The sequence below is a fragment of the Candidatus Nitrospira salsa genome (assembly GCF_965152625.1).
Genome location: NZ_CBCUCO010000001.1, coordinates 57672 through 288357 on the forward strand (window position 1 = coordinate 57672; position 230686 = coordinate 288357).

The window sequence follows — 230686 nt, forward strand, 5'->3', positions numbered from 1 at the left end:
AGTTAAAAAACGGATCGAGACCGAATTGAGCGTGATCCACTCAAAGGGCTTCGCGGTTTGGTTTTTGATCGTTCAAGACATTGTTCAACAAGCCCCACGCACCTGCGGTCGTGGCTCTGCAGCCGCCTCCATTGTCTCCTATTGCTTAGGCATCACCCATGTAGATCCGATTCGTCATAACTTGTTCTTTGAACGTTTTTTGAACGCCGGCCGACAGGACCCACCGGACATCGACATTGATTTCCCATGGGATGAACGGGATCGGATTTTAGATTACATTTTCGCGAAATATGGCACTCGTCGTACGGCCATGGTCGCGAATCACAACACCCTTGGCTTCCGCGCCGCAATTCGCGAGGTTGCCAAAGTGCACGGCATGTCACCCACTGAACTCGATCGAGTCATACCAGGGCTCATCCGCCAAACAGAATTTCATCCACCTCCCACAACACGCACGTTGACCGCCTGGACCGCGAACATTTGCCAAACCATGGGGATACATGAACCCTGGCTAGAAATTATCTCTGTCGCGCTTCGTCTCAAAGGCTGCCTCCGACATCTCGGCGTGCATTGCGGTGGTGTCGTCATTGCCCCCGATGAGATTCAACGGTATGTCCCGGTTCAAGTCTCAACAAAAGGGGTGCCGATTATTCAATGGGAAAAAGATCAAACCGAAGATGCCGGTCTGGTCAAACTCGATATCTTAGGAAACCGTTCGCTCGCGGTGATTCGAGATACGCTTGATGCCATCGCGGATCAGACAGGGCAACGTCTCAATACAACCCTATGGGAACCAATCTATGACAGACGAACCCAAGAGCTGATTCGCCAAACTCATACGATCGGATGCTTTTACATCGAATCACCGGCAACGCGGCTATTACTCAGGAAACTCTGGTCGGCTCTGCCTAACAAACATCTGTCCGAGCTGGATATTTTTGAATATGTCGTCATGGTTTCTTCTCTCGTTCGGCCTGCAGGCAACCCCTACAATCGTGATTTTGTGCTCCGTGCACATGGCCAACCTCATCAACCGGTTCATCCTATTTTTGAACGTGTTTTAGCTGACACTCACGGCCTTATGGTGTACCAGGAAGATGTGACGAGAGTTGCGATGGCTGTGGCAGACTTTTCTGTAGAAGATGCGGATCAATTGAGAAAAATCTTGAGTAAAAAACACAAGGAGCGACAGCTGCAGGATTATCAAATCCAGTTCTCTCGCGGAGCTGCCGCCAAAGGAGCGTCACAAGATACGATCACCACAATGTGGAATATGATGATGAGTTTTTCGGGATATAGCTTTTGTAAACCACACTCTGCCTCCTATGCTCAAGTCTCATTTCAATCGGCCTATCTTCGAGCTCATTACCCGGCAGAATTCATGGCAGCCGTGGTGAACAATCAAGGCGGATTCTACGCTCCCTTTGTGTATCTCTCAGAAGCCCGCCGTATGGGCTTGACCATTTTACCACCAGACATCAATACCAGTCATTGGCACTATACGGGAACCGGGCAAACTATTCGCATGGGCTTCATGCAAATTAAAGGTCTCAAGACTGATGTCATTGACGATCTTCTTGATGAACGCACGAAACATGGCCCTTTTCGATCATTTCAGAATTTTTTGACCCGCACAAAAAGCGAGCAAGCCCAGACCCGCATACTGGTGAAGGCTGGAGCGTTTGATCGTATTGCCGGCGAGGTCACACGTCCGGGCCTCCTGTGGCGTCTGTATGCCCGTCATGGATGGCAAGGAAACAAACAAAGAACAGGTCACATATTAGGACCATCGACGTCTTCCATATTACGTCTACTTCCTGACGAAGCCACGGCGCTTCCTATTCCACCAGATTACGCTCCAAAGCAAAAAATTCAGCACGAGATTGAACTGCACGGATTTCCGCTCAACACACATCCACTCAAATTATTTGAGAAGGCTTTTCAAGGGATACACGATGTGCCGGCTTGCGACATGCATCGGTATGTTGGTCAAACCATCACCATGATCGGGTGGATGATTACAGAAAAATCTGTTCAAACTCAACACCGTGAACCCATGGAATTTGTGACGTTTGAAGATTTGACCGGATTGTATGAAGCCACGTTTTTCCCCAAAACGTATCGACAATTTGGCCACCTCCTCATAAATCAGGGGCCCTATATTTTGGAAGGGATTGTTGAGGAAGAATTTCAAACCTATTCATTGATCGTGAAAAAAATCTATGCATTGCAACCAAATACCTTTCCTCCCGCCTTCGCATCTGACCACGCCGTTGGTAAAGAGAGAAAAAATACAATTGAAACGCGTTAGCGGTAAATCGATAAGCAAGGCACCTAAGAAGAGTAATGAAGAGGATAACATTGCGTGGAATCGATCGTGGGTAATTTCTGGTGATGGCATGAGATGGATATTCCTATTCTAATCCATCTCATTCTTTCAGATGATAAGAATGTTCTGAGTTTTGCAGATTCTGGGTACGTATCATAAGGTCTTCAGGTTCCGCTGTTGGCTAGTATGAAAGAGAAGATTCAGCTCACGGCTTGTGCTAGTATTCGACAATGCATTTGGAGCGGATGTGAACCGTAACGTGAGTCACAAGAATAATGACCTTTGCTGAACTTGTTCGAACCTTGGAAAAGAATGGGTTTGCGCTACTGAAAGAAAAGAGCTCAATTCGTTATTATCGCAAGGCAGGGCATGACAAACTGATTCGCGTCGATTATCATGGGAAGCAAAGAGGTCCCGACGGGGACGTGTCAGGCAATTCTGAAAGCCGCAGGAATCAAACGTTACGAACATCACCAATGCTGGATTTACCGTATTCTCTTGTCATTGAAGCTACGGACGACCCAACGTTTTTCGGGTTCTATTCTCCGGATCTCGAAGGATTCACGGGAACCGGACATTCAATCGAAGATTGCCTCTATCAGGCTAAATGGGGCATGCAGGAACATCTCTCCCTGATACAAAATGAACATCTTCCTCTTCCCCCTATGAACCCTCACCCAACTGTGCTGATCAAAAACGCATCGCCAGTCGCCAGCCTTTCGTAAACGTGCCCTCCAGACGGTAGTTTGGAATAAAGAACCCCATCGCAAACAATGGGGAATATACCCTTAAGTGATTCACTTTCGACATGGAGCCTTATGCCTTGAACTCCAATGCTTCGAAGAATGCTATCCATGGTATTTTCAACATATCAAGCTAGACATCAGCCTTTGCGTTGGCTAAGATCGGCTCATGCCAATCAATGAACACATTCAAGCCTGGCGACGAATGCGAGGGAATTCGGTCACCGCATTGGCCGGCAAAGTCGGAATGCATTCAACGGAGCTTGAAGCCATCGAAGCTGGGGAATTAGATCCGCCGGCCTCAGCGCTCGAAGCGTTAGCGGGCGGACTCGGAATACCGCCGGGATGGCTGTATAGTAGTCCCACAGCGATCAACCTTCTCTTAGGTGATCCTGATGAGAAAGATAGTGATTGGACAAATGTAGACTCTCCAGATCCCATTCTCGAACTCATCGCCCATTCACCTCAGGAACAACGAGAAATGTATTCGCTTCTGACCGCTCTCCTTCAAAGCGGTGAACCGAAGCTTCTGCGCGCTGCTGAAGTCAATCTCCGCAGCCTCCTCAAACAAGCACAGACCGCCACAGTCCCCTGGCAAAACCGCATACCCGGACATTTTGAGCCGCCCAGCGATTAAGCCAGCTTTCTCGTCTTCTTTCATTCAGAGTCAATATTCGGAAGACTGCCTCTTCATACACGTATCAACCGTTTAGCGTTTAGCAGCAAGAAACGTATCACGTCGAAGTATGATACAAACGATTGAAGAACAAGTGGAATTGTAAGAAGGGAATCACAGTTCAGAGAAATCAAATCCCCCAACCTAATAGACTTTCACCAACTTTTTGGGGAAAACTGACTAACTAATCCAGTCAGTGTCATGTTTTCGGCAATGACATCGTGGGGGATGAGGACATACTTCCATGGTTTCCCCGCATTGGAGAGGGCATATGTCGTTGCACGACTGCACCAAGTCTCCGCTACTTCTTTCTTCGCGAGTACTTCAGGATCATCCATTTCATTCCTGGCCTTTGGCTCCAACATGAAAATGAATTCAGCTGTCTCTGCCACAAAGTCTGGTTGATACTCCGGATGTTCTGCGCCCCAACGGTAATAAATCTGGAATTGGCCCTTGGCTGGCTTGAACCACTTCAACACCTCTCGGTCTAGGATCACAGCGAGTTTACGCTCTGAATCTGATTCGAATTTCTGCAAGGGATATAGGCAGCGAATAAATCCGCCAAACACATATCTCGCCATATTACTTTTATCGCTTGGTGACTCTCGAAAATCACGTGTTGGTTCTTCTGCCGAAGTGGTGTAAGCACTTGGTTTCAATTCCGTGAACCCTCGGCTGATTTTAACGTCATAATCGACAGGGTCTTCCCAAGCGTGCTCTTGCATCTGCGCATGGACGAATTTCGCGATATCTCTTTGATACACGCGCAATACTTTTCTGGCGTCATCTTCGGTCAAATAGGTGAGGAAGTGCTGAACCACTTGTCCGGCCAAGTCGTACAGGAGATCGGCATGATCGTCATAGGCCACATCATCGTAATCCACCAATCCACTGACAATATAATCTTCAAGTCGTTTTTCTTCGATGCTTCCTTTCCCTAATCCGACCACCTCTCGCTGTTGTGTGCGCAGATGTTGAATCCAGAGCTCGTCAGTAGGAGCCTGATAATTCAAGGAACTTAACTCTAGTGAAAAGGGTTTAAATCCAGAGTGGGCCTCCCCTTTGGGAACAACGAGAATCCGTGGAATGGTGATGGTTTGCTGAACAACCAATGCAGTGGTTTTCGCGACCACAGCTGAAATGTCCGGTTGTGTGGCAATGCCCTCTAGTTCCAACTGCGCAGGACGATACTGACTCTCGACTTCTTTGACGACTTGAGCCTGAACATCAGGCTTTTCTAAATAGCCTAGACTTGGCACCACCTGAGGTTGGTTCTCCAGTTTCCGAATGACATTGTACGTAATTTGAGCAATTTTTTGTTCTACTGGTGTCTGGAAGGCGAGGATTTGGCCTTCTCTAGTCGTCATGGTACTGCCACTGGCTTGCGGTGGTTGAAATCCCAACGTGTTCGCCAGTTGAGACTGCGAAATTACCGTGACCTTCTTGCCTTGAAGTTCTTCAGAACTCAAGACGACCTGCTGGAGGCGAATGGTCGAATCTGACTTGTTGGCTTCATCGATAATTTCCTGAAATTTGTCGTGAGCCATAATATTGAGACGATCTACAGCCATGACACCAGTGCGTCTTCCATAAGGTAGCCGTAGCCCACGACCAATCGATTGCTCAATCAGTGTACGAGCGTTGGCAGGCCGAAGGGGTACGATTGTATATAAGTTGGTCACGTCCCATCCTTCTTTCAACATATTCACGTGAATGACAATTTCTGTTGGCTCTTCAGTACTTTCCACAGCAAGAAGTCGCTGAACCATTTCGTCCTCTGCTGCGCCTGTTCGACTCGAATCGACCTGAATGACCTTGCCCGTATAACGTCCCTCAAAGAATTCACTAGATTGAATGACCTGCATTAATTGGCCGGCATGTGTCGTGTCTCTCGCAATTACGAGTAAGAATGGCTTCACAATATTGATGTTGCACTCTCGTGCATAGGTTTCTAATTCCACTTTGACGCTTTCGTGAAGCCGTACGCCATCTTTCAATTTAAGTTGTTCAATTTCTTCAGCCGGCATTCCGGCAGGGTTAAAATCTTTACGAGTCACAACTGCCGGTTCTTTCACAAATCCATCAGCCATGGCTTTACCAAGCGGGTAGTCATAGACTACATTTTTGAATGGCACAGGTCCACGACTGGATTCCACAAAAGGAGTTGCTGTCAATTCGAGGCCTAAGACAGGTTTCAGTTCGTTAATGGCTCGCACTCCTGCAGAGGCTCGATACCGATGCGACTCATCCATGATGAGTACCAAGTCGTCTAACCCAGCTAAATAGTCGAAATAACTTTCCCCGATATATTCTGAAAGGCGTTTGATTCTTGGGGATTTTCCTCCACGTACCTCTGAGTTAATCTTGGAAATATTGAAAATATTGATATGAACGCCCTTATCAAATAGTTGCCCACGACGCACACCTTTTCCTGATTCATAGTTGTCTCCAGTAATGACGAGAGGGGGTTCGGTGGCGAACTCGGCAATCCCTTTAAACACATATTTGGGGGTGTTCGGGGTGAAGTCCGCAATTAACTTATTGTAGATCGTCAAATTCGGGGCCATGACAAAGAAATGGTTCATGCCATGTGCCAGATGGAGGTAGCTAATGAATGCTCCCATCAAGCGAGTCTTTCCAACCCCAGTTGCGAGAGCAAAACAAAGCGAAGGGAATTCCCGTTCAAAAGCTGTCACGGAAGGAAATTCACGACGAATGACTTCCAAAGCCACAACCAGGTCCGTTCCTTTTTTCGGGGAGACGATTTCGGTAATGCGGTCGAGAATCTCTAATGAATCACGTTGCGGAGGACGAAGACTCAGGCGGCCAGAGATGGCATTGACATAGCAATTCACGAATTTGCCTCTCCCTCTGGAAAAAGCATTTCCTGCTGGCCGGGTTTGGCTGGGGCTTGCGGCAGGTTTTCGACTTTCAGACTGTAATCGTCATGCCCCCATTCACAGCGGGAAAGAACTTGCTTGGGAATCTTCTTAACAGTCAGGTTGGGGTAACGATCGGCTTTCCCTCGGAACGCGGTGCACAGCACAAGCAACGTCCGATCGGCACCCACCTCTTCACTTAATTGGTGGAGTTGGTTGGCATTGAGGTTTTGCGTGGTCACATAGATGAAATCCTGCTCGGTCGAGTGCCCGTGTTGCCAATACATCGTCTCACTTGGTGCATAGACAAAGCCTTCAAGTTTGCAAACCGCCTGAGCCAGCATGGCAGGGTTGTAGTCTTTATTTATAACCCAATTACCCCACTTGTCTTTTTCCAGCAGCGACGGCGCAAGAAGGTAATAGCGAAATCCGCCGCCGCCTTTCCACCCGACCGCTTCTGTAATTCCACTTTTATCCTCGCCATCGAAAACTTTTCTGAGGCGAGGGATGATATGTGTATGGCAATGCTCCCCCAATTCCACCATTATCCAACGTCGCCCCATTTTATGGGCAACAGCGCCGGTGGTACCGGAACCGGCGAATGAGTCGAGAATTAGATCTCCTCTCTTATCTGAGATCATTTGAATCACTCTTCTAATCAAAGCCTCGGGCTTTTTCCCAGCTGGAAAATCAACACTTCCTTCATCTTTAAGATTATTGGTTGGAATATCTGTCCAAATATTAGAAATTGGTTGAGTAACGACTTTTTCTCCATCAATTTCTTTTACTCCCTTACCAAGAAAATATATTTGACGACCTCGATACAGGTAGATGCTTTCAAGCGTTTCTCTCTTAAGTTCAATAACCTCATCCACTTCGAGAGAGCGCTGCATATGGCTATGCAACCATTTTGAAGGTTTTTGGAGTGTTTTAGTTTCGAAGACACGTTGACAGTTTTCTAAGGCAAATTTAATAGCTCTCTGTTTCACTTCTTCTTGAGCCTGGGTTACGCCAAGCGTCTTTTTTGCCGCGGCCCATTTTGCATTTGGAGTATTTCCTCTAAAACCCATTTGCGCCAAAATAAAGTCATTTATACTTTTAAAAGACCACTTTTGCGGTGGATCATCGGGATTTTCTACAAATCTTGAGAAATGTTGGAGATCAATCTCATAAATTGGTATGAACTGCTGTTGGTAAGTAAAGCAATTCTTATCTTTTGCATAAAAAAGCAAAAATTGAGTTGTCTGAGTCGGGCCAACGTTAACTGTTTTAAAACTGGAGGGTGTGGCGGCCTCAACGACAATTGTTGTGACATAATTAGGCCTTCCAAAAATTTCATCCAGTATGACTTTACAGTATGCACCTTCAGAATCATCAAGATTAACGACGATCGCACCGTTCGGTGATAAAAGACGATGAAGAATTTCTAAGCGATCTCTAAGTAATCCAAGCCAGATAGAATGTTCAAGGTTATCGTCGTAATGTTCGAAGGCTCCACCTGTATTAAAAGGTGGATCAATATAGACACACTTGATCTTACCTGCGAATTCCTGTTCTAGCGCTTTAAGAGCGAGCAGGTTATCGCCAAAGATGAGACGATTATCGAATTGATCATGATCGGTAACTCGATGTGCGGCATGATAAGATTTCTCCGGATCTTCTAATAGAATCCGCGGCTCCAGCTTTGGCCGGTTCTCCTTTCCAATCCAGGTCAGTTCAAGTTTTGTTAACTTCTTCATAATTCACCTGACACAATGAACCCATTTGATTTAGAAAATAACACCTGAAAGCAGTTTTCTACTCTCTCATAGTCCCAAATAGAATTGCTGCTCTTTTCTGTGAGCGTGGTTACACAGATTTCTATTCGACGCGCTCGCTCGAATTCATCATTAGCTTTTCCCTCTGTAATCTGATCGGGAGTGCTGGCAACTTGCCCATTTTGTCCCAATTCCACATATAAGGAGCGCTGCTTTTCTCTATCTCTTTTTCCTTCGGCTACATTCAACGCGGTATGATCGTAATCAGGTTCTTCTGTCCACCACCAATTAGTTGACTCCCATTTGCCAATTTTTTCGTGCCGTAAAATGTTTATTGCATCCCCGACACTATTGGGGAGCGAGGGCGGCTGCCCTCTTTCACGCCATGCATCAATCCTTCTCAGGAATTCCTCGGTATCAGGTGACAGGTAATCTAAGATGAGACCAACAAGCTGTTTGCAATGGTGATCACGAACGGCTCTTCGAAGAAAAGGAGTCCAGGGCAACACAGTGATGCCTACCAAATACAAAAGAAATGCTTTAGCGGATTCTTCCTGGGCAATTATCGATAGATAATGACGTGTTGCCGGAACCTCTTCGAATTCAAGTCGCTCCGCTTCATTTAGCAAGCGACGAGAGTTTGTACAACACTTTTTGGCAGAGTCTAAAAATCGGTCTGCCGATATACTCATATTCTAACAATGTGCCTTTTCCCAAGCTTTCTGCAATGCTTTGAATACTATAGGTATTTCCTGTTCAAATTGCTCTTGGTGTATCGTGTCGCCGACGCATTTTGCTAAGTCTACTTTGTCTTTGGATTCCATGGATCTGACCACGTGAGCAGTCTTTCTCCAAGGTGTCGGGTAAGATTCTTCCAACGAATGGGTATCCAATACAAAAAACTGTTCTTCGTCTTTTATGCTGGGATATGCTTGTCGAAACTTCAGAAAATCTTCTTCCTTCGTAGAATGAGGCTTGTCGCAAAGTAACACCAACCGTTGTTTATATACAGGAGTTTGATAGAGAGGCGTGAAAACAATATTGATGGCGTTCATGGATCGTTCCTGCTGTGTATTATCCCCTGAAGCAATAATAATTTGAAGTCTTGGCTTATCTGTATAATGTCGACAGATGATTCTCGATAGGAACTCGAATTCACTTCGTCCTTCCACGATGAGAAAATTATTTGGAAATAATAAATCTGCAGGGCTGTTGCCTAATAGTTCATAAACGATCTGAGGCTTTTCATGAGCACCTATAAGTTCAATGCAGGTTGCCATATCCTTCTTGTTTACTCTGAAAAGAGATTGTTTCTCATGATCGTCGGTGACAAGGACGGATGAATGGGTGTTGATCAAAATTTGGTCGCCGTTTTCGGCTAGGACCATCAGGGCATTCTTGAGTTGTCGTTGTGCTGTGGGGTGAAGGTGCAATTCTGCCTCGTCGATTAAAAAAATGAAAGTTTTTCCCAGTTCCTCGTGCTCTCGGCGATAGTCAGAAAATGTTTTAATAATGGCGAGCATGAGTGCGCGTTGCATCCCATCGCCTTTTTCTTCTGCTATTGTTTCAACCCCATCATTGATCGTCGTCTCAAAATTTTTCAATAAATCGTCAAATAGAGGCTCCGACACGTCGAAAGAAACATTTGTGCAGTCTGGAAATTGTTGTTCTAAATGAAGTTTTACTCTACCACTTAATTCGTCTAGCTGTGTCCGAATATCTGATCCTGCTGTTCCGAAAACCTCGTCGAACTTCTTTCTGAATTCTTTATACTTTTCACTTTTTTCTAGAATAGTTGAAAGAACACCGGCAAGCATGAGTCCAATGGGAGTTTTCTTGCCCCACTTTGCTACATCACCTGGTTTGGTCGTTGTTGCCACATATTCAAGTCGAGGGATGCAATCATTGAATGCTTTATCAAACCCAGCAAAGTTTTTTTGAGACCATTCATTCTTTGAGTCATCCCAAATTAATCGCTTTGATGAATTTGACTTTTTTCTTATCACACGGATTGAATCGCGCTCATCGGCAAGTTTTCTCAGAGAACTTCGATTTTTCTCATTCTTGACCGTCTCCAACCCCGATTGAACTCCAGAAATCTCAAGCTCGACAGAGAAGTCCAGCTTAGCATCTCTTCGATAAACAATGTGATTGTGATCACCTGAACCGGTGTAAAACCATTCCACGGCTTCAAACAAGTTGGTCTTTCCGTGATTGTTTTGTCCAACGAACACATTGAATTCAGAGAGTGTTATGTCCGCTGATTCAATGGACCTAAAATGTTTGATTTGAATTCTTGAAATTCGCATGCTCAATAGTTTTGACAATAAGTTTAGGTGATAGTTCTACCTAGGAGTGATGTTTTCTTTACCTTTCAGGGGTGGGAAACAGCGACTCACTAAAACTTTTTTATTCGAGCTTTCCCATTATCCTTAATACTCTTCTCCGTTCAGCATTGAGTTTCATGAATAATTGTTTCAATATCCCAAAACCTTTCTAAGTTTCTCCAGCGCTTTTGCATGTTTCTTTTCGTGCATGCTTTGAATGTTCTTCAATTTCCATTGTACTGCTGGAAGCTTCTCAATTCCTTCGATGCCCATGAGGCTCCAGTTTGGTTGCCCTTCTTTGAGCGAAATGAGAAAGGTCTTCTCGTCATCGGTTAATTCTTTCCTCAGGGTTGTAAGAAGGGTCTCTCTGGCTTCGAGCAAATCTTCATAGGAGACCGTATCGATGGTCATGCCTGCGAACTCGTTTTCATAGACCTGCCGTACCTCTTTCCTTTTAGGGGCGAACAGCTCGCTTATGGGCCGGTCATGGCTGGCGAGATATACGACAAAGGCTTTGCGTATCTCGTCTGTTATCCCTTCCTCATCCAGTAACACTTTTACGTCAAATAGATCCCGTGGATGTTGACGGTCTAATGCTGCGCAAATCTTGCCTCCATATAGGTCCGGGATTGAAAGCACACATGCTGTAACTGAACGTTCAAACATGTCTTCCGCGCGTTGAGTTAGCTCCCGTTCTTCTGGTGGGAAAACCGATCCTCGAATCACCTCGTTCGGTTCGATTTTGATTCGTGTCTGGTTGGCTGCCACAACCAGCTTTGTGATCCGCTGTGATTCTTGTGCTCGACTTTCCTGGATTTTGACGCCAGGCATGGCTCTTTTTAACGACGAAGCAATGCGGCGGAGTGCATCACTAATCTTGTTCAGAGCCGTGTCACGGGGCTCCTCCAGTGGTAAATAGGCCAGATCAATATCCACAGACAGTCGAGGCATGTCGCGCACGAAGAGATTGATTGCGGTCCCGCCTTTCAGCGCAAAGCTTGTTTCCGCTGCGATGTGCGGGATTGTTTGCAGAATTAACTCCACTTGTTTGAAGTAGGGGCTTTCGTTCACGTCCGCACTCCGGCCGCTGTTCAACCCTTCCGACTCTCCGGCACCGTGATGAGGTAGATTGGGTCCAACCGCCCGCCTTTGACTAACATCCGCTTCCCTTTGCCGAATGCCACCTGTGCTAGGTCAAGCTTTGTTACCCACGCATGTTTAGAGGTTTCGGCCAGCACCATGAACAGGCGCTTGACCTTCACCGACGTGCAGTCCTCAAGCAACGCTTGAACCAGTCGTGGGCGTAAGGTCGTTAACCCTTCCATTATGAGTTCGGCTTCTTCATACGATTCTCGTTGTGGGACCTCATACAGCATCTCCAGAACAGCCCGCTCTGGTGTCGACAGTCTGACTGCATAGGAGCCCATATCTTTTTGTGTGAGGCCGTGCGTGTCTTGGCTCATGAACAAGTTGGTTGTTGTATATCGGATCTCGACGTCCCAACGATATTGTTTGAACCACAGAGGAAGTTTGACATTCGGTAAGCCAAACAGTGTGACCGTTATGCCTTTTCCCATTGGCAAAAAATGCGCATATCCCTGGAACGATAATGCGGTTTTTCCGCCTACATGTATGGGAAGTCCTAATTGTTTTTGGAGCGCATACAGGCCGCCCGTCCACTCGACCTTATCGCCTTCCCTGACATAGGCCCCTCGGCCAATTCTCCGCACCCATGAGGTTTTTTCATACTCATGCATCAGCTGCTGATAGGCCCCCTGCTTTTCCAGCCATGGCGATACTGCCACGGTGCTGTATGGCCATTTTCTGAGGATTCTGTTTATTTTACTTCCATTACAACTAGACATTATTGTTAATATAGATTAACTATAAACTTTACTCAAGTACGAAGTTTTTATAAATTCTAATTTCACAAGTATATCTTGTTGCCCTAGTCCTAGAGTGAACTCAAGACTGATTGCGACTAATTTCTTTCCTTACCGTACCTGCCAGCGTATGCCAAAGAGTTGCTGTGAAGTTATTATCTGTTCGAGTTTGCCCTCAATCTCTTCAATGAGCTGATCTCGTCGACGGTCGATCTCGTCTTGGGCATCGAATAAAGTCCGTCGCCGTTTGCCACGTTCGGCTTCGAGTGCCTTTATCTGCTTTTGAGCAGCGAGTTTTTCCTCTAACGTTAAAGCAGCCACTGCTGTCTTCCTGGTTTCTTTGATTTGACGGTCGAATTCCTTGATCTCTCGCTCCAGGCCTATTTTTAGGTCATCAGCCCAGGAATCCAGTTTATCGGCTTCCAGTTCAAAAAACTCTGCATTACGCTGCGAGATCTGCCGGCGGATCTCTTGCTGTTGTTCCTCAGTTTTCTTATTCAATAGTGGATGCTCTGAGAGGGTGGCTAGAGAATGAGCGATGCTTGCTGGGAAAGAGAATAATCGATGAACGACCTCTTCTTCCAATATCTCGTCTTGATCGGTTACCCCCGTGCAGATGAGATAATCCTCTATTTGATCCAGTGCTTCAATTGTCAGCAGTGTGACGTTGAGGACTCCCGACTTCCCAAGTAGCGGTTCGATAACGCTGACCTTGCCTTCATGCTTGCTATAGTCAAATACTAGCTCTGCTGGTTCTACACTGCGACGCTTGGCCTGTTGGAGAATTTGTTGTGCGAGTGGATGCGCGAGTCGATAGAGATGTGCTTCTCCTGACCGACGGGGCAATTCGTAGAGGCCTAAGGCGATCTCCTCTTCAAATGGACAGGCATTGAGTGTGAATGACGAGTCTGTCAGAAACTCCGCATGTTTTTGTAACTCATATTCAGTGAGATCCATGAGCATGCGTTCATAACGATTTAAATAATGGCGAGAGCTTTCATCACTCACTCGGAGCTTTTCTCGAACTTCGTCATCAAAGTGCTCAAGTAAAAGTTGTCTTGCGCGAGTGATGCCCTCATCGATTTCTGCGCCAAGTTCATTTTGAAGCTGGTCGAAAGAAGTGGTGATTTCTGCGGGTGTTCGGCAACGCTGATAAATATCAGCAATCCTTTTTTCAAAGTCGACTCCAGATTCAATGGCTCCAAGTACTTCATCACTTGCTCCGAAGACGCCTTCAAATAACTGAAATTTTTCTGACAGGAGGCGAAAGACTCGCTGATCGGCCTCGTTTTTTTGATTGAGGAAATTGACGACGACGACATCATGTTGTTGTCCATACCGGTGGCATCGGCCTATGCGCTGTTCGATTCGTTGTGGATTCCAAGGCAGGTCATAATTGACGACCAGCGAACAGAACTGAAGATTAATACCCTCAGCTCCAGCTTCAGTCGCAATCATGATTTGCCCTTGCTCTTTAAAGTAATCTGTAATGGCGGAACGCATATCGGCTGTGCGAGAGTTGGTCACCCGGTCCGTTCCTTGATGACGCTGAATCCACTCTTGATAGAGTCGTTTAGATTTCTCATCGTTGTTCGATCCGTTGAAGAGTACGATTTGGTTCTTCCAGGGACTATCAGCTAATACCCTCAGGAGATAGTCCTGGGTTCGTCTTGATTCAGTAAAGATTATGGCTTTCTTCGCTGCTCCTAATTCTTCAGCCTTTCCGAAGGCTGTATGTAGAGCAGTCAGCAGGGCCTGTCCCTTTGCATTGCGAGTGATTGAGAGTGCCAGCCCACGGATTTCTTCAAGATCTTTAATTTCTTGTTCAATGGCTTTTCGGTCTTCTTCCAATAACGCATGCACCTGTTCCTCTGTCTCATTCCACTCATCCACGGTCTCGTCCAATCGCTCGAAATCTTCCTCAAGTGCCTCTTTCAGAGGTTTGACTTCATCGGCTAGGCGCAGGCGTTCTTGAAGCCGTTGACTCATGGAATTTAAAGCTCCAGCTATGGCAAAAGATGATGACGCCAAAAGCTTACGGAGTACTAGCGTCATCAGTGTCCGTTGACTCTTAGGTAGTGCTTGCAGGTTTTCACGACGAAGATAGTCGGATACTAGGTTATACAGTCGATCCTCATCCTCTGCTGGGCTGAATGGCTGGACGATGGGTAATCGTTTGGTATACCTGACATATGGCAATACCTGCCGTCGTAGTGTGCGTTTACACACTGGTTGTAAGCGGGACTTCAGAGTTTCAAAGGTTGTCTTTGTGGTGAGCATTGTGAATTGTTCGCGGAAACTTTTGAGATCGCCAAATATTCGTTCGTCTACGACGCTGACGAGACCGTATAGTTCCAACAATGAATTCTGAAGCGGAGTAACCGTCAAGAGTAGCTTGGGGGCTTCTTTGAGGGCCTGCTTCAGTGAATTGGAAATGACATTGGTTGGTTTGTAGACGTTACGGAGTCGATGGGCTTCATCTACCACGACCAGATCCCATTGTATTTTGCTTATTTCCTCTTCTTTAGAACGCGCAAATTGATATGAACAAATGATGATCTTATCGCTTTCGAATGGCTTTAGGATTCCTTGACGCACGAAGGCTTTGTAGGACTTGGCTTCTAAGATACTGCTAGGCAAAAAGAATTTCTCCTGAAGTTCCTGGCCCCACTGTTTGCGAAGGTTTGCTGGGGTAATGACTAAAACCTGTCGTTTCCGCTCAGCCCACTTTTGAGATAAGACAAGTCCGGCTTCGATAGTCTTTCCTAGCCCGACTTCGTCGGCCAGGATTGCTCCTTTTGAGAGCGGTGATCGGAAAGCAAAGAGAGCAGCTTCGATTTGGTGAGGATTGAGGTCTACCTGCGCATCGATTAACGCACTGGTCAATTTCTCAATGCTATCAGAAGGACAGCGTTTTGTGAGTTCGTACGCAAAAAATTTGGCGTGGTAGTCGGTTAGCTTCAACAAATGAAAATGACTAGCCCAAAACAGAGGATATACACAACCTGGTTTACTTTGTAATCATGCTACCCAACCCCTCAAAAAAAGTACAGATTTTCTTTATATTTCGCGATGAGGCCTGATGAGAAAGATAGTGATTGGACAAATGTAGACTCTCCAGATCCCATTCTCGAACTCATCGCCCATTCACCTCAGGAACAACGAGAAATGTATTCGCTTCTGACCGCCCTCCTTCAAAGCGGCGAACCGAAGCTTCTGCGCGCTGCTGAAGTCAATCTCCGCAGCCTCCTCAAACAAGCACAGACCGCCACAGTCCCCTGGCAAAACCGCATACCCGGACATTTTGAGCCGCCGAGCGATTAAGCTGCATCGTCTCACCGCTCTCTTTAAGGATTCATCTTGTGATGGACAGAGGAGTGACGATTCCGTTTTCTTGAATCAAACCAACGAATCAAGTTTCAGAGACAGAAGAAAGCTTACAGAAAAAGACGTTGAATGGGAAAGAAAAACGCGGGATTACGAATGCGAAAAACGAGGAAGCGCCGTTTGAATGGTGACCAGAAACTCATCCATCGTGAACGGCTTTTGTAGGCAGTACACCGACCCTAAAATGTGACTAATGGATATCTGCTCTTGATCACTGGAGGGAATGGTTCCCGACATCGTAATAATGGGCAATGTTGGGGAATGACTGCGAAGGGCTTGGATGTGCTCCAAACCTTCCTCATCGGCATCAAGATCATTTGCAACAATGACAGAGGCAGGATTTTGCTGATGAAAGGCTAAGGCTTCCCGAGCATTTGCAGCTTCTGACACATCATACCCAGCCCACTCGAGAGTCAAGGCCAGAGAATCTCGGACGGACTCATCACCGCCAATCATCAAGATTCGTTCCATATCCCCAACCCCTCCGTTAAGGCCACACGACACCTCACGCATGGATGTAAATGGCAGCAAATGATGTACCTTTTTCATTAAAATAGAAGATATTGATATTTTCATAAGTATTTCAATGGCTTTTACATATGTTTCTTTTTTAAATGAGACGAAGAAAGTGGAGGTAAAACCATACATAAATACTTGAAAAGTATCTTTCCTCCTACAGTAATGAGCCGAATTAAGTTTTATCGCCCATGAGTGAAAGAGTTTCAAAACTGCAGAAAGTGCCTCACTCATTCTGGAATGTGAGTAGAGGAGGAGCTGCGATACCACAGCCACAACGTCTGACACACGAGCCCCGAAGTCACACCCAATAGGCCGACGTAAAGCCCGGCAACCTGACCATAATAGGTTCCAGCCGTTAAGATGGAGGCACTCGTGAAAAGGTAAATTGCGACAGCTTCAGTAATACTTCTTGTCTGGTGATTTTGAACCAGTGAGCCTTGAAAAAAACTTTCAACTGCACTTAAGCCTGGCAGCAAAACGGCCAACCAAATTGCCTGACGGCCTAACTCCGTCAACTCCGGTGACAACCCCGCAATATCCCCAAACCACACTCGAGCCAGCGGCGTGGCGGCAATAAGCAAAAGAAGACTGCTCGTCGTCAGGCCCAACCCAACAGCAAACCGACCGAGCATCTTTTTGGCTCCAGGATACCCAATCAACGCGACCACAACCTCTTGAAAGGCTAACCCGAGGCTTCGCAAAGTAAACGAGAGGCCAGCCATTACGGGCCACACGGCTAATGACTCTAATGCCCGCGGCATTCGACTTAATGCTGCGCTGCCTATCGGTAACGCAATGAGCGCAAGAAAAGATGTCATTGCAAGCGGAACATAAAATCTCAGAAGACGACTCATGGTCAACGGCAACGGCACGGTGTTCTGATCAGTTTGCATCCGCAGCAAGAGTGGTTGAACTAAACGATTCACTACAACCGCTTCCGTCAAAACTCCAAACGATACCGCAACAGTCGTCACAACGATCCCGGGAATCGTCCCCCAGTAGAGACCACACCCTAAAATGGAAATATTGACAACTAATCGAAGCGCGGTTCCAAAACCAATTGACCGCGTTTGGCCATATCGAATCATAACGCCTTGCTGAAACCGACGAATGGCTATCGCGCCTGTCCAGGGCGTCATCAACATGAGCCCGAGTCTGGCCGGTTCTCGAATCGGGTCAGGAACGTGTAAGACATCGGCAACCACCACGTCATACAACGGAGAAAACGCCACAAGAATATGAAGCAGGGTGAGAACACCGGACATCTGAAACATAAATCGTCGAAGAAACACATACGAAGTCCAATCTCGGGATAACGCCGTTGAGGCCGCCAAGAGCATAATGACCGGAGCCTCGATGATCAACGCAATCGGAAAAACCACGCCTCCGTACGCAGCGAGATGGATCTCGGGGTCAGCGAGTCGAGCCATGACCGCACTCACAATGGGAAGTTCAATGCCCATGAGCACCCAACTCCCGGCTAGTGGCCACCACAGCTCAAATATTTTTCGAAGACTGATAGACGATTCAGTCTGAGACAACGTGGTCATCGATCACACATGAAATCCCATTTACAGTCAGGACATAGCGGTTAAAAAGATTCTCTAGAAACTCAAAACTCGTGTTCGAGATACGAGGGGTGAGATATCGAGAAGAACGGTCAACAACGATACGGTTACGATTACAGGCTTTCGAGCAGTAAGACCGTCATTGAAAGAAGATCAATGTGGGAATTGAATGTTGAAAGACGTGTGTCTCGCGACCATACACACAAAGATCAGAATAACACTAATAGGTTCTTCTGGGCGAGAGGTAACCGTACTGACTCCCTAGGAAAGAGAAGCGTAAGAGGTCATAAGGATCTCTTACGCTTCATGGGAAAGGACGGGTAGCGTCAGGAGTTTGGCTGAAAAGCGCAGAGACAAACACAATCGTCACATGGTCAGACCTCTTCGTTACCTTCAGAGGCATTGGCTGGACTTTCAATCTGAGAAAAACCGGAATCGTCCTGACTCACTGTGGCCAAGACTCGATCCTCTTCATAATGAGACTTGAGGTTATCCACCTCAATTTCAACCGCTTCATCGGGAGTCAAACGCTTCAAATCCAATTCCGTAATCCAGCTTTTGACATATTCCCGCATACGTGTCCCTGGCAGGACCTCAATATGAGGAACAATGGCAGAATGGTCCCAATCACGCCAATTATGGGCTTGAACATGAAGAGAACGAATGGTTTGATGCGTCTGCTGAATCAATGGTTCAGTCGGCCCTTCAATCGGAATTCTTCGAGACTCGACTAATTTCATTCCCATTTCAGCCTGTTCGGCCAGTTTGATATTCTCGTCTGATGATACAGCTTGAAGACGCTGAGGAATTTTGACCATATCTCCTTTTCCCTCCAGCACCTCTTTCTGAAAATCATCCGTCAGCGCCACGACGACTCCAATACCGGGGTAGCTGATCTTGTCCTGGCCTCCAACTAGTCGGGCTAATTCAGCATACGACTTGGCCCGTTGATTCACCGAATATCGACCGATCACCTCGACTTCATCAACTAGAAGAATCCATCCGGCATACCCGGCCGCTTGGATCATTCGAGAAGCAAATTGAAATCGTTGAGAAGCCAACTCAGCCTGTGAAATTTTCCCAAAACTATATCGCCCGGCAATCCCACATTCTTTTAAATATTTTTTGAGCTCTCCGACTCCGAGTGGATCCCCCGTCCAAAATCGGGCCATGCGATATCCCAACTCCTGATCGGTGCCCATCCGTTCATGCAAAAACAGGGTCGAGGCAAAACGCGGATCAATCTCACTTTCCGTACTATTGACCCAAGTCGAGAAACTTTTATACTTCGGGTCCCAGGAATCGCACTGACTAGCAATTTCCGAAAGCAGTTCGCCTTTTTTATCCGGTATGACGGCCGATTCAACCGCAGCATGGAATATTCGGACAGGATGATACAGAGGAGTTTCCTTGCTAATCACGACTCGACTACAGATAAAGTTCGACTCTAATGCGACATTCTGAAGATATTCCAACACATGAGACTTCCCGCTCCCGAAACTCCCTTCAACAATGAGCCCCTTGGAACACTGTCCCGTCGCAATGTTCTGTTGGGTCCCTTCCAATAATCGGCGAAAGCGCCATTCAATTTCCCCTTGAGAACAGCCCAAGGTTTTTACCACATGACCATTGGGAACTCCTGCGCGTAAGCCTTCAATCACCCGTCTGGCCATTAACGTCTCATTTTCTGAACCGGCGGTCCCGGCTTCCCCAACGGTCAAAGACTCCAACGAAGGCGAGGTTGGAGACAATCGAACCAGCGGGACTAATGGATTCTGTCGATGCTTGTCTCGCACATCATCCCAAATGCGATGTTTAAGCGCTTCGTAACGGTCAATGCCTCGCTTGGCATCGGTTAAAAATTCAGGGGGCGCATGTACCACCATCATGAACCCTTCTAATTCATCAGACGTATCGATAAACTGTCGAAGCATATCGTACAGATCGAGAACAGCAGTGGGACTATAATAGAATGACCTATCGGGCTCAGATGGTCGTTTGGCAACAAGATAGCGTGAAATATCCAACGTCATAATTATTCCACGCTTCCCTGCAAGCCGAAGCCAATGAGTCAGCGACGAGAGTAAATAGCGAGCATTATGACGAACGATTTTCTGGAATATCAGCGCTTTTTTCACCCCAGAAATCAAGCGAAGCTCTCCGCAGAGCCAATCTTTCACGGCATTGGCTAACACACGATCTGATTCTCCACTTTCGAGTTGCGCTAAACACAGCCGAATAATGGCCATTCGAAATTCACGGCACAGATTGGCATCGCTTTCAATAGTCTCTTCCAACCAGGTTTGGAGGTCACGACGCAACAATGGCTCTTTCCGATCATTGAGCGTCGCAACATGATGCAACGTAAATTCCTTACGCTGAGAAGGCACTTGGTAGCCATGATCGACAAGGAGTCGCACCACATACTCATACGCCAACTCATCCCAATCTAATTGTTTGGCGACTTTATGAAACAAACGATCCACCATATGGGCTTTGGTATATCGCGCGTCCACTTTGGCAAACACGAATTCTTCTTGATTGGCACTGTCCCCTAACTCGTCTGCGAACGATTTATGACTGTCGGCATCAGGCAGCACGACAAATTTCACCGTTCCTCCTCCATCGCGCACATAACCTTGCAAGTACTCTCGTCGCACAATCTCTACCCACGCTTTTTGATTAATTTCCATAGAGACTGCAGCATGACCACTGCCCTGATGAATAGGTTCTGCCACGACAGGCGGAGGTTCATAAGCCACCTCGGGAACCTCCGCAGTCACGAGTGCTTCCTGGAAATTATCTGTCGGGCTCTGTAGTGAATCCAATCCTGTCAGATCATCATCAGACCGGAGTGATTGCAGACGATTCAATGCTTCAATAAGCTTGCTCATAACTTACCATTCACACCCTTCCCCACTTCGTTCAAGTGGTTATCCATGGTTCATGACTGGAATATCAACGGCATCATCGATATACATATATTCATCGGAAATTTCTTCATATTCTTAACACTTCCATTCTGTTACTGATCCCTTCACATTGCTGTACACATCACAGATATGTTGCCAGTTAAAGACTTTTGTTGACTCGGAGTGCTTGCTGGTAGCGATAAAATGGATCACATGAGACTAGGGAATTAATGCGAAAAGTAAGGATACGTAGAAAAGCTCAATCTTTATAATGATCCTCAAAACACCATAATTAGCCAAAGTATTTACATCTAGAAAAATACACGCTTTCAAACGAATTGCCACTCTATTGGAAATCGAGGCGATTCTGGAGTGACAATTTGTCAGCTTACGGCCACGCTTTTACTTCCGCGAAAATAAGAAATTCCACAGTGACACTTTTCAGTAATTGAAGTGGAGCCGAAGAAATCGATGACAATCGGAAGGCTTAGGAAGATGGCAGTAAAATGGAAAAGCTTTCCACCATGCCCGACAAGAAACACCGAGAGGTCTCACATACTGAATCTCGCGGTTACCACGTGATGGGTGGCGATGTCCGGGACGTTAAGGGGAGTGGCTACGATTGATAGGACTGAAGAGCTTGCGGCAACGGTCATGAGCCACAAGTCTAGAAGCGATCGTTATTGGGGAGGTGAAATTCTAAACGTGGTGAAGGTTGTCTTTTCGACGAGACCAAGAATACCCGGTCACCCAACCAAACCATGAAAGCACTACAACAAAACACGCCAAGAAAATCATCAGCATGACAAAGGTTATTTTACTTAGCATTGTCCTCGCCTTTCGAGTTCATGAGCCTTTCAGTATCCATTGTCGGAAGAATCAATTCAGAGCTTGAACAATCTCCTTACGCTATACTCACTGATAATTGTAATACCTTCTAGGCTCATTTGTACACAGGGATGAACTAGAACATTGATTTTCACAAGATTTTATTAAAGAAAGCATATCTTATGCCCAGATAGAGAAATGGCTGTAAAAAATCTTATTCAGACAGAGTTTACATCCACCACACACTAAACATATTTATATTTTTAAGCATAACGCATACCACCTTGCCAAGAAACAGGACACATCAGAATCAAACTAAATTTTTTTATCTATAGCGATGCCAGATGGTTTGATGGAAACGTTTGCCTTTCGGTCGGGCTCTCACAAGTGATATCACGGATCTGGATACCTCGAAACAATCTGACAAACCCACCGCTCACATAATCTTCTCTAACAATGCGCAGGCTTTAGGAAAGTCATCCCTACAACTCAGGCTCAAATCTTTGAGCCCTGCATCGAATTGCTGAAGTCGAAGATATGACAATCCACGAAGGTAATAGGCATGTGCCTTACTCAATCCATCCAAGCCTAACTGCAAGGCCTCGGACACATCATCTATCACGTGTTGAGAGGCATTCATACTTGCATACACCCGGCCTCGAAAAAAAAGGTCGCTCGACCGTTGGACGTTTACTGACTGTGATTCCTGAAGAACTCGATCAATATCCGATATCGCTTGAGTTGGATCGTTCAGCTGAAAATAGATAGAAGCACGCTGGCGATAACAATCGTGTAATTCCAGATTATTTTGCGTTGTTCGATTGGTGAGTAAAAAGGTTTGAATCGATCGAGAAAGTGCCGCAAGCACTGTTTGAGACTGATATCGTGTCAATGAGGTATGGCTTTGAGAACAGGCCTGATCGCTCTGTCCAGGAGCAAGAGCCATGGTGTCATTGTTTTTGCGAACTGACTTTTCTGGTACGTTCACAAACGTTGATGGTTTATTATGGCTTGGCAGAGGACTTTCAGTCAGGGACTGCCCGGGCTCCCTATCAACAAAAATACTAGAAGTAATATCATTTTCCTTCTTAGATTTCTCCTTCACTCTATGACTATTTGCTTCAGCTAACATGACTTCAGTTTCTGAAGGAGCAAGCATTTTCTTTGCTTGAGATCCTGAAGGCTCTTTCCTTAATACCAATTTCGACGTTGTGTTCGGCGACCTTAACGCATTCTCTGCCGCCGAAGGTTTTTCCTTTTCAGCGCCAACGAGCCTTGATAAGGTTCCTTCTTCATCTGAATTCAATCGTCCTGTTTTTTCGTGACTATCCAGTGGCGATTTCTTCTGTACAACAACTTCTTCCGTCATTATTTCACTTGGGGTAGAGCGAGGCAGCGGATTCTTACGCTCTTTTACCAAATCCTGGCCTTGGTCCAACATTTCCTCCTGCGGAGCACCGACGGACTTCAAGCGATCATCAGGCAATGTCGGGGCAGACAGACTCGGCGATGGCATGTGAATGGGTTTTTCATTAGTTGTTTCTGCTACATTTTTCACCGTCTTACCCGTGATTTTCGGGAAAGACGGCGTGTCCTCATGATGGACCTCTAGATGTTCCTGTGCCACAGAAACATTATCAATAGGTAAGACCGGGGATTTCTTTCTCTTATTCACCAACGTATCGTCTTCTCCTGAAATCGGTTTCAGAGGATCGTTTTCGACTTCCTTCTCACTCGAATAACCCGGTACGGCTATCGCCTCGATGCCAGGGAACGGCACCTGAGAAATCTCATACCATTTAGGAAGCTCCGTCTGTCGTATCTCTCCATCCACCCACAGAACTGATAACGGCTCGTCCTCTAAGATCACGTTCGGCAATTGGGGTCCAACAGTGACAGGAAAGTCTAAGTCTTCTCTCATATTATTGGGCAATTCCGACCCAACCAATCCTAAAAGCTGTCCACCATCTTGTTCTAATATTTGAATACCGGAAAATTCCATCGCTGCAGCGTCTTTCACTACAGCCTGAACCTCGTTAAAAGTCTCAGGGTGCTCCCCTTTCTCGTCTCTCAAATTCAACGAATGAGATTTTTCGGCGATAGGGATGCTGAGATCTAGAGAATGGAATGCACCATGTTCAAGTTTGGTCGTTCCCTGGGCAGTCCAACGTTCACTGTGTCCAACGCACCCCTCGAGCAAAATCGTAGACATAATGATCAAAAAGAGGCATCTTTGGCACAATTTGGCGTTCACACACATTTTTTACTGTCTACAGCAAGTCATACGTTTCAAGCGTCGTCAGTTATCTGACACAGCGATCACTCCCATCATTGATTGAACGGAGCAATACGGACATGGACATACCTGCCCACTTCATTTGTCGGTAATTTTTATAAAAATCTAGAAAGGAGACGAAAGAGGTGAGTGTGAGCAAGCCCTTGCCAGCTACACAATATCAATCACGATGGGAAGGAAGAGGCGAATCGACAATGAGGACGAGCCCCGACAAGGCATGCGTTTCATCTGAGGAAGCTTGGGCGTGATTGTTTTTAGGACGGAGCGCTCAAAAAGAGTTCCTCATGCAAAAAATATCGTGAAGGCTTCTTGATCTATCAATGACAGGAGTCCAAGCTCTCCCAGCGTCATAACTGACGTCAAACATCGGATGTTATTTGAAACAGCTATCGGCATAGGTTTCACGACATTTCATCATTCTTTAATTTTCAGCATAATCCACGTTTGGTTCATCTAGCGCTAAGATACATAACGTTTTCAATAATAGACGATTCGCCGCCTCAGGTTCGCCGTAAATGCTTTCTACCATTTTCTCATATCGCTGTTTTCGATCGAGTCCCTGAGCCAGCCCAAGGAGACGAGCGGTGTTGTCTAGAGTATGGACACCCATTTGGCTAGCCAATGATATTTCCGTATTCTTAAGGACAAGTAAATTTCGCATTGGAAAATCCTCCCTTGAAATAGTGATTGAGATTGAATTCACATTTCTGTATGAGAGCAAGCGCAATGCCATCGGGATATTTCACAAGAAAGCAAAAACCAATGAAAATTTTCTCCTCAAAAATCAACACCTTTCACTCAAATAGACCAAGGCACCCCATAGACATCTTCCGTTCATCTGCCTGTATCTAGAAAGATAATCCCTGTATCTATTTGGATTTTGACAGTCTAGCCAAAAATATGACAGAACGATTGTTCCTCGAGGCCATACGTCTAAAGCAATCGCAACGTGTCGATTCGAAAACAGCCACTCATTGAGTGAGGAAGAGAGGGGAAAACACCACGTTGTGTCCCAAAGCGAAAAATGAAGGAAACTTAAGAGATTCTCAGAAAAGGAAGGCTCAGGCCGGTTTTGCTTGAGAAACCGATTAGCTGAGACCCTCAGCTAAATAGAGACAGGGTGAGATTAGACACGGAAGCAAGATGGGGCTCTCATCAAACAGGATCTACTTGTTGAGTTTTTGCAATTTTTGTTGACGACGCATTCACCAATATCCTATTTATTTTTCAACTTCATTTGTTCGAGTATACACGATCTCCATCATACGAAATTCTTGTCCAGTTTGGTCTAAGCTAAACATCTCATATCGATGATGATTCTCATCAACAAACGTGATGACCCCACGGTAGGCTCGCTGCCCCATCAGGGCATCCGTATATAGTCCCTGGTCTGTTAATGTCTTTTGACCAGGATCATAGGTGCCTTCGCCGGTCATCATGCCCGTTCCCATATTATCCATCCACACCGTTTGATATTTTCTCTTTTTGTTATCAAATCCCGTAAAACCCAATCCGTCAAACGGCTGTCCCATCGATATGCCCTTTGAGCTGTGCTGGAGGTAACGACCTCCCATCAACCACTTGGTTTCACTCGTGCCTTTTGATACTTCAGGAACACTGCCAGGCTTGATCCACCATTTCACCACATGGCTCCATGTCCCAACCAAGGGATTTAATACTTCATGATTGTCACCAGGAGACGCATACGCCTGCCATTTGGCCATCATCGTTTCCATTGCAGAATCTATGGCCTCAGGCTGTGATGTTTTTTGCTGAGAAGCATCTCCCCCATACCCTACACTCACAAACAAGAAACAGAGACTGATGACTCCGCATACTCCAATGATTGCTCGTTGAGAAATACATGGCTTCATGAACTTACCTTTCTCTACGTGAGTGACATACCGGGTTATAGGCTGCATTCCTCATTTTTCTACCAACAAATCTTGACACACCACAGAAAAAACCACAATCCCTCCCCTCTCTTTCAATTCTTTTTCAGCAACGTCCCAAGACATCTTTTCACATCGTGTCCCCCATCGAACTTCACAAAACCTCTCACTAAACTCCAAATCGAGTCTTTCCTCGAATCCAAGCAACCTGTTCCTCTCGCGTGCCGTTGATTACAGCTTTTTTTCAATTTTAGCCCAAGAGTCACGTAAGGCAACGGTCCGGTTGAATACGAGCCGGTCTCGCGTCGTATCAGGGTCCACGCAAAAATATCCTTGTCGCTCAAATTGGTACTGGGCTCCAGGCCTGGCTTCGGCAAGACTCGGTTCAACTTGGCAATTGCTCAAGATTTGCAACGAGTCAGGATTGAGGTACGTACGAAAATCAGTTCCATGTTTCTCATCAGCAGGATTGGCTTTCGAAAACAAGGGTTCATAGAGCCGGACTTCTGCAGGCACGGCATGCGCAGCTGAAACCCAATGAAGTGTGCCTTTCACCTTGCGACTGGCTTGCGACATTCCACTTCGGGTTTCCGGATCGTAAGTACAATGCACTTCGAGAACCTCTCCCGTCTGATCATCTTTCACAACATGCTCGCATCGAACTATATAGGCATAACGGAGACGAACCTCTTGCCCCGGGGTCATACGGAAAAATTTTTTCGGCGGATCTTCACGAAAGTCATCCTGCTCAATATAGAGTTCACGTGAAAAGGGCACGGTTCGTGACCCTGCAGCGGCATCTTCCGGATTGTTCACAGCACTCATGTCTTCCGCCTGGCCTTCCGGAAAGTTATCAATGATCACCTTCAACGGGCGTAACACAGCCATCACGCGAAGGGCCCACTGATTCAAATCTTCACGTATGGCATGCTCCAATACAGGCATTTCAATCGTACCATCCCGTTTGGCCACTCCGATGTGTTCGCAAAAATTCCGTATAGATTCCGGTGTATAGCCTCGACGACGTAAACCCTTGATCGTCGGCAAACGAGGATCGTCCCATCCGGCAACATGACCTTCGTCGACTAACTGACGCAACTTACGCTTACTCATCACGGTATAACTGAGATTCAGTCGGGCAAATTCAATTTGCTGGGAGACACAGGCGACATTGCACGACTTGAGCACCCAATCATAGAGCGGACGATGATCCTGAAACTCCAGTGTGCACAATGAATGCGTAATGCCTTCTAGTGAATCCGAAAGCGGGTGTGCAAAATCATACGTTGGATAGACGCTCCAAGAACCGCCAGCTCGATAATGAGGTTGCCGACGAATACGATAAAGCGTTGGATCGCGAAGATTGATATTCGGAGAGGCCATATCGATTTTTGCTCGAAGCACATGCGCCCCATCTTCAAACTCTCCTGTACGCATTCGTGCAAACAGATCAAGGTTCTCTTTAATGGATCGAATTCGATGAGGACTATCAATCCCAGGTTCCGTTAACGTTCCACGATTTGAGCGAATCTCATCAGCCGATAAACTATCCACATAGGCGTTCCCATCTTGAATGAGTTTCTTGGCAAATTGATAGAGACGTTCAAAATAGTCAGATGCGTGATAGAGCCGATCTTCCCAATCAAATCCCAACCATTTGACATCTTCTTGAATAGACGTGACGTAGTCGACATTCTCCTTGCTGGGATTCGTATCATCGAATCGGAGATTACAGAGTCCTTGCTGTTCTTCCGCCACACCAAAATTCAAACAGATTGACTTGGCATGACCGATATGAAGATGGCCATTGGGTTCGGGAGGAAAACGTGTATGCACATGTCCTTCATGTTTTCCCTCCTGTACATCTTGAGCAATAATGGTGCGAATAAAGTCTTGGGAACCTGAGGAACTGTCCGAGGTCATATTACTCCTTTTCTGAGAATCAATGTATCTCTCAAACCTTGACGGCCTAATACCCAGTCCTGTAATTCAGCCATAGTACCGTAATTACTCATGATGCAGAAACTCCAGTAAAGCAATGTCCGACGATTCTGACAAACAAGAGACTGTGACGATAATCCAACAACGAAGATTTTGGTGGTGGCTATTGGGACTTGCGATACTCCCGGTCGCTGCATACGGCTGTTTCCCATGGATGGCCACTACTGCGCTCACAGAAGGCTTGAAACAACATGGATTCCGGCACGTCTCAATTCAACTCGGATATCCGACGACCCAGACGCTGACTATCCACAAACTCGCATTTGAAAAAGATCTCGCTGAGGAAACCTATCAAGGCACCTTCAAGAACATTAAATTTGAATATCACCTTTCTCAACTCTTTAATGGGCATGTATCACAAATTACTATCGAAAGCGGGGATTTCATCATTAAGCCCGCATCCGCTATATCCACAACCGAGAAAGAAAGAAATGGCCCTTCGTCATCACAAGATTCATCTTTTACCACAGACGAGTTGCTTTCGCCCCTTCCGATGCTCCCTTTTGAACAGCTGTTGGTCGGTGACATATCGATTGATCATACCCAGGCAACCGATCCCTTACAACACATCCTGGTCGCTGGAACGGTGGACGCGAGAAATCAAGAGCTGCGTACTCACTTCAACATTCAGGGCGCGAACATCCCGGACTACGAAATTACGCTATCGGGAACGTCAATAGGCGACCTCAATCTTGTTATTCTCTCTCCGGCTTCCACGCCACCGACACTTGCCCGCATAACGTCTCAAGCGACGCGCATCGATCAAACCCTTCAGCTGCAGGGTTCACTCAACATCGACATCCCCAATGTTCTGAAACTGGCAGAATTGTTCGTCTCGGTCGAACATGATCTCTCACAGATGACAGGAAACATCGCAGCCGAGTGGAACGGGACCATTCCACATTCGGTGACAATCAATTCTCTTGTGAAAGAAAAAACTGGGACGATAAACGGGACGTTTCAAATCCGCGCAGCTCTTCCACAGTTAAAGACCTATGGTCAAAATATCGACGTGAAGGCCAACGGGACCTTTGCCGCCACCCATAACACCGTTACCTGGACGCTGGCACAGGAGTCAGAAGTCTCAAGTCACGTCCGCGTGGCTCAACTTCAAATTCCAGAACCTGCACGTGCGATTATACCACTCAATGGACATCGACTCTTCATAGACTTTTCCAAACCCCTCTCAGGTCAAATTGATTTAAAGAGTCAGCCCCCGGTTTTACGTATGAACGGGCTCATTCATACACGCTATAGCATTGAAAATTTCCCGATCGATCTTCAATTTTCTTTAACACAGATGACAGGCTCATCGATTCAGAATCTTTCAGCAAAGGGAACGTATTTTTTTTCAGGAACAGTAGGGAAGCAGCTCGAACCTTATGCCCCCATCAAACAGTTAACCTGGAAGCTTTCAGGGGAGGCTTCTTTTGAAAACGAAGCACTGACCGCATCGCTGACACCGCAATCTTCCTTACACATGACGATGCTCCCGATCAATGACCTTCTCGTTCCCCAAACTGATGTTATATTTCTGAAAAAATTTACGGGTTCCTACCATCTGAAGAATCAACGATGGGAAACGAATCCTCTTGTTCTCAAAATCAACACGCCTCAGATATCTTGGGAAGATAAGACCCTATCGATTCAAAATACCAAGCTCTCCATACATGAGCTGAACGGATCCCTCTCAACGTGGCAGAGCGCGGGACAAATTGTCCTCCTGGGTATGGCAACCACTATCCAAGACGTCACACCTCCAACAACTCATTGGAAATTTCGATTTTCTGCAAATCCGGAATCTCTCCTTGTCAATCTGCTGGGGCAAACTTCAGACACGCAGGTCTCAATCTATGGACGGCTGCATCAAGACCTTCTCACCCAGCAGGGCCATTTCCATATGAAACTTGCCCCAATCACATTTTCACCTTCCGCGTTCAATCTTCGAACCAGCATCAAACCTTGGGCCTACCCACTCGACATCACCACCGGACAGATTTCTGGTAAGGCAGAAGCCTCTTGGATGCTGCCAAGAGATACTGACAAAAAGTCATTTTCCATTACACAAGCAAAGGCTGACATCAATATTGATCGCCTTGGAGGACATTACGAGAACATCATTTTTGATGAGTTGAGTACGAAAATGGCATTTGTCGGCGCTGATACATGGGCCATGCCGAGCCCAGCGTCCCTCACATTGGCAAAGTTGGAAACGGGGGTCTCTATTTCCAATCTGTCTATGAATTTCCAGTTGAACCCGATCTCAGACTCCATCATACCTCGTGTGGAGATTAGTCGTTTTTCAGCAGACATGTTTGAGGGAAAAATTTCTGGTGATGACTTTACGTTCGACTCTTCTGAGCCTAGACAGCAACTGAGACTCCATGCTCAAGGGCTGGATATTGGGGCCATTCTCAATCTCGAGCAACAAGAAGGCCTCCAAGGTACTGGCCTCATTGATGGCACTATTCCTGCCACACTCACCGAGAAGGGAGTTGAGGTGCACAACGGGAGGCTTGCCGCTCGCCCGCCAGGTGGCATCATTCGGTATAGAACGGCAGAAGGCACCGCAGAGACACTGAAACAAACGAGTGAGAATATGAATTTAGTTTTGCAAGCACTGAACAATTTCCACTATGATGAGCTGACTATAGGCGCCGACTACGACCATAACGGGAAGCTGATGCTTGCAACCAAGATTAAGGGGAAAAATCCCGACCTCCATCAAGGAAAACCTATTCACTTTAATCTGAATGTTGAAGAAAACATCCCAGCCCTCTTACAGAGCCTCCAAGTCGCCAAAGATATCGAAGGCAAAATAGAAGAACTCCTCCAGCGCTCAGAAGAAAATCTCCTGGAAGGGCTTTAGTTTCGTACGTTTCACGCGACTCGACAGGATAAGGTGGACCTCCGAAACGTCTCACGACCTATGCGTTCACATTTTCATAAAGGTCAATACACCATGAACAGACCTCACCCGTTCCCAATCTTATCCATTCTGGCCTTCATCACCGCTCTGCCATTATTCATCGGCTGCACCCCAACAGCGCGGGTGGAAGTGACCGCTCCTGAAAAACCGATTACCATAAACCTCAATGTCAAAATTGATCATGAAGTTCGAGTCAAGGTTGAAAAAGAACTCGACCAAGTGCTTTCTGAAGATAGTGACCTCTTCTAGTCAGAATGGAGAAAGAGATGACACAACAACATCGTTCAATAATCCTTCAACTATTCATGATTCTGCTCATCACTGTAAGCCTTCACGCAGGAAACACCGCATTCGCTGCAACACTTGATGAAGCGAAATCACAAGGTTTTCTCGGAGAGACAGTAAGTGGGTATCTTGCGCTTGTCACTCCAACGGCACCGCCGGACATGAAAGCGTTGATGAATGAGGTCAACCAAAAACGAAAAGACAAGTATCAGGAAATTGCGAAGAGGAATAAAACGACGCTGAAGGCCGTAGAAACATTAGCCGGAAAGACGGCACTTTCAAAAACCGAGGCAGGGCATTATGTTCAATTGCCAAATGGCCAGTGGCAGAAGAAGTAATAAACGCGGGTTCTATGCTGTGCAAATGATAATGTCATAACTCGTTTCTGACCTGACAGGGTGTGATAGTTCAGCTCAAAAGCGGCCGTTGGGAATATGGTCGGTTATCAGGCGGCAGTCGGCGAAAAGCGGCCGTTAACCTTCACTTCGGAAACCCAACCCTCGTCAACAAATACTGATATTTGAGCTCTCCATCTACCACAAAGGCTCTTTCCGACTTAGCGGGACGTCCAGATCTCGATTGATGTAGATTTCCAGGAATCCGGGGAGCCCGCCCGCCTTAACCATTTCCTTGAACGGTTGATGATATCGCGGATCATTGCTCTCCGTTAGAATGACAATACGCCAGGTATTCAAAGGGGCATCTTCAGTCCCCGCGACGCCGTGCTCCACATGAAACAAGGGCTGATATCCGTTGGTGCGGATGGTCTCACCAGTCTCAGTTTTCAGTTCGTCTCGCCCAAGAAAGATTACCCTCTGCTCTTTGTGGGTAATGAAAACTTCTTCGAATACTGGTCCGGTCGTATCTTCAATGATCCAAGCTTTGGCATCTATTTCCCTAACAAAATGCTCAGTGCCATCGTTGTAAGAGTCACGACCCCACGAATGGTCGCGAGAGACAACATAAGGGATGTACTTAGCTGGATTCCACGCCTTCTTAAGCTCCATGTCCCAGAGCATACTGCGCGTCAGTTGAATGGGCTTGATGACTTCGTAATGATCACTCAACACCTTGTTGACATCAACTGCCGGTAACTCAAACCGCGTGTTTCGCTGGTTTTCCCATTCGCTTTCGAATTCCTCGTTCGCCCTAGCGAACGAATGACCGGTATTTCGTACAGTGTTCATTGGCTCTCTCCTCCTGATCAACGTTTTCACAGCACCACGTTCAATTCAGGTGGTACCGGGGGAGTATCAACAGACATAAGTCATGACATGAAAAATGAAAATACGAGCTCATGAAGTTTACGGCTAATCAGCATGGGTCACTCAGTCATTCGATTCGCTATTTTCACAAATTCATCAATAGTTGCCTTTAGCATCCCAGCCTGACGGTCATCTTTCAGGTGTTCATTTTCGTCAAACGCCTGAAAACCAGAGCCAACAGCAACTTGTGAAGGCACAACCGTTACACCAATATTGCCAAGCATCATCCGCAACGGTACAAGTCCGCGTAATCCGCCTAATCCACCTGGGGAGACGGCACCCAAGGCTGCGATTTTACCGTTGAAAGCAATCAGAGACGCTTCATTTTCTTCATGTGGGCGTGAGATCCAGTCCAATGTGTTCTTTAAAAGTGGGGGCATGGAAGAATTATATTCTGGTGAGGCAATGAAGAAACCATTGTGTTCTACAAAAAGCCGTTTGAGTTTTTTGGCGTTTTCAGGAATACCGTCTTGTGCTTCAACGTCACCGTTATATAGGGGCATTTCAAAGTTTTTCAAATCAATGTATGTAACTTGTGCCCCAGCATCCTGTGCCATATCGGCGGCGAGCTTTGCGAGTTTCTTGTTCATGGACTCTTTACGCACACTTCCTGCAAAAAACAGTAATTTAGCCATCATTCTGCCCTCAATATTGCGAATCAAAATTACGGCCAATTGAATTCTTTTCAAAGACCTCCACTTCCAGATCGCTGTGTAGTTCTTGAGCCTTATCCATCATCAACTTGCCAATTTTCTTCCTTTGATGTTCTGGCTGAAGAAATATCGTACCAATTTCATTACCCATTAACGCTATGAACCCAGCAATTTGATTATCAACTTCCGCGCCCCACGTATCGGCGTTGGGTAAATATATTTCTGGAATATCCTTCCTTACTTGTGCCTGAAACTTTTCTGGTCATAAAGGGTGTGCGATCTTTGAGGCATTTTCCCAAGCGGACATAACATCTTTTAAGTCAGCATCTTCATACCTACGAATGATTCGTTCTATTACAATTTCTCCTGAATTGCGCTAGCGGGATAAGTGACTTGTTAGTCCTTCTTTTTACCGATGAACTGTACGACCGCGGCTAGGCCCGTATGGTATGTTCCCTCGGAAACTTCTCGCTCAAGTTCTCGTAAAAGAATCGGCTCAAAGTTCGGAAACTCACGTTCGATCTTAGCAGGTGTCATCAACATATCAGGATCCTTTGGTCCACCAGTATCACGAGCTAGTTGGGCTTCCGAGTATGCTTCAAGAAGGATAATACCGTCAGTCCTCAAGCATCGTTCCACTAACGGGTACAGTCTTCGTCGAATTGCACTCGGAAGATGCGAGGAAATCGACACAACGGATCCGTAACAACTCTCTGCTGGCTCAAAAGTTCCCAGGTCAATGACTTCTGTTTGGATTTTTACGCCTTTGGACTTTGCTAACGCCTGGGCTTTAGCAAGTCCCACTTCTGATCCGTCGACCCCGTGCACTTTCAATCCCAGTGAGGCAAGAAAAACAGCATTTCTCCCCTCACCTTCAGCTAAAGAAAGAACAGGATCACGAAGCATAGTTGCATGTTCAGCAAGGAATGAATTTGGCTCCGTTCCATAGATATATTTGTCTCCGGAATATCGTTCATCCCACATGTAGCCTCCATCAGCCAAAAATTTTCAACTGACAGTGTTCGTCTGTAGAGATTTAAGAATACCAAAACAGTAATTTGCGACTCTTATCAATTAAAAAGGCAATTGTCTGCTATGGGTCGACAACCGCCGGTTGCCGTTAGCCCTGGAAATGTCCGCATTTGGTACTATGCTCGATCAAATCTGACGCTATCCGTCAGATGAGATTTGGACTATGGCAAATTAGGATGGCCAAAGCCAAGCCGCGCCACGCACCCCAGAAGAATCTCCATGCTTAGCCCGAACGAGTTTCGTGTCGACTCGATCAGAGAACACCCACTCGCCCCAAAGCCGAGGCACTTCTGTATACAACCGCTCGATATTCGACAACCCCCCGCCCAGCACAATGACTTCAGGATCCATGAGATTGATGATAGAGGCTAAGCCCCGTGCCAACCGATGCGCATACCGCCTCAACGTGTATTCCGCTGCTGTATCGCCACGTTGGGACACATGGTCCATTTCTTGTGGCGACACATGCTGCCCAGCCGCTTGAAAATATTCTCTCTGAAGGCTAGGTCCTGACAGGAACGTTTCAATGCAACCCCGTTTCCCGCAATAGCAGGGCTCGCCAGGACGTTCATCATCTTCGGCCCATGGCAACGGATTATGACCCCATTCCCCAACGATCGCATTGGGACCACGTAAGGTTTGACCGTTCCAAGAAATCCCGCCGCCAACACCCGTCCCGAGAATCACACCAAAAACCAATTGTGCTCCCGCTGCAGCCCCATCCAAAGACTCTGACATCGTAAAGCAATCGGCATCATTGGCCAACCGGACAGTACGGCCGAGTCGTTCCTCAAGATCCTCTTGCAACCGATGACCAATGAGGCACACGGAATTGGCATTTTTCACAAGACCCGTTGCCGGAGAAATCGTCCCAGGCATCCCAAGACCAACAAGCGCCTCAGTCTTAAAATCCCGTTCAATTTCATCGACGAGTTGACGAATCGCGTCAAGGATTTTTTGATAGTTTCCTTGAGGAGTTATCGCACGGCGACGTGTCAGCTCACATCCACTCTCGTCCAACAAGATGGCTTCGATCTTGGTTCCGCCTAAATCTATCCCTATTCGCATACCCTCTTTTGCTAACAAATTTGCGCCATACACAACACATATGACACACATAGATCTACTGAACCTTGAGCTTTCTGTTCGTGTAGCACCGACAACACTGCGGTAGAGTCGTTGACATGAACTTCCTGTAATCTTAAAACAAGCCTGGAGCAGACATGACTTGGGAGGCAGAGTGAAAGAAATGAGTCCTGACGAAATAACACCTTTCCCAAAATTTGGAATGTTTATTCGACAGGCTCACGATTGCGACGTGAGGGGCGAGAACTTTTTTTCTCGCTATCTTCCAAGAGTGACCTGTACTGTTTTTGACGTTCGACTTCACGTTGAAAAAAACGTTTTCGCTGGAGCCGAATGTTTTCCAGAGTCTCCTCTTGTTCTTCAGGTGAGAGGGTTTTCCAATGTTCAGAATTTTTAAGTGACTCTTCAAAGTGAGCAAACGGGACGGGTCTTTGCGGTAATTTCCTTTCAGGTGAATTTGATGATTTTGAATCTTTTTCCGTGGATTCTTGTTTGACGGAATTGGGGTCTTGGGTTTCTGCTAAAATAGGGGTGGCTAACCAGAAACCTAAAAAAAGAGCAAAAAAACAGAAGGACCCAATAGAAGAATAATGCATCATGTCACCCCATGCGTATCGTCAAAGTTCTGAGCCAAAATTAACCGACAGCCCAAGCCCCTGACTGTTTTTAAGGGAACCGTATTATAAGCGTGTGGCCTTCTGCTCGTTTCAAGAAAATTCCATATCGACGAGGATTCGTATTTGCAGACGATCAATAATAGACTTGACTATTCATATTTTTCAAGATGAGGTATCGTCTAAAACTTATGCGAACCAAACACTGAACTGTTGCCTTCGTAAAGAGTCATTAGCGCTGACGCTCAAACCCACGATCGTTCGCGAATACTACCTGCTTCGAATGCAAGAATCATACGCCATTCAGTCACCCTCTCATAAAATGTTCGATTAGGAACGTCAATGATCATTTTAGCCTTTAAATAATTCAGGTCCCGTAAGAATGCACAAACGCTCTCTCTTTTTGTACTTATTTCTAACTATAGTGTTCAGTTTGTTCAGACCTGTGTTGAGCTTGGCAGAAGAAGGTTCTCCAATTCTGACGATCGAGATACAGGAAAAAGGTACAGCCCTGATCCATGCCAGCATTGAATTGCCGACCGCTCCAGATCAAGCATTTATGATTCTTACTGATTACGGGCAGTGGTCGACACTTTTCCCTGAAGGCTTTCACATACACCTCACCGACTGCCCAGAAGACTGCTCGGTCATCGCTGATATGATCATCCCACACGTTCTTGTATCCTGGACCACTCACTTACGCGTCACATCACACGAATCGCCCCCTCACATGTTTGAATTACATTTGCTCGACGGTGATTATTTGCAATACCAATTGCGGTGGGACTTTTCCCCGACACAAGATTCTGAGAACACCCTTGCCACCATGAGCCTCACCCTTCAGCCCAAAGGTTCGCTCACAGATTGGACCCCAAATTTCTTTTACGAGTGGACATTACGGAATGGACTAGAAGATCACTTCAAACGGATTCAGCATCAAGTGAGGTTACGGTCTTCCAAATGACATTCAGCATATCCCATGCGTGAGGGAGAGACTAAAAGTAAGCGGTAGGTGTCAGGTTCTAGGCCGTTTAGATCGCTCTGACAAGTCAATTCTTATGATATCGAATCATATACTTAATGGACAAAAATGCGACACCAGTTAATGAGGGTCTTCTTCTTGAAACATCATTTGACACCGACCAAGATTACAATCGAATGGTCTTGGCCTGAAATTCTCTGGCAACCGATTCAAGGTTTTACCAACCCATCGCTTACAGTAGAACCCCAAATATGAGAAAGTGCGGCATGCGAAATTATCTCACCATTATTCAACTCATTGCTTTCTTGTTGTTATGGCCATTCACCAGGGTATTGGGTGCAGACCAAATCGATGAGATCACTCACAACATTAACCTCAATCGGATGCTCAGGGACATTGAATCCTTAAGCAGTACAGAGCTAGAAGGACGACAGGCGGGCACCGCTGGAGGAGAGAAATCAGCCAAATTTGTAATGAAACGCTTGAAGCACTTAGAGTTGGTTCCGGCAGGAGAACGAACAACTTCTAGGACAAATCTTTCGTGGAGGCAACAACACCCACACGCTGCAACAAAACTTCTTGAACCCGCGATGGCAGAATTTACAACCGTTCAAGGCTCCCTCAAGCACACAACCTTTTCACCAAAGCTGGGGTTCGACTTTTCCCCCATCCTTGACTCTCCTTCTGCAAACATTCTGGCACCCGTCATATTTGTGGGCTACGGAATCGATGATCCTGCGCATGGCGTCAATGACTATGAAGGCATTGATGTCCACAATCGAATCGTCATGTTTCTGCGAGGAAAGCCTGAACATCATTCAACCTGGGTCACGCATGAGGAAAAAGAACAGACCGCACGAAGACACGGGGCAGCAGGGTTTATTACGCTCACGGGACCGATCCTCAATCGCTATGACGCCCGCCGAGGCATGGGGCAAGCTCCTCTCGCGATGTACTCGAGTTCTTCTGCCGACGAACGACCTCTCCCCGGGGTTTGGATAAGCGGACAGGTGGGAGACACACTTTTTACATCACAAGCACGTTCTTTGCGAAATATCCAAGCTCAACTCAATAAGCACTCGAATAACCATTCATTTGAACTGGGAATCACCGCACGTCTTCAGTTGGAAAGTAAGCAAGAATCCGGATCACTCATAAATGTACTTGGAGCAATCCCAGGACGTGACCCTCTCCTTCGAGATGAAATGGTGATTGTCGGTGCTCACCGAGATCATTTTGGCAAACAGGCAGGCCAACTATTCGCGGGAGCTGACGACAATGCTTCAGGCACAGCGGTCCTGCTTGAACTCGCCCGGGTCTTGACGAAAACTAAACCCGGCCCTGCCAGAACGATCGTGTTCATTTCATTTGATGGAGAGGAACGAGGGCTATTGGGATCAAAACTCTATGTCAGTCAGCCCACACATCCGCTTAACAAAGTCGTCGTGATGATCAATATCGATCATGTTGGTGTGGGCAATGGCAAACTGACGGTTGGAATAACCCGGCAATCAAAAGCCATTGGAGAACAATCGGCCAAGCTGGCTGATCTCAGCGAAAAAATTCATTTCTATGGATTTTTCCCTGGTGGCGACCATGTTCCATTTTTCGAATCCGGAGTACCGACGATAACGATTGTCAGCAGTGGGAAGCACTCGCATTTTCATCAGCCTTCCGATACGGCGGAAACCATTCATTCCGAAATACTCCAAAAGGCCGCTCGATATGCGCTGACCCTCACATGGCTCCAAGCCAATCAACGTCCATAGACCATTACAGATAAATCGTTGCTCACACGCTCTCTTGTTATTATCAATTATCAAGAATTATCAGGTAAATTGATGTGATGCGTGTGTTAAACTTCTATTGCTGATGAACTGAACTTGACTTCAAGGGAACAACACGTATAAATAATTAATTAATTTCCTGAATTTTCTTCACAAATTTCATGACCCTAGGTACACTACATATTTCAGATTCAAAACACCACGAGAACAGTGAAACCATCAACATGTAAACTTTGCGAAACAATGAACCGAATAACACGAACATATCAACAATCAGACCTATCACGCGTATTCCGGCAAGTATGATGCAGCTTAAAGACTTGTCTCTCCTGTAGTCTCCAATTCACAGTAACGAATGAAATACTTTTCTTCGTGACGGTATGTTAAGAAAATTTCTGAGGTACAAACCGAAATCGTCCATCCTGCTCATGAGTTTCCTGAGTTGCCTGACACTCCTGCATGCCTGTTCGACGCCACAGACGACGAACATCGCTGAACAAGAACTCGCGACAGTAGAAATTGACGAGGCAGTACATTTCCCCACGCCTTCCGGAGAAGACATTACTGTCATGCCGGGAGCCTATCAAATCAAAACCGAAAGATATGGAATACGCTTGTTTGCCGAGGAAGGCACCGAGTCGGACTCAATGCTCATTGAAGCCACTGCCACGAATCATACAGAGTCGATGACTCATCCGATAGCATTGATGTCTTCAGATAAGCAAGATCATCGAGTCATTACCTTGCTTCGTCCGAATGGCGAGAGATGGGACGCATGGGGCACACAGGGCAGTGAACATTTCCGTGCCGCTCAACCTCTTCACATACCCAGTGCACAGATCATGCAGCGTCTCAACGCGATAAATACGGACAAGGCTCTCATCCCGCAATTTTCCTTAGCTTCGGTCTCAGTCAGATACGATGACTCCAAGAAATCTTACAAAGGGGAAAAATTAAAAACCACCTGGCGACTTCCCGTGAATGATACGCTCAATTCCGGCAGCTTTACCTTCAGATGGCGAGGGTACTGGGAAAAATCAGCCTTTCAACCATCGTTCATCCCCAGCAAAGTGGTTGATCTTCAAAATCTCGTCAAGAAAAAACAATGTTGCATTACATTGACGGTTGATGGAAAAGAAGCACCGTTAACCCGATTGAGTTTTAGTAAACACGGAACTCTCCTCACCAGAGTGCAACTTGACAATGTCCGAGTCAAAACATGGCCGAAAATCGTGAAAGTCGTTGTGACAAAAGGCAAGAAGACCTGGGAGTCAGACTCAATTAAGATTTACGCAAAGACCATCAGTTATTACGAGTCCGTGCTTCATCCAATTTTCTCACATGATCGATGCACAACCTGTCATGCTCTCGGCACACACGATAAAATTGTCGACATGCATCAATATCGCATCGGCATAGAAAAGTTCCCGTATGAATTTGACGAGGAAGCTAGACCACAGAATCCTACATTTTGTGCAACATGCCACAAGGCACCCTATCTCAAGAATGCATGGTTTTCTCCGCTCTCGGTACAAGAACTTGACTGGAAAGACTTGGATGCAATTCGAGTGTGCCGTAAGGTCACTGGACCATTTATCAATAAAGACGGAGAGGTCGAACCTCCATTCGAGCGTGAACGATTGACCCAACACTTTCACGAGAATCCGCGAATAATCTGGGCTATCAGCGATGGCCTCACGCCATCGGGCAAAGACCTCCGCGTGCCATTGTCAAAGAAACTCAGTCTCTGGTTCAGGAAAGTGGACCCGTGGGTCGAGGCTGGAATGCCCTGCCCAACCAATGCTAAGTTTTTTCAACGGAAAGGGCAAACGTTAACGGAGAAATTTTTTCCCCGTCGATAAGACTGATACTCACACCGCTTTCGTTATCTCTCACACTACGATGGTACACGCTCCAACCTGTCCTCCAGACGTTTAAGAGCTTTTTGCGTTTCGCGTAGATCTTTCAAAATCTCTTCTTGTGTGACTGGCGCTTCAAGCTCCCGCAACCGCTCGGCCTTGGCTTCGTCAAGATTATTAATAACGACCGCGATGAACAGGTTTACAACAACAAAAGTCCCCAACACGACAAAACTGACAAAATACATCCACGCAAATGGATACAGCTCCATAGCCTTATACATCACGTCAGTCCAGTCTTCCAGTGTAACCACACGAAACAGGGTCAGCAAGGAAATTCCCAGCGACCGCCAGTGTGTTGGATCATGCTCATGAAACAACTGAAAGCCCGTGATGGCGTAAATATAAAAAATAACACCCATCAGGGTCATCACATGGATCATACTGGGAATTGATCGAACTAACGTCGAGACGATAAGTCGCAGTTCAGGGATAGTGGAAATTAACCTAACCACTCTGAGGAGACGCGCTAACCGTGCGATCATGGCGAATTCCCCGGTCGCAGGAATTAAGGAAAACACAATCACCGAAAAATCAAAGATATTCCAGCCATCTTTGAAATACCGGCTCACCTGCGGGGCAACAGCCATCATCTTGAGCGCGGCCTCGAGAATAAATACGCCAAGAATGAAGTGATTAGCCAGATGAAAGAAATCACCAAATTGCGCGACGAGATCCGGAGACGTTTCCATCCCAAGAATCACGCCATTGACAAGAATTAATCCGATAATCAAACGCTCAAACAATGGTGTACCCACAATACGACGAGCAAATTGCTTCATAGAAATCAACTCACAATTGAATAGTTATTAATCGATGAAAATACTGGAAGTAGAATAAAAAAAGCTAGCAGATAATCCAAAAACCTTTTGGATCATACCCTGCGCACTCACATGCCCGAAAGACATAAACGAATCTATTGTGAAGAATGATACGTGATGAAGACTAATACATGACAGGTAGGAGTGCTCGTTCTCCAATGAGATACGATGAACGAACAAGGAGAGACTTAACGCATTTACTTATGAGGTATACGCCAAGAAGGGCACGGTGAAAGCACACACGACGAAGAAAAGTGTTGTACTCTACAAATACGAACTCTGAAGATATCCGCGCAGGACATCACGTCGTGCCACAATTCCAACTAATCGACCAGCGGAATCGATGACCGGAACGCGAATGAGGTGGTTGTTATGGAGTACATCTATCACAGTCAGCACATCGGTATCTTTCGTCACTGAGACAGGATTCGGGGTCATAATTTCGCCTGCGGTCACATCGGCCAATTTTCGTCCTTTCCGAACAGCATTCAACAGGTCAAATTCTGAGACGATCCCGAGTAAGCGATCAGCAGCATCCACGATCGGCACGGATCCAAAACCTTCCATCATGAGAGAAGCGACAAACTCCGCCTTCACATCTTTACTTGCAGATTGGACATCTTCTTCCATGATGGCCCCGACCGTCATATGGCCGAATTTGCTTTCTCGAAGAGCGGTTCGACCTTCCTTATCAAATGCCACTGTTGCCATAGTGCCCCCTATATCAGAAAAAATCACCATTGCCGACTTCGCCTTCTATCCCTTAAAAGAACAAGGGGAAATACTTGAAGCCAGTCTGTACTAACCTCGTTTCTAAGGTCTGGTCGGGATTCCAGTTCCTAAACTTGAGAGTTTTAATATATTCAGGTGGGATTGCTGCCTGAGGAGCGAGCCCTACCAGTTCACTTTCTTCAATCCCCACACCATACCGTTCGGCCCCTTCTTGCACCGCACAATACGCATCGTACAGAGAGGTTTCCTGATAATTCGTTAAATTCATTGAGACCTGGACGACTCCACGACTTGGTAAGGCCACCCCCATTGCCTTTAAAGATAAGAGGCCCCCTCCAGATGTTCGAATGGATTTGGCGATTGCTTGCGCGATTGATAGATCATTCGATTGAAGCAGCACATTATAAGCAATTAGAAAATCCCTGGCTCCCACAGAAACGGCTCCTGCCGTCGCATGTAGGTTCTGGGGGCCAAAATCCGGACGCCACTCTCCTTCTTTTTCCATTCGTTCCGACAAACCGCTCCAGCCACCTCGCCGTATGACCTCTAATGATCGGGGCGGATTAAGGGGAGAAGCCTGTGCATAAAGAAAAACAGGGATCGTTAATTCTTCGCCTATTTTTTTCCCCAAACACTGAGCCAGGGTGATGCATTCAGCCATCGTGACACCCTCAAGCGGGATAAAGGGCACAACATCCACGACCCCGACCCTGGGATGTACGCCTTCATGTTTTGACAAATCAATCAACTTCATCGCATGACGGGTAAGCTGATACACAACATTCAGCACTGCCTCCGGAATACCTACAATCGTAAACACCGAACGGTGATGGTCAATATCACAATGTCGATCAAGCAAGACCACGTTCTCGACACGCTGCACAACCTCCGCCAAGGCATTAATAATGTCGAGATCCCGTCCCTCACTGATGTTAGGCACACATTCAACGAGTTTTTTCATCATGAGAGAGACTTCAAGACCCTGTTATTTCTCACTCTTTTCGCATGGGCAGAAAAACTGAGGTCTAAGGCATTTTCTTGACACCAAAAAATACACCATACTATAGTCAATATAAGCAACACGAATAAGGTCATCGCACAAATATTCCCCTTTATAGAGGTAGGTGAACTATGAATTCTGCTCAGCTCGAGCCCACAGCAGCGCTCGCAGAGTTAAAAGAAAAAAAACCAGACAGCGTCACCATTGTCTGTCTCAGTGGGGACATGGATAAAGCCATGGCAGCATTTATTATTGCCACGGGCGCAGCAGCCATGGGCATGAAAGTGACGATGTTTTTTACATTCTGGGGCTTGAACATCATCCGCAAACAGGACACAACAAGTTCGGCCAAAGACTGGATGCGGAAAGCCTTTGGATGGATCAATAAGGGTGGCACCGAGAATCTCCCGTTATCCCGCTTCCATTTCGGAGGTCTCGGGACCAGCATGATGAAAAAGGTGATGAAAAATAACCGGATGCCCGGCATTGCTGAATTACTGGAAACCGCTCAAGATCTTGGGGTCAACATGATTGCCTGTACAACCACCCTTGGAATGATGGGCATCTCGAAAGATACCCTGATTGATGGCGTCGACCAATTAGCAGGTGTCTCTACGTACCTTGCCGAAGCAAAAAATGGCTCTGTTAACTTGTTTATTTAACGATTGAGGAATCACAATGATAGAATCCGATGTCAAACTCGATACCCTTGGGTACTTTTGTCCCATGCCGATTATCATGACCTCTAAAAAGATTAAGGAACTCGTGCCTGGGCAAGTCCTGGAAGTCGCATCAGATGACGAGGGCATTAAGAAGGATATGCCAGCCTGGTGCGAAACGACCGGCCATGAATGGGTTGGCTTAGAAGAAGCTGACGAAAATTCCATCCACGTTTATAAAGCCTACGTCAAAAAATCTGGCGAGTAAATTACCGTATAATATTTCGGAAAAAGGCCGTTGGTGTTCAAGCGCCAACGGTCTTTTACGTTTTCCCACGTTGGGTACGAACTGTCTAGCGCAAGCAAACGAGACTATATTCCTACTCATCTCCCCCCACACCAGGTGGAAAGAACCCAAACACCGACACGCTACACAAATCAGCACAGTCATCACTGATCGCATTGCCATTCGTGTGTTAGGAATTAAACATTTCCCAGGGATGTTCATCATGAGATTCTCACGAAAAACATCTGCGCAGTATCTGTTGAGACACGAACAAAAGCTAGCAATACGAATGCTTTCAATATTTTGTGTTTTTTATTAAGATACGATTCTGAAAATATCGGCACGCAAGACTTCTCACCATTTTATCACTTTTTCAGCCTGATCTTTGTGCAAAGTCGTCTTTCTTAGATTAAGCTTATATAACTCCATATTTTCCACTCCATCTAAATTCCCTGGAGGGCAATCATGCAAAAACTAATTATACTTTTGAGTATTATCATTACGTGGATTTCTCCAGCATTGGCCCTTCCTCTCAGTAATGGTGGATTTGAGACGGGGAACCTTAACCATTGGCAAACGCTTGGGTTAGTCAATGTTGAAACATCCGTATTTGGAAGCGGACCCAAGCAGGGAAACTTCCAGGTATTTCTTAATACAGAAGATGGCACGAGTACGAACACAGCCAGCATCGATAACATAGAGGCCTTCCTTGGCGTTTCCCAAGGACTTGTGGATTCCATTCACCCTTCGCCTGGGCCGTCATTTGAGACCAAGGACGGATCAGCCATCAAGCAAGATTTTCACGCTTCCGCAGGTGAAACCCTATCATTTCAATATAATTTTCTGACCAGCGATGGACTTTGGGGTGGCGGTGTTGATCCAGATGCGTCACGCGACGTCTCGTTTGTCACACTGACCGGGCCAAACCTGTCTTTTGGAAAAATCTTAAGCAACACACTCGATATTCCTAACGCCCCTGAAGAGACACTTGTTTCGATTAATCCTTTCCGGTCATCCCCTACTCCCTTTAACCTTGAAACAGGGTTTCGACATGTCTCCCTTATGCTTCCGAACGACGGCAACTATACCGTAGGATTCGGAGTCGTCAACAGCGGGTTTGTTGGAGCTTCTTCAGGCTTACTCGTGGACCAGGTATCCACGACACCTTCGCAACCCGTACCTGAACCGTCGACCCTACTGTTACTAACATCAGGGCTCATCGGTCTGGCAACATGGCACCGGAGGCAAAGGGCATGCTAATGAACGCCCACACACTTTCTGATATTTCTGTCGACACGTGGGTGCAGGGTGGACCGATCACACTCGAAGAACTTGTAGGCTCTGTTATCGTAATCGAAGTGTTTCAGGTGAATTGCCCTGGATGTTTTCTCTATGCGTTACCAAAAGCCATTCAATTACATGAACGCTATCGGGATAAGGGGTTAGTCATCATTGGGCTCGCGACAGCATTTGAGGATTATGACAAAAATACGATAGAAAACTTACAGCGATTGGTCGACACAGGAGAAGTGATTGGGGAAACATTAAAAGCCTTAACGCATCAAGGCATGCTGACTGATGGCAAGCTTGAGTGGCGATTACCATTCCCTGTCGGCATGGATCGCGTCGTCCCAGAATCCGAACCTGTCACACACGAAAAAGTGGAGCGGTATGCTCAAGATATTCTGCCAAATTTTGGAGAATTAACAGAAGACCAGCAACTCAATGTCCTCACTCAAGTCCGAAATTACTTGAAACAAAAAACCATGAAAGCCGAGACCTTCGATCGCTTTTCCTTACAAGGTACACCTTCAGCCATCCTGTTTGACCGCAAAGGCCAGCTCCGCGATGTCTCGTTTGGACAAATGGAACACCAGCAATCGCTGGTTGAGCAATGTCTAGCTGAAGCCACATGACGTCAGTAATCAAACAAACATACCGTAGACCTAAATTACGTAGAGACTGACGTCTTCGATTCCACATACCACTCGTTAAAGAGACGACACCCCGCACCGAGCGTTGCTTCCTCATTCTGAATCCACCGACGAATCAATCCAAGTAGACAGAGAGTATTCGCAAGAGGTTTGATGGTCGGCAATTTTAAGAAACGGGCCACTTCCCTTGGGTTGATGGGAACTCGGACGTTGATCACATGAGCCAGCACGTCATGTTCCATGGGCTCTTTCATTTCTTTAATACAACGCTGAAAAAATGGGGAAAGGTAGGCCACAGCCCTTTGGATCGTCTCCTCTCTTTTGCATTGTTTCCCCTCAGCCAACAATAACGAGCCAAACGCTTTCAGAACGTACGGATGAGTCCCAGCCTGCTCGAGAATCGTAACTCGATGTTCACTGGAGAGACCTTCACCCAGAACTTGGTGGGCTTCTTTCTCTAAAAAGACGGACAACGGAATAGGACGAGGCTGACGCTTGAATCCACTGAATCCACCGCTCTTAACAAATTCCATCCAGTCTCTGCCTCCTGCATACACGATCACACCCCGCTCCACCATCGAGGATAGAGCAAGCACATTGAGATCATCTGCCAACATATAATCACAATTATCGAGAAACAAGACCGATTGAGAATTCGCTGCTGTCGCGATGAACTGCTCTCGGTCTTGTGCTATGGACAAATCAAAATACACGGCTCGTGGCTCATTCGATCGGGAAGCCGATGAAGAATGGTTCAACTGCCACGCCAAGTGGAGCAGCAAAGAAGTCTTCCCTAATTTCGGTCCACCGAAAATGCTCAGCGACTCTCGCCGTTCAAGCCGCCAGAGTAGATTCCGAACCAATCCCTCACGCCCGTAAAACTCTCCTGGTCGAAAGACCGCAGCTTCCGGATTGTGAAATGATTGTGGCACATCTTGTTTTGACATGATCAAAGTGTAGATGCCCAGGGTGGAATTGGCAATGAAGCGTAATATGGAAAAGACAATATCAAGCACTTACGGCAGGCCCCGCCCCTGGCCTTACGAGGAAAACCTGTTTTAGATATATTTTCCGGAGTTGGGTTGTTTCATTCCAGCCTTAATAACTCCTTTTGAACTCCTTATTGCTGCAATTTAGTCGCTGTATTTATAGCAATCCCTTGTCTTACACAATTTCATATGGACTTTACCGGTTCCCTTTATTAGCCTTAAGTATTGCTCAATAAATATTTAGTGAACGGTGGCGGCGGTCTATGAGAAGATATTTCCTCAAAAATGCGACTACCTCTTTTTTCTGTAATCTGGTCTTTTGTAACATTCCTTATGTCGAACTGGAAAATGGAATATACTCAAAATTTTCTAGACAATAAAGGGAACAGTTTTCTTGATAGATTCTGATCAAATGATCGATTTCCACGAAATTAGGTCCCATGAAGGTGACAAGCGCAAAGGCTTTGAAGAACTTGTGTGCCAGCTTGCTCGACGAGAATATTCTTCAGAGAAAGGAGAATGTCGTCGGGTTGAAGGAGCAGGAGGCGATGGGGGAGTAGAAGTATATTGGTCACTAGAAGACGATACTAAGCATGGTTACCAAGCTAAGTATTTCCTTTACACCAAGGACATCGATTGGTCACAAATTGATAAATCCGTTAAAACTGCCATTGAACAACATCCTGAACTGAGGAAGTATACCATTGCCCTTGCGTGTGATCTGACAGACAAAAGTGGAAAACTCAGAAGGGGTAAAACCGGTTGGAAACATTGGGATACACATAAAACGAAATGGAATGAGTGGGCTAAAGCGAAAGAAATGGATGTCGAGTTTATTCCTTGGACGAAGTCAGACATTACCGATAAACTTGTTTCTAATACCACGCATCGTGGGCTAATACTGTTTTGGTTCAATACCAATCTATTTGACCAGCAATGGTTTACAAATATTTTTGAAAGAGTAAAAGCTGATCTAGGGGAAAGATTTCAGCCAGAGGATCATGTCGAAGTCGACATAGCGAAGGCTTTTGAGGGACTTGCACGTTCACCAGCTTATCTTCAATTTCTCTCAAATTGGTTTAATAATATTCCAGACCTGAGTGATCTTCACGACGCAATAAAAAGGCTGGATTCCGTTCCCGACGGACAATTAACTGAATATCTAGAAAATCGATACTTAAAACTAAAACAAACTGGGAAGACAGTTTATTCATTTAATGCAAATCCCTTCCCGCTTAGAGATTGGGCAGACACCATTGCCTCTCTCATTGAGGCAATACAACAAATTGATAAATGGCTACACAACCAAGATAACAAGGGCAGTGACTCGCTAAGGGATTGGAAAAGAAGAGGATTGGAGTGCCTCAATACCATTGAATCATATTTGGATCACACACCGTTTCACCTTCGAGATAATTCCCAGAACGAGATAAGTGTAGAAGCAGATTCTCGGCAGGTTCTGCTGGTCGTTGGGGAGGCCGGTTCGGGTAAGTCTCATTTATTTGCTGACTCCGTTTTCGCCGTTCTGAATAACGGTTCTCCAGCAATCCTGGTTCTAGGACAAAACTTTCCTGGAAGGGATATACGTCATGAATTTCTAAGCTACTTGGACCTGAGGCACCACGACTTTTTGGAAGTTCTTCAGGCATTGAACGCATCTGGTGAAGCTTCGAAGACCCGACTAATAATTCTCATCGATGCATTGAATGAAACTCAAAACCTTCGCATTTGGCAGGATCAACTCTCTGGATTCGTATCAGACATCCTTAAATACAAGTGGTTGAGTGTTGGTTTGAGCCTTAGACCAGAGTATGAAGATTGCCTTATTCCGGGTACTCTTAGGAAGAAGATTGCATATGCAACCTGTTGTGGGATTCAATCACCTCAAGAGAAGGAGCAAGCTGCAATCCAATATCTGGAAAAGCGAGGTATTATAAGACCAGCCCTACCTTGGATTGCTCCAGAGTTTTCAAATTTTCTTTTTCTCAAAACGTGCTGTGACTCACTTCGCGAACTCGGCATTAGCGAATTTCCAAAAGGTATGCATGGCTCCCTTCAGGTTCTTGACTTTTACCTAAAAAAGATTGATAGGAAGTTAAGAAACAATTTTCCGGGAATACAAATTCCATCACAAGCAGTACAAAATTCGATCCGGAGAATTGCCAAGTTGATGGCTGAAAATAAAACGGATTATATTAATGAGCTCGCAGCCATGGAGGTGTGCGAGGTTGAGTTCGGATCTAAAGGGCCGAACACACAACTCACTTGGTTTTTTGTGTTGACCAAAGAAGGGGCATTCCGACGAGACCATATTTTTTCTTCAGAAAGTAACGATCCTCTTCAAGACATAGAAGAAATTTTTCGGTTTACTTATCAACGTTTTTCTGACCATCTTATTGCTCAGGACTTTTTAGATAAAGTTGATAATGTTGATGATGCTTTTCAACCCCACGGCCAATTGGGGTTTCTGTTTGAAAAACACAAGTTATCTAGCTGGATGTCACTTTTGGATGCTCTCGCAGTCCAGATACCAGAGAAATTTTTTGGAAAGGAACTTCCTGATGTCTTACCTGACTTTATGGATGAACGTCTATTGACTCACTCAGTATTTGGAGTATTCGAACAGAGTCTTCTCTGGAGATCTAAAGAATCCTTTTCGACTCGAACGCTAGAACTATTTAGTTCAATCCCCAACGATTGGAACGATCCTAAACTTATCATACTAGTTAGGCTTGCCGTTTTACGCGATCATCCGTGGAATGCAGAATTTTTAAACAAGAAACTTCAGGATCTTCCAATGGCGATGCGCGATGCATTTTGGACGATCAAGTTTAACCACTTGTCCAAAGATAATTCTCATCCTATTTGGGAGTTAATACGTTGGGGGTTAGAAGGCGATCTTCAACATGCAGAGGTTGAAACATTACGACTAGCAGCAATTACTCTGGGTTGGGTTTTGTCAAGTTCGAATCGTCCTATTAGAGATACAGCAACGAAAGCGCTTATTTCAATCTTTATCATTCGCCCAGAACTTATTGCTGACCTGCTTCAATCCTTTCGAGACGTGGACGATCTTTATGTTATGGAACGTCTTTGTGCAGCTGTTCTTGGAGCCATAACAAGAGATATGAGTCATGAGCACATACATATAGCCGCTCGCGTGATTTATCAGACCATTTTCGCCGACGAAACTCCTCCTCTTAACATTAACTTGAGAGACTATGCGCGAGCTGCTGTCGAATATGCCTTTGTCAAAGGTTACCCAGGTGACGACATTGACATTGAAAAATGCAGGCCACCGTATAATAGTCAATGGCCCCTTGATGATGTAATGCAGGAAGAAGTCGAAAACATTGCGGAGGCAAGTGGCGACAAAGCTATACTTCGTTCTGCTTTAACGTCTGGAGATTTTGAACGTTATGAAATTAGGGCAACGGTTCGCCATTTTACAAACATTTCCCTTAGTCAAGTACGACCCTTGATCAAGAAGGAGAAGCAGGAACAGTTTAAGGCAATACTTGCAACATGGGATAGTCAGAAGCAGGAAGCGTACGCTCAGTTTAAAGTTGCTATAGACGAGAAAAATTCTTCACTCCGAGTGAATACGCGAAATGATAATAAGATTGCATTTCCTTCCCATTCTTATGCTCCTAATAAGATTGAACGTGTGAACAAATGTAAAGATAATTTAGTAGAGTTACTTTCAGAAAGCGAGAAAAAAACTTTTCAAGACCTAATTCACCCAATAGATAGTGATCTTCCACCGTTTGACACAAGTTTCGCGAAAAGGTGGATTACCAAAAGAGCCTATAGTTTTGGCTGGAATAAGAAACGCTTCCCTAGTGATAGAGATCAAGGTTACGGACGTAGCCGCCCAATAGTCGAAAGAATAGGGAAAAAATATCAGTGGCTTGCCCTTCATGAATTGCTCGCACGTTTAACTGATAACGTTTGGACAATTGGAGGATGGCCCGAGCGAGCAAAGAGATACGACCATCCTGCAGAAGGCTGGTTCGTCCGAGATGTGGAACCTTCGTTTCTACTCGACCCGAAACCCTTAAATAACAATAATCCCTGGTGGCCGGTAAAACCTTTGGAATTGCATCCAGTTTCAGATGAATGTCTTTCGACTTGGCCGTCCACAGTTAATCCACCCAATACTTCAGACTGGCTTAACGTGGTCTCTGAAAGTGAAATTCCTTGGATTCTTTTACATGGATTTTTTAGAGTCCGTGAAGAGAGGAAAGAAAGTGAGGTTATTGATATTTCCTCTCGACGAGAAATTTTTGTTCGAGTGTCTACGATCCTTGTCCAAAAGGATGCTGTTTGCCGCTCGATGTCACAGCTACACAAAACTCAACTGTCGGACAGTACCGGACTTGACCCCATGGATCGAACAGATGGCCCTTACTTATGCGAATATCCATGGAGCAACACATGGAGCTCTCACCGTGAAGATTACGAGGACAACGGCTTCGGGAACTTGGCTGCCATTAAATACATTCGTCCTGTCACAAGACACGTTTGGGAAAGCCATTTGGATACTAGCCTTACTGAAGGCTCTTCAATTTATATTCCGGATCCCTGGATCGGCCAAAAGCTTGGGTTGGGACCCAACCTTGATCATGTTGGGGAATTTATATCGAATACCGATGGTAAGACCGTTTTTCTGGATCCAACCGTTGGTACGACAGCGCATCCAGCTGCTTTAATTGATAGAAAAAAGTTTTTCGATTTTCTAGAAAGTGAAAAGCTCGAATGTCTCTGGATTGTGGCTGGGGAGATAAATGCTTGGCCTTCAGGAAAACTTGGAGACTATTCCTGTCGGTCTTTCGCAAGCATATGTCGATGGAGAAGAAAGAAATGGGAAGTTAAGAAATGGCATATAGACACTAGCAGCTAGAAAAGTTCATGATTATTTTGCCTGTAATTTACTTGGCATCATAGAAAAAATGAGTCTTAGTTTTTGGTTGTTTTTAGTGGATTGTTAACCAATCTCAATGAGGCCACTAATTCACCTTACAAAAATAGGGTGAACCTAACTAACCACTCTTCAAGCAAATCCCACACCAGGATTTAACTTTGCCAACTAGAACTCAAATCCTTGTAGTTAAAATCATGCCGTCTTGGTCCCCGATAGCAAACTCATTTACTTCGCAAGCCTCTTACGTTTGAAACCAATGAATTCCCTGAAATGGGATCCGTGAGATTGGCCTTGGTCTTGCCTTCTTCACTACGGTAGTGAAAATTGTTAAACTATAAGGAAGTAAGAATACTCATCCTTCAAGCTGGAGGGCCACCCCATGCAGCTCTTCATTCAGCTTTTTCCTACTGAAGTTCAAGTTCTCATAAGAAATGCTTTTCTCATTTCCCTTCTTTTCATAACCATGATTCTCCCGATCATGATTGCAGAGGGCTGCGTCAAACGTCCTTCTTTGGAACCGACACCAGGAGTCGCGCCTCAGCAAGATACAACCCCCTAAGGAGTTGTAAGACGTATTTAGGATTAATGAAAGAGGTGAGGAAATTTTTGGATGAGTGACTCCATGACTTGCGAGTCAAATTGCGCCTTCACCAATGAGTGCGCTTTGGAGAGCTGGGAAATCGTCGCATTTTGAAGGCTCTGTAGATTGGCCTCTTGAAAATTCACTTGCAACAATGATGTTCTTTCGAAATTAGCTCCCTCGCAATTCGATTTCGTCATATCAGCTTGTGCGAGATCGGCATGACGAAGATTTGCACAAACTAGATGTGCCTTCACAAGACAACCCTCTCGGACTTTACTTCCTTCGAAATTGGCATTTCCCAGATTCGCCCCTGAAAAATTAGCTAAATGCAAATTCGCTTCGGTTAAATTTGTTTCAGTTAAATCAGCCTCAGTGAAATCTGTCTTTGCCAAATGAGCTCTGGTGAGATTCGCTTGAACAAGAATAACCTTAAGAAGATCAGCGTCACTCACATTTGCCTGACTCAAGTTTGCTCCAGTGAGATTCGCTTCAACAAGACTCGACTCTGACAGGTTGGCCCCAGTCAACATCGCTTCGACAAGATTCGCCTCATCGAGATTCACATCTTGAAGATCGGCCCCATTAAGATCGATTTTGGATAGTTCCAATCCCGATAGATCAGCACCACTCAAATCAATGCGAATCGATGGATTCTCCAGACGCCAGGTATTCCAGACTTCGACTCCCAATCTGATTAATCGTAATTGTTCTTTATATGCCATATGTTCTTTCGTATCAAAAATCTGATCAGTATGTAAAAAAATCAATTGTCTGCACACAAACGCCCTTCCTGGGGAGAAGCTGAAAGAAGATCATAGAAAACTTTAACAGGAAGGAGATTGCAATAGGAAAAGTCAAGACACACGTTGCGATCGATATCGAACTTTTAGACAGAGGATGGTAAACGCCAAAATAAATGTGACGGCGTTCGCGACAATGAGTGGAAGATCACGAATTGACACACCATAGACAATCCAAAGGATAATTCCGGTGCAGAGCGTTAAGAGCATGCCAAGCGAGACATCGTCCGCCGAACGGGTTTTCCATGTTTTGAGTAATTGAGGCAAAAATGCGGTGGTCGTTAAGGCTCCGGCCATCAATCCCAGTACAGTTGTCACATCCACCATTGCTTTCTTCGCCTCTTTATTGTCTGCAACGCATTAGAGATTATTCTTTACACACACCCTTGGAATTGGAATCCGAACACCTTCTGTCAATCAGAATACAACTTGACCCTCAGCCCAATTCAAGGATAGCCTGATACTAGCAGTAATTCAATATAGAGAGTCTATGTCAAATATCATTCTTCCACCAGCTTGGCGAATTCCTGAACGTGAGGCCACACCCGAGTCTCTGTATTATCAATCGGTCAGCCGCCGAACGTACCTTAAACTGATGGGATTGGGAGCCTTCGCTCTAAGCAGCGGTCTTCCAGGATGCTCTGTCGAAGTCAGCGAAGAGAGATTTTCCAAGAATCCGAAAAACTATGAATTGTCCGATATTGATAAGGACGTGTACCCCGCTCCACGAAACAACCTTTTTGAACTTGACCGGCAAATGACGGCTGAACATATTGCCGCACAATACAATAATTTTTACGAATTTAGCGAAGCCAAAGATGATATCTGGAGACGCGTTGGCCCTTTTCAACCTCGTCCTTGGGACATTGAAGTTGTAGGATTAGTTCAGAAGCCGAAAAAACTGACTGTCGACGATTTACTTCGAACGATGCCACTCGAAGAACGAATGTACCGCCATCGGTGCGTTGAAGCGTGGGCCATGGCTGTGCCATGGACAGGATTTCCCCTCAAGGCGTTGATCGATCAAGTGGAGCCCGTGAGCACCGCACGGTACATTCGCCTTACCTCGTTTTACTCCCCGAAGGTGGCTATGGGACAACGAGGCTATGGACCTTGGCCTTATCGAGAGTTCCTCTCCATCAAAGAAGCCACGAATGAGTTGTCGCTGCTTGTCACCGGAGTCTATGGTCACCCGCTGCCCAAACAACATGGAGCCCCAATCCGGCTGGTCACGCCTTGGAAATATGGATTCAAGAGTATTAAATCCATTGTCTCCATAGAGTTTGTAGCCGAACAACCCGCCACATTTTGGAACACCATGGCACCACAAGAATATGGTCTCGTCGCAAACGTCAACCCAGCCATTCCTCACCCACGATGGTCCCAACAAACTGAAAAAATGATTGGCACCAACGAACGCCGTCCCACGATATACCTCAACGGGTATGCACAATGGGCCGGTAGCTTGTATAGTTAGGTCCCTCTAACGGCAAGATCTTTCATCTGCATACGTGTAAGAAAATCCCATTATTGCCCATCACCACTCTCCATGTCTTCTCGTGTTTCACAACCGAAAAGAACTATACCAATGCGACTCTTTCCTCTATCATAGGTAGTATGAGCTTTTTGTCTGGGAGATGATGGCATGATTTGGTGGCATTGGGCGTTACTCGGACTTGCTTTCTTAGGGTTGGAAATTTTGACCCTGGGTGGACTCGGCAATTTTTACTTTTTGTTTTTTGGCACTGCCGCACTCGTCGTCAGTGCCGTTGTCTGGTTAGGCCTAGCTGAAGCGGCTTGGAGCCAATGGGTCTTATTCGCGATTCTTGGCATCATCTCACTCCTCGCCCTCAGTCGAACACTTCAAAGAAAGATCACGCCTAAGGAACAAGGCCCAACCAACGTTGATTCCCTTTTGGGTAAAATTGCCACGGCCCTTGAAGATATCCCGAGCCAAGGCGCAGGCAAGGTCGAGCTTCACGGATCCACCTGGACCGCCTGCAATAAAGGAGACACCTTGCTACTAACGGGACAACGCACGCAAGTCATTCGAGTTGACGGATTGACGCTCTGGATTCAGGCTGAAGCGTCTCAAGTCAAAGCTGAGCAATTGAGTGGAAAATGACATACGGTTAGTGATGAATACACCATACCCCATGACATGTGACATCACATTAGGTCTACAGCAAACAACGGAACGAGATACAAGCCAGGAGGATCAGCATGTCAGGTGAATTGATTGTTGCCATTTTTTTAGCACTTCTGGTTCTTATCATTTTAGCTAAAACGGCCGTTGTCGTGCCCCAACAAAGCGCCTATGTTGTTGAACGACTGGGAAAGTATTCCGCCACCATAGGAGCTGGGTTTCATATTCTTATCCCATTTCTTGACGTCATTCGCTATAAGCATACGCTCAAAGAAGTGGCGATGGATGTCCCCGAGCAAATATGCATTACCAATGATAATGTTCAAGTTGGAGTAGATGGCGTGCTTTATATCAAAGTCTTGGATGCCGAACGTGCCTCGTATGGTATTACGGATTACCACTTTGCAATTTCTCAATTGGCACAAACAACGTTGCGGAGTGAAATTGGAAAAATTGATTTGGACCGCACGTTCGAAGAACGAACCAATATTAATGTTCAGGTTGTAAATGAGTTAGATAAAGCCTCAGCTCCGTGGGGAATCAAGGTACTCCGCTACGAAATTCGCAATATCAACCCACCCCAAGACGTTCTCAATGCAATGGAAAAACAGATGCGAGCTGAGCGTGAGAAACGTGCTGTTGTCTTGACCTCGGAAGGTCAGAGAGACGCAGCCATTAACAATGCTGAAGGCGAAAAACAAAAAGTGATCAAAGCTTCGGAGGCCAGAAAACAACAACAAATTAATGAGGCTGAAGGAGAGGCGTCGGCTATTCTGGCCATTGCCATTGCCACATCAGAAGGCATTCGAAAAATTGCCGAAGCCAATCAGGTCCCAGGCGGATACGAAGCCGTACAACTCCGAGTTGCAGAACAATACATTCAAGAGTTCGGAGAACTCGCCAAAGCCAGCAACACTCTCGTACTTCCCGCTAGTGTGTCAGACGTCGGATCGATGATCGCGCTTGCCATGAATGTGATTAATAAAAGCCCTGGAGCGTCTCAAGCCACGCCTTAGGATTACCCACCAAATTTTCTAACTTTCTAGCCTGCTTGCATAAGGGGTCTGTTGAATATTTCATGCCAATGGCCCAGAAATCGTCTAGGCAAGACGCATGTCTGAATGTTCAAAAAAGTCGTCCAGCAAGGCCGCACCCCTCGGCACGGTTATCTTTGGGGTAGTACCACATGACACTCTTTTTTTTGAAGAGGGGCTTCCTCTTGCAAGAACGATTATAGGTGGCCAAGTGACGAGCGGAGCGTACTCTCGCAGCCCCCACAGACATATTTCATCCTGATACAGTGGAAGCAAGCATTCAAATGACTTAACTTCTTTCATCAAAAGAGAAAGGTCAAAATGGCTAATGATGAGCAAAAGGCAAGAGGTACGTGAGCAACGACACTCTCGCACAGCCTCTTCATACGCTGCCGAATCAACTCACTGACGCAACGCAGACCCCCTCACAGAGAACTTCGTGGCGTTTGGACGGCGAGAGGGCGAGAACGCCGCTGGCGGCTTTTTTCAACATTCCTATAAATCAAATCCACTGTAATTCACGGAAAGCAATTGACCTTCCAAACGATTGATCAGTTCGATGACGAACGATCTTGACGACTTGACCGGCATTAAGCAGGTTGATGGCCTCACCAATTTTTGGGACTTTTCCGTGGTTGACCACATATTCTGCACTTTCCTCTAAAATCTCTTTGACAACAGTCTCAGAAAGTCCTCTTGGACGAAGACATTCCAATTCATCAAGACCAAACTTACTCAACCCACGTGTATAAAACCACACCTGCCCTGACTCAACCTTTTCTTGCTGCTCAACCTGAATGTGCTCATCTAAAAGAAATGCCGCAAGCGTCTGATCTTGCCAATCCGAAGGATTGAGATAGGCATTCGTCACCACATCATAGGCCGTGCCATCGGTCAGCAATGTTAAGCCGCGCGCAAGGCGAGCGACATGCAGTATGACATCAACTTTCGACTGCCCACTGTTCGATCCAAGTGAGACTTCAATGACTAAGGAATGATCCCAATGAATTTGTTCACGCCATTTTTTAACTGTCTGAGAATCAAGATTCATATTAATGCGTCCTCGCCATTGCGTATGAATCGCTTCAAACTGTTCATGCCCCGCTTGACTCAGAAACTGAATCGACAGAGGACCGCCATATTCCTGATCAAACCAGGCCGTCAAATAGCCGGGAGGCGGTGGATCTCCATGCGTAAATCCGATGACATACGCCGGAAGCGACCGTGCATTTCCGGTTTTCTTCTTTTTAATCTTTTTCATGTGGTGTGAATGTATAAATCTTTGGCGAAAGTCCTAGGACACGGTCGCGTCACAGGCCATTCTCTCTCTGCTATCTCGCTTTCGTTGAAAACCTCTAAGCGTACTTGTTTACGAGGATTACAGGTGTCCTAGGACACGATTATTTCACAGGCCATTCGCTCTCTGTTATCTCGCTTTTATTGAAAACCTCTAAGCGTACTTGTTTACGAGGATTACAGGTGTCCTAGCTCATGAGATTACAAGTGGCTGTCGTGGAAAGGGCATAAGTTACGCACTTTTTCAAAATGTTATCTTGGCGTTAAGAAAGAACCTTCGACATTCCGAAATTGGGAAGACATCAAGTGAAACTTTTCTACCCAATTCTTATAATTTCTCACGTATAGACCGAATCATCCATTTCTAGAGAAATGTCTCAAAGATATGTTCAGGACAAAGAGCACAGCCATAGAGAATCTCCATAAATCATTGTGAGTTCTCTTGACAGTTAAACCATATTGATCCTCGTGAAGTTGTTCAAACGTTTAAACCTAACAAAAAACAATTGATAATGATGCTTATTGGTCTGGCCAGAGATATTTTCGACCTCCTCGTGTGAATGAATGCTTTGGCTCTAGAATCACGAGGAGAGAGAAAGGTTTGGTAATGCAACAACTAGCAATTACTCCAATGTTAAACAGGCAGACTCTTGTCACTCGCTTAATATAATAAAACTAGACTTGCCCCAAAAATCAGGGTTTTCTGATTGATAGGCAAATCTTCTTCCTTCAACAATATGAGCTTGCCTGGAATGGAAATCTCAATGAATTTGAATGTCCCCTATTTACTCGCATTCGTGATTCGTTGGTGAAGTTAGGGACGGAACACGTGAAGACTAAGTTCGGAAATAACTCGATAATGTTTCGCGTTGGCTGTGAGTAAAGGGAGTGCATACACGACGGCTGTGGCACCAATGAGGGCATCAGCGAGATGAAGCGAATGGCTCAGAGCATACTTTTCGACATAGAGCATGGCTTTCGATGAGATTGCCTCTGTGAGATAAATGATTTTTGTCTCCCACTGTCGAAGAGCTGACCGTAGGGCCATCAATTCCTCCTGGTTGCGCATCCCTTGTACCAATTCGATATACGTCACGACTGAAATGGAGAATGGCTTCTGTTGATCAATGATTATTTGCGCCTTCGCATTGCCCCGCATAAACCAAATGAGGACGTCTGTATCAATGAGCACGCGTGTGTCTCGGTTTTCTGAGTTGGCGCACGTAGGTTTTGACATTTTGAGAGGGCTGATGCTTCGCCCAAATACCATACAGTTTGAGCTCGGCGCTCGACAGTTGTGTACCGGAATCCAAGGGCACTAACTTCGCCACAGGCTTTCCTCGATGTGTAATCACGACTTCTTCACCTCGAGAAACAGTGGCAAGGAGTTCTTTTGACGAGAATCGTAAATCTTTTGCGGTAGCCTGCATGAAATCCTCCGTAGTTGACACTTTAAAGTATACACTCTAAACGGACTATGGTCAAACAGATTCAGTGGGATCGACACCTCAAAATCACTGTTTCCCGCTATCTGTTTTATCAATATGGGAAATGAGAATGATCTACTTAGCGTGGGTTTTGAAAGGAGAAAGGAGCACTGCTTTGACGGTGGGATTATTCCATTGACCATGTAAGTGCATTTCTAACTTCTTGAACACTTCAGCTTGTGCCGTGGTCTTGTCATTCTTGATATCGTCTTCTCCTTGAGAAATAAATTTCAACAGACCCAATGCATTCCTCATATTCTCGTAGCTTTGTGGATCCTGCAATACAACCTTGGGCTCGCCATTTTTCGTGATCACAACCGGACGATGTGTTTCATTGATTTGAATAAATAATCCCCGCCGCAAGCGGACGGGGTATTAGAAGAGGACTAACTGGTGATTTGCGTATAGCTTTTGGTAGGCATCCCCTTGTTGCTTGACATATTTCCCTATCATATTTTCATTGCCATGTTTACCCACTGTGCTTGCGTAATACCCGTCGGTCCATAGCTCACCACCCCATAATTGCTCTTTGACCTGAGGGGCGCGCCGGAAGATCTCTCTGGCGGTCAAACGCTTTATGATGGTCACCACCTTCGTCACACTATACCCGGGAACCGATTGGACCAGAAAATGGACATGGTTCTTATCCGTACCAATCTCCAGAAATTTCAACTGATACCGCGGCTCGAGCTCGAGGCAAACCTCCTTCAACACACTATCGACGGCTGAATCAAATATCGCACGGCGATATTTGGCAGGAAAAACCAGGTGGTACAACAAAACCGTAACATTATGGCTCTGATGAATGTACTCCCTCACCCGAGTAGTTTACGCCGCAAGCGGCGGGGAATATACCCTCAAGTGATTCAACAAGGCGGCGGCGTTGGCCTTCAGGTATGTGACTGGCTTGATGTCTGAGGAAATTTTCATACCGTGACTCCGTGGTCTTAGTTATCGTTTCCCCCGACCCAGTTGCAAGGCATTGAAAAAGTAGTGCATATCTTCCTTCTCTCTGTCTAGTCATTTATCGTTTAACCATTCTCAACATGATTTGAAATTTCGAAAAATGTATTAGTCAGGAATCAACCCTGGAATTATATTGATCCGCTTCAGCACATTTTGGGGTTGTTGCCGAAGACCTGACATGACTACGGGAAGGGGACATTTTTCTTTTGTCCATACTGTATCGTTAAAAATGAGAATGTTCCATTTTCCTAGCCATATCACTTTGTCATAGAGAGCCGGGTAGCTTTAAAAAGAAGAATGACCCCTATTCTGGATTCTGGAAGAATACGCCATATTATCTGTGGTTTCGCAATCTTCCCCATTTTCCATGATTGATACGAGACGAGAAATACCCATTGACATATATGCATATATAATGCATATGAGGACAACATTAAACATCGATGATGACCTTCTTGAGAAAGCCGCAACCCTCACGGGAATTTCTGAAAAAACCTCGTTGGTGAGGCTTGGCCTTGAAGCATTGATTTCTAAAAACGCTGCATTGCGGCTTGCTCAACTCGGAGGATCAGAGAAGCACCTAAAGTTGCCTCCACGACGACGATCGCCCCAGACACGATGACCCTGGTCGACACATCAATCTGGGTCAATCATTTTCGGTATGGAAGCCCTCGCCTAGAGTCCTTACTTCGAGATACACAGATACTCATTCATCCCTTCATCGTTGGCGAACTTGCTTGTGGGGGACTGAAGAATCGAAAAGAAGTACTTGCCTTGCTTTGTGCCCTTCCCGAAACACACATTCCAGAACATCATGAAGTGATGCATCTTTTAGAAACTCAGAAACTCTATGGAACAGGGATAGGGTGGGTTAGCTATGAACTTGTTAGCAGCCGCACAGTTGACAGGATGTGCTCTATGGACAGCAGATACTTCCTTGCAAAAAGCGGCAGCCAAACTCCAGCGATCTAAATAGACACAGCATACATGGCAAATATATTGATTTGCTCTATGAATGTTTAGTTGAAAAATATTGAATCGGTGAATTTCACCATGATTCAGCTGCGGAAACGCTGCAAAGAAAATCCAGACTGAGTGAAGATGATTCAGAGGATTAGGCCCTATGTCTTAAAACAAGCAACAGGTCCCTCTATTAAAAAAAGATGAATGACCCTTTTCTTCGAAATGTTCACGAACTTATTAGGGCCCCTCATTCCTAAATGAAAAATCAGGGGCAGACATATGCCTCAGCCTGCCCCCGATGGCGCTATTATTTCATGTCTTCTACCCGAGTGCGAACCGAGGCCCCGTGAATATCGCTATGTTCGGTGCCCTCATAGATATGACCGCCCGGTGCACTGACCGGTGTGTCGTCGATCGTATTGGTGGTGCGCAGTACGGTGGCAAGCTTGCCCCTTTTGCCGCCTGCCAGCAGTCGAATGATTCCAACACCGGGGCAGCTACCCTGCGCTGCATGGGTGACCGAAACGGGTATAGGCCCGCGCAGTGCCACCGCGAGGTACTTGCCATCTGGTGTATTCTCTAGCAGATCTGGTGTGGCATCGTTGGGAGGCAGGGCTGGGTCGCCCGTCGAACCACTTTCGGATGTGACAGACGCGGCATCGCACGGTCCTACGCCATTGCCCAGGCCGTTGGCCGAGGCCAGATCATAGGTGGTTCTGGCCAGGGTTTTAGTATTGATAACCTCAACTATGTTCTGGATGCGATCCACCGTGTGCACGTGCTTGCCGGACAACGTTCGCGCCATGCCATGGCTGTCGCGGCGGGTGCTTGTCCCTGGAAGCTGCCCGGTCAGGTTTGGGGGCTGATCGCCACTCAGGTTGCCAATGGTAGCGGTGTTGGCCGCATTACCATCACTGGCATCCGAGTCTTTGTAGACTGTCACCGGCAGGGGTGTGTTCTCTGCCTGAACGGTGTTGAACACGCGATCATCGAGCGTATAGATGGTGAAAGTCGAATGCACGTTACCAGCGGCTGACGCTGATATGCCGGCATTGAGCCACATGTGATCACCCACCTGAATGCCGCCACAACCGGCGCCGTTAATCACTTCCTGCCCGTATTCGCCGACGATAGTCATCGGCGTGGTCCTGGTGTTGGCCACCAAGAGCCCACCACCGCCCATGGTGATATACGCGTAATCGTTAGCAGAAACGATGGGGCAAATAATTACGTTATTAACGCGACCGCCCATTTCGCCATCTGTACCGCTGATGCAGCCGTTTTCTCGACACTTACCGGCTGGGGTAAGATCGCCCAGATTGGCGTTGCTATAGTCGCCGGTAATCGTGCCGATCATGGGGTTGCCTTGCTCATTCTGCCCCAGGTAAACCTTAACCTCCGCAGTCACGGCCAGGTTTTTGCCAACGCCAAGGCTGGCAGAACGATTGAAGGCTGCTTGAGTGATGGAACCATCTGTATCGCGGGCGATGTCGATGCGCTCGAGCACTTTACCGTCCAGGTTGGCAATCAGCAGGGCGCTGCCATCACTGTTCCAAAACGACATGTGCACCCGCTGACCTGAGCTCGTTCCGGTCACGCGAAACAACGCGACGGCTTCCTTGGTCGCACCGTCCATGATTCCTATAAAGCCGTTGCCAGGGCCGAACAGATTAATGTTCATGTAGCGATTCTGTGGATCCGGCAGTGCCCCGTGTAAGCGCCCATAGTCGTAGTCGTGGAGGGACGCACCGGTCACGCCATTGCTATCATGCTCGACCAATGTGCCGGGAAACACATTGAGCAGATCGCAGGGACCGTCACCAGGAGTATTATTTCCATCACAGCCCAGGGGTTGAGCCGTCGTGCCATTGGTGAGCTGGCTATGGATGTCTTCGCTGTTCCATACCCAAATCAAACTGCCTATTGTACCGCGGGCGGGAGCACTGCTCACCGAGTTAGACTGATCGGCGCCCCAGACTTCATAGAGTATATTCTTTCCATTTTTCGCACTCACGGGCACCGATAGTAGGACGAGAAGGAAACCTACAGTAAGACTAAGAAAGGTAGACTTGAGTTTGATACGTTTCATTCGGTTCCTCCTTAGTTATTCATTGCAAGCGTATATCGATCAGTCAAGATGGGCTGCGGGGTTCTAGTTCCGGTTTTCTTGGGCGTTGCAGACACAAGCTCCCCCTCAATTTTTCCAAGAACTGGTGCAACAACAGGCAAGTACATACTAGGTGTGACTACCAGGCACCGCCTCCAAAATAACGAATAATTCACGGAAAATTGCGCCTTCATTCTCGCTGCACCAACTCAGGTGACCAGAAATCAAAAGATATAAGACATTTTAAAGAAATAGGAAATGAAAACGACCGTTTTCGTCCGACAGCAAAGTATCAAAGATTTCTATGGGGGTCAATCGGAGATCCTCTCTGGTTGCAACGCGGGCGTTCCCCTTGCAAGTGGCAAAGAGGTCAACTTGCTTGCTTTAGAATATAACCTTGATATTATAAAGACTCTTCTACCACGACGGAAAGCACTATAGGCTTTCTCGATGTTTCCGTACCAACCACATAATCTTGTCCATCATCTGTTGGAACCGTTGTTTCTCTACTTAAAAATGAAAAAGGGGACATTCTCCTTTTTAATTAAGCATACACCTAGACGATCCCTGACGGGGACACTCACCCAGATTCATACTGAACTCAAGGTCCAATCACTTTGCCATTCATTATGTCCAGACCTATCGATCAAACGGTGAGTCTCGGTTGACCTTTGGTCGAATGGCCCCGACATCCATTCTCTCCAAAATGAGATTATCCTATTTTCCCCTTTCGGATGGTCGTTCGAACAAAAAAGGTGAATGTCCCCTTTTTTTACAGTGGCTGAGGAATGATCCCAATGAAGTTGTTCATTCCATTTTGCAACTGTCTGAGAATCAGGATCCATATTAATGCGTCCTCGCCATTGCGTATGAATCGCATCAAACTGCCCATGCCCCGCCTTCGTCAGAAACTTAATTGATAGAGGCCCGCCATATTCCTGATCACACCAAGCCGTCAAATACCCGGGAGGGTCACCAGACAATTTACTTGAAGCCTCATACTTTCTGATCTATGAATTAAAAGTAGGCAATGGCCACGGTTATTCCCTATCAGCAAGCCAACCAATAGGCAATCTACATAGAACCTACTATTGCAAATGATGGGTCGATTATATGTGGCTTTGGTGAGTACGATCGTTGACCGCTGTATAGGTCGGCTCATAAGCAACGTTCGATGGCATTCGAGACCTACTGATATACAGATTACAGTTGGCAATGGCCACGGTAGTGCTGACACAGTTCCCGCAATTGACAGGCAACCTTTTTTAGTATCAGGTCGCGAATGACATATCGATTACAAGTGGCCATTACCATTTAGCTTCGGCGGGGGGCCATTCGAGTTCGGCTTGGCGGCCGCAATAGTGGCAGGAAATTTGGTATCGAGCTTTACGCCGAGGATTGGGGAGAGAATGAAAATGCACAGGAGCCTGATCATGGGGACACACCGGCTCAAGATGTAAGAGGTGCTCCTCAGTGATCTCGATCAGAGCGGCTTCGTCCCAGGGAGGCTCCATTTGCAACTCCCCAGCTATCTCCTCTTTCCAATTGCAGTGGTCACAGTGAAAGCTGAAAGTTTTCACACGATCATCGCGATGCGTAAGATCAACAACCGTTACAGCTCCTTTGCAATCTGGAGTCCGACATGTTACAGAAGCCTTATGTAAGGCTTGAATGAATGCGGGTGGCGCGTTCATTACATTCATAGTAGTATGACCCTTTCATTGGGTTTGGAATGTGGTCTTGTGTAAAAGACTGGCAGCTTGTTCATCGACTAACCAGAGCAGTTGACCTGATAACGGGTTAATGACTTGAGAAGGATACTGGTCTGGCTGTGAAGGCCCCTCTAAGACAGCCTGTAAGGCATTTGCCTTATCTTTTCCACTCACCAGAAACATGACGTGACGTGCCTGATTCAGAACGACTGGAGTCAACGTCACACGATGTGTCTGAAATTTTTCAACCCAGGGAGCGGCGACCCATCTTGCTGACTCATGCACGACCTCTGTTTCTGGAAACAACGATGCTGTATGACCGTCAGGTCCCATACCCAAGAGTATAAGATCAAAGACCGGAGCCTCTCCAGGTGATGGAGTAAATTCCTTCCGCAATACGTCTTCATAGGCATCCGCGGCATCTGAGGCATTCGGAAATTCACCCTGCATACGGTGAATTTGGCTTGGAATCGCTGGAACGTGGGAAAGCAACGACTCATGTGCCATTCGATAATTGCTGTCCTGATGGTCCGGCGAAACATGTCGTTCATCGCCCCAATACACATGAACCTTCGACCAATCGATCATCGATCGATAGGGTTCGCTTGCCAAGAGTCCATAGAGCCCCTTTGGCGTCGATCCACCAGCCAATGCGACAGTCATGTGCCCAGTTCGCTTAACGGCTTCTTCTATGCGTTTGCAGAATTCTTGAGCAGCAATCGAAAAAAGTTGTTGAGGATCAGAAATCTTGCGTATGGTGCAGGTCACCCGATACACCTGGCGGGATTATGTTCAATACCCTGTATATTCAATGTTTCACCTCGCCAATACTACACGCCACAGACGGTCAAACGTAACATTATACTCTTGTTATCCGGTCTTTCCTTAACAATCTGTGTAATCATATGAATCCAATTTTTCTTCCTTGTCAAAATCCAATGTAATCTCACAAGAATTCGGAGCAAAGTTGAAGAATGGGAAATGCTTTTCCCCTCCTGCCATTCGGTGATACACCCACGTTTCTCCCCCAAAAAACCGTTGAGACTTTCCAGTTGGTGTACCCCAGTGCTCTTCAAACCACGCCTTATCTTTCCCCTCAAATTCAGCAGGATTCAACGAAGCCTCCAGATAGGGATTTCCTCCACAAGCCGACAACAACAACCCTGCCAATATCACACCAAGCAATCGTCCAATCACTCCGCACCCTCCCATGCCAAACTTCATGTTATACTAAAGAGAGATGTTCCGTTTTCATGACATATTCTGACTGAGCGACAAACATCCCAAAAGGACAGTCCCGTCCTTATCAAAATTTTAGCCTCTGAGGAGTCATTCGTCAAACAAAACATCAGGCAATGAGAGTCTCCGAATTGTGGAGATGACGATCCCTGGTTACAATAAGAAATCATTCAAACAAAACCCATGACGTCTAAACACACGAGGGTCAATTATGCAAATCTATCTCGATACAGGCAACATCAAAGAAATTCGTGAAGCCGCAAGCCTTGGGGTCATTGATGGTATCACCACCAACCCTTCATTAGTCTCGAAAGAAGGACGTGACTTCAAAGATCTTCTGCTAGAAGTCTGCAGCGTTGTCGACGGCCCCATCAGTGCAGAGGTTGTCAGTGTAGAAGCTGAGGCCATGATACAAGAAGGGCGGGAGCTCGCGAAGATTCATAAAAACATCGTCGTCAAGTGTCCTCTGATTCCTGAAGGATTGAAAGCCACCAAGCAACTCGCCAGCGAAGGCATTCGCGTCAATGTCACACTCTGTTTTTCAGCAGCGCAAGCATTGCTTGCAGCGAAGGCTGGAGCCTGGTGTGTGTCTCCATTTATCGGCCGCTTGGATGACATCAGCAGTAACGGGATGGAGCTGATTCGACAAATTGTGACTATTTTCACCAATTACAAGTTCCCCACTCTGGTCCTGGTCGCCAGCGTCCGAAGCCCACAACATGTGGTCGAAGCGGCACTTGCCGGAGGACACATTTGCACCTTGCCCTTCAGCGTCTTTCAGCAATTGGTCAAACATCCCTTAACCGACAGTGGACTCAAAAAGTTTCTCGCTGATTGGGAAAAGCAAAATTTACCCAAGACGTCTTAATTGAACGAGTCGTGAATGTGAAAAGAAAAGACGTTCGTTGTATCATGTCCCGCAATTTTTGCGCTTCGCTTCAAGTTCTAACCTGGCGCGCTCAAAGACACGATAAAACATCGGGCGGGTGAGCTTCCCAGTGAAGGTATTTTGCTGACTGGGGTGATAAGAACCAATCAACGTCACTCGCCATGGCAGGACGTACGAGCATTCATGGCCAAATTTAGGCTTCGGTGATGGAATAGCATGACCTAAGACTTGGCAAGTTTTAAGGTATTCGTCAAAGGCAATTTTCCCAAGCGCGACAACGACCTTTACACTCGTTAAGACACGAAACTCTTCCACTAAATACGGTCGACAGGCGTCAAACTCTTTCATAGATGGTTTATTGGCTGGCGGAGCGCAACGTACGGCTGCAGCAATATAACAATCCCTCAATTTCAATCCGTCTTTAGCATGCGTCGAGTCTGGTTGGTTCGCAAAGCCATAGTGATATAATGCGTCATATAACCAATCCCCGCTCCGGTCCCCGGTAAACACCCGGCCGGTTCGATTCCCTCCATGCGCGGCCGGAGCAAGCCCAACGACAAAAAGCCTGGCCTTGGAATCACCAAACCCTGGTATAGGCCGACCCCAGTAGTGCCAGTCCTGGAATCGCTTGACCTTGACTCTGGCAATTTCTCGACGGTAGATCGTCAAGCGCGGGCATAACGTGCAATCTGATACAGTTTGATGTAAAACCTTGAGTGATGACATTGGAAATCATCCTACCATAGGAGGGAAACGCACTCCCAGGCCAAGGGAATCGAATCCATGACGATCAACGATCTTCATCGACCACACAAAGTCATTCTTACCCAACTTCTTGAGGCAGGGCTTGCTGCCGCTGATCCAGGTCTCGCCATTCAACGATTGTGTATCGTCAAAGATAGCGTCTTAACAATTAAGAGGCGACGATATCATCTCAAAAATTATGATCGTGTTGTGTGCATAGGAATAGGAAAAGCTTCGGCAAGAATGGGGCAAGCCCTGCAACAACTACTCGGGAAAAGGCTAGACGACGGATTGCTCATTGTCAAAGATCTCCCAAAATTTACACTCAAAAATATTGAGATGTTCCAAGCTGGACATCCGACTCCAGACTCACGAAGCCGCCAAGCAGCAACACTCGTCCAACGAAGGCTGAGGTCTCTCACGCCTCAAGACTTACTCGTGACTCTCATCTCAGGGGGCGCCTCCAGTCTTCTGGCCAGCCCCGCACCAGGACTGACCTTAAACAATAAGCAGCAGACGACGAACCAACTCCTTCGAAGCGGAGCCAACATTCAGGAGATCAATACCATACGCAAACATCTCTCAGCACTCAAAGGCGGGAAACTCATCGCATCCACTTCGGCGACCGTGATCAGTCTTATTCTTTCTGATGTTCTCGGTGACGATCTCGAAACGATTGGGTCAGGGTTGACGGCATCGGATTCAAGTACATATCTTCAAGCTCACCACATCTTAGACAAATACGGTCTCTGGGAACACTTATCCGTAGCAGTAAAACGTCATATTGAAAAGGGGGTACATGGACTTGTACCGGAAACGCTCAAACGTGGAGATCCACACTTGAAACGAGTCCATAATGTCATCATTGGGAACAATCAACTGGCTGCATGCCAGATTGCCAAAATGGCCAAAAATTTGGGATTCCGACCTATTCTCCAAACATCTCCCTTACAGAGTGAAGCGAAAGAAGCTGGAAACCTTATCGCATCATTTGCTAAACGTATTGATAAGACTAAAAACTCTATCCACCGTCCTACCTGTATGATCTGGGGTGGTGAACCAACTGTGAAGGTTACTGGTAAGGGGAAAGGCGGCCGAGCTCAAGAATGCATGTTATCTGCCGCAATAGGCATATCTGGAATCCCGAGTATCATTCTGGCAGGGTTTGGGACAGATGGCTCCGATGGTCCAACGGATGTTGCCGGCGCCGCGGTCAATGGGGAAACAGTCATGAGAGCTAAAAAGAAAAACCTGGATGCTCGCAGGTTTCTCCAATCACACGACAGTTACACATTCTTCAAGCACGCTGGCGGACATATCAAAACCGACCCAACCAACACCAATGTGAATGACATTTATTTACTCCTCGCTCTCTAAATATTTCTATCGTGAGCACTCCTTATGGTAGGAGAAGGAAAAGGAAAGGAAGACAAACACGTGAACAAGGCTCAACAAATGGTTTTAGAATTTCATCAACAATTTGATATTCAGATCGCACGTCAACCAACACTACCCGACGAATCCACACAAACGCTGAGAACTCGTCTTATACAAGAAGAATTTGAGGAACTCCAAGAAGCTATGAAGACCAAAGATCTCCCGAATATCGCGAAGGAACTCGCGGACCTGTTGTACGTCGTCTATGGAACTGCCGTATCGTGCGGGATTGATATGGAACCTGTTTTCCAAGAAGTCCATCGCTCCAACATGAGTAAAGTGGGAGGGCATAAACGGGAAGATGGAAAATGGGTCAAACCACCAACCTACTCACCAGCGGATGTAGTTCCCGTTCTTACAACTCAAGGTCTACGCGAGAACCTATCGTAAAACCATAAACGTCTAAAATCTCTGGATTTACAAATTGAAATTCTTGGTCGCAGGATAGAGCGTTCGAAGAACCTCGCGAGTTACGGATTCAAGTTGCACTGCGAGGCGAGGAGTTCGTTCCTCCATACCTTGAGATGCACGCTCATCATCCGTCTCCCAAATTCTTTGAAACGCTGACTGATCATCTTCATACACGTTGCGTATGGCTTCTTGCCAAATGATTGGACTATCTTGATCTGCCTGAAAACTTCCACGGCCACGACCAAAATGAGCTACCGCCATATAGCGTAAAAGAAGATCTTGCGTGAGCGTATGAAGAAACTCCGGCACCCACTTAATCTTTAACGTCTCTTCCATTTCGACTTCGTTTCCCCAGGCGGCTAACCCTAATGCACCAAGAAATGCCCCTGTCAGCGCAAAAAGCCCCAACGACATTCCACCTGTGGCGGCATCAATAGCAGCTCCGGCAGCAGTTCCTGCCGCAGCCCCTCCAAAGCCTCCTAACGCAGCACGTCCTAAAGCCTCCTCTATGGCTGAAGATTCTATTGGAACGGTCACATCTTGCAATTGCGATTGAATTTTAATGGCGGCCTCTCCCTCCAACCCATGCCATTCAATCAAATCTTGCATAGCAAGACAAATATCCTGTTCAAGTCGAAGACGCAATTCTTGCGCCGCACGTTTCACTTTCATCTTCCTGAGTTGTCCTGTCTCATTCACGTCTTCTTCATCACTTGCGGCACGGGTCAGGACATGCGCCACCCGATTCATCGCTTTTTTGAAAACTTCAGTATTTTGATCCTTCCACCTGTCAGTCAAACGAATCATTGTCTCCTGGGACTCCGTGGGGAGTAGACGTTGAACATATTCCAACAAGACTCCTTCAAGCATCCAACACCGCGAAAAACTATCTAAACTCAAGACTCCTTGAACAACAGAATACGGCTTAAGTGAGTCCTGCCAGTCACGTTCGCACTCGCCCCCTTCCCGCGTTCCACCCTCGGAACCGATTTGATTCAGAATCACCAGTACGGGCTTCTGCAGCCAATCAAGAAGCTCCATTTCGGGCTTAATGTATCCACTCGCGAGCTTTGGGTTCTCTAATGCATTGACAAGATACAGCACGACGTCAGCTTCATCACGTACATTCTTGAGAGCTTGTTGACTGCACCATAATGGGCGATCTTTGAAACGGTCCCAGACGTGCGCGATCATCCACCCTATGGGATGTTCTTGTTGTTGGAGTAACTTCAACAGTTGAACCGAATTTCCAAACCCAGGGGTATCCCAAATATGCAATCGTGCACCATCACCTGTCTCTATCCAAGTAAATTTCTCATTCTGATCCGTCACATGTGCTTGATCCAGGACCTTTCCCACATCACGACGCAGCAGAGTTCGCACCAATGTGGTCTTTCCAATATTGGTGTGGGAAATAATTGAAATCGTAATCTCTGAAGTACCCGTCGGACTCACAAAACCTCTTGAGCATGGGTCGGCCATAATTTTCCTGTTGCCTGTTTCAACAGTTCATCGTTTTCTATTGTTGGAGAAAAAAACAGAGGCTCGATTTCGTAACCCTTTGTGAAGCGCTGCCAGGATTGAGTTCTCTGCTCCAGACGCTGTTGATCCGTTCGCTTCAGATACGCCCCGGCCAGAATCACGAGTAAGAGCGATCCTCCAGCTGGCCAATCCCCAACCTGACTTTGAATATTTTTGAGAAATTCACCATGCACCTCCTGCTCAGGTGTCGTTGCCACATCAAAGATGACAAGCACTCGCAGGGGAATGTGATGAGGTACATCCATGGGACGTTGATCTTCACCATAGGCAATAGAAGATCGTATCTGCACGGACGAGCCATTCCCGAACATATGCAAACAACACTCTTCAAGACGTGTTGCTGTAGAATGATCAAGTTCACACTGATACGGCAAGACTTCCACCCATAGACCATCGCCTCGATACGGAGCAAGCAAACGCTGAAAATACGGTTCGTCTAATGGAAGTTTAAGTTCGTCTAACTGTTTCGAGGCCTTTCGTCTTGCGTAAAGAGCCAAACCAATTCTTGGCACGACAATAATCAACAGACATGTCACCGCCCACAGATGAATCCATTTCGCGGCATTCTCACTGCCCGGGGCCTTGAGCGCCGCCATGGCCTGAACAGATGGGAAGTCAACGCCCAACATCATTGAAGCTGGAAACAAAATGATGGCGAGGACATCATGAACCTGTTCCGTTTCGAGAAACGTACTCTGCCAACTGGCACGATATTCAAACGCAAACCCTCGAAGGTACATTCCGATGATCACTCCAGCCGCAAGACCTGCCGCCCCCCAATGAAGAATAGACCGACCTTGCAGGCGCACAGCTTGCCCCACGAGCGAACTCCACAATCGAAAAAATCTCGTCAAGGATGCGATGATCCATTGTTTTTCTTCAGGACTTTTTCGTTGAAAAAAACGTACGTTAAATTGTGAAATTCCAAGGCCTACCTTGGTCAACCAATTCGATATCCACTCATTGGGATCATTCTTCGACGCGCTCACGACAACTCGTCTCATGCCCATCCACAGATACGTGACCATGTTCCAACACACTAAGGCGAGCAATGGGAAATGCAGAAGATTAATATGTCCTTCGGGACCAATAGGGTCAGTGAAGAATCCTCCGAGCAGAGCAAGTGCAACAATCAAGAGGAGAGGAATTTGTCGCTGCGTCAAACGACGTGCTACGTGGAATACGGAATACCGGTGTTCGAGTTTCGCAGTCAGACGTTCTGCACGCTCTCGCACAAACCATTCTTCAGAAAAATGAAGAGGTGAATCGGACTGATCAGACATTTGTGATTCACGTGCGAGAGGCTCGCCTCGTTGTCGATTGTGCAGTGAAAGAAAATATCCTGCAGGATCCTCTTCTTCACAACTCCAAACAAGAACAATTTTTGAGAAATTATCTGGGTTCATTCATTATCAACAGGCCGTATGGATTTTCGTTGAGTGAGGGCTCATTGAAGTGTAACAGGTTGTTGAGATTCCGGAAATCTCAGTGTTTGATAATTATCCCATTTTCCCATATCCATAGCGCGTATCACATCCTCAAATATGAATCTGCTCTCTTTCTGTTTTGAACATAACCCTGTGCTCAACAAAAATTAACCAATTCTCCCTATTCCAACATATCAACAATGTTATGCAACTGTCGTAGACAGACACAGCAGAAGATTTCATCATTTATAGCGAATTCAAACAAATTCCAGCAGAGGCATATCAACTAACCCCGCCCGATTATTCACTTCAAACATGCGAAAGTTATAGCCGTACCTTTGAACATTCGCTTGTACGATGCGTGTGGTTGCGTTGTGTATTATAGGCAATTCAACTGAACGTTCTGCGATTTCGCTATAATTGAAACGTCTATAAACCGCAAACCCATCCATCAGCGCCTTCGGTAAGGAGTGTAAAATCCTGTCGGTATGGGTAAGGAAAAACGAGAAATAATGGCTAAGATAAGACTGAAGAGGTGAGAACATGGTCATGTGGGGTGCATACCCTCAATTGGGATGCCCCCACGAAAACCATTTATTAAATTTTTGTCTTGGATCGTGACCGATTTTTTCGCTCAATAGTCGTCGACGTTGTGCTTAATTTATGTGTTTGCGAAGCCAACCCCCGAAACACTTCACTCGGTCGATTGGCGACAGCTCCAGATACCCCTTGATAGACTTTCCTTGCCGCTTCGGACCATTTTGGATTAAAGGGGGCACCACGAAATGCCGCTTCAGCAGCTTTTTTTTCATCATGTGTCAGAGGTCGTGCTGTTTGCTTTGTACCTGTGGACATTCTGTTCCTCCTTTTCTTAATGAACTAGGGGCCGGGGTTCCTTCTCAGCTTGCACCCGTCGACCACAATTTAAACACGCGTAATAAAACATTTTGAGTCCGACCTCAAGATCAACCGCCCGCTCAATCACCATCGAACCTTGGCATTTATCACATGTCTTCATGTTGTCCTCTCTCTCTATTTCACCAGTTGTGTGTTCCTAGCTTGACTTGAGCAAGGTGCATGCCCTTTTTGTTTATCAAGATAGAACTGACACAATACACAGGAATACCTAGCACTTAGGAATAAAGGACAGTGGGGATTCTTTTTTCGTCGGGAATGAAAAAAGACAAACCAGGAGATCGTGTAAATCTGACTGACGACCATGCATGGCTGAATGCAGCCAATCGCTAAAAAGTCTCTATTCTCGGCGTGTTATCTGGTGATAGCTTGTGTCAGTCCATCTTACGTTGATCGTATCCCTTGAGTTGAGCGCTCAAGCACTTACTAGCCACCACTCATAAGGCACACGAGATGCCAAGAACAGAGAGAAACGGCGGGACTCCCTCTTTCGTACTATGAGACACAAGCTTGCTCAAGGTGAGAAATCTTGTTGAACTAGAGAGAGGATGGCGAACAAAATAATATCGAGAAGATCAAATACCTGGATTAATGTAATGAGACACAAATAGGCAGTCTCCTAAGTAACAACATATCCTGTTGCTACCTAGAAAACTGCCCATGACGAGACACGAAAGGATAGAGCTGAGGTTCTTACTTCAAAGCGCTACCGGTATCCGACTTTGTTGAAGAACCGTTTGTTGAGTTTTTATCAGTATTCGTCTCTGTTCCCGAAGATTCGGCGGAGGTGGTTGATGTTTCTGGACCTTTATTCTTTTTCCCACCATTGCTGAAGTTATGACCCGTATTGCCATTAGGCTTTTGATAGGACACTTGCTCTTTATATTTCGTCCCTGAATTTTCGTTAGACACTGCACTATTTGAATTCATGGAGATATCTCCATTAAAGACGACACCAATTTCCATCGATAATTCCGGAGTTTTCAATGATCCATCCATGATAGCCGTCGAAAGAAGTTGAACCTGTTTGTTTGCCACAATATCGCCATTGACTTTCCCTTTACTAATGACTGACCCGGCATTCACTTTGGCACTAATGACTGCCTGTTCACCAATTAATAAGGTCCCATTCGTATGAATTTGCCCATCCATACTTCCATCAATCTGCACGCTGCCTTCGTAGAAAATTTCTCCCTTAAATTCCACCCCAGGACCAATAAAGGCGACGACCTCACCTTTTCCATCTACAGGCTGAGTGGGAACGTGAAAGGTCTTTTGTGACTCTAAGTTTCCGTAACTTGCAGCAGACTGCGTTGGCACGTCTAATTCACTAACAGTTGCCATAAACTCTCCTCCTAAGGTTCATGAGGATACCGGCTTAATGCCGTGACCCTACTATGGGTGTGTAAGAATACCTTCGTGTTTCCTGTCCATAGTGTAATTCTATCGGCAATTCATCTAACCAGCTTTAACATCAATTTTGATGGTTTTAGTCTTTCAAAGTTACGCACAGAAAATTCATTCTGTAACGCATATTTGCAAAACGCTGAACCTTCTGGCTCCTATCCCTTGAACACCCGAGAAGTACATTTGAATACGCCTGGCTGACGTCACCAGTGATGAAATACCTCCGTCGAAGCAGAGGCGGTCATATGTGGGAGGATACAATTTAACTGGAGCCGGCGAGTGGGATTGAACCACCGACCTACGGTTTACGAAACCGTTGCTCTACCACTGAGCTACGCCGGCCCTGGCTCGTTGACTAGTCAAAAAGAGAAGGGCTAAAACTTTGAATGGGAAGTCCTTGTAGAATTGCAGGATGCCGGACAACCATAGACATTTTATACCGTTCTTAAGGGAGAGGCGTCAACTTTCTTCTCTTTCTCGATTAGAAAACCTCTCCAGAGATAGTCGTTGACAAGAAAAGGTTAATGTCCTAAGTTGAGGACACTATTCACTATATTGTCAACTACTTACTCATTGGGGAGTCGCCGTCGTGCGTGTTCTTCTGTCGTTGTTCATTCTTGGAAGCAGCTTTCTACACAGCGCACATGCTTGGGCGGACTTTGAAGTTCTTGAGGTTTCGTTATCAAGTTCCATTCAGAATCGAGAACCGGCAGCCTCGGTGTCGCCAGCAGTACATTGCGAAAAAGATAAAAATGGTCAATCCGACCTCCCGGTTGTTAATTCGTTAGTTCGGCCAAAGATCTTCTTTTGGACACGGATTGCCTCTACCTCAGAAGGCGCGATTCGCCATACATGGCATCAACATTTGGAAGACGGCTGGGAAACGATAGCTGTAGTGAACCTTCCGATTAAGCCGTCACCTGGCTATCGAATGTGGAGTTCAAAATCCTTGCGTCGAGGAAATCCTACTGGTGATTGGATGATTGTCGTGGCCCCGTCGCACGACCCGGAACGTATCCTTTGTATCACGAGATTCAGCATAAAATAGTCACTGCCATATGATTACCATACGCCTCTTTTCCTCTTCTTATCTTCCTCACATCGGCTATGTTCAAGCCAACGAAGCTAGCCATTTAACGAACGCATGTTCATATTGGAGAAAATGACCGGAAGATGGTCAACGCATTTCCCGCTCCTTCAACAGACTCTTCTCCGGAACCATCTCCTCAAAAGCCATCGGTACTATCAGCTTATGCCCGACTGATCCGACTACAGAATCAAAGTGGAACGTTGTTACTTGTGCTCCCATCCTTATGGGCATTGACCCTCGCATCAGAGGGACAACCTGATCCTATACTCATTGCCATCTTTATACTTGGATCATTTTTCATGCGCAGTGCTGGCGTCATCTTTAATGATCTGGCAGATCGATCAATCGATCAAAAAGTTTACCGCACAAAACACCGTCCGTTAGCCAGTGGGGCGCTCACTCCTCTTCAAGCGCTAGGATTGGCGTCTCTGATCACATTTTTCGCTTTTGTATTGGTGTGGTTTTTAAATCCTTTCACTATGGCACTGAGTCCAATAGCCCTACTCCTTGCTGCAGTCTATCCGTATGCAAAACGATACATCCATATCCCTCAATTCATATTAGGAGTCGCCTTTGGATGGGGGAGTATCATGGCTTGGGCAGCCGTACGCAATCAGCTTGATATCACCGCGTGGCTGCTATTTGCTGCGACAATATGTTGGGCCATTGCCTATGACACCATCTACGCCCTACAGGACAAAGAAGATGACCTTCAAATAGGGGTCAAGTCATCGGCAATACTTTTTGGATCCTATGTTTGGCTTGGAGTTGGAATGTTTTCGGTTTTAACGATGTTGTTTTTAGGAATGGCAGGATGGATGATGGAGTTAGGGCCTATGTTTTACGGTGGGATATTAGCAATTAGCGTGTATGTAATCTATCAATCTTGGACACTGACAACAAAACAACCTTCAACAAACTACTTTCAGATGTTTAAGAAACATGTTTGGGTAGGAATAGCCATACTCCTATCTTTCTGGATCGGCTTCGTATAATACCTATTCAGAAACAGCAGAGTCGATGGATTTATCTGGCTTCGGAGCTCGAAGCGTTCCGAGATAAGCCGTCACAGCTCTTGCATCCTGATCATCGAATCCCAGGTTCGGCATTCGAGTATGCTTTTTAATGCCTTGAGGGTACATGAGCCATTTGTACACCCACGTATCATTTAACCGGAAGCCTGCTCGATCCAGTTCAGGTCCAACAAGACCTCCCTGGCCTTCAAGACTATGACAACTATTACATCCGTATTTATTGAAATAGAGATGCTTACCAGTTTTCTCTAACTCTGCACGTTCTTCGTCGCTCACAGTCAAGTCTGGACGAGACACAGTCATCTTAGGACGTTTGGCAAAACTTTCGAATGCGAGTTTAGCTTTTTTATGTTTAATCGCCGCTTGCGTCATAATTTCTTCTTCAGGCAATTCTATTTCTTCCGCTTCGAAATCTTCGTCACCTGCAGCTTCAGCCGCTGCCTCAGCTGCTTCTATCTCTTCGTCACGTTTCTCCTCTGCCGCCTCAAGCGCTTGCGTTGCCGTCTCCAACTCCTGAGTTGCCGATTCAAGCTCTGCCTCAAGTTGTTGACGTCGAGCATTCACATCAAAGGTAAAATCCCCTCCATGCAACGATCGGACATATCGAACCAAACTCCAGATTTCCATCTCCGACAATGTGTATTTGAAGGTTGGCATCGTGGCCACGCCAAAGTAGTCCACATCATCGACCACTTTAGGGTCAGCGGTATCTTTCATCTCACGAGAAATGGCATTAAAAATATCTTCATCTGCAATCGAGTCAGCCATTGATGAATCAGAGAGATCTTTTGGTGGAGGAAATTCCATATTAGAAAGACTATCCCAATTAAAGCCTTCTCCTTGCTTTCCGGACTCTCCGTGACAATGCATACAGTAATGACGATATATCTTTCTCCCCTTGGCCGTTTCTTCATCTTCAAACATGGCACACCCATTGACCATGAACAAGAGACCGAAGCTGACCACTAACGGCCATACCCACTGACGCCAAGACTGCTGCGAGAGATTCATACGGCCTGTCCTTTTCGAAGTTTTCTAACCAGGAAAAATTCAAATGCTGCGGCTATCATGAGACCCAAGACCACATACCCAAAAATGGAATTATCTGGCGCTGGCTCAGCACGGATAGACCACCAAGACGAGACAGCTTTTTGACTCCCTTTTTCCTTCACAGCGCCATCGACAAGCTTTCCGTCCCAAAAGGCAAATGCGACACTGGTCCACGTCCCTGGGTTGATTTGAATATCCTCCTCATCGCTCGTTAGAAGTGGTCGTGAAAACACGACCGTCCATTTACCGTCTACCCAAACTCCCTTAGCGGAAACATCTTGTTGGGTTTGAGGCTTGAGCGTTTTAAATCCTTTGGCACTCATATCCGTCGCTTTTCCGGTTTCGTTCTTCCAATACCAAATATTGACTGGCCCGCCTTCGACCAAAAGCATTTCTTGTCCATGGGCAAAATGGGCTTTTTGATCACCAACCATAAACTCCAGAGCCGCCGCATCAGCGGGATCTTGGGTCGGATCTTGGTATTCCACTCGAATCGCAATGGTCTGTCCATCATGGAGTCCACGAACTTTAACGGATTTGACTGTGGCTTCTTGCAAACGATCCGGCCAATGTACCTGTGGGGCTAAATTAAATTCTGACTCTGGCACGGAATCCCAGGCAGAAGACTCAGGATCGTCGATCGGCACGGCATCTTCAGACAAATACACACGAACCGATACACTAGCAGGCGAATTATCCGGAGGAGGATCACTTGCATACACCGGACTAAACCACGTCACAAACAGAACACCAATGAGGGCGAGGGGAAATCTTGGATTTAAACTCGTCAGCCAGCGTTTCATATTCTCATACCTATATGCCATCAGATCACCTAACCCAATTAAACCTTTTATTCCTCTTCTTCCCATGTTCTCGGAGATTGCCCGGCACCGTCATATTCCCCAATGATCACCTTCCAAATTTTCTCGTCGGTTAACTCATGCTCCCATCGTGGCATCGCAGACTTCCACGGCATGCCTTCAATCGGGAGCCCAACGCCCCCCTTTTTAATTCTCCAGAATAAATATGATTCCTGAAGTTGCGCTATGGTTCCTGGGTCTGCAAAATTTGCTGGAGGTGGATTAAATCCTGGGGCTGCCGACCCTTTTCCATCAAAATTTGGACCATGGCAAGGGGAACAGTTGGCCGCGTAAATACCTTTTCCTTCCTGAATATTTTGTTCATTCACAGGATAGGGATTGGCTAAACCGACAAATTCACCTGGGGGTGCGGGATGAATAGTTCTATTTTCAGCCGGAGGTAAATCACTTGGAGCCAGCTTTGTATATGTCTGCCACCCAACAAGAAGTGGGAAAACAATCAAGAGAGCCAGCCTTGCCATCTTAGCTGGTCCATCAATTTCTCCAGATAAGAAGCGATAAATTGGCCCCATAAATGCTTCCAATCCACCAGCACTCATCGTTTGATAAATCATAATGCCACTGAGCGTAATGGCCAGATACAAGTAGATAAGACTTGCCGGCAATGGAGCGGTAACGAGAGGAAGAAGAAACGCCAGAAATATATAGACTCCTACGAGAAGAATCACTGTAGAAACAAGAGGGCCTTTCATATCGCTTACTCCTAATTAAGGATGATTCGGAGCCCTAGTCAATTGCTTGCGCGACGACGACGGAAGCATTACCACTTGGCATCGTACCATGAATCGCAATTTTCTCTTCTACCTGATCGGAATCAGGGCTCAACACATCTTCGACTTTGATACTAACCGGTTCTCCACTCATCTTTTGTAAAAAGGCAATGACGGAGTAGATCTCCGGCTGACTGAGCGCAATGGGATTCTTGTTAATGTACGGCATCTGAGCTGGATACTGTTCTGGTAATTGATCGTGCCTAAAGTCTAAATAAATGTATGCCTGCGGATCCGTTAAACTCTCATAAATAAATTCCGGCGCGAGCTTCGCACCTATGCCGGCAAGGTCCGGACATCGGGCTGATTCACTCGGACCGATTGAATGACAAAGAGCACATTGCCCTTTACTAAAAAATATTTTTTGCCCCAGGGAAGCGAGATCATCAGGAGACTTCACACTGGCAATGTCGAATGACTCAATTGCAGGTGGAAGAGACGCCATCTGCGGAACACTGAGAGCCACAAGACTAAACGAGCCGAGGACAATAATGACAAACCCTATGACTCGAAGAAATTTAGATTTAATGAAAAGGAGGATACTGATACCCAGCCCTACAACAATCAATCCAATTAATTGTAGTAATGCAACTTCACTCATGATGCCTCACTTTTCATTGTTATTTTCATGTCAATTCAAAATCATGCCCATCAGGATGAAAGTTCATTTGGTCTCGGAGAACCTCCAGCCATTGCCGGTGAGGTGCTTCCCAGAGGTGGAACTTGGACTTCTTGTCCGCCAGGAGGTTGACTCTTCGCTTTATCACCTAACGTGGCCACCCAAAAGATAAATGCGGCCAACAAGCAAAAGACAAAGGTGTTCAGCGACATAAAGGCTGCAGCATATCCTAAAGCCGGTGAATACGCATACTCAGATGTATCACGCATGACTCCATATATATGCCAATGAACACGGGAAGACGATCTTGCATAACCCATTAGGGACATAAGCAAAATAACCATCACTGCATTTAAGACCAAGCTGTACCCTGCACGAACTGGCATTTTCCCCCAAACCATCTCCGTGGTCGTCTTTGCACTCTTCATCAATAGAGCCGTGAGCGGTGTAAAAGTGACCATGATGAAAATGACAATCAGCACTTGGGCCACTGAGAAATAGTTAATGCGGACAATTGCGGGGACAAAATATCCCCACACTCCCAGCACAATGACTGCTGTTCCGGCAATAACTAATAGTACCCCCATCAAGGCTTTTGCGGCTTTTGCCCACCCTGCAGTCTCGACCTTTCCCGCGCGCCAATACATAATGAAACTCATAAACGTGACGAGAATCATCAGATTCGACACCGTCATTTTGGCAGACATGACGCCGAACACTCCAAGAAGCGGATGGTGAGTCCCTCCCATTTTTTGAGCTTCTGCTAAGCTGGCAACAAGTGAGTGCGGGGTCATCCAAACTGCGAGACAGGCCAACAGAACCACCAACATGGCCATGATTGGTTTCTTATATTGACCTTCAGACCCAGGTATTCGATGAGCGATACCTAGCCAAAAATAATAATTTGCTCCAAGAAACAACACGCCAATGAGCATCGCCTGTAGAATAAAGAGCCAGGCTAAGAAACCTCCCATCAGCGTAATCCCCATTTGCTGATTGTACTGATAGATTTCTCTCATCAACCAATAGCCAGCAAAGGGAAGCGGCAACATTCCAAACACCCCGATGAAATTACCAACATACCCCATCCAGTCATAATGCTCTTTTTCTTCTTTCGTAACAGCAAGAAGATACCGAACGCCTGCATAGGCACCACAGATAAACCCACCAAGCACCACATTCGCAATCAATCGATGAATATTCACCGGCCACCATGTGGGATTTTGCATGGCTGCCCATGCCCGTTCAATGGCCGTCCCATCGGAAACGACAACGGGACTTGCCTGAAATGTGGCCCACGCATTTGGAACGATCATAATGCCAAGAGCAAATAGATTAAGCAGGAGTCCAAGGAAGATATGAAAGGCTTTTTTCCTGCCCTGCATCGCATCCCACCCATACCAGTACATATACAATGTCGCGGTTTCAAGAATGAAGAGGATGCAGTAGGCGATAAACGATGGGAAAAATATATCCGTGAGGTAGGCCATCAGCTTGGGATACAGCCCAATCAGAAGAAAGAGAAGAATGCCACCAAACAAAGCCGTCGTCGCGTATGCTGATGTCAGAAGCTTCGTAAATTCCTTCGCCAGCTTGTCATAGCGTGGCTCATTGGTCTTCCATCCAACGATTTCACATACCCAAGCAAAGATTGGAACACCTAACACAAAGCCGGCGAGGAGAAGATGTTGCTGGGCAACAATCCAGATAATATTTCGACTTCCAATACCTGGGATGTCACGATACTCAACTGACATCGCTTGGGTTGCAGCGTCTTGAGCCCAAGCCAGAATCGGGAACAGCAGAAGAACGAACAACCCACCCCACTTAAGAAGGGAGACCCCCGAAATCGGAAAGTGTGAATTCCTGAGGATCTGTAGAGGTCTTCCGTACATGATTACGTTCTCCTCACCCACTCGTTATAAAGAACCATGATATAACGGTAGTGTTAATACCCCGTTATTTAGGGGGAGATTTTATTTTTCCCTCTGCCGCTTTGTCAGGCTTCTTTTCTTTGTTAACTTGCGTATCACCGCTCGCGTCTTTTTCTTTCTCTAACTCCACAATGGTCAACTCTGCTTTCTTTAGAACTTTTTCTGTGTTCTTTAATACCTCTAACGGTTTCACCGGCGGCTCTATCTTTACCACATTTGAGTACTCATATTCATCATGTGGATGAGGGGTTGTTTCCGGCAACAGTACCCAGAAAAGAAATACCAGAACCACACCGGCAAATGTGAATGCTGTCAGCAGAAGACCTTGGTCGGCAGGAATGCGAATTTTATCCCAAAAATACACAATTTGCTCAAAGTTACCATCTTTAGATTTTGAAGACTTTACTTCTCCCTGAGCCAGCGCTCCAAGCCCATAAAACCAGCCTATAATGAGCAGCACCAACACCGCACTGGCAACACTTCCCCACATGACTAATTCGATCGTAATTTGCTCAGCAACCGGAATGACCCATACATTTTCTTTAATCGTTTCGATAATGCTGGTGGTCACGGCTTTTGATGCTGATGTTACAAACCCGACGATAAAATACAGCAGTGGAAGATAAATCACACTGAACAGTGCCCACTTCCACCATAACCTTTTCCCTAATCCAGATTGTGGATCAATATTTAATCGTTCCAGTAATACCGTTCGCCCACAAAGGCCCAAGGCCCATATGTCGATTGGGATTGAGAGAACGAGCAAAAATTCAAGACCAAGACCTTTCCATGGACGAAGGCCACCTGCAAGCAACAGGAGACAAATTACCATCTTGATGGGAAAGCCAGTCCAGAAGGTAGGCCAAAAAACAAGTAGACCGAGCTTTGTATTAGACATGGATATTTACAACGCGTCGTATTTTAAAATTTACTGTTCCCAAAACCACACATCTTATTTATTATTTACGGCCTAGAAATTTCAGCCTTTATGATTAGTCGAGAAACTGTCGATTGATAATAGCTGAAACGGTAAAGATCAGTATTCCAAGCATAATGACAATCCAGCCAACAAGTGCAACCGGTCGCTTGAAAATGTCTCGCTGTGGATTGGTATCGATAAACGGCAATGCGGCGAGGAAAGCCATAAATGCCCCAGGTATCGCAATAGCTCCGAGAAATTGCCCAAACTCTCCACCAAACATCTTTAAACGTAAAAGTTGAAACAGAAAGAGGAAATACCATTCAGGCTCTGGATGATAGTCGCCTGGATCAGGAGTCGCTTGCTCCAGCAACGTCACTGGCTCAATAAACGCCAAGCTACAGACAATAAGAAAAACCGTGGCCATTGCCACAATGTCTTTCCATATTTGCCGAGGGAAAAAGTAATCGGTCTTGGCTTTGAGCTCTTCCGGTGTGCCTCTGAATGGACCTGCAGGACCTGCCTTTCGAAATAAAAAGATATGCAGTCCAGCTAGCCCCATTAACCCTGCAGGCAAGACCATAACATGGATGACAAAGAATCGACTTAAGGTCATTTGTCCAGGAGTCGGACCACCCTTTAAAAATCGAGCCATAAAATCACCGACAATCGGCGTTTTATCCATGATCTCTACACCGACCACTGTTGCCCAGTAGGCTCGCTGATCCCATGGAAGGAGGTAGCCTGTAAACCCAAAGGCCATCACAATGCCAAATAGGGCCAAACCAACAAGCCAGATAAGTTCTCGCGGTTTTTTATACGCTCCCCATAAAAAAACCTGAGACATGTGCGCAAATACCATCACAACCATCGCTGAGGATCCCCAGAAATGGTAACTCAGCAAGAACCATCCATACTCAACTTCATGAATGATGTACTGCGTACTATCATACGCGTGATCTGTACTTGGGACATAATAAAACATCAACAAAATGCCCGTGACCACTTGAAGGATAAAGATAAAGAGAAGACAGGATCCAAAGGCATAGGCCCATCGTGACCCTCCAGGGACAGGCTCATTGAGCATTTTGGCCTGTATGGTCTTTAGGCCAACACGCTCGTCGACAAAGTCCACTACCTTTTCTAACGCATTCGGTTCGTTCGCAGTACGTTGCTGATTATTCATGATATTGTCGTGAGGGAATTACAAGAGTCTGATTTGATTTTTGACGCCAGCCTTATACTCAACGTCGATAACTTTAATTTCTCCACCAGCGTTGATATCGAGAGGTAGCACGTCTAACGCTCTCGGCGCGGGCCCATCAATAACTTTTCCCGCTTCATCATAGATGCTGAGATGACAGGGACAAAGAAATACTCCATCAGGAAAGTTTTTTGTCCTTCTCCATTTATATCCACATCCTAAATGCGGACACTTCCCCGAGAATCCAATGAATGGGGAATTGGCCTTATTCACCCAAATTACATCACCTTTATTATCGTAAAACTTTCTATCTTCACCTTCATATACAGCCTTTTTTACTTCTGGCGTCGCCTTCACAACCCAAATATTCTTTTCGATCTGCTGCTCAGGCATAAAGGCTTCTTTAAACCCTCGAGTAAACTTAAATTGATACCCAATATTTTCTTTTGCAATTTTCTTAGAATTACCAACATCAAACCATGCGTTATCGAAGGGTTTGTACATGGGTTTCATCAGGTACTTTAAGACAGGGAATGCAAGAGGCAGGGCAATCAATGCGCCAATCGCATGGGTCATATTGGTAAAAAACGTACGACGAGGCACATCGCGCTCTAAACATGGGAGCGGGACAAGCACCTCACCAGGCTCCACATGGATATTATCTTCAAGGTGTGCAATTTCGACTTCGTGAGGCGTCACATACTGATCTCGATCCAAAACGGAATACTGGCTAAACTCGGAAGATGAACAACGAAGAACAACTTCCTCCTCACTCACAATTTCTTGAACATCTCCTATTGGGACACAACGCTCCAATCGCATTGCCCCAGACTCTTGAACGACCACATGGCTCACCTCGTGCGAGATGGGATCCATAATTACCTTTGAGATCTTACCGACCTCACCATCACTACACCGAGCTTTTGCAGTTAACTTAGGTTGCATAACACTAAATGCCTACAATCATGGGTTAATTCATTTTAATGGGTTTGGGGGTTACCACCGATGCATCTTTCAGAGATACAAGGAACGCCACAAGTGCATCGATTTCTTCATCAAACATCAAATCTTTATATTTATCAGGCATTTTGCCTTTCTTATACTGTTTATCGAAGCCTTCGGCCATCCAGCTCTTAGGATCCAGAATTTTTTCTCTTAGCTGTTCAGCCGTCATGAGGTTTCCAATGTTGTCCATAACAGGGCCACGCTTTTTCCCGCCTTCTCCAAATAACTTGTGACAGTTGTAGCATTCTTGCAATTCCCATTGCTCTTTTCCTAGAGCAACAATGTCACCTCCAGCAGCAGAGGTCGTAGGCGCAGCCTCCACAACCACATCAATCTTTCCAGCTCCCAACGTATTTAACTTTTTATCAATCGCTATTGCTCGCTCATCAAGGGCTTTTGCACGCGCAATCAACTCTTCGGCCTTTCCCTGTTGAGTTCTTGCTTTTCTAAGTTTGAGAACTTTATCAATTTTTCCTTTTTCAACTTCAGGATCATATTGTGGGAGTCCACTAGCCCCTCCCGTAAATATGACAGACAGAACAATATAAAACACGACCAACCCGATCGCAGCCTTAGGACCCTCAAGTCGATTCATTGAAGGCGCATCAAGTAAGATGAAGACAAGAGCACCCAACATGGCATACGAAAAGAACATCACCTGGAACACAAACGGGAAACCAGTCAGCTTGGCGACGACAACGAGAATGACGCCAATAATGACGCCAACAATCCCCTTTTTCATAATGCTACCCATTAGACTTTGCTGAGCCATTCGCTTCTCCCTTATTTCCCTACGATTACTTCGCCCCTTCAGGAAGAGGGACACCTTGTGCTTCTGGAGCCTTATCTTTTGTAATCCGTAGCGTCACCATGATGGCAAAACTCACGACCGTAAAGAATACCACCGTACAACCGGTGATCCACCAAGCTGAATAAGCCAGAGTGGGAGTAAACGCTTCAGCCGTAAAATCAGGCACCAAGTTATACACGTGGTAATATTTGCGAGTTAAAGACCGAACCGTTCCCATTAACCCCATTGTCCAGATTGCGCTGAACGCCAGAAAAATAAGAACGAATTGAGAAGCAAAATCTATTTTTCCCCATGAAATACTTCCCACACGAATCCCACGATTATAGAGAATATAGTTGACAATCGTCAGATATACCAGGGTAAACGCTGCCGCATTCTTGGCTGGCATCAATGCGAGCTCCTGAGCCCATTCAGGCAATTCAAGGGCGTGGGTGGCTTCTCCTTGTGTTGCGACAAACCCATGCGGTGTCATCCAAATGGCATCAGCCACAACTATCATCAAAAACCCAACCTTGATCATAGTAAACGCTGATACCGTAAACTTTAAGCCAGGCAATTTACTGAGCACTGCCGGCAAGACCACAAGAGCCGCTAAAAATATCAAAGACTGCCATTCAGGTGGTGGAAACATTTTCCAGGCCACCCCCATCACCGCAGGCATCACAATGACGGCAATCATGACTAGCCCAGAAATCCGTACCTGTTCAACTCCTTGTATCCGCTTCATGCTGAGCCAGATGTAATAATTACTGGCAAGGAAAATCAGACCTATCATCGCGCCCTGCATTTCAAAGAACATCGATAACTGATCAGCCATCATGTACGGACAGATTGACGCATCATAGTCACAAAGCTCATAGGCCAACAAATAACCCATGAAAGGAAGAAGCAAGAGCGCACCGACTCCAATAAGGTTACCGACGAAGCCCATCCAGTCATAGTATGCGCGTTCTTCATCGGTCCGTGAACGCATGTACATATATGCAGCAATAAGACCTGCGATAAACCCACCAAATGTGACATTTCCGACAAGCCGGTGAAGGTTTAGTGGCATCCAGCTATAATTCGCTACCTTATCCCATAAGCCGGCAGTCTGTATGAACTCGACCAGCGACATGCCTTCTGCTGCTTTAGCCGGCGTGTTCATAAAGGCCGTCGGCCCGTCTATCACAAAGAGCGTAATCGTTCCGACCAGATTCAGAAGTACTCCCAAGGCAATGTGCCTTGCCTTTTTACTTCCCTTCATCGAATCCCAAGAATAAAAATAGGTGTACAGAATGATGGTTTCTGCAATAAACAGAAGGGGATAAATGACCGCGAAGACCAAGAAAAAGTGCTTAATCAACCATGTCGTGAAGTCAGGATACGTTCCCAACAATACAAATATAAAGAGGCCCCCAGTTAATGCTGTCATGCTATAGAGGATGACGGTCACCTTTGTGACCTCTTTTGCCAACCGATCATACTTGGGATCGTTATTCTTGTAGCCCAACCATTCCGACACGACCGCAAAAATTGGTGCACCAAGAATGAACGCGGCAAATAAGATGTGCAACTGAGCCACTACCCACACAGCTGTACGATTTCCAGCGTAGGGGAAATCGACAGTTGGTGCATCGGGAGCCTGCCCATACGCGGCAGCTGCCCCAAGCACCAACAAGCCTGGCAAAAACAGTAAACTTCGGCTTAATGTCTTCAAGGGTCGTGGCCCTCCTTCTTTAGCTTTCATATCCGCCGTGAACAACTCGTAACCTTACTTGTACAATTCTAACCCTTAAGCCCTTACTCCCGGCATGTTCTCCAGCTCATTCTGCTGGAGCTTCTTCCGTTGGAGCTTCTGCTGCTGGAGCTTCTTCAGTTGCAGCTCCTGCCGCCCCGGCCGTACCCAAGGGAACCCACTGCTTCTTTGCGACATCATATTCTTGCCCTTCAAGACCAAACGTCGCTTCAAAGGCAATAACTTTCCATATTTCATCTTCTGAAAGCTTGCTCTTCCATGCTTTCATTTTCGTCCCTTTTACACCTTCTGAAACCCTCCAGAACCACTGCGAATCTGAATACAGTTTCATATGTTCAGTCTGCCTAAAGTCCCGCGCCCCAGCCTTGACTGGCTTTCCATTCTTACCATGACAACTTGCACAATTCACGTCGATATTTTGCTGTCCGGTATAGATCGCCTGCCCTTCGGCAATAATATCTGGATTTCCCCAGTGATCTGGAGGCATATGTTTATCCGCATACTCGGGAGGAGCTGGCGGCGGAGGCTTCGGAGGTCCCTCGGCTCCACCGCATGCCGTGAGGGTTAATCCAGCAACGGAGAGACCGACCAAAAATACGTTTCTCAAACTATGACTCTGCTTCATATAACCCCCTAGTTGAACGTTGTGATGTACAAAATTACTCAAGAATTCGCACCAAAGCTATACTGTCCCCATCGACCTATATCCTATATCGCAAAAAAGCGCTTCCCCCCCTGCTATACAGCCAGAAACAAAAGCGCTACTCAAATCAAGTCTCTCATCAACTCGACAAATGTACCTTTTATTACACCTGAACATACAAGTCATCAGCGTCTTTTGTGAGCGGTGTCAGAACAGCTTTTCAGAAACCAAGACGTCCACTCTTTTCAAACTTATTAACGGCCTTCCCTGTGCCATGGATCTTTGTGCCGTAAGTGGGAGACGCGATTCTTGTTCCCTATGTCTTTCGTCCAGAAAAAAATCATGAGATCAAATCAAACCAGGAACTTAGGACATCCATCAATCAATCAGAACAAACTGCAAAATTCACCACTTACTTCATTTGCAATATCGCAATATTGGCCTACACTGATAACTGTATTGATAGCTTATATACAATAGACGTATTCAGTAAGAAAAATAATTAAGTCATCAGTAAACATCTATGCTTTTTCTCCTAGCACTTGAACTCCCTTTTCAACAGACCCAATGGCATTCCTGCCAGTCGCTTAGCACCACTGCACTACACTAGGAGGATCATACCTAACTGATTTTACCCTTGAGTCTCATCTAGCCAAAAAGGTCCGTGGTTTCTAGCATAGACGAGAGGTAATCGTCAATGATGACAGGACAATGTTTCCTCAACAAAATGCAATTTCATCATTAATTGATGGAATACTATTTTGCCTTCATGTTGGTCAAGACGAAAAGCTGGAGAGCTTAGACATTGATAAAGAGAGGGATTCATACACTCGACAATATTTATCGTGACTGAAACCGAAGGAAAGAAGACTTGCAAGGTGAAAAAAAAGGGGGGGGGACTGAGGAAGGCCTAGCGAAGCGAACTACAATTTCTTCTTGGTTATTTTTTCCATCTTGTGAACCCAATCATCCCACGATTTTCCAAATGCGGTATCTTCCCCTGAAAAGGAAATGGCATCAAGTTCTTCATATCGAAGACTCTGCATACTGGATTGCGCTTTAGGAAATATCTTCACAGTAGGAGGCGAGGACTGTAGATCTCTGTCATACAGATAGCCCTCAATCGATTCACCTGATCGCAATTCAATTGTCACATCTCCCCGATAATCAAAGGCCAAATCAATCACACGTCTCCGCTCTTCTGGATCAGTCAATTGAAATTTTTGCCCTTCGAGGCTTTTACCTGAGGAGGCTGAAGTTTGCTGATTATCCATAACTAGCTGCAAAGAAAAGACAACCCCACGCGCTGGGAACGTCTTATGTTATACTTGGAAATAACGTGGCCCTGACCGTCCCCAAAAATCCAGACCAGGAGCTAAAGGTGTCTTCCACAGCTGAAGCCTCGTACCCACAATGCACCATGCAATCCTGGCATTTTTCATTTCGACCCGTTCCATAGCGTTCCCACGAGGTCTCTTCCATTAACTCCCGGAACGATGACGCATAGCCGTCCTGAATCAAATAGCAAGGTTTTTGCCAACCGAAAATATTATACGTGGGATTGCCCCAGGGCGTGCATTCATACTCTCGCTTCCCCATCAAAAACTCTAAAAAAAGGGGAGACTGATTAAACTGCCAAGCTCGCTTTCGCTCACCGAGCAATTGCGAAAAAAGCGCATGCGTTCGTTCACGCTTGAGAAAACTATTTTGGTCGGGAGCCTTATCGTAGCTATAGCCTGGTGAGATCATCATGCCTTCAACACCTAGCCCCATCATTTCGTCGAAAAATTGACGAACACGAGAAGGATTCGCATCGTTAAATAATGTCGTATTCGTGGTCACTCGAAAGCCACGTTGAAGCGCTGCACGAATGGCCTTGACCGCAACATCGTACACCCCTTCTCGACACACTGCATGATCATGCTCATCCTTAAGGCCATCCATATGAATGCTAAAGGTTAAATACTTTGATGGAGTATAATCCGACAGCTTACGCTCAAGAAGAATGGCATTCGTACACAAGTACACATATTTTTTCCGCTCGACCAATCCTCGAACAATTTGCGGCATTTCTGGGTGAATTAATGGTTCTCCACCGGGAATACTAATGATAGGAGCATCACAGTCATCAGCAGCGGCCCAACATTGCTCTGGTGTTAACCGTCGATCAAGAACATGGTCCGGATATTGAATTTTCCCGCATCCGGCACACTCAAGATTGCAGCGAAAGAGAGGCTCCAGCATAAGCACGAGCGGATATCGCTCTGTTCTCTTCACCTTTTGCGTGATGACATATTTGGCCACGGTAAACATCTGAGAGACTGGTACAGCCATCATGCTCTCCTTATACGATATAACGAATACGTTGGGTCATGATCATATTATATAAGACTTTTTTAAGTTGGAAAGGTTACAGAAAAAATTGGAGGCGCCGAGCGGGTTCGAACCGCTGAATCGCAGTTTTGCAGACTGCTCCCTTAGCCACTTGGGTACGGCGCCAGTGGCGTATTATAGAGACTAGTAGTCAACGAAGACAAGAATACGGAATACTTCAAGGTGTAATTTTTTAAGAACGTGCAGGTAAGACAGGAATTTCTTTTCGCCCAAGCGTTTTTGCTGGATCGTCTGAACCTATAGAAAGAGATGGAGAAGACTGGAAAGCTGAAAGAGCATTGGAAGGGGACGCACCTGTTTCACCATGACTAGCCAACTCCGCTTCTTTTTCCTGAGCCATCACCTCAACTTCTTGAATCAATACTTCGATCAACTCTTCTGACGGGACCTTGCGGACAAGCTTGCCTTTTTTAAACAAAATACCGGACCCTTGTCCTCCGGCAATCCCGATATCGGCTTCTTTCCCCTCTCCGATGCCATTCACCACACACCCAAGCACCGAGACAGTCAGGGGGGTTGTGACATGACCAAGTCGTTTCTCCAGTTCATTGGCCATACGGACAACATCTATTTCAACACGACCACAGGTAGGACAGGCAATGACATTCACTCCTCGATGTCGAAGCTCTAAAGATTTTAATATTTCAAAACCGACCTTCACCTCTTCTACCGGATCAGCTGCAAGCGAAACACGCAAGGTGTCGCCAATTCCTTGCGACAGGAGCCATCCTAACCCCATAGCCGACTTGATGGCACCAGTCATCGCGGTTCCCGCTTCGGTGATGCCAATATGCAAGGGGTAATTGGATTGCTGCGCAAACAACCAGTAAGCATCAATCGCCATATGAACATCTGAAGCCTTCAGCGACACTTTCATGTTGGTAAAACCAACATCTTCTAATGCATGAACAGCATTTAAGGCAGATTCTGCCAGGGCTTCGGCCGTGGGATAGCCATACTTCTCAAGAATGGGCTTCTCAAGTGAGCCACCATTCACACCAATTCGAAGAGGAATGCCGTTATCATTGACAGCCTTGATGACCTCTTCTGTCTTCCACCACGGACCAATATTGCCAGGATTAATCCGAACACAATCGACAATCTCGGCCGCCTTCAGCGCAAGACGATGATCAAAATGTATATCGGCGATAAGAGGAACGGTCATATGGGGTTTAATTTTTGACAAAGCGGAGACGGCCTCCTGATCAGGCACGGCAACCCGTATCAACTCACACCCAGCTTGCTCCAGCTGGTGGATTTGCTCAAGCGTGGTCTTCACATTGCTAGGATGGGGAATGGTCATGGATTGAACAGAAACTGGCGCATCACCGCCAATTTTGACATTCCCAACCTGTATTTGCTTGGTTTTCCTTCGAGTGATATACACAAAATTCCCGACTAGCTCATCACAGTGTGGAGAGGAACTCGTGCGAGCAGGTCTTTGGCTTGGTCGTAGATTCCATTCGCCGTTAATCCATACTTTTCCCGCAACAAGTCTTGAGGACCCTGTTCAATGTAAATATCAGGCAACGCTAATACTTTGGCAGGAACATGCCAGAGACCTTGATCAGATAAGGACTCGAGAACAGCTGATCCAAAACCACCCATCTGACATCCTTCTTCCATGGTCAACACGCATTTAACCTTTTTCGTGATAGATCCGATTAACTCGTTATCAAGGGGTTTGACAAATCGTGCATTCACAACAGCGGCAGAAATGCCCTCCTGGGCCAGCCGTTCAGCAGCTTCCAGCGCATGATGCACTAACACCCCTACCGCAATCAGCGCCACATCGTCCCCATCTCTCAAGAGTTCACCTCGCCCCATGGGTAAGGGCTCCGCAGTCGCATCCATCGGCACCCCAATGGTTGCCCCGCGTGGGTATCGAACAGACACCGGGCAATCATAATGAATACAACTTTTAACCATATGCTGCAATTCGTTCTCATCTTTCGGAGCCATCACCACCATATTGGGCACATGTCGTAGGAAAGCAAAATCAAATGCCCCGTGATGGGTCGTCCCGTCTTCTGCAACCAATCCTCCACGATCTATACACAAGGTCACAGGCAAATTTTGCGTTGCCACATCATGCACCACTTGATCGTACGCTCGTTGCAGAAACGTTGAATACATGCAAATCACAGGACGCATGCCCTGAGCGGCTAACCCCGCCGCAAATGTCACGGCATGTTGCTCGGCAATTCCGACATCATAAATTCGATCAGGAAAGGCTTTCTCAAAAGCGGCTAATCCCGTGCCTTCACACATGGCAGCAGTAATCGCGACAATTCGCTCATCTTCTTTGGCCATGTCCACCAATGTATTGACGGCTATCGCACTATAAGAAGGTCTCGTGGCTTTTTTCGCCGGCTCCCCAGTTTTAGCATCAAAGGGCGAACAGGCATGAAACCAGACAGGGTTTTTCATAGCGGGCTCAAACCCCAAGCCCTTTTTGGTGATGACATGAAGAAGAGTCGGACCTTTCAATTTAAGGACATTGTCCAGCGTCGACAACAAATGCTCAAAGTTGTGCCCGTCAATCGGACCAACATATCGAAAGCCTAATTCTTCAAAGAGCAGGCCTGGCAATAAAAACCCTTTGGCCAACTCTTCCGCTCGAATGGCCATCTTTTTCACTGGTTCGCCAATTTGAGGAATCGTCTCGAGAAGCTGAGATGTTTCTTCACGCAAGCGTGTGTAGAATTCTCCCGTAAATGTCCGGTTGAGATATGCTGAAATCGCTCCCACATTTCGAGAAATGGACATCTGATTATCATTCAGGATCACCACTAAATTCTTTTTAAGATCACCAGCATGCTGTAACCCTTCTAACGTCATGCCAGCCGTTAAGGCGCCATCACCCACCACACAGACAGTCCGATGCGGAAGCCCCATTTGCTCGTGAGCTTCGGAATAGCCAACAGCCGCCGACACGCCCGTTCCAGCATGTCCGGCATTAAACGTGTCATACACACTTTCTTCTCGCTTACAAAATCCACTCATCCCGCCAAATTGCCGTAATGTATGAAACTGCTCTCGTCGACCCGTGAGAAGTTTATGCGCATAGGCTTGGTTGCTCGTATCCCACACAATTTTGTCTTGCGGTGTATCAAGCAAGTAATGCAAGGCAACGGTCAGCTCAACCACACCCAAATTGGATGCCAAGTGCCCGCCGACATTCGACACAACAGAAATGATCAAGCTCCGGATTTCCTGGCATAACTCAGGGAATTCCTCGGGAGATAGTTTTTTCAGATCGGCCGGACTCTCAATCCTTTGTAGTATCGACATAGCTATAACCTTTCACTATTCACATTGAATTCGTCGCCAGGGCAGGAAACCATACGGACATCAACATAAATACGTAGTTTTCATTATACCTGTAATTTTCCCATAGACAGTGAAGCAAGTCAAGAAACTCGCGGCAATCATCAAGAGGAATATTGGTTAGTGCGACTCAACCAAAACACGTTTATTTTCCGCAAGCTCTTCCAACATTTTTTCCGCTTCAGGTTTATATCGCAACTTCCAATTCCAATTCTGTTCTGAAGGATTATGCTGAACAATTTTCCGCAGTTCTTTTATGGCGGCAACAACATTTTTTCTTTTGACATACAGCTTCGCGAGATCAAGACGGGCATGAACATCATGTTCATCGGCCAACACGGCTTTTTGCAAATTTTGCAATGCCGCGTCTTCATCCCCCCCTAAAAACCATGGTAATTCTTCTAACATTCTCCCAAGCATATGCAATGCAGGAGCATGGTCCGACTGCAACTCCACCGCCCGGGTCGCATGATCCTTTAACTCCTTTACCGCGAACGCCGAAGCCATCAACCCGCTTAATTCAGCGGCACGGCCAAGGTTCGCCGCATAATAAAAATGTGCATCGGCAAGAGCTTCCTGTCGTGCGAGAGCTTCTTTGGCAAAATGGGCACCCTGTTCATAAAAAGAAATTCGTTGTTCCTTTGAGGCACGACTGAGATCGCCTAACTCCAAATACAATCCGGCAAGTTTAGTCAATATCCTTGGATCCGCATGGGAACGATTCTGAGATTCTAATGCTTGGATATCCTGCTGAAGGGTACGAATGGGCTCACGTTCGCCCATTTGCGTACTCGCCTCACTTCCGTAGAGTCCCCACCAACCGCTTACGAGCATAACGCCCAACCATAACGCTACGTGAGAAACCCTGACGCCTGTAACAAATAATGAGCCTGCGCAGCATTTCTTGCTCATTCTTTCTCCTCCTTCAACCTCTCACTCACGAACTTTTCTACGATTCTGTACCCTCAAAACGGGTAATCCAAACCGGCAAAGACCGCTCCACCCTCCTTGCTGTATGCCCAATCAACACGACCGACAACATTCGGGCGAACAATCCCTCGAAAACCAATACCCGGAGTTACTTCATATTCATTAAATTGACGGTATTCAAAGTGATGATAGGTCCTCCCCATATCAACAAACGGCGCGACCTCAAACTCGACGTTCACATGAAAAATTCGAAGCCCAAGAACATGAATGCGTTCTTCGATATTCAAGGCAACCAAATGCCGGTCAACAAACCGATCTTCACCAAATCCTCGCAAGTTACTTTGCCCACCAAGGGAACTCCTTTCATAAAATGGAATTCCGTTACCAAAACTCAATTGAACGTTGCCGCGAACGGCAAAGACCATTCGTTTTGATGAGCTGGGGAAGAGGGCCCGCCAGTCAATCCCATACCGAAAGTACACAAAATCATCAGTACTCTGACGTTGAAAATTTTGTACGGCCTCGGCATACGCTTCAAGACGTGATCCAGCAGTCGGAGTGATGAGATTGTCTCGAGTGTCATACTGGAACACCAAACGATTGGCAAGAATCGTCGCTCGCTCTAGACCCGTGATCCCTCTAAATACATCACCAGTGAACGGCTCCGTATCGACTCCTCCTGGCTGCACCTCCACATCTCGGTACCGCTGTCCAATCATCAAGCGCGTCACATCATTTAAGTGTACGCCAAAGTTCCACTGCACTCCAATTTCTCGGCTTGTGTAATTCGATTCGTTGCTTTCCGGTGTTGTCTGCCCAATTCCAAAAAACCGTTTCGTCGCATTTTTAAAAAATTCAGCTCCAACATCAAGAAAGAAGAGACCCTGGATAAATCCAGGATCTTGATAGCGAACCTTAAGCTTCCGTTCAATTTGCTCCGTATAGGATCCCACAAACTCCACTTTCCGGCCAGCAGACCAGTAATGGTAGTAGTTCATGGTCCCGCGAACTCCCAAAAAGGAATTATGAATCACCATGGGAGCCATGAGTGAGACGAGATTCCCCTCGTCATCAGACTCAAGTACAGGAATAATAAGGCCAAAATCTTGGCCATCGTTTTTCGAGGTAGATATGGCTGGAACAGCAAATATGGACCGGTTATCTGATGCAAAAGCTGGGCATACGCCGAGAAAAACGGTCAGCGAAAAAAGGCAGACACACAGACACCTACGCAAATGAGGCATGGAACAAAATCTAATCAGGGGTGAGACGCCTGATCGGCTTTCGTCCGAAGTTTTGCCAATAGACCATCAAACGATGAGGTTTTGAGAATACGGGAAAATTGACCACGGTAGTTTTTCATCAAGCTCACCCCGTCTATAATCACATCATAGACTCGCCACTCTTGATTTTTTTTGAGTAACCGATAATCGATGGGCACTCGAGACTTCGGTGAGATGACTTTCGTCTGAACTTCGGCAAAATTCCCTTTTTTTCGTTCTTTCAGATACTCGACTTTTTCTCCGGAATAGGAATCAACATTGCTCGCATATGACGTCGTGAGAAATCGTTGAAAGAGCGAGACAAATTCTTTTTGCTGTTGAGAGTTGAGACTCTCCCATTCCCGAGAAATTGTCCGTTTCCCCATTTCTTCATAATCAAAACGTTGCCCAATCACTTCAATTAAGCGTGTCAGTCGCTCGGCTTTTTTATCATCACTCTGCAATTCTTTCTGTTGGAGTACCTTGAGGACCCGATCAATGGTCCCTTTGATGGCTTCGGTGGCTGATCCAGTAGCAGCGGCATAGCCAACTGAGGACAGTCCAACGACACATCCCAAAAAGAGACCGACGACGACCATACGTAACGCCCAGATTGATTTCATAAGACACTCCATTGAACTCTCTTTCATTGGCGGTTCATCCATCTGCATTCTTTACATACCAAGACTTATCTGTTTCAGTCTTTAGAATCTTTAAAACGTTACGACATACTCATCTGTTCAATTGTGGCACCCATGAGACACTGATACCCCCCTCTCAACTTTGAATCAGGGCATTCGAGTCATTTCCCCTAAAGCATGAATCGCTTATGCGAAATAGTTCTGAATTTTCACTATTATGGTACCACGAGTGAGCATTGATGCAATAAAACGATTCTCCACAACGCGTTAACACGTAGAAGCAACTTTCTGTGGGTTATGGGCTTGCTCAATTTCATCTAAAAAAATTTGAAAAAACAGAGTGAGACTCCGAGAAGCCTCCAACATTTGTTTTCGTAGATGAAGGATTTGAATCAACGATGAAGGATTCCGCACGATCATACTCACCCCTTTCATCCAGTCACCTGGGTGAAGAAATAAATTGAAATCTATGGGAAGATCTTCGTCAAATAAGTCCGATATCGTCCTGACAACAATAAAAGGAATCTGTTGGGTATGCGCAACAGATCCCAAAGACGCGCTTTCCATATCCAATGCCACCGCGTGCGTCCGAGCGGCAAGAGCCTTTTTTTCCGCCCCCGTTCCTATAATACGTGGGAGACTCACAACGTAACCAGACTGGCTACCAGGATCAATAGAACTGGCGACTTGCCAGGCTTGAGTTCGAATGATGTCATCACACACAATTGGAGATTGCTCAACGGTATCAGCGTTGATGATGGCTTCATCCATCACCACTTCATCTCCAACTACAATAGTCCCAATGGAACAAGGAACCAGCGCCCCAGCGAACCCTGAAGACACCACGAAGTCCCAAGGTTCAAGGCCGAGCACCGATTGAGCGGTAGCCTTTGCTTTTTGAGGACCAATGCCTGATTGAAACACGGAAACCTTTGCCTGCCCTCGATGCCCAATCGTGCATCGAACACCAGCCTTCGTCGTCGTTTGATCGACCGTCAAGGCCTCCTGAACAGCCTGATACTCCCAACGAGTCGCGGTGAAAATAGCCAGTTTGACTTGGGAAACCTCAGACGAGACAAATGGCCTCACGTTTTGGATAATCGCTTAAAGGATTTTTTGATGTTGTCGCCGGGCGGCCTGTGTGGCAATGCGTAATTCATCAGCACGTGACTGGCCATTCATTTTGACATTTCGATACATCGCCAAGGCCCACAACGGGAAGTACTTAAAATAACCGTGATAGCGTAGGTAAAACACGCGAGGGAATCCAGTTCCTGTATGAAATGGTTCATCCCATACACCATCTTGTCGTTGATGACGCAACAAGAAATTGACTCCCCGTATAACACTAATGGAATCTGAAACACCAGCCGCTAGCAACGCCATTAATGCCCATGCGGTTTGAGATGCGGTGCTTTCGCCTTGACCAGACTGAGCAGGATCAGCATAGGACTCACACGACTCTCCCCATCCTCCATCTTGATTTTGGGCAGTTTCGAGCCAAATGACAGCTTTTTGAACCCACGGCGCAGTCATATCAACATCAATCGCGCGAAGCCCTGAGAGCACACACCATGTTCCATAGACATAATTCACCCCCCAACGACCATACCAACTGCCATTCGGTTCTTGCTCGCGTTGCAAAAATTCTATAGCCGGCTCAACAGCGGGGTGTGTTCGGTCATATCCTAATGTTCCCAGCATTTCAAGACACCGTCCGGTCAGATCAGCCGTACTGGGGTCAAGGAGTGCCTCATGATCCGCGAATGGAATTTTATTGAAGATGAGACGGTTATTATCTTTATCATACGCCCCCCATCCACCATCGGCCCCTTGCATGGCTAAGGCCCACTCGCAGCCTGATCGAATGGCATCATCTCGATCAGCGGGCAATTCTGTTTCAAGTTTTGCTAAAGCAATGACCACAGCCGCCGTATCATCCACATCAGGGTACCAATCATTTTCACCCTGAAAATACCATCCGCCAGGACGAGCATTGGGTGAAGAGACGATCCAATCACCGACTCGGTCCGTTTGTCGCGACCGCAGCCAGGAGGCGGCACGCAATAACGACGGATGATCAAGTTTCAAGCCTCGCTCAACAAGCATATCCAAGGTCAATGCGGTATCCCAAACTGGAGACACGCATGGTTGAAGATGAAGTGCCCCCTTTGGACTGCCCCCATCACGGGAGGGTCCATACACCTCAAGGTCTTCTATCTCTTTTAGCGCCTTAACCACCTGAGGATGATCGGCTGAATACCCTAAGGCTTGTAATGCCACGATCGAATTGGCCATGGCTGGATATATAGCCCCCAGCCCGCCTTCTCCCTGCATATGTTCCAACATCCAGGTTTCCGCTTTTTGGACGGCACGCTTTCGCAAGGACTGAACTGGATAGATCTCATACAATTTCAGAACCGCATCAATCCAGACAAAGAAGTTCCGCCAACTCAACCGGACACCATCTTTCTTAAAAGGCGAGACTTGTGAATAGTCAACTTCGTTCGAAGGCTGAACAAACAATTCTTCAATTCCTTGTTCACTTGAAATATGACAGAGGGGCCGTTTTGCAAAAATAATGAGAAGAGGAATAATCACAACACGCGACCAATAAGAAACCGCATAGAGATTAAAATACAACCATTGCGGCGCCAACATAATTTCCGCTGGCATACTGGGCACCCCTCTCCAGGGATACTGCCCAAATAATGCGAGCGTAATCTTGGTAAAGACATTGGACTCAATCACGCCTCCATTGTTTAATATCAGCTCACGGGCCTTCTTCATAAACGGTTCGTCTGGCGAGACGCCACAGAGCTTTAAGGCAAAGTAGGCCTTGACCGATGCGCTGAGATCTGTCGGACCGCCTAAATAAATTGGCCATCCTCCTTCATCTAATTGCATATCAATAAGGTAATGCATTGCCTTCCGTTCCCGATCAGGGTCAACACGATCCATAAACCTTCTCAACATCAGATATTCAGAAGTCAGTGTCGTATCGGCCTCAAGTTCAGCGACCCAATAGCCAACCTCGCGATTTTGATGAGACAAAAACCACGACTCCCCTCGTAGTAATGCCTCTTCAATGGACTCCGCATGACCGAGCGTTGCAGAAGACGCACGGCTTGAGGACAACGGCGCCGAGGTCACCGGGTTTGGATTATGAGAAACGAGCTTTAAATCAGGTGTCGGACGTTTCGCCGTACGTGGCTTTAAGGCAGGATGAACATTCGACAACAAACTGTCAGAAAGACGCACCAACAGTTGCTTAAGAATCCTCATAAGTTATTTGCGAAGGTTTGGTAATTGAAAGTACCGATGAAGAGAATGCACGAGCATTCAAAGGGATATGCCCACAAAACCCTTCATACTGACAGAGGGCTATTGCTTATAGCAAACCACGTAGACCCTGTCAACGAAATGCTAGGGGTAGGATAACCTTGAAGTTCGGCTATATCCGTTTCAGTTATACCGAAACGATAAAGCGCCAAGTTGTAAAATGTTGATAGCCAATACGTGATAGAAAACGTCAATCATAGGTGGTAAATCCAAGCGGGTTTAACCTTTCAATGTTTAAGGCGCAGTATTACGCTGTCTTGGCTACCTCGAATCAACAACTTAGGAGGAGAACCGGGTTCAACGTTCAATGCCTATTCAGCTTTCTGTCAGGTAGACAACGATCGTAGCCAAGACTACCTTACTGAGTGCTCCTGGCGATTCTCAGTCAAGATTGAAACTACAAGGCCAGTGGTGCACTGAGCGTTCGTGGCCTAGGCATAACTGGGAATTAATGTGATTTGTTCTAGAGAGGGAACAGAAAGAACGGCAAAAGGAAGACCTCGACATCAATACCAGTGCCCATGGCCATCCCTCCCTTTACGAGAGGAGGACGATACGTTCTCGATCATGTTGGACATGCCTCGTTCCATTACGAGTATCAAACACGACAGGCGCCTGCTTCACAATCATGTCATAATCAAAAGCTGAATGGGCTGTTAAAATGAGTGCGCACGCACTACCAGCCACAAGCTCTGGAGTCAGTTCTTGAGATTTATACTGCTGACCTCCAACGCAAATACTTGGGGCAAACGGATCTGTATAGGCGATATTCGTATTTTCTTTTTGTAATAATTCCATGACTTTGGTTGCTGGCGATTCTCGCTCGTCACTAATATCTGCCTTATACGTCACACCCAATACCAACACCTGCGCTCCATTGAGACATTGTCCTTGTTGGTTCAATATCCGCTGGAGCTTGCTCACGACATAGTAGGGCATGCCTTCATTAATTTCGCCTGCCAATTCGATAAAGCGAGTATGAATATCATATTCTTTGGACTTCCAAGCTAAGTAATAGGGATCAAGCGGAATACAATGGCCACCAACCCCAGGTCCTGGATAGAAAGGCATAAACCCGAAGTTTTTGGTGGCTGCCGCATCAATGACTTCATATACATTGATATTCATCCGTTCACATAGCTGAGTTAATTCATTGACGAGTGCAATATTTACCGAACGAAAAACGTTTTCAAATACCTTAGCCATCTCAGCCACTCGCGGAGAACTTAACGGAAATATTTTGACGATTGACTGCTCGTAAAATGTCTTAGTGACCTCCTGACATGCCTTCGTGACTCCACCGACTAACTTAAATGTATTATGCGTTTTGAAGTCTTCATTTCCTGGGTCTACCCGCTCAGGAGAAAATGCCACAAACAAGTCCTTACCAACCGTCAGCCCCGTTTCTTCTAATCGAGGAAGAATGACTTCTTCGGTGGTTCCCGGATACGTGGTGCTTTCCAACACCACTAAAATTCCAGGATGCGCATACTGTGCGAGTTGTTCAGTAACCTTTAAAATTGCCGTGATATCCGGTTCTTTGTTTTTCGTCAATGGTGTCGGGACACAAATAAGAACAACATCACAATCCTTTAACTTCGAGAAGTCTGTGCTCGCAACAAACTTCTTACTTTCCACGACCTCACGAAGCTCCGCATCATCCACATCACCAATATAATTATTTCCTTGATTGACTAAATCGACTTTTTCAGCGACTGAATCGATCCCAATAACAGAAAAACCCGTTTTAGCCTGAAGGACAGCAAGGGGAAGCCCAACATAACCGAGACCAACGACACCAACTATGGCAGAACGATCTTTAATTTTGTCCAATATCTTCATCAATCACTCCTCCTTGAGCACCCTCACATGACTATCACAGACATTCACCTTTACCATCGGGAAGGCATATCGGAAACTTTAACTGTAAATTTATTACCTTGATCAAAAATTCAAGCGAGGGAATCAACCGCTCTCTCAGTTATTATTTGTCGCAGAATTAGTCAGAGCACATGCGCTACGAGGACACATCATTGGTCACATTTGTTAACACTTTATCTTGATCAATGGCCCAAACATCACAGGTGGTATCACCATCAATATTCCCAATGGCGACAGCTACAAAACTGTTAGCCGTCGCTTGATCTAAGGTGGATGCTGTACAGCCAGGCGGAAGCGTCCCTAAGCTGGATTTCCCAATTTCATAATAATATCGTTGAGATGAACCACTTACCGCAAATCCTATCGCATTAAAATCATCAATATAGCCATTATTTTCTGCAAAGTACGCAATTTCACCTGTATGAATGGCGACTAAATTATTCTTGGCCTCCGTCTGTTTGGCTTTGGCTTGATACGTCATGAACTTTGGAATCGCAATCGTCGCAAGTATACCAATAATGGCCACAACTATCATAAGCTCAGTTAAACTAAAACCTCGTTTATTGCGTAGGTGCTTTCTCATATGAATTTCTCCTGCTGATAAATCGTCTCTCTTGCTCTTTGCAATCTAGAAGTTTAGTCACTGCCACATGACCACTGCTTCTATTGTGCAAAAAGCCCTATCTTTTGTCTATTCCTTTATCGTATCGAGTCTTGGGCATCACTCATCTCATGCATGGTCCATGGGATTCTTCCATATTCTTCTCGGTAAACAGACACATCAGCCTAAGCATGCCCTTCGTGATCCGATAGTCGATTTTTACGAGACAACCCAGTTTACTCACAATAGCCCAAAATGGGGGGGCAGAGGAGTCTGGTCAAAACAGAGGAACGTTGGCACTCTGGCCACGCGAAATGTTCACATGGACAAACTTAAGGAGTGAGAGAATGTTCGGAAGTGCTATGACTCACTTTGGGAAGTTCTGATTGACGTGCGTCTTGCAGAATCGGCTCACCAAACCCTTGATCACGAAACCTCTTGATCAACTGCTCGTTAGACGAATCAAGTTCGATCGATCGAGTCCAGGCCTTTTGGGCTTTACCTAGCTCATCCCGTTGTAAATAAATTTCCCCAAGATGTTCAAAAATGACCGGATCATCGGTTATTAACGATAACGCACGGTTGATCGTCGCCAGAGCTTCATCACTTCGCCCAATTTTAAACAAGGCCCAACCGAGACTATCGATATAATATCCATTTTGGGGCTTTAATTCGACGGCACGTCTGGTGAGCTTGAGCGCCTGCTCGACCTGCACCCCACGATCCGCGTAGCTATAGCCCAAATAATTGAGGGCATCGGTATGTTCAGGTTCCAATTTCAATGCGCGTTCCATGGCCTGAACAACCCCATCAAACCGATCCAATTTGTCATAGGCCGTACCCAGATTAAAGTGGAGATCGGCATTGGTCGGATCCTGCTGGATTCCTTCTTCAAACTCACTGACTGCGGACTCATACTGTTCTTGCTGAAGATATGTCAGCCCCAGCAACAGGTAGGGCTCTGATCGTTTCGGTTGGATATGTTTGGCTTGATCTAAATGTAAGATCGCATCAACATATTGTTTTTGGCGGTAAGACAAAAACCCAATATGCAATAAACTATCATAATATCGTGGATTAATCTTTAAATTAGCTTGATAGGTTTTCATCGCCTGTCGATAATCATTCATTTCTTCATACATCAGGCCCAAATAGTCTCGGACACGCAACTCATTGGGTCTCGCATCCAAAATTATGGTCAGTTCATCAATCGCCTGTTGATAGTTACCCATTTCTCCATAAATCAGCGCAGTCCGAACCTTGATGTTCAAATCATCTGGATGATCATCTGAAATGAGAGCTAATTGTTGTAAAGCGGATTCATATGATTGAGCGCCGAGATACAGCCTCACAAGTTGTAAGCGAAACTCTTTGTCGTGAGGATTGACCTCCTGAAGATACCGTTCATACACCGACTCCGCTTTTTCCTGCTGGTTTTGGTCCTCATACAAACTTGCTAAACTCTGATACGCTCGACGAAAATCTACACGTAACTGAATCGCCTTTTCAAAATACGTCTCCGCCCCTTCGGCTTCACCTAATTCACTCATTGAAAGACCAAGATAGTAATGGGCAGCCGGAGAGTTTGGCACCTGAGTCACAGCTGATTGAAAGACCGCTTTTGCCTCTGCAGTCCGCTTGAGACCCAAGAGAAGCATCCCCTTGGAAACGTAGCCATGATCTTCCGTTGGCGTTTCAGCGATAACACGATCAAAAATCAACAGTGCTTTCTTCGAATGACCTGTTCCCGCGTACACTCGCGCTAACTGCATCAGATGCGCGTTTTCTTCAACTGCTGACAATGGGATAGAGTCGACCATCTCAACAGCCGAAGACATCTCACTATTTGAAAAGTGCAGGGTAGCAATACGTATTTTCAAGAATACCGAATCAGCATCAACTCGCAATCCTTTTCGGTATTCTTCGATGGCCACCACCGGATTGTTGGCCAATTCAGCCATATAGCCGCGAAGAAAGTGATAATACGCTTGAGGATTGACGCGTGCCGACACCTCTTTAGGGGGAGGAGAAAGCTTGGGAACTCCTTGAGGAGCCGTTCCACAAGAAAGAATGAACAGAGGAGTGGCGAGGAGCACAAGCGAGAGCCGTGCCCAGCACGAAGAATGATTTTCCCAGTATTGACGATCCAAAATATCCATCTACATCACAAACAGCATATCCGTCGATATTCTATCATGATCGGCACATAGAGTGGATCTCACAACGTTAAAAACTTTTAGCGCCGGCGTCCTAGTGACTTTGCTGATGTTCTTCAAGGTCTCGAAACGCCGCATATTGTTCATGAAAGTGAAGACGAGGCTCACCAATAGGGCCGTTTCGGTGTTTACGAACAAGTATTTGCGCCACACCCTTTTCGTCCGTGTCTGGGTCATAGACCTCATCTCGATAAATAAACATGACCACATCGGCATCTTGCTCAATCGCCCCAGATTCACGAAGGTCAGCCAAAACTGGTCGCTTATCAGTCCGATTTTCGACGGCTCGGCTTAACTGCGATAACGCAATAATAGGAATATCAAGCTCTTTCGCCAGTCCCTTCAGTGCACGAGAAATATCAGAGATTTCCTGTTGCCGTGACTCTGAATCGCGCCGACCTTCCATGAGCTGCAAGTAATCGATAATTAACAAGTGAAGGCCATGTTCGGCTTTGAGGCGTCTGGCCTTTCCTCGCATTTGCTGAACGGAAAGGTTGCCGGAATCATCGATATAAATTTGCGCCTCTTCTAAACGAGAAGCCGCATTCGTCAACGCTTTCCAGTCATGACTGGATAACTGACCAGTTCGAAGCGCATGAGAATCTAACAACGCTTGAGAACTCAACATTCGAAGTACAAGCTGGGCTTTTGACATCTCCAAGCTAAAAATTCCCACCACGGCATTGCCTTTAATTGACGCATTTTCAGCAATACCAAGAGCCAGACTTGTCTTCCCCATGCTCGGGCGGCCAGCAATAATAATAAGATCTGAAGGCTGTAATCCTGCCGTAAGATCATCAAGTTTGGCATACCCTGTGGGAATACCCGTGATACGCTCTTTGCGGCTATAGAGGCGATCGACAATTTCAACACTTTCCTTAATAATGTCACTAACCGGCAAGAACGAACGTCCTAATTTTCCCTGCGCTAATCGAAAGACTTCTCGTTCCGCAAAGTCTAATAACTCGTCAGTGGACGTTGTGCCCTCATACCCCCGGGTCGCCACATCGGTTGCTGTGCGAATCAGTCCACGTAACATCGATTTATCGTGAACGATCTTGCTATGATATCGGATGTTCGCCGCACTGGCTACTATATGAACCAGTTCCGCGATATACGATGCCCCCCCGATATTGTCTAACTCTCCAATGCTCTTCAGATATTCGGTCAGCGTAATTTGATCAACCGGCTCATTTTGTTCCGAGAGCGCCATCATCCCTTGATAAAGGGTGCGATGGGCAGAACGATAAAAATCTTCCTCAGACACAATCTCAATGGCACGATTCAACGCCGCATTATCAAGCAAAATTGCGCCAAGCACAGATTGTTCAGCCTCCAAATTTTGTGGAGGCAACCGGAGATCCGTCATTTCAGACACTGACATGAGGCGGTCCATTTAAGATATGAGGTAATTCATGACATTCCACTGTTGACAGACGAGGCTCCTTCTGTTGAGGAGTACATTTCATCAAGATGACTGATTGAGCGGGAACTCGAGGAGCACCGAAGACAATGGCCGTGACGGCCCCCATTTTTTTCGTTCGATCACGGGCGTGATCCATGAGAGACGATTTTCCCACAACCACGGCTTCTTGAATGACCGGCAATCCCTCACTCCGTAATCGCTGAGCCAGTTTACACGCAACGCCAAATTGCTTCAGAGGTGCCAATAGCAGAATGGGCACGCTCTGCGCCCCAGCGTGGAGCACGGAAGGGTCTAAACTTGCAAACACACGATCCATATCAAGAGCAAACCCTGTCGATGGCAAGTCCCGTCCAAATCGACCCAGTAAATGATTATACCGACCGCCGCCGCCTAACTCGGTCCCCATGGACGACGTAAACACATCAAAGACCACTCCGTCATAATAATCAAATCCTCGCGATTCCCCAAGATCCAACAACAAATGATCCTTCAGTCCTGCCAAGTCAAGCAAATGATAGACCTTTACTAAACGATCAAGGGGACGTGTTAACGCGACATCTTTTCCAGCAACCGCTCGTCCCCATTCCAACACATCGTCCTGCCCGCAACGACCTGCCGCTTCTATGATGACCTTCGTTTTCTTTCGAGGCAAACGTTCCTGACTCAAAATCGCTTCCAATGCAGGAAGATCCTTATGGGCAGCCGCCGATTCAGCTTTTCGTTGTCCTGCCTCTGATAAACCAGATCTCGTTAACAGCGCATGATAAAATCCGACATGGCCAAGCGAAACTTTAAAGTCTGGAAGACCCACGGCCTTCAGTAACTCAATCAGTGACATCAACACTTCAGCATCGGCATTCGCATCATCCATCCCGATCAACTCAACACCAACTTGGAAGATCTCCCGCTCTCGCCCAGCATGTTCCGGTTCATAACGAAACACTGTAGTGCGATACGAAAGCCGCAACGGCAAGCCTGCCCCACCCATGCCCATCGCGACAATCCGTGCGATTTGAGCGGTGATGTCCGGACGAAGAACTAGGATTCGTCCAGTCGTCCAATCAGCAAATTTATAACACTTCTCCAAAACTTCTGGAGCAAGACCGACAGACAGCACGTCAAGATATTCAAAGGTTGGGAGGATAATCTCTCGATACCCCCATCGAGAGAGGCGAGTGATGAGTTGACTTTCTAACGTTCTGACATGACGAGCGGTATCCGGCCCAAACGTAGCCGTTCCGATTGGGATGAGGGAGCGCGCCGGTTTCATAGGCTAGGTAAAGAGAAAAATCGACTCGTGGTTATCGTTTGAGCCACAGAAATGGAATGCTTCTAGCTCACTAATGACCTTTGGAGAGATCGACGAGTCTCGCAGAGAGGACTCCATCCTCTTGCTTCACTGCGTCTAAAACCTCTTTAGGAGGAGGTGCATCTAACCCGAGGATCAGCAGAGCCTGTCCACCTTGCTGTTCGGCACGGGCACACTGCATCTGAGCAATATTCACCGAATGTTCCCCAAGTATTCGTCCAACCGTCCCAATCACTCCAGGACGATCAACGTTATCGATCAGAATCATTTGTCCATCACAGATCACCTCGACCTGGAATTGATTAATTTCAACAATGCGAGGTTCTTGTTTATGAAAGAGTGTACCAGCAAGATGATAGCTCTTTTGTCCGGTGTCGACTTTGAGACGAATAAGGCTGGTGAAATCTCCGGCATCACTACTCTTGACTTCTTTCACCTCAATCCCGCGTTCCTTCGCGACAACTGGCGCATTCACGAAGTTTATGACATCTTCGAGAATCGGAGACAACAACCCCTTCAGAACGGCAATAGTTAACGGAGCCACCGACAACCCGGCGACTTCACCAAAATATTCCACTGTCACAGCTTTGACTCCACCTTCAACCAATTGAGCTTGGAAATGTCCCATGCGCTCAGCCAATGTTAAATATGGCTGGAGTTGAGGAAGAGCCTCTGGAGAAACAGACGGCACATTGACCGCTCCGCGAGCGAGACCACGCTTAAAATAATCCACAAACTGTTCGGCAATCCCAATCGCCACGTTTTCTTGAGCTTCTTCAGTCGAAGCACCAATGTGGGGAGTACAAATAAAATTGTCGAGGGTTAGCAGCGGATGATCCACCTTGATCGGCTCTTCTTCAAACACATCAAAGGCTGCGGCAAACACCTTCTCGGTCTTCAACGCTTCATATAAGTCCTGTTCATTGATGATGCCACCTCTCGCACAATTCACGATCATCACACCATCTTTCATCTCCTTGATCGTCGTGGCATTGATGAGACCGCGCGTTTCATTTGTCAACGGTGTATGCACAGAGATGACGTCAGCTCGTTGAAACAGGTCGGCCAATTCAACCACTTCAATCCCCATCTGTTGCGCTCGATCTTTTGCCAGATATGGATCATACCCGATCACATTCATGAAATGGCCTTGAGCGAGTTTGGTCACATGAGATCCAATTTGTCCGAGCCCGACCAACCCCATTGTCTTGTTATACAATTCCACGCCCATGAACTTACTTTTTTCCCATTTTCCTGCTTTCATAGAAGCCGTCGCCTGAGGAATCTTGCGACTCATCGATACGACCATCGCCATGGTATGTTCCGCAGTTGTGATGGTGTTCCCCCCAGGGGTATTCATCACGACAATCCCGCGTCGAGTTGCCGCATCGCTATCGACGTTATCAAGTCCCGTTCCGGCTCGACCGATAATCCGAAGCCTCCCACCAGCCTCAATGACTTCCTTGGTGACTTTGGTCGCAGACCGGACGATAAGCCCTTCGTAGTCTTTGATTTCTTTCAGCAAATCTTCTTTAGATAGCTTCGTTTTCACACCAACAGAAAACCCCGCACGCTCCAACACTTCGACACCACGAGCAGATAATTTATCACTGACTAATATATTCATAGATTTCTCTGGAGAACCTCCATTTTCCTTGCGACGAGGAACAACGCCTTATGCTTTGCGTTTTTCAAAGTCAGCCATGTACGCAATCAGCGCATCAACCCCAGCTTCGGGCATGGCATTATAAATACTGGCTCGCATCCCGCCAACAGAACGGTGTCCTTTCAGCGTGGTTAACCCCGCTTCTGTGGCTCCGGCGAGAAATTCTTTATCTAAATCTGCATTGGCCAATACAAAGGGAACATTCATCCACGAACGAGCGGATTTTTCAACTGGATTACTATAAAAACTTGATTGATCAATGGCGCCATACAGTTTCTGGGCTTTGCGTTCATTGACCTTTCCGATCGCTTCCAGCCCACCCTGCTCTTTCAACCATTTAAACACCAAACCGGCGACATACACGGCATAGGTTGGCGGAGTGTTGAGCATCGAATCAGCTTCAGCTTGTTGGGCATAATCGTAGACACTTGGAGTGATGGGCAAGGCCTGTCCCAACAGATCATCACGAACAATAACCAGGGTCACCCCGGAAGGTCCAATATTTTTTTGAGCACCCGCATAAATAATTCCGAAACGACTCACATCAATAGGACGGGATAAGATCGTGGAGGAGTAATCAGCCACAAGTGGGACATCTCCTACTTCCGGAACCCAATGAAATTCTACCCCTCCGATTGTTTCATTTGGCGTATAGTGCACATATGCCGAATTCGGATCTAATTTCCAGGATTCAAAAGCTGGAATACTCGAAAAGTTATCGCCCTGTGAAGAAGCTGCCACATTCACGTCACAATACTTTTTGGCTTCGCTAATGGCCTTTTTCCCCCATGCCCCAGTCCAAATGTAATCGGCCTTGGACTTACCCCGTAAAAGGTTCATGGGTATGGTGGCAAATTGAGTGCTGGCTCCCCCTTGTAAAAAAAGGACTTTATAGTTGGCTGGAACCCCAAGCAGGTCACGTACATCTTGCTCGGCGTCAGCAGCCACCGAAACAAATTCTTTACCCCGATGACTCATTTCCATAATAGAGGCACCGGCATTATGCCAATCTGGCAGCTCCGCTTGCGCTTGCTTAAGAACCGGCTCCGGCAACATAGCTGGACCGGCACTAAAATTATAGACTCGCGACATTGATAACTCCTCTATGAGAGAATACAGATTGACAAATAAAATATCTTAAAAAAATTTTACCTATAAGCATAGCTCGATTTATGTCTCAACTCCCTATCAGAAACACACAATCGAGCAACGATGGACAGAAATTGTAATAGGAGAGAAACTTCCTATTAACGAGAGGGTTCCTGGAAAAAGAGGTTACGCTAGCATAGGGTTTCAGGCCAGTCAAGGCACATAAGAGAGAACTTGTCTTGGAGCACGCAATAGCCTAAAATGCGCCTGCTTCCAATGACTTTTGGCGAATTTTAGCGAGAAGGAACATCGATGACTGGACTGCGTTTTGAACGAAAAGGTGATGGGGATTACTATAAACTCATCTTGCACATAGGAGACTGCTATGTGCCAGTAAGCGACGATATCGTCGAAGTACTCACCCAGCACACATCCGCGACAGCAGACCGGTTTTTATCGGTGTTGCTTGAGAAGGTGGGGTACTCGTCCTACCTGAAAGAACAAATACAATCTGAACTGGCAAGGGGTGGGAATACCAGCGCACAAATTAGCGCACTGCAGCAATCGTTAGCAACACCAGCCTAGTTGATGCCACAACCGTCAATATCAGCAATGGTCTAAAGATCTTGCCTGGGGCATGACCCTGATAACGCTACCCAATAGGGTGCTATCCTCTGCCGCCTCCAATTCTATCAATAAAGTTTAAGATACGAGATTTGCGATCAGCGTTTTTCTCTAAATCCAAAGCACGGCAATAATGATCACCGGCAATCTCCTCTTTCCCCTTTGCGTCATAGACCCGGCCCACACCAAAGGTTGCACTGGCATCGTTCGGATTGACTTGCAACGCTTTACTAAAGTAATCCAACGCGGTATCAACACGTCCTTTCTCTAGGGAATACCACCCGATAGCCGTTGCCGCTGGAAAGAAATCTGGGGCAAGTCGGAGCGCTTCTTCATACGCACGTTGAGCCAAATCCTTGCGCCCCTTTGTCTCATAAATTCCGCCAAGCGCAAAATGGACCTCTGGATCTTCAGGAACGAGTTCCAAAGCTCTTTTGTACTCAATAATTGCTGGCTCGATTTTTCCTTGCTCGGCCAGTGCACATCCTAAATTTGTATGGGCCACAGCATCATCAGGATGCAACTTCAAAATTTCCCGATATTGCGGAATGGCCATTTCCAACTGCCCCTGGTCTTGATAGGCCACGCCCAAATTCAAACGAGCGGCAATATAACTTGAGTCCCGCTTCACCGCCTCACGATACGATTTAATGGCCAGATCTTTCCGTTCCATACGTTGAAAAATCTGGGCCTGAAAAAAATGCGGGTAGGGAGAAGTGGGGTCAAGCTCAATCGCTTTTTCATAACACGCCACCGATTCCTCAGACTTTGCCGATTGTCCGAGGAACAATCCTGTGACGAGTTGAACATTGCTATTCTCGGGGGAGGTCCGCTGTAGCGCCTCAACCCATTCCTTTACAGACTCAATATCTTCTGGCTCCTCCAACGCTTGGCCATGAACGTGCCAGGCCTTCGCAAAATTGCCTTGAATCAAACTCGCGATATTAATGGCGAAAAACGCTCGAGGACTAGACTCCGAACGTTCTGACCATTCAGTCGCTTCGCTCAGGACTTTTTCCCATTCCCCCTTGAGTATCGCGTCAACGATAGCGGCTTCATGTAACGACGTCATAATTTCTCCATGGTCCTAACCTTACAGACCCTATGCTTTTACCGTGTCAGTGTGTCTTCAATATCCGGCGGGGTCGCCTGAATAAGGCTCCCAAGGTAAGGGTACCGTTCTACTATCTTCTCTTTCATCAACCACGCAATGGTTCGATACGACCAATGCCCCTTTACCCCAGAGCGTAATTGAGACATGTATTCAGCTTCGGCATAGTCCATTTTGAACAGACAGCGCACCTTGAAGCCAAAGGGGATCGCATACAACGCTCCCTCCTGACTGGTGTTTCGAAGTTTTTCAATGTCTTGTCGCACGGCGTCCATGGCCTGGCAATACATCTTGTCGAGCCCAGCCTCATTGAGCACTGGCGGCACATCATACCCGTGCATCGTCGTAAAATTCTGCTGAATCTGCTGGCAGCGACGATGTCGATGCATATCCCGCCACCCCCCGATATCCATGAGGATGTCAAAGATAAACGCATAGCCTGACCGAAATTCTTTAATTAACTCATCATACGGTCCGCGTGTTTGCAGGGACACAGCAATCAAGTCATGCTTTTGTCCTTCCGACCACTGCTGGACTAATTCCAAGAGACAGCGATACGGGGCATGAGCCACACGATAGAGTAAGGTCGTCACCAATTCATCCAAGGGTTCGTGGGGTTCAAGCAGGTCAACCGGATGGCTACGCCCAGCCCAACCTTCAGGACGATCTAAGCCGGCATTTTGTAAAATCCGTTTTCCTGCTCGTGAGAGATCGCGATAGACTTCTGATTGATACGGACTGGCAACGGCATAGCGAGCAAGAGTCGGTGCGAGCGGTTCTCCAGGAGCCGGATCGGGTTGCTCTAGTTCTGCCCAGATGGAAGAAGGTTTCTTGGCGCATGCTTCTTTCAGGTCTTCCCCTATCGATTTCAGTTCAGGTAATTGCGCCGACAACAAGCGTGCAATCTGTTTTTCCAATGTCCGAATACTAACGACCTGCCCCACATTGGTCTTCGCGGCTAAAGGGAGTAAATAGCGGGTTACATCAAACGCCCGCGCCGCAATCGTCCGTTGATACTGCGCTTCAGACATCGTCTCAGGCCGGGGATCGCGTTCTGAGAGAAATTGCTGGATGGGACCGGTCAACTCTCGATAGACGGTAAACAGACTATTGAGAATACCGTTGTACGTTCCTTCGGTTTCTGGATCTTGGATGGAGGCAGGCAAAAAGCATCCGCTGGCCTCAAAGTTTTGATAGCGGCTCGACTTGGCCTGACCATCCCACAATGGCTCATCTTCAAGACGAATGGCTGCAAGCTCCGAGATATTTTCAAAACAAATCGTAACATGTCCTAAGTCCGCAATAGAACCGTGCCCGTAAGCAAAATAAAATTGTTCCCAGAATTTCTCTGACGAATGGGAATGCACCCATGCCAGACTCTCCTCTATGGAATCAGGCGACCGGCTGTACCGTGCCAGCGCATACGCTGACTTTTCCGGCGGCATCGGCGCTAACGCGATCACTCGCTGTGCTTTCTTGTCAGAACTCATATTACACCGTAAGGTATAAATAACATGTGAATCTTGGGAATGGAACGAAGCATTTGAATATAATGAGGCCGATGACAGTAAGCAAGTTTCTTACGAAGACGTTGGATGAAACCCACGATGCCTAACTACGATGGTTGTAAGGAAAAACCCTTGAAACCCTGAATAGCACTCGGTACACTCCGCGAGTTCTTTTCTCACACACATCTATGGCAGCCCATCTTCCAGAACAATGCATGCACGGCCAGTGGTCCTCACGCTGGACCTTTATCTTAGCGGCGACCGGCGCAGCCGTGGGACTCGGTAACATTTGGAAGTTTCCATACCTTACGGGGGAAAATGGCGGGAGTGCATTCGTCTTAGTCTATCTCGTGTGCGTCGCGGCACTCGGCATTCCGTTGATGATGTCAGAAATACTCCTAGGCCGGCGCGGTCGATCCACGCCAATCAACTCCATGCAGGTGCTCGCCACAGAAACCAAAGCCGGTCAGTGGTGGCAAATCATCGGATGGTCCGGCACCATCGCCGGCATGCTGATTTTGTCCTATTACAGCGTGATTGGCGGTTGGACCTTAGCCTATATTTTTAAGTCAGGAATCGGCACGTTTAGCGGTGCAACAGGAGAAGTCGCCGCCTCGACCTTCTCAGAATTCGTGGGTAGTCCCTGGACACTATTTATTTGGCATACGGTGTTTATGATCATCACCATGGGCATCGTCGCTGGCGGCGTTCAAGGGGGACTGGAAAAAGCCGTGCAGTATCTCATGCCCACGTTATTTGTCCTCCTGCTTATTATGGTTGGCTACAGTATGACCACGGGGTTTTTTGGGAAGGGATTAGCGTTTCTATTCACGCCTGATTTCAGCAAATTATCCGGGGCCAGTATGCTCACAGCCATGGGCCAAGCCTTTTTTAGTCTGAGCCTTGGCATGGGCACAATTATGATCTATGGGTCCTATGTCCCCAAAGGCACGTCCATCGCCAGCACCTCCGTGGCCATTGCACTGGCGGACACTGGCGTTGCCTTACTCGCCGGGATGGCCATCTTTCCAATTGTGTTCGCAAACGGCATGGAACCGGGATCAGGACCTGGCTTGATTTTCCAAACGCTTCCCGTGGCATTCGGCAATATGACCGGAGGAATTGCATTTGGCTCATTGTTTTTTATTCTGCTGTTGGTCGCCGCTTGGACCTCTTCCATCTCGCTGATCGAACCACTCGTCACTTGGATGATTGAAACCTACGGCATGTCACGCATCACGGCCTCGCTCTGTTCCGGGCTCGCCACATGGCTTTTTGGATTAGGCACCGTATTTTCTTTTAATATTTGGAAAGAGGTCACATTCTTTGGCTTAAACTTCTTTGAGCTCCTCGATTTCCTCACCTCAAACATCATGCTCCCGCTTGGAGGTATTCTCATCGCCCTCTTCGCCGGCTGGCTCATGAAAGTCGAACTCACCAAATCCGAACTCAATATCCAAAACCCCACTGCCTATCTCATCTGGCAAACGCTCGTCCGTTACATCGCCCCGGTTGCCGTCTTCATCGTCCTGCTCACATCGATTGGGGTTCTTTAAAAAACACGTATCTCGTTGCTCGTATTTCGTATCTCGTGATCTGGAAAAAGTTTCCCTTTTCTGTGGGTAAAACGGGGTAGAGACAAAGCAAAGGAAGAACAACATCAGAGAAGTGCGTAAAGGAACAAATGCAAGAGGCTCTCACAGCTAAATAGTGTACTCTCGACCAAATCCGATGTCTCGAGAGGGATAGTACTTCGGAGAAAAATTTTAGAGGGCGTCTTCATCAAGAACGACATTGACTGCCTCTTTATCCGCAAGATCTACACGAGATTACATTGGTTGAGACACCCAATGATGAGACGAAACTTTATTCGTGTTACCACGAGAGGCTAATGCCTCTGCCAGCAACTGCGAAACGAGTTGTCCGAACGAACATCGTTCTCTCTTCTGAATTCTCTTCAGTTCATTGAAAATCGGTGTATCGATATCAACTGTTGTTCTTGCCATAATGTATTGATAATACAATTAGCTACATTTGAAGTTGAGACTCGTAATTACTCGGTTTTACTGAAACGTCCCTTGAGACATTCCTTGCCAGAATCTCGTCGAACTAGTGTTTACTACCTCTTCGACAAGCAGTACTCTTTTAGCCACAGAGCGAACACTTTTTCGTTCAGCTTTTTGCTCACGAAATCAAGTATTACCTGAATGGCTTCAACTTCTGAGGCTACTAATTCTTTTTTATTTTTACCAAGAAACACATAGGCAGTTAGGAAGGCTGTACGTTTATTACCGTCGACGAAAGGATGGTTTCGCAATATCCCATGTGTATAAGCCGCAGCGAGACTAAAGAGATCCACCTTCTCATACGAAAAGAGATTCTCCGGCCTTGCCAGAGCACTATACAACAGTCCCTCATCGCGTAAACCAGTAGCCCCGTCATGTTCGGCTAGCAATTCGTCGTGTACTGCCAGCACGAGTTCTTTGCTGACCCACCGTGGCTCCTTCATTTGGCAAGCGCGCGCAAGGTATTGCGATACTTTGCCATCCCTTTTTTCGCAACCTTCATGTCCTTTTCAAAATCTGGATCGTACGCGCTAATCCTGTAGCTACCATCTGGGGCATCAACAAGAAAGAGCTTTTCTCCTTCGTGAAGTTTCAAGCGTGTTAGGACTTCTTTAGGCAGTAAGACACCCAAAGAATTCCCAATTTTCCGAACAGTTAAGTCAATCATGCGCATCATCTCCATGTTATAATTTACATTATAACTCAAAAGGTATTCACAACAAACAAATTGACACACTCCTACAAATAAGTCATCGAGTGCGCTATGGCGTCTTTACGTTTTGGTAAAGAACTAGAAAGCAGACTGGAGCACTTGGCTGCCAGTACTGGGCGGACCAAGACTTTTTATATACGACAACTCATCGAAAAACACATTGATGAATTGGAAGACCGGTATACCGCTGAACAACGTCTTGAAAAATCTGACAAGCGTTTAAGTAGTCAAGAGTTGAGGCAGAAACTTGGCTTGGACAATTGAATATGACAGCAGTTTTGTCAAGGACATGAAAAACTGGACAGGAAAGTCCAGCAACAAATCATAGAGTATTTCGATGAACGTGTAGCCCCCTCCACCGATCCCCGTACCTTAGGCAAATCACTGAAATCTTCCTTCTCCGGTCTTTGGCGATATCGAATCGGCGATTACCGTGTCGTCTGCCGTATCGAAGATAAACGTCTAGTTGTCCTGGTAATTCGAGTCAGCCACCGAAGCAAAGTTTAGAAAAAACCATTTAAGGAACGGAAGACATAAAATCTATCCGACTAAAGGTCTAGACCCATCATTTTCCAGACTCAAGTCCTCAAAAAATGTTATGGGATAATGCATCGGGATAGTATGATGTACATATAAAATGTAGATGTAGGGAAATTATGGCATTAAACATTAGAAATCCAGAGGCGGAAAAACTAGCGGAAGCCGTGACGGCACTGACGGGAGAAACTAAAACTCAGGCGGTCACGAAGGCTCTGGAAGAGCGCCTTGAGACACTCAAACGCCGGAAGAGCCGTCGCAGTGTGGCGGACAAACTCGATGAAATCGCAAAACATTGCGCTACCCTGCCTATACACGATACACGCAACCCGGATGAAGAAATTCTTGGCTACGATGAGCACGGGCTACCAACATAATGGTGATTGATACATCGGCAGTCCTCGCGATCCTGAACAATGAACCGGAGCGTCGCCTCTTTAACGAAGCCATCGAACACGCGGAAACCTGCCTTATCTCGGCGGTAAGGCCTGTGGAAGCGTCGATGGTACTGGAAGTACGCATAAGGGTATGAAGGTGTGTGAGATTTCGACTTATTCGTTGCACGCGGGGGATCACGCTGGCAGAGGTGGATGCTAAGCAAGCGGCGATTGCCAGGACAGCATTCCGCAAGTTCTGAAAGGGTCGGCAAGTCGCATCGGAGATTGCTTCTCCTACGCCCTCGCAAAAGTCACCGGATTCCCCCTGCTGTACAAAGGCACCGACTTTTCACAAACCAACATAATGCCAGCCGTGTGAAGGATGAAGGAAGAGAGAGCATTCCTGAAGGACAGGGAGAATTTCCGACACCCGACAAAGAATAGAATTGCATAGTTTCAGCGATCAAATATCCGAGGATAAATTCCCTGCATCTCATTCCACCTAAACCACAAGGCACAATTACTTGCATCTAATCTAATGGTAATCAATACTCATGCCAGACTCCTAATTGCAGTTGTTAGATGATTTATTGCTTTGACACAAGTGCCATCAATCGATTGCTGGATGATCCAGAGCGGGAGCCAATCGTCACGACAATCTTAAGCATTGGTTCATTCCGGATAACGGCTTATAACGTCCTGGAAGCAGCAAAGACCAGCGATTTGTCCAGACGTACTCAACTCCTCAAACTTATGTGTCGTCTGGCCAATAGAAACCGCCCCCTAGACCGACCAAATAGAATCCTATCGAAATACTTGGATGCACATGCAGCTGGGACTTCCAGTTGGAAGATCAATGCAGATGCTAAGTTAGATGGTACCTGGCTTGCTTTGAATCAACCAGATTGCCTTGATCAAAATGCGATAGACGAGGTAGTTGATTGGGCAAATAAATCAGAACAAGACTTCTCTAGCGTCGTCGCCGGAGACCGAGTAAAGTTTCAGAGCGTCTTTAACCAAATACCAACATCTGAACAACTAAAATCCACAGCGTCGACGTTGCGAGTTTTCAGTACGAATAAAAATTTCTTGAATTCGTTGGTCAGCGAGGCGTACGAACGACAAACAGGTAAACGACTCATTGATCCTGAGATTGAGTCATTGGTGCAGGAACCAGTTTGCGGATTATACTTTCTTGCATACGCATACGCACTTCATCATCGCGCAATGCAGGGGCAAGGGTACTCAGCAAATCGAAATGCCGGGGCAATTGATCTTTGGCAGGCCGTGTATCTATCTCTTTGCGACAGATATGTAACGAATGACAAGGCCCAGTATCGAGGACTACGACTCTTAAATGTCATAAACAACAACCTCCATACACAAGTAATGCGATATGACACGTTTCGTAGTCGCTTATTGGCATTGCCGTAGATTAAGGCACCTTACTCCATGTGAGCTACATAAGCCATTCGCACCAGGTCGAAACTCGAAATATTTTGGGCAGGCAGGATTATTGATTTTTAAAGTATTGCGATGACATTTCTGTTTGACCTTTAGCAGCCCATATGGATTTTTGTGGAATCAGAGTTCCCGTCATATATCACATATCAATAGTCATGCTTCCCCTGTCATTTCTCCAGATTTAACGTCAGGCTTCCTCTTTACTCTTTCATTCCGTAGTCGTCGCTTTTCGATTCGTTGACAGGCCTTAGGGCAACTCCTAAAATGACAAAAAGGATCACTGATCGATGGATACGAATACAATCCTCTCACCTGAAGAAATGTCTAGCATTTCGGCTGAACTTGCGAAATACGATCAGCTGCCAGATTGGTACGAACTGACGGAGCATGGAGAAATTATCATGAGTCCGAAGCCGCCCAATCGACATCAAGTCATTTGCGCGGAGATCGCCTTTCAGTTGCGCTCACAGCTTGGCGGTAAAACCGTGGGCAAAGTTGCCGTGTTGACCACTACTGCGGGCATTCGAGTCCTCGATGTTGATGGATGCCAGACGATAAGTGGCAAGTTGTGAACGTGGAGGAGGGGCTCGGGCAAACGCCTAACTTTGCGGTCGAAGTCCTGTCACCAGGAAATCGTCAGACCGAAATCCTCCACAAACTACAAGCCTAGCTCACCTCTGGTATTCATGAAGTGATCATTCTCGATCTGAAAGGCACGCTCACCTTTCATCGAACCGATGGTCAACACGACGACTCCTCCTTCAACATTCAGCTAAACATCCCTCCTCACCTCATCGAAGCGCAGTCATAAAGATTGTAGGCGGTAGTAGTGAGTGCCTCACTCCTCACCTTCTCCACTGCGGGACGAGGAAAATTTACTAAAGATGGATCACTCTTGTCTCACTTGACCTCCTTCACTGCAATTTGCTAATTAGTAATGATTCCTAAAAAAGAATATCATGAATATTTCTTCAGAAACTATCCGACAGCGGTTTAAAGACCAAGGCCTCAAGAACACGCCTCAGCGGACAGCTATTTATAAGGCGTTGGTGGAAACGACCAGCCATCCGACCGCTGAAGACCTCTACCAACACGTCTCACAAGATTACCCGATGATTTCACAGAATACGGTCTATTACACCCTTGGGGTGTTGCAGCAGGCGGGGTTACTTCGTGAGGTGAATGTGGGGCATGACCGCGCACGGTATGATGGCAATTTGACGCCTCACCATCATTTGATTTGTCATGGCTGCAAGTCGATCGTGGATGTGATGGATAAAAAGCTTAATAAAATATCGTGTCCAAGTGGCCTTCCGTCGGGATTTCACATCACCGATTATCAAATAGAATTCCGAGGTTATTGTCAGGCTTGCCGTCCCCAAACGGCATGAGTTTTTTGTTGCGGATGTAGTTACTCAATTATTCAAAGGAGGCTGGTATGGGTAAGGGATTAAATGGAACGAAGAGTCACGAAAATTTAAAAGCGGCGTTTGCCGGTGAATCACAAGCGAATCGCCGATATCTCTATTTTGCACGACGTGCGGATATTGAAGGCTATACGGACGTTGGTGGTCTCTTCCGTGATACCTCTGAAGCGGAAACCGGACATGCCTTTGGACACATGGACTTCTTGAAAGAAGTCGGTGATCCCGCAACCGGTGTACCGATTGGCAACACCGAAGCCAATTTAAAAGCCGCCATCGAAGGTGAAACCTACGAGTACACTCAAATGTACCCAGGCATGGCCAAGACGGCACGAGAAGAAGGCTTTGATGAACTTGCCGAATGGTTTGAGACTCTGGCGAAGGCTGAAAAGTCTCACGCCAATCGTTTCACCAAAGGCTTAGAGTCACTGTCGTTATAAGAACAAACAACGTTTGTCGTTATACCCCAGACAGGAAGACTGTCTTCCTGTCTGGGACTTTCATTAAATACGCGATATGTACATTTCCTGAACTGAGGCACATTTGAAAGGTTTTGAACTCATTACCCCAGGCTGGGATCGACCGCAACTTGAAGCTGAAACGTTGCGCGTATTCGACATCTGCGATGGCTGTCGGCGGTGTTTTAACTTATGTCCGTCATTCAATACGTTGATTGATCGTATCGATGACTACGACAATGACGTCAACAAGTTTACCGCTAAAGATTTCGAGCAGGTCGAGCAAGAATGCTATTACTGCAAACTCTGCTTCAATCACTGTCCTTATTCCCCGCCGCACAAATATGAAATCGACTTTCCCCGCTTGATGGCAGCGTGGAAGAAGCAGCGCATTGCGGAAAAAGGTGCAACTTGGCGTGACCGCTTACTGATCCAAACCGATTTAATTGGAAAGGTGGGAACACTGACGGCCCCCATGACCAATTGGGCACTGCGAACCCCGTGGGTCCGCAAGCTCATGGAGCACGTGATGGGCGTTCATCGTGATCGGCAAATCCTGCCCTTTCAGCAAGAATCGTTTCCATCATGGTGGTCCAAGCAAAGTCCATCTTCAGCGAAGCCGGAAACCAAAAGGAAAGTGGCCTTGTTCCCTAGTTGTATGGTGAACCACCAAGCCACAGATATTGGAAAAGCAACCGTGCAAGTGTTAGAGAAAAATGGCATTGAGGTAGCTGTCCCTGAAGGACAGCAGTGCTGCGGTATGCCACGGTTCGATCTCGGCGACACCGACAACATGATCGAAACGGCGAAAGCCAACTATGAAATCTTTCGGCCTTATCTAGAATCCGGGCACGACATTATCGTTCCGACCGCAAGCTGCAGTCTGATGCTGAAACGTGAATACCCTTACCTTCTGCCCGATCATGGTCCAATCAAGGACATGGCCGAGCGAACATTTGATGTGTGTGAATACCTGATGAAACTGAAGAAGGAAGGGACGCTGTCAGTGGATTTCCCCGAAAATCCCGGCCGGATTGCCTATCAGATTCCATGCCATCTTCGAGATCAAAATATTGGATTTAAATCCAAAGAACTCATGGAACTCACCGGCGCGAAGGTTCAGCTCATCGAGAAATGCTCGGGTCATGACGGAACGTGGGGAGCAAAAGTGGAGTTTTTTGATCTCTCGATGAAAATTGCCAAGAAGGCCGTGAGAGAAGTGGAGGAAGATGCCGTCGATGCAGTGGCATCTGATTGCCCGCTCTCTGCGCTGCAACTCGATCAAGTGCGTGGCATTCCGCAAGATTCCAACAAGACCGCTCGGCACCCTATTCAAATTATTCGAGACTCCTATGGACTATCTTCATGAATAACGTGACTCAACAAGATCTTCTCTCTTACGCTGACTATGAACAACAACGATCATCTATTCGCCAGCAAATTATTGCCCTAAAAAAACGCCGGCGCGTCGCCATTGGTGACCTCGTGACGTTGATTTTTGAGAATCGGGACACCATCCTCTATCAAATTCAAGAAATGCTCCGAACCGAACGGATTTTTGACAATGAGAAGGTCCAAGACGAGATTGATGTTTATAATGCACTCCTTCCCAAAGCCGAAGAATTAAGTGCCACTCTGTTCATTGAAATTACCGATTCTGAGCGCATCCAAGAACTGCTTGATTCATTTCAAGAAATTGACCGCTCTGATACTTTGTCCATTCGTGTTGGCGATCAAGCCATCTATGCTGAATTTGAAGCCGGGCATAGCAAAGAAGACAAAATCAGTGCCGTACACTTTATACGGTTTCAAACCAACTCAACATTTCGTCAACTATTAAGGAATTCCGATGTTCCGGCTTCTCTCAATATTACACATCCCCACTATCAAGCCGAAGTGATTGTTTCGCAAGAGATGCGTGATGAGTGGTTGAAAGACTTAAAATAATGATTATCTATAGACGTAAGCGCACGTGTATTCCAGAGAAAAATTCATAAAATCAAGGGGTTATCACTTTCTGGTCAATTGACAAGACGGTTAGTCCTTGCTAGAATGGAAGACTCACACAGAACTAGATTTTCCTTTTAGTTTCATCAACTTATAAAGGTGGAGGAAGAAATATGGTTACCATCACTGAAATTGCCGAGCAAAAGATTAAAGAAATGATAGTTGAAGAAGACAACGCTGTTGGATTGAGAATTTACGTCAAAGGTGGCGGGTGCAGCGGTTATCAATACGGCATGTCCTTTGAAGATAAGATTGGCGATGACGATACGATGATCGAAAAAGGTGAGGTCAAGGTTATCGTTGACTCACAAAGCGCTCCGCTCTTGAGTGGTGCCGAAGTGGACTACGTTGATAGCCTTCAAGGTTCAGGATTCGCCATTAAGAATCCTCAAGCCAAGAGCACCTGTGGTTGTGGCAGTTCCTTTTCGACCTAATCATTGAAATCTCGTCGATCCTCTTAAGGGGGCTTGGATGTGCATCTTTTCATGATGACATAACCAAGCCCCTTTTTCATTCTGGAGACCTGACCTATGTCAAAAGCGACATTGACCAAACGGACAGAATTCTGTTCTTCGCACCGTTATCACAATCCGAATTGGGATGATGCCAAAAATAAAGCCGTTTTCGGTCCATGCAACAACCAAAACTCACATGGACACAACTATCTGCTTGAAGTCACGCTTTGCGGTCCGATTGATCCGGTCAATGGAATGATTATCAACTTGTATGACCTAAAGATTTATCTGTGGGACGTACTCAAAGAATTTGATCATAAAAACCTCAACCTCGACACCCCGTATTTCACAGAGCGTATTCCCACCACGGAAAACCTCGCCGTCACACTATGGGAATGCTTGAAACAGCACCCTCACATGCCCCCCGTCGATCGCATCAGACTTCATGAAGATCATACGCTGTTTGCCGATGTGACGGCTGAACTCCTTAACGGACCAGGCCAATCCTCACATGCCGATATCACCAGACGGTATAAACTTTCTGCGGCTAAACATCTACCAAATGGACAAACCACAGGACACAACTACATCGTAGACGTCACGGTGACGGGCCCCATCGCTTCTGACACCGGACAGGTCGTGAATCTCGGATTATTAGATCAAATTGTGAATGAAAAGATATTGACAAGGTTTAACGGAAAAAACATTTCAAAGGATGAAGCATTTCAAGAGACTTCGCCTTGTGAATCACATCTCGCACAAGTAATGTGGCATGCGCTTAACAACGAAATAGCAGGAACCACATTAACTCAAATTACCGTCAGCGAAGGAACTGACTCTCAAGCAAGTTATCGAGGGTAGGGAATTTAGCTTTCTCAACACTTAGCTCGTCTTTACTAGATGCTGATCGATCAAGGCCGCAAGTTCGGCAGCCTCAACTTTCCCTTCACGGGTCAGAACGAGTGTTCCATTGGAAAAGAAGTGGGTGGTCGGATAGGTTTCAAAAGTATGTTGCTTTTTAATTTCTCGACATTTACCAGGGACGTGCATCTTGGCTTTGCCGATACGAACATTAGAGTATTGAGCAGCCGTTTCCTCTAAAATAGGATCGTAGGCTTGGCAAGGATCACAGGAGGCAATACCGTAGGCGATCACAGACCCAGCGGATTGTTTAAAATCTTCGTAGTTTTCGTCTGTGACATTTTCGACTGTTCCAGGCATATAGGTCTCCGTATCACGTCTCGTTCTGTGGCTAACCAAGATACAAAAAGGGGACCCCTTCTGACTGAGATCCCCTTTTCAGTAATTTTAATCGGAGTTAATTCATAGATTTAAGTGCTTCTAGAATTTCCTTGTCATCCCGTGCGGTCTTAATATCTTGGACTTTCACATAACCAACCTTACCGTCTTTGCCCACAATCACGGTTGCTCGCTTGGAACAATTCAACGGTTCAAAATACAGTCCGTATGCTTTGCTTACGGATCGATCCATATCTGCCAGCAACTTGTGCTTGAGGTCAAGCGAGTCAGCCCAAGCCTTATGTGAAAAGAAACTATCACAGCTCACCCCAAACAATTCAGCTTCACTTGACCCAAAACTTGGGAAATCATCGGTGAGACATTTATTCTCACCCGTACACACAGGGCTCCAATCTAACGGGTAAAAAGCCAGAACAACCTTCTTTTTTCCTTTAAAATCACTTAGTTTAACATCATTTTGATCCTGATCTTTCATGGTAAAATCAGGTGCTTGATCACCAACTTTGACTTCGGCTGCAACATCGGACATGGACATATCCTCCCTGTTATTAAAGACAAAATAGGACTTCTACTTCCTTATCAAGGTTGGTAACATGGGATCGAAATCTTTGTCAACACGCGAAAAAGGCCTAGACGTCTCATCTCCGTCTGCCCTGACCTCATGAGAGTGCCTGTTCTCGGTGTTATCTCCCAATAGTCACCACAATGGTCCAAAAACTCTAAAAAGCGATGCTGTCTTCTCCCTTGTATTTTTGTCAAATGCAGGGTATCGTAAAAATACGTGGTGGCAAGCAATTTTCCTTCCAGCCCTATTTCAACGATAACGTAATTCACCCCGATAGCGCCCATTCATGGCAGATAAGCGATCGTTTCGAACAACCCTGAAAAATGTGCTGTTTTCCAGGAAACTGGTCATCAGTATTGCCCTGTGTGGTGGGCTCATGCTTGGAGGGGTAATCGGAGTCCTCTGGATAGGCACCCAGGGCTTACCCTCACTCGAATCACTTCAAGATTACCAACCCAGCCTTATTACTCGCGTGTACTCTGACGAGGGAGATGTCATAGGTCAATTTTTTGTCGAGCGGCGAATCTATATTCCGTTTGAAGAAATTCCTCAATCACTCATCAATGCCATCATTGCGGTTGAAGATTCGAGGTTTTTTGAACATCCAGGCCTTGATGTCGTTGGAATTTTTCGCGCAGCCTGGACCAACCTCAAAAGCGGTGGAAAAGTTCAGGGCGCCAGTACCATTACCCAACAATTGGCAAGAACCCTATTCCTTTCACGCGAACGTACGTACAAACGAAAAATCCGGGAATTGATTCTTGCCTTTAAAATGGAACTGGTCTTGAGTAAAGAGAAAATCCTGGAGATGTATTTAAATCAAATTTACTTCGGCCATGGCGCCTATGGTGTTGGCTCTGCGTCACAAACGTATTTTTCAAAAGACCTTTCAGAGATTACGCTTTCAGAATCGGCCATCTTAGCCGGCCTGCCAAAAGCTCCAAATACGTATTCTCCCTACAGAAATCCTGAATTGGCCAAAAACCGGCAGGAACATGTCTTGGGTCGCATGGTTCAAACCAATTTTATTTCGAAAACTGAAGCAGAGGAGGCTATTTCTGCCGAACTGGCTTTCCATCGCAAATCATTAAAACCAATCGCGTCGTATTTCTTGGAACATATTCGTCAAACATTGGTGGCTCATTACGGCGAAACGATGGTCTACAAAGGGGGACTCCAAGTCCATACGACCTTGAACGTCGCGATGCAGAAAGCCGCCGATGAAGCCGTGCATCGAGGCCTGCACGAATTAGATAAGCGACAAGGATGGCGAGGACCGCTCGGTCAGCAATCGCTCACCGACCTCGCAGAGAACCCCGTGAAATCTCCTGATGAACCCAATCCTCACGGAATCTTAAAAGCCATTGTCACCAAGACCTCGGGAAAATCAGCCGAGATCTTGGTTGAGAATATCTACAAAGGTCAAATCGCACTCGCCGATATGGCTTGGGCTCACCGTCGACTTAAACGCGGGAAGGAAGTGACTGAGGCCGTACTTCGAACGAATCTCACCGCCAAAGAGATATTGAAACCCGGAGATATCATTGAAGTCACCACCAAACATGGAGATCTCGAAGCCGGGGAATTTGTTCTCGACCAAACTCCTCTCGTTCAAGGATCATTGTTAGCCCTTGATCCTCGAACAGGCGCCGTGCTCGCCATGGTCGGTGGATATGACTTTGGTCGCAGTGAATTCAATCGTGCCATTACGGCTCGGCGTCAGCCCGGTTCCGCGTTTAAACCGATTATTTATGCCGCAGCCTTAAATAAAGGGTACACCCCAGCGACCTTGATTCTTGATGCCCCTGTGGTCTACGAGCAGGAAGACGACGGAGAGATCTGGAAACCGGAAAACTACGAAAAACGATTCTTTGGCATGATCTCTTTGCGCGAAGCCTTACGACATTCACGCAATGCGGCGACCGTTCGATTATTGGAACAGATCGGAGTTCAAGATGTGATGGACTTGTCTATGTCACTTGGCATTACAAGTCCACTCAGCCAAGATCTTTCTCTCGCACTCGGCTCCTCAAGCGTGACCCTTCAGGAAATTACATCATCGTATGGTGTGTTTGCCAATCAAGGACTATGGCTTCCACCCTATACCATTACCATGGTAAAAAACCTGGAAGGCGAGGTCCTGGAGCAACATATTTTTGAACCTCAACAAGCGGTTTCCAAGGAAACGGCGTATCTCGTGACTAATATGATGATGGATGTGATTCAAAGTGGAACTGGACGACGAGCCAAGTCCATCGGTCGTCCATTGGCAGGAAAAACAGGGACAACGAATAGTTACCGCGATGCATGGTTTGTCGGATATGCGCCAAATTTAGCTACCGGAGTATGGGTAGGATTTGACGGGGTTCGAACGTTGGGCCGGCTAGAGTCTGGGGCTCATGCAGCACTACCGATATGGACAGATTATATGGCCAAGGCCTTAGAGCCATTGCCAGTCACAACCTTTAGCATTCCAGACGGCATTCGATTTGCTCAGGTTGACACAGAAACGGGAACACTCCCATCACAGCTTTCGAAAAGCATTACCACTGAAGTTTTTGCAGAAGGCACAGAACCGTCGAAGCCCGTCACCCCGAAACCCACTCCATTAGATTTTTTCGAGATGGATCAAATCGGTCCATCTTCAGCAACGGCAAGCCCGTCGTTTGAGTGAAGCTAAAAAAGTATCACTTGTTAAGATTTGGCATCTTCATACTCTTCATGCCAAGCCATTTGGATTGCTTCGAGTTTTTTTTCGTTTGAATCTTTCGGATCACCGGTAAATTCAGGCCATGCGACAATCCAGGCATGCATATCGGTAAATCGCACCGTAAGTGGATCAAGCTCTGGATGTTCTTCCTGGAGCCGAATGCCAATATCTTCTATATCGTCCCACGTTAACTCTTGTGACATAATATCCTCTTTGTCTTAACCCCGACGGTCAGGAAAAATCAGAGATCTTTTTACTCTCTAACGCTTCTTTCAGTGTGGAGTCCATTAACACTTCAGCAAGATGATGCGTCACTTTTTCCACTTCACTAATCTTCGCACGAATAGGCCGATGGTCATCAGTTTCTTTGACGGTCTTCAATTCATTCAGGACCTGGTAAATTCCTTTCACCTCGCCTTCTTTAATCAAACCCTTCCCACGCTGCAGGGCTTTCTCTGTGGCCATAAGAATGGCATCGGCTTCGGTTCGGGCCTCAATCACTTGCCTTTGCTTGATATCTTCTGCAGCAAACTCAAATGATTCCCGAACCATCCCTTCCACTTCGTCATCAGTTAACCCATGCGAAGGCTTCACTTGAACAGATTGTGCTTCTCCTGTTCGAATATCTTTCGCAGTGACATTTAACATTCCATTGGCATCGATCAGAAACGTCACTTCGACTCGCGGCACGGCAGCCGGCAAGGGAGGCATTTTCAATTGAAATCTGGCCAAGCTGCGATTGTCTTTCACCAATTCCCGTTCGCCTTGAAGAATATGAATATCGACAGAGGTTTGTCCGTCAACATAGGTCGTAAACATTTCCTTCGCACTCGTCGGAATTGTCGTGTTGCGGCGAATCAATGCACTCATCACTCCACCCATCGTTTCAATTCCTAACGACAGAGGCGTCACATCCAACAAGAGCATATCTTTCTTGTTTCCACTCAGAATATCAGCTTGGACCGCTGCCCCAAGCGCAACCACCTCATCTGGATTTAAATCACAGTGCGGTTCCTTGCCAAACAGTTCTTCCACACGACGACGGACTAATGGCATCCTCGTGCTTCCACCAACCAAAACGACCTCATCAATTTGAGGTGATTGAAATCCTGCGTCTTTCAACGCCAAACGACAGGGTCCTAAGGTCGCCTCAATTAAATCATTGGCCAATAATTCCAGCTCATCTCGCGTCCATTCTCGCTGGTAGGTTCCCAGTTGGTCTGGCAACTCCACCTTGACTATTGCCGTCATATTATCTGAAAGTTTCACCTTCAGGCGCTCGGCTTCTAGCCTGATGACTTGCATGAGATCATCATGCTCGTGTGGATCAATGGAGAATTGTTGCTTAATTTCTTTAATAAAGACATCTGACACCTGTCGATCAATATCATCTCCACCCAAATGCGTATTCCCATTCGTTGCCAAGACTTCAAAAATTCCATCCTTGAGTTGCAAGATGGAAATATCAAACGTCCCTCCACCGAGATCGTACACAGCAATGCACCCTTGGGTCTTTTTTTGGAGGCCATACGCAAGAGCTGCCGCAGTTGGCTCATTGATGATTCGCAACACCTCCAGGCCAGCAATCAACCCAGCATCCTTCGTAGCCTGGCGTTGGCTATCGTTAAAATAAGCCGGAACTGTAATGACAGCTTTCGTAATGCTTTCTTTCAACTGCGCTTCTGCTCGACTTTTCAGTTCTTTTAAAATCATTGCAGAGACTTGTGGAGGTGAATAGGTTTTCTCACCAATCACAATTCGTATGACTCCGTTTTTTTCCTGCAACGTATACGGGAAATACTTGAGTTCATCGGTCACATCTTCCAAACTTTTCCCCATAAAGCGTTTGACGGAATAAATCGTACGAGACGGGTCTTTAAGCAAATGTTCCTTTGCGGCTTCGCCCACAATGAGACCATTGTCCGTCATCCCAACGATCGAAGGGACTTTGGCCTGTTCATGTTGCCCCACAATGACGCGAGGCTGCTCACCTTCCATATATGCAACCAATGAATTGGTTGTTCCTAAATCTATTCCAACTATACGAGACATAATATTATTTATAGTCTTTCTCGATTCCGCCCGTCTTGTGCCTCAAAAAATCGTTATCCAATCTCAGGAATATGCCCTCTTTTTCTTGGAGGTCCAAATAATTGATGCCATTATTGGATTCTGATTTCTACTATCTCGTTTATCATGATTCAGATTGAGGGGCAGCCTACTTGCTCACCTAATGATGGCAAAGAGCACAGGAACAAAGGCGTTTCAGGTTAGGACACTAGCCTGCGGTTTCGATTAGATCGTTGACAATATTTCGAACATATGTTTTGTCCGAAAGAATCTCCTGCATTTCTTTTAACACTGCATCTTTTTCTTCTCTCGCGTCAGCCGATTGCGGTGAACGACGTTGAATCGCATCCCATTCACCAAACTTCTTTTTCAGGGATGATTCCATTTGCCCCTGTCGTTTCTCCAGCGCTTCACGATTCACCTTCAATTTCTGCCGCAATTCTTCCATCCGTTCCGCATCACTATCCGAAGAAAGGGAACGAAACTCCTCCAAATCTTCTTGGAGTTCTAGAATTTCGTCAAATAAATCAGCTGGAGGATTTGAGCGGATATCCTTCACCGATCCAGCTTCCAAACGAATTAAATATTCCGCTCGTTGAATAGGGTCTTTCAAGGTTCGATAAGCCGTATTGAGCAAAGCTGAATTCCCAAGACTAATGACTTGCTCCTGATCATCTTTGTCCGAATAAAAGTCTGGATGAAATGTTCGGCTAAGATCATAAAATGTTTCTTGAAGTTTATCCTGGTCGATATCCAACAACCGCGGAAGTCGCATACAGGTAAAGTAATCCAAATCTTTTGAGAGTGGCTGTACCTTGACGCACTGGCCACACAAATATTCACCCTTCACCTCCGATTGGCAATGCCAGCACATACTGCGCGCCATTGGCAATTCTCGAGATGACGAGTGTGTACCGTGATCGTGTCCCATAGTTTTATTTTTACTTCTCGCACAACGGGCATGGCAAAATCCGCCATGCCCGTCAAAATTCAACTCTAGCAGTTATCGGCTCATGAACGTGACAGAGTCACGCGGAAAATGACTCCCCACACCCACATGTTTTACTGGCGTTCGGGTTAATGAATTTAAAGGCGCCACTCACCATGTCTTTTTCATAATCGAGCGTCATCCCAGATAAGTAGATTTCACTTTTGGCATCAATTATTACTTTAACTCCATCGACTTCAGAAACTGAGTCGAATTCACCAATTTTTTCATCAAAGTTTGTGGTGTAGCTAAGCCCCGAACAGCCACCCCCTTTGACACCAAGACGAAGCCCACCCTCTGTAATGCCTTGCAGGTCAAGCAGACGCTTCACCTCTTTTAAGGCAGCCTCTGTCAAATTCACTATCGGTTTTTCTGTGGTATCCGTTGTTTCCATTATCCGCTCCTCTCCTTATTCGAGATCCGCACTCGTCTGTTATGATGACGAGGCGGCACTCTCAACCTTCGGGCTTTCCTCGGCCTTCTTCTTATAGTCACTTAGTGCTGACTTAATCGCATCTTCAGCCAACACGGAACAGTGAATTTTAACCGGAGGTAGATTCAACTCTTGGACAATTTCCGTATTTTTAATCTTTCCAGCTTCATCAACCGTTTTTCCCTTTAGCCATTCCGTCGCCAAACTTGAACTGGCAATCGCGGACCCACAGCCAAAGGTTTTAAACTTTGCATCCACAATCGTGTCATTTTCGACTTTAATTTGAAGCTTCATGACATCGCCGCATTCGGGAGCCCCGACGATACCAGTCCCTACCCCATCTTCTTCTTTCTTGAAGCTTCCCATATTACGAGGATTGTTATAGTGATCGATTACCTTTTCGCTATAGGCCATGACGTAAACCTCCTTCTATTGACAAAAAATGGTAAAAATCATTTTCATTAATGAGCGGCCCACTGTACGGTCTTGAGATCGACTCCCTCTTTCGCCATCTCATAAAGCGGTGACATGGCCCGTAAGTGATTGACGGCCTTCACCATACGATCAATGGTATATTCCACTTCTTCAGCGGTATTAAACCGACCAAGACCGAATCGGATGGATGAATGGGCCAGATCTGATCCGACACCTAAGGCCCGCAAGACATATGATGGCTCAAGCGTCGCTGAGGTACAAGCTGACCCAGAAGACAAGGCAATCTCTTTGACGCCCATCAATAATGCCTCACCTTCTACATAAGCAAAACTCAAGTTAAGGTTCCCTGGTAAACGTTCCGTACGATGCCCATTCAAATAGACTTCTTCGAGTTCTTTGGTAATACCTTCTTCTAAACGATCACGAAGCTTAATGAGTCGTTCTGCCTCGGAGGCCATTTCCTGTTCACACAATTCACATGCTTTTCCAAACCCAACAACAAGAGGAACTGGAAGTGTTCCTGATCGCATACCGCGCTCATGACCACCACCATGAATCATAGGTTCGAGACGAACACGTGGTCCTTTCCGACGAACGTAGAGTGCGCCGATGCCTTTGGGGCCGTAGATTTTATGACTAGTAAAGGCCATTAAATCAACACCCAAATCTTGAACATCAACCGGAATTTTCCCGACGCCTTGCGTAGCATCGCAATGGAAAATGATCCCTTTCTCTTTCGCAATCTTTCCAATTTCCCGAATAGGATTAATCGTCCCTATCTCGTTATTAGCCAACATAATTGAAATAAGAATGGTTTTGTCGGTAATGGCATTTCGTACGTCTTCAGGATTCACCATTCCATCTTTACCCACATCTAAATAGGTGACCTTTACACCTTTTTTCTCTAAAGCTTTTGCTGTATCGATGACAGCGCGGTGTTCGGTAGAACTGGTAATAATATGATCACCTTTTTCACGATACATCTCCACCACACCTTTGAGGGCCAAGTTATCAGACTCTGTCGCACCACTCGTAAAGACGATTTCCTTCGGGTCGGCATGAATTAACTTGGCAATTTGCTTTCGCGCTTTATCAACACCCGCCTCACTCTCCCACCCAAAACTATGATTACGACTCGCCGAATTCCCGAACTTTTCGGTAAAGTAGGGAAGCATCTCTTCCACAACTCTTGGATCACACGGCGTCGTGGAATGATTGTCTAAATATATCGGCAACTTCATAATTGCACTCCTTCTGCTTTACGCGATTCAACAATAATTAATGGAGAACCCACCATCATATCTTCAATGGACATGCTATTCAGTAACTGTGAAATACTTTCTTGAACACGTAGGAGCGGCGTGCGAATATTACAACGATCCATCTGATCACACGACGAATCTTCTTTTTCGTGGTAACAATCAGCAATGCCGAGAGGACCTTCAATCGCTTCCAACACTTGCGCAATGGTAATGAACTTCGGCTCGCGTGCTAAGATGTACCCCCCCTTGGGTCCATTATGACTTTCAATAATATCTTGCTTGGCTAACGTTTGAAGCACCTTAGCCAAAAGCTCAACGGGAATATGATACTCTTCGGCGACTTCCTTGGTATTAACAACACGTGTCTCTGTCACATCACCGAATTGTATAGAAGCCATATAGTGCAAAGCCATCAGAGCATAATCAGCTTTTTTAGAGAGCTTTAACATATTTTAATTACTTTACTCGTGAATGTATTGCACATGATAATTAACTCCGACTATTGTACTCGTACTTATGCTAGCATTGACCTAAGCACCTAGTCAAGACTAAAATGGTCGGAGATTCAAATTATCGGAGATAAAATTGGTCCTATTCGTCACAATAAGCACATTCATGCACTTCAGGCAAAAAAAATTTACATAAAGCCCACACGTTATTCAAAATTAATGAAACATATAAGGAGAATCCATGGGAGGCAGTAATCCGTATATCGAAAAAGTTGAGACACAATCTGCAACAAAATCTTTTACCATTACCTTTAAAACTCCGGACGAAACACTTGAAATAAAGGTCGACCCTGAGAAAGTGCCCTATGGTGAAACTGGATTGCCAGGTAGTGTTTTAGATATTGCCCTTGGTGCCGGCATCGACTTAGAACATGCATGTGGTGGGGTCTGCGCGTGCTCGACTTGTCACGTGATTGTCAAAGAAGGACTCGACACCTGTCCAGAACCAACTGAAGATGAAGACGATCAACTTGAAGAAGCCCCAGGGCTCTCCCTTCAATCACGGTTGGCTTGTCAATGTGTACCGAATGGGGAGAAAAATTTAGTGATTGAAATTCCTGAGTGGAATAAAAACCTTGTGAAGGAAGCTCATTAAGTCACGAGGAAAGACAGGATTATAGCGAATTTAATTAACTTCCAGTTGATTAAGGAAATGAAACCTAAGACGACGGTTGTTGAGTACCTCTCGCAGGGTTGAAATGGTTGCCAATGGTGAGACTTGGTTGACTTGGAGTGTTAATGATAGGTCACCTAGACAGCGAAAAAAGACTCATCAAATGTCGGATAAGGTTATACCCGACCCGCATGGATGCCTCTGGCAGCAATTGACCTTGCATATCACGTAGTGGATATCAGTATTTAGTATTTTGGTATTCTAGCGATTCGGTATAACTGAAACGGCTATAACCGGCAATACACAATAAGGTTGCCTACAAAAGAAAAGGCTAGCGAAACTGTTTCGCTAGCCTTTTTTATTGGCTCCCCGGGCAGGACTCGAACCTGCGACCATTCGGTTAACAGCCGAACGCTCTACCAGCTGAGCTACCGAGGAATAGTCCCATGTCAAGTTATACACGCTATAGAACGGGTCAACTATACCATACTCACTATGATGATCAATACTTCATTAAAATTTTCAGAAATATTTACAAAGGAAAAATCATCATGGAATCCTGTCTTTTCTTTCGGATCATTCGAATATTCTTAAAATTGAAAGTCCGCAGAATCCTCTTCTCCTTCGTCGGCTTCAGAAGCCCCACCATCAGAAAGTGCGACAAAATGACGTGCCCATGATAAGTAAATATTTGCACTATCTTTCATCGCATCCGCACCGTTTATCAACTTGGTAATGACTTCAGGATCACCACCCGTTGTTTCCATTTCTATAGCTCTGGACTGCAGCATATTATGAAATTCCTGCATTTGCTCACCAATCCCAGAAACCTTTTCTCTCAATTCATCGCTCATAATTACCCTTCCCGTAGGTCTCTAAAAGGCACTGTCGACTATTGCTCTTGGAGTGGTAGTCTAGACATTGACAGAAAACGTAAAAAAGCCTCGCGATACTTAACCTAAAATCGCGAGGCTTTCCTATTTGTCGGTCCGTTAGCCTTGATAGGCTTGGCCAAGTTCAGCAGCTTCACCCGCTTGGTCCATTAATTTCCCATCCGAGCTCACCGCAACCATATCAATCGCTTGATGTTTCGCTGCATCACACACGACTTTACACAGCTCACACCCCTTACACCGATCAATGGCAACTTCTGCAACCATCTTTTCAGAATTTAAATCAAGACAGTTGGCTTCCGGGCAATACATAATGCAAAGCCGGCAACCTTTTTTCGCCACACACTTATCATCTGTCACTAACGCAACATTATACATCTATCTCTTTCCTTCTTCGCTGAGAGAGGTTCTTGATATTACGCAGCAGCGGCTTCTCCAACCATTAATTCTACATGATTCTTTTCTGCCCACTCTGCGGCCATTTCATAAGATCTGGCTACCGTATCAAGATTCTTTTTTAACAACATTTCTTTCTTTGCAAACTTCTTTTTAATCGCTTCGTCTAAGGTTGCAGTACCGCCAGACGCAACGAATTTCTTTCCAAACCGCTCTTGTAAGGCTAAGTCCAAACCATTCATGCTGACACACTTGGTGATCCCAGCTACCGAACCAATCATGGTCATGTTTGTTGCCAATTCAGTACCTGCAACCTCAAGGGCAATATTTGTCCCAGCTATATTAAATACTGATACATTGAGATCTTTCAGACGCTTCACATCTTCATCTGTCAAGAGTGGCATATCTGTATTAATGATGACTAGGCCACCTTCTTTGATTCCTGAATAAAATGGCATTGTGTAACTCTTGCCCATAGTAATGACCTGAGGGTGAAAGACTTGAATAACATCGGGAAAAACAAGTTCACCGCGATCAAAGATCTTTCTCACTCCAATTCGACAATAACTTTCGGCTGGTGCCATACGTTTTTCAGCCCCAAAAAACGGGTTTGAAATGGCAAATTTTCCATCTTTCGATGCAGCCATGGCCATGACATGAGCCGCAGTCACGGCACCCTGTCCCCCAAGTCCAGACATTCTGATATTAATTCGACGTAAAATCATTGAATATCTCCTCTCACATGTCCTACGCTTATACCGTTTGGCTAGCGAGTTGCCTTTTAGCTTCAGCCTTCCGTTCCTTTTCCTTAGCTGCCATCTCAGTCAACAGTTCCTTGGCTGGCTCACTCACGTACTCTTTGTAAGCAAACCGTTCAGTTGGCTTTTCAGAGTCACGCATTTCCTGCAAACCTTCCATACTATTCTTCCCAATCTCTAAAATACACGGCGTATACAACTGCAAGTAGGTCGGGCCAATTTCTCTAGCGACATGAATAGCATTTTTAATCACTTTTTCAACTAAGTTTGGCTTACTCACCGTGCAATTCACAACGTAATGGCATCCAGATTCTCTAGCAATTTCAGGAAGACGAACTTTCTCAAAGGTCTTACCCACAGGCGCCATCTTTGCCACAAACCCTTTTTGCATAAGACCACTTTCTTGCCCACCGGTATTAGCGTACAGCTCGTTGTCAAAACAAATCGTCGTAAACTTTTCCTGACGGAACCATGCCTGTAAGGTCATGTCCAATCCAATATCAACCGTTGCACCATCGCCGGCTAACACCACCACATCTTTATGCTGATCTGGAAAACGAACACTGAGCGCACGCTTGAGGCCTGAAGCGATCGCGTTTTGATTCCCAAATAACGAATGGATGTTGTGAACGGCCACATGTGGAAAGACTAAACTGGTACATCCTGTTGACCCAACCATAACGGTATCTTCAGGATTCGGTAATGACGCAAGGATATAACGAAAAGCCATGGACTCCGGACACCCAGCGCAAAGAGAATGCTCCTCAATAAGCTCCTTTGCATTACCAATATCTTTCCAGCCCCGTTGCTCATTCCCATATGTCGCCCTCTGAACTAAATCCTGGTATTCAGGAGGCATAATTTCAAACAATTCTTCTGCGATCTTTATTCGTTCTTTGCTCATAATTTTCTCCTTATTTTCGTTATCTGCTTCAAAGACGTACCCTCACAAGATGCTCGATGCTTCTCAGCCTCCCCGTCCGGCTAGCGATGGTGCCTTGACACCCAAGACCGTCTTGATCTCTGCAGCAATAATTTCTGGAGGCATTGTCATGCCGCCGCAGACATGGGGTCCAGCGTGAACCCGTTCATTATTTGGAAGAGTAGCCTTGACTTCACGGGCCAGCCAGCCAACGACATTAAACTCAGGAACAATGATATGCTTCGCATGTTTTGTGGCCTCTTTGATCTCCTCTCCAGGCCATGGCCGTAAGGTTTTCACCTTTACTAACCCAACATTGATGCCTTCATCTTCTAAGATGGCAATAGCTTCTCGACTTTGAGAAACGGCAGTCCCAGATGCCACCACAATCACATCCGCATCCGTATTTTCAGTATCGATCAATCCATTCATCCAACCGATCGTGTGTTTTCGTGACCGCTCAACAGCCGCCCACACCTCTTGTTGCCAACTTGCATGAGTTGCATAACTGATGTAGTTACTTTTCATCACAAACGGATCTCTCATCATGCGAACCGGCGGACATTCCATATCCATACATGGAACGGGTGAGCGGTAAGGGTCATATGGTGGGAGGCACATATCAACTGGAGTCAGATCTACCATATCTTTTGTATGGGTCACAAAAAACCCATCGCAACATAAGGCCAACGGTAAATGAACATCGGGCTCCTCTGAAACCATGTACCCCAACAGAATCCAATCATAGAAATCTTGGGCAGTTTCCGCATGCCACACAAGCATTCCGGTTTGCATCAAGTAAGAAATTTCCAACGTATCGGGCTGAATCGAGAGCGGCGAATTAATACCTCGGCAGGTCACAATCATCTGAATAGGCAGCCGTGCTCCGGCCCACATCGGGAAATTTTCCATCGCCCGCATCGTCCCTGGACCCGCTGTGGTGGTAAATACGCGGGCTCCACCAAAGGCAGCACCAGCGCATTGGGACATGACAGCAAATTCACTTTCACCTCTGAAGTAATCACCAATATAACCTTCGGCAAAAAGTTCACCGCATAACGCCGCAGCTTCACTTTGCGGGGTAATAGGATAGGCGACCATAATGTCACAAGAGGCTCGACGTACCGCTTCCTTAATGACTTCACTTCCTGTAAAAAATGAGGGCGTTCTTGGCGCCTCATACATCATGTGCCTGGGGTCAGTGAACGTCTGCCCTTTATTATTCTTTTGTCCGATGACTGATAGAGTCGCCATGAGTACGACCTCCTTTATATGATTAAGTCACATTAGGGGCGTAACCCGAAGTTTTTACGACGAAAGTCACGCGACTAATTGGGTTAGACATGCAAAATGAATTCACGTTGAGGCAATTCCTAATTTCCACCTGACTTACTGTGGTGGCTCGACTGTTCCTTTTAACTTTTTAACCCAATCTGCCAATCTCAATATCTTATCGGCTGTCGTATCCCGAACCGAAAGCATGGCATCTTCATGTCCAGCTTGCGCACACATTGCGATTGTATAGCAATCTGTTCCACCACGAATAATCTTGAGTGATAAATTGGCTTGATGACAATGCACCCCAACAAATATGCAGGCATCAATCTTATTATGCCAAATGGTGAGATTGGGATGATTAGGATTGATCTCAATTTCTGGGTTTATTTTAGGGTACTTCGGTCTATAATCTGGCATCGGGATGAGCATTGGCGTTTGAGTGGAGGCCACACATTCCTTCAAGGTCTCAAAAAGGTGACGAATCGCTTTTGCCTTTTTAGCTGCCTTCTCATTCCATGCCCACAGAACAAGTGGTCCTGGGAAAATAGTGGGAACCTTAGCAGAAAGAAATTGCTTAGCAGCTTCTTCCATCGCTTGCTCTTCTGGAACAATTGATCCATGTATATGTCCTTGACCGGGATCTGGTAAACTATTTCCCATGCTCGCAGCTGAAGGAGGAAGAAAGTGTTCAGGTCCCGGCATTACCTTATAACGTGTGGTCATTTTCTTTAAAATCTCCAATGAGTTATAAAATTAGCCTCTTGAAAGACATCCATAGTATTCTTCACTCTATGAGAAACAGAGAACATTCGCAACCTCGAAAAAGGCCCAAGTCTTTATTTAATTAGACTAATGACAAGTTAAAACATGAGCCTTTCGCCCTACCAAGCAGAGAGGCAACGCCCAGTATAGGGTCATAATTTACACCTTGTCAAATGCTGAGAATACAGATCTGACCTAATTTCAACAGTCTTGATGGGTACAGTATTTTCTTACCTTAACCTTATCGATCGTTCACATCGATGACCTGATAGACCCATTCAGACTTTCCCTGGAAACTGAAAGGAGAAGAAAACGGAACGGAAATTTGAAAATCCCTAGCCTGACCAGGGGGAATTTCCTTCGATACGCGCCCTTCTTCTTGAGCAACAATTTGACAAGGATCACTCTCACAATCATTGACCGTCACTTCAACGATCACCTGATGCAAAGGGCTCATTGACGAATGATTGAGAATCCTTCCGCTGACAACATATGATCTGGAATTTAACCCTGGCTTCGCCTGCATGTTTTCAAGTACAACTTGCGAAAGCGGGAAATTCGAATGAGCAAGTTCTCTCTCACGATTATCAAGCCAAATAATCAGAGCAACAACACTTAATACTCCTGCCAAGGTAATCCAGAGGGCACGTCTAAATTGAGGAAGAAAAAACACCGCTACAAGCAAAACAAGAATAGTAACAAGGATAATGACGCGAAGCATCTGTAATTTCCGTTAGATTAATACCAATTCAATGCCGATATCTGACAAAGTCTCAGCTCGAACCTATCAATTGCACGATCAATAATACCCTAACCGTTAGGAGCGTCTGTTCATGGTCGATCTCTCATCAGAACTCACAATAACCTCTCATCTCGCTCGAGAAGCTGGCAAACACATCATGAAGATCTACGAGAAAGACTTTTCAGTATCATATAAAGGGCCTTCCGATCCTGTCACGGAGGCCGATCAACAAGCCAATACCATCATCGTTGAGGGACTGAAGCAACGCTTCCCTCATGATGTCATCGTGGCAGAAGAAAGCCCTCCCCCAGCTAATCTTTCACCAAAGGGCCGAGTGTGGTACGTCGACCCTCTCGATGGCACCAAAGAATTCATTAGTAAAAATGGAGAATTTTCGGTCATGATAGGACTGGCCATTGACGGTCAAGCCAAACTGGGCATCGTATATCGACCCGCTCAAGACATTCTCTTTACAGGACTGACCGATCAAGAAGCTTGGATGGAAATGGATTCGGGCCGAACACCACTCAAGGCTTCCAGCAACCAAAAACCAGAATCTCTCACCCTCATTGTCTCCCGATCTCACCGCAATCCGAAGATCGATATCATCAAGGACCACGTTGGCATCACGAAAGAGTTCCCATGCGGCAGCGTGGGAATAAAAATTGGGTCCATCGCCAAACAAGACGCCGATGCGTACATTGAGCCTGGCCCATTTACAAGTCTCTGGGATGCCTGCGCACCAGAAGCCATCATGCGAGGAGCAGGCGGGCGATTTACTAATATCTATGGAGAGCCAATCCTTTATGGATATGATACCCTAAAAAATACCAAAGGTCTTGTGGCGACCAATGGCGCCTGTCACGATCATGTTATTCAATCGATCAGCCCAATTACTGAACAGATCCGCGGTTGACAGGTTTTTCGTAAGGCTCTTAGAATTCGTTTTCTTTTCATTCATTTTGTTTATCGACGTGTATTCGAATTTGTGAGAACTATGCGAGAAGATATTGCCATCATCGGAGGGGGGCTAGCGGGCTCAGAAGCCGCCTGGCAGGCAGCGAATCAAGGGGCCAAAGTCACCTTATATGAGATGCGTCCCAAAGAAGAGACGGCAGCCCATAAAACGGACTACCTCGCAGAAATTGTGTGTTCGAACTCCCTGGGGTCAAACGATTCGCTAAGCGCTCCGGGCATATTGAAAGATGAAATGCGGAGACTGAATTCTTTAATTATCCGCATCGCTGATGAAGTTCGAGTTCCAGCGGGTTCAGCGCTAGCCGTTGATCGCGACCGATTTGCGTTAGGCGTGACGCAGGCTCTTGAAGCTCATCCTAACGTACGAATTCTGAGAGAAGAAATTAAAGAAATACCGGACAATGCAATGAGTATCGTCGCAACTGGACCACTGACCTCAAATAGCCTATCCAATTCAATCAGCGAGCTGACGCATTCCAAAAATCTGTATTTCTTTGACGCCATTGCCCCCATTGTCGATACCGACTCAATCAACATGGCCAAAGTCTTTCGCGCCTCTCGATATGATAAAGGTACGGCTGATTACTTAAATTGCCCCATGAATCGCGAAACGTATGATCGATTTTACGATGCGTTAACTGAAGCCGATCGAGTCCAATCCAAAGACTTTGAAAAAATTCCCTACTTTGAAGGCTGCCTTCCCGTTGAAGTCATGGCAGAACGTGGACGACAAACACTGCTCTTTGGTCCACTGAAACCGGTAGGCCTCATCGATCCCCAAACAGGAAAGCGGCCATATGCCGTGCTCCAACTACGACCAGAAAACATCCATGGCTCTTGCTATAATATGGTAGGCTTTCAAACAAAGCTCACGTATTCTGAGCAGAAAAAAGTCTTTCGAATGGTCCCAGGACTCGAAGAGGCTGAGTTTCTTCGATGTGGGAGCATCCATCGTAATACCTTCATTAATTCTCCGGATCTTTTGAAAGACACGCTTCAGCTTAAGACGCACAACCACACGTTTTTTGCTGGACAACTGATTGGGGTCGAAGGGTACGTTGAAGCAGCTGCGAGCGGAGGACTTGCTGGAATCAATGCAGCCAAAGCTCTGGCCGGTCAGCCTATCGTAACGCCTCCAGAGACGACTGCCCATGGAGCACTACTCAATTACATCACCACGAGCGATTCACAATACTTTCAACCCATTAACACGAACTTCGGGTTATTCCCACCTTTTCCGATGAAGATTCGCGACAAACAGGAAAAGCGAAAGAAGATTCAACAACGAGCTGAAGAAGAGTTCAATAAATGGATGACGCGATCAGGGCTTTCGTGACGTTTCTCGACATTGAACAGGGGGCGTCTCCAGAAACAATTCGCAGCTATTGCTCTGACTTACGACAGTTCTCAACGTTTCTGAAGACCATGCCCAATCTGTCAGAGGCAACACCGACTCCTGCATCAGTTGATACCATCACCATTCGAAATTACCTGAGGTGGCTTGATGAAAAGAATGAAAAAAAGTCAACCTTAGCGAGGAAACTTTCGACACTCAAAAGCTTTTATCGCTTTTTGACTCATGAAGACCGGGTAGCGGTCAATCCCGCAGCCCACGTTCGATCACCGCGACCGCCTCAACATTTGCCTAAGGTTCTTACAAAGGATGAGGCATCGACACTCATGGAAGCTCCTGAAGGATCAAGCTTTATCGCGACGAGAGATCGTGCAATCCTTGAAACACTCTATTCAACAGGAACACGAGTCAGCGAACTCGTCGGATTAGATTGGGATGACCTAAACCTCCAATCCGGCATTGCCCGGATTCAAGGAAAAGGAAAAAAACGACGCATTGTCCCGGTCGGAGATGTGGCGATTCAAGCCATTCAAGACTATCGCGAGCAGTGCAGACAAAAAGGGAAAAACAAACACATCATTGCTAAATACAAGAACACGGTCAAAGAAGACGATCCACTCTTTAAAAATGTTCGCGGAGGCCGTCTCACCAGTCGAAGCGTAGAACGCATCGTAAAAAAGTTTTCCCAACGGCTGCCTCATGGCGCCGTAGCTCCGCATACCTTGCGTCACTCGTTCGCTACCCATCTTCTTGATGAAGGAGCCGATCTGCGTGCGATACAAGAACTGCTAGGACACGATTCACTGGCCACGACTCAAAAATATACTCATATCGCAACTGACCGGCTTATGGAAGTTTACGATCGCGCCCACCCTCGGGCAGGCGGATAACCCATTCATTAATTCCCAATACAGTCAGGGCTATGTATGATCATACGTTCAACTACGATTCTCTGTGTTCGAAAACCCAACGGCGTCGCAATGGGATGTGACGGGCAGGTCACCGTCGGAACGACGATTATGAAAAGCAACGCGAAAAAGTTACGAAAAATGCATAACAATGAAGTCCTGGCAGGATTTGCCGGGGCAACGGCGGATGCCTTTACGCTGTTTGAAAAATTTGATGCGAAGCTGGAGGAGTACCGAGGAAATCTCACACGCGCTGCCGTGGAGTTAGCCAAGGACTGGAGAACCGATCGCGTGCTTCGACGATTAGAAGCTCTCCTCACGGTTGCGAATCGTGAGCATTCCTTTATAATTTCAGGCACGGGTGACGTGGTCGAACCGGAAGATGGCGTCATGGCGATTGGCTCCGGTGGCTCCTATGCCTTAGCAGCCGCGCGTGCACTCGTTGCCCACACATCGCTCGAACCCAAGCACATTGTCGAACATGCCATGGGGATTGCCGCAGCGATTGACATCTATACGAACCAAAACATCATTATTGAGGAGTTGACGATCTAATATCATGGACCACGAAACAACACAAACCCCGAGCCGGCTCAATGGCCTCACACCAAGGCAAATCGTAGATGAACTAGATCGATACGTGATCGGACAACGTGACGCCAAACGGATGGTCGCCATCGCGCTCAGAAATCGATGGCGTCGACAGCAATTGAGCCCCGAACTGCGAGAAGAGATTTACCCGAAAAACATCATCATGATCGGTCCAACTGGCGTAGGGAAAACGGAAATCTCACGCCGTCTGGCAAAACTTGATGATGCGCCCTTCATCAAAATTGAAGCATCGAAGTTTACGGAAGTAGGGTATGTGGGAAGAGATGTCGAGTCACTCATCCGAGATTTAACGGAACTCTCTGTGAACATGGTCAAAACTCGCTATCTTGACCAAGTGGAAAAGAAAGCCGAAGACTTGGCTGAGGATCGGATCCTCGACCTGCTGCTTCCACCAACGTCTTCGCCGGCACAGCAGCCCAAAGACTCGACTCAAGATCAACCCAGTCGATACGATACGGCTGACGATACGCGACAAAAGCTCCGGAAGCAATTGAGGGAAGGAAAACTCGACAATCGACATGTCGAGCTTGAAGTGAAAGAACGGGGCTTGCCGGTCGGCATCATCTCCAATGTCGGAGGCATGGAAGACTTAGAAAATAATTTGCGTGATATGTTGGGGGGCCTTATGCCGGGGAAAAGTAAAAACCGCCGGATGAAAGTACCTGAAGCCCAAAAGGTGTTAGCCCAAGAAGAAGCCCAAAAGCTCATTGATATGGACGAAGTGACAAAAGAAGCCATCGACAAGACCGAACAATCCGGCATTGTCTTTTTAGATGAAATTGACAAAATCGCTGGACGGGAAAAAGGCACAGGACCCGACATATCCCGTGAAGGCGTCCAACGTGACTTACTCCCGATCGTAGAGGGATCAACAGTTAATACCAAGTATGGTCCTGTTCGTACGGACCACATCTTATTTGTCGCAGCCGGTGCGTTTCATGTGTCCAAACCAGCTGATCTCATTCCAGAACTTCAAGGACGATTTCCCATCCGAGTTGAATTGGAAGCCTTGACACAAGAAGACCTCATACGAATTTTGACAGAACCCAAAAATGCGCTCGTCAAACAATATCAGGCCCTTCTGAATACCGAAGGCGTCACACTCGATTTTACGCAGGAAGGCATACAAGAGATCGCAGCCACGGCGGTAGAGGTCAATGATCGAACGGAAAATATCGGCGCACGACGACTCTTCACGATCGTCGAACGGTTATTGGAAGAAGTGTCGTTTGAAGCTCAAGAACTCACCGACAAAAAGGTCGTGGTGGATGCCGCCTATGTCAAAAAACATCTTGGCGGTATCGTGAAAGATCAAGATCTGAGTCGATTTATTCTCTAGAGTTCTTTCATGACGCATACAATACGCGTCTTATAATTCTTAGATCCTCACACAAATTCCATGGAACAACTGATTAAAAAAGCCGACATTTTGATCGAAGCCCTTCCTTACATTCGCACGTTTGCCGGAAAAACCATTGTGATTAAGTACGGCGGAAAAGCGATGACAGATGATAGTCTGAAAGAAGGATTTGCTGAAGACGTCGTTCTGTTAAAATACGTCGGTTTGAATCCAGTCGTGATTCACGGAGGGGGACCTCAAATTAATTCCATGCTCGACAGGCTGGGAATCAAACCAAAGTTTGTGAATGGCGTCAGAGTCACAGACCAAGCCACCATGGATGTCGTTGAGATGGTGCTTGGGGGAAAAATCAACAAAGAAATCGTGAGTCTGCTCAATCAACATGGCGGGAAAGCCGTTGGTCTCACAGGAAAAGATGGCCGCTTGTTTTTAACAAAGCCCTTTAATGCCAAAGCGTTGGTGCATAGTCTTTCAGGAGAAACAGATACACCCGAAGATCATGATTATGGATTAGTCGGTGAGGTCGACAAAGTCGACGATCACATACTCGTGAAGCTCCTGGAAGAAAATTTCATTCCGGTTATTGCACCAATTGGCGTCGACAAAAAAGGCAAGACCCATAACATCAACGCCGATCTCGTCGCAGGAAGCGTTGCCGGTGCGCTGCATGCTGAAAAATTGCTCGTGCTCAGCGACGTTAAAGGCATTCGCGATGCCGACAACCATCATGTCCCAACGTTGTCACGAAAGGATACGGAACGCATGGTCCAAAAGAAGACCATCAGCGAAGGAATGCTGCCGAAAGTGCATGCGTGCTTGGCTGCGTTGCACGGTGGGGTTCACAAAGCCCATATCATTGACGGACGAATTCCTCATGCCATTTTGTTAGAAATTTTTACCGATAAAGGGATCGGCACGGAAATCGTGGCATGACATCATGAAACTCGCCAAGAAATCTCCCAAGAGTCAAACAGTCACGCCACAATTGCTACCAGACAAGACCTCTGCGCTCATTCTCGTCCATCTGCAAAATGACTTTTTCCCAGGCGGAGCGCTCCCAGTAGAGGACGGTGACCAGATCCTCCCTCGAATCAATCAATACATTACTTTTTTTCAACATCACGGAGCGGCCATCATGGCCACACGCGATTGGCATCCGCCCAACCACTGTTCATTTCAAGAGCACGGTGGTCCATGGCCACCCCACTGCATACAAGGGTCACGAGGCGCACAATTCCACGCAAATCTGCATCTTCCAACGGGTAGTCTCATTATTTCAGGAGCAACCAATCCAAAAAAAGAAATCTATTCAGGTTTTGACGGGACTTCCCTTGCAGATTATCTCGAAGACCAAAATGCCAAAACCATCTATCTTGTTGGCCTTGCCACGGATTATTGGGTAAAACAAACCGTCTTGGATGGCATCAAACTTAGCTTGCGTGTGGTCGTGCTAGAGGATGGCATACGCGGAGTCAATGTCAGGCCAGATGATTCAGAACAGGCCCTTCAAGAAATGGCTTCGGCAGGAGCTATTCGAGCAACAGCGCTAGACATAGGGATGAAACTCACTCCTCAATAGTTTCCAGTTTTCAATCTTCCCACACACCCTTCCTTCCATAGTATTTCCGCATCCAACAACATCAGAAATTTCTCGAATTTCAGCATCTGTAGAAACTGAATATTCTCTTGTTCGCTATTTATTAACTCGCATAACGTTACACGGATGTAACATGAATGTCCTCTCAACGTAATCCTCTCCCTTTATCTTTAGAGAATGATGAAGGAGGACTTGAGTATGCTTGGAAAATTTCAACAGATGCATCGATATATTCAATGGTTCTTTGTACTTGTCCTGTTGGGTAGTTACGTTGGTTGTTCAGGGTTGAATACAAAAAATGAAATGCCTACCGCAGCCAAGGGGACGCTCGCTCAAGGCGAACAATTGTTTCACGCCGGAAAGCTGAGTGACGCAAAACACATCTTTTCAGAAGCCCTTCAAAAAACCCCGGGGCAGCACTCACTGCTCAATGCTCGCGGTTTTGTCTATGCCAAACAAAAGAATTGGGATGATGCGATTAAAGACTTTACACTCGCGATCAAACTGGCACCGCAACATCTCCAATACAGAGAAAATCTCGGAATCGTGTATTTAGAAGCCGGCTATCCAGGGAAGGCGATCCATCATTTTTCACACATTCTGGAACGAAAGCCAGATTCTCCGAAGACCTTGAATTACCGTGGAATGGCCTTTAATCGATTGGAAAGATATCACAAGGCCATCCATGACTTATCAAAGGCATTGTCTCTTGATCAGCCTCAAGCGGAAATGTATCTGAATCGAGCTGTGGCCTATATACAAGTTGGGGAGACGGCATCGGCAAAGAAAGATCTGGATCAAGCAATTACACTCAGCCCCACACTTCACCAGGCATATGAAAGCCGGGGGCTCCTGGAGCTGATAAACGGAGAAACCACATTAGCGATCAATGATTTTACGACAGCCATTCATCTCGGAGCCGATGGGGGTTTACTTCACTACAATCGAGGCATGGCATTCACCATGGCAGGTCACAACGCGAAAGCCCAACTAGACTATGACCTGGCATGCCAACGGCAGATCATTCAAGCTTGCAGTCAAATTGCCAAACCCACTCATGCCCACCACCAACTGTAACGACGTTAACGAGATATCTCGCATAATAAAAAGTCCCTGCCAGGCCTGAAAGAATTGGCCTCGGCAGGGATTGCAGTCCACTCAAAACCCCGTACGTTTAAATATCCGAGCAATAGGTCTGTTCAACCGGATAGGTATATTCAGTAGCCGATTCTGTTTCAATTTCGCTATCCCCAGTTTTCCAAACATGAAGACATCGAGCCGAAATATAGGGAAGCGTATCAGATTTCCCCTTGATAGCTGAGAGCGATTCAGGCTTTCCCTTTTTCCCGATTACAAGAAATTTATTCCCGTACAATTTCCCTTCGGCGTCAAGCTGGCCTGGATAGAAGAGAACAAACCGCTCAGAGGATTTCACTTCTGCACTACGAGGTCCCATATATTCAACATTCGGATAAGGTAACCATTCCGCTGTCACCATGGTGCCTTCAGCCATCGTCTCAACGCCAACAATTCGTCCAGCCAATTTAATAGCTCGACCTTGAAAGGCATCAGGTTGTGTCGTTAACACCCCAAAATCCGATTCGGACTTCAGAGCCTGACTCCCATTCATGGGAAAAGGCGATGACGAAACACAGCCTGAGAGGAACATGAATAGCGCTGCCACGGCTAGAATCGTTTGATTTCGCAAGACCCACCTCCTCAGTTTGTCGCAGATCAGTTATGTTGTGATCATACTTAACTTAGATGTAACCTTCAATTAATATTGCCGTAACATTGAAAAATTTCACACTTTCACAATTTATAAAACTCCATATCGAGAACAGGAAAATCGAGGGAGAACCATCATGTTAAAGATGATGACAGAATCGAATTCAAACATCGTTGAATTTTGGATTGACGGAACAATCACTCAGGAAGAATACGACCGTATCGCCACGGCCTTTGAAGAAAAAATCGCCAAGCACGGCAAGGTGAGGATGCTCAAGAATGTTGGAACTTTTCAGGGTTTCAGCAACCTCAATTTCGGAAAAGCCATTCAATTCAGCCTGAATCATATGAAAGATATCGAGAAAGCGGCGGTGGTTACCGACCTCGATTGGACCGGTCCAATGATCAAAGCTATGAAACCCATACTAGGAATGGAGGTTCGTCAGTTCAAACGCAGCGAAATCGAGGAAGCCCGAGCCTGGTTGCGCACAGAACCAATGTTTGAAGCAGCAGCACCCCTTCCTTCACCTGGCACAGACGCCAAACCTGGCTTTTCATGGCACGAAGATGAGACCGGAGTGATCGAGTTGGAAATTCTCGGGTACATCACTAAGGCCGATATTCAGTTGGCCACATCGAAATTACGAGAGGCCTTCACACGGCATGAAAAGATTCGCTTTATCGAAATCATTCGGCACTTCGAGGGGATGGATTCTTCTGCCGTTTGGGAAGATCTCAAGCTGATCCGCGATGTCGGAAATTTCAGTCATGTGGCAGTGGTGAGTGATCGTGGCTGGGTCCATGGGTTTTCAAGAATCATGGACGCAATTTTTTCGGCGGACATTCGAGTCTTTAAACTCCAAGACATCGAACAAGCACGCACGTGGATTCATGAAGCCTGATTCAAGGGCTTATGACCTAAGAGCATTCATAAGCAAAAACATTCTTACATAAGATAGAAGATCAGACTCGAATGAAGGGTGAATACTGCAAAATATCTAACATCAATATATTGGCTACCTTTCGATATCAGCTCCCGCAGATGACGGTGTTGACGTTGTGCGCACACAGTAGGATAATAAGTAAAAAGACAAGGGACCTTTATGAATAAACAATCCGTTAAACCGCACAGAAAAAGTCACCCGAAAAATATTAATCTTCGAGTGAAACCCCATACACGTTCGTTAATAGACCGCGCATGCGCCATCACTGATAAGACGGTGACGGAATTTGTTCTGGATGTAGTGTGTCGTGAAGCCGAAGATGTTCTCCTTGACCGCCGCCTGTTTAATCTTGGCAAAAAAGACTATCAGACATTCATCAATGCATTAGATGCTCCGACACAACGTAACCCCAAACTCAAAGAATTACTCAACCGGAAACCGATTTGGGAAAGCTAAGCCCAGACCAGCCCACCACACCGCGCCCGCCTGAAGCTCTTGACGCAAAACACATTCTTGATGACTTTGCTTGTGGGAATGATACTCTCAACAACTGGCTGAAACGTCGTGCAATGAAAAATGAGGCTTCTAGTGCATCGCGAACATCTGTTGTCTGCCACCAGAACCACGTCATCGCGTATTACACACTATCAATCGGTGCGGTTCAATGTGCGGAATCTCCTGGCCGCATCCGACGCAACATGCCAGACCCAATTCCGGTCATGATTCTTGGCCGCCTGGGCGTTCATCTGAATTGGCAAAAGAAAGGCCTGGGTGGCGACCTTCTTGCCGACGCGGTGAAGCGCACGCTACAAGCCGCGAACATTGCCGGAATTCGAGCCATTGTCGTCCATGCTCTCTCTGAAGAAGCCAAACAGTTTTATGACCGGTTTGGTTTTCAAGCTTCCTGCACAGATCCGATGGACCTAATGATTACTTTGAAAGATGCTCAGGCGAATTTATTATAATCCTTATAAACAGAGCCGACGATAACAGATGCAAAGCATTTTGATGATAATAGTGAATAATGAAATATTAACACCTCAATCATCTCTATTTGGAGTTAATCAATGTCCAATGGATCTATCCCTAAGTTTTCCAATGCTCCTATGTTCTTCCAGGTTGCCCAAGATTCTATAAGCTCAATTGAGTTGGGACATGAAACTCAAGCCCTGATTCCTATTATTTTTTCAATAATGAGCCTGGAATGCTTTGTTAATGAAATCGGACTCATTGCAAGAACATCTGTGGGGGAAGATGATCAACCAAAGCCAGACTACTTAGTGAAGTTAGGTGAGAGTATGAAGGATTTGGAAGATAATAAAGTTTCATTGGAAACAAAACTTTGTACGGCAAAATGCATTTTGACAAAAGTCCAGTTTGTCAAAGGAAAGAAACCATTTCAGGACCTGAAACTTTTATGCGATCTTAGGAATGCCCTCATTCACTTCAAAGGAGAAAAGTTTAGGGAACTGGTTTCTAGCGGATACCCGAAATTTACTTTAGATTCCCCTGCCCGAAAGGTTATTGCTAGACTAAAGTCAAGAAAACTTCTAAAATTCAATGAACCATCGACCCAACTACCCACCGATCGTCCGGTGGGATTGATTGAATTGGTTGGAACTCCAGAAGTCGCAAAATGGGCCTGCAACACTGTTGCAGAAATTGTACATAGCATCACAGACTTCCCTGAGGATTCTAACCAAACCTTCTTAATTAAAGGGTATTCATGCCTTTATAAAAAAATCACTTAAGAATCTTCGAAGTCATGTACCTCACAGGTCGGAAGATTGAATAAGATTACCCCGTACGCAAAAACATACATATAAAAACCTATTCCTCACAACTGAGTCATTACAACATTCGCAATCTTAAGATTCAGAAATTCCACCTCGCGGCTCAGGTCTAATTCAAAGACACAACCTGTGGACTCAACATTTTTTAATGGCCTATAGTGAACTCATGAATGCACGCCTAATGCACGGGAGCTACTCCCCAAAACACTGAGCCTCCTCTCTCAATTCTTACAGGCTTAAAAGTTATCACAGACATGCTGGTCTTTACTCATTTCTTCAATTTTCTCATAAGGCATTTTCGGCATCATTCCGGCTGCCAGTTTACTGCATTCCTGCATTTTCTTTATTTCAGGACGGCTCATCATTTCTCTTGCATACTTCATTGCCTTATTCTGGGCCTCATCACGCTTTCCCGATCGGCATAGAGCGCCAATTTCCTCTTCCATCTTCCTTCCTTTCCTTTCCAACCCATCCATCATTGAAAGATCGAGGTTTTCCATGCAGGCCGCAGCCTTCTGCAGTTGTTCCATGTCCATCTGTTGCAAACCTCTTTGCATTTGCTCCATGTTCTTTGGCATATGCGGCGGCACCCCTTGGCTACTCTGAGCGTACACAACAACAGGAAACAAGATAAGAAGATAGACCAGTTTTTTCATAGATACGTCTCCATTCTGGTTAATCACATGTTCAATCAGCAATCCGCCATAAAAATTGTGTTCGATGCATTCTCTAAAACGTATCAGATAGTGATTGAGTAATTTCACGGCTCAGTGATTCAACATGACGGCTCATTTCTGAAACGAAAGAACGATAGTCCTCGGAAATACCGGAACTGCTAAACCGTGAAGTTTTAACGACCAACGGCTCTTGACGATCTTTTCCTGAAAGAATCCAGCGGGCGACAAGAGACACATTCCCGGTCTTCGTAAAGTCAAACTGCAACAATTCAATTCGTGCCCGATAATCCAACGAAAGCCCGTCATCCCATCGTACGACTGTGGTGCCACGATCAGACAAGAATTGCGAAATATTTTCAATCAGGACTCTCGTCAAATTCTGAGACAACGGTTCGGCCCAGCGATCAAACTCCAACAATTCGACCTCGGCTTCTCCGGCACGGATGACCATTTGATCACGATCGACATAAGAGGGAATTTCCACAGGCCCCACACCGACAATCGTTCTTGTCCCATTCCCTCTGTAAGACTCGAAGTCTTGATCTGTCGTCGCATGAAGTTGGTAAAATCGCGTGGGCGGCGTGGAGCCGCAGCCGATGAACATTGCTAGTGCAACAAAAATAACAGTGATACGCATACAACTGTAGACGTCGGGACTCATCGGCCATCCTTTCCGCGGAGAAGCGCCTCTGGATGCTGCTCCAAATAATCCGCAAATGTTCGAATGGAACGAGCCGCAGCTTTGAGTTCTTTTAGCGTACTTGTGAGTTGATAAGAGAATGCCGAGTCTTTCCCTGCGACGCCACGAATGGCCGATAACGTTTCTTGCGTTTGTATGAGACTGCTGCGCGCCGACTCTGCTACTTCCTGAAAGCTCCCGGTTAACGGCTGGATCTGCGAATCGATATTTCTAACGAGGCGTTGCGTATCGCGAATGGTATCATCGAGACCCGTCATCACCGGCATCAGGTCACGATTCATGACCTGTGTCAGATCACGCAGATCTTTCACCAGGATTCGACTCTCTGCAACCAAACCCTTGAGATCAGGAGAATTGAGTAACTGATCCAACCCTTGAATGGCACGCAGTGAAGTCGCAACTAAGTCCTGAACCGGGAGATCTTCAAGTTTGTGAGCCAGTAAGCTTAAGCTTGATGATATTGTTGGAAATTCAGGAAACGGGTCATCAAGCCCAGTATGCAACTTGATGGGACTGTGAGGAAAGAAATCAAGCTGGACTAACAATTTCCCTGTGACTAAACTTTGCATTTGCAATTGTGCACGCAATCCACGTTCCTCAATCATCTTTCCGAGAAATGCTCGGTCCTTTTCTTCGCTAATTTCTTGCATGATGGTATCAGGCCCGGTGTTTACGACCTCTACAGCGCCTTCCTCTAATGCCATAAACACCGGAATGCGGATCGACTCACCTTGTGCATCAATGACCACTTTAATATCTGTAATCGCTCCAATTCTCGTACCCCGGAATGTCACTGGAGCGCCCACGCTTAATCCTTTTAAGTTATCATCGAAATAGAGAACATAAATGAGTTTATCTTTAAAGAACTTACCACTACCAAAAAACAAAACACCGATAACCACCAACACGATTGCGCCGATGACAAAGGCCCCGATCAGTGTCGGGTTTGATCGTTTACTCACAGCTCATCACCTACCATTGCATACGAAACGATTAAGTCGTGTATCTGGTATCGTCTCTCATCTTTCGCTTCACGCTTCACGCTTCACGCTTCACGCCTTCCGTTTCTCCCCGTGTCAGAAATGTTTGAATTTGAGGATTGGATGACTCCTGTAACAACGTGCGAGGCGGGCCAACAGCTAACATAGTTTTTGTTTCAACATCGAGAAAGACAGAGTTTGTTCCAACAGCAAAAATACTGGCCAGCTCGTGCGTCACCATCACGACTGTTGCCCCAAGACTGTCGCGAAGCTCAAGAATCAAGTCGTCAAGACGCCGCGAACTGATCGGGTCCAAGCCCGCAGACGGTTCATCGAAAAAAAGAATTTCCGGATCGAGAGCCATGGCCCGAGCTAATCCCGCTCGTTTCTGCATCCCTCCGCTAATCTCGTGAGGATAGTATTCTTCAAATCCCGCAAGCCCCACCAATGCAAGTTTGAGTGCAACAATTTCTCGTATTTCATGCCGAGTCAATTTCGTATATTCTGTCAGGGGCAAGCCAATATTTTCAGCTAAGGTCATAGAACTCCAGAGTGCCCCACTTTGAAATAAGACGCCAAATCGCCGCATCATCCGTTCGCGACGCAACGCCTCGGCGTTCCAAAAACTCTTTCCCTCATACAAGACGTCCCCTGTAGCCGGCGGCTTCAATCCAATGAGATGTCGCAAGAGCGTACTTTTTCCGCATCCGCTAGGACCCATGATAATAAAGATGTCGCCACGGTGAATTGCAAAGTCTAGATCGCGTTGGATCACAAAGTCACCATACGCCATCGTGAGGTTTTGAATGGTAATATGAGTGTTGGCTTTCAGCATCAGCAATCCTAGACACCAAGGACATCATAGAGCACCGTCAAAATTGAATCGGACACGACGATAAAGACAATGCTGGTGACGACGGCAGACGTGGCGGCAATCCCGACGGCAGCAGAACTATTTCCAGATTGCATCCCTCGCAGACATCCGGCGATGGCCACGAGTATACCGAAGACCACACTCTTTACTAGACCTAAAAAAAAGTCCATTAAACTTAACGTAGCCTGCGTTTGATTGAAATACTCGATAAAACCGAGATCCAGCATAGTCACTCCAACAACCATTCCACCAAGAATACCGAGAACATCTGCATAGAGACAGAGTAACGGCATCATCAACGAAAGCGCGAGCATGCGAGGAAGAACGAGAAATTCCATGGGCGAGAGTCCTAGTGTCGTCATAGCGTCAATCTCTTGATTCACTCGCATGGTTCCCAATTGAGCCGCAAATGATGCTCCCGTCCTTCCACCCATGATAATTCCCGTCATCATGGCTCCCATTTCTCGTGCCATCCCCAATCCGACCAAATTCGCCACATAGATTTGAGCCCCAAATTGCTGTAATTGAACGGCTCCCACAAAGGCCAGAATTAACCCGACAAGAAAACTGATGAGCGAAACGATCGGGAGCGCTTGGGCTCCACATTCTTGAAGAATCAGCAAGAAATCGGATCGACGAAAGCGAGCTTTTCCCCTGAGAAAAGCCAAAAACGCGAGTGAGGCCTCGCCGATAAAGGCAAGCATTGCCTTCCCGCCTTCCAGGACCTCCATGGCTTTCTTCCCCAAACGGGTAAGCCAGCACTCACGGGTAACGGTTCGTCTTGCATCCTGTCGTTCAGGAATGGATGTCGCAAGCGTGAGAAGACGTTGAACGCCCTCCGGCAAATGGCTTCGATCAACTTCAATATGGCGGGAGGAACAGTAGGTAAGAATCCTGAGCACAAACGTCACAAGACTGCTATCCCAGCGAGTGACTTGCTGTGTATCAAATGTTAATTTCCGAATTTCTGTTGTCGATCGAATGGCTTTTTCAGTTTCAGAAAAAGTCAACAGACCATCATGGAGACTCCACGATCCTATAAGTGTGAGAAGCAGTGTATCCGTGGTCGGAAAACTAAAATGAATTTGGCTCTGCATAGGATCGGACATTCGGAACGAGGCTTTTGTGATGTTGATCACCTAACTCACTTGCAGGCTCTTGAGCACATGAGGTGATTCGCCCCATGAAATTTCATGGTCTTTCTTGAAAATCTACAGTTCGTGGATATCTTAAACGATCAAGGAAACCATGAGCCAGTTAAATGACGCTCGGCCATCGATTGAGTTGTAACACTTTGACAGATTGTCAGACTATTCCCTCCAACCCCAATGAGAATTAATGCTGAACTTGAAGAAATCAGCGCCAAGATGTATACCAACTCGACTCTATGAAAAATCAACATATATAACGGAAACTCCGATCAGTCTTCTTGACAAAAGAAGCCAAAAAATTACCTGGATTATACTAATTAAGGATGACAGCAACGTGTTATGAGATTTCAACAATCAACATTCAACTCAAACAAATATTCTACGTATAACTGTCAGCCATACACCGATGGATACAACCAAAGGATGCCGACTCAACGGAGAGTCTTCTTCTTCATTTTTTTTGTAACCTGTGCTTTGACAAGTATCTCAGGATTCGTCTTGGCTCAAAACATTGACACCATGGGCATTGGCATTCGTGGTGGCATGAATTTTCAGGACGCTGGGTTACCGCCTAGTGAAAAGGAAGACTTTGAACAATTCGACGTATTCGGGTTTATCGGCTTACCGACAGGCTGGGAAAGTCCGTCAGGCTGGGACACACATTGGCGGCTCAACGGCTCAGCCGGTGTGTTGCGTGGGGCAGGTGATTTAGGGTTTATCACTGAGATCACTCCTGGACTCGCATTCACAAAGAAAACGTGGAATATGACATTTGACATTGGAGCCGGCGGAGCACTGATTAGTGATTGGGAGTTTGGCCGTCAAGATATTGGAGGACCGTTCCAATTCATAGCACATGGAGGCGTTAGTTATCATCTTCCCGGAAATCTGGCAGTCGGGTACCGGTTTCATCACATGTCGGATGCGACCATCTATGGGCCAAGCCGGGGTGTTGATTTTCACATGATTGAATTCAGCTACCACTTTGGAACGAGTTAAGTGACGAATCACGTGTTCCAACGAAAGAGGAACACCCATGAAGATGTTGCTCTTTCCTACCATTCGCTCTCCTCTCCATCGCTGAAACTGTGTTAGCCCGGCTGCTTCTGTTAAGATTTTCCGGTCAGTCATCTAAAAAATTCGGCTGTACAAACCTCAGCATCCTCCTCAATTAGATATTCTCAAGCGATCCGTCTAAAGACAGGGTTCCGGAAACCTTTGATATGATGCTTAGGAAGGCCACAGAGACAACGTTCCTGAACAATTAAGTCAAGTACCGTCGACAAAGAGGCAAAAGTCTCCCCCATCAGAATTCTCAAGATAAACATGCATGTCTACCGATAAAATCGGCATCTTCTCTACACGAGACAAGCAGGAGCCTCTTTGATCCTATCCCGATTCATAGGCAACACGGTTCTCATTTTTTTTCAGATAGCGATGCTATCTGGTTGTGTTGTCGGACCAGCTCCCTATCTGCCTCACGACTGGATTTCGCACTCGCATGAACTGATTGACGGACCCAATCAGTCCACTCGTGCTCGCCTACAAGTATTCATCACCTACAGCGGGTTGGAAACGAGTCATTCCGCATTACGATTAGTGACTTCGAAAGGTCAGGTTATTTTTTGGGACCCTGGCGGGGATTACGGACGTTTCGATGACGACTGGGATGCCGAACATGGATCCTTTCCTGAGGGAACTCGGCGAGGTAATGACCTCATTCTCGCCAATCCTCCAACTGTCGACTCGTTCGCACATTGGCGTTGGACCTTGCATGATACGAGCCTAGAAGTCTTCGAATGGGATTTAGCTGATCTTCAGGCTCGGCAATTACGTCAGGTCCTCCTTTATGGAACTGATGACACTCACCCGGCAGGAAGTTTTTCAACCTGGACCTACCCCATGTTCTGCACGATGGCCACCAGCGACTTTTTAAAACGCTTTGCCTCCCCGATGATTCAATTACCACAACAATATTTCTTTCCTGACACACTCGCCAAGGCACTCTACACACAATCACCATCACGCGTTCATGTGTACACACAGGATGGAACAAAGGCCGTCTATTCTTCACCGGGACCGACATCAGTACGTCAATAATTTTGACAGTCTATAGCGAATCAAAATAAGTTCTAGTGAGGTGCCTGGGGCACGATCGTTCATTGAGCCAATGGCTCCCGTCTAATCACCCTTTCCTTGCAATACATGTGCAACATGAAGTGAGATTACAGGTGCCCAGGTGGATGCATTTCTCCTCGCTATTGTAGTAGGCTATTTTCTATACAGACACAATGGACATTAGAGCGCAGGATCCCTAACAGGTATGAAGATGAGTGGCTCAGAAGGCGAACGCAAGTTACAGCAAGAATACCGAAGTCAAGATCGAGCAACTCGATTTTATCATCGGCAAATGCACGATCACTTGACGGAAGGCATGCAAGCGTTCATTCAAAAGCAGGAAATGGTGTTTATCGCCACAGCCGATGCCAAAGGACACTGTGATTGCTCTCCGCGCTTCGGCCAACCAGGATTAGTACACATCATCAATAGTCAGGTCGTAGCTTATCCAGAGTTCCGAGGAAACGGCGTTTTTGCGAGCTTAGGAAACATTTATGAAAACCCTCATATCGGCCTGGTATTTGTCGATTTCCTCGATACCACAGTAGGACTGCACGTCAACGGACAAGCAAGTATTTGTCAAGTTGATCAAATACCGACATCACTTTCGTTCCTGGAGGAAACGTATAAGATTGGCGAGACAATCCGCTTAATTGAACGGTGGGTTATGATTGAAATTGAAGAAGCCTACATACATTGTTCGAAACATGTGCCACGCCTTCAAAAACTCGACAAGTCCATTTTTTGGGGTACGGATGATCCAAAAGCCAAAGTTGACGACTTCTTTTGCCAACAAAATTCTTAAATGCTGGAAACGATTCCATTCACCTTCAACCAAAGCCTCTCTGTTAGCACCTGACAACCGCCTCACAGCCAGTTAAGCGCAAACTCTTTCGCTTTATAGCCTTCGAGACCGGGTATTTCGTACGCTGAGTCTTCGCTCTGAATCAACATTTCAGCGTAAACAGAGATTTACTCGAGCGGGATTTTTTTACATACAGAATCGAAGAATTGGCTTCGTCAAACGCTCACGGCATCTGAACGGTCTTATCTTTCATTTTCTTCCATTTGTACCAGATCACTTCATTACTTCCGTGGGGATACAACAGGCGTTTGACTCGCAAATAGGGTCGAGCCACATAACGAGCGTATCGTTCATTGAGTTTTGACCGTGTGGCTAAGCGTAACTCCTCATCATTCATCTTCCAAGGTTGAAAAGCCTTTTTGTGTTTATAGAGATGATACAGATCTTCTTGAATGAGTCGATTGAAGATTTGGTTCCAGAAACTTGACCACCATCCAACTCCCAGTGGAAACGCAAGAGAGATTTGAAAATCTATTAAATAGGGATGTCCATCATGAGAACAAATGACATTGCCTTGTTTATTTAAATCGACATAGAACACCCTTTTTCTATGAACTTCAGCCAACACCTCTTTTAACTGGACAAAAAAGTCTTCGGGCAAGTCACCATGCGGTGTCACTTCATGGAGCGTCTGTCCTTCAATATAACGATGGAAATATCCTCGCCATCCCCACCGTGGCCCCAGGGTTGGAATCCCCTCGATCTCAGCCACTCGCTGGTACACCCGATACTCATGACGGGAGATAAGGCAAGCCAGCGGGCGAAATACGCCCCCGCACACGAATCTAAAGTCGCTGATTTTTAAAACATATCCGAGACCATGTTCATTTCGATATAACAAATTCATTGAAAAGAAATCGTCTTTTAACACCCGTTCATAGCGGTACAGTTCACCGCCAATTATGGCTTCGCGCGGGAAGGTACGTGACTCAGCCATCGCTCTCCTTACTGAGTGAACACGACACGTAAAATGGTAAAGGATCGATCTTCAGTCTACCGGACAGATAATCAAGGAACAAGCATGCCTATCACACGCCATCCATTTTCTTCTCTGTTCCTTTTTCAACGTTGCGATTTTTTAACACTGTGATATAGTTATTTCATGGGCATGGGCATGCCCATCTTTTATCCTGCCTTCATTCTTCATTGTATTGGCTTGGTGGTGCGGTATCGAGCGAGATGTTTTTGGTTCAGACCTCAGATCTGAAAACATCCCTCTCCTTTTCATGCTTAAGACGACCCCATGAAAGGTCTTATTTCATGAAGACAAACGATGAATTATTCCCAACAATCTGACTGAGACGCCTGTTGCATCCTAAAGAAATTGGTGTTCGGAAATTCTGAGCAGTTGTCGTCGTCATCATTCGTGCCATTCCTTCGCCAATTCAAATCGTGATGTCGAACAAGTCACGTCTCACGCACGATAGGCAAAATTTTTCCGTCAGATTTCCCTAAAGGGCACAACAAAAATGGACGATCGGGCATATTCCCTTTAAAGAAATAAGGCCTACGATCTCCGGTCTTTGAAATTCCAGTCTCACAGTCATCAGTGTTGACGGAAGAGCCCTTAAATCAATGTTGTTAGTCGCTAGACACTTTTAGAATCTCATCAATGATTTTACTTCTCAACAATTTAGCGTGGAGACCTCTAGCATGGAAGTAGAGACACCTGCATTGCCCCAGAATAGCGAATCCGGAACTTCAACTCCAATAGGGACCCGCCGATCATTTTTCACCCGAGTCACCGCGGTGATTGCTTCATTTATCGGGCTTTCGATGACGATACCCATACTAGGATACATTATCGCTCCCGCGTTCCATCGTCGTAAGAAAGACTGGGTTCAAGTCAGCGCCATTGCGGACTTACCGATTAACGAACCCAAAGCTCTCGATTACACGGTCACCATAAAAGACGGATGGCATGAAACTAAATCGACCAAAGGCGTGTGGGCCGTCAAGCATGCTAATGACGAGGTAACCGTCTTTTCTCCTATTTGCCCACATTTAGGTTGCGGATTTCGCTGGGATGGACAAGATCGTTTGTTTAAGTGTCCTTGTCATGGAAGCATCTATGACCTCAAGGGCAGCGTTCAAGCAGGACCAGCGCCTCGTCCATTAGATTCATTACCCATAAAAGTTGAAAACGGTCAAGTGATGGTGATCTACAAGGAATTTAAGTCAGGCTTGTCCGAACAGGTGGAGTTATAAACTATGAGATTCTCTCTCTATCAGTGGGCTGATGATCGACTCAAACTCAAACCGATTGAACAAACGCTCTTGGACGAACCTATTCCTGGCGGAGCCAGTTGGAATTATGTCTTTGGCTCCGCCACCCTCTTTCTCTTTGTCCTTCAGGCCCTTACCGGTATGTGTCTCTCAATCTATTACGTTCCTTCTCCTGACCATGCCTATGACACAGTCCAATATATTCAGAATGAAGTCTGGTTCGGATGGTTTATCCGGGGACTACACCATTGGGGCGCATCAGCCGTGATGGTTGCCGTTGGACTTCACATGCTTCAGGTTTTCTTTGATGGGGCATACAAACGTCCACGTGAAATGATGTGGATGGTGGGCGTGGTGTTACTCCTACTCATGTTGGGATTTGGGTTTACGGGATACTTACTTCCATGGGATCAAAATGCCTATTGGGCCACGCAAGTTGGCATCAATATGGCTGGAACCACCCCCGTCATCGGAGATTTTATCGTTCGCGTCATGCGTGGCGGCGACACGCTTGGAGCCCTCACGCTTTCCCGTTTCTTTGCGATTCATGTCATGATTTTACCAGCCATCATCATGATCGGAATTATGCTCCACCTGTTTATCTTACGCCGAGTCGGCCCAGCTGGACCCCACGATGAAGCGAGAGCCAAGCAAAGCAGTGAAACATTTTATCCTCGTCAAGTCTTTATGGATGCCGTGATCATGCTCATCGTCTTTCTGGTTGTGGCAACATTGGCATATGCTGTGGAATTTCCACTCGCAGACAAAGCTGACCCTTCAGATCATTCGTTCATCCCAGTACCTGAATGGTATTTCCTCTTCCATTATCAATTACTCAAATATGCACCTGGCCCTTTGGTGCCGTATGCCTCATGGGCCTTGCCTGCCCTATTCATACTCTGCCTGTTTGCCTTACCGTTTCTAGATCGTAACCCAGAACGCGTGCCCTCTACCCGACCACGGATCTTGGGCAGCGGACTCGCCTTCATGGTTGCCGTGTTCGTGCTGCTTGGGATCTCCTTACGTGATCTCTATGCTGTCCCAAAGATGGATCCTGCCATCGCCAACGGTCAGGCAATCGTTGAAAAGTTTGCCTGTAAAACCTGTCATCGCATCCACGGCGATGGAGCGAATATTGCGCCAGACCTTTCGTATGTCGCAGATCGACGTCCAGAACGGGAATGGCACATTCGCCACTTCAAAGACCCTCAGTCCGTTTCGCCAGGGTCGTTCATGCCTAAATTCCCATTGACGGAATCACAACTGAATGATCTCACAAGTTATGTTTTGACTCTAAAAAGTGGGGATCCATGATTTGTAGATGTGGAGAAAGATCGATCTCTTTTTTTATGCCGCCGACCAATGTTTAAAAACTATTGCTCACATTTGTAGGGAAGATTGTGATGTTCAAACGTTTGGCATCACCAGCATCGACAACAAAGAGACCGAGCGACAGATTCAAACAAATGCCATTTTTTTGACCAGAAGAAATTTTCCTTAAGCTTTAGCCGAACGGTACCGACATAATGAATATGCGCCCGAAAGGAAGTCCAGCAAAACTTGAAGCCCGAAGACGCCTTGCCGCCAAAATGTTGGCAAAAGGTAAAGGCATTCGTGAAGTGGCCCGTCATATCGGTGCGGCGCCGTCATCTGTCAAACGTTGGAAAGATGCACTGGAACATGGAGGAGCTGAGGCTCTCAAATCTAAGCCCCATACCGGCAGGCCGTCACGTCTCACTCGACAACAACGTCAACAATTAGAAAAAATATTACTGAAGGGACCACGAGCGGCGAAACTACGCGCAGACTATTGGACATGCAGTCATGTCAGGAAAGTCATCCGAAAAATTTTTGGCATTCGCTATCATGCCGATCATATCAGCCGTATTCTTCGAGCGTTAGGATGGAAATATCGCAAGACGAAAGCCAACAAGAATTCGAGCACTAAACACACACGCACTCTGCGCCGTCAGTGGACCAAACCCTAATATCTTCCCCCTCGTCCTTTTTCTATCAGCAAGTCTAACAAGTTCTCCACATGCATCCACCGAAAATTAGTTTTCTCGAAAGGCATGTTGGTACAGGTGAACTGTGTGACTAACAGACCTATATACGGGGAACCTTCACAATGTTAAGGAGTTGTCCTAGACGAGTAATGACACTCTTAAACACCTCTGGCTCCGTCGGCTTGGTAATATAGTAACTGCATCCCAAAGCATAGCAAAGGGCCACATCTTGCGGATCGTCCGTCGTCGAAAGAATTGTTACTGGAATTTTCCGTAGTTCTGTGTGACTTTTTATTTGCCGTAACACTTCAAGTCCGCTGACTTTGGGAAGATTAATATCCAGGAGAAGGATATACGGACAATTTTGAATTCGTACGGCTCCTTCTCCTCTCTGAAACAAAAAATCTAAAGCTTCTTGACCATCCCGTAACCGCATAGACTTATAAGTTACTCCAGAGCGTTCAAGGTTTCGCTCAATCAGCGCTGCGTGGCCGTCCTCATCTTCGACAATAAGTATCACCGGCAATTGGGTCACGCGTGTTCCTTCTTATGCACGGTGGTCGCAGAAGGAAAACTGACAATAAACTTTGTCCCAACGCCAAACGTTGAATCAACCCACACGTCGCCTTGATGCCGTTCGACGATTCTTCGGACAATCGTGAGTCCAAGCCCTTCACCAAACCCCTCCTTGGGATCCAGCCGGTGAAACATTTCAAAGATCTTCCCCTGATGATCCTGCTGAATGCCTATTCCGTTATCCTCAATCGTATAAATTGACTTTTCGTCCTTGATTTCTCCAGTCACCCGAATCACTCCAGGCCTCGACGGATCAAGATATTTATAGGCATTTTCGATGAGATTCGAAAAAACCTGCCCTAACAAGGTTTCATCACCAAGACAATCTGGGAGGTCATCAATTTGAAGCATGACACCCTTTTCCTTCATTTGATATTCCATCACTGTTGTAATACCGTGGACCATTGCATTCATATTGAGCGGTTCACGATGAAGAGACAGCCGCCCCAATCGCGAAAACTGTAAAATGCCTGTGAGGACACTCGAAATTTTTTCTGCGCCAGCTCGAATATACCGCAAGGCCTCGGGAATTTCTTCATCCAACAAAAGAACCACATCTGACCGGTTCATCCCCCTGTGTTCACTCTTTTCTATTGCCCCACGAAGACGTTCACAGGAATCAGTTAATTCCTTATTAAAACCCTGTATCGTGACGAGTGGTGCACGAAGATCATGTGAGACCACATTAATTAACGTTTCCAAATCATAATTTTTCTGCAAGAGCATTTGATTGAGTTGAGCCAAGTCATCACCTTTTTTTTGAGTGACATGTTCAGAGCTGGCGAAAGTCTCAGGCATGGTCACTTCGGCATGCAGAGTTGAACAGGACGAAGGCGGTTGCTGAGAATTCATCCTTTGATCTTCAAATTGAGGTTTATCCCACAACATAGAGAGAAACGCTGCAACCCAAATGGCCAATAGAACCAGTAGGCGATCAGTCAAGTCACTCCAGCCGAGTCGGTCAATGTCTACAAATGAGAAACCAAAGAGGGAAAGAATCGAACAGATTGTGGCGACAACGTATACGGCATAGGCGAACGAGAGGCGGGAAGCCAAGACCACACATAGCGCATACATCACGCCAACGATCATTCCAAGGTTAAATTGTTCGTCCAAAAAGAAAGTCATGACTCCTAACAACAAAACCAGAGTGGTCCAAAGAATTTCACGTTGAGGACGACGCTTCTGACGAACGGTAAAAACGATCGACTCCGTCCGGTTCTGTTCATTTGTGTCATGATGAACTTCAGCCGGGCGATTGGAAGAGTGAACGAGCATGCGTTTCACCTCAACAATGTTCTCCTCACACTCAGAACAGACAGTGCAACAACAAGGATAGGCTTTCGTCCTAGGACATGTTCATTTCTGGAAAGACAATGGACAACGACCGAAACTAATCAGCTACTATGAAAAGATATTTAATTTTCAGGAAAAGGTATAAAGACAAGAAAAAGGGAGGAAAGAGAAAACTGAGAAGAATGTAAATATGAGATGTTTCAATTCTATGCTATTTGAGAACAGGGAGCAATACTATGGAAAAAATGTAAAGGAATCCCACGCTTTATGAAACAGGCAGATTCACAGTAGACGCTCGTGATGAAAGAGCAAGCATTTCTTTAACGCCGATCGTCAAACCAGCACAGAGCGTCGCTTGCCCTCAAATGATCTCATCAAAATCTCTGACTTTTCTCTATGCATTTAGTTGTCTAATGACTCAATACGGAAAATTACTTGGTGAGTAACCCTCCATACTGCACGAAAAATGGAACAAAAACGAGTGATAAAATAGCAGAAAGTTTAATCAGAATATTGAGAGATGGCCCCGAAGTGTCCTTGAGTGGATCTCCAACTGTATCACCAACGACTGCCGCCTTGTGTGTCTCTGTACCCTTACCACCGAGATTCCCTTTCTCAATATACTTTTTGGCATTATCCCACGCTCCCCCACTGTTGGATGAAGAGATGGCAATGACTCCGCCTGCGACAAGGGACCCAGCGAGAACACCAGCAACGGCTTGAATACCAAATAAGAACCCTGTCACGAGTGGCGTACCCATGATCAAAATTCCTGGCGCAATCATTTCCTTGAGTGCAGCTTTCGTCGAAATGGCAACACATTGCTCATAGTCTGCTTCGGCTTTGCCTTCCATAAGGCCAGGAATCGTTCGGAATTGACGCCGAACCTCTTCAATCATCTCATAGGCCGCAGATCCAACAGACTTCATCGTCATGGCAGAAAAGTAAGAGGGCAATACGGCACCAATGAACAAACTGGTAAACACCAGGGGATCAAGCAAATTAATGCTGCCCAACAGATCATAGTCTGCACCGTGTTCTTCCTTGAGCAACAAATCTGCTCGCGTGAGAAATGCGGCAAAGAGGGCTAACGACGTCAGAATGGCTGCACCAATGGCAAAGCCCTTCCCAATGGCCGCAGTCGTATTTCCTGCTGCATCCAGCACGTCGGTCCGATTACGGACGTGCTCCGGCATACCAGCCATTTCCGCAATGCCACCAGCATTATCAGAAACCGGACCATAGGCGTCGATTGTCAGTGCAATGACCAATGTTCCCAACATGCCAAGAGAGGCAATCGCCACTCCATACATACCTGCCAACATCCAGGGAATATAAATGGCTAGACCAATCGCAAGGTATGGTCCCACAGCACTCTGATAGCCAAGGGCTAAACCAAAGATAATATTCGTCGCCGAACCCGTTTCACACGACTTCGCCACTTCCCGCACCGGGGCGTAATCATGAGAGGTGTAATATTCTGTCATGAGACCAACAACGAGCCCCGCAATCAAACCTGTGAGGAAGCAAAAATACACTCCCAGATCTGTGTACGCCTCTCCACCAATTTCAAATGCATCGGGAAGCATCATTTTGGTGACAAACAACATGACTACAGCCATCAAACCACTGGAGATGATCAGCATCTTCTTGAGTGCCGGACCAACTTGATCTTCAGAGTCGACTTTAATCATCATCATTGTGAGAAAGCTCACAGGAATGCCGATGGCCGAAATAAGGATTGGATATAAAAGAGCATCAACCATTCCCGAAAATGCGACCGCACTAATCACCATGGCCGCACAGGTGCTTTCGGCGCAGGAACCAAAAAGGTCCGCACCCATTCCAGCCACATCGCCAACGTTATCGCCGACGTTATCGGCGATCACCGCAGGGTTCCGTGGATCGTCTTCAGGAATTCCTGCTTCTACTTTTCCAACCAGATCCGCCCCGACATCAGCAGCTTTGGTAAAAATACCGCCACCTACGCGCGCGAATAAGGCAATTGATGATCCACCAAGACCAAAGCCGGCAATAACTTCCATGAGAATATGTGTCGGAAGCTGAGCTGGCATAACGGCGGCGAGCCCAAGATAGATCACCAAAAGCCCTAAGGAAGCCAAACTCACTAACGCAAAACCCATCACGGACCCAGAATGCAACGCCACATTAAACGCAGTTGAAAGAGATTGATTAGCCGAGACCGTGGTTCGCACATTGCCTTGCGTCGCAATCTTCATCCCGATGAAGCCGGAGGCAATGGAAATGATCGCCCCAAAGATGAATGCGATGGCTGTATAGATACCTTCATTCACATAATCCGTATGATGATCATCAATAAGAAGCGCAATAATGGCGGCAAAGACCACCATAAAGATGGCCATGATTTTATATTCTTGCTTCAGAAAGGCCATGGCCCCACTGGATATAGCCGCATGGATTTTTGCAAGGCGTTGCCTCGTATCCGCATCATCAACACCCATATCAATGGGAATTTTCGTAACTGATGAAGAGTAGTAAAACGCCACGGCCAGCCCAAGGAGGGACAGAACCAGAATAATCGTTACCGCCATGTTAGATATGTCTCCTACGTCTTGAAAAGAATATTATCGATGTGCCGATGCATGGACGCCCATGCAGAAGGACGAGAGCTTGTTTATACTAGTCGCGCAGCACTCCTCTTCATGTCTACTGCAATTCGTTCATGAGAATGTGGGTGGCCAAACAGCTGGCGTGTCGTTATTCGCTCGTCAATACTTCCTGCTCGATAGAAAAAAGCGAACAACGAAATTGTGCAAGAATAGACTCATGACATGAGACTAATTGACGAAAAAGCGCCTTATTGTACAGGGCGTAGACAAAATGATCAAGTAATATAAGGAAAAGGTCCTGCGGAACACTCCTCACTCACCCATTAGGCTCTTCATGATAACAATTCGTCATTGCCGCCATTCACCAAATTGATCGTCTCTTTATTAAGGTTTTTTTGGCGCAGAACGATTTCCCATTGAGGCTACGTTCAAGACTGCCACATCTTCTTCTGTCAGTTCACGCCACTCGCCAGGCTGAAGATTGCCAAGACTGATGGGGCCAATACCAATTCGAACGACACGGAGCGTCGGATACCCTACCGCTGCCGTCATTCTTCGAATTTGTCGATTCATACCTTCTTGAATTCGTATGCGGAGCCATACGGTTGGAATATGTTTTCGAACTCGAATTGGGACAGCCCTTGCCCACAATTTTGGCTCTGACACCATGAGAGTAACGTCAGCCCGTCGTGTCATTTTTCCTTTGACAAGAACTCCCCGCCGCAAAGATATCAAAGCATCTTTAGAAGGAATCCGTTCGACTTGCACCCAATACTCTTTCCACATCTTATAGCGGGGATCGGTAATGTGGTGGTGGAGTGATTTATCGGATGTGAGAAACAAGAGCCCTTCACTATCCCGGTCTAATCGTCCGGCCGCATACACCGATGGAATCTGAATATAGTCAGCCAACGTCTGACGTCCATCCGTGTCAGTAAAGGAGGAAAGAACACCGTAGGGTTTATTAAAGGCCAGATAACGAGGCAAATATGGACGAGGTGTATTCATAGGCCTTCTATGCAACACTAGAGACATAAGATCCGAATTGCGATCTTGTGGATATACGAAACCGCCTACTTCCGCTGAGCATCTATTGTGATGACGGCATAGATAACATCGCTATCGCAGTACCACACACACCACACAAATCTTTATTGCCCACTCGTTGGTTTTCTGATAACGTGCAAAGCAAGTTCAGTTTATTCGTCAATTTCGTTGTTTTTCTCTATACAGTAAGGAGTCGTGCATGGCTTGGGAACCCAAAGACCCTTGGGGACGGGGTGGAGATGATCCACTCGATGAAGCGTTAAAAAAGGCACAGGAACAAATGAAGCGGTTTACGCCAAGTGGCGGTGGCATGAAATCCGTCATCCTTATCGTACTTGCCGTCTTCGTACTCTCGCAAGGCGTGTTTATTGTTGCACCTGACGAACAAGGTCTCGTGAAACGATTTGGCGCTGTCGTGCGAACAGAAGAACCTGGACCACACTTTAAAATCCCCATAATGGAAACCGTGCAGACTCCCAAAGTAGAAAAACTCCACCGAGTCGAAGTGGGATTTCGTACAGATCCACGTGGACGGGCACGTTCCATCCCTCGAGAATCCCTCATGCTCACAGGTGATATGAATATATTATCAGTAGAATTTATCGTGCAATATAAAATTAGCGACGCCCGAAATTATTTATACCAAGTGACGAATGTCGAGGCCACAATCCATAACGCGGCTGAAGCCTCAATGCGTGAGATCATTGGCAAGAATAAAATTGATGAAGCCTTGACCGTCGGAAAAGCTGAGATTCAGCAGACCACTCAGGACTTATTACAAGGGATTCTTGATCAGTATCAAGCCGGAGTTCAAATCGCCACGGTACAATTACAAGACGTCAATCCTCCGGAAGCCGTCGCTGCAGCCTTCAAAGATGTCGCCAGCGCCAAAGAAGATCGAGAAAAACTGATTAATCAGGCTCATGGGTACCGAAATGATTTACTCCCGAGAGCCAAAGGTGAAGCGGCCCAAGAAGTGAATAAAGCCAAAGCCTATGCCCAAGCTCGAATCACCAGGGCGGAGGGAGAAGCGAATCACTTCTTGAAAACATTTAAAGAATATAAACAATCGAAAGACATCATCAGCAAACGCATTTATATTGAAACGATGGAAAAGATTCTTGCCAACACGGAAAAAATCATTCTGGACTCCAACGCAGGGAATAATGTGTTGCCCTATCTTCCGCTCGACCGACTTCCCAAATCACAAATGTCATCAAGAGATGGGAGGGCAGGATCATGAACAAGCAAAACATCTTATTTGGAGTCATTGGCGTATTCGTTTTACTGGTCGTCCTTGGCGCCTCACCATTTTTCATCGTCGACTTGACGGAGACCGCCATCGTCGTTCAGTTAGGAAAACCCGTTCGAACCGTGACCGACCCTGGACTGAAGCTTAAAATACCGTTTGTCCAAGAAGTCACCTACTTTGACAAACGGCTGCTTGACTACGACGCCCCTTCACGCGATGTCATTACTGAAGATAAAAAGACTATTGTGATCGATAACTTTGCCAAATGGCGTATTATTGATCCACTTCGCGTCTATCAAGCATTTCAAAATCAACGAGGAGCACTTCAGCGATTAGATGACATCATTTATTCAGAGCTTCGAGTGGAATTGGGTCGGCACGAACTGACGGATATTGTTTCGGCCAACCGTGCACTCATCATGAAAGTCGTGTCGGAACGATCCAACAAAATTGCATCGGCCTATGGCCTTGAAGTTTCAGACGTTCGGATCAAACGGGCTGACCTTCCGGAACAAAATGAAAAAGCCATTTTCCAACGGATGCAAGCCGAACGAGAACGACAAGCAAAGCAGTATCGAGCCGAAGGAGAAGAAGAAGCTCAAAAAATTCGTTCTGAGGCCGAGAAAGACAAAGAAATCATTTTGGCCGACGCCTATAAGACGGGCAAAGAACTCAAAGGTGACGGTGACGCTCAAGCGTACAAGGCTTACGCTACCGCGTACGGTGAAGGTCCAAAATTCTTTGAATTTATTCGAACCATGGAGGCATACAAAAAAACATTTAAGGAAGATAACACCACGATGGTCTTGAGCCCTGATTCAGAGTTTCTCAAATACTTAAAGAAACGCTAGCGCCCGCCCAAGGACATCTTTTCTACGTTCTTAAGGATTTTCTTAAATTTCCTCGACCCATATCCTGCCATGGCTAACCCTGACCACCTCACCCTCCTTCTTGATGGTGGAGTTGAGGCATGGAATAAGTTCAGACGAACCAACCCAGAAATCCAACCTGACTTCCGGGATGCCGACCTCTCTGGTTATGATTTGACACGCGTTGATTTGAGCCATGCAGACCTGACCAGGGCTAATCTGTCAGATGCGTATTTAATGAGGGCAGACTTCACTGAAGCCATTTTACACGAAGTCGATTTGACTGAGGCAGACATGATTGAAGCCAACCTCATCAAGGCTTCGCTCACAAAGGCCAAGATGGTGATGGTTGATTTGAGCGGGTCAGGACTGATTCGAGCTGAAATGTCTGAGGTGGATCTGACAGATTCAAACTTAACACGAACATCATTGCCTTGGGCTAATCTCGCCTATGCGAAACTCGTTCGCACCAAGCTGCATCTCACTGATCTACGAGAGGCCAACCTTCTCAATGCTGACCTGCGAGAGGCCAATCTCCAAGACACTTCTCTCACCGGAGCCAATCTGCATGGGGCAGACTTACAAGGCATACAGAATGTGTCGTTCGAACTTCTCGTCAAGGCCAAAACTCTCTTTCAAACGAAATTAGACTCCAGCCTTCAGAAACAATTACAAACAAATTATTCTCATTTACTGACAGAACAACACCTCTAGGACTTTCCTCTTCACGGAACCGTGGTAATGATCAGATAATTTAAGATCGTCTTCTTCCCCGAATCCCTTCGCAACACCACGGTCAACGTCCCATCTGTCACGGTCACCGGTACATTCGTGACCGCTAAGAATTCCTTCCGTGCCGTCGAGACCCGGTTGAGGACCGCCTGTCCTTCCACTGTAATTTGATGCGGGCCTTGCGGATAACTGGGATCGCCACTGACTAACGAGATGTGATACGTGCCATTCGGCAGATCATAGCTCCATGTGGCCGAGGTGCCTTGATCAAAATGGATAAATGTATCCAACCGCTGCTCACTCACCGCCCGACGTTCCCGTGTATTCACCCGCGTCGACCATCCATACCCTCGGCTACGGGTATAGACCGCCCCGTCATCCCGCTGATATCCCGACGGAATTTGTGCCGTCGTCGGTTGAAAATTCATCAACACCTGCCCTCCCGGTGGCGGGGGGGGAGGGGAAGGACCTGCCGCGATTGTAAAATTCATCCCCCTCGTATTATTAGCCGTATTCGTCTCGTTGTCTGCCGCAACGACCACTTGACCAACAAATGTTCCCACAGCTTGCCCCTGCAGAGTCAGCGTCAGCGTTCGCGTTCCAGAACTTGGAATATTGCCTAAACCACAATTAACTTGCCCCCCTCCCCCAATTGAACAACTTCCAGAACCGCTTGTGGCACTTTGCACTCGTAATTGAGAGGGAATCGTGACTGTTGCGGTTGCATTACTCGCTCTATCAGGTCCATCATTATGAACTCGAACAGTCGCAGAGAACGAATTTCCCAACACTGATTCAAATGGATTCCCAACGACTTCCGCACGCAAATCACTTTGATCAAAGTTAATTACAGTCAGACATGAGGCGGTATTAATCGCCGGCTGCATTTCCCTAATGCTGCATTGAGACAGTTGATCGCTTCCGTTAATAACCGGGTTCATCAAAAAATTACTTGGGGTACTCGCACAAGCTGATCCGGCTTCAGCATCATGCGGAGCGCCAAAATTGTGTCCAAGCTCATGCGCGACCACTAGAGCACGGGCTGTTCCTCCTCCCGTCACCTCATTCACACCAATACCAAACCGCGAGTGACATAACGCATTGACATAGGCAATCCCGATCGTGCTGCCATTTAAATTTCGACCGGTAAATAAATGAGCCACGCCCGGATGATCAAAACCACTTGAACTCGTCAATGCGCCGAATTGCTGAAGCAGTGTCAAGGGATCCGTTGAAGTCAATGAACCGTTATTGGATAATTCCTGAATGTCGACAAGATTAATTTGGACACCAATTTGCTCACTAAAAATACCGTCAACGACGTTGATCCGTGCAATCACTGCGGCGTTGGTCGAGATGCTAAAGACATTTTGTTGCATGTTAGAAAATTCGACGTCTGCAACCACAGCCATATCAAGATTCAGTGTCGCACCTTCTGCATTCGACGTGACTCGCTCTTGTAACTCTTGCACAAGGGCTTCGTAATTATTGATCGGATTGGCATGCATGCCTTTGGAACCCAATCCGCATGTTTGCGCCTCCAACTCATGCGTATCTGACAAACGGTAAATACCTTGCGCAGCAGGTTGGCTTAATGAAGGGCCTGGAAGCGCTGGCTCAATGACGGACATCGGATCAATGACATAGGCGTCATGACCGTCCCACATCATCCCAAACCATTCTTCTCCCACCCGCGTCAGTCGAACCCACGAATTGTCAATTCCAGCAATCTTCCCTTTATAGAGCTGATGCGCATCATCAACTCTTTGACGCTGCTGTGGAGGCAATTTGGCGATCAATCGGTCATTCGACTCGAGTATCAGTGTAAACGAACGGCCAAAGCTTTCAAATGTCCACGTCCATCCAGTCGTATCACTATCCTGAGGAGCTCCGTCATCTGTTCGGCTCTCCAGCACCATCGGGGGCAAAACTTCATGATAGAGGATCTCGAATTTCTCCTGTTCTCTGGAAGATTCCATCAACTCACTTTGGGCATACGCCATCGAATGCGCACACACAATCCATAGGCATAGAAAGCAGAATGTTCGAGATCGGAAGATCATCATGGGCACCTCCGTCGCATTGTCATACACATTGGGGGTAACTCAGAATCATAGGATGATATATGAAATATGGCAACATTAATCATCATCGGATGATGAGAAAAATGATCACATGACTTTATTGGGGGAACAGATTTCAGAAAACAGGATCAGTGAGGATGAGGGCTCTTTCTTTCTCCATGCTTGACAAGAGATGAGGACTTGCAGAAGAGGCACTTGAGCGAAAATTAATGATGTCTTTCCTACGCTCGACGAATAACCACGACTTGCCCTAGGAGATGAGAAGGGAAAGAAGTCGGAGGATCGACAAAATCAATTCGAGATCCAACACCTTGAACCACACGAAGTCCCGCTGCAGTCTGAACAATCCCCTTCACACGCAACGCATTTAATGCAGAAAACCGTTCTACAAGAACGCACTCTTCGACCCCAGCATCTATTGCTAAGACATAACTGTCAAATTTTTCATGTACATGATCGGAGTCACACGTCTGCTGGACAGCACGCCGCTTCTTGATATCCTGCGGATTGGGAGGAAACAGGATTTCGGGGTCCACGACAGCATTCACACTTTGCACAATCGGAGTGCCTGGAGCCAATTCATGAATCGTCGCCTCCATTTGACTAATTTGACTAGGAGGGATCAGGTCAATCTTATTCAAAACAACAATATCGGCAGAAGAGACTTGCTGTTCAAATGTTCCGGCTAAGTCTCTTCCCTCTAACACCTGCTCAGCATTCGCCACTACAACAGCCAGGCTCTCTCCAGCCCATGTCGACACCGGTTCTCGCCAAAATGTCGTCAAGGTATCAAACGGCAATGCGACTCCAGATGTTTCAACAATGACACGATCAGGCTGCACTCGCTCATACAGATCTTGAAGAGTCGTCAACAATTCATTTGACAGCTGACAACACACACATCCCCCTTCTAACTCGACATATCCACCAGGGTGTTCATTACTTAAGAGGGCTTCATCGATACCAAGTTCTCCAAACTCATTGGAAACCACTGCAAGACGTTGTCCAGTTGCTTGCGCTTCTTGCAACAACCCACGAACTAACGTCGTTTTTCCCGCACCCAGAAATCCCGAGACGACAAGAGCCGGAATATTACTTTTGACTTTGCTCACATCATCCTATTCATTGAAAAAAGGTTACACAGTTTCTGCAAAAGCAGTAAAGACAACCATATGAGTAAGGCAGAAACAACCACCACCTGAATTGTGCATACTGATTGCCAACGAAAGATATAAGGTCCTACTCTTGACTGATTTCGTAGACCAACGTCACCGACGCATGAATCGTGAGTTCTCCAGGTGTGACCGGAGTGGATCCTGCATTGTCCGTGGCCATACTCATCATCGCTCGTCCTCTCGTCATTCGTCGTGGTAGAGAAGAAGGTCCGCCTTCGGTCACAGCCAGAAGCTGAGTTAATTGGACATTGAGCGCCTGTGCGAGGGCTTGAGCTTTTTCACGAGCATTTCGAGCGGCCAGTTTAAGCGCTTTAAGCTTTGACGGACGCTCATCACGCAACGCCCACGTAATGTGAGAAAAACGATTCGCACCCGCCTGCAAAGCACTATCCACGACGCGCCCAACAATCGCAAGGTCCCACACCTCAAGCGTCAACGTATTCATTACCGTGTACCCAATAATTTTGGGAATTTCCGGCATAGGTGACGGATTGGATTGCCGGCGTGATCGTGGCGGATAGTGAGGCGTAATAGACAGTGAAGAGGTTTGCATACGTTCTTGTATAATACCGAGTTTCTGTAGACGATCCATGACTCGCTTCATTCGTTTACGATTTGCATCTTGAACTTCTTCTAAGACCTCACCCGCCGTTTCGACTGAGAGAGAGATCACAGCTTGGTCAGGTTCGGTCTGTACAGTCCCTTCTTCAGAAACCGCTAAAGTTGGAGGCTCTTGATGAGTTTCTTCACTCCATGCTTGCTCAGCTCCTAAAAATAGAAGGACAACCAGAACAAATTTGAATAAAAACTGTTTTTGACGATATCGAATCATTGACAAACCCCGTGGAAGTTCATAAGAATGGGAACCATGAGTTCATCCCCCGCAAGTTCACCTCAGTTAACTCCCGCTCTCCCTGACCGCCAGTGCCGATGGTGTCAAACCATGATGCGAAAGCGGCTCGTAGGAGAAGGGCGTTTCATACACTATACCTGTCCCAAGTGTATCTTCCAACATACCTCTAAGCGAGTAGCCTCCGACTCGAAGTAAGTATATTGGGCTTTTGCATGTCCTTGTTTTCTCTTGTAACATTTTTATTAATCGAATCCAAAGATAGGAAAACGGTTCTAGTGATCTTCAAATAAAAACTTCTCCACGAGAAGTTCACCTGCCTCCTGACCAGCTCTGGTTAACGAATGATGACTTGCTTCTGACTTATCTCGATGATAAGCACGAGCATTGATTGGTATAGAGGTAATCATGCCCCCGGATGAGGTTTCAAAAACCCTGAGCTCCCCTTGTGCATCAAAAAAGTGCTGCTCCATCGCAGTGCTATGGAATGTGGTCGAAGCTTGCCCAACAATCAAGGTATGGATACCTTGCCTGTGAAACAATTTCAATGCTTTCGTATCACCCTGCCAAGCTAAAGAAAAAAGTGGCAATGCACTTAATCCTTTAGGTGTAGAAGAATTAAGAATCGTAAAAGCATGCTTTTCTAATATGGATTTTAACGAAGTAGTCAATAAAGAGGTTTTCAGATTTCCCTTGATTGAAGATTCTTGTATCCAAAATCCTACACGCTTTAAACTCTCAATGCTTTCTTTCTTTAAGGTCCGAAGCTGCAATTCTAACTTCTGGCAATCCACCACATCGCGTTGAACTATTGGCGAGATACCTTGTATCTTTGCTAGAAGCTCAAGTGCCTTTACTGCAGACAACACTGCATGATAATTTTCTCCATTCTTCTGTTCTACTTTGCCGCCTTTTAAAATATTACAAACATTTACAATCTTCGACAGAATTACTTCTTGTTGACGTTCTTGCTCGAGGACAGCTTCCTTTTTGGAATAACTTACAAGAACAGATACATCAAACTTTTGCAATGTGGAATGCTCGTCAACTCGTGTCATAACTTTGTAGTATGTATCAATCACTTTTACTTTTTGAATGACAGTAGCTGGAATCGAAAGAGGTGACAGGGTATGGTCAACAACAGACGTGACCGCTCGGTCAGGAGTGCAATGCATTTCGTCCTCGTCCGAATTAAGAAATTGAGCAACTTGACGATAGGCATGCTGACGAGCGTTTTTTTCACCATCTTCTAATGCTTTGGCTCCAAGATAAGTTCCACGAAAAAAGCAATTACCCGTATCCTGAGGGACTGATGTCATCCAATCTGGAGATGCTTTAGACTCAGTCCATTTTATCTGAGGAGCCGTTGTACAGCTCATACCCATTATGAGAAGACTGCCAATGAGCCACTTTGCTAGCAACTCGAAAAGGGGCTCGGCACTTTGATCTGAACCTGGCCTTTGAGTCATGATTGAAGATGAATCGGCACGTTCAAGGATCTTTACGTACTCATGGATATTTTTTCAACACTGAGACTATGGATTGTTTGATTGAGAAGAGAAAATCTTTACGGAACTTGAAGCTTGGAAAACCATAGCCTAATACTTCACAAAAATCTGATTCATCGAATAGACAGCACGATTCACTACCATTCACCCTATGGCTAACTCAACTCTCCAAAAAGATTTGCGAATTATCTATGTTTGTTTGGGAAAAGTTAACAACCCTTTACTGCTACGCATCATCGTATAATATTTTGCAAATTTTCATTCGACTCACTTTCTTTGAGACATTTATTGATATTGCGCATCGAAATGGTTTGAAATGTATTGAGGGCTAAGTCGTCAACTTTCTTGAACATGTCTACTGCCATCTCATGATCTCTTTCAAACGTATGCACAACTCCTAAATTGAAATATGCCGCAGCCAAGCTCTCCGGTGGAATCTCTGCACGCGTTTCGTACTTATGAATGGCATTGACAAAGTACTGTTTAGCACCATTCAGGTCACCCGCCTCGGCCTCTCTGATTCCACGTTGGAGTTTAGGTATTTTCCCGTCTTTATAAAAAACTACTGTATGTTTCTCCTTCGTCGGAAGAATACTTCGTTCAAAATCATGAACAGCTGCATTAAAAGCCTTATCCTTTAATGCGACAGCATTAATAGTCGAGGGCTCTCCGCCACCGATAGTTTTCGTTTCTTCAGTTGCCGAACGAGAAATCCGTTTAACTTTAAGCTGTCTCCCTGTCTCTGTCTCCGTAATATGAAGATTCCCTTGAATCACCGCTCTTCCCGTTCTTGTAGTGACTTCACAGGGTATACCTTTTGTGGAATTTGAGTTCTGACAGGAATCAGTACTCTTTGACACCTCTTCTTCATAATTTTGATCAATTTCACCAATAACTAAAACAGTACCCGGAAGCAACTTGCCAAGTTCTAAGCGTTTCTTTTTATCAAAGAGTGCATCTTTTTCAAAACGCAATTCTTCCTTCAAACGATCTACTTGAGTCCTGTCTAACACTTGCAATGTATTATCTTGCACAATCTTATCCATTAATGCAGCAGCAAATTCTTCCCCAGCATTCCCAGAAAGGTCAGTAAATGCAATGTTCTTATAATTCTCAAGACTCACTTCTGGTCGCTGTTTGACCATAATCGAAGTGACGGTGGATCGACACAACATACCAGCCTTACCACATACGGTGCTTTTTGCATCTGACCAGGACAAACTGTTATCTGCGTGAAGCACTTCATTTCTTTCGCAATTTGGTCCAGGATCAGGAATATCATGGGCAATTCTCATACTCTGACATGCGGTACACATCAAGATCAACAACAAAACAAACACTCTTCTACAAGCAGAAAAACTGCTTATGTCATAATCGTAACGTTTCATACATTTCCTCCATATATGGTATACGACAAGAGAAAGTACTTCTCAAGAGACTAGACCTTAGCTCTAATTTGCAAGAGTAATATCAGCCAGGCATTCCTCTGCTGCATGGCGATAGTTACAAAACTCAAATCGCTACTCAATTATCAAATATTTTAAAGTCTGATTTTAGGCAAAAACTTCTGCAGGATCGATACCAGTAAGCATGAGAAGACAGAAAACTACTCTTGGCAGCATGAATACATATCCAGGAAAGAGTTCAATAAGAATGCGAACTCATTGCGCTATACTTTAGGCAATTGATCGATGTATCTAATTAGATAAACAAGTTATCCTTTTGGATACAACTGAGCGCTCATCTTCATCTGGGAGACCAATCACTTGATTACGATTTATTGTCGTTATCGTATTAAGTATGTATTTTCGTAGAGTCTATGGTCATCAATAGAATCAGTGTCATTTTAACAATCTTGGACAAGATACCTCTTTCCGATGTAATAACAGTATTAAGTCGCCCAAGTGATCTCTTGAAATTTTATCAGATGGAATTCACGAAACCTCATAGAATCCTTCACTTTTCATAGCCCACATGGAACCACCAAAAATTTTTCTCATTATGTTCACAAGGAAAAATGCTCACTACTCCCACAAAACCACGCTCCGGCTAACAAAATTTAATTCGACGGCCAGAATTACTTTGCCATTTATCCTACGCTTCTCGTAAAGAGAGCGATAAGCGGAGATGAGGAAATTCTCATTTAGTCTAATCAGTACCCTCGTATTCAAATTACTCAAAACTGATCTGTGAAAAGATAGGCACTGAGACGTGAGAGTTTTCTCAAATGGAAGAAATAGTTTATTCCGTGGTCCGACACTGTTAGAGGAAAGGGAAGACAGGTGAGCTTACTTTATTAACTATGCAAGGTAAAATTAGGACTTGAGCCACCATTGATTGAGAAACCTTATTTAAACAATTCACGAAGATCTGTGCACAAAATTCCCCTTACCATCTCCTACTGTGGGCTAAAAGAGGTTTGACACGATCTTGGCTCCCCCGACGTAAGTTCCAATAATGCTGCCAATTGTCGGGAGAATAAAAGCTAAGAATACTCGCAATAGGCGGCTATGCCACCATCGCTTTGGCACTGCAATGTCTTCTGCCACACTTTGAAACTCACGAACCAGCGGGGGTTGAACATAAGCCTGCACAAACGCCGTGACATATCCCACACCAATCACAGGCGTTAAACTCGTAAAGGGTGCTGAGGCAAAGGCGGTTGCGATCGTTAGTGGATGCGCAAAAGCGAGAATAGCGCCAATGGCGCTTGGAATTCCGTTGGCTAAAATCCAAAAGAGAGCATTCTCACCGGCAGCCATCGCTCCCTTTTGAAAACCAATGTACATGATCGACCCGACAATAATAGCAGGAATGCTCCACCCGACCCATTTCCATGCTTCTGAAACCGGTGGAATCACATCTAACTCGTCTAAATTCACTGGCTGTTGCTCATTCAATGTCCGTTGGATTCCAGGCATATGACCAGCACCAACGACAGCCACGATTCGCTCGCCTTTTGCATCTCGTATTTTTTTGGCTAAATAAAGGTCACGTTCATCAATGAGCACCTTTTTTAAGGTCGGAACCTCCTTACCCAGTTCTTCCATCATATCCGAGAGCACATCCTGCTTTTTGAGGTCTCGAATTTCTTTTTCTGAAACTTGCGTGGTATCAAAAACACTGAACAGGAGCGAAGACATCAATAGACTTTTGCGCCAGAACGGGGTAGTCCTCCAAGCACGTCGCATGGTAATCCGCACATCGCGATCACACAACTCAACCGGAATTTGGTATTGTTCTGCGGTTTTTGTCGCTTCTAACATTTCGGTACCAGGCATGACCCCCAATTGATCCCCAAGACGCTTTTGATAAGACGCCAACACAAGATTCACCATTAATGTACTAAGCTGATTTTTTCGAATAATTTCTTTGAGATCAAGCGATTCCCATCGCTTCGGTTGGGCGAGCACCTCAAACCTTCTGGAATCAAGCTCTACGCAGACACAATCTGGCCGCTCTTGTTCAATGACTGTTCGAACAAGGTCTGCAGACTCTTGTGAGACGTGAGCCGTTCCAATCAGGATAATGGACTTCTCTGACACAGAAACAACCTGAACATCGTCAGGATATTTACCCTGAAGTCCATGGGTGAGAGAAGCGAGAGGAGGCTGAGGAACAGGTTCATTTACTGGAGAATCCATGAGCACACCTTTGCACATTAGAACGGCAACTTGTCAAGTCTAGAATTTAAAAAGAGCAATATTGTATGAATTCATGGTAGAATCACTTGCATCCCCAAATAAGACGTTTATAAGTTCTCGAATAGAATATTGAGGAATTTCACGGATGAGTCAACGAACGCAAGCGCTTCGAGTTTGGATATGGTTCAGTGGAGATGGAACCCGCTGGCAAGTGGCCAAAACGAAGGATGGGTATTGGCATTGTGCACTTGGATTGTTAGGTGGAAAACGATTGTCCAGTTGGGAACCTGGCTTTCCGCCAGGACTTGGCCCTCTTCCCGAAGGGTTTGAGACCCGATAACGGCTCAAGCCAGCGCCAAAATACGCAACAGGTGCATTCAATTCATCTCTAGACCTTACCTTCACAATCAACGACCACGCCAGCTGAATCTACGATTACCTACAAGTCATAAAGATAATTTACGTTATCGCCTCCCCAGTCTTTAACTTTACCTTCGATCATTTTCTCTTTTCCACAATATACCCAGACTGTCACATCTGCTGTATTCGTGAGTCGTTTCATTGACTGCATAAGCGTCAACACAATTTTCCTTCCGCGCTCACGATCAATCGCCAATCGATTGTAGAGCGAATCGGTGATATGGAGTTGCAGCAAGTGTCCTTTCACCACCACGGACTCGACATCTGGATTATTGTTTAATTGGGTTTGAATCTGTTCTGTAACTTCTGAATCTGTCAGTTCCACACTCACGGCATCTCCAATCATCATTGTCATTCAACATGGATCACAGTGGATGCGTCGCGTCTCGTAACCACGCAACAGTTTCATCATCCACGATCGAACATACGACCTCATATACGCGAGCATGATAGGCATTAATCCAAGCAATTTCCTCGTCGTGCAACAACGTTCGTTCGATAAGATTTCGATCAAATGGGGCAAGCGTGAGCGTCTCGAAAGCATACAGTTCACGCTCCGCGCCAACCACGTCTGCACAAGAGATCACCAAAACTAGACTTTCGATACGAATCCCATACGCCCCAGCTTTATAATACCCCGGCTCATTCGAGACAATCATCCCAGGATGTAACGCAACCGATCCTCCCGCCTTTGATATTCGCTGTGGGCCTTCATGAACGCCAAGATAACTTCCCACCCCATGTCCGGTGCCATGATCATAATCTAACCCTGCTTCCCAGAGTGATGTTCGAGCCAGAACATCAAGTTGCGAACCGGTTGTTCCTTTGGGGAAGCGCACAGAGGCTAGAGCGATGTGGCCTTTTAAGACTCGAGTATACCGGTCACGATGTTCCGCCGTTGGCGTTCCGATCGCAACGGTCCTGGTCACATCAGTGGTCCCGTCTAGGTACTGTGCCCCGGAATCCACCAAATACAATGTACCAAAATCCAATCGAATGTTGGACTCAGGAGTTGAACGGTAGTGAATAATGGCTCCATTGGCACCAGCCCCTGAAATGGTTGGAAAGCTCATATCTTGCCAGAAGTCATTCTGTTGACGACACGCATCCAGATACTTGGCCGCATCTAGCTCCGTCACCTCGCCACTTGGACTTTCTCGATTCAGCCACGCCAAGAAACGACAAAGCGCTGCGCCATCCCGTATGTGAGCGTTGCGAGCTCCCTGTACCTCGACCATGTTTTTACAGGCTTTCGGCATCACACATGGATCATCGCCATGTACAACCCTCGCGTCATACTGCTTAAGACGGTCAAGAATCCACGATGGTGTTTTTCTCGGATCACATAATACGCGAATGTGTTGTTGCCCGAGCTGCTCCAATTCACGCTCAAACGTATCAAGCGAACATGGAAAGACCGTTGGACCAAAATGTTCAAGAATTTGAGGTGTAAGCTTTTGTTCTTGAACAAATAACCGTACCGATCCATCATGAAAGACAATCCCCATACACAACGACAACGGTGTATAGGCGAGATCGCTTCCTCGAATATTCAGCAACCAGGCCAGAGAATCCGGGGATGTGATCACGGCAGCCCCAATTCGGTCTTCTCGGAGTTTTCTACCCAGCTCCTCGCGTTTTTCTCGTGAGTCTTTCCCCGTAAAATGCAATGGATGAGGAATCATTGCTGTCAGCGGAACCGCAGGACGATCTGTCCATGCGACATCAACAGGATTCGGGATGGAGGCAACAAGCTCCGCCTGAGCCTGCTCACACACAACCCGTAATCGCTCAACATCATCAAATGTATGTAACCATGGGTCATATCCGAGCTTTGAACCCGGCTGAAGGACTGCAGACAACCATTCCGTGAGCGACATCTCCGCACTATGATAAGGCTCAAAGCACGATGGATGCACTTCAGTTTTGACTTGCAACACATATCGACCATCGACAAAAATCGCTCCTGTATCTTGCATCGCCACGGCAACCCCGGCAGAGCCGGTAAATCCAGTCAGCCACTGTAAGCGTTCTGCAGAGTCTGGGGTATATTCATTCTGATATTCATCAGCATGCGGAATTAGAAATCCAGACAAGTTTCGCTTGAACAGTTCATTACGCAATACCGACACTCGCCTGACTTGCTCGGACAGCTCTTTCATTGACAACCTTTCATCAGGATACCCAGCGGGTCATACAATACACTCTCCTGGATCAATTGTAGCAAAACACGGTTTGAAATGGGCACAGGAATTTTCAGGCTAATTTCGACGTCCAATTAAAGACGAACGTCTGTCGCTCAGCTCCATTACAGATAGTGATTTCAAAAATAAGGGAAAAACGTATGGCAAAGAGTCTGAACGATAAGGAAAGGTATGCTGGGGGAGGGATTACGCTAGGCTTCCAAGTACGAACGCACGTTCGGCTAACACCTGATGTTCAGTTTCATAGGTCGGAATCATTTTAATAAAATTGGCATCGACTAAAATTTTTTTAATGTGAGTCGGAGGCGCCACAAGACTCATCCCGACATGCTTGTCCATCAGAGTCAAATGTGCCAATGCTAGAAATCCCAGGGCGGCACTATCCATGGCCGTCACATCACGCATATTCACGATAATATGATGAACGTTCGTCGTTTCGGCATTTCTGATCACGGCCTGAAAGACCTTCCGTGAGTAAAAACTCAAACGGCCAGAGATCATAAGCACCAGCACATCGTCTTGTAATCGTTCCATGACTTGCATGATCAAACCTTTACACTGTTCTTCATCGGCCATTTCCAGAAATACTTACGTAAAATATTTACTGCAAGCGGCATGCGTCTCAAGATATGCCCTATCAACTAAAAATAAGAATGCAACAGTTAAGAGAACCCCGAAAATAGAAACGAATGAATACAGAGAACAACAAAAAATATCAACGAGGCACAAGCGCACTCAACAGAACGGTAGATGGCATTTCTCAAAACACGAGGACAACCCCGTCGAATCAGACTCATGCAACAAGTCACCATTTTTATTACGCCAATTTCCGTAGATTTCGAATTCCACGGACATTCACTCATCGGCAAGTACGATCACGTCTCCCATGGGTCTAGGTCTCGCGCCCTCTCTTCTTGATATGACATTGACAAACAAGACGAGAACGCTACTATACGACTGATAACTTCGTTTTTATCACACACGATACAGGTGCAAGCGATGAGAAGAGGGGGAGGAACGACCTTGAAATTATTTATTTTTTTCATTTCCATACTGAGTCTTTCGATGTCTGCTTTCGCAGATTCAGCGTTTTCCAATTCTCCCAATAGCTGGATATTATCCGATGACCAACGGAGAGCGTTTCTTCACTATTACTCGCCAATCATTTTGAAAAGAGCGGATGAAGACAAGATTAAGGGAAAAACTCGTGGCCACGACTGGATTACAAATTTCAATTTTGATCAAGATGGTGATTTCAGTAATAACCGGAAAAATTGGGAGAAAGAAAAAACTAAATTTATTGCTGGCAAGGACCACGAGAATTGGAACATTCAGCCTACCCTGTATACGGCGGTTATTGAGTTTATGCAGAATGGCGAAAAAAGTTTAATTCTGCTGTATCACGTTTACCATGCCATGCAAGGATGCCAAAAACTCGAACAGGTTATTTGCAAGAATGAAGATATTCATGACTGGGAACGCATGGAAGTTCGAATCAATCAGGTGACGGACCAAGGTCCAGGCAATGGAGAGAACGTCGGGTATTATGTGCTCACCGCCCATTCCAAACACACGGGTCGGCTTGGAGGGCACCCCGACCTTCATTACCTTGACAATATGGAGACCCCGCAAACGATCGCGGGAAAACACCTTTTCATTTGGCAAGCTAAATGGCGTGGTTCAACTGGGCCGCGAAAAGGCGAGCTACGGTTTGTCGAAGACGGATTGCACGAATTTCTGGATGGCAAAGCCAAGGTCGACGTGAGCGGACACGACAACAAGCCGTTTCATTATATATTCGTGGATCAAGACGCCAAGGACACCACGGCATTCTGGAATGCACAAAGTCTCAGGGCCGATAATGCATCGGAGCTAGTTTCCGGAAGAGACGATGACGACATCATCAAGACAAGAAAAACTAAGCGGATCACGTATGAACTCCAGGACTTGGCAGATGTGTTCCCGACTCATTGGGTTCATGCGAACGGCCAAGGGGCGAATATCAATTGGGCGGGATCGACGGTTCAGATTGAACTGACTGAACCCATTCAATCATCCATCACTGGCAACGCGATAGACATCCCAGCCGGACTTCAAGCATTCCATCAACAATCACTCGATGACGGCAACAAGGGGAAACGAAGCGGTTATCCAAAAAAACACTGGTTTTGGGGAACATACTTTTGGGGCAACGAAGGGAAGTGGACAAGTGACGCCTACCGAAATCGAGGGGAAGTTTGGAATCAACACGATTACTTTGCTCACGAAGGGAGCGAACACCTGAGAAGCAAACCCTTCCCGGAAGATGAGGCTGGAGAATGGTTACCGGAAGGGTGGCATAAAGCCGAGAATGGAGGATTCGACGGACGATGGATTCAATTGTTTTCGGAATGACAGGTCTTGTTGATCAAGCAACAATTACAGCCACTATCCCAAAGCCGTCTTCACTGCCTGACCGATCTCTGCTGGATTTTTGACAACATGGACGCCGGCGGCTTCGAGGGTCGCCATTTTTTCCGCGGCCGTGCCTTTACCTCCTGTGATGATCGCCCCAGCATGGCCCATGCGTCGACCTGGAGGAGCGGTGATTCCGGCGATAAAACTCACAACGGGTTTCGTGACATGCTCCTTAATGTACGCCGCGGCCTTGTCTTCAGCATCACCGCCAATTTCACCAATCATCACCACGGCTTCCGTTTCGTCATCTTCTTCAAACATGTGTAAGAGATCGATATAGCCTGTCCCAATAATTGGATCTCCTCCAATTCCGACGCAGGTCGTCTCTCCAAGACCAAGTTGCGTTAATTGATTCACAGCTTCATACGTGAGCGTCCCACTTCTGGAAATCACACCCACCTTCCCTTTTTTATGGATGAATCCAGGCATAATGCCAATCTTGCATTCATCTGCCGTAATAATCCCCGGACAGTTTGGACCGATAAGACGCGTTGCATGACCTTCAAGCGCTCGCTTGACTTTCACCATATCATTGACAGGAATGCCTTCAGAAATACAGATAATGAGCCATACACCCGCTTCAATGGCTTCTAAAATCGCATCAGCCGCAAAGGGTGGTGGCACAAAAATCAACGATGTGGTGGCATCGGTTTTCTTTACCGCATCACGTACGGTATTAAAAACCGGGATACCTTCAACTTCTTGACCGGCCTTGCCAGGAGTGACACCGGCCACCACTTGAGTCCCATAGGCTTGGCATTGAGTCGCATGGAACGACCCTTCTTTTCCGGTGATTCCTTGAACAACGACACGCGTATTTTTATCAACCAGAATACTCATTCGTCGGACCTTTCAGTGCTGGCAACTACGGTTGAAATTTAGGCCTTCTTTTTCTTACTGCACAATGCGACGATTTTCTGAGCCGCTTCCCAGAGATCGGTAGCCACTTCAACTTTCAAACCTGACTCGGCAAGAAGCTTTCTGCCCTCTTCCGCGTTGGTCCCTTGAAGCCGCACAACAACCGGCAATTTAATTCCGACTTCTTTCGCAGCATCGATGACGCCATGGGCAATTCGTTCACACCGAACAATTCCACCAAAGATATTGATAAATATGCCTTTGACTTTCTTGTCCTTTAACAGAATTCTAAAGCCAGCCGCGACCGTTTCCTTCGTGGCCCCCCCCCCAACATCAAGAAAATTGGCAGGCTCCGAACCGGCCAATTTAATAACATCCATCGTCGCCATGGCTAAACCTGCACCGTTGACCATGCACCCAATGTTTCCGTCAAGCTTGACGTAATTGAGGCTGTGTTTTCCAGCTTCGATTTCCATGGGCTCTTCTTCATGCAAGTCACGGAATTTTAGGATAGCCGGATGCTTATACAAGGCATTGTCATCAAATGACACTTTGCCATCTAATGCGATCAGTTGCTTATCAGTGGTAATCACCAGGGGATTGATTTCTATAAGAGCCGCATTTTTTTCCATGAATAAACGATAAAGATTTTCCAACATTTGAAAGAATGGCTTCACCACCGCTGGTTCCAACGTTGGCAACCCAAGCCCAAACGCTAAATTTCTTCCGTTGTAGGACTGAAATCCAACCGCAGGATCAATGGCTTCCTTTAAGACTTTTTCAGGCGTGTTCTCGGCAACCTCTTCGATTTCCATTCCACCTTCTGTGCTCACAATGAACGTCGGACGACCTGTATCACGGTCTACAAGCAGACTGAGATAGAGTTCTTTATCGATGCCGGCGCCTTCTTCAATCAGCAGTCGCCTGACCTTTCGACCCTTAGGACCAGTCTGATGGGTCACAAGGGTTTTTCCAATTAATTCCGTAGCGAGACCAGGCACTTCTTCTTTATTTTTGGTAATTTTGACGCCTCCGGCTTTTCCACGGCCTCCAGCATGAATTTGTGCCTTGACCACGTACACTGGCGTATCCAAAGCCGCAGCCCATTTTTCTGCCGCACGCGCATTCTTGATTTCCTTCCCTTTCGGCACAGACACACCGTATTGGGCAAAGAGTTGTTTGGCTTGAAATTCATGAATGTTCATGTCTGATCCTTTTGGCTATATGACGAAGACGACACTTACTCGTGACGCATTGAACGCCAATGCTAGGGCTTTCGTGTATAGGCTGGCAACACCATTGGAGATGCAACTTGATTCTTCACACCATGCTTTGTGGCTTCGGCTCGAAATCGAGCCAGATGATCGAGCGTTAAGGGACCTTGAGCATCTGCCTTTGCACGTGCAGCAGCCGTTAAGCCGGCACGCTTCCCAAAGACCATAAGATCTAACAAAGAGTTCCCCATCAATCGGTTGCGTCCATGAAGTCCCCCAGAGGCTTCGCCTGCAACAAACAGATTCTTCACCGGGGTTTCACTGTTTTCGTCAATTTTTACGCCACCGTTTTGGTAATGAAGAGTCGGGTATATCAACACGGGGTCCTTGCGAATATCGACATTGAATCGTTCATATTGTTTCACCATCGCTGGGAAATGCTTATCCAACGTTCCCTCACCATGCTCGACGTCAAGAAGCGGTGTATCTAGCCACACGCCGACTTTCCCTGAGTCAGATGTGATCCCACGCCCTTCCTCGCATTCACGAATGATAGAAGACGAGACAACATCGCGAGTATCAAGTTCATTGACAAACCGTTCACCTTTGGCATTAACCAAATGTCCACCTTCAGATCGAATCCCTTCGGTCACTAAGGCACCCACGAGTTGCTCAGGATAGACTCCACCCGAAGGATGGTATTGAAAGGTATCGATCTGGACTAGCGGCGCCCCCATTCGATAAGCCATCGCCAATCCGTCGCCGGTTGCCCCATAATGATTACTTGTCGGGAAACCTTGTATATGCAAACGACCGATGCCGCCCGTTGCCAGAATGACCGTTTTAGCCGCAACGACAACTAAGCGTTTGTTATCCAAATCCTGTAACACAGCACCGGTACAGACACCCTGAGCACTGAGCAACTCCACCGCTGCGGCAAATTCAAGGAGTGGAATTTTTTGATTGAGTACCTCATCTTTGAGTACTCGCATTATTTCGAGACCTGTATAATCCGAGCAAGTCAAAAGCCGTTCTTTCGAACTGCCGCCACCTTTTTTGACATGGAGATTTCCATCAGCGTCTCGATCAAACAAAACCCCTAGCCCGAGCAGCCATTTTGCAATAGACGGCCCCTCTTCAACCATGACCTTCAAAAGGGCATGGTCGTTTTTCATATGACCGCCCTTAAGAGTATCGAGAAAATGTTGAACCGGAGAATCGTCTGGAGCCACTGCAATCTGCATCCCACCCTGTGCCATCACCGAGTTAGAATCGACAAGACGCAACTTGGTCGCCAACAGGACGTTCGCACCCTCCTCATGTGCATGCAAAGCCGCAGCACAACCAGCACCACCTCCACCTACCACAAGCACATCAACAGAGTAATCCGGGATGAGAGGAGAATCGGCCGAGATAGGGCTTTCACCTTCTAAAATAGACGCGAGCTCTCTGACTGTCTGATCGCCGGCATTCGGGCCAAACATAATCGGCCGATAGGCTTGCTCACGATGATCAGGGTGATATTTTTTTATCAGGGTATCACGTTCAGCGGGCGTGAACTTTGGAAAGGATTGCGCTCGACGCGCATCACGAGACTTATGAACTACATCATGAAGAGTTGGAAGATCCACTAGAATACCTTTAATAAAAACGCCTTGAGCAGGCAACCGAAATGTTAAGCCGGCAATGTATGAGTAGCACTAAGAATATTCAACTACCGTATTCTAGAATACCTTTAATAAAAACGCCTTGAGCAGGCAACCGAAATGTCAAGCCGGCAATGTATGAGTAGCACTAAGAATATTCAACTACCGTATTCTAGAATACCTTTAATAAAAACGCCTTGAGCAGGCAACCGAAATGTCAAGCCGGCAATGTATGAGTAGCACTAAGAACATTCAACTATCGTATTCTAGGATACCTATTAATCCAAACTATTGTGAGCCGATGCCCAACGAGTAGAACCCCAACGCCCGACAGCCAGCAGAATGTTCAACTATCGTGTTCTAGGATATACAATAATAAAGACCTGTCGAACATCCGCACCGCTTTCAACAACTGTAGATTAGGGAATTTTAGCTGATGCCTGCTGCAATTCCTCGTCAGTCATCTTCAGCACTCTTGACCAGTCTGCTTGGTAGCGACCTTTTTCGATCTCCTGAATTCGTTTATCTAAGCCTTCAGGCTTATCCGTGAAGTGCACCCCTTGAGCACGACTTGCATAGACAGCTACAAGATTAGGAGCAATATCGGCAATGCACACTGGCGCGCACATACCACACATCACGCAATCCATAAACATTTCGGAGACAGCTTTAAAATCACCAAAGACCGCCTTCCAAACCCCTTCCCGCACATCAATAGATTGCGGACAGGCCTCTGTGCACGCATTGCAATTCCGACAAAGAGGAGCTTCTGGATACAGGGTAAAAAGATCTTGCTTGGGATCTGTTAACTCCGTCAAATCATAAGTGGCTTTTCGCGCTGGAAAGGCCGGCATAAATGAAAACGACATGCCGTCTTCTACCGCAAACGAACAGGCTAAACAGGTTTTGACTTTCGGATCATCTTTCGTTCGATAATACGTGGCACAGGCCCCACAAAACCCACCAAGACATCCCACACCTCGAACAACTTCCTGACCGGTATACCAGAGCGCTTTGATTAATGTGATGCCAGCTGGAACTTTATGAGGCTTCCCCTCAATCTCGACCGTCACCATCTGAGGTTGAAGACTCTGTTCTTGATCCAATGTATGTTCTTTATCGAATGTTTCAGACGTCATAATGATCAAACGGCACGTGATAAAAGATTAATTTAAGGCGTTTAAGGCCGACCCGGCCCTAAACCAGACAATTTGCTGTTCAGTCATACTATGATTTGCTTTGATTTTCACTTCTTTCCCATCTTTTTTATGAATCGTGATATCGATGGGTTGTCCTGGAGTCAGACTATTCAAACCATGAACGGAGAAACGATCTTCCTGTTCAATCTGATCATAATCGCTCGGGTTTGCGAATGTCATCGGAAGCACACCTTGTTTTTTAAGGTTTGTTTCATGGATTCTGGCAAAACTTTTCGTTAAAACAGCCAACACTCCCAGGAATCTAGGGGACATAGCCGCATGCTCCCGACTGCTTCCTTCGCCGTAATTTTCATCACCAACGACAAAAGACCCAACACCCTTTGACTTATAGTCACGAGCAATTTGCGCCATATTCAAACCTGACTCACCGGTTAAGACATTGGTGCCTTTCCCTGGCTCAGATGAAAACGCATTCGTTGCGCCCAAGAACATATTGTCGCTAATTTTGTCGAGATGACCTCGGAATTTGAGCCACGGTCCCGCTGGCGAAATATGATCTGTCGTGGTTTTTCCTTTGGTTTTCAAAAGAAGAGGAAGTTTTTCAAAGTCCTTTCCGTCCCACTTGGGGAATGGTTCCAACAGTTGCAATCGTTCGCTTGTCGGCGGAAGGTCAACCTCAAGTCCTTCTCCATTTTCAGCCGGAGGAACAAATCCTTCTTCGCCTTTGGCAAAACCATTGGCAGGCAGTTCTTCTCCTTGCGGAGGATCAAATTTGAGATCTTTCCCGTCAGCAGTCTTAATCGTTTGATTCACTGGATCGAAACCTAAGTCACCGGAAAACGCATAAGCCGTCACCACTTCTGGGCTCGCTAAAAATGAGAGCGTTTCAGCAATGCCATCATTTCGACCAGGGAAATTTCGGTTAAAGGTACTCACGATCGAATCCGCTTTACCCTTCACGCCATCCGCACGCTTCCATTGGCCAATACAGGGGCCGCAAGCATTCGCTAACACCGTTGCACCCATGTCCTCAAAGGTTTTCATAAACCCGTCACGCTTCATCGTGTGATAAATTCGCTCAGAACCCGGGCTGACGAGGAACGCCGTTTTCGCTTTCAGACCGGCCTTGAGACCTTGCTCTGCAATATGAGCGGCACGCCCAATGTCTTCATATGAAGAGTTCGTGCAGCTACCCACCAACGTTGCTTTCAACTCAACGGGATAGCCTTTTTCCTTTGCCTCAGCGGCGAGCTTAGAGATCGGTCTGGCGAGATCCGGCGAATGCGGACCAACCACATGCGGCTCAAGGGTTGAGAGGTCAATTTCCACAATCTCGTCATAATACTTTTCTGGCGACGCATAGACCTCTGGATCGGCGACCAACAATTCACGATTGGCCTCAGCCAATTTCGCAATATCTTCTCGTTCAGTGATGTTCAGATACGCGACCATTTTTTGATCAAACGGGAAGACTGATGTCGTCGCACCCAATTCGGCACCCATATTGGTGATGGTACCTTTTCCTGTTGCACTGATGGTTTCCGCACCAGGACCGAAGTACTCGACAATTTTATTGGTTCCACCTTTGACGGTGAGCTTTCCACAGATGTAGAGAATGACATCTTTGGGCGAGGCCCACCCATTGAGTTTTCCGGTCAACTTGACTCCAATAAGTTTTGGATGAAGAACTTCCCAGGGAAGGCCGGCCATCACCTCACCCGCATCGGCACCACCAACGCCGATCGCGAGCATGCCTAATCCGCCACCGTTTGGAGTATGAGAATCCGTCCCGATAATCAATCCGCCCGGGAACGCGTAATTTTCGAGCACGACTTGATGAATGATTCCAGCCCCTGGCTTCCAAAATCCGATTCCATACTTTTTCCCGGCCGATTCGAGAAAGTTATAGACTTCTCGATTTTCATCGTTCGCCATCTTCAGATCTTTTTCAGAACCCATTTCAGCACGAATGAGGTGATCACAGTGAATCGTGCTGGGAACAGCCGCCTGCTTCTTTCCCGCTTGGATAAACTGCAACATCGCCATTTGCGCCGTCGCATCTTGCATAGCCACACGATCTGGGCGAAGCGCCAACATGGCTTTTCCACGATCCCAGACTTGTGAATCAAAATTATCTGCATGTGAGACTAAAATTTTTTCAGCTAATGTTAAGGGACGCCCAAATTTCTTTCGGGCTTTTTCCACAACACTGGGCATTGAGGCATACAATTTTTGTACGAGTTCTAGTGACATGGCATTATCTCCGTCTCTGCCCGATTGCCGGTTGCACCCGCTGCAATCGGAGGACAATAAAAAAATAGCGTTATTTTAAAGGTGGAACTTCGCGACGCTTTGGCGACGCATAATTCACCAGATAATCAAACAAACGGATCAGACGGCTCCCTTGACGTTTTTGATCGGTCCAATGGCCAATCATGCCAATGGTACGAGCCAGAATAAAGAAACCATTCAAACTATCAACCGGGAATTTCAAATCGACTAACACTGCAGCCATCGTACCGTCGACATTGAGAATGAGATTATCTTTTTTCGCAGCAGTGATCTTTTCAACTTCCAGAGCAAAGTCGAGGTGCGGCGTGGCAATACCAAGACTTTTCACATACCCAACCAATTCCTTCACGCGTTTATCAGGATTCCGCAAACTTTTCACTCGATGGCCAATACCAGGAACCGGCCCCACATTTTTCTTCATATACCCTAAGAAATCATCGACGGACAGGTTGTTATCGATGGCATACTTGAACCACCGTCCCGCATCGGTCACGGCCCCGCCGAAGCGCGGCCCAATCATGATCATCCCCGCAGCAACAGCTTGCGAGAGACCGATACCAGCACATGCGGCAATAACGGTCGTCAATGCGCCACTGACACAGGGACCATGATCAGCTGACAACATAATAATACGCTTAATAATTTCCGCTTCCTGTTTGGTGATCAAACGGTTATCCCATAATAAACCGATAATATGCGGAATGTCGTAGCCACTATTGATGAGTTCTGATGCCGGATAGCCTTGATACAGAGGCTCATCGCCACGATCATCACTAATCGTGGATCTGATCAATGGAGCGACAAGGACTTCACCATCAGTCTTTGCCTCTGCAACCGACTTGGGAAGCCGCGGCACATCAGCAGGAGCAAGATCAGGGATCGCTTTGACCTCACCACTCTTCAAAAGTTCTTCATGCGTGGCTTTGATCGCAGGACCTAACGCGCCAAACGTCTCAGGGACAAGCGCGCCAGCCTTTTTCAGCGCTTCGGATTTCGCGCGAGCCGACCCTTCGCCCTTCAACCCTTCTTTAGCTCCGGCATGCCCGAATTTCATGCCTTTCGGTAGACTTTCCTGGCAGAAACCCGAAACCACCGCGAGGAGTTTAATCCGACGTTTCTTCGAACCATACCACTCGGCTGCTCGCTCTTCTAAATCTCCGCCCATCTCGCCGACAATGACGACGGCTTTGGTCTGGGGATCGTTTTCAAACATTTCCAGGTAACTGACATAATCCGTTCCGGGATAGGCATCCCCGCCAATTCCAATTGCGGTCGTAATTCCGTCAGCGAATTGGGAACAAATCCAAATAATTTCGTTTGACAACCCGCCCGACTTCGTAATCACCCCAAATGAGCCGGGACGATAAAGCTTACACGCGACCAAATTATCAAAAGCCCCCCCGATCACACCCAATCGGCATTCACCAGCTGACACCACTCCGATTGAAGAGGGACCATTGAACGTTTTCTTCAAACCACGAGCATGCTTTCCAAGTAATTTTGCATCTTTTTCAGGCAAGCCTTCGGTAATCATAGAAACCGTCTGAATTTTTGTATCATCCAAGGCTTCCTTGGCCGCAGCATAGGCGCGATCTGCCCCCACGTAGACAAGGCTGGTGTTAATTTCTGGATGATTCTTAGTGGCTTCAGCCACGGACTTATAAATCGGAATGGCCACCAACTCCGTTCCGCAAATAACCTCATTCGTCTTTCCGGCATCAGGCGGATAGACAAACGCTGAAACATTCAACGGCTGTTTATTCATGTACCGAAACTCGGCCATACGACGAGCCGCATTGACGCCCGCGACTCCTCCTTGAATAACCACATGCGTGTCTTTGGTTGCGAGAATACTCATCGAAAGTGTCTCCTAAGCCTCAAATTCAAAATTTATTATTTCCCCGCCATCGCCATATCGACAATATCCGTCAACGGCGTCGTGCGATCAAACACATGAATATCAAAGCCCTCACCTTGCAGTGCGCGCATGGACGCCAGTCCTTGCTTTTCGTTCGGGCCTCCTCGTCGCACCCAAATCTTCACACCGTCTAACTTCCCTTCGGCTTTGGCTTTGCGGAACGCATTGATGATACCACCAAAGGTCTTTTTCACATCGGTGAAATTCGCAATGGCCCCGCCTACGATAATGTGCTTGAGCTTTGGGAGTGAACAGACTTTTTCGGTCAACACTTCGACGGCCCAGTCCGGCGGATCTCCAGAGTATTCCGCATAATTCGCCAGCTTTCCCCCTCGCGCCACCACAGCATCGGAGTAATACACGCTAGCGCCGCCGCCAGCCGGTAACATGGCAATATTACCGCCAGGAATCTCGATCAGCTTCACAGAGCCTTTGACCTTCGCATCAACGGCCATCACTTCTTCTTCATTCTTGGTATAGGCCCGACCAAATTCGGCCGCAAACGGGAAGTTCCAATCCTTATGACGGAACTTTGCGTCACCATCTAAAAGCGTCACGGCATCCAGCGCAACTAGATCGCCATTCCCGTCCTTCACGACAGGGTTAATCTCGAGATATTGCGCATCTTCATTGTCAAAACAGATATAGAGTTTTTTCAGAAATTCCGCCATCTTCGAAGCTGTATCACCCGTAAACCCAGCGTCTTTCGCTAAGGTTGACAGCTCTGAATCTTTTGGGGACTCCCCAATGCCTACGAGAACACGCTTGACCTTTTCCCAATTGGCCTCAACTTCAACTCCACCGTACGTGGTTGCCATGATTTCCACGCCTTCACGGGTGGATTTTGCTGAAACATAATATTCTTCTTTGTGATCGATCGCTTCTGAGACAATCACTTCTTTAATCGTGACCGACTCAACCTGTTTGCCCAACATGTCACGGACTGCAGATTTGGCCTTCGCAAGATCCAATCCTACCTTCACAAGACCAAGTTTAAATCGAGATCCCAATGCCTCATGAGCTTTCACAACAAGCTTACTTTTTGCCAGCCAATCGTTGGCATTCGCTAATTGATCAAACTCATCACCAGAACTCACCACAACATAATTTGGAGTCTTCAAACCCCATTTTTGTAAAAGCCCCATTCCAGGACCTTCAAGTACTTTAGCCATAGTGTTTACCTACCTTGATGAAGACAAGTCTAGAGTGAACCACGCCTACCGCGTGAAAATGTGGATTGTACGGAGACTTGCAGCAGTTAGCAACCAATCAAAAGACCCAATTTTGCACCCTGAAGCCCTAGAAGAAAGGCGTAGGCAATCATAAGGGATCGAGAGAAAAACAATGTGCCTTTTCATTCAACCTAAAAATAATAATACATATCAATACCTTCCGGCACAGTGAATCGTTGCATTTACAACACGGTCTGGAATTAAGGCAAGAATGTGCTATCTGTAGAATTGAAGAGCCCAGGCGAGACGAATGACACCGACAAGCCATATCTAGGTTGAAGCTCAACATTCAGGGAACAGGCTGATGATTGCACTCACGATTTTCTTATTGATTTTCCTTTGCACTCAAATAGCCCCCTCAATTGCTCAAACCTCTAAAGCCGAAGAGCCCGACCGTCCTAGCATCCGGCCATCAAATGACCGAGATTGCCCACCGACACACCCAATCAAAGGAAACTTTACGACCTATAATGGTGAACGCTGCATTTATCATATGAAAGATCAACGCTTTTACTTAAAGACCAAGCCAGAACGTTGTTATGCCACGCCGCTAGAAGCCATTCTTGATGGATGTCGAGCATCAAAGGTGTGAGAACCAATTGGCAGCCCAACTTCCTCATTATTTATTATTGATATATATGGGTAGCACCAACCACAGGTCGCTCGCGGCATCTTTATCAGTCGTCTCAGACGCTCAACCTAAGGCTAAACATTTGAAATTCAAGGATTCTTCCTCTTGACCAGGAAGAGAGCACTACCCCACTCAGGATGTTCTCTGGGTCTTTAGTATCCCCACTCCTCATGGGCCCTTCGGTTGATTGCTACCCTGAAAAAATCTCACTAAAATCGTACGTTCGATAAACTTAGCTGTTAACGACTAAAACGCTATCTTATTCGATGACTATCCTACCCTTGGCTCATCAAAGCTTTTATTGCCTAACTCTTGTTAATTGGGATGTACCGATTGCTGTATTAATTGATGAACAGCAATTGGTTATGCGTCGTCAAACCTGAACCTGGTTGAGGCATATTTGAGTAAGGAAACAGTCAGCAATATCGCTTGGCACATTAGTATTTCTACAACAATGTGTCCTTTATTTCAGTAACCCTTAATGGAGTCACACCATGTCAACACAACCAGATATCATTTACACAAAAGTTGATGAAGCGCCGGAACTCGCGAGCGGATCGTTTCTACCCATCATTCAAGCCTTCGCCAGTACCGCTGGTGTGAATGTCGGAACGAAAGATATCTCACTAGCCGGCAGAATCATTTCGCAGTTTCCAGATAGACTTAAGCCGGAACAACAGCAACCCGATGATTTAGCGCTGCTTGGTGAAATGGTCGAGACGCCGGATGCCAATGTGATCAAGCTTCCTAACATCAGTGCCTCTATTCCGCAAATTCAGGCCTGCGTCAAAGAATTGCAGGCCCAAGGCTATGATATTCCCGACTATCCTGAGGACCCCAAAAATGAGGAAGAAAAAGCGATACAAGCCAAATTTGACAAAGTGAAGGGAAGTGCCGTGAATCCAGTATTGCGGCAAGGTAACTCCGATCGTCGTGCATCGACATCTGTGAAACAGTACGCGCAAAAAAATCCACACCGAATGGGTAAGTGGACAAAAGATTCGAAAACCCATGTTGCCCACATGTCGGGCGGCGACTTCTTTGACAACGAAAAATCCGCCACGATTTCCGAACAGTCTGCTGGCAACGGCCGCATTGAATTTGTTGGTGCCGATGGCAGCACAAAGGTGTTGAGAGATAAAGTGAAACTCGACAAAGGTGACGTGGTTGATGCGACAAAAATGAGCGTGAGTGCGTTACGCAAATTTTTCAAGGAACAAGTCGCCGACGCGAAGAAAACCCCAGACGTTTTGCTCTCATTGCATATGAAAGCCACGATGATGAAAGTCTCTGACCCGATTATCTTTGGTCATGCGGTGACCGTCTATTTTGAAGATGTGTTTACAAAACATGCAAAGGTCTTTGACGAACTAGGCATCAATCCGAATAACGGACTGGGTGATGTCTATGCCAAAATTAGCAAGTTGCCGTCAGCTCAACAAGAAGAAATTAAAGCTGACATTGAAGCCGCAATGAAAAATGGCCCGGACTTGGCTATGGTAGATTCAGACAAAGGCATTACCAATCTTCATGTTCCAAGCGACATCATCATTGACGCGTCAATGGCTGCCGCTCTTCGGACATCAGGAAAGATGTGGGGACCCGATGGAAAAGAACATGACATGAAGGCCATGATCCCTGATCGCAGTTACGCCGGCATTTACCAAGCCGTCGTAGACTTTTGTCGAGAGAATGGTGAATTTAATCCTGCGACGATGGGAAGCGTGCCGAACGTTGGGCTGATGGCTCAAAAAGCTCAAGAATACGGCTCACACGACAAAACCTTCGAGGCCTCTGATAATGGATCCATTCGCTTGATTGATGGAGCTGGCAAGGTATTACATGAAATTCCAGTCGAAAAAGGTGATATTTTCCGTGCGTGTACCGTCAAAGACATTCCCATTCAAGATTGGGTCAAGCTAGCCGTGAAACGGGCTCGAGCGTCTTCCACGCCTGTCGTGTTCTGGCTAAACAAAGACAGAGCCCACGACGCACAAATCATCGAAAAAGTGAACCGGTACCTGAAAGATCATGACACCAACGGTCTCGACATTCAGATCTTGCCTCCGGTCGATGCGATGAAGCTTTCATTGAAACGCGCCAAGGAAGGGAAAGACACGATTTCAGCCACAGGTAATGTCCTTCGAGACTACCTCACAGACCTTTTCCCAATCTTGGAATTGGGGACAAGCGCGAAAATGCTATCCATTGTCCCGCTCATTAATGGCGGGGGGCTGTTTGAGACGGGAGCAGGCGGGTCGGCTCCGAAACATGTCCAACAGTTTGTGAAGGAAGGCCATCTGCGTTGGGATTCACTTGGAGAATTTTTAGCTCTTGCCGAATCCTTCGCTCACCTCAGCCAGAATAAGAAGAACAAAAAGGCCAAGGTGCTTGCCGACACTCTTGACCGGGCAACCGGAAAACTCATGGATAATCGAAAGGCGCCAGGTCGGGAACTCGGTGAATTAGACAATGCCGGCAGTCATGTCTATGAAGCTCTGTATTGGGCTCAAGAACTCGCCGCACAAAATGACGATCCCGAACTAAAAGAAAAATTCACTCCTGTGGCCAAAGAGCTTGATACCCATATCGAAAAAATTCTGGATGAATTGAAAGCCATAAAAGGAAAGCCTGTCGATATCGGTGGCTACTATCATCCTTGCCCAGACAAGGTAAAGGCCGGAATGCGCCCGAGCGCCACACTCAACAAGATACTGGCCAGCTTAAATTAAATAGTCAGACTGACCGTTGCGTGCATAAAAAATCGAGCTGGGCTTCGCATGAAGTCCAGCTCGATTACGTTGGAGAGGCTTCTAGCCGATTCAATTAATTTCCAATGGTTGAAAGTAGGTAATGACGCTGTAGTCAGGCTGGCTCAACTGGACTTGGACGCCTGTAATAGACGTGTCAGACATATAATGGAGTCTTCACAGTTAAATGCCTATGAAGAATGCACCGACTTTCTACTATCGTTTTCAAGCACGCCTTTCAGCAACCATTTGTATTCGCTATAATCCTACTTAATGATGTGATGAATAAATAATCCCCGCCGCAAGCGGACGGGGTATTAGAAGAGGACTAACTGGTGATTTGCGTATAGCTTTTGGTAGGCATCCCCTTGTTGCTTGACATATTTCCCTATCATATTTTCATTGCCATGTTTACCCACTGTGCTTGCGTAATACCCGTCGGTCCATAGCTCACCACCCCATAATTGCTCTTTGACCTGAGGGGCGCGCCGGAAGATCTCTCTGGCGGTCAAACGCTTTATGATGGTCACCACCTTCGTCACACTATACCCGGGAACCGATTGGACCAGAAAATGGACATGGTTCTTATCCGTACCAATCTCCAGAAATTTCAACTGATACCGCGGCTCGAGCTCGAGGCAAACCTCCTTCAACACACTATCGACGGCTGAATCAAATATCGCACGGCGATATTTGGCAGGAAAAACCAGGTGGTACAACAAAACCGTAACATTATGGCTCTGATGAATGTACTCCCTCACCCGAGTAGTTTACGCCGCAAGCGGCGGGGAATATACCCTCAAGTGATTTACGGACCATGTTCTGACGTTGTGTGCTCGGGGGTTTTATTCAAGACTTTTTCAAGCACCACGCTCAAATCATGAATTAAAACCGGCTTCGTCAAAAACGCTCGAATCCCAAGCTGCATAGCTTTTTCTTGGTTAATCGTATGGCTAAAGCCCGTACAGAGAATGATAGGTAAGTCTGGTCGGATGGCCAAGAGATAGCTCGCTAACCGTTCTCCTGTTAAATGAGGCATAGTTTGATCTGTAATGACGACATCAAATCGTAAGGGATCATCTCGAAACACCTTGAGCGCGTGCCTGCTCTCCTGCTGCACTTCAACATCATAACCCAATTTCATGAGAAGCTTTTGGCCTGCCTCTGCAAGGATTTCTTCGTCCTCGACTAAGAGAACACAGCCTTTCCCTCGACGAATAGGCGTTTTTTTGACAGCAACCTTAGGCAATGATTGTTCAATGCGTGGTAAATAAATGATAAAAATAGTCCCTTGGCCCACAACACTTTCTACGAGAATGGCCCCATTGCAGCTGGCAATAATTCCATGGACCACAGACAATCCCATCCCTGTTCCTTCACCGACCCCTTTGGTGGTAAAAAAGGGTTCAAAAATTCGCTTAATAACATGGGGAGGTATGCCGCGACCGGTGTCACGTATCATGAGTTTGACGTGAGGCCCAGGTTCAATATTGGGATGCAACGTCGCAAACTCCTGAGTGATGTCCACAGGGCCAAGCTTGACCTCAAGAATGCCCCCTTTGTCTCTCATCGCATGTTCGGCATTGGTACAAAGGTTCACCAGAACTTGGTGAATTTGCGTGGAATTAGCCAAGATCGTATCAGATTCAGTGGCCAGGTAGGAACGAATCTGAATGGTTTTAGGAAGTGTGGCCCGCAAAAGCTGGAGCGTTTCTTTTGCAACCACATGCAAGTGAATCAATTGACGTTCTGGAGCTTTTTGTCGACTAAATTCTAGGATTTGTTGGACCAATTCCTTGGCGCGCCATGCCGCCGTGGTGATTTTTTCTAAATAAGCTCGCTCCTCAGCGTGCACAGGTAATTTAATGAGTGCCAAGTCTGAATAGCCAAATATCGAACCAAGAATGTTGTTGAAATCGTGAGCGATGCCACCGGCAAGCGTTCCAATCGCTTCCATTTTTTGCATTTGAAGAACCTTTAATTCACTCTGACGAAGCGCCTCTTCTGCTCGACGACGATCGGTCACATCAAAGGCCACCCCCGTGACGCGGTGAGGGTGATGTTGCTCATCTGACAACACTTGTCCTCGGCCAGCTATCCGAATTTCATAGTTGGTGCTCTGCTTCCGAATACGAAATTCAAAGTCCGAAGAACCGCCCTGTGCAATAGACTCCTGTATTGTTCGCTTCACACCGTCGACATCTTCTGGGTGAATGAACTGCATAAATGATTCAAACGTCCCACCAAAGGTTCCCGGAGTGAGACCAAATATCACCTCGAGCTCTGGAGACAAGAAAAGCACATTGGCATGAATATCGTAGTCAAATGTCCCCATTCGGCCAGCCTGAAGAGCAAGTCTGAACCGTTCTTCACTCTCGCGCAGAGACTCTTCAGCTTTTTTTCGTTCGATGGTATCACGAAGAAGTTCCTCATTGACTCGAGTCAACTCCAACGTTCGTTCCTGGACTCGGGTCTCTAATATTTCTTTACTTCGACGCAGTTCCTGAGCCGTTCGTTTGAGCTCAGATATATCGTCTGCGACATAAACGACCCCCAAGGTTGTTCGTGTCACATCAGCAACGGTGGCCGCCGAGACACTGACACTAATAGATTTACCTGCTTTACTAAACCAATGAGTTTCTTGATCTTGCACAGTCCAATTCCCAGAGGGGGCATGCACTTGCAACTCAAGAAGAGGAGGGGAGGGGTATATCACTGGGATCGCCTTTCCAAGCAGTTCAGATTCTTGATAGCCAAGCAATGAACAGGTGGCTCTATTCGTCAGACGGATGACACCTCCCAGGTCAACCACGAGAACAGCCCCCCGCATGGTATCAAGAATCCGTTCAGCCGTGAACGCTGGAGTCAAATCCACCAGTCGGTATCGCCAGATTGTCATGGCAGAGGTAAGGGTAAAGATCAAAATAGGGAGATAGCCAAAGGGATAGACAGCAAATCCAAACTTTGGAAGAAAATCAACACACCCGAGGTACGCAATACCGAATCCAATCAAAAACCACTTCGCACGTTGTTTTTGGGGATCCACATGCAATTGTGTGTATTTAAACTGAATATACAATAACCCGGTAATCATCATACCGGAAACATAGATCACAAATGGGATGCCCAACCATCCATACTTCGGGTAATACCCCCACCAGTATTGATACATTCCAGCAATCATCGCGTCTGACATGAGTGTTGCGAAAAAAAACGCCGAAGAAAGCACCCAGTTGAACCAGACAGTTTTTTTCCAATAGCCTTGGAGTTTGAGAATTTCCACCATAAAGTGGTAGATCGCTGCAGGGATCCAGGGAACACCGACATAGGCCAGTTCGACCCACCAAAGAGCGACTGATTCCAATTTGGCGCAATACATCCACGTAAAACCAAAAAACCAGAGGAAACATGGCATGACCATGGACGCAAACACCCAGCTCACACCCGAACCGCGTTCCCGAACGACGACAGCAAGACAGACCAAGAAACCAATGACAGCGGTCAAGAATGTCGGGACGGCATAGATGCTGAATTCGTAACTGGAGGGATTGGCAACTTGTTCGATCATCATAACGTTGAGTAACAGCTTATGAGAGGAGACAGGCTACAGCGAGGAACGAGACCTTCGTGCTCGGCAATGCAATGGCCCAACACACGATCCTCTTGATAACAAATCCCGAGCGTAGAGACGTCAAGTCCAGGACATCAACGACGAGACGTCTCAACCCCCACAAACATTGAGAGCCTCATGTCGACAACATACCGTTGCTGACTCCAAAAGAAACGACTTCCATGATGAGCTTTGTTGGATGTTTACCACGACTGCTCGTTGAAATGTTCGTGAAAAGGTTTCATTCATATTGCATATCATTACAAATAAAATGAACCAGCTCCACCATTCCTTCATCCATTAGGGCGAAGCTTGGTCGATATACGGTTCAAACTCAATACTAGCATTAGTTTAATGCAAAACAATGGGAACAGAAGCCGTAAGCAAAAAGAAAGATACCGTTCCCACGGTATCCTGAATTTCAATCTTACCTCACCCGAATCTTTCGATCTATGTTCTTTATTGATAATTCAGCGATTATCATCGTTGCACCTCTCGATGACCACTAGCAAAGATGAAACTTCTCATTATCGGTCAGTGGACTTCGATCGCAGAACCGTCTACAGTTGACATGTACACATTGGCGATGCAATCAGGCCTATAGCCACTTATAATAACTTTCGATGCTTGAGGCGCAGTCTTACGCTGTCGAGGCGACCTATAACTAACGCTCTAGAAACAAGCAGGTCTCACCATTAGGGACCCACTTCAACCCTGCGAGATGTATACAACAATCGTCGCCTAGGCTCCCTTTCCTTATGAACTGGAAATGAATTGAATTTGCTATGGTAAACATATGAAACAATTGATTCATACAAGTCTTTGGGTCCTACTCGGACTCATTTTTCTATTTGCCGGAGGGTCAAAACTCTGGGATCCAGTGACTCATGCAGAAAAGTTTGCTCATTGGGGCTATCCCCTGTGGTTTGTTTATGTCACGGGAATCATTGAGGTATTGGGAGGGGTTGGATTATTCATTCCAGCCGGAAGATTGTTTGGAGTCCTGCTCTTAAGTGTGACGATGGTTGGCGCCACCGTCACCCACCTTCGTGCAGGGGAGATGGGTGCGTTTCCAATACCATTGGTACTTCTGCTAGCGTTGCTCACACTAGCTTGGACTATGCGCCACTCTAAAATGAAGACTTGACAAATCCCGCCAGCGCCCTTGGTCGTGGTTCGTCGCTCGTGAATCGTATCTCGCATATCAAAGACCGGAGATTTTCCTACACGAAAGACGAACGACGGGATACGAGAAACGTTTCATCCTTCTTGAGTCTATAGGACCTGCTTCCACTTCCTTACAATTAGCGGCCTACTAAGGACTGCAGCCTTGATGGCACAGCTATCGTATGACACATTGAGTGAACCAGACAAATCGACAAGCTCGCTCACCCACATTCCCCCCTCGATCCGAACCGGCCCCGTCGCACCAGATACATAAACTTTCCCCGTACTGATAAGCAGCCCCTTCCATTGCACTGGCCCTTCGAGGATAACCTCATCAGTCATGAGAAGGATTCCATGCCCTTGCACATTTCTTATTGAAAGACCACCACCTCTTGTCGATGAATCGAGAAGAACCGTTTCCGGTGATGAGGCCGTTCCCCAGTTGACGTCCGACTGATTGGTCGTGATGAGTCTCGCACCTTGCTTGAACGAATCCATGATCTGCAGTAAGTTCAACGCCAGATCGCCTTGTTGTGGAGATGATGGAACACCGATCAAGGAAGCTGACCCAGTGACTGAAGATATCCCACTTGTATAAATTGGTGGCTTTGGAGAAGTGACTCCGCATTGATCATTTCCATTAACCGCATTCAACGAACCCACAAAGGACACGCCATTTTTGGCATAAATAGCCGCAAGAACATGCGGGGCGGGAGGATGAACAACGTCCACCTCAATCGTTACGGAACCACCTTTCCCACCTGCTAACGCCACAATCCGTTCAACTGGATACGATCCATCTATCAATTCAGAGGTCGTAAATTCTATAGACGCGGATGAATCTGCCGTTGGGTAGCCATACATCACGACATTGCCAGGCTTCGCTCGCGTATGCTTGCTAAGGTTTCCATCAAGATCAAGATAATGAGGAATGGTCGATCGATGACCTTCTCGCTCAGCATCATATTCTGTCTTGTGCTTCAGCTTTACCCAATAGGGCAAGGTCCGCTGTAGACTGTTCGGCGTAATCTTTGAATTGGATTGATTTCCATTGACTGGGAAATAGTTTGTATGACCTTTATAAAATGTCGTATCCATGGATGAATGCCAATCGGACGAGGTCAGAATATAAGCCGTCCAACGAGGATCGTAAGGGTTAGGGTCGTTAATTAGTTGGGGGTTCCCAAACAAATCTCCACGCAATCGGGCTCGGCTCTCAGCGATTCCCGCTTCCGCAAGGTAAAATCCTTCAATCCCACGCCGGTAATTCCCACTGATCGAAATTTCTGTTGATGTCGCGGTGAGAACCGTTGTTCCAAGAACACTCAACACGGCCATGAGTATCAGCGCGGCAACTAACGCAAACCCTTGAGTATTCGTTGGAGAGTCACGATCAATTTTTGAGCAGACCATCATGAGAGACTACAACCCCAAATTTCGAAGCGTAATTCGTGATCGTAAGGTTGTGGTTCGATATCCCTTATTGAAAGGATAGCGAAGATCAGGGCTTGCGGTGCGAGCTTGAATATGGAGTTCAACTTGTCGAATCTGATTCGAATCGATGGTTGAAGCACCGTTTCGATCAAAGTATTGAATGGAAAACGTTTCGATATGTTCAGCCAGCGGTTGTCGCCCTCCACCCGTATCACGACGTAAGGTTAATGTGGCCTGATCGTGTGAATATTGAATAGATTCATTTGAATCCGTCGGATTTCCATTCCCATTAAGATCGGCTTTGATGTGAAGTTGCGTGGGGTGATAGGCAATGCCGTTAAAGTCATTGTGAGGACTGTTGTCTTGATTGACCTGACGCGGATCATACCCGGCCATCTTGAGTTCATGAGCCATCACATCCATGGCTGCCCGAACATGTTGCTGCATATCAAGGATGTTTTCTCGTACGACTTGGGCACTCACTTGACTTGAATAAATGGCGTAAATCGCCCCAAGCGTTAGTGTACTCAAGGCTAACGCCATGACGACTTCAATAAGCGTAAACCCTTGATCGTTCCTTACATTCATGAACAACGCCTTATTCAGACAGTATGGTCGAGAACGACGTCGAATGCGAACCAGCATCCCACGTCACGGTGACCGTTGCTGTTTGCAAACCCTTTCCTGGTGTTTGGGCTTCAAAAACAACGGTTCTTTGAAAGAACGGTGCGTCTCTCATAGAGCCATAGGATTCTGTACTTGCGACTATTCCCGACACGGACTGTCGGTATCCAACTCGACGTATATCTTCGAGTCGATCTTGCGCAAGGGTGGCAGCCATCGTCATTTTCTGACTAAACGTCATGCCATGAATTGACACGGTGGAAAATCCAGAAATCCCCAATATCACAACCGATATGAGGACCATGGCCATCAAGACTTCCAACAGGCTACTTCCGTGATTCGTGACAATTCTGGATGGCACCTTGAAGCCTTGCGGCATGAAAAATTTCTCGTTCATGATTTAATTGTCACTCGACCGGTAATCCCAACCGTCACACGCTTAGACCCTGCAGAATTGGAAAGGGTGACGGTTGCAAGATTGGAGGCGGTCCCACGTGGATGAAAAATTGGATGATTCGTCGTGGCAAGGCTCACATCCTCATAGTCAGTATGAATGTCGCGCATGGTCAGCAGCTCATTTGGATCAAACTTCCCATTGTTGTTGTCGTCATCAAGAATAGAATAGCGGTGCGCATCAAGAAATGTGATCCGTTGCTTGTTTCCTTGCGTCACGGCCTGAGTCTTCGCTGCCATTAAGTCTGAGACGACTTGCCGTACAGCTCCATTCAGTCGCCATTTCGGTAGCTGGGAAACGAGCCAGGATTGACTGAAAAGAACCATGATGGACAAGAGTCCTAAGACGGTCACTAATTCGATGAGACTGTATCCATTCCTTGCACGCGGCTGAGTTAAGTCAGAATTCATCAAAATCGTCCAAAATACCAAGCCATCATGTCTGTTCCAAAAAATAGCGTTAACACTGCTCCAAGCGCTAAATACGGTCCAAATGGAATATACTGCCCTCTTGTTACTATCTTAAAAACCAAGAGCCCAATTCCAATGACCGATCCAACGACCGAGGCCAACATGAGTGTCAGCAAGGCCGCTTTCCAGCCGAGAAATGCACCGACCATCGCTAAGAGTTTAATGTCACCTCCACCGATCCCTTCCTTGCCAAATAGGTATGGACTGATCCAGGCCATAAACAACAAGATCCCTCCACCCACCAACACTCCAATAAGAGAATTCACAAACCCAGTCGGCAGTACGGTCGATGCCGCAGCAACCCCGAGAACGATTCCCGGAAGAGAAATCACATCTGGAATAATCTGATGGTCCCAATCAATCCAGGTAATCGCCAAGAGCGCAGAAAACACGATCGCATAGACCACCGACTCCCATCCCCATCCAAAACGCCAGAGGATAGCCATATACCCCAACCCATTCGACAATTCAATGATTGGGTAACGAGAGAGAATCACGGCTCGACAATGTCGGCAGCGTCCCCGCAGAAATAGAAAACTCAAGACCGGGATGTTGTCATACCAGCAAATAGTCTGGTTACAATTTACGCAGGCAGATCGTGGAAATACAATGGAGAGATTTTGTGGTACACGGTGGATACAAACGGTCAAAAAACTTCCGATAATTAACCCAAAGAAAAATACCGATCCATACTCCAGCAGCAACGGTATCATGTCCATCTCCCATTCACTTTTGATATTAGTCGAATCTACGTAAAATCATGAGTTTACTTTCAGAAAGTGGCCTGCTACGATCCCCTACCTATGGCCGACTCAAATAGCTATCCTGCAGTTGAAGTGTTTGATTGTGCGGTGAGAGTCTGATGAGTCATCCGGACCGTATTTTGATTCACCATAGTTCAATCTGCTGAGTACTTTGATGCATTCATGTTAGGAATTCCACAAGTGAAAAAACGTGACCTTCCGCCAATCAAGCGTAAACGCCCAGAAGCCTTAACGGATCGGGAACAAGAAATTCTGCAGCTCATTTGGTCTGGGCTTAAGAATAAAGAAATTGCCCAGCGGCTGAAAATTAGTGTGAAGACTGTTGAGGCCCATCGGGCCAATATGATGAAGAAGGTTCGCGTATCAAATGCGGCTCAACTGCTGAATGCGGCTATTCAAGAAGGCCTCATCCAGGTAAAGTAGAACTTCCCTTCCCTCCTTCAGCCGCACGTCGCTGTCGCATTGCCTCAAACAATACAATCGCAACACTCACAGACAGATTCAGAGAATCAATTCGCCCATGCATAGGGATGAAGGCGCGCTGATCACACTTTTTCAACACACCAGGGCGAACACCGTGGCCTTCTGCGCCAAAGACCAACGCCGTCGGACCGGCAAGATCTAAGTCGGTGTAAACGACGTTCGCCATTGGATCGAGCGCATAGGTCATGACATTGGCCACTTGAAGTTTCTCTAAGAGTCGATTGGTATTGCCAGCCCGGGCAACCCGAACATATTCTATCGCTCCGGCAGATGCTCGAGCGACTCCTGCCGTTAAGCCTACCGATCGATGCTTGGGAATAAAAAGACCTTGGACGCCAGCCGCATCAGCCGTTCGGAGAATGGCACCAAGATTTTGAGGATCTTGTACGTTATCTAAGACAATAACAAATGCAGGAGGATGCTGCTGTGTGACCTGATCAAGCAACTCGTCTTCATCGACATAGGACTTGGCGGCGGCCAACCCTACGATACCTTGATGATTGCCTTCCGGAACAAGCCGATTGATTCGGTCACGAGGCTCGACTGTAATCGGAACGCCCTGTGAACGAGCAAGACGAACAATCTCCGTATACTGCGCATCTTCACGAATCAGATGAAGGCGTAAAAGGGAACGAGTGCCCGCTCGAAGGACTTCTCGAATCGTGTGCAGACCATAGACGAACTCCTGTTCGTTATCGTTTCCAGCGAGTTGTGCCGTCTGGTCGGTCTTCGAGGATGATGTCTTGGGACGCCAAGTCTTGGCGAATTTTGTCGGCCGTGGCAAAGTCTTTCCTTTTCCGGGCTTGTAATCGGTTTTCGATTTGTTGTTCAATCCACTCATTAGTGGCAGGTGCCTTAATGATAGTAGGATCTGCAGATGCACTAAACGACCTTCTAGATGTACCACTTATTTGAACTTGACTAAATTTCCAGTCTTGTACCGGAAGCTGAAAAAGACCAAGCGGAGCACCAAGCTTCTGAAAACTTTCGAAGACCTTCGTTCTACTCTGATCAGAGATCCCCACAGAAAGTAATTTATTGATTTCGCCCCGCAAGCGTTGAAACTCCGCCAAGGCTTTGGAAGTATTGAGATCATCGTCCATCGCTTGCTCGAATTGTTTTTTAAAATCCACAATCAGTTTCTCAAGAGACTGATCATTTTCTGATTGATCAGCTTGCCCAGGTTCCTCCAAACGCTTCAAAAGGCCATAAATATTATCCAAAGCTGACTTGGCCTCGGTTAATACTTTATCGGAAAAGTTGAGATCGCTTCGATAATGGGTTGATAGAAGAAAATACCTTAGCACTTCAGTCGTGACAGGTTCATTCCAGTCAAATTTCTCAAATGAATTCTCGAAAACCCCACTAATCGTGAAGAAATTCCCCAACGACTTGGACATTTTTTCTTCATCGATCGTCACAAATCCGTTGTGCAACCAATACTTGGCAAATTCTTGCCCCGTATAGGTACAGGATTGCGCCATTTCGTTTTCGTGATGAGGAAAGACCAGATCTTTTCCACCACCATGAATATCAAATGTCTTGCCAAGGTGCTTGATCGACATCGCTGAACATTCAATGTGCCACCCTGGCCGTCCAGGCCCCCAAGGACTCTCCCAACCAGGTTCCCCCGGCTTCGCGCCTTTCCATAAGGCAAAGTCCATAGGATCTTTTTTGCGTTTATCCACTTCAACTCGTGCTCCAGCCATCATTTCTTCCTTCTTACGACCAGAGAGACGCCCATAGGCTTCATAGGCGCCCACCTCGTAAAACACATCGCCCTTGACCTGATAGGCAAAACCTTTCTGAATTAATACCGCTATCATGTCAATGATTTCAGGCATATGTTCGGTTGCACGCGGTTCGACATCAGGAATCGTCACTTGTAGACGATTCATATCGCGATAATACGCGGCAATATACTTTTTGACGACATCCGTCCAAGACACACTTTCTTCTTGTGCCCTCTTTAAGATTTTGTCATCCACATCGGTGAAGTTCCGCACATATGTCACGGAATATCCTTTGTACTGAAGGTATCGATAGAGTAAATCAAACACTACGGCACTTCTGGCATGCCCCAAATGACAGTCATCATAAACCGTCACGCCGCAGACATACATTCGAACATGGTTGTCCTCAAGAGCTATAAACCGTTCTTTTTTACGGGTTAACGTATTAAAAATATTCATCATTTTTGATAACACGACGACTGAGACTCTACGTAAGAAAAAATGTACTCCAACAACTCTTAGAGAACTCAGTCATCATAAAAAATTACAATAGATTTCATTATAAAACCCCAGTATATAGTGAACGAATATCACCCACTATTTTTACAGCAACATCTTTACCAGAACAAATCCGCCGATTAACAGGACCAAAAACAAAATAGAAAACAGATCGAAATATTTTTCGAGAATGTGTTTCACCGACGGGCCAAATACTCTCAAGGCCCCACCGACTAAGAAAAACCTCAGCCCTCGACTCAAAATAGAAGCCATCACAAAGATGGCAAAATCAATATGTGTCGCTCCGGCTGCAATGGTGAATACTTTATAAGGAATTGGCGAGAACCCGGCTGCAAAGACAGCCCAAAAAGCATTGTCGCCATACAACGTTGAAACTTTCTCAAATACCTCTGGGGTGAAACCCGGCACATACGCATAAAACCAATCTGAAATAATTAACCACAGACCCATCCCAATGGCATACCCAGCCATGCCTCCCACAACGGAGCCTACGAGACAAATTCCAGCAAAACCCAAGGCACGAGAAGGTGCACCCACCCCCATCGCAATCAGGAGAACATCAGGCGGAATTGGGAAAAAAGAAGATTCAGCAAACGCAATTAATAACAACGCAATTTTTGCGTGAGGTGTAACAGCCCATTGAATGACCCATTCATAGAGAGCCCGGAATATCGACGCTGGATGGTATTGAGAACGCGAGGAAGATTTTAAAAGATTATTTGGCTGCATTGAGCGTTATAGCGAACCCAATGAATGTAATCGATGCTTATTAGGACCCGGTCTACTAGGTAAGAAGCACCTTTGAGGTCGTTCCTTCTAATGAACGGACGCAGACAATACGACTATGTCTATTATATGGGTATCTCAAGTAACTACAATTACAAGCATAAAAAAACCCGCCTCAAATTGAGGCGGGTTTTAAAAAAAATTTCGTAAATGCTGTCAATGTTCAGGGAAACAAAACTTATTAAATGTTTTGCATAAAATGGGCAACAGCATCTGGATCAACCTTACCCATAATTGCGGAAGATGGAACGGTGCTGGACTTCTTGCCCGTGAGCCCACACTCCACTTCATCGACAATCATTTCAACAGGCATGGACATTCCACCATACACATGCGGGCCAGCAACAATTTTCGCATTGGAATAACCATAGACTGCCGTAGCCACATCCTTAGCAAGCCAACCGACAAAATTAAATTCGGGAATCACAATTAACTTGGCTTTTGCACAGAGTTTTCTAAGCTCAGCCGTTGGGAATGGACGTAATGATTTTATTTTAATCAACCCAGCCTGAATTCCCTTTGCAGTACATTCGCGAACGGCTTCTTTGCATTGCGCGGCAGCACTACCTGAGGCAATAAGCAATACATCAGCATTTTCAACATTTTGAGTCTCAACTAGGCCATCCATATATTGGTCAATGTATTTTCGCGATCTCTCCACGGCTGCCCACACTTCTTGCTGCCATACCGCATGGATATTGTAAGCCATGAAATTTGACTTTTGAACTGGGGCATCTCGTGACAAACGAGCAGGAGGATTCTCTGCATCTAACACAGGGACTGCTCCCCTCCAAGCTTCACGCTCTGGAAGCTTTAATCCTTTATCCTGCATCGAACAGTAACCACGAGCATGTGTTACGAAGAAACCATCACAACATACTCCAACAGGAAGAGTGACATCATTTTTTTCACTGATGATGAATGCCTTCATAATGTAGTCAAATAAATCTTGTTGATTTTCAGCATGGAAGACAATCATTCCGCAGTGCAAGAGGTAGGCAATTTCAATATTATCAGGTTGAATAGCTAATGGAGCATTCACAACTCGACAGGTAAACATAGCCACGGCTGGAAGACGATGACCAGGCCAAGATGCAATAGGCTCAAGGCCACGAAGAGTACCAGGACCAGCGGTTGCGGTAAAACATCTAACACCAGCACGAGACCCACCAGCAATAGCTGACATCACGCCATACTCTTCTTCACCACGATAATATTCTTTCACATACCCTTCCCCATACAACACACCAATAAGCTGCATCGTTTCACTTTGAGGAGTAATCGGATATGCAATGGAAAGATCGACATTTGAACGACGCACCGCTTCCTTGGCAGCTTCACTTCCCGTGATGAACTCTTTTTCACGAGGAGCCTCATTAAACATGTATTCAGGACTGACAACTTTTTGCCTTTTGGCCTCAGCATGCGGATCCTTCTTCCCAGCTTGTGATGAAGGAGGCGCAGGAGCTGCCGTAATAGGATCGCCTTGTGGATTTGTTTTGACTTCAGGTTCCAGTGCTTCGCTCATGGGTCACCCCTCTATAACAGTTGATGGCTCTGATTATCATAAATGCATATGGTTGACTTGGTGAAAACAATTCATATTTCCTTACTTACATATCTCTTTTTTATCCTTCACTTTGCATATTTTCAGGTCGATGTCCAAAGGCTGCGGCACTAGCTCCTCCTGATTCACCCAATGGAATATTTAATGGATTCGTATGGGTTTTTCCTCCATGGACTTGAGACTGAAGACCGGTAAACCGAACATTTTCACCATTTTCCGCTACCTTAATGCCCATTTCTTCGCGAACCCGCTTAAACACTTGAGCAACACGGCGAATCTTCGCCGCATCAGAATCTCTAACCGTAAACATTGCATCTTCATGCCCTTGCTCAGCACAAATCGCAGAAGTCCAACAGTTCGTTCCGGCTCGAATCATTTTTAATGTTAAATTTGCATAATGACAATGAACGCCAATAAAAATACAGGCTTCGATCTTATTACCCCAAATTGTCAGATTCGGATGGTTTGGATTAATCATTTCCTCTGGTTCGATTTTCGGATACTTGGGCCGGTAGTCTGGCATGGGAATGATCATCACCTCAGGTAATTGAGCCGCTAGCTCTAACACAGCTTTGGCCTTGTCTGCGGCATGATCATTCCAGTTCCAAAGAACAAGAGGACCTGGAAAGATCGTTGCGTTTTTCCTGGTGAGCATGGACCTCGCCATCTCTTCCATTGCAATTTCTTCTTGAACAATATTACCAAACCTTAGACCAAATCCTGATTTTGGCGGTAGAACTCCCAACTCTGCTGCTGACGGCGGATGGAACCCTGCCGGGCCAGGCTCGACTATTCTTTCTTCTGCATCTTGAGTTGCTTCCAATTCATCACCCCATAATTTTTAAATTTTCTTGATCAAGAAAACTCAACAGCTTGCTTTCTTGTGCCCGGAAAACTACCCTCGAACAGGATTGGCCAGCTTTGCCGTTGTATTTTTTTCACCATACGTAATATTCTCCGTCAACGCCGAATCACCGACCTGATCAATCATTTCCATTTTTATCGCATTATGTTTTGCCATATTGTCGCAAACCCAAACACATTGCGCGCATCCCTTACATCGATCAACGGCGACATAAGCAGAACCATATTTCAGTCCTTTATCTTTGCCAGCCTCATTATTATACAGGATGGTGTTCGCCTCAGGGCAGTATTGTGTACACAACTTACAACTAGTGGCCGCACAAATTTCAGTATCGATATAGGCGATTAAATACATTGAATCCTCATGTTCTTAGATAAATATTTATGCCGTAGCCGCTGCAGAAGACTCAGGGACTTTTATATCCCAGCCATGCTCAACAGCATAATCCCACGCCGCCTTGACGACTGCGAGGTTTTTGCCAATAAGTTCTGACTTTTTCTTAAACTTTCTCTCCACGACACTATCTAATGCTGCGGTACCCCCAGATACGACGAATCCTTTACCTAGGAATCGGTCCTTCACGGCTTGTTCTAACGCTTCCATATTTGACAAGCCTGTAATAGCACCAATTGCTCCACACATCGCCATATTCGTGGCAAGGTCAATCCCTGCCACGTCAAGCGACAACGTCGTTGCTGGGATATAGTAAATCTTCGCATTCAGTTCTTTTAACTCGCGTTCTTGGTCTGGCTCTAATTTCATGGGAGTGTCATGATTAATTAAGGCAACCCCGTTCTTCTTCAATCCAAAATAGAACGGATTTGTGTAGCTCTTTCCATGGGTAATCACTTGGGGATGGAAAATCATAATGATATGTGGGAACGTGATCTCACCAATTTCATAGATCGGCTCATCTGAGATCCTGACATAGCTTTCTACTGGTGCCATACGTTTTTCCGAACCATAAAAAGGGACGATCGTACTTTCCCCGCCAGCATTAATCACGGCCGTACTAAAAATGTGAGAGGCAGTCACCACACCCTGCCCTCCGACACCAGCCATACGAATGTTAAATCGAACAGCCATCTTGTTGCCTCCTTAATCCTTTACTCAGGTCAAAAAACAAGAAACGTACAATTCTCATATCAATAGTTGATGATCTCTCCCATTATTAACTAACGGGTACGGCCTTGGCAGGCTTAGGGAGATACTCTTTGTACCCATACAATTCTCCCAGAGCTTGCTTCGCATCATCAGTGAGATACTCAGAGAACTTATACCGATCGTTTTCAACGTCTTTCGCATCTTCCATGACTTTGTCAGTTGGAATTGCGTATTCGATATTACAGGAGGTATAGGCTTGAATGTAGGTTGGACCAACTTCTCTGGCAATTAACACGGCTTTCTTGATCACGCTCTCGACTCGACGAGGATTATTTGGAACGACAGTAGCGACATAGGCACAACCCGCAACTTTCGCCATACCTAACATATCCATTTTTTCAAACTTCTTCCCTACAGGAGCCATCTTCAGCACTTGGCCTTTATTCGTCATACCGCTTTCCTGACCGCCAGTGTTTCCGTACACCTCATTATCCAACATAATGGTGGTAAACTTTTCTTTTCGAAACCATGAATGAAGCGTTTGAGCAAACCCAATATCGGCCATACCACCATCACCGGCCATCACCACAACATCTTTTGGTTTATCACCAAATCGAAGCTTAAGCCCTCTCGTCAGTCCGCTTGCCACACCATTCTGATCGCCGTAGTTCCCATAGACAAACGGAATAGCAGCCTGCGAGATGGCCAAACGACCACAACCGGCTGTCCCGACCGTAATGGTATCCTCGGGATTAGGGAATGCAATCATGGCTAAACGAATGAATAATGTCATGGCACATCCGGCACACATTGGATGCTCTTCAAGAATTTCCTTGAAAGTCCCGACTTGAGAAACAGAAGTCTTTTTTCCAAAAGGTCCATGATCAACCATATCTCTATATTCTTTTGGCATCCATCGATCAAAACCTGGGGTAAATTTCACATAATCGAGGCTCATATTTAATTCCTCCTTCTTCGTGTTTTAAATGGAAAACTTTGGAAAATTTTCTACGTTCTTAATATACTTCTAAAGATTACAACAAACGAAATTAGGTAGATTCACCCATACTAAAAAATAAACCTAGCAAAGAAATTCGAATGATGTCAAATAAACAGGTTATTTTAGATTTACCTTTCTGTGACATTGAAATTCATGATAAACCTGATCACGCTTCCTATTCAACTCCAAAGAAGACCCACAAGGCTAAAAAGAAGGCCTACCTAAGCCTTAAAACCTTTAGGCCTTTGGGGTCGAACACAATACACAAATGATGTCTAACAGACTAAATGAGACATCACGACCATTCACATATTTTCATGACAGGTCCTCGAGAAACGGCTGAGGCATTGGACCGGTCACTCCGTTGGTGCTGGCTTATAATAACTCTAGACGGAATATCACTGACCTAGACTGCACAACGAGAGCATGGAAAAAGTGGTGGGATGCCTACAGGAAGAAGACCGAACCGTTCGATAAAGTGGCAAAACAAAGAAATTCGAGCTTAATCGAGAATATATTGGACCGGATCAACAACACGGTCATTCACGGCGACTTGATAGTGCAAGTGTGGACCAGTTGAAAACTTTCCAGTACTGCCAACAAGCCCAATCAACATTCCTCGATTTACCTTTTGTCCGTACTTCACATTCATTTTTGAGAGATGACCATAGGTGGTTTCAATCCCAAAACCGTGATCAATACGAATAAATTTCCCCATTCTAGCGTCATAGGCAGCAACAACAACCTTACCCGCAGAAGGCGCTCGAACTTCTGTTCCTCTCGGAGAACCAATATCTATACCAGCATGTAAGGCTTTTTTTCCGGTAAAAGGAGAAACACGTGGTCCAAATTTCGAAGTGATAACCCCCTTGACCGGCCAAATGGATGGCGTGGAGGCCCAACGTTCAGCCCGAAGATTTGCTGTATTCAACAAAGTATCAAGAATATTTTTCTCGACCTTCGACTGCGCATCAATCCAGCGAAGACCCACTTCGATGGCCCGGATTCTTTCATGCGCTGTTGGTTCTTCACCAGTGGCAGTTGAATAAACCTTAGCGTCAAGAACTTGCGTATCAATCTCAGAACTCATGGAATGGCCGTCGTATGGGAACTCTTCACCCCCTTGACCAGGAATAGAGTTTGGTACCCCTTCAATTTCATCAGGCTCTAAGCCAAACATCGTCTGAAGCTTCCGATTGAGATGCTCTAACGACACCATTCGCTTTTTCATACTGTCAACTTCAACACCAAAAATTCCGGTCCGCTCACGTGAGGTTGCTAACTCGTTCCGAAGTCCATCCAATTCAGCTAATTGACTTCTTTGGTAGACATAATGAGTCAAAATTCCACTCTGGAGAACCAATAAACAGAGCCCAGCAATAAGCGAATAGCGTACGGTGGACTTCCGAAACTTCATGCGCAGTGGATTCGAGCGAGCTCCGCGAAAAACAATGATTGAGTAGCTTTCTTCAGAACCTTGCATTGCTTACCTTTTGCCTAGTAAGTGATCACCAGTTTGGACTTTTCTTTAAGAGAATGACCATCTCTTAGATTACCAATATACGTATATAATTTCTACCCTCTGGGAAGATTAATGACCGTCACGTTTTTTTGTTTAACTTCGGCTTTACCATTTGTCCCAACCAGGCCAAATAGTCAGAAGATCCTGATTGAATGGGTAGTGCGATAATTTCAGGAACACTATAGCTATGAAGCCGCTTAATCGCAGATTCCAACAGATCAAATACTTCGGCTTTCGTCTTGATAATGAGAAGAGATTCCTGTTCTTCCGTCACTTTTCCTTCCCAATCAAACACCGACTGTATTGTTGGAATAATATTCACGCAAGCGGCGATCTTGTCCTCCACTATACGCCTGGCAATGAGCCTTGCCTCAGTCTCAGACGCTGCAGTGACCAAGACTACTATTTCTCCAGACATAATTCCATTCTGTCATTTGCTTAAGGATTACTACAAAAAGTCTTAAAATTTCCTATATTCAGAATAAATTCCGCACGACATTCATCAATTTGCAGTTTGCCTACATAAGGATTTATCGGCTGATTCTTTCGATTCCTAAAGCCTTGGAAACTCAATAAGTTCTGACAACTTCACGAAACTTCACGTCGACGAATTTGAACGCACTCACAGGAATGATCGAAACAATAAAATAATACAAATTGCCACTTAGCTTATCGCCTCATCAACATGAGTACTTCCATCATTAATTTCCAGGGTTCAGACGTTCCGGGTCTTCATCCACAAGTTGGACTAAATCAATAATCGCAGGTCGTAAAGCCTCCTGCAGCGCACCAGGATAACTCTGGACAGCATCTTCAAGGTTGTAATAAGGACTGTCGTACTTCTCGCCTTCATACTCCATCGCCATACTCCATAAAACCTTTGAAGGATCAGACGCTGGCGTTAAACGTAAATCTAACTCAACGGCTGTTTCGGTTTCTCCCATCGGTGCTCCTAAGAACCAAAACACAACACCAATAGGTCCTAAAAAGTAGGTGTCAAGACGACGCTTCCACTCCGTGGATTGTAAACGCCCTCGAAAGACTAAATCTGCGGGAGCCGCTTTGTCATTTTCAGCAAATGCGACGGATGAAAAGAGTCCAGCTTCTTGTAATTCTGCCACCGCAGCTTTCGCAAAGTCATTGGGAGGATCAAAATTCACGACATCAACCTCTTCTGGGTGTACAGCTTCTTCTGGTCGATCATATGCTGTTTCACCATAACGGACTAAAGGAATTGAGGCCTTCCAATATTCTTCTTTCATATCTTTCCCTCGAAGATCTTCAAAGGGTAAGACGACCGCCTTCGCAGAAAGCGGCATTTTGGCTTTCGTATTGAGAAACGCTCCGGTTGAAGACGGAGGATACTCCCAATTTCGGTTCCCTAAACAACCGGCAAGCAGGCCTAGACTCAGTATAATAACCAAACCACGAAACGTTTTTGCGAGAGAAGAGCTCATTCGCATTCTCCTTTCTAAACTGGGTAAGGAACGATAGGATCACATCATAAGATTGGCCATCTTCAACGACATCGTATGTTTATGAAGGCCGGTGCTTGTTAATGATCGAGTTTTGCGTCACTGATATGCGAGGGAGAGGGAATACACCATGTACAAAGCACAAGGAATTGAGACTCTCATGGGACATCACCATAGTACTTTGACATACCAAGGAGCCTTTCCAAAGACCACGAATCATGGATTCGGCAGAAGAGCCTGCAAGCCAGGGTCAGTGAATTGATGGCAAAGTGTACGGCTACAGACTCGTCGCTAGCCTTTGGAGAGCATCCTGCAGTCTCCTTTAAAACGGTTGCAAACAGAGCATCACACCTGTCGCAACACCTATAGGCACGGTAAGGAACTTCACCCTGCAAACCCGCCAGCATGTGCGAGTTGCTTTTGAAAGTCCTCATATGTTCGCGTAACAGGGAATTGTGGAAACTCACCTTGGATCGTCTCAGGAGGACAGAAAAAAATTCCCGCATCCGCCTCCTTCAACATCGATATATCATTATAGGAATCGCCTGCCGCGATGACCCGAAATCCAATATTTTTTAATGCCTGAACGGCATGTCGTTTTTGATCAGGCATACGAAGATGGTACTGACTAATAAACCCATCGTTATCAACTTCCAACGAATGGCAAAAAATTGTCGGATAGTTCAACTGTTTCATTAATGGCGAAACGAACTCATAGTATGTGTCAGAGAGGATAATAACTTGGCTTCGCTCTCTTAACCAGGCAAGAAATTGCGGCGCACCTTCTAATGGAGATAATCCCTCGACAATCTTCCTAATATTCTGCAAGGTAATGCCATGCTCTCGCAGGACGAGCAATCGTTTCTGCATGAGTTCATCATAATCAGGAATATCCCGTGTCGTCATCTTCAGATCTTGAACCTTAAAATGATCAGCCACGGCAAGCCAAATTTCCGGAGCCACCACCCCTTCCATGTCCAAACACGTTACAAGCGGATTAGTCATAACCATCCTTTAATTTTTATGTCAGTCCGTTATACTCGCACCCTCTAATTTTCAGGCCATCATAAAGAAAAGCACTTCATCTTACAACCGTGAATACTATCCGTGCATCGGACCAAAAAACAGAATTTTCAGGGCAAATTCACGGATTGAAAACGTATTTTCACGCTTAGAAATCAGATGCTGCTGACCAGGTATAATCCGGACACTAATGCCTACACCATATCTATCACCCGACGATCATCCTAAACAGATCCTCTGGAGTTTCGCAGTAAAAATCTGGGCATAAAGCCGTCACTTTGGCTTGATTTCCATAGCCATACCCCACCGCGCAAACTTTGACCCCAATGGCTTGTGCCGCCCGGACATCATTCGTGCTGTCTCCAACCATCAACGTTCGATCAGCAGGCACATTTAGTGCCTCAAGGACTCTAAGAAGCATGCCCGGATCTGGCTTTAACTCGGAGCTATCTCGCGGACTTTCAATAGCCGAAAAATGAACGGCAGCACCAAGCCCTTGAATAATCTGCAATGTATATTCCAGCGTTTTATTGGTCACCACAGCACATTGTCGTCCATCAAGATGGGAAAGCAGGTCTCCAACCTTCGGATAAAATTCCGTGTTGTCCAAACAATGCGCGAGGTAGTGCGTGCGGAAGATACGTAGCGCTTCCTCATACTGTGCAGTCTTCCCCTCACCGACCGAGAGTCGTAACAGCTGCTTCACTCCATCGCCGACAAAACTGAATATTTCCTCAAGCGTTCGTTGTGGCAGTCCCAAATCACCCAGCGTGAGGTTCACGGCATTGGCAATATCCACCTTCGAATCAATGAGCGTGCCGTCTAAATCAAAGAGAATAAGCTCCACCTGCTTGTGATCAAATTCTTGCTGCATCATGGCGCCTGCAGTAATTGCTCACGAAGTTGCTGAAATTTCTTTTTTTTCATTTCCTCAGTTTCCTGTAATTGAGCCAAGCGAATGAAGTTCACTAACCGTTTCTTCCCGACATGAGGCGGCAGCATCGGGGCGACAATTCGCCAACGCTCATGAATCGCCTTGACATGAAAATACTCAAGATAGATCTGTGGTTCAGAGAGAAACGTGGCGGTCTCCCAATACATGGTCCCAACAACATCAAACGTCACGGGAATGAGCATTTCCGTGCTCGTAAGAATTTCCCATTGCCCCACATCTTCAATCACATGAAATTCCGAAATGACCACAACCCGGCCCCATGCCGGCTCCTCTTTCCAAGACACAAACGGGGCCAGCACTTCCTGAGAGTCGACCTCAAGTCTGGCTCCGCGTTTATCCAACGACAAATACTTTTCAACAAATTGACTTGGATCGTTCTTTATGTCTCCGGAAAACGCGTGAATCTCGATTGGACACCAAATGGCTCCCAACCCAACGATCACCAATTGGCACCATCGAAGAAACCGTTTCATGGAAAATCAGGCAGGTGAATACCACAATAGGTGAACAAACAAAGGAAGGGGGACATTACCCTTTCAACAGAATGACCAGGATAATGCCAAGGAGAAGCCATAATGGGATGGAAAGCATGAGACCCCACACAAGCCCCTGTGAGGTTTTTAAACGACCCTTCAACTTGCGCTTTTCAACGGCCTTTGCAACTCGCGTCTTGACCTCCTCAAGATGAAACGGTTTGGTAATATAGTCATCAGCGCCAAGACTGATGGACCCGACAGCCGTACTGATTGATGGATGTCCGGTAATCATCAAAAAAATAATGTCGTCGTTCACTTCACGAATCCGTTTTAATAGTTCCATGCCATCCATATCCGGCATAATCAAATCTGCCAAAATAATGTCGACGTTATCTTGTTGATATTTTTTCAGCGCTTCCACGCCATTTTCGGCCATTGCCACCGAATATTCAAGGGTTTCAAGATATTCGGCCAGAGCCTCTCGGACACCTCGGTCATCGTCAACCACTAGGACTCGCTCAGCCATTGTCAATCATCTTCCCCCGCACAGGGCATTGATTCATTGATTACATTGTTGGCGCGTCAACAACCACCACATCATCAGGCATCGTTAGTCGCAACACCTTCGTGTCAAGTCCTTGGTTGGTGCGAATATTTGAAAACTGTAAGGTAGAAATATTTCCCGTTTTCTCGTACAGCACAATCTGACGAATCAGATGAGACTTCGGCTCGATGGTAAGCTCAATACGAGTCACGGTTGAGGTTGATTGATCTGCAGGCTTCGGCATCAGGACAACAAGAGGGAGCTCGCCATGCTCTTTCTTCTGATCAGGAGAATCCGAAATATCAAACTGCTCACCAAGTTTTCCCACGCCCTGCAATAGCGTGAGCGGAGCCTTTGAGGCCGCCATCTGCGTCAGATTGCCTTTGACCACCTGTTGGTGTTCAGGCACATACCACATGACTTGATCGCCTTCAACGAGAATTTGCTCGACATTGGGCTTCTGATAATCCCAGCGAAGCAATCCCGGTTTTTTCAGTAGCACTCGTCCAGACGAAGAAAGTCGACTCTCAAAGCCTTCGATTTGCGTTTCTTGAGAAAACTCTGCTTGTAAATCTTGAGTCTTCAGATATCGGGCATCGACTTTTTTGACTAGGGCCTCAACTTCTGCCAGAGAGGCAAGAACGATTGCCTGGCCGCTCCAGAAGAAAAGAATCAGGCTGACCACCATGGCACGCTTCATCCAGCCTCTCCAATCACGGCCTGGCGAGTCAATACTTCCCGACGCCCATCCCTGCCTGGCGCACTCACCAACCCCTCCCCTTCCATTTGTTCAATCATTCGAGCGGCCCTAGGATAACCGACCCGAAGACGTCGCTGAATAAACGACGCGGACGCGTGACCTGACTCCAACACAACTTCTCGTGCCCGCTCGTAGGTTTCATCACGCTCTTCATCCTCTTTCGTCGTCTCCTGACTCAAGAAAAACTCTTCATCTTCATAGACCGGTGCAGCCTGTTGCTTCACCCAGTCGACCACTTCGCGAACTTCATCATCGGACACAAACGGACCATGTAATCGAGTAATTCGACCAGAACCAGAGGCCATATAGAGCATATCCCCTTTGCCTAAAAGCGTTTCAGCTCCATTAGCATCCAGAATCGTGCGTGAATCAATCTTCGAAGAGACTTGATAGGCAATTCTCACCGGAAAGTTTGCCTTGATCAGCCCGGTGACCACATCAACCGAAGGCCGTTGAGTCGCAAGAATGAGGTGAATACCGGAAGCTCTCGCCATTTGGGCCAAACGCGCAATACGATCCTCAACTTCCTTGGGAGCCACCATCATCAGGTCCGCAAATTCATCAATGACCACCACGATATAAGGAAGATGGACCAACGGTTCATCTGCGGCAGAATCATCAGTTGATGACTCACTATCATCTGACGCATTGGCTAACTGGACTTTCTTCTTCACCGGTTTTAATGAACGTGGAGTGTGCTGCTGATCGGCGACTTTTCGATTGTACGCATCAATACTCCTTACACCATGTTCAGCCAACATTCGATACCGACGTTCCATTTCCTGCACCACCCACGTCAACCCTCGCGCCGCGGACTTTGGATCCGTGATCACGGGACGAATGAGGTGCGGAACCCCATCATAGACCTGAAGCTCTAATACCTTGGGATCAATGAGCAACAATTTGACTTCATCTGGATGTGCCGTAAAGAGAATATTGAGCAACATGCAATTGAGGCCAACACTTTTCCCCGCTCCAGTGGCGCCAGCGACTAAGAGATGTGGCATGGTTCGCAGGTCGGCAACCACAGGGTGGCCATATATATCTTTGCCCAATGCAAGCGCCAGCCTTGCTTGAGAACGCACAAAGGCAGGACTGGTTAACATATCCTTCAAGGATACGGTCTCCCTAATCGGATTCGGCACTTCGATTCCAACGGTCGACTTTCCAGGCAGAGGCGCAACCACACGAACCTTAAGCGCTTTGAGTGCCATGGCTAAATCATCAGCTAAATTCACAATCCGGGAAACCTTAATCCCTGGTCCCGGAGCAAATTCATACATCGTAATGACAGGACCCGGATGAACTTCAGTCACTTTTCCTTCGATGCCAAAATCCTCCAAGGTCTGGGTCAGCACTTGAGATTGTGTTTCTAACACTTGATCGGTTTGACGAGAAGAACGGCCCGGCACAGAGGTGAGGAGTTCTTCTGGCGAAGGCGGTCGATAGGTCTTGGACACTGAGCCATAGACAGGAACGGACGGGCGTCGGGGGGAAGCAGTCTGAGAATCATCGGCTTCAAGAATAGTCGAAATTTCTTCCGTTTTCTGTGGCTGCTCTTCAGGTGTTTTTTCTGACCGTTTAAAGTTAAGCAGGCCTCCAATTCCTCCGCGGATCGGCGTAGAGCGGTTAATTTTCACAGCTTTATTGGGCTTGACCGTCTTATTCTGTTCTCGCTCAATGGCACGGCGAGCCATTCGTTCCTGCATCGCGTCTTTCGCAGCACCACTCCATTGGGTAAGACGACGAGCCGTTCCTGGGATAGAGGTCGGTGAAAGCAACACCAGCGAGACTACAAGGCCAGCAACAAGCAAAATATGACTGCCAAGATAGGCAAAGTTTTGCTCTAAGAGTAACGTGAGCCAATACCCGCTCATTCCTCCAGCCATCCCGATGCCTACAGGAACATCACTGATCATGGGAACAGAGGCAAAGCGAAGCTGAAAGAGCGCACTAAGAGAGACAATGGCAAAAACAGCGCCTAATCCATGATGGACTTTTAAGTGAATGTCCTCGCTTGTCCACGCTCGAATCCCCAACATGACTAATAAAATCGGTGCCAGATACGCTGCTCCCCCGATCACTCCTATGAGAACAAATGCTAATGTGGATCCAACTTTTCCGATCCAATTATGCAATCCTTGAGATTCAGAGTAACGACTGAACGGATCTTGTGGGTCAAACAAAGTTGGGTCTTGAGGATGAAACGATACGACTCCCAGAAATAACAAGACCCCGAGCGTGGTCAAAAGAATACCGATGATTTGCGCAGTTAATGGCGAAATTCCTGGCTTTTGACCCTTCTTTCCAGAACGGGTCGTACTAGGGAAGATACTCATACCATAAATCCTAGCATAGGTGTTTCTCTTTAGCAAACAAACCATAGACCGCAAGGCGTTCCACCTTTTCCAATTTCAAGCATGTTTATTGTCGATTAATGTGGACTAAGGGGTAGGGGGAAGAAGAGAAATTATCGGTAAGGGAGCACACGAGCCAATCGTTGAAAATCTTGAACCATTAACGTTTCCGCACGACGCCCCCCATGGATGCCCGTACCGTCAAAAACCGACTTCAGCACATTGGCTGCCATTCCAGCATCACGCATCGCATTCAATAACGTTTTCCGACGATGACTGAATGCGGCTTTCACAACTCGAATAAACTGCGCAATATCCTCTGGAGAATCCATCTCATCCACGGGCTTGAGACGTAACTCAACAATGGCCGATTCTACATCAGGCCTGGGACGAAAGCAGGTCCTTGAAACCTTAAAGGCTAAGTCGACATCAGCAAAATACTGCGCCAGGACAGAAAGGACACCGTAGTCGCGAGTTCCTGTTTTTCCGACTAACCGTTTCGCCACTTCGAGTTGAACCATCAAAATCATTCGGTCAATCGAGGCTCGTGCCTCGAAGAAGGTAAATAGCAGCGGTGTGGAAATGTTATAAGGAAGATTGGCGACAACCACAGTCTTCGGCGGAAGCGTCTGGTAGGGATAAGCCAAGGCATCACCCAAGGACAGCTCAAGATTGGAATAATGCGTGAGGTCTTGTTGTAGATAGTGAAAGAGTTCCGTATCGATCTCAATGGCTAGAACGCGGGAAGCCACCTGGCACAGCGCTCCGGTGAGTGCACCACGGCCAGGGCCGATTTCCACGACCGTTTCATCAGGACGAAGAGCCGCACGTGCCACAATTTTCTTGACAATGTTCTGATCAATGAGAAAGTTTTGACCAAATCGCTTACGGGGATACGGAAGACTAGATAAAGACATGAGAGAAGGATTTCTTGTCGCGGGAGTGAATCCACCTTTTAAACAGTTAATCGAACTGAGCCAACATCAAGGTTTCGCTAGGAACTAATTTCCACAAAATCATGATTCCCGCTTTGGACCAGTAAGAAGGTGGCGACATCAGAGGATGCGGTCACAACTCGATGTTTGACCATTGGCTTGATTTCGTAATGCTCTCCAGGCGCCAAGCAGATATTGAGGTTGGCGCCTCTACAGTGAACCTCATTGTCCCCGCGTAAATAGATACATTTTCAGTGATCTGAGTGTGGTAATGCCACGGAGATTCTTCATGAATTTGAAGAGTGATTTCAGCAATGTTCGCATTCTGAGTGCCAATGAAATCTTCACGTTGACTCAAAACTGCTTACCCCTCATCCGGCAATCCATGCGTTTGAATATCTTTGAGTAATTTTTTGAGATGACGACGACACATATCGACATCATCTGACAACTCATCAAATAGATCTCCCACAATATACGAAGTTTCAAGCCAATCTTTTGCTAATTGCTTTTCAATCGATTCACTAATTTTTCCCTTCAATGAATCTAACGCTTCTTTTTTCCACTTAACCACCTGATCTCGGCCTTGAACCGCGTTCAATGCCTCCAACGCTTTTTCGTGAATTTGCTCAAGTTCTTTGAGTTTAAGGAGAATAAAATCAATTGCTTCCTGTTCACGCTCAGTCATGATGAACTCCTTACCCAATAATAACTCAGAACATCTATTGTTCGTTGTTCAATTCTTATGAAAAGCCTCCAAAGAGGGTCAACGGGACCCCCGAGACTCATGACTCGTGATGATCCGTCAAACGCATACCGGGCGTTAACTGATAGCCTGCCAAAAATTGCCCAACATTCATACGCTTTCGATTGGCCATTTGCAGTTCTGTAATCCCAAGAACACCCGCTCCAGTCTTGACCATGATTTCATATTTGTCTACTTTCACGATCGTGCCAGGCCTATCTGAGGAGGTCTCAGTCTCTGGACCATCGTCATGCGGGATAGTCTTCCAGATCGACAGCCGGTCTTTTTGACAAAACGTATAGCCCCCCGGCCATGGAGACAGGCCTCGAATCCGGTTGTGGATCGTCATAGCAGGTTGACTCCATAGAATCGCACCATCTTCTTTGCGCAACATCGGCGCCATAGTGGCTTGTGTGCCATCTTGAATAGTCGGAGTCACGTGATTGGACTCCCATAGACGAAGGGTTTTCAGTAATACCTGTCCTCCGACTTGGGCCAACCGATCAGAAAGGTCCTTTGCGGTATCTTCAGGCTCGATCGGTACCGTTTCCTGCAGTAAAATTGGTCCGGTGTCCATACCTTCATCCATCAGCATCGTGGTGATCCCCGTCTCCGTTTCACCATTGATCAAGGCCCATTGGATCGGTCCTGCACCGCGATATTTCGGCAATAACGAAGAGTGAACATTCAGACAGCCGCGTGGCGGAAGATCGAGTATGATCTTCGGTAAAATTCTTCCAAATGCCGCGACCACAATGACATCAGCCTGCCAAGCTTGCAAGGCAGACAAGAATTCGGGCTGTTTCATTTTCTCTGGCTGGAGAATAGGAACATCATGTGTCATCGCCAATTGCTTCACGGGTGAAGGACTCACAGTTTTCCCACGACCTCGCGGTCGGTCAGGCTGTGTCACAACCCCGACAACCGAGTACTCTGAATCAATAAGCGCGGCCAAGGTTGGCACGGAAAAATCTGGTGTCCCCATAAAAATTACGCGCATGGGCATTCCTTTTAGCCGTTCCATTACACGTCCATAGTTCGCCGTGCATAATCGCGCTTTATTAGCGAATATACTTCGACTGAAAATTGCGTGAGTTCGCTATAACAGTTCCATTTCCACGAATCAATGAAATGCTTCAAACGCAGAGCAATCCCAATATCCGCTGGTACAACATCCACAAACCAAACCTTGCGATAGCATCACATGGATAATACGTAGTAACTACTATGCCTTACATTGACTCCCTCTTCGACCCTATGATACAAATTTTTTCCTAGATGTGAGTACTTTAAATAAGTTCTCCAACAGAGCCAAAGTTTCAACTGATAGAGTTTCTTCTGCGAGATAAGGTCAGACATCATGGGTGGTCATAGTCATTGGTCGACAATCAAGCGTCACAAAGGTGCGCAAGACGCCAAACGGGGCAAAATTTTCACTCGTGTCATTCGAGAAATCTCCATCGCGGCTCGAAGTGGAGGAGACCCCGATGGAAACCCTGCCCTCCGGCAAGCTATCGCCAAATCCAAAGAAGTGAACATGCCAGCCGACACCGTGAAACGTGCAATTCAGCGCGGGACCGGAGAACTCCCAGGTATGGAGGTCGAAGAATTCTTTCTTGAAGGATACGGACCTGGTGGGACGGCGATTTTATTAGAAGTGATGACAGATAATCGAAACCGTACCGTAGCAGAAGTCCGCAGTATGTTTACCAAGAACAACGGCAACATGGCCGAAGCTGGTGCCGTTGCTTGGCAATTTGAAAAAAAGGGCCTGCTAATTGTTGAACAAGATAAAGTGGATGAAGATCAGTTATTCACTCTCGCCGTGGAAGCTGGGGCCGAGGATGTTAAACAAAGCCCCGAGTCCTTTGAAGTCATCACCTCACCAACTGAATTTGAAGCGGTCAAAGCCGCCTTAGTCGAAGCTGAAATACCAGCAACCTTTGCTGAAGTCACGTTCTTGCCACAAAACCATATTCAACTCGACGAAAAAGCCGCGGAACAGGCATTGAAACTTGTCGAAATTATGGACGACCATGACGACATTCAAAAAGTCCATGCCAATTTCGATATCTCAGATGAGATCATGGAAAAGCTTGCCTCAGTCGGTTAGTTAAGATCTTTCCTCTTCTAGCTTCAAACTCACCCACACAAACCCTGACGACGTTTCGAGTTGAACTGAATAGACTTTCTCTATCCTCAGCGATAAGCTGAACCCACTTGCAATGCAAATACTTTGGAGACAGGTAATTTATGATCGCACGACTCACCGGCCAACTTCTTTCAAAATCACCGTCAACGATCATCCTTGATGTCCAAGGGGTCGGCTATGAAATTTCTATAGCCTTGAGTACCTACTTTTCCCTTCCCCACTTGAAGGATTCTGTCACACTCGCCATTTCCACTCACATACGAAATGACACGATTCAGTTATTTGGTTTCCTCACACCGGCAGAAAAAGAAACCTTCACCTTACTGACCGGTATCAGTGGAATTGGACCCAAATTGGCTCTGAGTGCACTGTCAACGTTAAATGTGAAAGATATTCTTTCAGCGATTCAACGCAATGATGTGGAGAGATTGTCATCTACCCCAGGAATCGGCAAAAAATCCGCAAGTCGCATTGTGCTGGAACTCAAAGATAAAGTAGCTAAATATATCTCGACGGACGCTCTGCCAGGCGAACAACTTCCCGCTGAAGATACGGTACAAGCCGATGCCGAATCAGCCTTAACCAATCTTGGGTATCGCCCTCTTGATGTCCAGAAGGCGATTAAACGAAGTCGAGAAAAATTGGACGATCCCTCAAACCTTGAACTCATCATTCGCGAATCCCTTAAAGTGTTAGCCAAAAATTAATCTTGGCCTCAAATGCCTCGCCTTGCACAGATAGCCCTTGTGCACTTCTGCCTTCACAGTTGCTCAAAGGAGTCATTGATACAGGCATTAGGGTTAAAACTTCCCCCTACAGAGCATCACACTCTTCTGACGCATCCTCCAAAGCCCAAGCACCTTAGTTTCAGTTTCAGCATTAGAAACAATCAAGACAAGCGTAATGTTGAATCGAGGTATGTCTATCTTGGTTATCGTTCCGTGCGATAGAAAATAGACGAGAGCCTACAACAACCCTTCCCAATGTACCTCATCTACAAATGCCTCGAACGGCATTGTCAAAGTTCAAAATAACGTGAAGCTATTCATGACAGCTTCATGCAGTCCACCTGAGTTTGATTCCCAGGAAATACTTAAGGCATAGCATGGAGGTCTTCCAAATAAATTCAATATCACAACTTGCAATAGTACGGTTCTACAGTACATCTATAAATAGAGGATTTTCATCGATGAAGAAGACTGGTCCCAAAAGTGGCGCGAAACCGGTTCATCCGGGAGCGTTCATCAAGACGGAAGTGATTGATGAATTCGGCTTGAGTGTCACGAAAGCTGCTGATATTTTGGGCGTGCGTCGTGCCACCCTGTCAGACTTGTTCAATGAAAAATCCGCACTGTCTCCGGAGATGGCACTACGATTAGAAATGGCTTTTGATCTGAATATGGATACGTTGCTTAACATGCAAGCATGGTACGACGCCTCAGAAATGCGAAAGCAGGCAAAAAAAATGAATATTTCACCCTATGCTCAGACATAAACTTCCTTCATCGATGTCTGAGGACCATGAAATACAGCGTCCTTGAAAAAGTTGAGCTGCGAACTGCCTCGTCATTCAGTAACAAACACAGCTTCTGACTCAACGACAAGATGCTAAAGCATGCAATGCCCGAACATGAAAAGCGAAACCCAAAACACCTCTGCAAGCAAAGACGAACAGCCTATCAATGAATGATGCCGTTATAATCCTGACACCCAGGATATTTTCAAACTGTTGCATTACGTTTTTTTCATGCTGATGACAATA

212 protein-coding genes, 3 tRNA genes and 1 pseudogene (2 of these 216 only partly in view) are annotated in these 230686 nt (G+C 46.3%); 72 read left to right on the forward strand and 144 right to left on the reverse strand.

All coding sequences use genetic code 11. The features are described from left to right. The 3 genes from ACWQXP_RS00250 to ACWQXP_RS00260 all read left to right on the forward strand — a co-directional run. On the forward strand, nt 1–2311 hold the 3' portion of the coding sequence (locus ACWQXP_RS00250; RefSeq protein ID WP_454060825.1) for a DNA polymerase III subunit alpha. It extends 821 nt beyond the left edge of the window; the window shows 2311 of its 3132 coding nt (coding positions 822–3132); its start codon lies beyond the left edge, outside the window; it ends in the stop codon at nt 2309–2311. Between the two features lie 293 nt (nt 2312–2604). Then, nucleotides 2605–3054 carry a hypothetical protein gene (locus tag ACWQXP_RS00255; protein ID WP_454060826.1) on the forward strand — a complete coding sequence of 150 codons (450 nt, stop codon included), beginning with the start codon at nt 2605–2607 and terminating at the stop codon, nt 3052–3054. 187 nt (nt 3055–3241) lie between these two features. After that, nucleotides 3242–3709, forward strand: a complete 468-nt coding sequence (locus tag ACWQXP_RS00260; RefSeq protein WP_454060827.1) for a helix-turn-helix domain-containing protein — start codon at nt 3242–3244, stop codon at nt 3707–3709. Nucleotides 3710–3903: 194 nt separating this feature from the next. On the opposite strand, the gene ACWQXP_RS00265 is transcribed toward ACWQXP_RS00260, so the two are convergent. From ACWQXP_RS00265 to ACWQXP_RS00295, 7 genes are all read right to left on the reverse strand, one after another. Further along, nucleotides 3904–6603 carry a DEAD/DEAH box helicase family protein gene (locus ACWQXP_RS00265; protein WP_454060828.1) on the reverse strand — a complete coding sequence of 900 codons (2700 nt, stop codon included), beginning with the start codon at nt 6601–6603 and terminating at the stop codon, nt 3904–3906. Then, nucleotides 6600–8366: a site-specific DNA-methyltransferase gene (locus ACWQXP_RS00270; RefSeq protein WP_454060829.1), complete on the reverse strand. Its 1767-nt coding sequence runs from the start codon at nt 8364–8366 to the stop codon at nt 6600–6602. The genes ACWQXP_RS00265 and ACWQXP_RS00270 overlap by 4 nt, the downstream gene beginning before the upstream one ends. After that, nucleotides 8363–9076 carry a hypothetical protein gene (locus ACWQXP_RS00275; protein WP_454060830.1) on the reverse strand — a complete coding sequence of 238 codons (714 nt, stop codon included), beginning with the start codon at nt 9074–9076 and terminating at the stop codon, nt 8363–8365. The genes ACWQXP_RS00270 and ACWQXP_RS00275 overlap by 4 nt, the downstream gene beginning before the upstream one ends. Nucleotides 9077–9079: 3 nt before the next feature. Further along, nucleotides 9080–10693, reverse strand: a complete 1614-nt coding sequence (locus ACWQXP_RS00280) for an ATP-dependent nuclease (protein ID WP_454060831.1) — start codon at nt 10691–10693, stop codon at nt 9080–9082. A gap of 168 nt (nt 10694–10861) precedes the next feature. After that, a complete protein-coding gene (locus ACWQXP_RS00285) occupies nt 10862–11782 on the reverse strand; it encodes a nucleotidyl transferase AbiEii/AbiGii toxin family protein (RefSeq protein WP_454060832.1) in 921 nt (306 codons plus the stop codon). A gap of 20 nt (nt 11783–11802) precedes the next feature. After that, entirely contained in the window at nt 11803–12576 is a 774-nt protein-coding gene (locus ACWQXP_RS00290) for a type IV toxin-antitoxin system AbiEi family antitoxin domain-containing protein (protein WP_454060833.1), read from the reverse strand. 129 nt (nt 12577–12705) lie between these two features. After that, nucleotides 12706–15561 (reverse strand): SNF2-related protein, encoded by a 2856-nt coding sequence (locus ACWQXP_RS00295; protein ID WP_454060834.1) that lies wholly within the window; start codon nt 15559–15561, stop codon nt 12706–12708. Nucleotides 15562–15666: 105 nt separating this feature from the next. Here ACWQXP_RS00295 and ACWQXP_RS00300 point away from each other — a divergent pair, with 105 nt between their 5' ends. After that, the gene (locus ACWQXP_RS00300; RefSeq protein ID WP_454060835.1) at nt 15667–15918 is read left to right on the forward strand and encodes a hypothetical protein; all 252 of its coding nucleotides are present in this window, start codon (nt 15667–15669) and stop codon (nt 15916–15918) included. A 153-nt stretch (nt 15919–16071) separates the two neighbouring features. Here ACWQXP_RS00300 and ACWQXP_RS00305 read toward each other — a convergent pair whose 3' ends face one another. The 7 genes from ACWQXP_RS00305 to ACWQXP_RS00335 form a co-directional block, all read right to left on the reverse strand. Beyond that, nucleotides 16072–16452 (reverse strand): response regulator, encoded by a 381-nt coding sequence (locus tag ACWQXP_RS00305; protein ID WP_454060836.1) that lies wholly within the window; start codon nt 16450–16452, stop codon nt 16072–16074. 275 nt (nt 16453–16727) lie between these two features. Then, nucleotides 16728–18050: a hypothetical protein gene (locus ACWQXP_RS00310; RefSeq protein WP_454060837.1), complete on the reverse strand. Its 1323-nt coding sequence runs from the start codon at nt 18048–18050 to the stop codon at nt 16728–16730. Nucleotides 18051–18442: 392 nt separating this feature from the next. After that, a complete protein-coding gene (locus tag ACWQXP_RS00315) occupies nt 18443–20962 on the reverse strand; it encodes a BREX system ATP-binding domain-containing protein (RefSeq protein WP_454060838.1) in 2520 nt (839 codons plus the stop codon). 1282 nt (nt 20963–22244) lie between these two features. Next, nucleotides 22245–24020 (reverse strand): tetratricopeptide repeat protein, encoded by a 1776-nt coding sequence (locus ACWQXP_RS00320; protein WP_454060839.1) that lies wholly within the window; start codon nt 24018–24020, stop codon nt 22245–22247. 505 nt (nt 24021–24525) lie between these two features. Next, entirely contained in the window at nt 24526–24765 is a 240-nt protein-coding gene (locus ACWQXP_RS00325; protein ID WP_454060840.1) for a hypothetical protein, read from the reverse strand. Nucleotides 24766–25324: 559 nt separating this feature from the next. Next, nucleotides 25325–25978, reverse strand: a complete 654-nt coding sequence (locus tag ACWQXP_RS00330) for a DUF1579 domain-containing protein (protein WP_454060841.1) — start codon at nt 25976–25978, stop codon at nt 25325–25327. Between the two features lie 249 nt (nt 25979–26227). Next, nucleotides 26228–27919, reverse strand: a complete 1692-nt coding sequence (locus ACWQXP_RS00335) for a glutamine--tRNA ligase/YqeY domain fusion protein (RefSeq protein ID WP_454060842.1) — start codon at nt 27917–27919, stop codon at nt 26228–26230. A 115-nt stretch (nt 27920–28034) separates the two neighbouring features. Here ACWQXP_RS00335 and ACWQXP_RS00340 point away from each other — a divergent pair, with 115 nt between their 5' ends. The 3 genes from ACWQXP_RS00340 (at nt 28035) to ACWQXP_RS00350 (ending at nt 31549) form a co-directional block, all read left to right on the forward strand. Then, nucleotides 28035–30866, forward strand: coding sequence for an intermembrane phospholipid transport protein YdbH family protein (locus ACWQXP_RS00340; protein ID WP_454060843.1), 2832 nt, complete (start codon nt 28035–28037; stop codon nt 30864–30866). A 93-nt stretch (nt 30867–30959) separates the two neighbouring features. Next, complete coding sequence (locus ACWQXP_RS00345; protein WP_454060844.1) at nt 30960–31175, forward strand: YnbE family lipoprotein; 216 nt, start codon at nt 30960–30962, stop codon at nt 31173–31175. A gap of 17 nt (nt 31176–31192) precedes the next feature. Beyond that, entirely contained in the window at nt 31193–31549 is a 357-nt protein-coding gene (locus ACWQXP_RS00350; protein ID WP_454060845.1) for a YdbL family protein, read from the forward strand. A 195-nt stretch (nt 31550–31744) separates the two neighbouring features. On the opposite strand, the gene ACWQXP_RS00355 is transcribed toward ACWQXP_RS00350, so the two are convergent. From ACWQXP_RS00355 to ACWQXP_RS00380, 6 genes are all read right to left on the reverse strand, one after another. Next, nucleotides 31745–32398, reverse strand: coding sequence for a hypothetical protein (locus ACWQXP_RS00355; protein ID WP_454060846.1), 654 nt, complete (start codon nt 32396–32398; stop codon nt 31745–31747). A 137-nt stretch (nt 32399–32535) separates the two neighbouring features. Next, nucleotides 32536–33114: an NADPH-dependent FMN reductase gene (locus ACWQXP_RS00360; protein WP_454061122.1), complete on the reverse strand. Its 579-nt coding sequence runs from the start codon at nt 33112–33114 to the stop codon at nt 32536–32538. Nucleotides 33115–33121: 7 nt separating this feature from the next. Then, nucleotides 33122–33358, reverse strand: a complete 237-nt coding sequence (locus ACWQXP_RS00365; RefSeq protein ID WP_454061123.1) for a GNAT family N-acetyltransferase — start codon at nt 33356–33358, stop codon at nt 33122–33124. Between the two features lie 167 nt (nt 33359–33525). Beyond that, nucleotides 33526–34113, reverse strand: a complete 588-nt coding sequence (locus ACWQXP_RS00370) for an SAM-dependent methyltransferase (protein WP_454060847.1) — start codon at nt 34111–34113, stop codon at nt 33526–33528. A gap of 219 nt (nt 34114–34332) precedes the next feature. Continuing rightward, complete coding sequence (locus tag ACWQXP_RS00375) at nt 34333–35280, reverse strand: ROK family protein (RefSeq protein WP_454060848.1); 948 nt, start codon at nt 35278–35280, stop codon at nt 34333–34335. Between the two features lie 173 nt (nt 35281–35453). Continuing rightward, nucleotides 35454–35846: a hypothetical protein gene (locus ACWQXP_RS00380; protein ID WP_454060849.1), complete on the reverse strand. Its 393-nt coding sequence runs from the start codon at nt 35844–35846 to the stop codon at nt 35454–35456. Nucleotides 35847–36315: 469 nt separating this feature from the next. Between ACWQXP_RS00380 and ACWQXP_RS00385 the strand changes: the two genes are divergently transcribed. From ACWQXP_RS00385 to ACWQXP_RS00395, 3 genes are all read left to right on the forward strand, one after another. Then, nucleotides 36316–36825, forward strand: coding sequence for an SRPBCC family protein (locus ACWQXP_RS00385; protein ID WP_454060850.1), 510 nt, complete (start codon nt 36316–36318; stop codon nt 36823–36825). Nucleotides 36826–37109: 284 nt separating this feature from the next. Further along, entirely contained in the window at nt 37110–38612 is a 1503-nt protein-coding gene (locus ACWQXP_RS00390) for a M20/M25/M40 family metallo-hydrolase (protein WP_454060851.1), read from the forward strand. Between the two features lie 446 nt (nt 38613–39058). Continuing rightward, nucleotides 39059–40492 (forward strand): hypothetical protein, encoded by a 1434-nt coding sequence (locus tag ACWQXP_RS00395; RefSeq protein WP_454060852.1) that lies wholly within the window; start codon nt 39059–39061, stop codon nt 40490–40492. A 35-nt stretch (nt 40493–40527) separates the two neighbouring features. Here the strand turns inward: ACWQXP_RS00395 and ACWQXP_RS00400 are convergent, their stop codons facing one another. The 3 genes from ACWQXP_RS00400 to ftcD form a co-directional block, all read right to left on the reverse strand. Then, complete coding sequence (locus ACWQXP_RS00400; RefSeq protein WP_454060853.1) at nt 40528–41331, reverse strand: ion transporter; 804 nt, start codon at nt 41329–41331, stop codon at nt 40528–40530. 303 nt (nt 41332–41634) lie between these two features. Beyond that, entirely contained in the window at nt 41635–42081 is a 447-nt protein-coding gene (locus ACWQXP_RS00405; RefSeq protein WP_454060854.1) for a CBS domain-containing protein, read from the reverse strand. Nucleotides 42082–42133: 52 nt separating this feature from the next. Next, entirely contained in the window at nt 42134–43066 is a 933-nt protein-coding gene (gene ftcD, locus ACWQXP_RS00410; protein ID WP_454060855.1) for a glutamate formimidoyltransferase, read from the reverse strand. 167 nt (nt 43067–43233) lie between these two features. On the opposite strand from ftcD, the gene ACWQXP_RS00415 reads away from it, so the two are divergent. The 4 genes from ACWQXP_RS00415 (at nt 43234) to ACWQXP_RS00430 (ending at nt 45963) form a co-directional block, all read left to right on the forward strand. Next, on the forward strand, nt 43234–43764 hold the full coding sequence (locus ACWQXP_RS00415; protein ID WP_454060856.1) for a DsrE/DsrF/DrsH-like family protein: 531 nt from the start codon (nt 43234–43236) through the stop codon (nt 43762–43764). A gap of 16 nt (nt 43765–43780) precedes the next feature. Then, nucleotides 43781–44029, forward strand: coding sequence for a sulfurtransferase TusA family protein (locus ACWQXP_RS00420; protein WP_454060857.1), 249 nt, complete (start codon nt 43781–43783; stop codon nt 44027–44029). A gap of 483 nt (nt 44030–44512) precedes the next feature. After that, entirely contained in the window at nt 44513–45307 is a 795-nt protein-coding gene (locus ACWQXP_RS00425) for a PEP-CTERM sorting domain-containing protein (protein WP_454060858.1), read from the forward strand. Next, the gene (locus tag ACWQXP_RS00430; protein WP_454060859.1) at nt 45301–45963 is read left to right on the forward strand and encodes a peroxiredoxin family protein; all 663 of its coding nucleotides are present in this window, start codon (nt 45301–45303) and stop codon (nt 45961–45963) included. Before ACWQXP_RS00425 ends, ACWQXP_RS00430 begins: the two co-directional genes overlap by 7 nt. 35 nt (nt 45964–45998) lie before the next feature. Here the strand turns inward: ACWQXP_RS00430 and ACWQXP_RS00435 are convergent, their stop codons facing one another. Beyond that, entirely contained in the window at nt 45999–46928 is a 930-nt protein-coding gene (locus tag ACWQXP_RS00435) for a hypothetical protein (RefSeq protein WP_454060860.1), read from the reverse strand. A 436-nt stretch (nt 46929–47364) separates the two neighbouring features. Here ACWQXP_RS00435 and ACWQXP_RS00440 point away from each other — a divergent pair, with 436 nt between their 5' ends. Next, complete coding sequence (locus ACWQXP_RS00440; RefSeq protein ID WP_454060861.1) at nt 47365–51873, forward strand: hypothetical protein; 4509 nt, start codon at nt 47365–47367, stop codon at nt 51871–51873. 603 nt (nt 51874–52476) lie between these two features. Here ACWQXP_RS00440 and ACWQXP_RS00445 read toward each other — a convergent pair. Next, nucleotides 52477–53199, reverse strand: coding sequence for a pentapeptide repeat-containing protein (locus tag ACWQXP_RS00445; RefSeq protein ID WP_454060862.1), 723 nt, complete (start codon nt 53197–53199; stop codon nt 52477–52479). 132 nt (nt 53200–53331) lie between these two features. Next, entirely contained in the window at nt 53332–53604 is a 273-nt protein-coding gene (locus ACWQXP_RS00450) for a SemiSWEET transporter (protein ID WP_454060863.1), read from the reverse strand. Nucleotides 53605–53767: 163 nt separating this feature from the next. On the opposite strand from ACWQXP_RS00450, the gene msrP reads away from it, so the two are divergent. The 3 genes from msrP to ACWQXP_RS00465 all read left to right on the forward strand — a co-directional run bounded on the left by msrP (nt 53768) and on the right by ACWQXP_RS00465 (nt 56439). Next, nucleotides 53768–54754: a protein-methionine-sulfoxide reductase catalytic subunit MsrP gene (gene msrP, locus ACWQXP_RS00455; RefSeq protein ID WP_454060864.1), complete on the forward strand. Its 987-nt coding sequence runs from the start codon at nt 53768–53770 to the stop codon at nt 54752–54754. Nucleotides 54755–54922: 168 nt separating this feature from the next. Then, nucleotides 54923–55402, forward strand: a complete 480-nt coding sequence (locus tag ACWQXP_RS00460) for an NfeD family protein (protein WP_454060865.1) — start codon at nt 54923–54925, stop codon at nt 55400–55402. 98 nt (nt 55403–55500) lie between these two features. Further along, nucleotides 55501–56439, forward strand: a complete 939-nt coding sequence (locus ACWQXP_RS00465; protein WP_454060866.1) for an SPFH domain-containing protein — start codon at nt 55501–55503, stop codon at nt 56437–56439. A gap of 520 nt (nt 56440–56959) precedes the next feature. Here the strand turns inward: ACWQXP_RS00465 and ACWQXP_RS00470 are convergent. The 5 genes from ACWQXP_RS00470 to tnpA (ACWQXP_RS00490) all read right to left on the reverse strand — a co-directional run bounded on the left by ACWQXP_RS00470 (nt 56960) and on the right by tnpA (ACWQXP_RS00490) (nt 60059). Continuing rightward, nucleotides 56960–57718, reverse strand: coding sequence for a DUF4026 domain-containing protein (locus ACWQXP_RS00470; protein ID WP_454060867.1), 759 nt, complete (start codon nt 57716–57718; stop codon nt 56960–56962). An 849-nt stretch (nt 57719–58567) separates the two neighbouring features. Then, the gene (locus tag ACWQXP_RS00475; RefSeq protein WP_454060868.1) at nt 58568–58945 is read right to left on the reverse strand and encodes a PIN domain-containing protein; all 378 of its coding nucleotides are present in this window, start codon (nt 58943–58945) and stop codon (nt 58568–58570) included. Further along, nucleotides 58935–59183 (reverse strand): type II toxin-antitoxin system Phd/YefM family antitoxin, encoded by a 249-nt coding sequence (locus tag ACWQXP_RS00480; RefSeq protein WP_454060869.1) that lies wholly within the window; start codon nt 59181–59183, stop codon nt 58935–58937. Before ACWQXP_RS00480 ends, ACWQXP_RS00475 begins: the two co-directional genes overlap by 11 nt. 132 nt (nt 59184–59315) lie before the next feature. Continuing rightward, nucleotides 59316–59603, reverse strand: coding sequence for a type II toxin-antitoxin system Phd/YefM family antitoxin (locus ACWQXP_RS00485; protein WP_454060870.1), 288 nt, complete (start codon nt 59601–59603; stop codon nt 59316–59318). A 12-nt stretch (nt 59604–59615) separates the two neighbouring features. After that, nucleotides 59616–60059, reverse strand: a complete 444-nt coding sequence (tnpA, locus tag ACWQXP_RS00490; RefSeq protein ID WP_454060871.1) for an IS200/IS605 family transposase — start codon at nt 60057–60059, stop codon at nt 59616–59618. A gap of 568 nt (nt 60060–60627) precedes the next feature. On the opposite strand from tnpA (ACWQXP_RS00490), the gene ACWQXP_RS00495 reads away from it, so the two are divergent. Both ACWQXP_RS00495 and ACWQXP_RS00500 read left to right on the forward strand, forming a co-directional pair. Next, a complete protein-coding gene (locus ACWQXP_RS00495; protein WP_454060872.1) occupies nt 60628–60828 on the forward strand; it encodes a type II toxin-antitoxin system VapB family antitoxin in 201 nt (66 codons plus the stop codon). Continuing rightward, nucleotides 60825–61178, forward strand: coding sequence for a type II toxin-antitoxin system VapC family toxin (locus ACWQXP_RS00500; RefSeq protein WP_454060873.1), 354 nt, complete (start codon nt 60825–60827; stop codon nt 61176–61178). Before ACWQXP_RS00495 ends, ACWQXP_RS00500 begins: the two co-directional genes overlap by 4 nt. A 298-nt stretch (nt 61179–61476) precedes the next feature. Here the strand turns inward: ACWQXP_RS00500 and ACWQXP_RS00505 are convergent, their stop codons facing one another. The 4 genes from ACWQXP_RS00505 to ACWQXP_RS00520 form a co-directional block, all read right to left on the reverse strand. Then, complete coding sequence (locus tag ACWQXP_RS00505; RefSeq protein WP_454060874.1) at nt 61477–63258, reverse strand: hypothetical protein; 1782 nt, start codon at nt 63256–63258, stop codon at nt 61477–61479. A gap of 1325 nt (nt 63259–64583) precedes the next feature. Further along, nucleotides 64584–64979: a hypothetical protein gene (locus tag ACWQXP_RS00510; protein WP_454060875.1), complete on the reverse strand. Its 396-nt coding sequence runs from the start codon at nt 64977–64979 to the stop codon at nt 64584–64586. A gap of 15 nt (nt 64980–64994) precedes the next feature. Continuing rightward, nucleotides 64995–65756: a 6-phosphogluconolactonase gene (pgl, locus tag ACWQXP_RS00515; protein ID WP_454060876.1), complete on the reverse strand. Its 762-nt coding sequence runs from the start codon at nt 65754–65756 to the stop codon at nt 64995–64997. A gap of 117 nt (nt 65757–65873) precedes the next feature. After that, a complete protein-coding gene (locus tag ACWQXP_RS00520; RefSeq protein ID WP_454060877.1) occupies nt 65874–66185 on the reverse strand; it encodes a hypothetical protein in 312 nt (103 codons plus the stop codon). Between the two features lie 253 nt (nt 66186–66438). On the opposite strand from ACWQXP_RS00520, the gene fsa reads away from it, so the two are divergent. Beyond that, the gene (fsa, locus tag ACWQXP_RS00525) at nt 66439–67095 is read left to right on the forward strand and encodes a fructose-6-phosphate aldolase (protein ID WP_454060878.1); all 657 of its coding nucleotides are present in this window, start codon (nt 66439–66441) and stop codon (nt 67093–67095) included. Between the two features lie 42 nt (nt 67096–67137). On the opposite strand, the gene ACWQXP_RS00530 is transcribed toward fsa, so the two are convergent. Further along, on the reverse strand, nt 67138–67842 hold the full coding sequence (locus ACWQXP_RS00530; RefSeq protein ID WP_454060879.1) for a uracil-DNA glycosylase: 705 nt from the start codon (nt 67840–67842) through the stop codon (nt 67138–67140). Between the two features lie 57 nt (nt 67843–67899). Between ACWQXP_RS00530 and ACWQXP_RS00535 the strand changes: the two genes are divergently transcribed. Together ACWQXP_RS00535 and ACWQXP_RS00540 are read left to right on the forward strand one after the other, a co-directional pair. Next, a complete protein-coding gene (locus ACWQXP_RS00535) occupies nt 67900–69237 on the forward strand; it encodes a glycerate kinase type-2 family protein (protein WP_454060880.1) in 1338 nt (445 codons plus the stop codon). A gap of 60 nt (nt 69238–69297) precedes the next feature. Next, nucleotides 69298–69687, forward strand: coding sequence for a pyrophosphohydrolase domain-containing protein (locus ACWQXP_RS00540; protein ID WP_454060881.1), 390 nt, complete (start codon nt 69298–69300; stop codon nt 69685–69687). Nucleotides 69688–69714: 27 nt separating this feature from the next. Here the strand turns inward: ACWQXP_RS00540 and ACWQXP_RS00545 are convergent, their stop codons facing one another. The 5 genes from ACWQXP_RS00545 to ACWQXP_RS00565 form a co-directional block, all read right to left on the reverse strand. Further along, a complete protein-coding gene (locus tag ACWQXP_RS00545; protein WP_454060882.1) occupies nt 69715–71190 on the reverse strand; it encodes a GTPase domain-containing protein in 1476 nt (491 codons plus the stop codon). Next, nucleotides 71160–72656, reverse strand: coding sequence for a DUF2868 domain-containing protein (locus ACWQXP_RS00550; protein ID WP_454060883.1), 1497 nt, complete (start codon nt 72654–72656; stop codon nt 71160–71162). The genes ACWQXP_RS00545 and ACWQXP_RS00550 overlap by 31 nt, the downstream gene beginning before the upstream one ends. 618 nt (nt 72657–73274) lie before the next feature. Continuing rightward, nucleotides 73275–73532 carry a hypothetical protein gene (locus ACWQXP_RS00555; RefSeq protein WP_454060884.1) on the reverse strand — a complete coding sequence of 86 codons (258 nt, stop codon included), beginning with the start codon at nt 73530–73532 and terminating at the stop codon, nt 73275–73277. 753 nt (nt 73533–74285) lie between these two features. Continuing rightward, entirely contained in the window at nt 74286–74936 is a 651-nt protein-coding gene (locus ACWQXP_RS00560) for a bactofilin family protein (protein WP_454060885.1), read from the reverse strand. Nucleotides 74937–75266: 330 nt separating this feature from the next. After that, nucleotides 75267–75341: transfer RNA gene (locus ACWQXP_RS00565), tRNA-Thr, on the reverse strand. Between the two features lie 247 nt (nt 75342–75588). Between ACWQXP_RS00565 and ACWQXP_RS00570 the strand changes: the two genes are divergently transcribed. Both ACWQXP_RS00570 and ubiA read left to right on the forward strand, forming a co-directional pair. Then, nucleotides 75589–76047: a DUF2914 domain-containing protein gene (locus ACWQXP_RS00570; RefSeq protein WP_454060886.1), complete on the forward strand. Its 459-nt coding sequence runs from the start codon at nt 75589–75591 to the stop codon at nt 76045–76047. Between the two features lie 125 nt (nt 76048–76172). Beyond that, on the forward strand, nt 76173–77084 hold the full coding sequence (ubiA, locus tag ACWQXP_RS00575; protein ID WP_454060887.1) for a 4-hydroxybenzoate octaprenyltransferase: 912 nt from the start codon (nt 76173–76175) through the stop codon (nt 77082–77084). Between the two features lie 3 nt (nt 77085–77087). On the opposite strand, the gene ACWQXP_RS00580 is transcribed toward ubiA, so the two are convergent. From ACWQXP_RS00580 to serC, 28 genes are all read right to left on the reverse strand, one after another. Then, nucleotides 77088–78134 carry a c-type cytochrome gene (locus ACWQXP_RS00580; RefSeq protein WP_454060888.1) on the reverse strand — a complete coding sequence of 349 codons (1047 nt, stop codon included), beginning with the start codon at nt 78132–78134 and terminating at the stop codon, nt 77088–77090. Continuing rightward, complete coding sequence (locus ACWQXP_RS00585; protein WP_454060889.1) at nt 78131–78976, reverse strand: ethylbenzene dehydrogenase-related protein; 846 nt, start codon at nt 78974–78976, stop codon at nt 78131–78133. Before ACWQXP_RS00585 ends, ACWQXP_RS00580 begins: the two co-directional genes overlap by 4 nt. A 47-nt stretch (nt 78977–79023) precedes the next feature. Then, the gene (locus tag ACWQXP_RS00590) at nt 79024–79746 is read right to left on the reverse strand and encodes a c-type cytochrome (RefSeq protein WP_454060890.1); all 723 of its coding nucleotides are present in this window, start codon (nt 79744–79746) and stop codon (nt 79024–79026) included. 34 nt (nt 79747–79780) lie between these two features. Then, nucleotides 79781–80425, reverse strand: a complete 645-nt coding sequence (locus tag ACWQXP_RS00595) for a c-type cytochrome (protein WP_454060891.1) — start codon at nt 80423–80425, stop codon at nt 79781–79783. 50 nt (nt 80426–80475) lie between these two features. Then, nucleotides 80476–82338 carry a cytochrome ubiquinol oxidase subunit I gene (locus tag ACWQXP_RS00600; protein ID WP_454060892.1) on the reverse strand — a complete coding sequence of 621 codons (1863 nt, stop codon included), beginning with the start codon at nt 82336–82338 and terminating at the stop codon, nt 80476–80478. Nucleotides 82339–82402: 64 nt separating this feature from the next. Continuing rightward, nucleotides 82403–83275 carry a hypothetical protein gene (locus ACWQXP_RS00605; protein ID WP_454060893.1) on the reverse strand — a complete coding sequence of 291 codons (873 nt, stop codon included), beginning with the start codon at nt 83273–83275 and terminating at the stop codon, nt 82403–82405. A 94-nt stretch (nt 83276–83369) separates the two neighbouring features. Beyond that, nucleotides 83370–84482: a cytochrome b gene (locus ACWQXP_RS00610; RefSeq protein ID WP_454060894.1), complete on the reverse strand. Its 1113-nt coding sequence runs from the start codon at nt 84480–84482 to the stop codon at nt 83370–83372. Between the two features lie 18 nt (nt 84483–84500). Then, nucleotides 84501–85376, reverse strand: coding sequence for a Rieske 2Fe-2S domain-containing protein (locus tag ACWQXP_RS00615; RefSeq protein WP_454060895.1), 876 nt, complete (start codon nt 85374–85376; stop codon nt 84501–84503). 94 nt (nt 85377–85470) lie between these two features. Beyond that, nucleotides 85471–86277 (reverse strand): c-type cytochrome, encoded by an 807-nt coding sequence (locus ACWQXP_RS00620; protein WP_454060896.1) that lies wholly within the window; start codon nt 86275–86277, stop codon nt 85471–85473. 25 nt (nt 86278–86302) lie between these two features. Beyond that, complete coding sequence (locus ACWQXP_RS00625) at nt 86303–88015, reverse strand: cytochrome ubiquinol oxidase subunit I (protein ID WP_454060897.1); 1713 nt, start codon at nt 88013–88015, stop codon at nt 86303–86305. 106 nt (nt 88016–88121) lie between these two features. Beyond that, the gene (locus ACWQXP_RS00630) at nt 88122–88679 is read right to left on the reverse strand and encodes a c-type cytochrome (protein WP_454060898.1); all 558 of its coding nucleotides are present in this window, start codon (nt 88677–88679) and stop codon (nt 88122–88124) included. Nucleotides 88680–89620: 941 nt separating this feature from the next. Next, nucleotides 89621–89971 carry a hypothetical protein gene (locus ACWQXP_RS00635; protein WP_454060899.1) on the reverse strand — a complete coding sequence of 117 codons (351 nt, stop codon included), beginning with the start codon at nt 89969–89971 and terminating at the stop codon, nt 89621–89623. 43 nt (nt 89972–90014) lie between these two features. Then, nucleotides 90015–91031 carry an adenosyl-hopene transferase HpnH gene (gene hpnH, locus ACWQXP_RS00640; RefSeq protein ID WP_454061124.1) on the reverse strand — a complete coding sequence of 339 codons (1017 nt, stop codon included), beginning with the start codon at nt 91029–91031 and terminating at the stop codon, nt 90015–90017. A gap of 89 nt (nt 91032–91120) precedes the next feature. Further along, nucleotides 91121–91196, reverse strand: a tRNA-Cys gene (locus tag ACWQXP_RS00645). 67 nt (nt 91197–91263) lie between these two features. Continuing rightward, a complete protein-coding gene (ispG, locus tag ACWQXP_RS00650) occupies nt 91264–92478 on the reverse strand; it encodes a flavodoxin-dependent (E)-4-hydroxy-3-methylbut-2-enyl-diphosphate synthase (protein ID WP_454060900.1) in 1215 nt (404 codons plus the stop codon). An 11-nt stretch (nt 92479–92489) separates the two neighbouring features. After that, nucleotides 92490–94385, reverse strand: a complete 1896-nt coding sequence (gene dxs / locus ACWQXP_RS00655) for a 1-deoxy-D-xylulose-5-phosphate synthase (RefSeq protein ID WP_454060901.1) — start codon at nt 94383–94385, stop codon at nt 92490–92492. 156 nt (nt 94386–94541) lie between these two features. Continuing rightward, nucleotides 94542–95333 (reverse strand): tetratricopeptide repeat protein, encoded by a 792-nt coding sequence (locus ACWQXP_RS00660; RefSeq protein ID WP_454060902.1) that lies wholly within the window; start codon nt 95331–95333, stop codon nt 94542–94544. Nucleotides 95334–95386: 53 nt separating this feature from the next. Further along, nucleotides 95387–96595, reverse strand: coding sequence for a BamA/TamA family outer membrane protein (locus tag ACWQXP_RS00665; RefSeq protein ID WP_454060903.1), 1209 nt, complete (start codon nt 96593–96595; stop codon nt 95387–95389). Between the two features lie 14 nt (nt 96596–96609). Then, entirely contained in the window at nt 96610–97236 is a 627-nt protein-coding gene (locus ACWQXP_RS00670; RefSeq protein ID WP_454060904.1) for an MlaC/ttg2D family ABC transporter substrate-binding protein, read from the reverse strand. 285 nt (nt 97237–97521) lie between these two features. Further along, nucleotides 97522–98343 carry a 5'-methylthioadenosine/S-adenosylhomocysteine nucleosidase family protein gene (locus ACWQXP_RS00675; protein ID WP_454060905.1) on the reverse strand — a complete coding sequence of 274 codons (822 nt, stop codon included), beginning with the start codon at nt 98341–98343 and terminating at the stop codon, nt 97522–97524. 15 nt (nt 98344–98358) lie between these two features. Beyond that, nucleotides 98359–100539 (reverse strand): squalene--hopene cyclase, encoded by a 2181-nt coding sequence (gene shc, locus ACWQXP_RS00680; protein WP_454060906.1) that lies wholly within the window; start codon nt 100537–100539, stop codon nt 98359–98361. A gap of 594 nt (nt 100540–101133) precedes the next feature. Then, nucleotides 101134–102438: a nucleotide sugar dehydrogenase gene (locus tag ACWQXP_RS00685; RefSeq protein WP_454060907.1), complete on the reverse strand. Its 1305-nt coding sequence runs from the start codon at nt 102436–102438 to the stop codon at nt 101134–101136. A gap of 175 nt (nt 102439–102613) precedes the next feature. Then, nucleotides 102614–103060: a type IV pilin protein gene (locus tag ACWQXP_RS00690; RefSeq protein WP_454060908.1), complete on the reverse strand. Its 447-nt coding sequence runs from the start codon at nt 103058–103060 to the stop codon at nt 102614–102616. A gap of 350 nt (nt 103061–103410) precedes the next feature. After that, nucleotides 103411–105237, reverse strand: coding sequence for a tetratricopeptide repeat protein (locus ACWQXP_RS00695; RefSeq protein ID WP_454060909.1), 1827 nt, complete (start codon nt 105235–105237; stop codon nt 103411–103413). Between the two features lie 91 nt (nt 105238–105328). Next, the gene (gene dnaB, locus ACWQXP_RS00700) at nt 105329–106678 is read right to left on the reverse strand and encodes a replicative DNA helicase (protein WP_454060910.1); all 1350 of its coding nucleotides are present in this window, start codon (nt 106676–106678) and stop codon (nt 105329–105331) included. Continuing rightward, complete coding sequence (gene hisZ / locus ACWQXP_RS00705; RefSeq protein WP_454060911.1) at nt 106665–107990, reverse strand: ATP phosphoribosyltransferase regulatory subunit; 1326 nt, start codon at nt 107988–107990, stop codon at nt 106665–106667. Before hisZ ends, dnaB begins: the two co-directional genes overlap by 14 nt. A gap of 70 nt (nt 107991–108060) precedes the next feature. Next, on the reverse strand, nt 108061–109656 hold the full coding sequence (gene serA / locus ACWQXP_RS00710) for a phosphoglycerate dehydrogenase (RefSeq protein WP_454060912.1): 1596 nt from the start codon (nt 109654–109656) through the stop codon (nt 108061–108063). A gap of 48 nt (nt 109657–109704) precedes the next feature. Continuing rightward, nucleotides 109705–110787 carry a 3-phosphoserine/phosphohydroxythreonine transaminase gene (gene serC / locus ACWQXP_RS00715; RefSeq protein WP_454060913.1) on the reverse strand — a complete coding sequence of 361 codons (1083 nt, stop codon included), beginning with the start codon at nt 110785–110787 and terminating at the stop codon, nt 109705–109707. A 309-nt stretch (nt 110788–111096) separates the two neighbouring features. Between serC and ACWQXP_RS00720 the strand changes: the two genes are divergently transcribed. Continuing rightward, entirely contained in the window at nt 111097–111369 is a 273-nt protein-coding gene (locus ACWQXP_RS00720) for a hypothetical protein (protein ID WP_454060914.1), read from the forward strand. An 82-nt stretch (nt 111370–111451) separates the two neighbouring features. Here ACWQXP_RS00720 and ACWQXP_RS00725 read toward each other — a convergent pair whose 3' ends face one another. Beyond that, nucleotides 111452–112480, reverse strand: coding sequence for a tetratricopeptide repeat protein (locus ACWQXP_RS00725; RefSeq protein ID WP_454060915.1), 1029 nt, complete (start codon nt 112478–112480; stop codon nt 111452–111454). 38 nt (nt 112481–112518) lie between these two features. Continuing rightward, nucleotides 112519–114009, reverse strand: coding sequence for an FAD-dependent thymidylate synthase (locus ACWQXP_RS00730; RefSeq protein ID WP_454060916.1), 1491 nt, complete (start codon nt 114007–114009; stop codon nt 112519–112521). A 233-nt stretch (nt 114010–114242) separates the two neighbouring features. Between ACWQXP_RS00730 and ACWQXP_RS00735 the strand changes: the two genes are divergently transcribed. Then, complete coding sequence (locus ACWQXP_RS00735; protein WP_454060917.1) at nt 114243–115583, forward strand: sodium-dependent transporter; 1341 nt, start codon at nt 114243–114245, stop codon at nt 115581–115583. Nucleotides 115584–116146: 563 nt separating this feature from the next. Here ACWQXP_RS00735 and ACWQXP_RS00740 read toward each other — a convergent pair. Then, entirely contained in the window at nt 116147–116536 is a 390-nt protein-coding gene (locus tag ACWQXP_RS00740) for a type II toxin-antitoxin system death-on-curing family toxin (protein ID WP_454060918.1), read from the reverse strand. After that, nucleotides 116533–116760 (reverse strand): AbrB/MazE/SpoVT family DNA-binding domain-containing protein, encoded by a 228-nt coding sequence (locus tag ACWQXP_RS00745; RefSeq protein WP_454060919.1) that lies wholly within the window; start codon nt 116758–116760, stop codon nt 116533–116535. Before ACWQXP_RS00745 ends, ACWQXP_RS00740 begins: the two co-directional genes overlap by 4 nt. Nucleotides 116761–116856: 96 nt before the next feature. Here ACWQXP_RS00745 and relB point away from each other — a divergent pair, with 96 nt between their 5' ends. From relB to ACWQXP_RS00805, 12 genes and pseudogenes are all read left to right on the forward strand, one after another. Next, nucleotides 116857–117069 carry a type II toxin-antitoxin system RelB family antitoxin gene (relB, locus tag ACWQXP_RS00750; RefSeq protein WP_454060920.1) on the forward strand — a complete coding sequence of 71 codons (213 nt, stop codon included), beginning with the start codon at nt 116857–116859 and terminating at the stop codon, nt 117067–117069. Further along, nucleotides 117053–117312: pseudogene (locus ACWQXP_RS00755) on the forward strand (type II toxin-antitoxin system RelE family toxin). Before relB ends, ACWQXP_RS00755 begins: the two are co-directional and overlap by 17 nt. 149 nt (nt 117313–117461) lie before the next feature. Next, on the forward strand, nt 117462–117719 hold the full coding sequence (locus ACWQXP_RS00760; RefSeq protein WP_454060921.1) for a type II toxin-antitoxin system VapB family antitoxin: 258 nt from the start codon (nt 117462–117464) through the stop codon (nt 117717–117719). Next, complete coding sequence (locus ACWQXP_RS00765) at nt 117719–117874, forward strand: type II toxin-antitoxin system VapC family toxin (RefSeq protein ID WP_454060922.1); 156 nt, start codon at nt 117719–117721, stop codon at nt 117872–117874. The genes ACWQXP_RS00760 and ACWQXP_RS00765 overlap by 1 nt, the downstream gene beginning before the upstream one ends. A gap of 427 nt (nt 117875–118301) precedes the next feature. Continuing rightward, nucleotides 118302–119153: a hypothetical protein gene (locus tag ACWQXP_RS00770; RefSeq protein ID WP_454060923.1), complete on the forward strand. Its 852-nt coding sequence runs from the start codon at nt 118302–118304 to the stop codon at nt 119151–119153. A 317-nt stretch (nt 119154–119470) separates the two neighbouring features. Further along, a complete protein-coding gene (locus ACWQXP_RS00775) occupies nt 119471–119755 on the forward strand; it encodes a hypothetical protein (protein WP_454060924.1) in 285 nt (94 codons plus the stop codon). A 387-nt stretch (nt 119756–120142) separates the two neighbouring features. Next, the gene (locus tag ACWQXP_RS00780; protein ID WP_454060925.1) at nt 120143–120574 is read left to right on the forward strand and encodes a Fur family transcriptional regulator; all 432 of its coding nucleotides are present in this window, start codon (nt 120143–120145) and stop codon (nt 120572–120574) included. Between the two features lie 47 nt (nt 120575–120621). After that, entirely contained in the window at nt 120622–121047 is a 426-nt protein-coding gene (locus tag ACWQXP_RS00785; RefSeq protein ID WP_454060926.1) for a rubrerythrin family protein, read from the forward strand. 103 nt (nt 121048–121150) lie between these two features. Further along, nucleotides 121151–122434, forward strand: a complete 1284-nt coding sequence (locus tag ACWQXP_RS00790) for a heterodisulfide reductase-related iron-sulfur binding cluster (protein ID WP_454060927.1) — start codon at nt 121151–121153, stop codon at nt 122432–122434. Beyond that, on the forward strand, nt 122431–123012 hold the full coding sequence (locus tag ACWQXP_RS00795; RefSeq protein ID WP_454060928.1) for a DUF3501 family protein: 582 nt from the start codon (nt 122431–122433) through the stop codon (nt 123010–123012). Before ACWQXP_RS00790 ends, ACWQXP_RS00795 begins: the two co-directional genes overlap by 4 nt. 173 nt (nt 123013–123185) lie before the next feature. Further along, nucleotides 123186–123506, forward strand: coding sequence for an iron-sulfur cluster insertion protein ErpA (gene erpA / locus ACWQXP_RS00800; protein ID WP_454060929.1), 321 nt, complete (start codon nt 123186–123188; stop codon nt 123504–123506). A gap of 96 nt (nt 123507–123602) precedes the next feature. Then, the gene (locus ACWQXP_RS00805; RefSeq protein ID WP_454060930.1) at nt 123603–124388 is read left to right on the forward strand and encodes a 6-carboxytetrahydropterin synthase; all 786 of its coding nucleotides are present in this window, start codon (nt 123603–123605) and stop codon (nt 124386–124388) included. A 21-nt stretch (nt 124389–124409) separates the two neighbouring features. Here ACWQXP_RS00805 and ACWQXP_RS00810 read toward each other — a convergent pair whose 3' ends face one another. Next, nucleotides 124410–124748 (reverse strand): thioredoxin family protein, encoded by a 339-nt coding sequence (locus ACWQXP_RS00810; RefSeq protein WP_454060931.1) that lies wholly within the window; start codon nt 124746–124748, stop codon nt 124410–124412. A 97-nt stretch (nt 124749–124845) separates the two neighbouring features. Continuing rightward, nucleotides 124846–125316, reverse strand: coding sequence for a redoxin domain-containing protein (locus tag ACWQXP_RS00815; protein WP_454060932.1), 471 nt, complete (start codon nt 125314–125316; stop codon nt 124846–124848). A 322-nt stretch (nt 125317–125638) separates the two neighbouring features. On the opposite strand from ACWQXP_RS00815, the gene ACWQXP_RS00820 reads away from it, so the two are divergent. Continuing rightward, entirely contained in the window at nt 125639–128026 is a 2388-nt protein-coding gene (locus ACWQXP_RS00820) for a penicillin-binding protein 1A (protein WP_454060933.1), read from the forward strand. Nucleotides 128027–128046: 20 nt separating this feature from the next. Here ACWQXP_RS00820 and iscX read toward each other — a convergent pair whose 3' ends face one another. The 7 genes from iscX to ACWQXP_RS00855 form a co-directional block, all read right to left on the reverse strand. After that, nucleotides 128047–128265, reverse strand: coding sequence for a Fe-S cluster assembly protein IscX (gene iscX, locus ACWQXP_RS00825; protein WP_454060934.1), 219 nt, complete (start codon nt 128263–128265; stop codon nt 128047–128049). Nucleotides 128266–128293: 28 nt separating this feature from the next. Continuing rightward, the gene (gene hscA / locus ACWQXP_RS00830; protein ID WP_454060935.1) at nt 128294–130114 is read right to left on the reverse strand and encodes a Fe-S protein assembly chaperone HscA; all 1821 of its coding nucleotides are present in this window, start codon (nt 130112–130114) and stop codon (nt 128294–128296) included. A 226-nt stretch (nt 130115–130340) separates the two neighbouring features. Beyond that, on the reverse strand, nt 130341–131063 hold the full coding sequence (hscB, locus tag ACWQXP_RS00835) for a Fe-S protein assembly co-chaperone HscB (protein WP_454060936.1): 723 nt from the start codon (nt 131061–131063) through the stop codon (nt 130341–130343). 97 nt (nt 131064–131160) lie between these two features. Continuing rightward, a complete protein-coding gene (locus tag ACWQXP_RS00840) occupies nt 131161–131514 on the reverse strand; it encodes a HesB/IscA family protein (RefSeq protein ID WP_447970353.1) in 354 nt (117 codons plus the stop codon). 39 nt (nt 131515–131553) lie between these two features. Then, nucleotides 131554–131967 (reverse strand): Fe-S cluster assembly scaffold IscU, encoded by a 414-nt coding sequence (gene iscU, locus ACWQXP_RS00845; protein ID WP_454060937.1) that lies wholly within the window; start codon nt 131965–131967, stop codon nt 131554–131556. A 47-nt stretch (nt 131968–132014) separates the two neighbouring features. Beyond that, the gene (locus ACWQXP_RS00850; RefSeq protein ID WP_454060938.1) at nt 132015–133229 is read right to left on the reverse strand and encodes an IscS subfamily cysteine desulfurase; all 1215 of its coding nucleotides are present in this window, start codon (nt 133227–133229) and stop codon (nt 132015–132017) included. Continuing rightward, nucleotides 133226–133699 (reverse strand): RrF2 family transcriptional regulator, encoded by a 474-nt coding sequence (locus ACWQXP_RS00855; RefSeq protein WP_454060939.1) that lies wholly within the window; start codon nt 133697–133699, stop codon nt 133226–133228. Before ACWQXP_RS00855 ends, ACWQXP_RS00850 begins: the two co-directional genes overlap by 4 nt. A gap of 241 nt (nt 133700–133940) precedes the next feature. On the opposite strand from ACWQXP_RS00855, the gene ACWQXP_RS00860 reads away from it, so the two are divergent. After that, nucleotides 133941–134354: a 2Fe-2S iron-sulfur cluster-binding protein gene (locus ACWQXP_RS00860; RefSeq protein ID WP_454060940.1), complete on the forward strand. Its 414-nt coding sequence runs from the start codon at nt 133941–133943 to the stop codon at nt 134352–134354. Nucleotides 134355–134734: 380 nt separating this feature from the next. On the opposite strand, the gene ACWQXP_RS00865 is transcribed toward ACWQXP_RS00860, so the two are convergent. From ACWQXP_RS00865 to ACWQXP_RS00900, 8 genes are all read right to left on the reverse strand, one after another. Then, nucleotides 134735–134810: transfer RNA gene (locus tag ACWQXP_RS00865), tRNA-Asn, on the reverse strand. Nucleotides 134811–134962: 152 nt separating this feature from the next. Next, nucleotides 134963–135226 carry a hypothetical protein gene (locus ACWQXP_RS00870; RefSeq protein WP_454060941.1) on the reverse strand — a complete coding sequence of 88 codons (264 nt, stop codon included), beginning with the start codon at nt 135224–135226 and terminating at the stop codon, nt 134963–134965. A 138-nt stretch (nt 135227–135364) separates the two neighbouring features. Then, the gene (locus ACWQXP_RS00875; protein ID WP_454060942.1) at nt 135365–135643 is read right to left on the reverse strand and encodes a pyruvate ferredoxin oxidoreductase; all 279 of its coding nucleotides are present in this window, start codon (nt 135641–135643) and stop codon (nt 135365–135367) included. Between the two features lie 38 nt (nt 135644–135681). Beyond that, the gene (locus ACWQXP_RS00880; protein ID WP_454060943.1) at nt 135682–136386 is read right to left on the reverse strand and encodes a 2-oxoacid:acceptor oxidoreductase family protein; all 705 of its coding nucleotides are present in this window, start codon (nt 136384–136386) and stop codon (nt 135682–135684) included. A gap of 28 nt (nt 136387–136414) precedes the next feature. Further along, on the reverse strand, nt 136415–137323 hold the full coding sequence (locus tag ACWQXP_RS00885) for a thiamine pyrophosphate-dependent enzyme (protein ID WP_447970345.1): 909 nt from the start codon (nt 137321–137323) through the stop codon (nt 136415–136417). Nucleotides 137324–137386: 63 nt separating this feature from the next. Beyond that, nucleotides 137387–138595: a transketolase C-terminal domain-containing protein gene (locus ACWQXP_RS00890; protein ID WP_454060944.1), complete on the reverse strand. Its 1209-nt coding sequence runs from the start codon at nt 138593–138595 to the stop codon at nt 137387–137389. A 135-nt stretch (nt 138596–138730) separates the two neighbouring features. Next, complete coding sequence (locus ACWQXP_RS00895) at nt 138731–139279, reverse strand: carbon monoxide dehydrogenase beta subunit family protein (protein WP_454061125.1); 549 nt, start codon at nt 139277–139279, stop codon at nt 138731–138733. Between the two features lie 343 nt (nt 139280–139622). Beyond that, the gene (locus ACWQXP_RS00900; protein ID WP_454060945.1) at nt 139623–140102 is read right to left on the reverse strand and encodes a hypothetical protein; all 480 of its coding nucleotides are present in this window, start codon (nt 140100–140102) and stop codon (nt 139623–139625) included. Nucleotides 140103–140214: 112 nt separating this feature from the next. Between ACWQXP_RS00900 and ACWQXP_RS00905 the strand changes: the two genes are divergently transcribed. From ACWQXP_RS00905 to ACWQXP_RS00940, 8 genes are all read left to right on the forward strand, one after another. Then, nucleotides 140215–141039, forward strand: a complete 825-nt coding sequence (locus tag ACWQXP_RS00905; RefSeq protein WP_454060946.1) for a 3'(2'),5'-bisphosphate nucleotidase CysQ family protein — start codon at nt 140215–140217, stop codon at nt 141037–141039. An 81-nt stretch (nt 141040–141120) separates the two neighbouring features. Then, nucleotides 141121–142437, forward strand: a complete 1317-nt coding sequence (gene trmFO / locus ACWQXP_RS00910) for a methylenetetrahydrofolate--tRNA-(uracil(54)-C(5))-methyltransferase (FADH(2)-oxidizing) TrmFO (protein WP_454060947.1) — start codon at nt 141121–141123, stop codon at nt 142435–142437. Then, nucleotides 142410–143345 (forward strand): site-specific tyrosine recombinase/integron integrase, encoded by a 936-nt coding sequence (gene xerA, locus ACWQXP_RS00915; RefSeq protein ID WP_454060948.1) that lies wholly within the window; start codon nt 142410–142412, stop codon nt 143343–143345. The genes trmFO and xerA overlap by 28 nt, the downstream gene beginning before the upstream one ends. 36 nt (nt 143346–143381) lie before the next feature. Beyond that, nucleotides 143382–143918, forward strand: coding sequence for an ATP-dependent protease subunit HslV (gene hslV, locus ACWQXP_RS00920; RefSeq protein ID WP_454060949.1), 537 nt, complete (start codon nt 143382–143384; stop codon nt 143916–143918). A 4-nt stretch (nt 143919–143922) separates the two neighbouring features. Continuing rightward, the gene (gene hslU, locus ACWQXP_RS00925; protein ID WP_454060950.1) at nt 143923–145314 is read left to right on the forward strand and encodes an ATP-dependent protease ATPase subunit HslU; all 1392 of its coding nucleotides are present in this window, start codon (nt 143923–143925) and stop codon (nt 145312–145314) included. Between the two features lie 60 nt (nt 145315–145374). Beyond that, nucleotides 145375–146268, forward strand: coding sequence for an acetylglutamate kinase (gene argB, locus ACWQXP_RS00930; protein WP_454060951.1), 894 nt, complete (start codon nt 145375–145377; stop codon nt 146266–146268). Between the two features lie 4 nt (nt 146269–146272). Next, nucleotides 146273–146914, forward strand: a complete 642-nt coding sequence (locus ACWQXP_RS00935) for a nicotinamidase (protein ID WP_454060952.1) — start codon at nt 146273–146275, stop codon at nt 146912–146914. A 216-nt stretch (nt 146915–147130) separates the two neighbouring features. Beyond that, a complete protein-coding gene (locus ACWQXP_RS00940) occupies nt 147131–148009 on the forward strand; it encodes a tetratricopeptide repeat protein (protein WP_454060953.1) in 879 nt (292 codons plus the stop codon). Nucleotides 148010–148106: 97 nt separating this feature from the next. On the opposite strand, the gene ACWQXP_RS00945 is transcribed toward ACWQXP_RS00940, so the two are convergent. Beyond that, a complete protein-coding gene (locus tag ACWQXP_RS00945; RefSeq protein WP_454060954.1) occupies nt 148107–148640 on the reverse strand; it encodes a Slp family lipoprotein in 534 nt (177 codons plus the stop codon). A gap of 157 nt (nt 148641–148797) precedes the next feature. Here ACWQXP_RS00945 and ACWQXP_RS00950 point away from each other — a divergent pair, with 157 nt between their 5' ends. The 4 genes from ACWQXP_RS00950 to ACWQXP_RS00965 all read left to right on the forward strand — a co-directional run bounded on the left by ACWQXP_RS00950 (nt 148798) and on the right by ACWQXP_RS00965 (nt 151355). Then, complete coding sequence (locus tag ACWQXP_RS00950; protein WP_454060955.1) at nt 148798–149562, forward strand: STAS/SEC14 domain-containing protein; 765 nt, start codon at nt 148798–148800, stop codon at nt 149560–149562. 201 nt (nt 149563–149763) lie between these two features. Continuing rightward, nucleotides 149764–150060 carry a type II toxin-antitoxin system TacA family antitoxin gene (locus tag ACWQXP_RS00955; RefSeq protein WP_454060956.1) on the forward strand — a complete coding sequence of 99 codons (297 nt, stop codon included), beginning with the start codon at nt 149764–149766 and terminating at the stop codon, nt 150058–150060. After that, nucleotides 150048–150569 carry a GNAT family N-acetyltransferase gene (locus ACWQXP_RS00960; protein ID WP_454060957.1) on the forward strand — a complete coding sequence of 174 codons (522 nt, stop codon included), beginning with the start codon at nt 150048–150050 and terminating at the stop codon, nt 150567–150569. The genes ACWQXP_RS00955 and ACWQXP_RS00960 overlap by 13 nt, the downstream gene beginning before the upstream one ends. A gap of 102 nt (nt 150570–150671) precedes the next feature. After that, complete coding sequence (locus ACWQXP_RS00965) at nt 150672–151355, forward strand: hypothetical protein (protein ID WP_454060958.1); 684 nt, start codon at nt 150672–150674, stop codon at nt 151353–151355. Nucleotides 151356–151633: 278 nt separating this feature from the next. On the opposite strand, the gene ACWQXP_RS00970 is transcribed toward ACWQXP_RS00965, so the two are convergent. The 5 genes from ACWQXP_RS00970 to ACWQXP_RS00990 all read right to left on the reverse strand — a co-directional run bounded on the left by ACWQXP_RS00970 (nt 151634) and on the right by ACWQXP_RS00990 (nt 155725). Further along, the gene (locus tag ACWQXP_RS00970; protein ID WP_454060959.1) at nt 151634–152053 is read right to left on the reverse strand and encodes a hypothetical protein; all 420 of its coding nucleotides are present in this window, start codon (nt 152051–152053) and stop codon (nt 151634–151636) included. 73 nt (nt 152054–152126) lie between these two features. Then, the gene (locus tag ACWQXP_RS00975) at nt 152127–152735 is read right to left on the reverse strand and encodes a PqiC family protein (protein WP_454060960.1); all 609 of its coding nucleotides are present in this window, start codon (nt 152733–152735) and stop codon (nt 152127–152129) included. Then, a complete protein-coding gene (locus tag ACWQXP_RS00980; protein ID WP_454060961.1) occupies nt 152732–153736 on the reverse strand; it encodes an MlaD family protein in 1005 nt (334 codons plus the stop codon). Before ACWQXP_RS00980 ends, ACWQXP_RS00975 begins: the two co-directional genes overlap by 4 nt. A gap of 76 nt (nt 153737–153812) precedes the next feature. Next, entirely contained in the window at nt 153813–154589 is a 777-nt protein-coding gene (locus ACWQXP_RS00985; protein ID WP_454060962.1) for an ABC transporter ATP-binding protein, read from the reverse strand. A gap of 8 nt (nt 154590–154597) precedes the next feature. Then, nucleotides 154598–155725: an MlaE family lipid ABC transporter permease subunit gene (locus ACWQXP_RS00990; RefSeq protein WP_454060963.1), complete on the reverse strand. Its 1128-nt coding sequence runs from the start codon at nt 155723–155725 to the stop codon at nt 154598–154600. Between the two features lie 552 nt (nt 155726–156277). Here ACWQXP_RS00990 and ACWQXP_RS00995 point away from each other — a divergent pair. The 3 genes from ACWQXP_RS00995 (at nt 156278) to ACWQXP_RS01005 (ending at nt 158702) form a co-directional block, all read left to right on the forward strand. Next, nucleotides 156278–156778, forward strand: a complete 501-nt coding sequence (locus tag ACWQXP_RS00995; protein WP_454060964.1) for an acyloxyacyl hydrolase — start codon at nt 156278–156280, stop codon at nt 156776–156778. 384 nt (nt 156779–157162) lie between these two features. Beyond that, nucleotides 157163–157879, forward strand: a complete 717-nt coding sequence (locus tag ACWQXP_RS01000) for a hypothetical protein (RefSeq protein ID WP_454060965.1) — start codon at nt 157163–157165, stop codon at nt 157877–157879. A 223-nt stretch (nt 157880–158102) separates the two neighbouring features. Then, nucleotides 158103–158702: a pyridoxamine 5'-phosphate oxidase family protein gene (locus tag ACWQXP_RS01005; RefSeq protein WP_454060966.1), complete on the forward strand. Its 600-nt coding sequence runs from the start codon at nt 158103–158105 to the stop codon at nt 158700–158702. Nucleotides 158703–158925: 223 nt separating this feature from the next. On the opposite strand, the gene ACWQXP_RS01010 is transcribed toward ACWQXP_RS01005, so the two are convergent. Continuing rightward, nucleotides 158926–159699, reverse strand: coding sequence for a hypothetical protein (locus ACWQXP_RS01010; protein ID WP_454060967.1), 774 nt, complete (start codon nt 159697–159699; stop codon nt 158926–158928). A 716-nt stretch (nt 159700–160415) separates the two neighbouring features. Between ACWQXP_RS01010 and ACWQXP_RS01015 the strand changes: the two genes are divergently transcribed. The 3 genes from ACWQXP_RS01015 (at nt 160416) to ACWQXP_RS01025 (ending at nt 162976) form a co-directional block, all read left to right on the forward strand. Further along, nucleotides 160416–160970, forward strand: a complete 555-nt coding sequence (locus ACWQXP_RS01015; protein ID WP_454060968.1) for a QcrA and Rieske domain-containing protein — start codon at nt 160416–160418, stop codon at nt 160968–160970. Nucleotides 160971–160973: 3 nt separating this feature from the next. Further along, nucleotides 160974–162302 (forward strand): cytochrome b N-terminal domain-containing protein, encoded by a 1329-nt coding sequence (locus tag ACWQXP_RS01020; protein ID WP_454060969.1) that lies wholly within the window; start codon nt 160974–160976, stop codon nt 162300–162302. A 212-nt stretch (nt 162303–162514) separates the two neighbouring features. Then, a complete protein-coding gene (locus ACWQXP_RS01025; RefSeq protein WP_454060970.1) occupies nt 162515–162976 on the forward strand; it encodes a helix-turn-helix domain-containing protein in 462 nt (153 codons plus the stop codon). A 118-nt stretch (nt 162977–163094) separates the two neighbouring features. On the opposite strand, the gene ACWQXP_RS01030 is transcribed toward ACWQXP_RS01025, so the two are convergent. The 4 genes from ACWQXP_RS01030 to ACWQXP_RS01045 all read right to left on the reverse strand — a co-directional run bounded on the left by ACWQXP_RS01030 (nt 163095) and on the right by ACWQXP_RS01045 (nt 168465). After that, nucleotides 163095–163529: a response regulator gene (locus tag ACWQXP_RS01030; RefSeq protein WP_454060971.1), complete on the reverse strand. Its 435-nt coding sequence runs from the start codon at nt 163527–163529 to the stop codon at nt 163095–163097. Continuing rightward, nucleotides 163526–164848, reverse strand: a complete 1323-nt coding sequence (locus tag ACWQXP_RS01035; protein WP_454060972.1) for a sensor histidine kinase — start codon at nt 164846–164848, stop codon at nt 163526–163528. The genes ACWQXP_RS01030 and ACWQXP_RS01035 overlap by 4 nt, the downstream gene beginning before the upstream one ends. A gap of 449 nt (nt 164849–165297) precedes the next feature. Further along, the gene (locus tag ACWQXP_RS01040) at nt 165298–167439 is read right to left on the reverse strand and encodes a V-type H(+)-translocating pyrophosphatase (RefSeq protein WP_454060973.1); all 2142 of its coding nucleotides are present in this window, start codon (nt 167437–167439) and stop codon (nt 165298–165300) included. 402 nt (nt 167440–167841) lie between these two features. After that, the gene (locus tag ACWQXP_RS01045; RefSeq protein WP_454060974.1) at nt 167842–168465 is read right to left on the reverse strand and encodes a pseudouridine synthase; all 624 of its coding nucleotides are present in this window, start codon (nt 168463–168465) and stop codon (nt 167842–167844) included. A 238-nt stretch (nt 168466–168703) separates the two neighbouring features. Between ACWQXP_RS01045 and hflK the strand changes: the two genes are divergently transcribed. The 3 genes from hflK to ACWQXP_RS01060 all read left to right on the forward strand — a co-directional run bounded on the left by hflK (nt 168704) and on the right by ACWQXP_RS01060 (nt 171339). Next, nucleotides 168704–169747: an FtsH protease activity modulator HflK gene (gene hflK, locus ACWQXP_RS01050; protein WP_454060975.1), complete on the forward strand. Its 1044-nt coding sequence runs from the start codon at nt 168704–168706 to the stop codon at nt 169745–169747. Next, nucleotides 169744–170607 carry a protease modulator HflC gene (hflC, locus tag ACWQXP_RS01055; RefSeq protein WP_454060976.1) on the forward strand — a complete coding sequence of 288 codons (864 nt, stop codon included), beginning with the start codon at nt 169744–169746 and terminating at the stop codon, nt 170605–170607. Before hflK ends, hflC begins: the two co-directional genes overlap by 4 nt. A gap of 69 nt (nt 170608–170676) precedes the next feature. Continuing rightward, complete coding sequence (locus tag ACWQXP_RS01060) at nt 170677–171339, forward strand: pentapeptide repeat-containing protein (RefSeq protein ID WP_454060977.1); 663 nt, start codon at nt 170677–170679, stop codon at nt 171337–171339. Nucleotides 171340–171350: 11 nt separating this feature from the next. Here the strand turns inward: ACWQXP_RS01060 and ACWQXP_RS01065 are convergent, their stop codons facing one another. The 6 genes from ACWQXP_RS01065 to ACWQXP_RS01090 form a co-directional block, all read right to left on the reverse strand. Next, nucleotides 171351–173423, reverse strand: a complete 2073-nt coding sequence (locus ACWQXP_RS01065; protein ID WP_454060978.1) for a M12 family metallo-peptidase — start codon at nt 173421–173423, stop codon at nt 171351–171353. 239 nt (nt 173424–173662) lie between these two features. After that, entirely contained in the window at nt 173663–174553 is an 891-nt protein-coding gene (locus ACWQXP_RS01070) for a CobW family GTP-binding protein (protein ID WP_454060979.1), read from the reverse strand. 127 nt (nt 174554–174680) lie between these two features. Next, complete coding sequence (locus ACWQXP_RS01075; RefSeq protein WP_454060980.1) at nt 174681–175448, reverse strand: SIMPL domain-containing protein; 768 nt, start codon at nt 175446–175448, stop codon at nt 174681–174683. 293 nt (nt 175449–175741) lie between these two features. Then, the gene (locus ACWQXP_RS01080) at nt 175742–176785 is read right to left on the reverse strand and encodes a hypothetical protein (protein ID WP_454060981.1); all 1044 of its coding nucleotides are present in this window, start codon (nt 176783–176785) and stop codon (nt 175742–175744) included. 422 nt (nt 176786–177207) lie between these two features. After that, the gene (locus ACWQXP_RS01085) at nt 177208–178362 is read right to left on the reverse strand and encodes a CsgG/HfaB family protein (protein ID WP_454060982.1); all 1155 of its coding nucleotides are present in this window, start codon (nt 178360–178362) and stop codon (nt 177208–177210) included. Nucleotides 178363–179382: 1020 nt separating this feature from the next. Further along, on the reverse strand, nt 179383–180618 hold the full coding sequence (locus tag ACWQXP_RS01090) for a TraB/GumN family protein (protein WP_454060983.1): 1236 nt from the start codon (nt 180616–180618) through the stop codon (nt 179383–179385). A 145-nt stretch (nt 180619–180763) separates the two neighbouring features. Here ACWQXP_RS01090 and ACWQXP_RS01095 point away from each other — a divergent pair, with 145 nt between their 5' ends. Beyond that, nucleotides 180764–180958 (forward strand): hypothetical protein, encoded by a 195-nt coding sequence (locus ACWQXP_RS01095; protein WP_447970298.1) that lies wholly within the window; start codon nt 180764–180766, stop codon nt 180956–180958. 99 nt (nt 180959–181057) lie between these two features. Here ACWQXP_RS01095 and ACWQXP_RS01100 read toward each other — a convergent pair whose 3' ends face one another. The 3 genes from ACWQXP_RS01100 to ACWQXP_RS01110 form a co-directional block, all read right to left on the reverse strand. After that, nucleotides 181058–181387, reverse strand: coding sequence for a hypothetical protein (locus tag ACWQXP_RS01100; protein ID WP_454060984.1), 330 nt, complete (start codon nt 181385–181387; stop codon nt 181058–181060). 16 nt (nt 181388–181403) lie between these two features. After that, the gene (locus ACWQXP_RS01105; RefSeq protein WP_454060985.1) at nt 181404–183200 is read right to left on the reverse strand and encodes an aminopeptidase P family protein; all 1797 of its coding nucleotides are present in this window, start codon (nt 183198–183200) and stop codon (nt 181404–181406) included. 228 nt (nt 183201–183428) lie between these two features. After that, nucleotides 183429–183818, reverse strand: coding sequence for an STAS domain-containing protein (locus tag ACWQXP_RS01110; RefSeq protein ID WP_454060986.1), 390 nt, complete (start codon nt 183816–183818; stop codon nt 183429–183431). Between the two features lie 489 nt (nt 183819–184307). On the opposite strand from ACWQXP_RS01110, the gene ACWQXP_RS01115 reads away from it, so the two are divergent. Continuing rightward, nucleotides 184308–185636, forward strand: coding sequence for a hypothetical protein (locus tag ACWQXP_RS01115; protein ID WP_454060987.1), 1329 nt, complete (start codon nt 184308–184310; stop codon nt 185634–185636). A gap of 33 nt (nt 185637–185669) precedes the next feature. On the opposite strand, the gene sucD is transcribed toward ACWQXP_RS01115, so the two are convergent. The 7 genes from sucD to ACWQXP_RS01150 all read right to left on the reverse strand — a co-directional run bounded on the left by sucD (nt 185670) and on the right by ACWQXP_RS01150 (nt 195959). Next, nucleotides 185670–186539 (reverse strand): succinate--CoA ligase subunit alpha, encoded by an 870-nt coding sequence (sucD, locus tag ACWQXP_RS01120; protein WP_454060988.1) that lies wholly within the window; start codon nt 186537–186539, stop codon nt 185670–185672. A 38-nt stretch (nt 186540–186577) separates the two neighbouring features. Next, nucleotides 186578–187762, reverse strand: coding sequence for an ADP-forming succinate--CoA ligase subunit beta (gene sucC / locus ACWQXP_RS01125; protein ID WP_454060989.1), 1185 nt, complete (start codon nt 187760–187762; stop codon nt 186578–186580). 62 nt (nt 187763–187824) lie between these two features. After that, complete coding sequence (locus tag ACWQXP_RS01130) at nt 187825–189402, reverse strand: FAD-binding protein (protein ID WP_454060990.1); 1578 nt, start codon at nt 189400–189402, stop codon at nt 187825–187827. 434 nt (nt 189403–189836) lie between these two features. Next, a complete protein-coding gene (locus ACWQXP_RS01135) occupies nt 189837–190556 on the reverse strand; it encodes a 2Fe-2S iron-sulfur cluster-binding protein (RefSeq protein WP_454060991.1) in 720 nt (239 codons plus the stop codon). 27 nt (nt 190557–190583) lie between these two features. After that, nucleotides 190584–192830: an aconitate hydratase gene (locus tag ACWQXP_RS01140; protein ID WP_454060992.1), complete on the reverse strand. Its 2247-nt coding sequence runs from the start codon at nt 192828–192830 to the stop codon at nt 190584–190586. 70 nt (nt 192831–192900) lie between these two features. Next, the gene (locus ACWQXP_RS01145) at nt 192901–194727 is read right to left on the reverse strand and encodes a citrate/2-methylcitrate synthase (RefSeq protein WP_454060993.1); all 1827 of its coding nucleotides are present in this window, start codon (nt 194725–194727) and stop codon (nt 192901–192903) included. 35 nt (nt 194728–194762) lie between these two features. Then, the gene (locus tag ACWQXP_RS01150; RefSeq protein ID WP_454060994.1) at nt 194763–195959 is read right to left on the reverse strand and encodes an ATP citrate lyase citrate-binding domain-containing protein; all 1197 of its coding nucleotides are present in this window, start codon (nt 195957–195959) and stop codon (nt 194763–194765) included. A 364-nt stretch (nt 195960–196323) separates the two neighbouring features. On the opposite strand from ACWQXP_RS01150, the gene ACWQXP_RS01155 reads away from it, so the two are divergent. Together ACWQXP_RS01155 and ACWQXP_RS01160 are read left to right on the forward strand one after the other, a co-directional pair. Further along, nucleotides 196324–196611, forward strand: coding sequence for a hypothetical protein (locus ACWQXP_RS01155; protein WP_454060995.1), 288 nt, complete (start codon nt 196324–196326; stop codon nt 196609–196611). A 533-nt stretch (nt 196612–197144) separates the two neighbouring features. Next, a complete protein-coding gene (locus tag ACWQXP_RS01160; RefSeq protein ID WP_454060996.1) occupies nt 197145–199382 on the forward strand; it encodes an NADP-dependent isocitrate dehydrogenase in 2238 nt (745 codons plus the stop codon). A gap of 335 nt (nt 199383–199717) precedes the next feature. Here the strand turns inward: ACWQXP_RS01160 and tnpA (ACWQXP_RS01165) are convergent, their stop codons facing one another. Further along, nucleotides 199718–200161 carry an IS200/IS605 family transposase gene (gene tnpA, locus ACWQXP_RS01165; protein ID WP_454060871.1) on the reverse strand — a complete coding sequence of 148 codons (444 nt, stop codon included), beginning with the start codon at nt 200159–200161 and terminating at the stop codon, nt 199718–199720. A 47-nt stretch (nt 200162–200208) separates the two neighbouring features. Continuing rightward, nucleotides 200209–202971, reverse strand: coding sequence for a PAS domain S-box protein (locus ACWQXP_RS01170; protein ID WP_454060997.1), 2763 nt, complete (start codon nt 202969–202971; stop codon nt 200209–200211). An 835-nt stretch (nt 202972–203806) separates the two neighbouring features. Here ACWQXP_RS01170 and ACWQXP_RS01175 point away from each other — a divergent pair. After that, nucleotides 203807–204157 (forward strand): DoxX family protein, encoded by a 351-nt coding sequence (locus ACWQXP_RS01175; RefSeq protein ID WP_454060998.1) that lies wholly within the window; start codon nt 203807–203809, stop codon nt 204155–204157. A 128-nt stretch (nt 204158–204285) separates the two neighbouring features. Here the strand turns inward: ACWQXP_RS01175 and ACWQXP_RS01180 are convergent, their stop codons facing one another. From ACWQXP_RS01180 to ACWQXP_RS01200, 5 genes are read right to left on the reverse strand one after another with little or no spacing between them, the layout of a single operon-like run. Next, a complete protein-coding gene (locus ACWQXP_RS01180) occupies nt 204286–205593 on the reverse strand; it encodes a pilus assembly PilX N-terminal domain-containing protein (protein WP_454060999.1) in 1308 nt (435 codons plus the stop codon). Nucleotides 205594–205599: 6 nt separating this feature from the next. Beyond that, on the reverse strand, nt 205600–206199 hold the full coding sequence (locus ACWQXP_RS01185; protein ID WP_454061000.1) for a PilW family protein: 600 nt from the start codon (nt 206197–206199) through the stop codon (nt 205600–205602). 10 nt (nt 206200–206209) lie between these two features. Next, nucleotides 206210–206614 (reverse strand): type IV pilus modification PilV family protein, encoded by a 405-nt coding sequence (locus tag ACWQXP_RS01190; RefSeq protein WP_454061001.1) that lies wholly within the window; start codon nt 206612–206614, stop codon nt 206210–206212. A gap of 14 nt (nt 206615–206628) precedes the next feature. Then, nucleotides 206629–207099: a GspH/FimT family pseudopilin gene (locus ACWQXP_RS01195; RefSeq protein ID WP_454061002.1), complete on the reverse strand. Its 471-nt coding sequence runs from the start codon at nt 207097–207099 to the stop codon at nt 206629–206631. After that, nucleotides 207099–207872: a prepilin peptidase gene (locus tag ACWQXP_RS01200; RefSeq protein ID WP_454061003.1), complete on the reverse strand. Its 774-nt coding sequence runs from the start codon at nt 207870–207872 to the stop codon at nt 207099–207101. Before ACWQXP_RS01200 ends, ACWQXP_RS01195 begins: the two co-directional genes overlap by 1 nt. 231 nt (nt 207873–208103) lie before the next feature. Between ACWQXP_RS01200 and ACWQXP_RS01205 the strand changes: the two genes are divergently transcribed. Beyond that, the gene (locus ACWQXP_RS01205) at nt 208104–208346 is read left to right on the forward strand and encodes a response regulator transcription factor (RefSeq protein WP_454061004.1); all 243 of its coding nucleotides are present in this window, start codon (nt 208104–208106) and stop codon (nt 208344–208346) included. Here ACWQXP_RS01205 and rlmB read toward each other — a convergent pair. From rlmB to fmt, 20 genes are all read right to left on the reverse strand, one after another. Next, nucleotides 208330–209190, reverse strand: coding sequence for a 23S rRNA (guanosine(2251)-2'-O)-methyltransferase RlmB (gene rlmB, locus ACWQXP_RS01210; RefSeq protein WP_454061005.1), 861 nt, complete (start codon nt 209188–209190; stop codon nt 208330–208332). The two genes, ACWQXP_RS01205 and rlmB, sit on opposite strands and share 17 nt — an antisense overlap. Continuing rightward, nucleotides 209099–210601 (reverse strand): cysteine--tRNA ligase, encoded by a 1503-nt coding sequence (gene cysS / locus ACWQXP_RS01215; protein ID WP_454061006.1) that lies wholly within the window; start codon nt 210599–210601, stop codon nt 209099–209101. The genes rlmB and cysS overlap by 92 nt, the downstream gene beginning before the upstream one ends. Before the next feature lie 141 nt (nt 210602–210742). Next, nucleotides 210743–211387: a YqaA family protein gene (locus ACWQXP_RS01220; protein ID WP_454061007.1), complete on the reverse strand. Its 645-nt coding sequence runs from the start codon at nt 211385–211387 to the stop codon at nt 210743–210745. A gap of 238 nt (nt 211388–211625) precedes the next feature. Beyond that, nucleotides 211626–212972 carry a transketolase C-terminal domain-containing protein gene (locus ACWQXP_RS01225; RefSeq protein ID WP_454061008.1) on the reverse strand — a complete coding sequence of 449 codons (1347 nt, stop codon included), beginning with the start codon at nt 212970–212972 and terminating at the stop codon, nt 211626–211628. Between the two features lie 100 nt (nt 212973–213072). Beyond that, the gene (locus tag ACWQXP_RS01230; RefSeq protein WP_454061009.1) at nt 213073–213834 is read right to left on the reverse strand and encodes a carbon monoxide dehydrogenase beta subunit family protein; all 762 of its coding nucleotides are present in this window, start codon (nt 213832–213834) and stop codon (nt 213073–213075) included. Between the two features lie 72 nt (nt 213835–213906). Then, a complete protein-coding gene (locus tag ACWQXP_RS01235; RefSeq protein ID WP_454061010.1) occupies nt 213907–214230 on the reverse strand; it encodes a pyruvate ferredoxin oxidoreductase in 324 nt (107 codons plus the stop codon). A gap of 27 nt (nt 214231–214257) precedes the next feature. Beyond that, nucleotides 214258–214962, reverse strand: coding sequence for a 2-oxoacid:acceptor oxidoreductase family protein (locus tag ACWQXP_RS01240; RefSeq protein ID WP_454061011.1), 705 nt, complete (start codon nt 214960–214962; stop codon nt 214258–214260). Between the two features lie 85 nt (nt 214963–215047). Next, a complete protein-coding gene (locus ACWQXP_RS01245) occupies nt 215048–215938 on the reverse strand; it encodes a thiamine pyrophosphate-dependent enzyme (RefSeq protein ID WP_454061012.1) in 891 nt (296 codons plus the stop codon). A gap of 544 nt (nt 215939–216482) precedes the next feature. Further along, nucleotides 216483–217463, reverse strand: a complete 981-nt coding sequence (locus tag ACWQXP_RS01250; protein ID WP_454061013.1) for a M23 family metallopeptidase — start codon at nt 217461–217463, stop codon at nt 216483–216485. Nucleotides 217464–217581: 118 nt separating this feature from the next. Then, complete coding sequence (gene cutA, locus ACWQXP_RS01255) at nt 217582–217920, reverse strand: divalent-cation tolerance protein CutA (protein ID WP_454061014.1); 339 nt, start codon at nt 217918–217920, stop codon at nt 217582–217584. 283 nt (nt 217921–218203) lie between these two features. Beyond that, complete coding sequence (locus ACWQXP_RS01260) at nt 218204–218959, reverse strand: hypothetical protein (RefSeq protein WP_454061015.1); 756 nt, start codon at nt 218957–218959, stop codon at nt 218204–218206. Between the two features lie 402 nt (nt 218960–219361). Beyond that, complete coding sequence (gene thrH, locus ACWQXP_RS01265) at nt 219362–219982, reverse strand: bifunctional phosphoserine phosphatase/homoserine phosphotransferase ThrH (protein WP_454061016.1); 621 nt, start codon at nt 219980–219982, stop codon at nt 219362–219364. 226 nt (nt 219983–220208) lie between these two features. Further along, a complete protein-coding gene (locus tag ACWQXP_RS01270; protein WP_454061017.1) occupies nt 220209–220877 on the reverse strand; it encodes an HAD family hydrolase in 669 nt (222 codons plus the stop codon). Continuing rightward, nucleotides 220874–221428, reverse strand: coding sequence for a hypothetical protein (locus ACWQXP_RS01275; RefSeq protein WP_454061018.1), 555 nt, complete (start codon nt 221426–221428; stop codon nt 220874–220876). The genes ACWQXP_RS01270 and ACWQXP_RS01275 overlap by 4 nt, the downstream gene beginning before the upstream one ends. Before the next feature lie 55 nt (nt 221429–221483). Continuing rightward, nucleotides 221484–221957, reverse strand: a complete 474-nt coding sequence (locus ACWQXP_RS01280; RefSeq protein WP_454061019.1) for a sigma-54-dependent transcriptional regulator — start codon at nt 221955–221957, stop codon at nt 221484–221486. A 40-nt stretch (nt 221958–221997) separates the two neighbouring features. Beyond that, complete coding sequence (locus ACWQXP_RS01285; protein ID WP_454061020.1) at nt 221998–222675, reverse strand: LolA family protein; 678 nt, start codon at nt 222673–222675, stop codon at nt 221998–222000. Then, nucleotides 222672–225074: a DNA translocase FtsK gene (locus ACWQXP_RS01290; RefSeq protein ID WP_454061021.1), complete on the reverse strand. Its 2403-nt coding sequence runs from the start codon at nt 225072–225074 to the stop codon at nt 222672–222674. Before ACWQXP_RS01290 ends, ACWQXP_RS01285 begins: the two co-directional genes overlap by 4 nt. 131 nt (nt 225075–225205) lie before the next feature. Next, nucleotides 225206–226009 carry a 16S rRNA (adenine(1518)-N(6)/adenine(1519)-N(6))-dimethyltransferase RsmA gene (gene rsmA / locus ACWQXP_RS01295; protein WP_454061022.1) on the reverse strand — a complete coding sequence of 268 codons (804 nt, stop codon included), beginning with the start codon at nt 226007–226009 and terminating at the stop codon, nt 225206–225208. Between the two features lie 382 nt (nt 226010–226391). Further along, nucleotides 226392–226715, reverse strand: a complete 324-nt coding sequence (locus ACWQXP_RS01300; protein ID WP_454061023.1) for a hypothetical protein — start codon at nt 226713–226715, stop codon at nt 226392–226394. A gap of 97 nt (nt 226716–226812) precedes the next feature. Next, nucleotides 226813–227772: a methionyl-tRNA formyltransferase gene (gene fmt, locus ACWQXP_RS01305; protein WP_454061024.1), complete on the reverse strand. Its 960-nt coding sequence runs from the start codon at nt 227770–227772 to the stop codon at nt 226813–226815. 360 nt (nt 227773–228132) lie between these two features. Here fmt and ACWQXP_RS01310 point away from each other — a divergent pair, with 360 nt between their 5' ends. The 4 genes from ACWQXP_RS01310 to ACWQXP_RS01325 all read left to right on the forward strand — a co-directional run. Then, nucleotides 228133–228885, forward strand: coding sequence for a YebC/PmpR family DNA-binding transcriptional regulator (locus tag ACWQXP_RS01310; protein ID WP_454061025.1), 753 nt, complete (start codon nt 228133–228135; stop codon nt 228883–228885). Nucleotides 228886–229025: 140 nt separating this feature from the next. Beyond that, the gene (gene ruvA, locus ACWQXP_RS01315; protein ID WP_454061026.1) at nt 229026–229631 is read left to right on the forward strand and encodes a Holliday junction branch migration protein RuvA; all 606 of its coding nucleotides are present in this window, start codon (nt 229026–229028) and stop codon (nt 229629–229631) included. Nucleotides 229632–230113: 482 nt separating this feature from the next. Then, nucleotides 230114–230419, forward strand: coding sequence for a HigA family addiction module antitoxin (locus tag ACWQXP_RS01320; RefSeq protein ID WP_454061027.1), 306 nt, complete (start codon nt 230114–230116; stop codon nt 230417–230419). A gap of 252 nt (nt 230420–230671) precedes the next feature. Then, a protein-coding gene (locus ACWQXP_RS01325; RefSeq protein WP_454061028.1) for a DUF481 domain-containing protein crosses the window boundary here: on the forward strand, nt 230672–230686 show its beginning. The gene runs 1053 nt beyond the window's last position; 15 of the gene's 1068 nt are visible here — the first part of the coding sequence; it begins with the start codon at nt 230672–230674; the stop codon falls past the right edge of the window.

Bases quoted from the DNA above. Each gene is read 5' to 3' on its own strand.
- ACWQXP_RS01180 (WP_454060999.1), bottom strand. From the start codon at position 205,593: ATGATGGTCTGCTCAAAAATTGATCGTGACTCTCCAACGAATACTCAA.
- ACWQXP_RS00335 (WP_454060842.1), bottom strand. From the start codon at position 27,919: ATGACCTCGGACAGTTCCTCAGGTTCCCAAGACTTTATTCGCACCATT.
- serA (WP_454060912.1), bottom strand. From the start codon at position 109,656: ATGAATATATTAGTCAGTGATAAATTATCTGCTCGTGGTGTCGAAGTG.
- ACWQXP_RS01015 (WP_454060968.1), top strand. From the start codon at position 160,416: ATGGAAGTAGAGACACCTGCATTGCCCCAGAATAGCGAATCCGGAACT.
- ACWQXP_RS00470 (WP_454060867.1), bottom strand. From the start codon at position 57,718: ATGAAAAAGATTAAAAAGAAGAAAACCGGAAATGCACGGTCGCTTCCG.
- ACWQXP_RS00630 (WP_454060898.1), bottom strand. From the start codon at position 88,679: ATGAAGCAGAGTCATAGTTTGAGAAACGTATTTTTGGTCGGTCTCTCC.
- argB (WP_454060951.1), top strand. From the start codon at position 145,375: ATGGAACAACTGATTAAAAAAGCCGACATTTTGATCGAAGCCCTTCCT.
- ACWQXP_RS01115 (WP_454060987.1), top strand. From the start codon at position 184,308: ATGTCTGCTTTCGCAGATTCAGCGTTTTCCAATTCTCCCAATAGCTGG.
- fsa (WP_454060878.1), top strand. From the start codon at position 66,439: ATGCAAATCTATCTCGATACAGGCAACATCAAAGAAATTCGTGAAGCC.
- hflK (WP_454060975.1), top strand. From the start codon at position 168,704: ATGGCTTGGGAACCCAAAGACCCTTGGGGACGGGGTGGAGATGATCCA.
- ACWQXP_RS00685 (WP_454060907.1), bottom strand. From the start codon at position 102,438: ATGAAGATATTGGACAAAATTAAAGATCGTTCTGCCATAGTTGGTGTC.
- ACWQXP_RS00765 (WP_454060922.1), top strand. From the start codon at position 117,719: ATGGTGATTGATACATCGGCAGTCCTCGCGATCCTGAACAATGAACCG.
- ACWQXP_RS00815 (WP_454060932.1), bottom strand. From the start codon at position 125,316: ATGTCCGATGTTGCAGCCGAAGTCAAAGTTGGTGATCAAGCACCTGAT.
- ACWQXP_RS00360 (WP_454061122.1), bottom strand. From the start codon at position 33,114: ATGATGGCTAAATTACTGTTTTTTGCAGGAAGTGTGCGTAAAGAGTCC.
- ACWQXP_RS00510 (WP_454060875.1), bottom strand. From the start codon at position 64,979: ATGAATGTAATGAACGCGCCACCCGCATTCATTCAAGCCTTACATAAG.
- hscB (WP_454060936.1), bottom strand. From the start codon at position 131,063: ATGGGACACGATCACGGTACACACTCGTCATCTCGAGAATTGCCAATG.
- ACWQXP_RS00955 (WP_454060956.1), top strand. From the start codon at position 149,764: ATGAATAAACAATCCGTTAAACCGCACAGAAAAAGTCACCCGAAAAAT.
- ACWQXP_RS00990 (WP_454060963.1), bottom strand. From the start codon at position 155,725: ATGCAGAGCCAAATTCATTTTAGTTTTCCGACCACGGATACACTGCTT.
- ACWQXP_RS01040 (WP_454060973.1), bottom strand. From the start codon at position 167,439: ATGGCGGTAACGATTATTCTGGTTCTGTCCCTCCTTGGGCTGGCCGTG.
- ACWQXP_RS00505 (WP_454060874.1), bottom strand. From the start codon at position 63,258: ATGAAACGTATCAAACTCAAGTCTACCTTTCTTAGTCTTACTGTAGGT.
- iscX (WP_454060934.1), bottom strand. From the start codon at position 128,265: ATGTCACAAGAGTTAACGTGGGACGATATAGAAGATATTGGCATTCGG.
- ubiA (WP_454060887.1), top strand. From the start codon at position 76,173: ATGGTCAACGCATTTCCCGCTCCTTCAACAGACTCTTCTCCGGAACCA.
- ACWQXP_RS00965 (WP_454060958.1), top strand. From the start codon at position 150,672: ATGTCCAATGGATCTATCCCTAAGTTTTCCAATGCTCCTATGTTCTTC.
- ACWQXP_RS01150 (WP_454060994.1), bottom strand. From the start codon at position 195,959: ATGGCTAAAGTACTTGAAGGTCCTGGAATGGGGCTTTTACAAAAATGG.
- ACWQXP_RS00720 (WP_454060914.1), top strand. From the start codon at position 111,097: ATGACTGGACTGCGTTTTGAACGAAAAGGTGATGGGGATTACTATAAA.
- iscU (WP_454060937.1), bottom strand. From the start codon at position 131,967: ATGGCCTATAGCGAAAAGGTAATCGATCACTATAACAATCCTCGTAAT.
- ACWQXP_RS00735 (WP_454060917.1), top strand. From the start codon at position 114,243: ATGCACGGCCAGTGGTCCTCACGCTGGACCTTTATCTTAGCGGCGACC.
- ACWQXP_RS00605 (WP_454060893.1), bottom strand. From the start codon at position 83,275: ATGTCTAATACAAAGCTCGGTCTACTTGTTTTTTGGCCTACCTTCTGG.
- ACWQXP_RS00585 (WP_454060889.1), bottom strand. From the start codon at position 78,976: ATGAAACGCTGGCTGACGAGTTTAAATCCAAGATTTCCCCTCGCCCTC.
- ACWQXP_RS00445 (WP_454060862.1), bottom strand. From the start codon at position 53,199: ATGGCATATAAAGAACAATTACGATTAATCAGATTGGGAGTCGAAGTC.
- ACWQXP_RS01250 (WP_454061013.1), bottom strand. From the start codon at position 217,463: ATGCAAGGTTCTGAAGAAAGCTACTCAATCATTGTTTTTCGCGGAGCT.
- ACWQXP_RS00355 (WP_454060846.1), bottom strand. From the start codon at position 32,398: ATGAACACTGTACGAAATACCGGTCATTCGTTCGCTAGGGCGAACGAG.
- ACWQXP_RS00395 (WP_454060852.1), top strand. From the start codon at position 39,059: ATGAGTTTCCTGAGTTGCCTGACACTCCTGCATGCCTGTTCGACGCCA.
- ACWQXP_RS01270 (WP_454061017.1), bottom strand. From the start codon at position 220,877: ATGATGCAGCAAGAATTTGATCACAAGCAGGTGGAGCTTATTCTCTTT.
- ACWQXP_RS00450 (WP_454060863.1), bottom strand. From the start codon at position 53,604: ATGGTGGATGTGACAACTGTACTGGGATTGATGGCCGGAGCCTTAACG.
- ACWQXP_RS00350 (WP_454060845.1), top strand. From the start codon at position 31,193: ATGACACAACAACATCGTTCAATAATCCTTCAACTATTCATGATTCTG.
- ACWQXP_RS01275 (WP_454061018.1), bottom strand. From the start codon at position 221,428: ATGAAACGGTTTCTTCGATGGTGCCAATTGGTGATCGTTGGGTTGGGA.
- trmFO (WP_454060947.1), top strand. From the start codon at position 141,121: ATGCGAGAAGATATTGCCATCATCGGAGGGGGGCTAGCGGGCTCAGAA.
- sucC (WP_454060989.1), bottom strand. From the start codon at position 187,762: ATGAACATTCATGAATTTCAAGCCAAACAACTCTTTGCCCAATACGGT.
- ACWQXP_RS00660 (WP_454060902.1), bottom strand. From the start codon at position 95,333: ATGAGCAAGAAATGCTGCGCAGGCTCATTATTTGTTACAGGCGTCAGG.
- ACWQXP_RS01135 (WP_454060991.1), bottom strand. From the start codon at position 190,556: ATGACGTCTGAAACATTCGATAAAGAACATACATTGGATCAAGAACAG.
- ACWQXP_RS01020 (WP_454060969.1), top strand. From the start codon at position 160,974: ATGAGATTCTCTCTCTATCAGTGGGCTGATGATCGACTCAAACTCAAA.
- ACWQXP_RS00795 (WP_454060928.1), top strand. From the start codon at position 122,431: ATGAATAACGTGACTCAACAAGATCTTCTCTCTTACGCTGACTATGAA.
- ACWQXP_RS00530 (WP_454060879.1), bottom strand. From the start codon at position 67,842: ATGTCATCACTCAAGGTTTTACATCAAACTGTATCAGATTGCACGTTA.
- ACWQXP_RS00560 (WP_454060885.1), bottom strand. From the start codon at position 74,936: ATGGCAACTGTTAGTGAATTAGACGTGCCAACGCAGTCTGCTGCAAGT.
- ACWQXP_RS00345 (WP_454060844.1), top strand. From the start codon at position 30,960: ATGAACAGACCTCACCCGTTCCCAATCTTATCCATTCTGGCCTTCATC.
- hslV (WP_454060949.1), top strand. From the start codon at position 143,382: ATGATCATACGTTCAACTACGATTCTCTGTGTTCGAAAACCCAACGGC.
- ACWQXP_RS01220 (WP_454061007.1), bottom strand. From the start codon at position 211,387: ATGCAGCCAAATAATCTTTTAAAATCTTCCTCGCGTTCTCAATACCAT.
- ACWQXP_RS01110 (WP_454060986.1), bottom strand. From the start codon at position 183,818: ATGGCCGATGAAGAACAGTGTAAAGGTTTGATCATGCAAGTCATGGAA.
- hpnH (WP_454061124.1), bottom strand. From the start codon at position 91,031: ATGGCTGTACCAGTCTCTCAGATGTTTACCGTGGCCAAATATGTCATC.
- ACWQXP_RS01045 (WP_454060974.1), bottom strand. From the start codon at position 168,465: ATGAATACACCTCGTCCATATTTGCCTCGTTATCTGGCCTTTAATAAA.
- ACWQXP_RS00615 (WP_454060895.1), bottom strand. From the start codon at position 85,376: ATGGATCCCATCTCGCACGAGGTGAGCCATGTGGTCGTTCAAGAGTCT.
- ACWQXP_RS00380 (WP_454060849.1), bottom strand. From the start codon at position 35,846: ATGATGCATTATTCTTCTATTGGGTCCTTCTGTTTTTTTGCTCTTTTT.
- cutA (WP_454061014.1), bottom strand. From the start codon at position 217,920: ATGTCTGGAGAAATAGTAGTCTTGGTCACTGCAGCGTCTGAGACTGAG.
- ACWQXP_RS01010 (WP_454060967.1), bottom strand. From the start codon at position 159,699: ATGGCTGAGTCACGTACCTTCCCGCGCGAAGCCATAATTGGCGGTGAA.
- ACWQXP_RS00430 (WP_454060859.1), top strand. From the start codon at position 45,301: ATGCTAATGAACGCCCACACACTTTCTGATATTTCTGTCGACACGTGG.
- ACWQXP_RS00550 (WP_454060883.1), bottom strand. From the start codon at position 72,656: ATGAACCCAGATAATTTCTCAAAAATTGTTCTTGTTTGGAGTTGTGAA.
- ACWQXP_RS00260 (WP_454060827.1), top strand. From the start codon at position 3,242: ATGCCAATCAATGAACACATTCAAGCCTGGCGACGAATGCGAGGGAAT.
- ACWQXP_RS00275 (WP_454060830.1), bottom strand. From the start codon at position 9,076: ATGAGTATATCGGCAGACCGATTTTTAGACTCTGCCAAAAAGTGTTGT.
- serC (WP_454060913.1), bottom strand. From the start codon at position 110,787: ATGTCGCGAGTCTATAATTTTAGTGCCGGTCCAGCTATGTTGCCGGAG.
- ACWQXP_RS00740 (WP_454060918.1), bottom strand. From the start codon at position 116,536: ATGAAGGAGCCACGGTGGGTCAGCAAAGAACTCGTGCTGGCAGTACAC.
- ACWQXP_RS01155 (WP_454060995.1), top strand. From the start codon at position 196,324: ATGATTGCACTCACGATTTTCTTATTGATTTTCCTTTGCACTCAAATA.
- ACWQXP_RS00805 (WP_454060930.1), top strand. From the start codon at position 123,603: ATGTCAAAAGCGACATTGACCAAACGGACAGAATTCTGTTCTTCGCAC.
- ACWQXP_RS00860 (WP_454060940.1), top strand. From the start codon at position 133,941: ATGGGAGGCAGTAATCCGTATATCGAAAAAGTTGAGACACAATCTGCA.
- dxs (WP_454060901.1), bottom strand. From the start codon at position 94,385: ATGTCGATACTACAAAGGATTGAGAGTCCGGCCGATCTGAAAAAACTA.
- ACWQXP_RS00320 (WP_454060839.1), bottom strand. From the start codon at position 24,020: ATGTCTACGATTTTGCTCGAGGGGTGCGTTGGACACAGTGAACGTTGG.
- ACWQXP_RS00610 (WP_454060894.1), bottom strand. From the start codon at position 84,482: ATGAATAATCAGCAACGTACTGCGAACGAACCGAATGCGTTAGAAAAG.
- shc (WP_454060906.1), bottom strand. From the start codon at position 100,539: ATGAGGATTCTTAAGCAACTGTTGGTGCGTCTTTCTGACAGTTTGTTG.
- ACWQXP_RS00690 (WP_454060908.1), bottom strand. From the start codon at position 103,060: ATGAGAAAGCACCTACGCAATAAACGAGGTTTTAGTTTAACTGAGCTT.
- ACWQXP_RS00730 (WP_454060916.1), bottom strand. From the start codon at position 114,009: ATGAGTTCTGACAAGAAAGCACAGCGAGTGATCGCGTTAGCGCCGATG.
- ACWQXP_RS00400 (WP_454060853.1), bottom strand. From the start codon at position 41,331: ATGAAGCAATTTGCTCGTCGTATTGTGGGTACACCATTGTTTGAGCGT.
- ACWQXP_RS00950 (WP_454060955.1), top strand. From the start codon at position 148,798: ATGTTAAAGATGATGACAGAATCGAATTCAAACATCGTTGAATTTTGG.
- ACWQXP_RS00545 (WP_454060882.1), bottom strand. From the start codon at position 71,190: ATGGCCGACCCATGCTCAAGAGGTTTTGTGAGTCCGACGGGTACTTCA.
- ACWQXP_RS00665 (WP_454060903.1), bottom strand. From the start codon at position 96,595: ATGCCTCATTTGCGTAGGTGTCTGTGTGTCTGCCTTTTTTCGCTGACC.
- erpA (WP_454060929.1), top strand. From the start codon at position 123,186: ATGGTTACCATCACTGAAATTGCCGAGCAAAAGATTAAAGAAATGATA.
- ACWQXP_RS00670 (WP_454060904.1), bottom strand. From the start codon at position 97,236: ATGAAATCAATCTGGGCGTTACGTATGGTCGTCGTCGGTCTCTTTTTG.
- ACWQXP_RS01160 (WP_454060996.1), top strand. From the start codon at position 197,145: ATGTCAACACAACCAGATATCATTTACACAAAAGTTGATGAAGCGCCG.
- ACWQXP_RS01065 (WP_454060978.1), bottom strand. From the start codon at position 173,423: ATGATGATCTTCCGATCTCGAACATTCTGCTTTCTATGCCTATGGATT.
- ACWQXP_RS00810 (WP_454060931.1), bottom strand. From the start codon at position 124,748: ATGCCTGGAACAGTCGAAAATGTCACAGACGAAAACTACGAAGATTTT.
- ACWQXP_RS00270 (WP_454060829.1), bottom strand. From the start codon at position 8,366: ATGAAGAAGTTAACAAAACTTGAACTGACCTGGATTGGAAAGGAGAAC.
- ACWQXP_RS00300 (WP_454060835.1), top strand. From the start codon at position 15,667: ATGAGGCCTGATGAGAAAGATAGTGATTGGACAAATGTAGACTCTCCA.
- ACWQXP_RS00695 (WP_454060909.1), bottom strand. From the start codon at position 105,237: ATGGATATTTTGGATCGTCAATACTGGGAAAATCATTCTTCGTGCTGG.
- ACWQXP_RS01280 (WP_454061019.1), bottom strand. From the start codon at position 221,957: ATGGCTGAGCGAGTCCTAGTGGTTGACGATGACCGAGGTGTCCGAGAG.
- ACWQXP_RS00885 (WP_447970345.1), bottom strand. From the start codon at position 137,323: ATGAGCAAAGAACGAATAAAGATCGCAGAAGAATTGTTTGAAATTATG.
- ACWQXP_RS00500 (WP_454060873.1), top strand. From the start codon at position 60,825: ATGACCCTGGTCGACACATCAATCTGGGTCAATCATTTTCGGTATGGA.
- ACWQXP_RS00255 (WP_454060826.1), top strand. From the start codon at position 2,605: ATGACCTTTGCTGAACTTGTTCGAACCTTGGAAAAGAATGGGTTTGCG.
- ACWQXP_RS00330 (WP_454060841.1), bottom strand. From the start codon at position 25,978: ATGAAGCCATGTATTTCTCAACGAGCAATCATTGGAGTATGCGGAGTC.
- thrH (WP_454061016.1), bottom strand. From the start codon at position 219,982: ATGACTAATCCGCTTGTAACGTGTTTGGACATGGAAGGGGTGGTGGCT.
- ACWQXP_RS00580 (WP_454060888.1), bottom strand. From the start codon at position 78,134: ATGAATCTCTCGCAGCAGTCTTGGCGTCAGTGGGTATGGCCGTTAGTG.
- ACWQXP_RS01035 (WP_454060972.1), bottom strand. From the start codon at position 164,848: ATGCTCGTTCACTCTTCCAATCGCCCGGCTGAAGTTCATCATGACACA.
- ACWQXP_RS00315 (WP_454060838.1), bottom strand. From the start codon at position 20,962: ATGAGCAAGCTTATTGAAGCATTGAATCGTCTGCAATCACTCCGGTCT.
- ACWQXP_RS01085 (WP_454060982.1), bottom strand. From the start codon at position 178,362: ATGAAACGTTACGATTATGACATAAGCAGTTTTTCTGCTTGTAGAAGA.
- ACWQXP_RS00975 (WP_454060960.1), bottom strand. From the start codon at position 152,735: ATGAGTCCCGACGTCTACAGTTGTATGCGTATCACTGTTATTTTTGTT.
- ACWQXP_RS01105 (WP_454060985.1), bottom strand. From the start codon at position 183,200: ATGAAAGAGCTGTCCGAGCAAGTCAGGCGAGTGTCGGTATTGCGTAAT.
- ACWQXP_RS00900 (WP_454060945.1), bottom strand. From the start codon at position 140,102: ATGCTTCGCGTCATTATCCTTGTTACTATTCTTGTTTTGCTTGTAGCG.
- ACWQXP_RS00940 (WP_454060953.1), top strand. From the start codon at position 147,131: ATGCTTGGAAAATTTCAACAGATGCATCGATATATTCAATGGTTCTTT.
- ACWQXP_RS00875 (WP_454060942.1), bottom strand. From the start codon at position 135,643: ATGTATAATGTTGCGTTAGTGACAGATGATAAGTGTGTGGCGAAAAAA.
- msrP (WP_454060864.1), top strand. From the start codon at position 53,768: ATGTCAAATATCATTCTTCCACCAGCTTGGCGAATTCCTGAACGTGAG.
- ACWQXP_RS01185 (WP_454061000.1), bottom strand. From the start codon at position 206,199: ATGAATGTAAGGAACGATCAAGGGTTTACGCTTATTGAAGTCGTCATG.
- hflC (WP_454060976.1), top strand. From the start codon at position 169,744: ATGAACAAGCAAAACATCTTATTTGGAGTCATTGGCGTATTCGTTTTA.
- ACWQXP_RS01175 (WP_454060998.1), top strand. From the start codon at position 203,807: ATGAAACAATTGATTCATACAAGTCTTTGGGTCCTACTCGGACTCATT.
- ACWQXP_RS00480 (WP_454060869.1), bottom strand. From the start codon at position 59,183: ATGCAGGCTACCGCAAAAGATTTACGATTCTCGTCAAAAGAACTCCTT.
- ACWQXP_RS01240 (WP_454061011.1), bottom strand. From the start codon at position 214,962: ATGGCTGTTCGATTTAACATTCGTATGGCTGGTGTCGGAGGGCAGGGT.
- ACWQXP_RS01100 (WP_454060984.1), bottom strand. From the start codon at position 181,387: ATGATGATTGGAGATGCCGTGAGTGTGGAACTGACAGATTCAGAAGTT.
- ACWQXP_RS00725 (WP_454060915.1), bottom strand. From the start codon at position 112,480: ATGACGTCGTTACATGAAGCCGCTATCGTTGACGCGATACTCAAGGGG.
- ACWQXP_RS00595 (WP_454060891.1), bottom strand. From the start codon at position 80,425: ATGAGTGAAGTTGCATTACTACAATTAATTGGATTGATTGTTGTAGGG.
- hslU (WP_454060950.1), top strand. From the start codon at position 143,923: ATGGACCACGAAACAACACAAACCCCGAGCCGGCTCAATGGCCTCACA.
- sucD (WP_454060988.1), bottom strand. From the start codon at position 186,539: ATGAGTATTCTGGTTGATAAAAATACGCGTGTCGTTGTTCAAGGAATC.
- ACWQXP_RS01140 (WP_454060992.1), bottom strand. From the start codon at position 192,830: ATGTCACTAGAACTCGTACAAAAATTGTATGCCTCAATGCCCAGTGTT.
- ACWQXP_RS01300 (WP_454061023.1), bottom strand. From the start codon at position 226,715: ATGACTGAGCGTGAACAGGAAGCAATTGATTTTATTCTCCTTAAACTC.
- ACWQXP_RS00785 (WP_454060926.1), top strand. From the start codon at position 120,622: ATGGGTAAGGGATTAAATGGAACGAAGAGTCACGAAAATTTAAAAGCG.
- ACWQXP_RS00935 (WP_454060952.1), top strand. From the start codon at position 146,273: ATGAAACTCGCCAAGAAATCTCCCAAGAGTCAAACAGTCACGCCACAA.
- ACWQXP_RS00375 (WP_454060848.1), bottom strand. From the start codon at position 35,280: ATGTGTGTCATATGTGTTGTGTATGGCGCAAATTTGTTAGCAAAAGAG.
- ACWQXP_RS00460 (WP_454060865.1), top strand. From the start codon at position 54,923: ATGATTTGGTGGCATTGGGCGTTACTCGGACTTGCTTTCTTAGGGTTG.
- ACWQXP_RS00280 (WP_454060831.1), bottom strand. From the start codon at position 10,693: ATGCGAATTTCAAGAATTCAAATCAAACATTTTAGGTCCATTGAATCA.
- ACWQXP_RS00855 (WP_454060939.1), bottom strand. From the start codon at position 133,699: ATGTTAAAGCTCTCTAAAAAAGCTGATTATGCTCTGATGGCTTTGCAC.
- ACWQXP_RS01245 (WP_454061012.1), bottom strand. From the start codon at position 215,938: ATGAGCCTCGATTATGTGAAATTTACCCCAGGTTTTGATCGATGGATG.
- ACWQXP_RS00390 (WP_454060851.1), top strand. From the start codon at position 37,110: ATGCGAAATTATCTCACCATTATTCAACTCATTGCTTTCTTGTTGTTA.
- ACWQXP_RS00775 (WP_454060924.1), top strand. From the start codon at position 119,471: ATGGATACGAATACAATCCTCTCACCTGAAGAAATGTCTAGCATTTCG.
- fmt (WP_454061024.1), bottom strand. From the start codon at position 227,772: ATGCGCGTAATTTTTATGGGGACACCAGATTTTTCCGTGCCAACCTTG.
- ACWQXP_RS00435 (WP_454060860.1), bottom strand. From the start codon at position 46,928: ATGTCAAAACAAGATGTGCCACAATCATTTCACAATCCGGAAGCTGCG.
- ACWQXP_RS00465 (WP_454060866.1), top strand. From the start codon at position 55,501: ATGTCAGGTGAATTGATTGTTGCCATTTTTTTAGCACTTCTGGTTCTT.
- ACWQXP_RS01260 (WP_454061015.1), bottom strand. From the start codon at position 218,959: ATGAGCTCTTCTCTCGCAAAAACGTTTCGTGGTTTGGTTATTATACTG.
- ACWQXP_RS01145 (WP_454060993.1), bottom strand. From the start codon at position 194,727: ATGAGTATTCTCGCAACCAAAGACACGCATGTGGTTATTCAAGGAGGA.
- ACWQXP_RS01075 (WP_454060980.1), bottom strand. From the start codon at position 175,448: ATGATTCGATATCGTCAAAAACAGTTTTTATTCAAATTTGTTCTGGTT.
- ACWQXP_RS01005 (WP_454060966.1), top strand. From the start codon at position 158,103: ATGAAGATGAGTGGCTCAGAAGGCGAACGCAAGTTACAGCAAGAATAC.
- ACWQXP_RS00745 (WP_454060919.1), bottom strand. From the start codon at position 116,760: ATGATTGACTTAACTGTTCGGAAAATTGGGAATTCTTTGGGTGTCTTA.
- ACWQXP_RS01090 (WP_454060983.1), bottom strand. From the start codon at position 180,618: ATGGATTCTCCAGTAAATGAACCTGTTCCTCAGCCTCCTCTCGCTTCT.
- ACWQXP_RS01310 (WP_454061025.1), top strand. From the start codon at position 228,133: ATGGGTGGTCATAGTCATTGGTCGACAATCAAGCGTCACAAAGGTGCG.
- ftcD (WP_454060855.1), bottom strand. From the start codon at position 43,066: ATGATGAAAAAACTCGTTGAATGTGTGCCTAACATCAGTGAGGGACGG.
- ACWQXP_RS00590 (WP_454060890.1), bottom strand. From the start codon at position 79,746: ATGAAAGGCCCTCTTGTTTCTACAGTGATTCTTCTCGTAGGAGTCTAT.
- ACWQXP_RS01095 (WP_447970298.1), top strand. From the start codon at position 180,764: ATGAGTCAACGAACGCAAGCGCTTCGAGTTTGGATATGGTTCAGTGGA.
- ACWQXP_RS00880 (WP_454060943.1), bottom strand. From the start codon at position 136,386: ATGATTTTACGTCGAATTAATATCAGAATGTCTGGACTTGGGGGACAG.
- ACWQXP_RS01025 (WP_454060970.1), top strand. From the start codon at position 162,515: ATGAATATGCGCCCGAAAGGAAGTCCAGCAAAACTTGAAGCCCGAAGA.
- cysS (WP_454061006.1), bottom strand. From the start codon at position 210,601: ATGATGAATATTTTTAATACGTTAACCCGTAAAAAAGAACGGTTTATA.
- ACWQXP_RS00425 (WP_454060858.1), top strand. From the start codon at position 44,513: ATGCAAAAACTAATTATACTTTTGAGTATTATCATTACGTGGATTTCT.
- rsmA (WP_454061022.1), bottom strand. From the start codon at position 226,009: ATGTCTTTATCTAGTCTTCCGTATCCCCGTAAGCGATTTGGTCAAAAC.
- ACWQXP_RS00780 (WP_454060925.1), top strand. From the start codon at position 120,143: ATGAATATTTCTTCAGAAACTATCCGACAGCGGTTTAAAGACCAAGGC.
- ACWQXP_RS01320 (WP_454061027.1), top strand. From the start codon at position 230,114: ATGAAGAAGACTGGTCCCAAAAGTGGCGCGAAACCGGTTCATCCGGGA.
- ACWQXP_RS01285 (WP_454061020.1), bottom strand. From the start codon at position 222,675: ATGAAGCGTGCCATGGTGGTCAGCCTGATTCTTTTCTTCTGGAGCGGC.
- ACWQXP_RS00415 (WP_454060856.1), top strand. From the start codon at position 43,234: ATGAATTCTGCTCAGCTCGAGCCCACAGCAGCGCTCGCAGAGTTAAAA.
- ACWQXP_RS00290 (WP_454060833.1), bottom strand. From the start codon at position 12,576: ATGTCTAGTTGTAATGGAAGTAAAATAAACAGAATCCTCAGAAAATGG.
- ACWQXP_RS01290 (WP_454061021.1), bottom strand. From the start codon at position 225,074: ATGAGTATCTTCCCTAGTACGACCCGTTCTGGAAAGAAGGGTCAAAAG.
- ACWQXP_RS00420 (WP_454060857.1), top strand. From the start codon at position 43,781: ATGATAGAATCCGATGTCAAACTCGATACCCTTGGGTACTTTTGTCCC.
- ACWQXP_RS00840 (WP_447970353.1), bottom strand. From the start codon at position 131,514: ATGGAAACAACGGATACCACAGAAAAACCGATAGTGAATTTGACAGAG.
- ACWQXP_RS00770 (WP_454060923.1), top strand. From the start codon at position 118,302: ATGATTTATTGCTTTGACACAAGTGCCATCAATCGATTGCTGGATGAT.
- ACWQXP_RS00370 (WP_454060847.1), bottom strand. From the start codon at position 34,113: ATGTGGGATGAACGATATTCCGGAGACAAATATATCTATGGAACGGAG.
- ACWQXP_RS00305 (WP_454060836.1), bottom strand. From the start codon at position 16,452: ATGGAACGAATCTTGATGATTGGCGGTGATGAGTCCGTCCGAGATTCT.
- relB (WP_454060920.1), top strand. From the start codon at position 116,857: ATGGCGTCTTTACGTTTTGGTAAAGAACTAGAAAGCAGACTGGAGCAC.
- ACWQXP_RS00310 (WP_454060837.1), bottom strand. From the start codon at position 18,050: ATGACCACGTTGTCTCAGACTGAATCGTCTATCAGTCTTCGAAAAATA.
- hisZ (WP_454060911.1), bottom strand. From the start codon at position 107,990: ATGAAACCGGCGCGCTCCCTCATCCCAATCGGAACGGCTACGTTTGGG.
- ACWQXP_RS00535 (WP_454060880.1), top strand. From the start codon at position 67,900: ATGACGATCAACGATCTTCATCGACCACACAAAGTCATTCTTACCCAA.
- ACWQXP_RS00870 (WP_454060941.1), bottom strand. From the start codon at position 135,226: ATGAGCGATGAATTGAGAGAAAAGGTTTCTGGGATTGGTGAGCAAATG.
- ACWQXP_RS01170 (WP_454060997.1), bottom strand. From the start codon at position 202,971: ATGATGATCGAACAAGTTGCCAATCCCTCCAGTTACGAATTCAGCATC.
- ACWQXP_RS00600 (WP_454060892.1), bottom strand. From the start codon at position 82,338: ATGTACGGAAGACCTCTACAGATCCTCAGGAATTCACACTTTCCGATT.
- ACWQXP_RS01225 (WP_454061008.1), bottom strand. From the start codon at position 212,972: ATGAGCGAAGCACTGGAACCTGAAGTCAAAACAAATCCACAAGGCGAT.
- ACWQXP_RS01195 (WP_454061002.1), bottom strand. From the start codon at position 207,099: ATGAATTCTGACTTAACTCAGCCGCGTGCAAGGAATGGATACAGTCTC.
- dnaB (WP_454060910.1), bottom strand. From the start codon at position 106,678: ATGTCAGTGTCTGAAATGACGGATCTCCGGTTGCCTCCACAAAATTTG.
- ACWQXP_RS01235 (WP_454061010.1), bottom strand. From the start codon at position 214,230: ATGTATTTAATCGCCTATATCGATACTGAAATTTGTGCGGCCACTAGT.
- ACWQXP_RS00890 (WP_454060944.1), bottom strand. From the start codon at position 138,595: ATGGCGACTCTATCAGTCATCGGACAAAAGAATAATAAAGGGCAGACG.
- ACWQXP_RS00325 (WP_454060840.1), bottom strand. From the start codon at position 24,765: ATGCGAAATTTACTTGTCCTTAAGAATACGGAAATATCATTGGCTAGC.
- ACWQXP_RS00635 (WP_454060899.1), bottom strand. From the start codon at position 89,971: ATGGATAATCAGCAAACTTCAGCCTCCTCAGGTAAAAGCCTCGAAGGG.
- ACWQXP_RS00905 (WP_454060946.1), top strand. From the start codon at position 140,215: ATGGTCGATCTCTCATCAGAACTCACAATAACCTCTCATCTCGCTCGA.
- xerA (WP_454060948.1), top strand. From the start codon at position 142,410: ATGGATGACGCGATCAGGGCTTTCGTGACGTTTCTCGACATTGAACAG.
- ACWQXP_RS00620 (WP_454060896.1), bottom strand. From the start codon at position 86,277: ATGGCTCAGCAAAGTCTAATGGGTAGCATTATGAAAAAGGGGATTGTT.
- ACWQXP_RS00985 (WP_454060962.1), bottom strand. From the start codon at position 154,589: ATGCTGAAAGCCAACACTCATATTACCATTCAAAACCTCACGATGGCG.
- ACWQXP_RS00340 (WP_454060843.1), top strand. From the start codon at position 28,035: ATGTCCGACGATTCTGACAAACAAGAGACTGTGACGATAATCCAACAA.
- ACWQXP_RS00895 (WP_454061125.1), bottom strand. From the start codon at position 139,279: ATGGGAAATAGTTTACCAGATCCCGGTCAAGGACATATACATGGATCA.
- ACWQXP_RS00555 (WP_454060884.1), bottom strand. From the start codon at position 73,532: ATGTCCACAGGTACAAAGCAAACAGCACGACCTCTGACACATGATGAA.
- ACWQXP_RS00970 (WP_454060959.1), bottom strand. From the start codon at position 152,053: ATGAAAAAACTGGTCTATCTTCTTATCTTGTTTCCTGTTGTTGTGTAC.
- ACWQXP_RS01200 (WP_454061003.1), bottom strand. From the start codon at position 207,872: ATGATACCGTTGCTGCTGGAGTATGGATCGGTATTTTTCTTTGGGTTA.
- ACWQXP_RS01060 (WP_454060977.1), top strand. From the start codon at position 170,677: ATGGCTAACCCTGACCACCTCACCCTCCTTCTTGATGGTGGAGTTGAG.
- ruvA (WP_454061026.1), top strand. From the start codon at position 229,026: ATGATCGCACGACTCACCGGCCAACTTCTTTCAAAATCACCGTCAACG.
- ACWQXP_RS00850 (WP_454060938.1), bottom strand. From the start codon at position 133,229: ATGAAGTTGCCGATATATTTAGACAATCATTCCACGACGCCGTGTGAT.
- ACWQXP_RS00760 (WP_454060921.1), top strand. From the start codon at position 117,462: ATGGCATTAAACATTAGAAATCCAGAGGCGGAAAAACTAGCGGAAGCC.
- ACWQXP_RS00405 (WP_454060854.1), bottom strand. From the start codon at position 42,081: ATGGCAACAGTGGCATTTGATAAGGAAGGTCGAACCGCTCTTCGAGAA.
- ACWQXP_RS00495 (WP_454060872.1), top strand. From the start codon at position 60,628: ATGAGGACAACATTAAACATCGATGATGACCTTCTTGAGAAAGCCGCA.
- ACWQXP_RS00820 (WP_454060933.1), top strand. From the start codon at position 125,639: ATGGCAGATAAGCGATCGTTTCGAACAACCCTGAAAAATGTGCTGTTT.
- hscA (WP_454060935.1), bottom strand. From the start codon at position 130,114: ATGTCTCGTATAGTTGGAATAGATTTAGGAACAACCAATTCATTGGTT.
- ACWQXP_RS01080 (WP_454060981.1), bottom strand. From the start codon at position 176,785: ATGACATCAGTCCCTCAGGATACGGGTAATTGCTTTTTTCGTGGAACT.
- ACWQXP_RS01190 (WP_454061001.1), bottom strand. From the start codon at position 206,614: ATGCCGCAAGGCTTCAAGGTGCCATCCAGAATTGTCACGAATCACGGA.